Raw genomic sequence first — 230,686 nt, 5'->3', positions numbered from 1 at the left:
TCGGTGAAATCATTAATAATTTTGCTGGTGATAGCTTTAAAGTGATTTACTCACCAACCTCTATCATTGCTGCCTTTATTTGTTCAACCTTGATTGGCGTTGTCTTCGGCTTTTTACCAGCACGTAATGCAGCCAAGTTAGATCCTGTTGAAGCACTGTCTAGGGACTAAAACGTCGCGACTGACGTTTTAAATAGGCATTTACTGCCATGAAACAGCCACCAATAAGCCAAATTATATAAAAAAACGCATTTTTTCGCATTAATTGCACTTTTTTTATATTACGGGGTTGTAATTGTCCTGATAGTGTATATAATGTGCTCTCACGTTTAGGGATAGAAATTCTTTAAACGTTGAAACAAACTTAATGCCTCTTTTAATGTTGATTGACCTAATATTAAAAATTAAGTTTAAAGACATTTTTTAGATGTCTAGTTTTAATAAGTTTGCCTTAAAGGAAGCTTATCTTGTAGTAGATATAAACCTAGTAAAGGTATAGAGTTTTTAGAATTTACGAAAATGTAAATCCTCTTGCACTCACATGAAGTAATACTTCATTTTATCTTCGCTCAGGGCCGATAGCTCAGTTGGTAGAGCAGTTGACTTTTAATCAATTGGTCCCGCGTTCGAGTCGCGGTCGGCCCACCATATTTAGAAAACCCAGTCATTACATTAATAATGACTGGGCTTTTTTTTGTTTAAAATTTCACTTTATTTTTTATGGTTTCGTTTAAAAATAGTGAAGTCAGTGTCTTTTCGCCATAGTAGCTTATGCTTAATCGTGTCTTTGATCGTCCGTGGATGCTTGGGTGCTTGCGTAATCAGCATATCAAAAGTTGCTGCATCTATTGCCAGCTCGCGCCCATGTGCCATCATGACCATAGAAGGTTTTAACGCCTTTATTCTTTGTAGTGACTGAATATAGACTTTAGGATCATAAATAGGAAAAGGTGCCACAAACTTATGACGCAGTTTGATAATAAGGTCGGCCGTATAGACTTGCCGACTTGGTACATGAAATAGAGACAAGTCACGATCTGTATGTCCGGGTGTTTCCAGCACTTGCCATTCATCAAATTTTGGCACACTATCCCCATCTTTAACGGTCATATCAGGCGTGAGACGGGCGGGATAATACAGGTTTTTAAGGGAGCGACCTTGACGTCTCGCCACATAATGCGCAAGATTTATGTCCACAAAATGCATGGCATGCCCACCGATACCGCGATACCATTGACGCTTTTTTTCTGCCGAAACAATGATACAGCCCGTCTCTTTTCTAAATTGATGAGCGCCGCCTGCATGATCAGGATGCATATGGGTCACCACGACGACTTTTAGATCGCTGATTGGTCGCTGTAACGTCGTTCTAATATAATCTAATACCATCGCTACATCAGGGCGGCAACCACCGTCCAGCAGCATGATTTTATCTGGATATACCGCAAGATAAGTACTTTGGATATATCCTTCTAAACGTACAATTTCACATAAACTCATTTGCATTCCCTGCTACATGATTGCTCACTGTTATAGCATCCCTACTATAGGAGACGCTTTTAACACGCCTTAATAGGATTTAGTATAACGCCCACCATTCAACTTGTAATGACTTTGAGTGAACGCTTGTGACTATAAATTGCTTTTTTATAAAACTTGCCATCAAAAAAACCCAGCGCTAAGGCTGAGTTTTCGTTAAATCGGTAAAATTTTGAAAGTATCAGAAGTTTAAACTTAATACTACCTTATGCCAAACCACGAACCTTTGGCTCACGTTCCCACAGACGAGATTTGGCATTCTCAATAAAAGTATCCAATTCAGCCAGTGGCGTCACGAAACTGTCTTTTTCGATAGGTAACTTACTCAAGATAAATTCGTCTGTCGCCCCGCAATAAGCAATCGCTTTGCAATGTCCATAAGCATCATTGAACCAATCTAGTGCTGAGCTGTCTTTTGCTAACTTCTTAGCCTGCTCTGGCATAATAATACTAACGACCGCATCAAACATCACTGATGGACCGCCAGCGAGACGCTCATCAGCCTGTATACGAGTGTCGTCATCTAAGACAACTTCTTTATTGGGCGCAACGATTTTCACGCTAGCACCCTGCGCTTTTGCCGCCTCTTCGAACTTTTTAATTTCACTATGCTTGGAGCCTTTAGCGACCAAGATACCAATCAAACGCCCTTGTAAACTTTTCGGCGTTAGACCAATCGTTTGTACTGCTTTCGATGTTGCCATATCCTGTACAGGAGCAGCGGCATCAGCAGGCTCTGGCAGTTCCATACCTAGCGCTGTTGCCACACGATTTGCCAAGTCTTCATCGATATGCGGCAGATGGCTCAGCATACGCGTACGTACATGCGCCGTATCTACTTTACCTAGCTCAAAGGCATAAGCAGAAGCAATGTGCGCTTGCTCAGCTGGCGTCTGGCTACGATAGAACATCCGCGGTTGACTATAATGATCGGCAAAGCTCTCTGCGCGCACGCGACCTTTCACACCATCATCCAACTGCTCATGGAACGATTCAAAGCCACGTTTGGCACTTTCGCGCGGTCTAGTCGGATCTAAGCTTTGCGGTTCATAGAGCACACGAGTCTTAGGTACTTGCATCTGCATATGACCATCTTGCTGATTATTGGCAAACGGGCATTTCGGCGCATTGATTGGAATTTGGGCAAAGTTAGGCGAACCTAAACGTGATAATTGCGTGTCTAGATAACTGAACAGACGACCTTGTAATAATGGGTCATTACTAAAGTCGATACCTGGTGGCAGATGCGATGGACAGAACGCCACTTGCTCCGTTTCTGCAAAGAAATTATCCGGATAACGGTTCAGCACCATTTTACCAATGATTTTAACGGGCACCATCTCTTCTGGAATCAATTTGGTGGCATCTAGATGATCAAACGGGAATTTATCAGCCTCTTCTTCAGTAAATAGCTGGACGCCAAACTCCCATTCAGGATAGTCGCCATTATTAATGGCTTCAAACAAATCACGGCGATGATAATCAGGGTCAGCGCCTGAGATTTTTACCGCCTCATCCCACGTGGTTGACTGTACACCGAGTACAGGTTTCCAATGGAAACGGACAAAGGTGCTCTTGCCTTCTTTGTTGATTAAGCGATAGCTGTGAATACCAAAGCCTTCCATCATGCGTAAACTGCGTGGTAATGCACGATCACTCATCAACCAAATTAAATTATGCATGGTCTCAGGACTTAATGACACAAAGTCCCAAAAAGTATCATGCGCCGAAGCGGCTTGCGGAAATCCACGATCTGGCTCTGGTTTAACCGCGTGAATAAGATCTGGGAACTTCATCGCATCTTGAATAAAGAAAATCGGCATGTTGTTACCAACGATGTCCCAATTGCCTTCTTCGGTATAAATTTTTACGGCAAAACCACGCACATCACGTGGCGTATCTTTTGAGCCTTTGTTACCTGCAACCGTAGAAAAACGGGTAAATAAAGGCGTCTGTTTACCTGTTTCAGTCAAAATTTTCGCCGTGGTGTATTTTTCGAGCGACTCAGTGAGTTCAAAATAACCGTGAGCAGCACTACCACGCGCATGAACGATACGCTCAGGAATACGCTCATGGTCAAAATGATGAATTTTTTCCCGTAATACAAAATCCTCTAGCAATGTGGGGCCACGTGCGCCTGCTTTTAGAGAGTTTTGATTGTCAGAGATGACGACACCTTGTTGGGTCGTTAGCACTTTAGTGTCATCCCCTGCGCGCTGGTGAGTCTCACCGCCATTGCCACGTTCCGTATTCATATCTTTAGCGGGGTCAGTATGATCAATATTATTTTTCATTATGCATCCTAGCTAGTAATTAAAAGTAGGCTCTATTTCTTTAGAACTTTTGTATAGAGCTACCTTTAATGTTAGCCAAAAAATATGACTAATTCATGGCACTCCTTGTTGATATTTGGTTAAAGTTTGCAGCCGTGATAAAACCGTAATTTCAGCGTATTTAAAGAGAGCCTCAACGTTGACGATAGATTCTTGTCATGTGGTGATTTTTTAAGGTATGCTCTTAGGAAGCATTAAAACAGTTGATAAATAAAATGGGCATGGTTTTAGCCAACTATTTATCTTTTTTATACGATTATAAGGCGACCTACCATGTTATCAACTTCAAAGACTACGTCCAAAAAACCTTATCACTCATTGCTGATGGGTGCGTCAATCGGACTAATGGCACTCACTTTTAGCCAAACAGCTGCCGCTATTACGACCAAAAATATTACCTATACCGTGGATGATCAAGCATACGAAGGCTATTACGCCAAAGCCGACAAAGCTAATGCGCCTTTTATCCTACTCATTCATGATTGGGATGGATTGACAGACTATGAGCGCAAACGTGCTGATATGTTAGCTACTGAGGGCTACAACGTATTGGCGGCAGACATGTTCGGGCAAGGCGTTCGCCCTACTTCCATTGAAGAAAACAAACGCTTAACTGGGGAGTTATACGATGATCGTAATAAAATGCGCCGCATACTTCAAGGTGCGTTGAATGCTGGAAGACTACAAGGTAATGATGTGCGTAAAGGCACTACCATGGGATATTGTTTTGGCGGTACCGTTGCTCTGGAGCTGGCGCGCTCAGGATTTGAGCAAAAAGCATTTGTACCCTTCCATGGTGCCTTTGATATTCCAACGGGTCAAAGTTATGACAAGACAACTGGAGAAATCTTAGTATTCCATGGCTCTGCTGATGAATCTGTCTCTTTAGAGAGCTTCGCAACTTTGGGTAAGACGCTAGAAGCCGCCAAAGTACCGCATGAGATGGTGACATATAGTAGTGCACCACATGCCTTTAGCGTGTTCGGCAGTGATAGATATGATGCACGTGCAGATGAGCGCTCGTGGAAACGCTATTTGGATTTTTTAGCAAATGAATATAAATAACTTTAATTTATATCCTATAAGAACAGCGACCCTTAATTATTAACCAGCCTATCTCATTGATAAATGAGTCGATTAAAAGCCAAGGAAGCCAATTATGTTATTGAAGAACGACGTATTGCGTGCGCGTGTTAGATTGTTAGGCGCATTTTTAGGTGAGGCCATTTCTCGCCAATCTGGGGAGGATACCCTACGTACTATCGAAACATTGCGCAAAGGCTTTATTCAGGAGCGCCGCGAGCATAATGAAGCAAATAAGCAACAACTTATTGACCTCATCACTTCGTTGGACAATCAAACATTAAAAAACGTCATTCGAGCATTCTCTATTTACTTTTTCCTAGCCAATTTAACCGAAGAAAATTATCTACGTGAGCAGCGCCGTACTATGCGTGCCCAGTCCAATCAAAGCTGGGAAGGCTCCTTTCGCCGTACCTTGTTAGAGTGCCGTGAGCGGCAAATCGAACCTGCGCAAATAAAAGAGCTTATTGATCACCTTAAATTTATTCCTGTTTTTACGGCTCATCCTACCGAAGCCCGTAGACGCACCACCATGAATATCTTGCAGACCCTCTATGAGCATACCGATGCTATGAGCGACTATCCCGAAGGCAGTCTGGCCTTTATGCAAGCTAAGCAAAAGACGGCAGAAACCATTGACTTGCTGTGGTCATCAGACGAAGTTCGCAGCCGAAAACCTCTGGTTTATGATGAAATAAACAACGGCTTACACTATTTTGACGCCAGCTTATTCACTGCCATTCCCAAAGTTTATCGTAATATCAAAGATGCTATTATCGATATCTATCCTGAGTTAATCGACTACCCTTTACCCGCCTTTGTCAGTTTTGGCTCTTGGATTGGCGGCGATAGAGATGGTAATCCATTCGTCACCCATGAAACCACTGAAATGGCGATATTGATGCATGCTAATACCGTGCTACGCCATTACCAAGTATTGGTCAGAAAATTGCGTCGTGAGCTGATTCATAGCGATACTATCGTCGATATCGCTCCAGAGATTTATACCCGTATCAAAGACTACAGCACACTCGATCAAAAAGTCTTTTGCTACAATCCTGATGATTACAATAATGAGCCGTACCGAAGATTACTATCCATTATTCTGGCTAAAATAAAAGCGACCAACCAGCATATCCAAAGCCAAGGCACAGATGGTGAGGCTGCACAAGATGCTTACTCAACACCGACGGCCTTGCTAGATGATTTACGACTCATTCGCAAAAGTGTCAATACCCATGACAAGGCGCATGGCGAAGGCTTACTGCTTGATACCATTCGCCTAGTCAAAACCTGTGGATTCCATTTGGCCTCGCTGGATATTCGCCAAGATTCAGGATATCACGGCGAAGTCATTGCAGATATTTTTGCTAGCGCCTCGAATCTGCCCGACTATCGAACACTCAGCGAAACAGAGCGTCAAGAATGGCTAACCCGTTTGCTAGAAAAGCCAGGTGCACCGCTGATTTATACCGACAACTTGAGCGCGCAAACACACGAACAGCTTGCTCTGATGAATTCTGTCGCTAAACTGCGTAAACTGGTTGGCGACGACACTTTTGGTAGCTATGTGATCTCGATGACCAATAACGCCAGTCAGCTATTAGAGGTGCTGCTACTGATGCGTTTTGCAGGCTTATCGGGTATTGATGAGAACGGACATTTATTTTCTGCCCTACCGGTTGCGCCGCTGTTTGAAACCATCGAAGATTTAAAAAATATCGATAAGATTATGCCAATGGTGTTGGACAATCGGCTATATCGTGAGCTACTTGAGCATTCAGGAAACATTCAAGAGATTATGCTCGGCTACTCAGACTCCTCTAAAGATGGCGGCATTATTACCTCCGCTTGGCAGCTGTATAGCGCCCAGCAAACCATCACCGATATCGCCAATCAATATGGTATCACCACCCGCCTGTTCCATGGTCGTGGCGGTTCCGTCAGTCGTGGTGGTGGCTCAACCCATCAAGCCATTGCCGCGCAGCCTGCTGGCACCTTAAATGGACAAATCAAGTTCACTGAACAAGGCGAAGTGCTCTACGCCAAGTATGCCAATCCAGATACCGCCGTGTTTGAATTAACCATGGGAATCACTGGTGCCCTAAAAGCCAGCTCGTCACGGTTTGTTGAACAACCTAAACAGCTTGATAGCTATGAAGCCTTGTTTGCTGATTTAGCAGATGCAGGCGAACAGCAATATCGAGAGTTAACGGATAATACAGAAGGCTTCTATCAGTTTTATTCTGAAGCCACGCCAGTACAAGAGATTTCATTACTCAATATTGGCTCGCGTCCTGCTCACCGTAAAAAAGGACTGCCGAGCAAATCGACGATTCGAGCGATACCGTGGGTATTTGGCTGGTCGTTGGCACGCTTTACCCTTCCCGCTTGGTATGGCGTGGGCAGTGCATTAGATAGCGTCAAAAAAGACGAAGCATTAATGAAAGAGATGAATAAAAACTGGCCGTTTTTCAATGTTTTTATCAGCAATATCGAAATGGCCTTCACAAAATCTGAGATGAATATCGCCCGTGCATACAGTCAACTATGTAAAGACGAAAGCTTACGTGAGCAAGTAATGCAGGCAGTGATTGATGAGCATGAACTGACTCACGCAGGTCTCAACTCCTTGCTAGAACAAGCGTCTTTACTCTCAAACCAACAAGACTTGGCTCAGTCATTAGAATGGCGTAACGCCTATTTAGACCCCATCAACTATATCCAGATTGAGCTACTCAAACGTATGCGCCAATCCGATAACACTGATAATGACAATCTAGAAAATAACGATAGACTTGCTGTCGAAGATGCATTAATTCGTAGTATCAACGCCTTGGCAGCAGGGCTACGCAATACAGGTTAGTATTTATAAATAGGTTGGTCTTTACTGATTCAAACTTATATCAAAGCTGAGTGGATTCATGGTGTTATCACAGTGAATCCACTCAGCTTTTTACGTTAATAAAGTTTTATAAATACTAATATTTGATTGTTAGATGGCATCGCATGACGCTTACTTAATGTTAAATGATGTGTATTTGCCAAATCTATAACGTCTTCTAAATGACGGATGCCACTGTTAGCATCACGCTGGCGCAAGCTATGATCAAACTGACGATTACCCTCACTGGTATAGTTGCCATTTTCGTTAAATGGGCCATAAACAATCAGCTTACCATCCACAGGTAGCGCATCACTGGCCAGTACAAATAACCGTTCAATCAAAGCCCAACTGATGATATGCAGCGTATTTGCCGTAAATATCACATCATAAGGCTTGGCTATATTGCTATTTGCTGACTGACTATTGATAGGTACTGTGTCGTGAGCCAAATCAAACGCTAATGGCAGAGATAAATTGGGCGCAGGATAGGCGTGATGCCAAGCAGCTATATGACGGTGATTACTAATGACATCGCTGGTTTGCCACTGTATCTCAGGTAAACGCGGTGCAAAGTAAACACTATGCTGACCCGTTCCAGAGCCAATCTCTAGCACGTGCGTGAAGCCTTTTAGCTCGTTTTGGAGTACTTCTAGAATGGGCTGTTTATTATTCTCACACGCTTGAGAGAATGGCAACGCGTCGATATCCACTTCACTGTTTAGATGATCGTTTTGCATTGAAACTCTCCTCAGACTGCCCGTTACGTTTGTAGCATATTTCGCGAATTATTGGCAATAATATGCTATTAATAAATACCCGCCTCAACGCCAGCAGCTAAAGTCATGGCAAGCTCTTCTACTTGCTCGGTAAAGTCGTCCTGCCAATCACCTTGTAGTATCAGCGCCTCTTGAATCCATGACCAACGCAGCCCCGTCGTAATCGTCTTCATTGCAAGCTTAGTGCCCGTACCATCATGTCCTGCGCGTATATATAACGCAAATGGCATGCCTTGCTTCTCTTCTAGCACAGGATAATAACAACGATCAAAGAAGTCTTTGGTCAGCCCTGCCATATATGCTAGATTTTCAGTGGTACCGATCAGTAGCGCATCAGCAGCCAATACATCTTCAGGCTGCGTGTCCTGCGGCGACTTCAAAATAACATTGATATCTATATCAGGATGATTGGCACCAGCATACGCCGCTTGCGCCAAATTTTCAGTGTTGGGCGACGGCGCATGAGCGACAATCAATAACGTTTTTGCCATAGCGTTAAAGGCCACGAGCCGTGCGGAACGTTAAGTTCTGCGTGATATCAGCGTGGATGCTGTTGGCGACTGGACAAGTCAATGCGGTGTTATAAAAGATTGTTTGCGTTCTATCATCAAGCGCACTGTTGAACGTCACGATGATATGGATCTCACTCACGCGTCTTGGATCAGCAGCCATGACTTTGGTCACTTCAGCCGTGGTTCCTGCAAGATCAATATCCATGTCACGGGCTTTGATACCCATGATGGTCAACATACAACTGGCCAAACTGGTGGCTAGCAAGTCAGTCGGTGAAAATGCCTCGCCTTTGCCTTGATTGTCCGTTGGCGCATCGGTGATGATTTCATTGTTTGATTGCAAGTGAATGGCGGTGGTGCGCAAATCACCTTGGTAGGTCACTTTTGATGTGGTCATAGGTTTCTCTGGTAAATGGAGTTAACTATTAAAATATAGTAAGCATGGAGAAAATATCAATAGTATCGTTGTACACAACTCTTATCATAGATTGTGTGATATCACCGCTCTTATACTCAAGTGCAATGCCATGAATTGCAAAGCATTCATAAGTAGTTTGTTAGCAATTCTTTTTGATAGATACTAACTCAAAACTCTTTTCTAGTGACTCATTCTCTGAATCAAATACCGCAATATTGATACCATTAGCATTCTTCACACTGCTATAACGCAATCCTAAAATAGGCTGCGCATTTTCAGTTTGGAATCTAAATCTAAAATACTCAGACACAATTTGTGTCGGTACATATTCGACATGCTTTCTACCATCCTTTGTAACAGGTAAAGTCAACTCATTTACAAACGAATGAAGAAACGACATATTTTGCCTAGCATCATACTTTTCAGGCTCGAAAATACTTGGTATTTTTGGTATATCAACGAAATCTATAACTTGAATATCTTTTATTAGCTTAAACTTAGCAATTGACCATTCTGTCGCATCTGTGATTACTTCTTTTTCAGCTGTACTTTGATCATAAGCCACATAGAAATAAGAAATACCAGCTGGATTCATACGACCAGCACTAGCTTTTCCTTCTGGAGGTACGCCGATATCACAAAACTCCGTGAACTCCTCCTTTTCTCGGTTGACTCTGACCCGATAAAACTCAGTTCCAGCAGGAATAGTAGTAACAAGTTTTTCTTTATTACAAAGTTTTCCAAGAGCATTGAGCATACTTGAAATAGAAATATAATCAGGTCTACCAAAGGAGTATTCATCTTCGGGTTCAGACAAAAATAAATAGCGCGTTTTGTATAGAACTTGATTTTTAAAAGATGACCAACCATATGATAATGCTGAAGACGAACTTTCAATAGACCAGTCATTTTTGACATGCTCTACTAAATACAGACTTGAATCAGCGCTGCTTATCAAATCTTCGCAAAACTCTCCGCACCAACCAGGGTCAAAATCCCAAATAATTTCCGATATATTGGTTTCTGGTATCAACCATTCTTTCTCAACCCACGGCATACCTACCTTTTGCGCATCTTCGTAATACTGAAATATTGAGTCATATACTCGTTTCATCACTACATTATATGGAGCGGCAATCAAATCACCTTCTTCATTTTCTTCTCCACAATATGAACATGAATTTGAACTAAGATTATTAGCAACTAGACTAACGAGTTCATCGTCTAAAACACAATCTACACATATCGATTTATTAAGCCCACTAAGCTGAGGCGACTCATGCATAGTAATCGACAAGTCTGAGTAATATCCCAAATCTTCCTCCTCTCGCCATTACGCGTATCTTATTACTGCTGCACTTTCTAAAATGAATAACTGATTTATTAGCATAAACTCTCGAATATCATCGCCTAGATTATGACGAGGTTCTTGATGTGCCCGATTGTTACGATAAGCCATGAAGACACTGGAAAACAGCGATGCTCTACCTCTACATTCACCTGAATCTAAGTTTTTCCAACACAAAATCGAATCGTCGCCTTGGAATGCTTTTGCAAATAGCTTGACACTACTTTCATTATGTAAGCCTGTACGGTCTCTGACAATAGATTCCAGCTTTCGGTATGCACCCATAATTGCATTATCCGGATTTTCATTGAAATCTGACGCCAACTCAATAAGGCGTGTGTCCAGTAAAGCCATAGGAATAGTGAGAGGAAACTCACTAAAAACATTGTATTCACGTTCCTTATCAAGGTAAGCAGAATCATGCCACCTAGCAGGACGAACTTGATCAATATTATTGATATATTCTAAATCTTTCATTGTTAGACTTGAGCTAGATATACGTTCAAAAATTGATTTAGGAATAATATATTCGTTTATATTATCTGTATATTGCTTCAACAAATTTAAGACATATGCATATCCTTTTGGTGCTTCTCCATTGTAACCAGAAGCAAAGCCACTCTTAATTATTATTTGAATATCATATTCAATGGTTAACAACAATGCATGGACTTTTGAATAGGTTTCTTCAAAGGTAAGTATTTTTACGTCTTGTATTTTCTCATCAGCATGTATGAGCTGTATGACTGCATTTTTACATATTTGCGTAATACCACTTTCGCCTAAATATTGAATACCTGCAAATTTAGCTTTAATCAATTCCCTTTACCTCAACCTAATCTATAGTAGAAACATCCTTCATAGCCAAATTATCTTAAACAAACTATTAGCTAAACCTCGCTGAAATATATGTCCAATAACCTAAGAGCAGTATGAGCAATCCCCAAGATAATGAAAAGCACAAATAGTATGACTCACTATTAAGTACGATATAAAAGTAAATAGCCAGTCCGATACTCACTAACAAAGAAGCTGTATATACGATGAGTAAAATAAACAGAGCTTTATTTTCAAATTTGGATAACACAAGACTATTTTCTGCACAAATGTAAAAGAGAAAACCAAGTGAAAACGCCTCACCAATCGTAATATGCAAAAATGATATTAGAACCAGTGACCAAATCGACATGAATTCTCCTTTAGTGGATTAACGCTTTCTTAGAAGTTCTGGATTATAGCTTTAATAACTGCGTATTATTATATTTTGAATGGAGTCAGATCTATCTCTTCAAACTTACATACTGCTTTTATACTAGGGTTTGCACTTAATCGACTTAGATACACTGCCAAATTTTTATACGTCATAGGTGATTTTTCTAATACCAATGACCACTCCGCCAACATATAAATAAGAAATAATCACATGCTGATAGCTTTTCACCAAGCAAGAACTCCTTAGAATCAAGCTGATTGTCTATTATCGACAATGCCTCTCCAATACGATCATTTTGAGCAGATATAATATTGGGTATATTGCTCTCGTTATTAGTATGGCGATGTGGATAATAACGAACCATCAGTTCCGCTTGCAGTGTGTTGTTTAAAAATGCGAGCCACTGAAAAAACAATGGTCGTTTAGGGTCGCCAATTGCTGGTATTAACTCATACTCTGGGTATGATTCACAAATATGAACGCAGATGGCGAGGCTTTCGAAAATTGGCTGCTCATCATCATCCAGAGTTGGAATACGTCCAGCTGGATTTAGCTTCAGATAGTCAGCTGATTTGTGACGGTTACTCTCTCTTTCAACCAACACTAACTCATAATCCGCTTTCACATGATAGAGCAAAAAATGTGGTGCTAAACTCGCATTGTTTGGGTAATAGTAAAGTTTAAACAAAACAGACTCCGTTCTAAAGTTGACAGAGATTGATAGTAATTTACTATCCGACCAAAATATATCTTAGATCAAAGCTCAATCAATTAGTAGAAAATCACTAATCGCTTTAGCTATTAAATATACTTTTAATAGCAGGTTCATCATTATTGATACTTGTTAGGGTCTCAAATCCTTTCTTAGTACCAAAGTATAGCGCGTCTGTTTGCTTCTCTCTATGAAAACGAAGTTCATCGCCCTTGTTGTCAGTTAACGTAAATTCATTAAACACTTTTTCCCAGTGCGATTTCTTTTCAGCTTCGTTATGATCAGCTTTAAATGTTGGCTTTAAAATATAAGAAATATCTTTACCTGCTTCTTTGGTTATCAAAGGCAACAACTCTTTGTGCGTTGTTAAATATAGACATATTTTCTCAATATCATCTAAGGTTTCTCTTCTATCAGTCAGTTTAATAATTAACATCGGTTTATGTCCTAATTTACTTTCTAGCTTAATTTTATTAAAAAACTAACCTTTAAAAATGCTAAAAGATTAATAATCTCAGTTACTTGCTCATAAGCCTAACATTGTTTTCCTTATCTACTTTAAACCGATATCAGAGAGAATACTATACTGCATTTTTCTCGTGCACAAAGAAAACCCCCTTCTGCTTATGCAGAAGGGGGTTTTACTTTGAATAGAGAGCTGACGATGACCTACTCTCACATGGGCGAACCCACACTACCATTGGCGCAATGATGTTTCACTTCTGAGTTCGGGAAGGGATCAGGTGGTGCCATCATGCTATTGTCGTCAGCAAAGGGGGTTAGATATGAGTCTGTTATTTTTATTGTTTGACTATAAGTGTTTAGTTTATGGTCGATCAACTTGCAACCTAACTGAATCAAGGTTAAAGGTGATATCGAAATATTCTTTCTTTTATTCTATAAGCTTTCGCTTATACAAGATAGATTAATTAGAGCTTTCATACAAACTACTTGGGTGTTGTATGGTCAAGCCAAACGAGCAATTAGTACAGGTTAGCTACATGCATCGCTGCACTTCCACACCCTGCCTATCAACGTCGTAGTCTTCAACGGCTCTTTAGGAAATCTAATCTTGAGGTGGGCTTCCCGCTTAGATGCTTTCAGCGGTTATCCCATCCGAACGTAGCTACCGGGCAATGCCACTGGCGTGACAACCCGAACACCAGAGGTTCGTCCACTCTGGTCCTCTCGTACTAGGAGCAGATCCTCTCAAATTTCCAACGCCCACGGTAGATAGGGACCGAACTGTCTCACGACGTTCTAAACCCAGCTCGCGTACCTCTTTAAATGGCGAACAGCCATACCCTTAGGACCTGCTTCAGCCCTAGGATGAGATGAGCCGACATCGAGGTGCCAAACACCGCCGTCGATATGAACTCTTGGGCGGTATCAGCCTGTTATCCCCAGAGTACCTTTTATCCGTTGAGCGATGGCCCTTCCATACAGAACCACCGGATCACTAAGACCTACTTTCGTACCTGCTCGACTTGTGGGTCTCGCAGTTAAGCGCGCTTTTGCCTTTATACTCTACGACCGATTTCCGACCGGTCTGAGCGCACCTTCGTACTCCTCCGTTACTCTTTAGGAGGAGACCGCCCCAGTCAAACTACCCACCATACATTGTCCTCGGTATTGTTATACCTGAGTTAGAACCCCAACATGACCAGGGTGGTATTTCAAGATTGGCTCCACCGAGACTAGCGTCTCGGCTTCAAAGCCTCCCACCTATCCTGCACAAGTCAGGTCAAAGTTCAATGTAAAGCTGTAGTAAAGGTTCACGGGGTCTTTCCGTCTAGCCGCGGGTACACAGCATCTTCACTGCGATTTCGATTTCACTGAGTCTCTGCTGGAGACAGCGCTGCCATCATTATGTCATTCGTGCAGGTCGGAACTTACCCGACAAGGAATTTCGCTACCTTAGGACCGTTATAGTTACGGCCGCCGTTTACTGGGGCTTCGATCAAGAGCTTCGCTTACGCTAACCCCATCAATTAACCTTCCAGCACCGGGCAGACATCACACCCTATACGTCCACTTTCGTGTTTGCAGAGTGCTGTGTTTTTAATAAACAGTTGCAGCAGCCTGGTATCTGCGACTGCCAACAGCTCAAGGAGCGTGTCCTATCACCATCAGCAGCGTACCTTCTCCCGAAGTTACGGTACCATTTTGCCTAGTTCCTTCAGCAGAGTTCTCTCAAGCGCCTTGGTATTCTCTACCTGATCACCTGTGTCGGTTTAGGGTACGATTCGTTTATAACTATTGCTTAGAAGCTTTTCCTGGGAAGCATGGTATTTGCCACTTCACTGTACAAGTACAGCTTGCTATCAGATCTCAGCCATGTTGTAGCCCGGATTTACCTAAGCCACAAGCCTACATCCTTTCACCTGGACAACCAACGCCAGGCTGACATAACCTTCTCCGTCCCTCCATCGCATTATAAACAAGTATCGGAATATTAACCGATTTCCCATCGACTACGCCTTTCGGCCTCGCCTTAGGGTCGACTCACCCAGCCCCGATTAACGTTGGACTGGAACCCTTGATCTTCCGGCGTGCGAGCTTTTCACTCGCATTATCGTTACTCACGTCAGCATTCGCTCTTGTGATACCTCCAGCATGCCTTACGACACACCTTCACAGGCTTACACAACGCTCCCCTACCACTTGAAAACAAATTCAAATCCGCAGCTTCGGCTCCTAGTTTGAGCCCCGTTACATCTTCCGCGCGGGCCGACTCGACTAGTGAGCTATTACGCTTTCTTTAAAGGATGGCTGCTTCTAAGCCAACCTCCTAGCTGTCTATGCCTTCCCACCTCGTTTCCCACTTAACTAGGAATTTGGGGCCTTAGCTGGCGGTCTGGGTTGTTTCCCTCTCCACAATGGACGTTAGCACCCACTGTGTGTCTCCCGGATATCACTCATCGGTATTCGGAGTTTGCATCGGTTTGGTAAGTCGGTATGACCCCCTAGCCGAAACAGTGCTCTACCCCCAATGGTGTTCGTCCGAGGCGCTACCTAAATAGCTTTCGGGGAGAACCAGCTATCACCGAGTTTGATTAGCCTTTCACCCCTATCCACAAGTCATCCCCTGGCTTTTCAACGACAGTGGGTTCGGTCCTCCGGTGCCTGTTACGGCACTTTCAACCTGCTCATGGATAGAATCACTCGGTTTCGGGTCTATACCCTGCAACTAAACGCCCTATTAAGACTCGGTTTCCCTACGGCTCCCCTAAACGGTTAACCTTGCTACAGAATATAAGTCGCTGACCCATTATACAAAAGGTACGCGGTCACCCTAATAAATTAAGGCTCCCACTGCTTGTACGCACACGGTTTCAGGTTCTATTTCACTCCCCTCACAGGGGTTCTTTTCGCCTTTCCCTCACGGTACTGGTTCACTATCGGTCAGTCAGGAGTATTTAGCCTTGGAGGATGGTCCCCCCATCTTCAAACAGGATTTCTCGTGCCCCGCTCTACTTAATATGTTAACGCTAATGTTTCGAATACAGGACTATCACCTACTACGGTCAGCTTTCCCACGCTGTTCTTCTACATTAGCATTAATCGGCTTCTCCCCGTTCGCTCGCCGCTACTAGGGGAATCTCATTTGATGTCTATTCCTAAGGGTACTGAGATGTTTCACTTCCCCTCGTTCGCTTCTTGTACAAGTACAAGATACCTACCTTATGGTAGGTGGGTTTCCCCATTCAGAAATCTCCGGATCACAGGATATTGCCGCCTCCCCGAAGCTTATCGCAGGCTGTCACGTCTTTCATCGCCTCTGACTGCCAAGGCATCCACCATGTGCGCTTCATTACTTGACCATACAACCCCAAGTAGTCTCGACTTTAAATAAGTGTTGACTTCAAAGTGTCATAAGATCTAATTATGATAACGATATCACCTATGTTTATACGCTTGATTCAGTTCTCTTTACTTTTTTTAATCACTCACCCCTGGGATAACAACTGATGTCGTTAAGAGGTGAGTGATTAAGGTTAGGAAGTGCGCGTGAACACGCCCCTCCTAACCCAGACTCATATCTATGTTTTTAAATAGTCTCTATGCTCTCGTCGAGTCACAGATTCTGTATAAAACAGAAAGAAGTAATCGTGTCTTTATTCAAAGATAAATCACTTGTTTCTATTTATACTATTAGCACTAAAAGCTTATTCGTCTAGTGGTGGAGCCAAACGGAGTCGAACCGTTGACCTCCTGCGTGCAAGGCAGGCGCTCTACCAACTGAGCTATGGCCCCATTATAAAATGGTGGGTCTAAGTGGACTTGAACCACTGACCCCCGCGTTATCAACACGGTGCTCTAACCAGCTGAGCTACAGACCCAATTACGCTTGTTAAAACGTAAGCTTAAACTAAAGAACAACTTGTTGTGAATTCTTGCTGACCGAATGCCATCTATAAGGAGGTGATCCAGCCGCAGGTTCCCCTACGGCTACCTTGTTACGACTTCACCCCAGTCATCAACCACACCGTGGTGAACGCTCCCCGAAGGTTAAGCTATCCACTTCTGGTGCAATCAACTCCCATGGTGTGACGGGCGGTGTGTACAAGGCCCGGGAACGTATTCACCGCGGCATTCTGATCCGCGATTACTAGCGATTCCTACTTCATGGAGTCGAGTTGCAGACTCAATCTGGACTACGATAGGCTTTTTGAGATTCGCATCACATCGCTGTGTAGCTGCCCTCTGTACCTACCATTGTAGCACGTGTGTAGCCCTGGTCGTAAGGGCCATGATGACTTGACGTCGTCCCCGCCTTCCTCCAGTTTGTCACTGGCAGTATCCTTAGAGTTCCCGGCTTAACCCGCTGGTAACTAAGGACAAGGGTTGCGCTCGTTGCGGGACTTAACCCAACATCTCACGACACGAGCTGACGACAGCCATGCAGCACCTGTATTCTAATTCCCGAAGGCACTCCCGCATCTCTGCAGGATTCTAGATATGTCAAGACCAGGTAAGGTTCTTCGCGTTGCATCGAATTAAACCACATGCTCCACCGCTTGTGCGGGCCCCGTCAATTCATTTGAGTTTTAACCTTGCGGCCGTACTCCCCAGGCGGTCTACTTATTGCGTTAGCTGCGTCACTAAGTCCTCAAGGGACCCAACGACTAGTAGACATCGTTTACGGCGTGGACTACCAGGGTATCTAATCCTGTTTGCTACCCACGCTTTCGAGCCTCAGTGTCAGTATTATGCCAGAAGGCTGCCTTCGCCATCGGTATTCCTCCAGATCTCTACGCATTTCACCGCTACACCTGGAATTCTACCTTCCTCTCACATACTCTAGCTCTACAGTTTCAGATGCAGTTCCCAGGTTAAGCCCGGGGATTTCACATCTGACTTATAGAGCCACCTACGCTCCCTTTACGCCCAGTAATTCCGATTAACGCTTGCACCCTCTGTATTACCGCGGCTGCTGGCACAGAGTTAGCCGGTGCTTATTCTGCAGCTAATGTCATCGTCCATGGGTATTAACCATGGAGTCTTCTTCACTGCTTAAAGTGCTTTACAACCAAAAGGCCTTCTTCACACACGCGGCATGGCTGGATCAGGGTTTCCCCCATTGTCCAATATTCCCCACTGCTGCCTCCCGTAGGAGTCCGGGCCGTGTCTCAGTCCCGGTGTGGCTGATCATCCTCTCAGACCAGCTACAGATCGTCGCCATGGTAGGCCTTTACCCCACCATCTAGCTAATCCGACTTAGGCTCATCTAATAGCGAGAGCAGTAAACTGCCCCCTTTCTCCCGTAGGTCGTATGCGGTATTAATACGAGTTTCCCCGTGCTATCCCCCACTACTAGGTAGATTCCTAAGTATTACTCACCCGTCCGCCGCTCGTCATCTTCTAGCAAGCTAGAAATGTTACCGCTCGACTTGCATGTGTTAAGCCTGCCGCCAGCGTTCAATCTGAGCCATGATCAAACTCTTCAGTTTAATCTTGCTATGAAGCTCTTTAAAGAAGCTTCTAAACTTGGCTCATCTAATCTGGCAAAATCGCTAAAAATTATGTTCGTAATGAATTAACTTTGAGTTTTTCTGCTGTCTTAAATGATAATTTTTATAGTTAGAATGAACTCCGAAAAGGAGTTAAAACCAACTTTATTTTTAGCATTCTGAATCAGCAAAAATCCACACAAGTTGTTCTTTAGTTATGCTTTTAAATAGTGCTCAATCACTGTCGTCCAGTAACTGATATATAGGGTAATTCTATTGCTATTTAGCTTTAATCCCTTACGGGTCAAGCTATCTAGCGAGCCGACTATCTTATCATAATGATTTGAATTGTCAAGCTTTTTTATGTTTTGTTTCTTCAAGTTAATTGGGTTATTTATATGTATCTTACATATAAGCTTCCAGCTCGTCTTGATGAGGGCGTATTATAGAGGGTTTGAATCTTTAGTCAAGGGCTATTTTAGCTTAATATTGAATAATCTTGGATATTAGACTAAATTGGCAGAATGGCGACGCTACTTTTGCTTTAACTGGGTAGTAGTGTATGTTTATTTGCGCTGGGCTGAGGTAAGCTCTTAAATAAGCATGCTTATTTCATCTCAATCATGTGGGTTTCTTTAACGAGCCGTTATCAATGATCATTAGCTAAAAAATGAGTTGGTCCTTCTTTATCTTATCGTGATGAATACACTGATAGCCGGTTTGATATATAAAGCGTATAAAAAAAGGAACTTACCCTACGGTAAATTCCTTAATATGACACGAACAGTCAATTCTAAAAATTTGCTTTTGCTTTAATCGTCGTAACAATACCCGACAATGCATAGATAATACCAATGGCTAAAATACCGACAGGTATGTCATAGAGCACAATACTCATGACCAGCACACCGATTATTAAAACCACAAAAGGTACTTTCTTTTTATCAAACTCTTTAAAGCTATAGTATTTGACGTTGCTGACCATCAGTAAACCACAAATGACCACCCAAGCAGCAAATAAGAACATGACTGCCGTATCGTACTGCCCAACCCATTCATTATGGTCGACAGCGACCATAACCGCTGCCGTTACTAATATAGCAGCAAGTGGACTCGCCAAACCGACAAAGTATTTTTTATCAACAATACCGACCTGAACGTTAAAACGTGCCAAACGGAAGGCAGCACAGGCAGTAAAGACAAACGCACAGCCCAAGCCAATGCGACCTAACGGCTGCAGCGCAAAACTATAAACTAAGATCGCTGGTGCAACACCAAAAGCCAACATATCGGCAAGCGAATCATATTGCTCGCCAAAGGGGCTTTGCGCATTAAGCATACGCGCCACTCGCCCATCTGCACCGTCGAGAATAGCGGACAAAAAGATGGCTAAAGAAGCTTTGTAGAACTCGCCTTGCGTACTGGCCAAAATCGAGTAAAAACCAGATAGCAGTGACAAGGTTGTAATTAGATTTGGTGCTAGATAGACACCGCGACTGACTACTCGCTGCCCTTCAGCAACTTCTGCTTCAATCACTTCAAAGGTCAAGCCATCATAACTCTCATTATCCGCTAAGCGAATATTGAAATCATGCTCATCAACAAAGGGCGGCTGGGCGGCTGCGCTGTCTTGTAACAATTCATCATTTAGAGGCGGATGATTTGATTCGTCTTTAGGTGATTGCACGTTAGTCATCTCAATATCCTTATTTGCCGGCATAGTTATTCACTAACATGGTTATTCGCCGACTAGCCAGCGTACATTGGTTGCGCTATCAGGCGTTAAGTCTGGAGCATCAGCCACTTTTAATGCAGGCTGTAAGAAGCGTAATATCTCACGTGCATGATTATCAAATTGCCAAGGTGGATTGATGACCAGTAAACCTGTACCGTTAAGACCAACCGCCACATCATTTGGATAAATATTCAGCTCACAAACCAGCTGGCGGCGCATTTCAGTACGCTTCAGTTTTTTGTAAAACAATTCAACGGCTTCAACGTTCTTAATAGGGAACCAAAGCGCATAAGTGCCTTGTGGCCATTTATTATAAGCAGCAACGAGTAAGTTTATAAGGCGTGTAAAATCTTTGTGCTCTTGCTCATAAGGCGGATCAAGAAAAATCAGACCGCGCTTTTCTTTTGGTGGAATAACGGCGGTAATCCCTTCAAAGGCATCACGATGCTGTATACCAATGGGTAACTTGTGCAACTGATAGTTTAGCGCATCATATTCGCTAGCTTTGGCTTCAAAAGCTTCACCGCGCACACCTGCATCTGGATTTTTCTCGATATGATGGGCAACCCACCAAGGAGAACCAGGATAGACTTTATTGTCATAAGTGAAACGGGCTTGCTTAATGCCTTCCATATAATCTTTGACAGCAGCAGGTGCCTTGTCGGTATTGGCATTTAGTAACGCTTGGATACCACCTTTGGCCTCACCTGTCTTGCGCGCTTCTTCACTGCTCAGTGAATACAGTCCGCGACCACCATAAGCATCAAGCACATAAAAAGGTTTGTTTTTTTGCCCCAATTGATTAAGGAGTTGTACCAATAAAATGTGTTTAACCACATCAGCAAAGTTACCAGCGTGGTAGGCGTGTTTATAGTTCATAATCTCAAAAGTTTAAATAAGAAAAATTACATCTATGGTAGCATAGGCAGAGTAAAAGATAACGATGGTTTTGGTAAAAAGGCATTGATTGGCTATGTATTGCCAGCTAACTGACCATAGTGAGACGAAATGACAGAGATTATTAGCAATCTTGATGTGACAAAGTTGGTGATCGATCATCCAATAGGAGAAGATAATCCACCATTATTATTTCCTCATAGCGACGACCCAAGCCAAAAACCACTGACTCAGCGCCTATTACAACAGTCTGATTTCGATATCAGTTGGCAAGATAAGCTGACTGATACACAACTGGATATATTCGTTGATGATGGTTGGATCATTATTGATGAGGTTTTTGAAACGAAAGCGCTGTTAGCCTTGCAAGCAGAGAGTGGTTTTATTGACTATCGTGACGCAGAGCTGACGGCTGGGATTCGTGTCAGTGATATTCGCGGTGATCGCATCCGCTGGATTACAGAAAACTTCTTTGCTGGGTATTATTATTTGCAAAGTATCAATGCGCTTGCTGCCTTATTCAATCGCAGTTTATTTGCCGGTATTCGCCACAGTGAAGCGCATTATGCTTGCTATCCAGTGGGGTTTGGCTACCAATGGCATAGTGACAATCCAGCTGGGCGTGATGAACGCGTTATCTCTGCGGTGTTTTATCTCAATGATGAATGGGAACCAACTGACGGCGGCGCACTAGAAGTCATTGATAAACATGGCGTTCATCATAACGTCATGCCTGTCGCCAATAGATTGGTGATATTTGACAGTGACCTAAAACATCAAGTGCAAATTGCCCAGCGGCAGCGTTACTCTATCGCTACGTGGATGCGCCGTGATGGTTTGGTGCCTTTTGTTGAAGACAATATTTAAAACGCATTAGCAAGTAACGAGCAACGACTGCAAGCAACGACTGATTGTATTGTATCGTGGCTGCCAATCTTAAAAATTTATCATTTTAATTTATAATAAAAAGGTTTATTCATGTCGGACTTTAATAAACAAACCATCCATCAACAAGAAAACCATCAGCAGCAAACACTAGATTTAAGTATTGCGCTACTTGAACGTCCCTCCGTCACCCCAGATGATGACGGCTGTCAAGATATATTGTCAGAACGATTATCACAAGCTGGGTTTGACTGTGAGTTTATGTATTTTGGCGATAGAGATCAAAGCGGCGAACATGCAGAAGTCAAAAATCTATGGGCGCGCCGTGGCACCACTGATCCAGTCATTTGTTTTGCTGGTCATACCGACGTCGTGCCAACAGGTGATGAAAACAATTGGACTTATCCGCCATTTACGCCAACCATTGCAGACGGCTACCTATGGGCTCGCGGTGCGGCTGACATGAAAACGGGCATTGCGGCTTTTACCGTCGCTGCCGAGCGTTTCGTCGCGAATTATCCTGAGCACAATGGTTCGATTGCTTTTTTAATCACCTCAGATGAAGAAGGCCCGTCTATTAATGGCACAGTCAAAGTCATTGAAACCTTAGAAGCACGTCAAGAAAAAATCACTTATTGTCTTGTTGGCGAACCATCGAGCACGGATACGCTCGGCGATATCATTAAAAACGGTCGCCGCGGCTCATTGGGTGCGGAACTTACGGTCACTGGCAAACAAGGTCATGTTGCTTACCCGCATTTAGCTTGCAACCCTATTCATGCAACGATGGCAGCTTTGGCGGAACTGACTGCCGCTACTTGGGATAGTGGCAATGACTACTTCCCTGCGACTTCACTGCAAATCTCTAATATCAATAGCGGTACAGGCGCCACCAACGTTATTCCTGAGACGTTAAAAGTTATCTTCAACTTCCGCTTTTCTACGGAAACGACTGAAGATGAGCTGAAGGCAAAAACGCATGCTATCTTTGACAAACACTTTACTAATAGTAAGGCCAGTTATGATATCCATTGGAAATTATCTGGTCAGCCGTTTTTGACCCCTGAAGGTAAGTTGGTTTCTGCCTGTCAAAAAGCGATCAAAAAGGTAACCGATACTGATACGACACTATCTACATCAGGTGGTACTTCTGACGGACGCTTTATTGCGCCAACGGGTGCACAAGTCGTTGAGCTTGGTGTAAGAAATGCGACGATTCACCAAGTTGATGAAAAGGTAGAAGTCGATGACTTAGGCAAGCTTGCACAGATTTATGAAGAGATATTGGAAAATCTATTGTTAGATTAATTATCATTGATGGAGTCAAAAAAGCGCCAAGTCTGATAGCAGACTTGGCGCTTTTTTATTATTTTGACTAATTTATTCAATACTAATTTTACTCAATACCAATATAGAGATCAACTTGACCATTCTCTAGATTACCACCGATATAATGCTCAAAATCGACATCAAAAGTTCGGGTATGCTCACAGCTGCGATCATTAAAATAGGTCCAAGCCTTTTCCCAAGCATTCATCACCGTGTATGGCATTCTACCCTGCTCAGAGAATACCAAATACTTTCCTGCAGGAATATCTACTGTTACTAGGTTTGCAGCCTTAGACATATTTTCACTGTCTGATGGCTCTTGCTCGCTGGCTACTTTCCAACTGGCAACCACATCAAAAGCGCCGACCAAATCATCGCTCTCATAGTTATGATAGACACCATAGATGTCTTCACCTTTAGGCAGATCACTGGCATGGTTTTGATAAAATTTTTGCCATAAACGACCCAGTTTCGCCGTGTCTTCGCTAATCTCAGCGTTATTGGTCGTACGAACGCTAATACCTTTACAAGTTATAGCTTCAGGCAACTCTTTAATTTGTGACGTCATGATCTGTAAGTCCTATATATTTATTCAGTTTTCTATTTGAGATAGTATTAAAAATAGCGCTTCAGGGTATAAATCTAATCTGCTTCATCAATCCAATTCATCTGAATCGCTTCTAAGATGCCTTCGTTTGATTTTTGTGGATCATCATCAAAACCTTCAAGCTCAGTCACCCAGCGATGTAAATCAGTAAAACGAATGTACTGCGGATCGGTCTCTGGAAACTTCTCATACAGCTCAATAGCGATATCTAAGCTGTCTGTCCATTTTAATTTTTGCGGGGTCATGGTAGCTCCTTAACTTTTAATCATTTTTAGACACGTCATCAAATCAGTGGTCAATTTGACTGGTGATTTGATTGGCAACTTAATAACCGCTATCCTACCAAAATTCGCCCGCTGATTATAGACAAGTTCGTTATGCCGCACTTGTTGTTTTACTCGTTTCAGCAGACTTGGCAGATTTAATCGCCACTTGATGCTGATTCCAAGAATCAATGACCTCATTCAACCGCTCACCTATCATATCCAATATCTCTGGCGCACATTTGCCTTTTTTATTGGTCAATACAAACTTAGTCATACCAACGCCCATCAACTGGTTTTTTACAAAAAAGCGCGTTTCAAAATAAACGTATTTTTTATCCCAGCCAGCAAGCGTGCTATTTACCGTCATTTTATCTAAAAATTTAACTTCTTTCAGATAAACCATTTCTTGCATGGCGATAACCCAATTCAAGGGCTTAATACCTTTTTGATGACAGCATGCCATCAGCCAGCGAGTAATGTTTAGCTCAATAAAAGACAAATAACGATAATTAGGCAGATGGTTCCGAAAGCCCATATCATGCGGCAACACTCGATAATGACGAACCGTCGGTGCAATCAAGAGCTCAGTACTAAGGCGCTCGCTTATTGATTGCTGCTTAAGTTGTTGTTTTAGCAAACTGACCATAATAAAAAAACGTACCAACATATTCATAAATAACTCTCTTAACGCTTATTTTGTGTAAACTTATTGGGTATAAATTAGTGTATATAATATATAAACAGTGACGGGCTATAAATGCAGCGTACCTTAACGCAAAAAAGCCACCTAAGTGACTTTTTTATTTAAAAGCGGATATTTAAAAGCTTATATTTAGAAACTTATATTTAAAAACTAACTTTAAAGATTAATGACCTGCACCATTGATACTGCGAACCATCTCTTCCACCATTTTCTTAGCATCGCCAAAGATCATCATCGTCTTATCCATATAGAACAGACTGTTATCAAGCCCTGCATAACCCGTGTTCATCGAGCGCTTGATGACCATAACGGTTTGAGCTTTGGTCACTTCTAGAATCGGCATACCAAAGATTGGTGAGGTTGGATCATCTTTTGCAGAGGGGTTGACCACATCATTTGCACCGATTACCAAGACGACATCTGTACTCGCGAAGTCTGAGTTGATCTCATCCATCTCTAAAATATCATCATAAGGTACGTCCGCTTCAGCCAACAGTACGTTCATGTGACCTGGCATACGACCAGCGACTGGATGAATGGCAAAACGCACGTTCACGCCTTCTTCTTTTAGCAACTCATATAGCTCTTTTACCGCGTTCTGTGCACGACCTTGCGCCATGCCGTAACCCGGGACAATAACCACACTACTGGCATTGGCCATCAAGAAGCCGGCATCTTCTGCTGAACCAGCCTTGTAGTTCTTCGGTGCGCCATCATCAGCGCCTGCTGCCACAGCTCCTGTACCCATTCCGCCAAATAAGACGTTGAGTAATGAGCGGTTCATGGCTTTACACATGATATAAGATAAAATCGCGCCTGATGAACCGACGAGCGACCCTGCGATAATGAGCATTGAGTTGCCGAGGGTAAAACCAATGCCTGCCGCCGCCCAACCTGAGAAAGAGTTCAATAGCGAAACAACTACTGGCATATCACCGCCACCGATCGGCGCAATCCACATCCAACCAAATATCACGGCAATCACTGCCATCGCATAAAACGCTGGTAATGAGTCAGTGACGAAATACACGCCACCGAAAGCAATCATCGCAATGAATAGTAGCGCTTGGACAGGTTTTACCCAGCCGCCGACCAAGGTCTTCGCCCAGCTTTTCGCTGCCAATTTACCAAAGGCAAAGACCGAGGCTGAAAAGGTAATCGCACCGATGAAACAACCAATAAACAGCTCAACTCGCGCAACCGCGCCATGCTGTTGTTCCGTATGCAGTACCGTTGCCAATGCAATGGCGACCGCAGCTAAACCGACAAAGGAATGCATTAAAGCAACGGTTTCCGGCATTTGAGTCATTGCAACCGTCTTTGCCTTCCACATGCCGACGAGCGCACCCAAAATCATCGCACCGATAATTAACCAAAGGACAGGGCCTTCTGCTAAGAAGAATGTCGTGACGACCGCAATCGCCATCGCCACCATACCAAAGCGGTTACCACGGATAGCCGTCTTTGGGCTGGATAAACCACGTAAGGTTAAAACGAAAAGGATAGCGCCGACTAGGTAAAACCAGTCTGCATTTGCCGCAATCATTGTTGAGAAATCATTCATGCGTCACCTCCAACATCAGTGGTTGCTACTGGTGCTTTTTTTACTTTCGGTTTAAACATCGCAAGCATACGCTCAGTCACGGCAAAGCCACCGAAGATATTGATACTGGCTAAGAATACGGCAAAAGCGCCAAGGATACTGGTCGGTGTAAAGACAGAGCCGTCAATAGTGACGGTCTGTAGCATGGCACCGACGATGACGATACTCGATAGTGCGTTGGTGACAGCCATTAATGGTGTGTGCAATGCAGGCGTGACGCCCCAAACGACGTAATATCCGACAAAAATAGCGAGTACAAATACGGTAAAAATCGCTACAAATGGGGTGCTACTCATGGCCGCACCAGCTGGCGCTGCCGCTAAAATAGTGGCAATCATCTAATCCTCCTAAAAATTTATTCGTTACTGGCAAATGTGTAGTGAAAGGCAGTTAAAACTTAGCGTTTGGCTAGTCGTACCTGACTGTCATGTGTCACTGCCAGTGCGCCTTGAATCTCGTCTTCCATGTCTAATTTAAGTGCCAAATTAGCTGATGCGTTATCGCTAGCAGGCGCAATTAATGTGGTGATAAAGTTAACCAAATTGTTGGCATACAAATCTGAAGACTGCGCGGCGAGCATCGATGGGATATTGGCAGCACCAACGATACGTACACCGTTGTCTGTAGTGATGGTTTCGTTAGGCACGCTGCCTTCGACGTTGCCACCTGTACCAGCAGCCATATCGATCAATACGGAACCCGCCTTCATTTTAGCAAGGGTTGCGCCGTGCACCAGACGAGGAGCGTTACGACCAGGAATCTGCGCAGTAGTAATCACGATATCCGCGTTGCTCAAGGCTTTATCTACAACAGCAGCTTGATCTTTGACATATTGCTCAGATGGTGTCCACGCATAGCCACCTGTAGATTTGGCTGTTTCGGCCTCCTCTGCACTCATCGGTACATCCAGCCATTTACCACCGAGTGACTCTACTTGCTCGCGAGCGGTCGGACGTAAATCACTGGCTTCTACCACTGCGCCCAAACGCTTGGCTGTCGCAATCGCTTGCAAGCCAGCAACCCCAACGCCTAAGATGACCACTTTAGCAGGCTTAACCGTACCAGCTGAGGTCATAAACATTGGGAAAGGACGCGAGTATTCATTGGCCGCTAGCAATACTGCTTTATAACCGGCAAGGTTGGCTTGCGATGACAAGACATCCATATTCTGTGCGCGTGACAAGGTACGTGGCAATAACTCCATTGCAAAGGCAGTGACACCTTTGGTCGCATAAGTGTCAAGCTGAGTATTACGATATGGGTCAAGCATGCCAATGACAATCTGACCTGACGTTAAGCCTTCAATAGCTGCAGCAGGTAAGTCATTGACGGTAGTAATAATTCGAGACTGTGTGATTACCTCGGCGCTGCTGCTGGCAATGTCGGCACCCGCCGCTTGATACAACTCATCAGCATAATATGCTGCTTGACCTGCACCTGACTGTATGACGACTTCAAACCCAAGCTTACGCAATTTTTTGACTGCGTCTGGGGTTATCGCTACACGGCTCTCGCTCGCGATATCTGCACTGATTACACCGATTTTCATACCGTCTCCTTACTTACGTCTAATGACTATACTTACGTCTCACGACTACCTTTAACACCCTCAACGCACATTTAAAAAGCACAGGGGACAAAAAAACCTTTGGTCATGGTTGGTTCAACATCATGACCAAAGATTATCAATTTAATAAATGATAGCGTCTTTGCCATCATACCTTTTTATTATAGAGACATCATCTGCCAACTTTCATTGCCTAATGATGACCCACAAGTAAAATAAAAAGTTAGGCATTTACACCATCTGCATAACTTTTATTGTTATATTAAAAATTTTTCCTTTTCAATTAAACGCTAGACTTGACAAACTATCGGCTTATGTCAATCAAATATCTGTCCTTTTTAAGGATAACGTTAAAAAACACGAAATAACAACGGGTAGGTCAAGATACATTGCTGCTTATCGTATAATAAGAAAACTTAATACATAAATAGACTACCCATTGACTCACTATAATAAGGAATGACGATGTATTTTTTACTTTCCCCTGCCAAATCTTTAAATGAGAAAGACGCGGTGCCAGTGAACTTAGACAAATATTATAGTCAGCCAGAGCTCATCGAACATGCGCAAGCATTGATGAAAAACTTAAAATCGAAAGAACCGATTGATTTACAAGAACTGATGGGCATCTCTGATGATTTGGCACAGCTCAATGCCAAGCGCAATCAAGAGTGGCGTTGGAGCAACGATAAGCCATTTACTTTAGACAATGCCAAACCTGCAGGTTATTTATTCGATGGCGATGTTTACACTGGACTTGATATGTATCATATGGATAAAGACACCGCCATTTATGTCAATAAGCATCTGGGTATCTTGTCTGGATTATATGGCGTATTGAAACCGCTCGATTTAATCCAACCCTATCGTTTAGAGATGGGTACCAAACTGAAAAATGAACGTGGCGATAACCTTTATGAGTTTTGGGGCGAGGAAGTAACTGTCATTATTAATGCACGTATGGCAGATAGTGATGATAAGATTTTGATTAATCTGGCGTCAAATGAATATTTCAAAGTGGTCAAGAAGAAAGCGCTGAATGCGGAAGTTATCACACCACGATTTGAAGATGAAAAGAATGGTCAATACAAAGTGATTAGCTTCTATGCCAAAAAAGCACGCGGACTGATGGTGAAGTATGCTGCTGATAATAAGCTAACCAATGCTGAGCAGCTAAAGCAGTTTGATTTGGCGGGATATTATTACTGTGAAGAGGCTTCTGATGATAAAACGTGGACGTTTAGACGGGATGCAGCCAGTCAGTAGTTTTAAAAAAATATCTAATTTGTATAAATAAACCCCGATAAGCTGAGCCTATCGGGGTTTTTCGACAGAATATTATCACCAGTTGCCGTAAAGATTCTTAATGATTATACGGTAAAACGCAATTTATCTCTTGAAACATCAAGCACGACAGTTTGATCATATACGTTATAGGTATGGAGACGATCGATATCGTTTTCCCAATTGGGTTCGATATAACGCACAAAGGTTTCTTTGTAAGATGTCGGTGTCAACTCTTCTACCAGATACAAAGCCACTCTACGTCCATACCTAATAGTGCCATCTTGAGCCGTACGAAACAGCTGACCATTTTTTCGGAATAATGCACCTGCTAATCGTGATCCACGCACATCAATTTTTAAAGGCGCCGAGGGATGAATGCTCCAGTTATCTGACTCCAACTTATCAGACGTATAAATATGCAATTCTAAATCCATCGTAAGGACTGAAATTGAACCATGCGTGGTAAAAAGATACCATAAGCCATTGTGCTCAATAACGGCACTATCTGCTGCCTGAACCCCAGACACCAACTCATGAACTTTTTCCCACTTCTGCGGAAAATCCGTCGCTTTTAATAGGTTAATACAATTGGTCTTGGCGGCTTCTGGAATCATATATACAGCGTTTTCATGCTCGAATACATTAGGAAAGCTTAAATGAGAGCTAATACCTAAATCGACTGTTCCAGAATTGATAACTTGATAGTGCTCATCCAGTTCTATCCACTCTATGCGGCCGATACCTTCTTTATAATTTAAGCTCTCAAAAAATATATAACGCCTTGAATCTCGCTCAATATAAAAAGGGTCAGCCCAAAAACATCCTTTTTCAGGCAATAGCTCAGTGTATGTTTGCATCGACTGATCAATAGAACCAATCAAAATACTCCAGTTATTGTGATAAAGACTCTTATAGAAAGTCTTTATCGTATAGTTTTTAAAAAAACTCATCAAATGCCGTATGGCAGTCAGTTGTTGGGGTTCTTCATAAATTGCATCGTTAAGCATTAAATTCGTCGAATCTCCACTTTTGACGCCAATTTTATTTTTATGGAAATACCAATACAATATCGATGCTGCGACACTATTTAATTTATGCTCGGTTAAATTATAGTCCCAGTAAAATAAAGAGCCATACCCTCTCCCAACGACTTTATCACCATTAAGACGCTCATTTAACAGATGTAGCGTGACTACGCTATTCTCCCATTGTTCGGCAAACTGCCAATACAATGCTGATCCGCGTCTTTGTTTGGTTTCATCGCCGTAACGAAATAAGAGAATACCTTTTTTTGAAACACTCAGAATTCTCCCTGCTAAGGTTCGAAAACCAAATTTGACCAGATAATCTAGATTGGCGGCTTCAAGTTTCTCAATCACTGAATCCTCAATCTCATCATAAATTTTATCCTGATTTACTATTGATATTACGATGGGCATCGTACCATTAGCCACCAAGTCATGAATAGAATAACGCTTGGTATTACTCTTATTTCGAGAAAGAAAAGAAAATAACTTTTGATTAATGGAAGGAATAACTTTGGATAGACGAGACATGTGAGACGCTTGTTTTTTATCTCGTTGGACAGCAATACAAACCTCAACCTTGCCTTCATCGACGAGAGATTTTAATGGTTTGAACTTATACCATGGCAATGTTTCCTCTTCTACCAGAATCCCAAGCCTAATTTTTTTCATCATCATCACCTTGAATTGCACAAGAGTTTTTGGCTGGGCCAGCCATAACACGTGCTCAATTGTCCTTTGATAAAGTATCAGTCCATTGATTATATTTATTAATTACATTTAAATAATAACATATATAAAAAAACTTTATATATTCAATACTTTTGATAATGTCAGATCGATTTTGTTGATCTAATTGGTATTTTACTTGTTGAAGTTTTTAGAAATACATCAAAGATCATGAGTAAATAATAGATAGAGTGTCACCACTGAGTCTGGGAAATAGCAACGCTCTCACTATGTCTGTCAATTGGCAACCTTCCCAAGCATAAAACACTTATCCAGCACTATCGAATGAATGTATATAAAACCGTGATTACCTCATATACCAATGAGTAGCGCTATAAAAATTAGGCAAAAAAAAGCCCTGCTATCTTCCGATAACAGAGCTTCTAATGATTAAATAAACTTTATAACAAAATCATACTTCTAGCGAAAAGCGCTTTATGGATTGACTAAAGCAGTACGACTAGGCGACCAAGTGAAGATTGTACTAATAGTACATCGAGCGAGGTTAACAACGTCGTACAAATTTAGTCGAGGCATAAATTACATCATGCCGCCCATTCCACCCATACCGCCCATTCCACCAGCACCGCCCATGCCAGCCATACCGTCATCACCTTGTGGCAAATCAGTAATCATGACTTCGGTCGTTAGCATTAAGCCAGCTACAGATGCTGCATTTTCTAGCGCTGAACGAGCTACTTTAGCTGGATCAAGAATACCCATCTCTAGCATATCGCCGTATTCGCTAGAAGCTGCGTTGTAACCGTAGTTACCGCTGCCACTCTTCACTTCGTTGACTACCACTGATGCTTCTTCGCCAGCGTTGGTAACGATTTGACGTAATGGTGCTTCCATTGCGCGACGTAAGATATTGATACCCGCGTTTTGGTCATCGTTATCGCCACGTAGCTCAGACAATGCATTCATTGCACGAACTAAGGCAACACCGCCGCCAGGTACAACGCCTTCTTCAACCGCTGCACGAGTCGCATGTAGCGCATCGTCAACACGATCTTTCTTCTCTTTCATTTCAGTTTCAGTCGCAGCGCCAACTTTGATAACGGCAACGCCGCCAGCAAGTTTAGCCATACGCTCTTGAAGCTTTTCTTTGTCGTAGTCAGACGTTGATTCTTCAACTTGACGTTTGATAGATTCAACACGGTTTTCGATATCAGCAGAGTTACCAGCGCCATCAACGATCACGGTATTTTCTTTACCGACAGTGACTTTCTTAGCTGTACCAAGTTGCTCAAGAGTAGCAGTCTCTAAACTTAGACCAATCTCTTCAGAGATTACTGTACCGCCAGTTAGGGTAGCGATGTCTTCTAACATAGCTTTACGACGATCGCCGAAACCTGGTGCTTTTACGGCACAAGTTTTCAAGCCGCCACGCATGTTGTTGACAACCAATGTTGCCAATGCTTCGTTTTCTACGTCTTCAGCGATGATAAGCAATGGTTTGCTTTGCTGCATGACTTGCTCAAGTAATGGTACGATTTCACGAATATTGCTGATTTTTTTATCAACCAACAAGATATATGGGTTTTCAAATTCAGCAGTTAAGCTGTCTTGCTTGTTTGCAAAGTACGGGCTGATATAACCACGGTCAAACTGCATACCTTCGACAACTTCTAAGGTATCTTCGAAGCTTGAACCTTCTTCAACGGTGATAACGCCTTGCTTACCGACTTTTTCCATCGCTTGAGCAATTAGCTCACCGATTTTGGTGTCTGAGTTGGCAGAGATAGAACCCACTTGAGCAATCGCTTTTGAATCGTCAGCTGGTGTAGCCAACAAATGAATTTGCTCAACCGCTGCGCGAACCGCTTTATCGATACCGCGTTTTAGATCCATTGGGTTCATGCCAGCAGCAACTGACTTCATGCCTTCTTGCAAGATAGATTGCGCCAATACGGTCGCAGTCGTCGTACCATCACCAGCAACATCATTTGTGCGGCTAGCCACTTCACGGACTAACTGAGCGCCCATGTTTTCGAATTTGTTTTCAAGCTCGATTTCTTTGGCAACCGAAACACCATCTTTAGTGATGGTAGGCGCGCCAAATGATTTATCGATAACTACGTTACGACCTTTAGGGCCTAGGGTTACGCGTACGGCGTTTGCTAGAACGTTTACACCGTCCATCATTTGTTTACGGGCATCAATGCCGAATTTTACGTCTTTTGCCATGTTAAATTACTCCACTATTATAAGTATGAGAATGCTATTAAATGTTTCAATTATTTTTAAATAATGTTGTCAAAATGCGCTGAGTATAAAAATACTCAAAAAGGACTAGCCTTCTAACACACCCAATACATCAGATTCTTTCATAATCAATAGTTCTTCGCCGTCAACTTTCACGGTTTGACCAGCATATTGACCGAACAAGACTTTGTCGCCAGTTTTTACATCTAACGCGCGAGTTTCGCCGTTGTCACGAATCTGACCGTTACCAGTTGCTAGCACTTCACCTTGTGAAGGTTTTTCTTGAGCAGAACCAGGAAGCAAGATACCACCAGCCGTTTTTGTTTCTTCTTCTATGCGGCGGACAACGATGCGATCATGTAAAGGACGAATATTCATCAATATGTCTCCAATAATTTGGTTATTTGCAGTAAGGGTTTATTTGAATTAATGGTCTCAATACCAATATCTATAGGCGTTACTGCCTAAAACAGCATTCTAAAGATAAGCTTTGAGCTTGTATCAAAAAGTGGGGGCAAAGTGAGTTAGCTTCAAGTGTAAAGCCCAAAAATTTACAAGAATTTTGCATATCGTGGATTATTTAGTTGGTAAGGACGTTTATGAAAAGTCATTTGATTGGATTGCACCGTGTTAAAGGCCTTAGCAAGATTTTAAAAGCAGCCATATGAATGCTAAATTTCAGTACCGATAAGTTACCGCATATCATTTACAACTGACCGATTAACTTACTCCTGCTTACTCAAGTTACAGCAAGTGACGCCTGATGATATCGCGCTCGAAGTCAGCAACCTTGACTACAATAGCAACACCACAGGGACAGCTGGCACTCTTGAAAAGATAGCAGGACATGACCATTATAGTCCTTGAGAAAATAACAATAGTTATAAGCAATGCCATAAATAGCGATTAAGGAATGTCCATGAGTTTTTTATCAAACGATCAAAAGTCATTAACAACCGATACTAATAATACTAAACGTAGCAAGTCTAAGTTTTTAACCGCCCTAACCACTGGGGCCAGTATTGCTACGATTGGAACGATAAGTATGACTGCACCAACCCTTGCCAGCGCAAAGAATATCGAACCTTCAAGCGCCAACTACAGCTTTACCGTTGAGGACAAATATAAAGGCACGGCTACTCGCACGCTTAACAAATCAGGTAATACTTGGAAATATAATGTCAATGCTCGGGTGGCAGGTGTTGCAAGTGCTTCGCAAAACAGCACTTTTACCATCAACGGTAATAATGTCATTCCGACTCAAGCCAGCACCACTTATAAGCTATTAGGCGTTGGTCGTACGCACAAATTAGACTTTAATCCAAGCAGTAAAAAGGTGGTGAGTAACTATAAAGGCAAATCGACGACCATGAACATGGCACAACAAGCTTTTGATGATTTAAGTTTGGAAGTGCAAATTCGCCAAGATTTATTGAACGGTAAATTCTCTGGTAACTATTACATGGCGAAAAAAGACAAAATAGAGAAAACCCCTTTCAAAAAATCTGGTAACACCAAGATTACCGTTCCAGCTGGCACATTTGATACCGTACGTGTCGACCGTATCCACGATGACAATAGTCGTTCTACCAGTTTTTGGCTCGCACCAAGCTTAGATTACCTACCAGTAAAAGTTAGCCAAATTAATGATGGCAAAAAGATGGATTTAGAATTAACCAAAGTAAATTAAGCTTTTTATTAAATAAGCAGAAATAACATAGAAAAAGCGGCGCTCTAAATAGAGCGCCGCTTTTTTTGTCTTAAACTTCGCTAAATCAACTAACGCGGCTGCTTAACGACGTTGTTCATTGAAGGAAGACGCTTTAGTAGAATAAATAACCAAATATTGATGGCCAGTAATAAAACAAAATCAAGCAGATAAACCACTATCTCTGCCCAGCTGCTGCCGTAAACGCGGGTAAACAGCACCACACCACTCGCCCCCAAATAAACCAAGGTAAGCATACTGCCTATCAATAGCACATATGGCGAACGACCACGTAGTATCGCGGGCGTCAAAATAAATGCTGGCACTAGCCATAATGCTTGCCAGGCGATACCGCCAATGATATCAGGACTACTGGGATTAAAAACATTGATAAAAACAGGTAGCCCAAGCAGTCTATAAACCAACCAAATCAGCCAAGTCACCATCAAGCGCTGACGAATGGGCGTAATCGGCTTTTTAAGCTTAGCAGGTTTGGCAGATTTTTTGGCTGGTGCGCTTATCTCACTATCGGAGCGGTTTGTGACCATTAGATATATTTACTTCCTAATTAATAGCGTTATATAAGACCTTGCATGCTATAAAAATCCGCTTAGCGAGTCCAGTTAGCTTGCGCCAATGCAGTAGCACTAATAGCCAAGCGGCGACCTTGGGCGATAGCCAACTCGCGCTCATCAGCTGAGACAGGTTGATCATGCAACGCCCCACTCACGTGGCTGGCACCATAAGGCGAGCCACCACGATGAGTACGATTAAGCGCAGGCTCAGCATAAGGCACACCAACAAGGATCATGCCGTGATGCATCAACGGCAACATCATGGTCAGCAATGTCGTCTCTTGACCGCCGTGCATCGAGCCGGTCGCAGTAAATACAGCAGCAGGTTTGTTCTGTAAATTACCTGCCAGCCAAATAGTGACCGTATTGTCCCAAAAATATTTCATGGGTGCAGCCATATTACCGAAGTGCGTCGGGCTACCAAGCGCCAAACCCATACAGTCTTTTAGATCGTCCATAGTGCAATACAAGTCACCTTCATCAGGTATCGCAGGCTTGCTCGATGTGGTCTCGGGTGCAACCGTTGGTACAGTACGGATACGGGCTGTCATACCAGCATCCTCAATACCTTGAGCGATAGCATAAGCCAATGTCTTAGTCGTACCGTAATTTGAATAATAGAGCACCAAAACATAAGGGGCGGTCTGACTCATTAGCAATACTTCCTCATAAAACCATTAATGTTATTGTTGATTCTAATCACCTACAACAGCTTCTATATAGCCACATCTTAAGCATAAAGCTTTGCTTATTACATAGCTATACGCAACCTGTGACAGATAGCCTAAATGCAGGTATATATTATGCCCCAGTCATTCACTGACATGCAAACAGCCTTGGTACACATTGTCGCTAATAACCTGCTAGAGAGGTTGCTGCTGTGCATTTTGACACAATTAAACCGCAGATGGTAACAGCATATCTTTGTTACACTACTGTCACTCAAACACCTGCTAAATGGTCGATATGGAAAATTTATCAAAAAAAATCCCGTTTTTACATCAACGCTGGTTTCAATTTTTACGATTCTTGACTCGGCACTTTTTTGAAGACAATTGCCAGCAAAAAGCGGCATCGCTGACCTACACGACTATGTTGTCAATTGTACCCGTCCTAACCGTCTTATTGATGATCCTATCTTCTGTACCAGCACTTGCATCCGTTAGAGCACAGATATATGAAGTGATTTATAGTAACTTGCTACCACAATCAAGCATGCAGGTCAGTGAGTACATCAATAGCTTTGCTGAAAAATCCTCAAATCTAACCATCATTGGGGCGATGGTGTTATTTTTTACGACCATTATGACGTTAACAACCATCGAGCGCGCATTTAACCAAATCTGGCGGGTAGAAAATCGCTCTGGCGGTATGAAAAGTATGCTGCGCTACTGGACCATCGTCACGTTAGGACCGTTAGTACTGGGTACGGCATTTCTTGCTTCAAGCGCGGTACAAAGTTTGAGTTTTTTAAATCGACAAATTGCTGGTTATGGCATTGACTGGTCTTTTTGGGTACAAGCCGTATCCATTGGTATCACTGTCGCAGGCTTTATTGGTATGTACTGGTTCATTCCAAAAGCCCGCGTACCCGCAAAAAATGCAGCCATTGCTGGTCTCTTCGTCGCTATCGTATTCGAGCTGATGAAGCACCTGTTTGGTACAGTAATGGCAAACTTCACCAGTTATGAAGCGATTTACGGGGCTTTTGCGGCACTGCCCATCTTCTTATTATGGATATATTTGTCTTGGAATTTAATTCTATTAGGTGTTGAGATTAGCTATACCTTGACGATTTTTGAGACTGAAGAGGTCTATCCACGCCACCCTCTCCTAAGTTTGCTCGATATGCTAAACCTCGTTTATACCCACCATTTAAAAGGCGAAGCGGTAAGCGAACAAGCGCTACGTAATGTGCTAGGACGCAAAGAGCTACCGAAATGGTATACCTATATTAATTATCTGCAAGACAGCAATTTAATCACCATGACTGAAGATAATGATTATGTGCTCAAGAGAGATTTGAGCAAAATGACGTTATGGGATTTTTATCGCACCCTACCTTACCCCTTGCCTATCAAAGATGAGCTAGATGAGATGGGGCCAGAGGATCAAAAACCTTGGCTTAGCTTGCTAGTCAACCGTTTTGAGAATACGGAAGCTTATGCCAAGCAACAGTTAGATCTACCGTTAAATGCTATTTTTGCCAATAGTGAGCCACGTAAAAAAGCTGATTCTAATGGAAAAGGCATCAAAGGCGGTCAATCAAATTTATTTAGAAAAACCTCGGCGACCACTGCAGCATTAGACAAGAATGCACCGATCAAAGACACCCCACACTTTGACCCAATAGCTTATGATAAAGACAGTGATATTGAATGCGATGAGCAGGATAATGAGATTCTTATCCCTAAAGATTTGAATGACTCTCAAATTAAAACCAATGGTAATCTCTTTAATTATAAAGGCGATATCATTACTGAATCAGATAATCCAAAGACGAATTAAGAAAAGCATTAGTAATGAATGAAGTATATTGAATAATAAAAATTAGTTTTCACTAGAGGTTATAATAGAACTTATTATTATACATCGAACAAAAGTCGTACGAGATGCTAACACAGCTGTTATATTGCCTTAAACTTTATTAGGGCAATAACTTGAAAAATACAATAGCATTCCCAGTAACAGCGCTAAGCATTTGTGTCGTATCCATTATGCTTTCTGCTTGTGGTGAAGGTGATGGCAGCACATCATCACTTGTACCACCAACCATTAATCTACCAGTAGAAACGCCGCCTGTTAAACCACCAGCAACGAGTCTTCCTGCTACGCCAATTGGGCCAAGTACTCCTATTAAGCCGCCAGCAACGAGCATTCCTGCTACGCCACTTGAACCAAGTACGCCTATTAAGCCACCAATAACGAGTATTCCTGCTACGCCACTCGAACCAAGTACGCCTATTAAGCCACCAATAACGAGTATTCCTGCTACGCCACTTGAACCAAGTACGCCTATTAAGCCACCAACAACGAGTATTCCTGCTACGCCACTTGTGCCAGCTACGCCTATTAAGCCACCAGCAACGAGTATTCCTGCTACGCCTATTAAGCCGCCAGTAACGAGTATTCCTGCTACGCCGCTTGAGCCAAGTACGCCTGTTAAACCACCGGTAACGAGTATTCCTGCTACGCCGCTTGAGCCTAGCACGCCTGTTAAACCACCAGTAACGAGTATTCCTGCTACGCCACTTGAACCAAGTACGCCTATTAAATATCCAGAACCAAAAAAGGATATTGCTGATTTTTATTTATTAGGGTTTTTTGACCACGATGGTAGAGCGGGAGAAATTCGTGCTATTCGTCCAGACTTGGTTGGCGATTTTCAAGCGATGATACAGTTTGGGCAGAATCATACCGTTGATCCACAGGGTAACGAAGCAAAAAACATGCCGCGCCTGACGGCAGAAAAAGAGGCGCTATTATTGGTGACGCCTACGCTTGAAATGGGTGATATTAATAAATTAGCGGCTGAAATTTACAAAGACGGGGTTTTATTACGAACTATCAATTTAGCCGATCCGACTCAAATCCCAGACACGGATCAGACTAACACTGACCAACGTCCTCGCGTTGCTTACAGTAAGCGCGCATGGTCAACCAAACTCAACTGGGATGAGGTACAAGGTGGTCTCAAAATTCGCATTGTGGATGACCAAAATCGTAGCGGTGAATTGTCAGAAGATAACATAGATTTTGCCGCCCCTGGTGAGTTGGTATTGACCAATATCCGTCTGGGCATGTTAACGGATGCACCTCAATCTTGGGGTCATTATATGCTACGCGATCCAGAAAGAGCAGGTTCAGACTACTTCCAGACCATTCCAGCAGCACAAATGACCGTTGCTAGCTATGATGACATGAAGCTCGAACGAGTAATGGTCGCCAATGGCACTATTTATGACTCAGTCAGTGACTCAAATGATGCTGGCGTTTATGCTGGTGATATGCGCGAAAACACCGCGAAATCAACCTTTGGTGTTGGCATTAATTTAGCCAATTGGGGCGTCACCAGTGCGTCAATGCAAAGTCAAGAGCAACCGCAATTGACCCAGAACGTCAATGCGCATCACGCTCGCGGTAAATATAAGAATGGTGAATATAACCACGGCTTAAGCGGCGGTAATGGTATGTTGACCCTAATCGACTCTCAAGGTAATGAGTTCAGCCACGAAATCGGTCATCATTATGGCTTGGGTCATTATCCTGGTGAACAGAACGGCGATTTCTTTTGGGCCGAGCATCATGCCAATAGTGGCTGGGGCTATAATGGCGTCAGAAACAAAATGCGCAGCAACTTAGACTGGCCACGACAGGTCGAGGGTGATGGTCTCACTGGTAAACCTCTTTTCTTAGCCACCTATGGCTATGGTCGCGATGCGATGTCTGGTGGATCACAGAGTGGCGCTTATTCAAACTATACTCACTATACGGGTTATAGTACAAAAATTAAGATCCAGCCAGCATTTGATAAAGCAGTATTTGACGCTGACTCACCAACTGGCTATAAGAAATGGAATGCTGAGCTTAGAAAGATGGAAGTCATCCAACCTAAAGTGTGGAAAGAATCCAAAAACGTTTGGTACAACAGTACCGACGGTAATTACTTAAAACCACGTTTGCAGGGCGTGCCAGTATTTACCATTTTAGGCGGTTATGACCCTGTCGCGCAAAAGGGTATTATTTATCCAGAAGCACGTGGTAACTGGGGCAACGTCTTTGAGTTACCGACACCGAATAACTCACTTGAATCAACAAGCTGCTGGTTAAGCGTTACTTATAGTAATAACACGATTAATGATATTGCGTTGGCTCCTAATCGAATGACCAGTAACGCCAATAAGTTCCATGTTAATTTAGCGATTGCAGACAACCCGAAAAAAGTAGATTTGTACTGTAAAAAGGTCAATGAAGCACAAGTACAGCTCTCAACCATTGATATTCGTCAATATAGTGATGCGATTAAACCCGCGGTTACCTTTGGTAAAGAACAGGGCTATACGGCACTAAGAAAGGTAGAATTGCCAACCTTAGAGCAGAAACTTCTTGCTCAAACAGAAAATTCGACTATTAGTTTAGACGCCAACGGTCAGTTATTATATGATTCTTACAAAGAGTATCGTGATGAGCTTAGCCCTTTAGCACTCCAAACATTAGAGCGTTATGAGAAGCAGCAAGAAACTCTAAATCGTCTAAACCGTTGGGTCAATGTCTATCGTACGGATTTAATCAAAAAAGAGCCTGAAGCACTTACCGAATTTCAAAAGTTTGTTGTAGATTTAGAGCTACAAGATGACAAACCTTTAGATAATATGACTACTATCCGTAATGGCAACAACTGCCTTAAAGTTGAAACTCTAGAAGGTGGTAAGTTAAATAGCTTTATTAGTGGTCCAAGTGGCTGTACTGGTGACGACTCTGAACAGTGGATTTACGATCTTAAAGGTAAAATTCATAGCAAAATGGCATTAGATCAGTGTTTAACGGAACAAGGTTCTTGGGTGGTTTTAGGCGCTTGTAGCTTGGACTCGCCAGCGCAAGTTTGGGAGATGAACGGTGCCGACCAAATCAAACAAGGTGGCAAATGCTTTGATTTGCGTACTGGTAATTTAGTAGATAATCGCGGAAGCTTAATTACTTACAATTGTAGTGGTGGCTGGAATCAAAAGTGGGCGACGCTGACTAAAAACCCAAGCTTTATCTTAGCAACCGCTGGTAACAATCTACCGTTAATCGTAGATAGTCTGCAAAAACAGCCAGTATCGACGGATGATATGCAAACGCGCTCATTAAGTATGGACAGTAAAGAAGAGCCTTCAGTATTAGCAAAACTAAGCACTGCGGTAAGCACTTGGATTGACAATCTAGTCAATTAACAAAACAATCCATCATGCTAAAAATAAGCTCCTATGATAGGGGCTTATTTTTTACTAAATTTTTAATCTTTGTGGCTTATATGGTAAGGTAATTTACTCTTAAGAGGTTTTATTAGCCAAATAAAATCCTGGCTTAGTAATAAAAAATGGGTCGCTTTTTAGGTCATTTGTGGAGCATATAATATTGAATAGACACCCTGAAAGTGGCTGGTTTAACTCTGCATTGCTGACAATAACGCACAGACTAAAGCAGTTTGCCCAGTTATGGTCGCTACAGACACTGACCGATATGCCTGATCGACTAAGAAACCTATGGCAGCAGCTTATTGGCTCTTATTGGTTTATCCCAACGGCGTGCGTCATTGTAGGTATATTGCTTGCGCCTTTATTGGTCACTATCGATCAACACTTTGACCGCGAAACAGTCCGAGAGATTATCTTTGCTTTTACCGGTGACGACGATGCGGCGCGCGCTATCATGACAGCGATTGCAGGTGCAGTATTAGGCGTAGCAGGCACGACCTTTTCCATTACAATCGCCGTGCTGTCGATGGCCTCTTCGCAATTTGGCCCACGGCTATTGCGCAATTTTTTGACAGATACGCCTAACCAGTTTGTATTGGGGGCGTTCATTGGCACGTTTAGTTATAGTTTATTGGTGTTAAAATCCATCCATAAATATGACGTGGCTTTTGGTGTGCCACAGCTTGCAGTGACTTTTGCGATTATCATGGCAATTATATGTGCGCTGTTGCTGGTGTACTTTGTACAGCATATGGTACATGCCATTCAAGCTTCCCATGTGATTCAAAACGCCAGCAATGATGCGATTAATAATATTCACTATTGGTATCGTGATCATTGCGATATCCAGCATCAACGCGATATAGAACATCATGATATTGAACAGTTTCATCATTGGTCAGCGATGCCTATTTATCCACCAAGCTCAGGTTATGTCCAACAATTTTACCTTGAGTCACTGATTACACTGACACAAGACTATGGCGGCGTGGTGCAAATGCGTATTAATCTTGGTGATTATGTCACTGACAAAAACGTCATCGGCTACTTTTACCAGCGTCCAGCAGATCATCCAAACAATCAACAGAAAACAGCGACGCCATCTTTAGCTGTTGTACCGCGTGCCCCTGACGGAATTTTTTGGCAACGCTTTGCAGGCTGTATACGTATCGAACAACGATTGACTCATTCTAACGATATTGCTTATAGCTTGGGACAAATGACTGAAATCGCCGTCCGTGCCTTATCGCCTGGTATCAATGATCCAAAAACAGCGGTCAACTGCGTACAGTCACTGACCAGTTGCTTAAGTATTATGATGCGTCGTCAGCCACCCAGCCCCTATCATTTTTATACACCGGCACAAAAGGATGATTCATCGAAAGCCGAAGTTAAACAGCGACGCTTGGCGATATTAGCCATAGTTACTCATACTCCCAAAATATCTGATTTTATCAATACATCACTAGGCGAGATACGTCGGTATGCAGCAGCAGATTTGATGGTCTTAAAAGCGCTATGTCAGGCGATGGTCAATCTAAGTTATGCTCGCGTAAATAACGCACAGCAGCAAACCCTATTGCATGAGATAAAACTGATTGAGCGCGCAGGAGAAGAAAACCTAAGCTATCAAGAGCTGGTAGATGACTTGAGCGCGATGTGCCAACAAGCCCAACAATTTATACTTAGCAACGATGCTCGTCATCAGTATTTTAACTATGTTAGCGCGTTTGATGCCCATATTCGCCAAGCATTACAAACGCAATCAAAATAAAAAGACAAACGATAACTAAACTAAAATCAAACCTATTTAGTGTTTGTAAGCGCTAAGCTTATGACAATTTTAAACTCACTTGAGAATTTTTTCATGGCCCCTACCAGTAGCCTAACCATACTTGAAATCAGCGCGATATTCTTATCAATCACAGCCCTATTAACTTACGTTAACCATCGTTTTATTGGTCTACCGACCACGATTGGCGTGATGGTTATCTCCATTTTATTATCTATTGGCGCCATATTTTTGGGCTTTTTGGGCTTTGATCAGCTCATTGATTATGAAGTAAGCTTATTAGAGCAGCTTGATTTTACCGAAGTCTTATTAGATGGCATGCTCTCTATGCTGTTATTTGCAGGGGCGCTGCACGTCAATATCAGCGATTTAAAACGTTATAAACTGCCTATTGGTATCCTTGCTTGCGTCGGCACCATCGTCTCTGCGATGCTTATCGCCACGGCGCTTTATTTTATGCTGCCGCTGCTTGGTTTCGGTTTGCCGTTTCTTTGGTGTTTGCTATTCGGTGCTCTAATATCACCGACCGATCCCATTGCCGTAATGGGTATTTTGGCATCGGCTGGCGCGCCAAAAAGTATAGAAACGGTCATCGCGGGCGAGTCTTTATTTAATGATGGTATCGGCGTTGTCATCTTTGTATTGCTGCTAGGGATTTTATCCAGTGGTGATATCCCAACCGCCAATTATGTGGCGCATACTCTAGCGGTTGAAGCTGGTGGCGGCATTATTTTTGGCTTAGTACTTGGGGCGATTTTGTATTACATGCTGAAAAGTATCGATAGCTATCAAGAAGAAGTGTTATTAACGCTTGCTGGTGTGATAGGTGGTTATGCACTCGCCAGCCATTGGCATTTATCAGGACCACTCGCCATGGTGATGATGGGATTAATGGTTGGTAATCGCGGACGAGCATTGGCGATGAGCGATAAAACGCGGCATTATATTGATTTATTTTGGGAATTAATCGATGAAATTCTCAATGCTATTTTATTCGTACTCATTGGTTTAGAAGTAGTGATGATTGCTTATTCGGGTAATTTATTTATCGCCGCTGGCTTGACGATTGTCATTGCCCTAGTTGCGCGTTTTATCGTTGTAGGTATGACGACCAAAACCTTTCATCGTCAGCTCGATTTACCGACTGGTGCATGGAAAGTGCTGACATGGGGCGGATTACGTGGTGGTATTTCGGTTGCTTTAGTATTGCAGCTGCCGCTGGGAACCGAACGCGATATCTTGTTGGCACTCACTTATGCAGTGGTGATATTCTCTATCTTGGTGCAAGGTTTGAGTATTGGCAAAGTCGCCAAAAGCATTCGCACTGATAAGAGTACAGCAAAGCCATAATTTGTAACCAGTTTTAAGCCAATCGTTTTAGCAAAAAAAAGCCAGCATAAGATACTATCTTACGCTGGCTTTTTCATACACATTCAGTTTTTTTGATAGGCACTATAATAAGCCCTTTTTATATCAAGCCTTTACGCTTCATATTACGATAGACCACGACCACAATAAGAAGATTCGAGACTAATATCCCAAGCTTAAACCAATCAAATGGGCTAACGATTAGATAGTAAAGCTCAATAGGAATAAACACCCCATAACCCAGCACACCAAACCAATACGCCCATGTTTTATCTTGCCATAAGCCATAAGCCTCAAGAAAACGTAGACTGGCGTAAGCAAAGATTAATAACAAGAATAATGACCAGTTTTTACTTGCCTGCTGGGCAATCCGTACTGCACTGTCAACTTGCGGTGCCAGTAGCTGTCCAAAAGTCTGTTGCCAAGAAGCAGTCGCCGTCGTCAGCCAATGCTCAAGGTCAGTATGCCATGACCATAAAGCCCCTGCCCCTAATAGTGCACCGACCCCTTTAACCACCTCATAGATTGCCACCGCTTTGATAGATTCACTAGCAGTACTGTGCGACTTGATGGTCTTATTGCGCAAGTGATGATCGCTATCCTTCGAGGATGGTTGCAGACTATCATCCTGCCTAGGCAAATTAGCCAAAGAAAGTCTCCACAACGCAGCCTTGTAACTGCTGATTAAAGAATGGCGTGTTTTTACCATTGGACAGCATGGATTGTGCGGTCACTTGCCACTCTAACTTAGGATCCACCAGTACTGCGCCGCCGATTTTTTCATATTGCTCACTAATACCAGCGATTTTCGCCGGATTGAGACAGATTTTATCGACAAGTTGCTCTAAGGTTAACACCTCATCATTGACTAGCTGACAAGCCAGCGCCATAAAGGTATCAAAATTTGAGATGCCTGGTGTGCTCTCAGCAAATGGGGCTTTTTTAGCGGTACTGTTCAATGGTTCATGATGGCTACATATCGCATCAATGGTGCCATCTTTTAGACCACGGCGGATGGCTTGCTGATCGGTATTACTACGCAGGGGTGGTAATACATAGGCTTGGGCGTTAAAACCCTCTAAATTATCATCGGTCAAATACAACTGATGCATCGCCACATCACAAGTCACGGGCAGACCTTTATCTTTTGCCCAGCGCATCAATTCGATTGAAGATTTACAGGATAATTGACTAAAGTGAGCAGCGATGCCTGTTTCTTCAACCATCAGCAACTGCGTTGACAAGGCAACCGTTTCAGCGATCCAAGGAATCCCTTGCAAGCCGTGATATGACGCGATATAACCTTCATGCGCCACGCCATCACCAGATAGACTTGGCTCATCAGGATAAAAAAATACTTTCATATTAAAAGTCGCGGCGTATTCCAGTGTACGCAGTAATACTAAATCATTGCGAAAAGGGCGGCGCGCATTAGAAACGGCTATACAACCGCCTTTTTTAAGCCCAGCGATATTTGATGGGCGCTCACCTTCTAAACCAGCAGTCAATGCACCCAAAATATGCAAATATATGCCGCCATCACCAAGCGCGCGCTCACGTAAGCCTTTTAATAATGAACCGTTCTCTAAGATAGGATTGCTATCAGGAGGAATGACCACATGCAGAAAACCATTGCCACGAGCAGCGCGCCCTTCTGACTCCAAAGTGCCATGTTGTTGTTGACCCGGTTCACGCAAGCGGGCGCACAGATCAACCAAAGGCGGCAGTAGCCACATTTCACGCCCAGCTTCGAGTGAAGCCAACTTATCTGCTGTAGCACTTGATAGTGAGTCTTTAAATGATTGAGGAAGATGGTTAAGTATCGTTGCATCCGTATTTAACATAGTTGTCATGAGCGTTATTACCGTATCAATAAAATGGGATAAATAAATATAAAACAGCGAGGCAGAGGATTATTTACTCGCGGCTTGGTGAGCGCGCTGACCTTCCATAGCTAGCGACAGTACTGCCATACGAATAGCGATGCCGTTATTCACCTGTTTTAAAATCACTGACTGGTCGCCATCGGCAACGCTTGATGCAATCTCAACACCGCGGTTCATCGGCCCTGGATGCATGACCAACGCATCGGGCTTAGCCAACGCCATGCGCTCTGGTGTAATACCGTAGTGTTTATAATATTCACTCGATGATGCCAATAGTGGCGAGCCGATACGTTCGTTTTGAATTCTTAATCCCATAATGACATCACAGTCCGTGACACATTCATTCATATCTTCATAGACTTGTACGCCGAAACGCTCAATACCTTTCGGTAATAAGGTGCGCGGCGCACAGACGCGAATGTCTTTTACGCCCAAGGTCTGTAGTGCACTGATATCTGAGCGCGCCACTCGCGAATGCTTGATATCGCCAACGATAGCCACTGACAACTCCTCGAATGGGCGCGGCGCTTCACGATGAATAGTGAGCATATCAAGCATCCCTTGCGTGGGATGCGCATGCCAGCCATCACCGCCATTAATAATAGCAATATCGGGTGTGACCTCTGTTGCCATAAAATGAGCAGCGCCCGACGCTGAATGCCGTACCACAAAAATATCTGCCGTCATGGCTTGTAGATTCCACAGCGTATCGCGCAAGCTTTCACCTTTTTTGGTACTAGAGCGCTCGATATCGATATTGAGCACATTGGCACCGAGACGCTTTTCGGCTACTTCAAAGGTCGTACGGGTACGCGTTGACGGTTCAAAAAACAAATTCATTACCGTATAGCCTTCGAGCTCAGGACGGTTAATGAGCTGTCCATTATCATCAAAAAACGTCTCTGCTTTGGCAATAATCGCTTGCAACTGCGCTTTATTAAGACCTTCCACCCCCAAAAAATGGCGAATACTGCCATCGCTATTAAGCTGCGGACGACTTAACGACGCATCAAGTTTCTCATGAATGGTATCAGGGTCGAATTTGGCATAATCCGTTGGCGAGACTGTCTGAGTTGAGCGGCTATCGGTAGAATTTGGCATAATGGCAGGTCTTTATTGTTGGTTTATATGATTTAATAATCATTATTTATGCGTTTTTTGGCGATTTATAGTCGACGATAAGCACAGAGACAAGGACATTTTGGCACTTATTTGCTACAATTTACCCCAGTGGCAGTGAGAGACATAGCGCCGTAAAAAACAGCCATTGTTATCCTCTTGGGCAGTAGCCATAGACCTGTCAAAACCATCATCAAAAATCCGCTTAGCCAAACGATAAATAAATAATAATAGTGATAGTGTAGCTGATTTTGTGGTCAGGACAAAGATGCCGTGCGAGGTATTTAAAAATTTGCCAGATTTAGGTCTGTAACGTGCGACCCAACCGATTTTCCAACCCCTTATTTAATCCTTAGTTTCAGTAGCCTTTATTTTAACAGCATTTATTAGGAAGCCTTATGACAACCCTTACAGACTATCTCAATGATTATTCACCCAATCCTGCACTAAGTGACGTTATTACGACTGTCACTGACGTGGGTAAAACCATCTCACAATTATTGAGAAAAGGGGCGCTAGCCGACATTCTAGGCGAAGCTGGCAACCAAAACGTCCAAGGTGAAGAGCAAAAGAAACTGGACGTACTGGCCAATGACTTATTATTAGATGCTTTGGCGAAAAATACCCATTGTGCAGGCGTTGCTTCAGAAGAGCTTGACGATGCTACCCCTGCTAATGCAGATGGCAGTTTGTTGGTATTGTTCGATCCGCTTGATGGTTCATCAAACATCGATATTAATATGGCCGTTGGCACTATCTTTTCTATTTTACCGTACCAGCGCCAAGGTCAAATCAGTGAAAATAGCGACTTCTTGCAAGCTGGTAATCAACAGCTAGCAGCCGGTTATTTGCTTTATGGCACCTCTACCGTACTAGCGCTAACTATCGCCGATCATGTCGTGATGTTTAGCCTAGACCCTGACACTAACGATTATGTATTAATACAAGAAAACGTGCAAATCGATATCGATACCAGCGAATATGCCATCAATGCTTCAAACTACCGCTACTGGCGCGCACCCATGCAGCAGTATATCGATGAGTTAATTGCTGGCGAAACGGGTGTCCGTGGTCGCGATTTCAATACACGCTGGGTGGCGGCCATGGTCGGTGATGTGCATCGTATTTTATGTCGTGGTGGTCTCTTCACTTATCCGTTCGATACCAAATATGCCAATAAAGCGGGCAAATTACGCTTGATGTATGAAGCCAATCCAATGAGCTTATTGATTGAGCGTGCGGGTGGCGCTGCTACTGATGCAGTCAATCGCATTTTAGACATAGAGCCAACCGATATTCACCAACGCGTCCCAGTGGTACTAGGCAGCAAAAATGAAGTTGATTATGTTAAAAATCTGCATGTAACTTACGCTGATAAATAAGCACTTTGCCTTTACTTTGATAACAATCAGTATAAAGACAGAGCATTTATAAGCTTTATACTGATCGTTTAATTTTTTTATATTTTTCTCTAAGCGATCCACTATGGTAGCAAATCCCACCGAGCTTATTACCTCAGATAAAAATACGACCGTTAAACTTGTCAAATCCTTGTTAACGCAAGCGCGGCAGCGGAAGAAGCAAGGGCAAACGGTAATTGAGGGCGTGCATCTCATCGATGCGGCGCTGCGTAGTGACTACCCGTTTGCCCAAATCCTACTCGCAGAGTCTGCGCACAACCATCCTGAGGTTCAGCAAATTTTGACGCGCTTGCCTACTTATACGCCTATTTTAACGTTATCAAATTCGCTGTATGAGAGCATTCGTAGCTTAGGTACTGGTATCGATATCATGGCAATCATTAAAGTACCAACGCCTCGTTTATCGATGATTGATAATGACTGCTTGATTTTAAATGATGTACAAGACAGCGGCAATGTGGGCACGCTATTACGCACCGCAGCAGCGGTTGGCATCAAGAACATACTCTGTACCAGCGCTACGGCACAAGCGTGGTCCCCTAAGACATTACGAGCAGGCATGGGCGCTCAGTTTGCTCTGACTATTTATGAAGGTCTAAGTGCGCAAGATGTTTTGAAACATGTACAAACACCGCTATTTGCCACCAGCTCCCATACTGATACAGTCATTTATCAACATGACTTAAAGCAACCTATTGCTTGGATTATGGGTCATGAAGGTCAAGGCGTTTGTGATGAGCTGATGCAGTGCGCCACCCCTATCGCTCTACCACAGCCTAATGGTCAAGAAAGTCTGAATGTCGCCATTGCAGGCTCATTATGCTTGTATGAAACACTACGTCAAAGAAATTATAACTAATGTTATTTGACTGAATCAAAAACATACCTATCAAATACGAAAAACCCGCTATCAATAATAGCGGGTTTTTTATTTCAGTTTTACAAACAATTACTTAGATTTTGCTAGTCAGCTCAGGCAATGCTGTAAATAAATCCGCTTCCAAGAAGTAATCTGCAACGCTAGCGATAGGCGCTTCTGGGTCATTATTAATCGCAACGATGACTTTAGAATCTTTCATACCCGCTAAATGCTGAATCGCACCTGAAATACCCGCAGCGATATATAAATCTGGCGCAACGATTTTACCCGTTTGACCGACCTGCATATCGTTTGGTACGTAACCTGCGTCAACAGCGGCACGTGATGCGCCAACAGCAGCGCCAAGTTTATCAGCCAATGGCTCGATATATTTGGTGAAGTTTTCGCCGTTTGCTAACGCACGACCACCAGATACCACAATGCTTGCTGATGTTAGCTCAGGACGGTCAGATTTCGCCATCTCTTCATTAACAAAACTTGCTTTACCGAGTTCTTGCACATTGTCAATGGCTTCAACAGTGGCTGAACCGCCTTCGCTTGCAACAGGATCAAAAGCTGTCGTACGTACAGTCAATACGACTTTGTCTTCTGAGGTTTTAACGGTGGCTGTTGCGTTACCAGCATAGATAGGACGTTCAAACGTTTGCGCATCTACCACTGCTGATATTTCTGACAACATGCTAACGTCAAGTAAAGCAGCAACGCGTGGCATGAAGTTTTTGCCAGTGGTAGTTGCTGGTGCGAGGATATGGCTGTAATCACCAGCGATATCAGCAACCAATAAGGCCACGTTACCTGCCAATTGATGCTCATAAGCCGCATTGTCTGCTAATAGTACTTTAGCCACGCCTACTGCTTTAGCTGCTTGGTCAGCGACAGCTTGGCTGCCACTACCAGCGACCAATACATGGATGTCACCGCCAATTTGCTGAGCTGCAGCGATGGTGTTCAAAGTTGCCTTTTTTAGACTGGCATTGTCATGTTCTGCATATACCAAAATTGCCATGATTTTAATCCTTTTTTGTTCGTATCATCTATTCATGCGGTTGTTTGTGTACAAAGCTGTTTGAGCAACTCTTATTTAATATAAAATAAATCAGCCAGATCTATAGCCTTGTACAGGATATGCCGTAGCGAAGTATCCAATCATTGAAACATTAAATGACTTTTGCTTCATTTTTTAGCTTATCAACCAACTCATCTACTGAACCTACTGTAATACCAGCTTTACGTTCAGCAGGTGGCACAACTTTAGTGATCTCTTGCTTAGAAGCCATATCAACACCGAAATCAGCAGGTGTTTTTTCATCGAGCTGCTTTTTCTTCGCTTTCATGATGTTAGGCAATTTAGCATAACGTGGCTCATTCAAGCGCAAGTCAGTGGTATTAACTGCTGGCAAATCAAGTGCAACCGTTTGCAAGCCGCCATCGATTTCACGAGTCACGTTTACTTTATCGCCTTCTACTTTCACTTCTGATGCAAACGTACCCTGACCGATACCCATCAATGCCGCTAGCATCTGACCAGTCTGGTTGTTATCATCATCAATGGCTTGCTTACCCAATAAGATAATATCAGTGGCTTCACTCTCGGCGATATTTTTGAGGATCTTAGCAATTTGTAATGGATACGGCTTGTCGTCAGTCAACACTAAAACACCACGATCAGCGCCCAATGCTAAAGCTGCACGAATTTGCTCTTGTGATTCTTTTGGACCGATTGAAGCAACAATGATTTCGTCAATCACACCCGCTTCTTTTAGACGAACCGCTTCTTCTACTGCAATCTCATCAAAAGGGTTGATTGACATCTTAGTGTTTGATAAATCAACGCCAGAGTTGTCAGCTTTTACACGAACTTTTACGTTGTAATCAATGACACGCTTGACCGCTACTAATGCTTTCATACGTTCCTCGTTTATTAATGTTATGAATTAAAAATTGTCAGTTAAGAACCAAAGGTTCATTTTTTTAAACTGTCATTCAAAATACTACTTAGGGTTATTACTGCGTCAACAGATAGTAGTTAATTAAGCAAGAAGAAACAATACCGAAAATGGTATTAGTATCACACTACTCATTGATAAAATCTGCTAAAGCTAAGCCAACCATTATTATCAGACCCCTGTATCTTGCGTGACCACAGGCATAAGGTCAAGACAACGCCGTGAATAATGCGTCATAAATTTGTCACCATTCTATAATAAATAGTTTATAAGTGCACAATTTTACAGTCTTCTTTAACCTACATTCTCAATATTTCACCTGTTTTCAGCACTGTCAACACGATAGTTACTTAATGGATTGGTGTGATCTATTTCGTTGGCATCAATCGAGAACAACAATCGACAACAATACTCAAAAACTCAAAATCTACGCTTTGCTGTTTTTACTGGAACCAATCAGCAACTCACTGTCGCGTATATCATCGAATAATGACCAGTCAGGCGTAACTGCATTGTTTTTGATGACACTCATATCCCCTGTGGTTTCCATAATGACAGCAAATACTTCCGTTTTAGACTTGATCCCATTCTTGCGTAAAACCTGTTGAACATCACTGGTACTAAGATTAGCCTCTTTTAAATTTCCACTAAAATACTCGCCATGCGCCATTAATATAATGGCTCGATTGTCTATCAGAGATTTTAACGGTTTGAATTTACGCCTGATAAATGAGATAACCCCTTGAATCACAAACAATACTGCGACAGCAAACAGCCCTTGCGTTAATGACGGTGTGTCTGATAGCACCGTTGAAGCGAGTATACTGCCAATACCGACAGTCATCGCAAAATCATGGCTTGAGAGCTTGGAGAAACTTCGCAACCCCATCAATCTTGTAAACAACATTAACCCTAAATAAAAACCGATTGCAGATAGAGAAATACCCAGCACTTGCTGCCAATCGATTGAAAACCATGCCTCCCACTTCATAAAACAACCTCATTTTTTTAGATCTTTTTTGAGTCAGTGCTGATGACTGACAGCTAATATCAGTATGCTTTTGATGATGTTACGTTTTTAGCGAGAAAAATGGCATAAAAAAAGCAACCTGATAAGAGGTTGCTTTTTTTTAGAGTTGAAACAGTATTTTTATTGTTTTAACAAACAAAGGCATCAATGCATATTGATAATCTTACTGTCATCAAGCTTACCGACTAATCAGCTTACCAGATGTCAAATGAGATTAGATAGCTTCGATTTGCTCGGCTTGTGGGCCTTTTTTGCCATCACCTAAGATGAAAGACACTTTTTGGCCTTCGGCTAGAGTTTTGAAACCACCACCTTGGATAGCGCTGTAGTGAGCGAATACGTCTTGTCCGCCATTGTCTTGAGCGATAAAACCAAAACCTTTAGCTTCATTAAACCACTTTACAGTGCCTTCAACTTTATCTGACATAAATTTTCCTAACTCTTTAACTGTTGGCGAGACGTGTGTCATCACCGATTAATTGATATATACCCAAACTATTTTCTGCTAAATGCAACAGTCAATACGATCAAAATATCGTTAGATAGCTTGAAATTACGACCTAAAATCTTTTGAGTACAGCCTGATTATAGCAGCTTTTTATAATCGCAACAGGTTAAATTGATGATTTTTGTAAATAACGATAATCCGTTTTGAAAAGTCACGAAAGCCAATTAAATACTATCTAATACATTGATAAGAAAGATATTTTATATCATTTACTATCTATCATTCTAACGTAAAGGTGTCATTTAAGTTGGTGACAGCATTATCTCAAATAATAAATAGGTGATAAGTCAGCATATACTTCATTGAGATATCGGTAGCCACGGTGAACTTAATGCTAACAAACAAAGCGCAAAAAATATTAGCGAAAATGACTGACTATAGGCGATGTATTTAGCAGGTATCACCAAGTCTTTAGGAGAATCAGGAATACCTTTACGCTTTAGTAAACGCGTCCCGTATATCCATCCAAAGGTAGTATAGATGCCATAAGCCGCAGGTACCGTAATGGCTAGTGGCGTCAAGTCAATCACATATAACATAACAACGGAAATAAAGAACCACAAAGTATCCAAGAGTGAGCTGATTTGAAAAAACTTAGACTTCGGCAATTTGCCATCGGTTTTTTTGAGCATCTCCCCTTCTATCCATATTAAAACAGCTACCACAGCGCTAAGAGTAATATATACGAATTGCGGCGTTAGCCAGTCTGGATAAGATATTTGCACAACACACAACCTATAATCTATAAAAAATAAGAACGCGCAACTCAATCGTCTTGATAATTAACCAGCAATTGGTTGCACTAAGAATATTCAAAAAAATCAATGAAGGCTGGATATATGAGGCATCGATTGGTCGTTTTCAACCAACACCAAAGCGATTGTGGTTAAAATTTCACTAAAGTAGTGCAAACTAAAAAAGCCCACACTATTAAGTAATAGCATGAGCTCTTAGTTCTATATCAGCGATTAATCTCTTAATAGCTTAATACTGAATTAGTTTTTTTCTTTATCGATGATTTTGTTACCACCGATCCAAGGCATCATGCCACGTAGCTTAGCGCCAGTGATTTCGATTTGATGCTCTGCATTGTTACGACGACGAGCAGTCATTGATGGATAGTTGGTTGCGCCTTCAGAGATAAACATCTTCGCGTACTCACCAGACTGAATGCGTTTTAGGGCATTACGCATGGCTTCACGTGATTGCTCATTGATGACTTCAGGACCAGTTACGTATTCGCCATATTCAGCATTGTTACTGATTGAATAGTTCATGTCAGCGATACCGCCTTCATACATGAGGTCTACAATAAGCTTTAACTCATGTAAGCACTCAAAGTAAGCCATTTCTGGGGCATAGCCAGCTTCAGTTAGAGTTTCAAAGCCCATTTTCACTAGCTCTACTGCACCGCCGCAAAGTACCGCTTGCTCACCAAATAGGTCAGTTTCAGTTTCATCTTTAAAGGTTGTTTCGATAATACCTGAACGACCACCACCAACGCCAGCAGCATATGACAATGCCAATTGTTTGGCTTGACCTGAGGCATCTTGGTAGATAGCGATAAGATCAGGGATACCGCCGCCTTTTGCAAACTCTGAACGTACCGTATGACCGGGTGCTTTTGGTGCAACCATAATGACATCAAGATCACCACGTGGTACGACTTGGTTATAATGAATCGCAAAACCATGAGCAAAGGCTAGGGTCGCGCCCTCTTTGATGTTCGGTTCGATTACATCATTATATAACTCTTTTTGAAACTCATCAGGCGTCAAAATCATGATGACATCAGCGGCTTTTACCGCTTCTTCTACTTCAGCGACTTTCAAGCCTGCGTTTTCTGCTTTTTTCCATGAGCCAGAGTTAGCACGTAAACCAACGGTCACATCAACGTCTGAATCTTGTAGGTTAAGCGCGTGTGCATGGCCTTGTGAACCGTAACCAATGATGGCAACTTTTTTGCCTTGGATGATTGATAGATCACAATCTTTATCATAATAAACGTTCATAAACAGAGTCCTTTTCCTAAATCATGGCTTGCCATGGATAAATAAACACTTAAATTATAATCACCTTATCGAAGTGATGGGTGAGATAAGCGCTATGTTAATGTTTGAATAAATAATTTGACCTACAATAGGTACGGTGGGTACCCATTATAAACTGAGCGTTTTTTCGCCGCGTGCAATACCAATCACACCCGAACGCACCACTTCCATAATACGTTCACGACCAATCACATCAATAAAGCCGTCAAGTTTGGCTTTGTCACCGACGATTTGAATGGTATATAGATTGGCGTTCACATCAACGATTTGTGCACGAAAAATATCGGCACTGCGTTTAATCTCTTCACGTACGCCACCCGTCGCCCGTACTTTTATGAGCATCAACTCGCGTTCGACGTGTACGGTATCTGATAGATTAAGCACTTTAACCACTTCAATCAATTTATGCAATTGCTTGGTGATTTGTTCTATTTTTTCAGGTGACGTAATAGTGGTCAATGTTAAGCGAGAAATACTCGAGTCGTCTGTTGGCGCAACGTTCAAAGTTTCGATGTTGTAGCCACGTTGAGAGAACAAACCAACCACTCGCGACAACGAACCCGCTTCGTTTTCCATCAATACCGAAATCAGATGTTGTTGTTGCATTAGGTACGCTCCCCTTTTGTTAACCACATATCACGCATTGCTTGCCCAGCGATTTGCATCGGATATACATGCTCGTTACGATCGACATAAACGTCAATAAATACCAATCTATCTGTTATTGCCATGGCTTCCGCCAACTGTGCTTCCATGGTCGCAGGATCAGTAATCTTGATGCCGACGTGACCATAGCTTTCAGCGAGTTTGACAAAGTCTGGTAGTGAATTCATATAAGAATGCGCATGACGACCTTCATACAGCATATCTTGCCACTGCTTCACCATACCTAATTGGGCGTTGTTTAGATTCAAGATTTTAACTGGCAAATTATATTGTAAGCAGGTTGAAAGCTCTTGAATATTCATCTGAATAGAGCCTTCACCCGTGATACAAACCACGTCACGCTCAGGGTTAGCAAGTTTGGCTGCCATCGCGTACGGCAATCCAACACCCATCGTACCAAGACCGCCTGAGTTTAGCCATTGACGAGGCTCATTATAGGTATAATAAAGCGCAGCAAACATCTGATGCTGACCGACGTCACTGGTAATAATCGCGTTACTATTAGTCACTTTATCTAAAGCTTGCACGACCGCTTGTGGCTTAATACCATTATCAGTGCTAGTGTCATAACGCAGACCATGACGCTTACGCCACTCATTAATTTGTGACCACCAATCCAACAATGCTGGTTGGTCTAGTTCTTTATCCTCACCGATAATCTCTAGTATATCGGTCAGGACAGATTTGACATCGCCCACGATTGGGATATGCGCATTAATGGTTTTTGAAATGGACGTAGGATCAATATCAATATGAATAATCGTCGCATTCGGACAGAATTTTTTGACATTATTGGTTACGCGGTCATCAAAACGTGCACCTATTGCCAAGATTACGTCGGCGTGATGCATGGTCATATTGGCTTCATAAGTGCCATGCATGCCGAGCATACCTAAGAACTGACGATCCGATCCAGGGAACGCACCCAAGCCCATTAAGGTATTGGTTACTGGTAAATTTAAACGGTGCGCAAGATTAGTAAGCTCTTTATGCGCATTGCCTAAAACAACACCGCCACCAGAGTAAATAATCGGACGCTTTGCAGCAAGCAGTGTTTCAACCGCTTTTTTAATCTGACCACTATGGCCTTTTAATGACGGCTGATACGAACGTATAAACACTTCTTCTGGATAAGCGTAAGCAAACTTTTCACTTGGCGCGGTCATATCTTTTGGTACATCAATCACTACAGGACCTGGGCGTCCAGACTGAGCAATATAAAAGGCTTTTTTGACAATCATTGGGATTTCGCTAGCGTGGCGCACTTGAAAGCTGTGCTTCACGATAGGACGTGATACACCGACCATATCTGTTTCTTGGAAGGCATCTTCCCCAATTAGGCTGCTAGGTACCTGTCCTGCGATAACCACCATCGGCACAGAATCCATAAACGCTGTTGCGATAGCCGTTACGGTATTAGTAGCACCCGGACCTGACGTCGCTAATACTACACCTGTCTGCCCTGTGACTCGCGAATAAGCATCTGCCATGTGACCGGCTGCTTGCTCATGACGTACTAAGATATGCTCGATATTTTCTTGTTGAAACAAAGCATCATAGATATGAAGAACCGCACCACCTGGATAGCCAAAAATATATTTGACGCCCTCATCAGTCAGTGATTGCACCAACATCTCAGCACCAGATAGCATGATAGGTTGCTCACTACCTTCAGCGAGGCGTTGTTGCTTTTCTTCAAAATTTTTGGCGGCATTCCCCGTTTGGGTATGTCCCGTCATATTCGGACTTTGCGTGGTTTGCGTCACTGTCATCACCTTTTTTTTGTCAAGAATTGGCGTTCATTTATAAGAGAAAACCACGCTATTTACACAAGATGGTTCGTCTTATAGAAATGGCTGCAAATCCTTATCCATATCAAGAATGTGTGCCCACTATCTCTAAGTAACGCTGTTTTATAAGACAGCAGGCTACTCAAACACAGCAATATATGTAGGGTCAGTTTTATGGCAGGAGTCTATCGATGTACAGTGACAAGATGCGTGTGCATCTATAAAAGAAGCTTATTATTGATAAATAGCAGACAGCACTTACAACAGATTGATTTATACAGAGGCATCGATATTCACAATTTAAATCACTCTCACAACCAATACTAATTTGTAAAATGGTTAGATTTTACGACAGGCTTATTAAAAAGATTTAATTGCTGAATATTTTTCCATGTTTAATACAACCGCTAGAGTCACGCTTAGCGCATTTCAAATAATAAGTTTATCTTAGTCATTGTAGACAGATAAGTCCGGAGACAATACATAAAGTCATCGATAACAATCGTTATGATTACTATCTTTGCAATATCATTGTCACAAAGAAACGAAAACTGCGTAAGCCACTGATAAGTAACCTATCGTCCTCATTTTCAAGTGCCACGGCAATATCATAAAAGCCGCTCACTGACCAATCAACTGCTATTATATTCGATGGTTTGTGAGCTATTGTCAAGAAAAACTTCTAAAGCCCATCCCTAACTATTAGTTATTAAATAATATACATTCATAAGGATTATTTGTTAGAATCGAAAGCTGGTACATTTTTAGTACCATTCCAACACTTAGATGTTATATTGACACATATATACACATCTGTTTTTTACCCCTTGAGAGGATTGCTACTATGGCATATGCGTCTAAAATAAATACTGCTACCAAACTGCTTATGAGTACTGCGTATGTGCTAATGCTGTCGATGAATGCCAGTCATGCTATTCAAGTTTATAAATCTGTCGGTGCACATGGTGAAGTCAAATACAGCCAACATGCGCCGCAAAATGGTAAAAACATTGAGCTGATTGAATTTCGTAGTGATGGCAGACAAAGCAATGCAGGACAATTGGCTGGCAAAACAGATGCCAATCAAAGTACTAATACTCAAAGCGTAGAAGAACAAAGAGTTGCAGCGCTTGAAGCACGGATTAAAGAACAAGAAGCACAAGCCAATGCACAGCGTTGCCAGTCACTCCGCAATAATTTGACCAACTTGAATGTAGGCGGACGTATTTATGAGATGGATGCAAATGGCAAGCGTCAATATTTAGACGGTCGTGAAATTGAGCTCAAACGTGAACGCGTACAGCAGGCAATTGATCAGTATTGTGGCAATTCAACTACCTAGGCTTAATGCTAATTATAGACGTTAATCAATAACTGCATCACATGACGAATGGCTGCTGGCATATCCTGAGCTTGTAGCCCTCGCTGTCCAACTAATAACGTATTATTACTTTGATTGACCAGCGTATCCCCTGCTAATCCATGTATAACAACCGCCTGATGCAAGCTTTGCATTCCTGACGATAAATCTTGTTGTGCTAGCAAACCAGCAATGACACCGGATAACACGTCACCCATGCCAGCCGTCGCCATACCTGCATTACCGACAGCACAAACATAAACGTGGTGCTCATCTAAGCCCTGCTCTAATATCAAAGAACCTGCGCCTTTTAGCACCCATTCACCACCATAAGTTGTAGCGCACTGTTTTATCGCTTGTAGTCTATCGCTTTCCACTTCACTGATTCTCTTATTCAGTAATCTAGCAGTTTCGCCACTGTGCGGTGTCAAACAAACTTGATGATTAACGCTATATTCTCGCAGCTGACTGACCAATTCATGATGCTCTAATTGCAATGATGCCAAATGATAAAGTCCATCAGCATCAATCACTATTGCCTTTTTAGCTGTCATCGCAGTTTGTAGATACTTTATAAATAACACTTTTGCTTTTTCATCACGACCAAGCCCCATACCAATCGCAATCACAGTGGCTGACTTGATTAACTCCTGCACTCCATTCACATCATGCAAATTGATCGTCATTGCATCTGGTAGCGAAGTTAATAGGGCGCTATGAAAAGCCTCATGGCAAGCAACTGTAATTTTACCTGCTCCTGCCGCCATCGAGCTCGAAGCAGACAGTATCGCAGCGCCGCCCATACCTTGTGAGCTATCGATACGATTACCGCCAATAATAATTACATGACCATAGCTACCTTTGTAGCTATTTTGACGGCGAGGACTTAGACCATATGCAGTAGTAATCAGTGTTGCTACTGGCATGAAAATTTTATCATTTATTGAATAAGGTATCAGCGGTATATCAATTACCTTTCCGCTACAATCCATACCATCTTTGGTATGCAAACCGAATTTCCGTGCAATTAAACATAGCGTTATATCAGCTTGTATAGCCACATGCTCAAATACTTCGCCAGTCGAAGCCACCAAACCACTTGGAATATCAACCGCAATGACCAAGGTACTATTTCGTTCAGATAACTCATTAAAAGTGCTAATGGCTGTTTTATAAATACCTGTAGGCGCACGATCCAGTCCAATACCAAACAGCGCATCAATATAGACATCGGCTTGCAGGTTACCATCTATTCCTTCTTCTAGATCACAAGCACTATTTTCAAAGCGTTGATAAGGGCAATTAGCCAATAGTGACTCTTTTAGGGCTTTTTGTGCGTCGGAAAATGCTGTTGTGTTACTGGTATCAAAATCATCACTCTCAAAACCCACTGTTACCACTTGTACCTGCCAACCCATTTGCTGTAAGTAATAAGCAATGAGCCAACCGTCGCCACCATTATTACCCTTTCCAACCCAAATGCTCACTCGATGCTGACGCATATGACGACGAGGCACATAAGTAGTGGCTGATGGATATATGTTTAATTGTCTTTGTTCATATAATTGCTCTATGTGTTGCACCATTTGCCAAGCTGCTTGTTTCATCAACCCAAAACTATCATGACCCTCTACAAACCATGCTTGCTCCATCGCATAGAGTTGTTCACTGCTATATAACGGGATAGGTTTTGTACTTTTTATAGGTGATAAATTGATCTGATTTTTCATAACTAATCCTTGAGTATTTTTTGCTGATTTTTATTTTATTGAGATATGATTACTATCATTTAGCATCAGCTTAGCAAACGCTTACATCAACGTATGTATCGATATGAATGTAAAATTATTTGCTTTTATACTTGCGCTCTTAGCTCACTGGCTTATTATATCGATATTCACTCTATCGCCTACTGTCACACATGAATAATCTTCCTAAAGTAAACTTGTCTATCTCTTCAACCCAGCAGAAATCAGCTAAGCAAATCTCTGCTGAACCTAAGCCTGCGTCCGAAAAAAAGATTAAGGTAAATAATAGCCCAACATTTACCACCACAGCAGATGTCAAACAATGGATTAAAGACCAAGCACAGGCTTTAGGGTTTGCCGACTGCGGTTTTTTATCGGTGCATCACCCTTTATTTGCTAAGCAGATTGTACAATTGCAACAATGGCTCGAAAAAGGTTATGAGGGGCAACTGCAGTTTATGCATAACAACCATGAACTGCGGGCAAATCCTGACCAACTGGTAGAAGGGGCAAAAACCATCATCAGTGTCCGTATGGATTACCTGACTCAAGCACCAACCCCACGTACGATTACTGACAATGACTACCCCAATCAAGGTATCATCGCTCGTTATGCCAGAGGACGCGACTATCATAAAACGATGCGCAGTCGTTTGAAGCAATTGGCACTAAAGATAGAAGCCATGCTTCCTAAGTGGCAACACCTCAATATAGGTTCAGAGCAAGATTTTATTTTTAGGCCTTTTAGCGACTCTGCTCCTATTTTCGAGCGACCCATTGCCGATGCTGCTGGTCTTGGCTGGACAGGAAAGCACACCTTATTAATCAACAAGCAAGCAGGTTCATTTTTTGTATTGGGTGAGCTATTTATTAGCCTTGAGTTACCTGATGACAAACCCGTCAAAGAGCATTGCGGCAGTTGTAGCGCTTGTATCAATATCTGTCCCACTCAAGCGATTGTCGCGCCCTATAAGCTCAATGCTGCAGCTTGTATCTCCTACCTCACTATCGAGCACGACGGTATTATTGATACAAAATACCGCCGCGCGATTGGTAATCGCATCTTTGGCTGTGACGACTGTCAACTTATCTGTCCTTGGAATCGCTACGCCAATCTTACACCTGTAGAGGACTTCGCACCACGGCATAACCTTGATAGCAGCAGTCTGCTTGAGCTGTGGCAATGGCAAGAAGCTGAATTTATGAAAAAAACTGAAGGCAGCCCGCTTAGACGCACAGGCTATGTGAACTTTTTGCGTAATATCGCGATTGGTCTTGGAAATGCTAATGGTAATGAAGAAACCATTACTCAGTTACAATCAAAGTTGGGCGTACATAACGAAATGCTCGATGTACATATCAATTGGGCCATAACTGAACAGTATGAGAAGTTAAAAAAGCTCTAAATCTTAAGTTTATATTTCTATACGCCAAAAAAATGCCTCTTATTATAGTAAGAGGCATTCTTTATTTTATTCAAACATATCTCTGACAGTTCAAAACCATATTATGGCTTAGGAATGCGTAGTACTTGACCAGGATAAATCTTATCAGGGCTAGATAGCATCGGCTTATTGGCTTCAAAGATTTTCATATAATCATCCGCTGAACCATAAACCTCTTTTGCGATCTTAGACAAGCTATCACCAGATTTCACTGTATACATCGTTGACTCAGGCGCATCTTCTTCGATATCGATATTATCAATAACTTTTGCAACGTTTTGCACGTTACCGATAGCGATAATTGCTTTTTCACGGTCAGCTTGAGTTTTAGCATTACCGCTGATTTCTGCAGTATCTGTAGAACCATTATATTTAATTTTTAGGTTACTGATATTGAGGTTCTGCTGTTGGATACGACGCAACAGAATATTGGCAACTGATTGTGCACTCGGCTCACTGCTTTGTACTGGTGTATTAGCATCTGCTTTCGTTTCTGTCTTAGCATCATGCTTTTCGTCATCACGGTTAAAAATCTTATCACCGATATCTTTTGCAAAGCTAAACATACCCATATATCTACTCCTTGAAATATTATTATTTGTCATTCTTTTAATAAAACACGCAATCAAACAATATTTTAAATGTCTAACTGGCATCTTTTGCTGCGACTTACTATTATGAGTATAGATAAAGTGAGTCGATGTAGATAGTAATAGTATGTTGAATAATGTTGAATTGACGTAGTCAATGTTAAATTTGATTGCTGCATTTGAAAATAACAATCACGCACCCATAAAAAAACCGCCTATCTAATCAGATAAGCGGCATTATAAATCTGCTAAATAAGTAGCAAATTATAGTTGGGCTTGTACGTAATCGATTGCTTTTTGAACAGTAGTCAATTCTGCAGAATCTTCATCAGGAATAGTGATACCAAAATCACTTTCAAATGACATAACCAATTCAACTAGATCTAAAGAATCTGCACCTAGGTCTTCCATGAATGAAGCATCGTTGTTGATGTCTTCAACATTCATACCTAGTTGCTCAGCTACTGCTGCTTTTACTCTTAGCTCGATATCATTACTCATGTAGATCACTCCGTTATCATCTATTATTTTTAATAAACTGCTATATCGCCTTATTTAACGCTATAGCATGGTATATAAAATGCGTTTGCCAGACCAGCAATGCTGTCTGAGTACTCTATTACATGTTATACAGTTTGTCTGATGTCTAATAAAGCCCTGTTATCATACAGGGCTTTGACTCAAAAGTATCCGTCATTATAGCACCCTTTATTATAGTTTACACTCGTTCACACAGTTTTTTATTATAACTATGTAACGCTCGTATATTGACTACATATACATGCCACCATTGACAGGAATGACAGCACCTGTGATATAGCTGGCCTCATCGCTAGCTAAGAAATGTACCGCTGCAGCGATGTCTTCTGGCTGACCAAGACGACTAATAGGTACAGCATCTAACATAGAGTTCAATAGACGCTCATCAAGCTCATCTGTCATATCCGTTTCGATCAAGCCTGGTGCCACGCAGTTGATGGTCACTTGGCGTGAACCAATCTCACGTGCAAGCGTACGGCTAAACCCTTCTACGCCAGCCTTGGTCGCCGCATAGTTAGATTGGCCTGCATTGCCCATTTGAGCGACTACAGAGGTGATATTAATAATACGGCCACGGCGTGCTTTCATCATACCGCGTACGGCACGTTTACTCATACGGTATACCGACGTCAAATTGGTATCGATAACATTTTCCCAATCGTCATCTTTCATACGCATCAGCAGACCATCTTGGGTGATACCTGCATTATTGACCAAGACTTGTACTGCGCCATAGACGCTCTCAATCTCTTCAAACAGCTTATCAATTTGTGCGGTATCGCGCACGTCTAAAACACGTCCAATACCGCCACTATCGTGGAGATAACCATCAATCAGCTCAGCACCTTTTTCCGTAGTCGCTGTACCAATAACAAAATGTCCTTCTTTGGCGAAGCGTTTGGCAACGGCTTTACCAATACCACGGCTAGCACCTGTCACTAGAGTAATCGTACGACTCATGATAACACCTCCATTAATTTATCAAGACGAGCGGGCTTGTCAGTAGGATAGCTCGTAATTGGCTGTGCTTGGCGCTTCGCCAAGTTGCTCAACACATTACCACTGCCACATTCGATTAAAATATTAATTTGCTTGTCAGCCAGCTCTTGCATGGTTTTTGACCATAATACTGGTTGGCTTAATTGCTCTGTTAGTGCCTGCTTGATACCTACCGCACTGCTCTCAACACGCGCATGTCGATTTTGGATAACAGGAATCGTCGCTTGATCAAATTTTATTTCTGCCAGAATCTCAGCCAATGCACTACTGGCTGGCTCCATAAGCGCGCAATGTGATGGTACGCTGACCTTTAGCGGGATAGATTTTTTGCCAGTGTTTTGCACTTTATCAATAACTGCATTCACACCAGCAGCATTACCCGATATCACCACTTGTCCTGGACTATTAAAGTTGGCTGCACCTACAATGGCACCTTCGACATGTTCAGTCGCTTGCTCACACAAATTTTCTACTCGATTATCCTCAAGCCCTAACACTGCTGCCATGGCAGTATCGACACCTACAACGGCTTCTTGCATCAACTGACCGCGCTTATGTACCAATTTAACCGCATCAGCAAGCGATATGACTTCAGCCGCACAAAGCGCACTGTACTCACCTAGAGAATGACCCGCTAAATAACAAGGCGCTGTGGTTATTTTTTGTTTTAAGATACGCCAAATGGCGATACTGGCCGTCAGTAATGCTGGCTGAGTATATTGTGTTTGATTGAGTTTTTCTTCATTTTGACAGATTGCCCATAAGTCTTCACCAAGCGCGGCGCTAGCTTCAGTAAAGGTATCGAGAATCTCTGGATAGATTTCAGCAAGCTCACTAGTCATCCCGACTACTTGCGATCCTTGACCAGGAAAAATTACCGCAATACGTGTCGGCGGCTTTTTTACCATATCGGGTACAGAGGCCATAACCAATATTCCTTATTTAATTGGAAATATCCCTAAAAACAATTGGGGTTTATTATATTATTAGAGGCGATATAAAGCCGTTGCTTTAGTATTTGTCTAAAAAAACGGATTATCGATAAACTATACACTGACGCACACTATTATCATAGCGGATGCTACTGAAACACGTATAGTAAAAGATACCACTCAAATTAAAATGGTAGAGTATATCGGTTCATTTTCATATTTTCTAAAGGCACATGGTAAAAGATTGTTCAAATACCTACCATAAAAGCCAATAGCAAAAAGCCAAGTTATCTAGCCACATAATATATGATAGCGAAATAACTTGGCTTTCTTCAGCTCAAAGCATATTACCTAATAACAGCGTTGCAAAAATAATGACAGTCACCAGTACTATCATTATTTTTGCAATTAGCTATTGAATAGCCAATAATTTAAGCGTCTTGACTAACTTTAAACAACTGGCGACCACGGTAGAAACCATCTTTAGTCATGTGATGACGACGATGTTTTTCACCAGTGGTAGCATCTACGCTTATCTCAGCGATTTCCATACGATGATGTGAACGGCGCATGTCACGACGAGAACGACTTTTACGACTTTTTTGAACGGCCATGATATAGCTCCTATACTTAAAAGGGGATAAGCTTGAAATTCAGCTTTAATCGACACTGACAGAGGCTATATAATCACAACAACCTAAGTCTTACGCATCATTAGTTAAATAGATTGCCACGTATTAAAGTGTTGATTACGTCTAAAATCTATAGTTAGTCTGCAAGATCAGCATCTATCTGCCAGTAGCAGATTGCTAGAATGCAATAAACGGGACATTATACGCATGTTTAGCGGATTAATAAAGCCCTGCTTCTCACTCTTTGGTAGAAAGCTGATGAAAGGTATCATAAATTTATTAAGTAGTACATTGATATATGACTTGTCTCTTAATAAGATTACAACTTGCCTTTTAGCGAGGCTAAAGCAGCAAAAGGATTTTCGCTTTCTTCCTCTTCTGGAATCTCACCAAATTGCTCTACCGTCATTTCACAGTCGTCATGTTTTGGCGACATTGGCGTCTTCAGTAATATCTCATCTTCTACCAATTTTTTGAATGGCAATAAAAGCTCTGGTGCAGGCTCAGTAATAATTTCATCAAGTAATAAATAGTCTTGTTCATCATTGATTGAACGTGCTTGGCTCTCATCTTCTAGTAGCGCAATATTATAATCATCAGACAAATCGATAGCCACTGGCTGTAGGCAACGCTGACAGGTTAACCAAACTTCACCCGTCAGTGTGAATGCCAAATGTAAGACATTATTGCGGCGATACAGATTGGCATTAAGCGAGATGTTTGCTTGTTCATGTTCGGTGGCTAAGGTAGCAGCAAGACGTTTGAAAGCGCTTGGCTCTACCTCTCCTGTCCATTCATAACCAGTATCTGCCCATTTATCCAAAGAAATAGATTCAGGCATACTAGTAGATAAAGGCGCTTTTTTATTATCAGCATAACCTGCTGACGGTTTACTTTCTGGAGTGCTTGACATGCGCGACCTCATTCATCAAAACGGTGTATAATATTGCCTGCCATACTAACGGAAAGCATTGAGCGACGCTAGCGCTAGTATGTTAAATTTATTTGATATAAGCTCTATTTTTATCTCTTTATTTCTCCTATTTATATTCAAAGATAGTTCTTGTTTTTATCTTTTATTTGACCAGTGCTTTACCTATGAATGTGTTTAATGATAAACCTGACTTCTCGAACCTACTTTCTCCACTTGAAGCAAAGATACTATTACAACGTCTCACTACGTTAACCAGTAATGTGAATGCCTCTTCCACTGACTCGTGGAACCTTAAAAACAATCAGTGCTTAGAGGATGTAAAAAGTGAATGGCAAAGGTTAGAAAGGTTAGCTACTATCAAAGGCTTAGATGGCACTCCATCATTGGTTAATAAATACGAGCAAGCGGCTACTGATTGGCTCATCCAATTATTCAATAATTTATTCGCTCATCAAAATGTGACATTGGTTCGTGGACAAGGAGAACCAGAGTACTTTCCGGCACAAAATAACGAACCCGCAAAAATTGCATTCGCTCATGGATTTTTTGCTAGTGCGTTGCATGAAATGAGCCATTGGTGTGTGGCTGGAGAGGCTCGTAGACGTTTGGCTGACTTTGGCTACTGGTACGCACCAGATGGGCGTACTGCCGCTCAGCAGCAAGCATTTGAACGTGTAGAGATTAAGCCTCAAGCATTAGAGTGTTTATTTACTCTCGCTTGTGAACGGCAGTTTCAAGTCTCACAAGACAACCTGTTTGCTGACTTTGATACGAGCAATAGTACATTCGCAAATGACGTCTACCGACAAGTGCAACAATACATCGCTAAGCCCAATATATTGCCACCTGATGCTAAGACTTTATTACACGCCTTACTCAGTGTCTCTATAGCTGATCCAGAGTAACAGCAGTATATCAACGTAAAGGTGTGGCATTTTTGCGTTAACGATTGTCTACGCATAGTAACGGCTTGCAATCAAACTTATATTGGCTTTGCGCTATACTAGGAAGGCAGTGATGCTTTTTTAGTAAACTTAGTGAAAGAAGCATGCGCGCTACCAATATTCTACTTAGTCAAAAACCCCACATTTAAAAACCCATAATTATAAAATAAGGAATTGCTATGCAAGTATTTTATATTCATCCAGAAAATCCACAGCCACGTCTTATTGAGCAAGTGGCGGATTTGTTACGCAAAGACCAACTCATTATCTACCCTACCGATACCAGCTATGCTTTTGGTTGTCGCTTAGGGGCAAAGGATGCACTCGATAAGCTCAAACAAATTCGTGAGCTTGATGACAAGCACCAGTTTACCTTGCTATGCCGTGACTTAAGCGAAATTGCCAACTATGCCGCAGTAGACAATGTACAATTTAAACAGCTTAAAGCACTTACTCCTGCGCCCATCACCTTTATCCTCAATGCCACAAAAGACGTACCAAAAAAATTGGCACATGCGAAGAAAAAAACCATCGGTATCCGCGTACCGAGCAACCCCATTGCGCAAGCGCTTTTAGAGGCCATGGATGAACCTATCTTAACCAGTTCATTAATACTGCCTAACCGTGATGACATACTAGATGATCCCTTTGAGATTGAGGATTTATTAGGCAATCAAATCGACGGTTTGATAAATGCAGGTGTAAAGACCACTAAACTAACTACTATCGTTGATATGACTGGTAGCCAGCCTGAAATTATCAGACAAGGTGCCGCGGATGTAGATTCACTACTACGCTAATAGACTAAAGCATCAGACACAAAAAAAGCTCCAATTGAATTGGAGCTTTTTTATATACATTTTTTGCTTATTATAAAATTAGTCGCGATCAACCAATTCTACATATGCCATTGGCGCATTGTCACCATCACGGTAACCACATTTTACGATACGCAAATATCCACCTGGGCGGGTCTGGTAACGAGGACCTAACGTGCCAAATAGTTTGCCTACCATAGCTTTGCTACGCATACGGCTAAATGCCAAGCGACGGTTAGCAACGCTGTCTTTTTTAGCCATAGTGATTAATGGCTCGGCAACGCGACGTAACTCTTTTGCTTTTGGTAAAGTTGTTTTGATCAGTTCATGCTCAAATAATGAGTTAGTCATGTTCTGAAACATTGCCTTACGATGACTGCCGGTACGACCCAGCTTGACTCCACTCTTACGATGGCGCATAGTCAAAAATCCTTAAAGTTTAACGGCTACGATAAGAAAAGCGATCATCAACACGAAGGTCAGCTGGTGGCCAGTTATCTAGGCGCATACCGAGCTCTAAATCTTTAGACGCTAGTACGTCTTTGATTTCCGTTAATGATTTCTTACCAAGATTTGGGGTTTTTAGAAGTTCAGTCTCTGAACGTTGTACCAAATCACCGATATAGTAAATGTTTTCAGCTTTCAAGCAGTTGGCTGAGCGAACCGTTAGTTCAAGATCGTCCACAGGGCGTAATAGCACCGGATCAACCTCTTCTTTCTCTTTCACAGGCTCAGGCGCTTCTTCAGCTTCTAGGTCAACAAAGATAGAAATCTGTTGTTGTAAAATAGTGGCTGCTTTACGAATTGCTTCTTCTGGATCTATAGTGCCATTAGTTTCAAGCTCAATGATAAGACGATCAAGATCAGTACGCTGCTCTACACGAGCGTTCTCAACCTGATAAGCAACACGAAGCACAGGACTAAAACTTGCATCAAGCTTTAAACGTCCGATTGCTTTAGTATCACCATCTTCACGGCGCTGGTTTGCTGGCTCATATCCACGACCCATTACTACACGCAAACGCATCTTAAGATGACCACGATCACTCAATGTACCCAACACCAATTCTGGATTGACGATGTCTACATTATGCGGTAACGCGATGTCTGCAGCAGTAATAGTGCCTGGACCTTGTTTATCCAAGGTCAAAAATACTTCATTTTGGTCATGAAGCGTAATGGCCAAGCCTTTTAGGTTCAAAAGCAAGTCAAGTACATCTTCTTGTAGCCCTTCAAGCGTTGAGTATTCATGGTCAACACCATCAATCTCAGCCTCAATGACTGCAGCACCAGGTAATGAAGATAACAAGATGCGACGTAAGGCATTACCAAGGGTATGCCCAAAGCCGCGTTCTAACGGTTCGAGCGTGACTTTCGCAATCGTTTCATTAACCGTATCCACATTAATGGCATTCGGCGTTAGAAACTCAGTTGCATTTAGCATCATGATGTCACCTCGATTTATTAAACTGGTTTAATTAACGTTGATTGCTCAATGCCGTTTTCACGACATCGAGCAGTACGTCATTACTTAGAGTATAGCTCAACGATCAAGCTTTCGTTGATTTCAGCAGGTAGATCAATACGATCAGGCGCTTGTTTGAAGGTGCCTTGTAATTTGCTGTGGTCAACATCTAGCCATTCTGGAATACCACGTTGGGTAGCCAGCTCAATTGCGTTTTTAATACGTAATTGCTCGCGAGACTTCTCTTGGATAGCGATGACATCACCATCTTGCAACTGAATTGATGGAATGTTCACACGAACAAACTCATCACGGCCAGCTTTTTTTACCATCACAGTACGATGACTGACTAGCTGACGTGCTTCGGCGCGAGTTGAGCCAAAGCCCATGCGATAAACAACGTTATCTAGACGGCTCTCAAGCATGGCTAACAGGTTTTCACCAGTAGCACCGCGCTTACGAGCAGCTTCTTTATAGTAATTAGCAAACTGACGCTCTAATACACCATAGATACGCTTAACTTTCTGCTTTTCACGCAGCTGTAAAGCATATTCTGAGGTCTTATTACGGCTTACACCGTGCTGACCTGGTGGACGACCAGCTTTTTTCGTTTTTACGTCGTATGGTTTAACGCCAGACTTAAGACCTAAGTCCGTGCCTTCACGACGTGATAATTTGAGTTTTGGTCCAATATAGCGGGCCATTGTTATGTCTCCTATAAGCTTTTGGGATAAAAAGCTTCGTCTTTAATATTAGACGCGGCGCTTTTTCGGCGCACGGCAACCATTGTGTGGGATTGGGGTTACATCAGAGATGCTGTTAACTTTATAACCCAATGCACCTAGTGCTCTTACCGCAGACTCACGACCCGGTCCTGGTCCTTTGACCAAAACGTCGATATTCTTAACACCATATTCTTGAGCCGCTTTACCAGCGACTTCAGCTGCAACCTGAGCTGCAAATGGTGTAGATTTACGTGAACCACGGAAGCCTTGTCCACCTGAAGTGGCCCAAGCCAGTGCATTACCTTGACGATCGGTAATCGTAACAATGGTGTTATTAAAAGACGCATGGATATGGGCAATGCCCTCCGATACTGAACGACGAGTCACTTTCTTGCGACTACGAGTGTCTTTAGCCATCTTTTAGCTTCCTAAGTTAATTATCTTTTGAGAGGGCGTGTCGGACCCTTACGAGTACGAGCGTTGTTCTTAGTATTCTGACCTCTAACTGGTAGGTTACGACGATGACGGATGCCACGGTAACAACCAAGATCAACTAAACGCTTGATATTCATTGACACTTCACGACGAAGATCACCTTCAGTCATGTAATTTGCAACTTGTGCACGGATAGCATCTAACTGTGTATCATCTAACTGACTAACTTTAGTAGTAGGGGCAATGCCAACTGCTTCTAAGATTTTCTGAGCAGTGGTACGACCTACACCAAAGATGTAAGTTAGTGAAATAACAGCATGCTTATTATCCGGAATGTTTACGCCGGCAATACGAGCCATTGATTTCTCTCCATTAAAGAAAAATAAGCGTTATTTATCAATAAGGCTTTATTTTTCAGATTTGTTGCTGTCAATACTAAAGCTTTTATAATTATTATCGCTGCTTTGACTTGGTTACAAGCCTATTCATTGACGGTCTTATAAAAGTTTTTGCATAAACTACGGCAAGTGGCGGATGATATCCCATCCGCCGTCATTTTTCAAGTATTAATTTAAATAGTAACAAAAGTCTAAGACTTTATAATACTAAATATTAACCTTGACGTTGCTTGTGGCGAGGTTCTGCTGTACAGATGATATGTACACGGCCTTTACGGCGCACAACTTTACAGCTACCACAAATCTTTTTAACTGATGCTTGAACTTTCATAGCATGCTCCTTTGAGATATCGTACCGCTCATTTAAGGTTGAGTGGGCGATTGAATTAACGTCTGATCATGATATTGATGGGTCATCAAATGCGCTTGGATTTGCGAAATGAAGTCCATTACCACAACCACCATAATCAGTAAAGACGTACCACCGAGTTGAAACGGTACACCAAACGATGACTGGACGACCATTGGCATTAAACAAATAACCGTCATATACATCGCGCCAATAAAGGTCAGTCGGTTTAATACATGATCTAGGTAACGCTGAGTTTGTTGTCCGGGGCGAATACCTGGGATATACGCACCACTACGTTTAAGGTTTTCAGCTACTTCACGTGGGCTAAATACCAATGCCGTATAGAAGTAACAGAAGAAAATAATCATCGCGCCAAACAGAACCAAATATAGCGGCTGTCCTGGAGACAACACCAATGCCATATTCTGTAGTATCTTTTGTGTAAGGGTAGGATCAGTTGATTGACCGACCCACTGCCCTAAACTTGCTGGAAACAACAACAACGAGCTGGCAAAAATGGCTGGGATAACCCCTGCCATATTAAGCTTCAGCGGCAAATGTGACTGCTGCTGAGCATATATTTTGCGACCTTGTTGCTGCTTCTGTGCATAGTTCACTGGAACACGGCGCTGAGCACGTTCAATATAAACGATACCAGCAGTAACCGCGATGCCTAGTAGCACAAAAATAAACAGTACAATCAAGTTCATTTGTCCTTGATTGACCTGTTCAATAGACTGCGAAATCATACCTGGCGTACCAGCCACAATACTCGCAAAAATGAGCATTGAAATACCATTACCTACGCCGCGCTCTGTAATCTGCTCACCAAGCCACATCAAGAACATAGCGCCCGCTACCAATGAGGTAACGGCTGGAATATAAAAGGTCAGACCAGAAGATAAAGTAAGATTTTGACTGATTAAGCCAGCACACATTCCTAATGACTGTACTAGGGCTAAAGCAAGTGTCCCTTGACGGGTATACTTGTTCAACTTACGTCGTCCCGCTTCACCTTCTTTTTTGAGGGCTTCAAGCGATGGCAATACTGCAGACATCATCTGTACAATAATCGATGCTGAAATATATGGCATAATGCCGAGCGCCATAATGGACATACGCTCTAGTGCACCACCTGAGAACATGTTAAACATACTCAAAATGGTGTTTTCGTTGCGCGAAAACAGATCAGCCAAGTTGACCGGATTGATACCCGGTACTGGAATATGTGACCCTAAACGATAAACAACCAATGCGCCGATTAAGAATAATAAACGCGTCCATAATTCATCATACTTGCGTATGAATGCAAATGGATTGAGCGGTATACCAGTCGATGACATTGATTGTTTTGACACGTTACTACTCCTCGATGCTACCACCAGCAGCTTCGATTGCTAGCTTAGCGCCTTTAGTCACTTTGATACCTTTAAAAGTATAAGCCTTAGTGACTTCGCCTGACAACATAATACGGGCACGCTTCATGTCGTGACGGATTAGGTTAGCAGCTTTAAGTGTTTCAAGGCTAACCACATCGCCATCAATTTTATTCAGTTCAGAAAGACGTACTTCAGCCGTCTTCATTGCCATTTTACTGGTAAAACCAAATTTCGGTAGACGACGATATAAAGGCATTTGACCACCTTCAAATCCTGAGCGTATGCTAGAACCTGAACGAGATTTCTGACCTTTTACACCACGACCACCAGTCTTACCAAGACCTGAACCGATACCACGACCACGACGTTGGGCAGTTTTCTTTGCGCCAACACCTGGTGATAATTCATTTAATCTAAGACCCATTACGCTTCCTCCACTTTTACCATGTAGTTAACGCGATTGACCATACCACGTGTTGAAGGTGTATCTTCTACTTCAACAGTATGATTAATACGGCGTAAACCCAATCCTTTCAAGCTCGCTTTGTGGCTCTTTAGGCGATGGGCACCCGATTTAAATTGAGTGACTTTCATTTTTTTCATCGTAACTCACCTAGTCTAAGTTAACCCAAGATTTCGTCTACAGATTTACCACGTTTTGCTGCCATCTTCTCTGGAGTTGACATATCACGTAAACCGTTAAACGTTGCGCGAACAACGTTAGCAGTATTGGTAGAACCATAACATTTAGTCAAAACATCTTTGACACCAGCAACTTCTAATACAGCACGCATTGCGCCACCAGCGATTACGCCAGTACCTTCAGATGCAGGCTGCATATAAACTTTACTAGCACCATGACGTGCTTTGATCGGATGATACAAAGTTGCATCATTAAGCTCAACAGTAATCATATTACGTTTGGCAGCTTCTAGTGCTTTTTGGATAGCAGCTGGCACTTCACGTGCTTTACCGCGACCAAAACCAACACGACCATTGCCATCGCCCACTACAGTCAATGCAGTGAAAGAGAAAATACGACCACCTTTAACAACTTTTGCAACGCGATCAACGGTAACTAAGCGTTCTACTAGACCGTCAGTCTGTTCATTTTTATCATTTTTATCATTTCTAGCCATGATTAAAACTCCAATCCGTTTTCGCGAGCTGCTTCTGCTAAAGCTTTAACTCGACCATGATATTTAAAACCACTACGGTCAAAGGCAACTTTAGTGATACCAGCTGCTTTTGCGCGTTCTGCGATCATTTGGCCCACAGACGTTGCTGCATCAGCATTGCCAGTCGCGCCTGAGCGCAAGCTGCCGTCTAAGGTAGATGCCTGAGCAATCACTTCACCACCGGTAGGAGAGATAATCTGGGCATAAATATGTTTTGGCGTGCGAGTAACCGTTAAGCGATGAACGCCTAAGAAACGGATATGCGCGCGGGTTTTCTTAGCTCGACGCAGACGAGCTGCTTTTTTATCAAACATTTCAACTCACCTTATTTTTTCTTGGCTTCTTTGCGAATCACATGCTCGTCACTATAACGAATACCTTTACCTTTATAAGGCTCAGGTGGGCGGAAACCGCGGATATTAGCCGCCGCTTGACCAAGCTGCTGTTTATTGTTTGATTTCAAAACAATTTCAGTTTGCGTTGGGGTTTCAGCTGACACACCTTCAGGCAACGTATATTCTACTGGATGAGAGTAACCAACGTTCAAAGTTACCTTGTTACCAGCAACTTGTGCGCGATAACCAACACCAATTAACTGAAGACGCTTTTCAAAGCCTTCATTCACGCCTTTAACATAGTTGTTAACAAGAGCGCGCATGGTGCCAGTGTGCATCATAGCTTCTTTTGAATCGACTGTAGGTGAGAAAATGATCGCATCATCTTCCTGTTTCAGCTCGACCAATTCATGCAGGCGTAAAGACAAAATGCCGTTCTTGCCTTTCACTTCGACCTGCCGATCGTTCAAAGTAACACTTACGCCGTTTGGCAGTGTCACTGGGGCTTTAGCCACACGAGACATAGGAATATTCCTTAAAAAATTAACTTCTTTATATTAGCGAAAAAACTAACAGGCTAAAAAGCGTGTTAGTTTAGCATAGTTGACTGCGTTAGACACCTATCAATTTGAAATAATTCATTATTACTCAATCAATAGAAGTCTAACAACCATCAAATAGACTTTATCGTCGTGTAGCTTACGCTACAAATGCGACGATTTCACCACCGATACCAGCAGCGCGTGCAGCACGATCACTCATGATGCCTTGGCTAGTTGATACGATAGCAACACCCATACCTTGCTTAACAGTAGGGATAGCGTCTTTACCGCGGAACTGGCGTAAACCAGGACGGCTAAAACGTTGAATCGTTTCGATGACAGCGCGTCCTTCGAAGTATTTCAATTCGATAGATAGGGTTGCTTTATTGTTTGCTTCTTCAGTAACAACAGCGCTCGCCACATAACCTTCGCTAACTAGCAAATCAGCAATTGATTTACGTAATTTAGAGCTCGGCATTGCTACCGATACTTTGTTAGCCATTTGTGCGTTACGAATACGGGTTAGCATATCCCCAACGGTATCTTGCATACTCATATAGTTACCCCTTACCAGCTTGCTTTACGAACACCAGGCACATCGCCTTGCATGACACGCTCACGCAGCATATTGCGTGATAAGCCAAACTTGCGGAAGTAACCGTGAGGACGACCGGTGATAGCACAACGATTGCGCAGACGTACTGGCGATGAATTGCGTGGAAGAGCTTGTAGCTCTAGCATCGCTTCCATACGAGTTTCGTCACTTGCAGTCATATCACTGATAGTTTCTTTTAGCTTGATACGCTGATCAGCGTACTTAGCAACCATTTTTTCGCGCTTTAATTCGCGGTTAATCATGCTCTTCTTTGCCATAACGTCTTTACCTTATTTAAATGGGAAGCCGAATGCTTTAAGCAACGCGCGACCTTCTTCATCAGATTGAGCTGACGTGGTGATTGTCACATCCATACCGCGGATACGATCAATCTTGTCAAAATCTACTTCTGGGAATACGATCTGTTCTTTGATACCCAATGAGTAGTTACCACGTCCGTCAAAGGCTTTAGGTGAAAAACCGCGGAAATCACGAATACGAGGAATTGCAATGGCAATGAGACGATCTAAAAATTCGTACATTTGCTCACCGCGTAGCGTTACTTTGCAGCCAATTGGCCATTCTTCACGAATTTTAAAGCCAGCAACTGATTTACGCGCTTTGGTGACGACAGGTTTTTGACCAGCGATAGCGGTCATGTCAGCTACTGCACCTTCAAGCAATTTCTTGTCTTGAGACGCGCCGCCTACACCCATGTTAAGTGTGATTTTAGTGATTTTAGGCACTTGCATCACATTAGCCAAACCAAGCTCTTCTTTGATTTGCTGCTTTAATTCTTCGTTATATAAAGATTTTAATCTTGCCATTACCATTACACCCTTAGTGTCTTACGCAGTCGCCACTACTTCACCGTTCGAACGATAGACGCGTTGTTTCTTGCCGTCTTCGCCGAACTGATAAGTAATACGATCAGCTTTTTGGGTTTGCGCATTTAATATTGCGACATTTGAGATATGTAGAAAAGCTTCTTTCTTAAGAATGCCACCTTCAACACCAGTTGCCTGATTTGGCTTCTGATGTTTAGTGACAATATTAATGCCTTCAACTTTAATACGATCATTTTTTACAGCTTGTACAGTACCTTGCTTGCCTTTGTCTTTCCCAGCAATCACGATAACTGTATCGCCTTTACGTAATTTTGACATGGATTACCTCACAATACTTCTGGTGCTAGTGATACAATTTTCATAAACTGATCACCACGTAGTTCACGAGTTACCGGTCCAAAAATACGAGTTGCAATCGGTGCTTTATTTTGGTTCAACAATACCGCAGCATTGTCGTCAAAACGCAGAACAGAACCATCAGGACGACGAACGCCTTTTTTGGTACGTACAACTACAGCATTCATCACGTCGCCTTTTTTAACACGACCGCGAGGAATGGCTTCTTTAACCGTTACTTTAATAATGTCGCCAACTGATGCATAACGACGATGAGAGCCACCCAGTACTTTAATGCACTGAACTCGTCTTGCACCGCTATTATCTGCAACTTCCAGCATCGATTCAACCTGAATCATAGCGTTACTCCACACGTATGAGCAATAAAAACCAGTTGCTGCCGCTAGCACAGTATGAGTAGTCGGCATTTTAATAATAATAACCGCTGCTACTCTTAATGTGAGTGATATACGCTCGGCGCAATCAGCATCCTTAAAAAGGCGGCTATTTTAACAGCTTCTGGCTTTTAATGCAATTTACTTAGATTTTTTCTACTTTTTCAACCACTTCAACCAAAGTCCAAGACTTGGTTTTAGAGATTGGACGCGTTTCTTTGATGCGGACAAGGTCGCCTTGTTGGCAAACATTATTCTCATCATGGGCTTTGATTTTTGTAGAACGACGAAGCTGCTTGCCATACAAAGGATGACGAACCAGACGCTCAATCAAAACTGTGATGGACTTGTCCATCTTGTCACTGACAACTCGTCCTGTCAATACGCTAGCATTAGCTGTTTGATTGTTATCGCTCATGAGTCGCCTCGTTGTTTCTCGTTAATCAAAGTCTGAAGCTGAGCAATCGCACGACGATTAACACGTACTTCATGGGTATTACCCAACTGACCAGTTGCTTTAGCCATACGAATACGGAAAGCATCAAGTTGCTTTTCATCAAGTAACTGAGTCAGTTCTTCTAATGATTTATCACGTAATTCACTGATCTTCATTACATTATCGTCCGCTTAACAATGGTAGTTTTAAAGGGCAGTTTTGCTGCAGCAAGCGTAAACGCTTCGCGAGCAAGTTCTTCTGAAACCCCTTCGAGTTCATATAGCACTTTACCAGGTTTGATTTCGCATACCCAATATTCTACAGGACCTTTACCTTTACCCATACGTACTTCTAGTGGTTTATTGGTAATTGGTTTGTCTGGGAATACACGAATCCAAATCTTACCACCACGCTTAATTTTACGAGTGATGGTACGACGTGCTGCTTCAATTTGACGGGCAGTCATACGACCACGAGTCAACGATTTTAGACCAATTTGTCCGAATGCAACGGTGCTTCCACGATGAGCTAGCCCAGTGTTACGACCTTTGTGCATTTTACGAAACTTGGTACGTTTTGGCTGTAACATAGTTTAACCTCTGTCTGTGTTTCGACGGTTTCCGTTTCCACGACCACGGCGTTTTGGCGCACGAGTCTGCTCTTCTTTAACGGGATTGTATACACTGTTCATACCGTCAAGGATTTCGCCACGGAAGATCCAAACTTTTACACCGATGGTGCCGTAAGTAGTTTCCGCACGTACTGACGAATAGTCGATATCAGCGCGTAGTGTATGCAATGGCACACGACCTTCACGGTACCATTCAGTACGAGCAATCTCAGCACCGCCAAGACGGCCAGACAGCTCAACTTTAATACCTTTAGCACCAGAACGCATGCTGTTCTGTACGGCGCGCTTCATAGCACGGCGGAACATAACACGACGCTCAAGCTGACTTGCGATACCTTCCGCTACTAAATGAGCATCAAGATCAGGCGAGGTGATTTCTTCAATGTTGACCTGAGCAGGTACGCCCATAATTTTGGTCAATTCTTTTTGAAGTCTTTCAATGTCTTCGCCTTTCTTACCGATAACGATACCAGGACGCGCAGTGGCGATGGTAATCTTAGCAGCACCGGTAGGACGCTCAATCATGATTTTGCTAATCATAGCACTATCAAGCTTTTTGCGCAGATATTCACGAACTTGAATGTCGTTGATTAGGTATTCTGAGTATTGTTTAGGGTTAGCATACCAGTTTGCATTATGCTTCTTTACAACACCAAGACGAATTCCGATTGGATGTACTTTTTGACCCATAACTTATTCTCCTACCTTTATAGTGATGTGACAGGTACGCTTACTGATACGATCAGCGCGACCTTTAGCACGTGGTAGGATACGTTTTAGCGTAATGCCTTCATCAACGTAGATGGTTGATACTTTAAGGGTATCAATATCTAGACCGTTGTTATGTTCGGCATTGGCGATGGCTGAGTTAAGACATTTCTTAACAAATACAGCGCCTTTTTTATTACTATACGTTAGGATATCCAAAGCACGCTCGATAGATTTGCCACGAACTTCATCGGCAACGAGTCTAACTTTTTGTGCCGATATGGCGGCACCGCGTAATTTTGCAGTTACTTCCATGGTAAGCACCTTATCTCTTAGCTTTTTTGTCAATGCCATGACCACGATACGTACGAGTCGGGGCAAATTCACCTAGTTTATGACCAACCATCTGTTCACTCACGATAACCGGTACATGAGTACGGCCATTGTGAACAGACAAGGTTAAGCCAACCATTTGTGGTAGGATCATCGAGCGGCGCGACCAAGTCTTAATTGGCTTGCGTGAGTTGGTGTCTAATGCATTCTCAACTTTGGCAAACAAATGCGCGTCTATGAATGGACCTTTTTTCAATGAACGAGGCATGAAATTCTTCCTTTATTTCTTCTTGGCGCGACGGCGGATGATCATATTGTCAGTACGCTTATTACTACGCGTTTTAAGTCCTTTAGACTTCTGACCCCAAGGGCTGGTTGGATGGCGACCTTTATTACGACCTTCACCACCACCATGTGGGTGATCAACCGGGTTCATAGCAACACCACGAACAGAAGGACGAACACCACGCCAACGTGAAGCACCGGCTTTACCAAGTGATTTCAAGTTGTTTTCAGTGTTAGAAACTTCACCAATAACGGCACGGCAGTTCACGTGTACACGGCGAGTTTCGCCAGAGCGCATACGTAGAATAGCATAAATACCTTCACGACCTAACAACTGAACGCTAGCACCCGCAGAACGAGCCATCTGTGCGCCTTTACCGATTTTAAGTTCGATATTATGGATCACAGTACCCAATGGGATGTTTTTCAGCGGTAAACAGTTACCTGGACGAATTGGTGATAGCTCACCTGACATTACTGTATCGCCAACTGCTTGTTTTTTAGCAGCAATGATATAGCGACGTTCGCCATCAGCGTACTTAAGTAAAGCAATGTGTGCAGTACGGTTAGGATCGTATTCAATACGCTCTACCGTTGCTGGGATATTGTCTTTCGTACGTTTGAAATCGATAATACGATAATGCTGCTTATGACCACCGCCAATATGACGAGTCGTTATGCGACCATTATTGTTACGACCACCAGTTTTACTTTTTGATTCGAGAAGCGCTGCAAACGGACGACCTTTATAAAGGTGTGGATGCACCACTTTTTCAACAAAACGACGGCCTGGTGATGTTGGCTTTGCTTTTACGATAGGCATGAGTGTAATCCTTATTCGTTGTTCGCTGTTTCACTAGTAGAAGCAGTCGTATTCGCGACCTCTTCACCAGCATCAGCCATTTGTACATCTTGACCAGCTTTTAAGGTAACGTAGGCTTTTTTGTAGTCATTACGACGGCCGATACTTTTACCAAAACGCTTTGTCTTACCTTTAACATTCAAAGTGTTTACTTTTAAAACTTCAACACCTTCAAACATCATCTCAACCGCTTTTTTGACTTCAAGCTTAGTAGCGTTAGAGTCAATTTTAAATACCTGCACACCAAGTGAGTCGCCAAGCATTTGAGATTTCTCTGAGAATACAGGTCCTCTTAGGATCTGATAAAGTCTTGCGTTATTCATGCTAGTGCTTCCTCAAATTGTTTCGCAGCTTCGACTGTCATGATCACTTTATCAAAAGCGATCAAGCTCACTGGATCCACTTCACTTGTATCAAGTACATTGACATGTGGGATGTTGCGAGCAGCTAAGTATAAGTTTTCGTCAACTTCTTTAGTGACGATTAATGCACGTGATGCATTTAACTCACCTAACTTTGCAATCAACTCTTTAGTCTTAGGTCCAGAAACGCTTAGCTCTTCGACCAAAATCAAACGCTCTTGGCGAATCAATTCGGCTAAGATACACTGCATAGCACCGCGATACATTTTACGGTTAACTTTCTGTGACCAATCTTGTGGTTTAGCCGCGAATGCACGACCGCCCCCACGCCAGATTGGGCTACGAATAGAACCTGCACGAGCGCGACCAGTACCTTTTTGGCGCCATGGCTTAATGCCACCACCAGAAACTTCGGCACGGGTTTTTTGAGCGCGTGTACCTTGACGAGCACCAGCAAGATATGCGGTGACGACTTGATGCACTAGTGCTTCGTTGAATTCACGACCGAAAGCCGTATCAGAAAGCTCAACTGCCGCCCCTGTAACTGTTTTTAAATCCACGTTAATCCCCTTGCTTAGGCTTTGACTGACGGACGTACGATGACATCGCCACCGGTGGCACCTGGGATAGCACCCTTGATGACAAGTAACCCTTTTTCAACATCAACCGATATCACTTCTAGGCCCTGAACGGTAACGCGTTTGTTACCCATCTGACCTGGCATTTTTTTGCCTTTGAAGACTTTACCTGGTGACTGGTTTTGACCAGTTGAACCAATGGCACGGTGAGATACTGAGTTACCATGAGTGGCATCTTGCATGCTGAAGTTGTGACGCTTCACGCCGCCTTGAAAGCCTTTACCTTTACTGTTACCTGTGACATCAACCATCTGACCTTGTTCGAACAAGTCAGCTAGGATCTCACCACCAATTTCACGACCTTCAAGATCGCTATCATTGGCACGAAATTCCCAAACACCACGACCAGCGGCAACGCCAGCTTTAGCGAAGTGACCTTTTTGAGCTGCTGCTACGCGGCTGTCACGACGGGTACCTGTGGTAACTTGGATGGCTTGATAGCCATCTACATCAGTATTTTTTACTTGAGTAATGCGATTAGCACTGATCTCAACCACTGTTACAGGGATAGATGCGCCTGCTTCAGTGAAGACACGGGTCATGCCGCATTTTTTACCGACTAAACCGATCGCCATTTTAGACCTCTTTATATCTTATATTAATGGGTTGGGTGTTTATGTGCATTAACCCAAAGCAATTTGAACGTCAACACCCGCCGCCAAGTCAAGCTTCATTAGCGCATCCACAGTTTTGTCGGTAGGTTGAACGATGTCAACCATACGCTTATGAGTACGGATTTCGTACTGATCACGAGCGTCTTTGTTTACGTGTGGTGAAGTTAGAACGTTGAAGCGCTCAATGCGAGTCGGCAACGGTACAGGACCACAAACTTGCGCACCGGTGCGCTTTGCAGTATCAACAATCTCTTGTGCAGATTGATCAATCAGACGATGATCAAAAGACTTAAGACGGATACGGATTCTCTGGTTAGCCATGCCAGCAAGCTCCTAATATGTGCTTTTGTCATTTTTGCTTTGCAAAGATATGATCAAAAGCCGTTTGGTTAAATATTCACTTCAAGCGGCCTTCTGTTCTTAACCAGAATGAGTTCTTTATCCGAACTTGTAGCGTGCCAAAAGCAAAATAGTTTAAAGCCCCGCCGACCCTTCCATTATAGGATGTCAGCAAAGGCATAATGAAATAGTGCTAGAAACGATGCTCTAGCTGTCATAGCGCCCGCTGTTTGATTGGCGGCGCATATATAATTCAGTGGTGTATATTATACATAGTATTTCAGTCATTGCAAGGATAATATCTGTAGCGAATTAGGATATTACCCTTTATAAACAGTAATATGTAAACAACAGTATCTGTGCTTAATAATCACGCTTATATGAATCAATAACTATACACTGTTAATCTAAAGCTATGAAACATCAATCCAAAACAATGTCGTATTGCTCTTGAGTATAGAGATTTTCGACATCAAAGGTAATCACTCTACCAAGTAAATACTCTAAATCTGCCACCGTGTCTGACTCTGAAGTGAGAAGTAAATCAATGACTGCGGCATGGGCAACGACCGTAAATTTCTTGGGAGAGTTATAAGTACGAGCACAACGCATGATTTCACGGAATATCTCAAAGCACACTGTCTCAGCCGTTTTGACAAAGCCGCGTCCTTGACAGGTCGAGCACGGCTCACATAGCTGCTGTCCAAGCGACTCACGCGTACGTTTACGCGTCATCTCTACCAACCCAAGCTCACTGACCTGAGTAATCTTAGTTTTGGCATAGTCTTGTACTAGCTGTGATTGCAGGCTCTCTAACACATCATCTTTATGCTGCTGTTCAAGCATGTCAATAAAGTCTAGGATGATAATACCGCCTAGATTACGCAAACGCAGCTGACGGGCGATTGCATGAGTTGCCTCAAGATTGGTTTTATAAACCGTATCTTCTAACGAACGCCCGCCTACGAATGATCCCGTATTGACATCGATCGTGGTCATCGCTTCTGTTTGGTCGATAATCAGATAGCCACCTGATTTTAAATCTACGCGGCGTTTTAAAGCATCACGCAAATCATCTTCGACACGATGGACATCAAACAAAGATGGCTCAGCGCTATAATGTACAATGCGGTCATAGACAAAAGGCACAAACTCTTTGGCAAAGGATCTGACTTGTTCATAAATTTGTGCATTATCAATGATGACTTTCTCGGTATCCGCGTGTACCAAATCACGGATAGATCGCAGCGGTAATGATAGCTCTTGATAAATAAGCTCAGAACTTTGATGTTGTTTCATCTCTTGGCGACGCGCGCAGATGGTACGCCACAGCTGCAGTAAATAATAAATGTCTTCTTCAAGCTTATCGACAGGGACACGTTCAGCAGCGGTACGAGCGATGAGACCGCCTTTTAGATTGACCGTTTGCATCAGGCTACTAAGCTCAGTCTTCAGACGAGTGCGCTCTTCTTCGCCATCAATGCGCTGAGAGATACCAATGTGTTCGCTTGAGGGCAGATACACCAAATAGCGAGATGGCAAGGATATATTGGTGGTCAAGCGAGCGCCTTTACTGCCCAACTGATCTTTGGTCACTTGCACTAAAATACGTTGGCTTTCATGCAAGCGATGTTGAATCAACGTTTTAGAAACAGGGATGATTTCGGTATTTTGTATACTAATCACTGGTGGCGTGACAGCCAAGTTATCAGTACTATTTTCTACCACAGCATCTTCTATATTGCTATCCGAGTTTTTATCGCTATTGTCAGCCGCTTTACTTTTATTTTCTGCTACTGGACGCGGCTCACGCTGCATATCATTGACGTGTAAAAATGCTGTCCGCGACTGCCCGATATCAACGAATGCTGCCTGCATACCAGGTAAAACGCGTACGACTGTACCCAGATAGATATTGCCGACCAGACCCAATTTATGATGACGTTCAATATAAATTTCGCCCAAGATGCCATTGTCTAAGACTGCGACACGGGATTCCATTGGACTAATATTAATCAGCAGCTCTTCGGACATAATGTTTTTCTCTTATCTCTCAGCTTTCTTGTTAGACGTTCATCGTCTATTATCTTTATAGTGTAACAAATGCAGCTGGCTCTCGCCCATTACTCTCGCGTGTTATTATGTGCAGCAGGTTAGAGTGACAACCAATCTCTGAGAGACCAATAATCTCCATCAGGTTCTGTCTCGTATTTTACTTGACACTAATATCTGTGACGTTTTTAATTAACGCCAGCGTTTGTGGAAGCGGTAAACCCACGACATTGGTATAGCTCCCATTGATACGGCTGACCCAAATAGCACCCAAACCTTGTATACCATAACCACCCGCTTTATCAGCAGGCTCGCCACTTTCCCAATAGTTACTCATCATCTCTGCAGTGAGCGCTATAAAGGTCACTTCGGTACGCTCAGTGATTCGTTGCTGATTAATGATTTGAAATACTGGCTCATGAGTTGGGCTGTTAGCCGCTTTAGAAGATAATGATATATGAGTTGCTTGAACTGCTGTCCATACTTCATGGACACTATTAGACATCTGTTGCCACATACTATAAGCGTGCTCACGATCGACTGGCTTGACCAGCACTGTTTGACCATCTGCCAGCACGCCGATGGTATCAGACGTTAGAATGATAAATGAGTCAGAAAAACAGCTTTTATCCGTTTTCAAGCGTGATGCTAGTTGCTGTATGGCAGCCTCAGCTTTAGTGGCGACCATGCGCTCGATATAGTCTGTGGGTGACTCATCATCATGCTTTGTTTCATCGACATCTACACTCAATGTGCTAAATTCTAGTTGTGCTCTTTCTAACAGCTCACGACGGCGCGGCGAACCAGAAGCTAAAATAATATCCATCGCTACTCTCTTTATATCTGAATTTATCTGCCTACTACCGAAAACTGCTGCCTGTTAGTGCATTAACATTAGGTAGTCATGATTAATAAACGCCAGCGCTATAATTTTATTGGTTATCAGCAGAATTTTTCTTATGACGCAAATTTACGCAAAGCCAGTAGTACCAATGGCCAGCTGATGATACTCATCAACAGTGATAAGGCAGATTGTGCGACAAAGACATTCTGGATAAACATCTGCAATATCCATAAACATGATTGAAAAACAACCAATCCTAAGCTCGCTAATAACCATGCACTGATGGTATTTAGTTGCCTAATATAAATACTGGTTATTTTTATGAAGAAGGCGACTGCCACGGCGGCAAAGGCTTGCTGTCCCAAATGGGTATCCATGAGTAAGTCAGCAATGAGGCCGATGGTAAATGCTGTAAAAATACCAACATAGCGTGGCTGAAATAATAACCAAAAAATCAGCACCATGATCATGACCATAGGGCGTAAGGTAGCCATACTAGGACTTAACGGATAGACATTAAGCGATGACGCAATAACAAAACTTAGAATGATGGTAGCAATCAGTAGTACCGTTGCATTCTCAGAATCAGGATACGACATGGGTACTTACCTTAACGAATGTATTGATGGCTGCTGTTAAAGCATGAGTGAGCATTGATGGGGTAAAAACCCTGGCTAAAAATGTATCGACAAACAGACCAGTTAATAAATAGATGCCAGCCATTATCTGATTGGTGCTTACGTATTGAGCGCCTAACTTCTTAGCGCTCATTAAGGGTAATATTATTTTTATTCACCAGCTTATCTTGCAGGACTAATACATATGCATTATCGATAAAGTTCGCCGCTGGGGTCACTTCTATACTTCTAAAGTTATCGGCTTGAGTATCTTTAATATGGGCGATACGCCCGACACGATACCCTGCTGGAATACGCCCACCCAATCCTGATGACACCAGCTCATCACCCACACGCACGTCTGAGGTTTTGAACACATAATCAAGGCTTAATGAGGTTGGTATACCTTGCCCTGTCACGATAGCGCGTTGACCTGTGCGCTTGACTGTAACTGCAACCGATTGCTGTTCATCAGTAATCAATAGTAGGCGACTGGTATTGGGATAGACATTAATAATCTGCCCTAAAATACCGTCTTCATCAATCACTGTCTGTCCAACTTGAACCCCGTCTTGAACGCCTTTATTGAGCACCACGATTTGTCTGAGTAAGTTGGTGTCTGTACCGATTACCTGTGCCAAATTAAGATCAAATTGTTCAGGCTTGGTCGTTGATAAAATACCTTGCAGCCGCGCATTTTGTGCCAAAATATAATCCTGCTGCTGCAACTTGGCTTGCGCATGGATAAGCTGAGACTTCAATTGCATATTTTCGCGGCGCAGCGCTTCTTTAGATTGTAAGCTGCCACCTGCCCAATGCTTGGCATAACTCGGTAACAGTGATAGCTCATAAATAGGCTGCATCGCGGCATGACTGGTACTACGTACTGGATTAAACCATTCTGAATTTTTGCTATCGAACCACATCAGTATTAGAGCTGCTATTAATACAATGGCAGTCTTACGAAGTGCTAACGGCTGGCGCGCAAAAATACTTGGGGTCATAAGTCGTCTAACTCAGGAGTTATAAAATAAGCAGTAGCCAGTACTGGGTTCTAGTTGATTAATGCAATTAAAGGCAGCGCAACTGGCTACCTTTAATTTTATACTGTTTTAACCCACTATTTTTACGCAAGCTCTCATCAAGCACGACGAAGATGATTTATCAATACCGCAGTGCTTAACTAAAGCAATCTAAACAAAAATCATGTTCAAGCTTTTGTTATTGATAAAATCAAGTGCAATACCACCGCCGCGGCTAACGCAAGTCAATGGATCTTCAGCAACGGTCACAGGTAGACCTGTCTCTCTTGAAATCAATTTGTCCAAATCACGTAACAGCGCACCGCCGCCCGTCAAAACAATACCACGCTCTGCGATGTCTGATGACAGCTCAGGTGGCGTCTGCTCAAGTGCCGCTTTCACCGCGCTAACGATACCGCTCAGCGGATCACTCAGGGCTTTTTGTACTTCTTCTGAGTTGACAGTAAAGGTTTTTGGCACGCCTTCTGCCATGCTACGACCGCGAACTTCGACTTCTAACTGACTGTCTTCATTCAAAGCAGAGCCAACTTCATGCTTGATACGCTCAGCTGTCGTCTCACCAATCACGCAACCATGGGTACGGCGTACGTGGGTGATAATCGCGTCATCAAACATATCGCCACCGATACGAATCGACTCAGCATAAACGCAACCAGATAACGCGATAACGGCTATCTCCGTCGTGCCGCCACCAATATCAACCACCATCGAACCGCTGGCTTCATGAACTGGCAAGCCAGCACCGATGGCAGCTGCCATTGGTTCTTCTAATAGCAGCACTTTACTTGCGCCCGCTGATGAGACCGCTTCACGAATCGCTTTACGCTCAACCAGAGTAGACTTACAAGGCACACAAACCACCACGTTAGGCTGCGCCATAAAACGCTTGGCTTTTACCTTCATAATGAAATGCTTGAGCATTTTTTGCGTCACTTCAAAGTCAGCAATCACGCCGTCTTTTAATGGGCGAATCGCTGTAATGTTGGCAGGTGTACGACCAAGCATCTGCTTGGCATCAATACCAACAGCCGCAACGGTAGGGTTTTGGGTACGATTACTTCGTAACGCAACCACCGTAGGCTCGTCAAGTACGACGCCTTTATTAGGAATAAAAATGAGAGTGTTCGCAGTACCGAGGTCGATAGCGATATTATTTGATAAAAATCCAAACAGGTTCATGACTAATATTTCCAGCGTATTACAAATGAGGCGAATGAGATTGACTGAGATTGACTGAGGCGTTACTCGTCAGCGTTGAGCAGGTCGTCGTTAGACATTACTTATGGCGAAATTTGAACCTCGCAACAAGTCAAACCTAAGCAATAATGATGCAATGGAAAAACTGAGCTAAATTATACCGATTTGGCTCAAAAAAAACACAGATATTTGCATCAGTAAGTCAGGATTTCGGTCTTAAACGCTAAAAGTTGTTACAAAGTTTAAAATAGCAGTAAATACCATTCGACTTAATGAAACATCATTTAATTCAATAACTAACAAGGCTCTACAGGCAAATGATAATTTTGCTTAGCAGCACAGGTGCATACTGTAACGTATTTCAGAACGTAATGGGTAAGCAATTGAGAATCAATCGTGAATTATATGGTCAATTTTGCAAATCACGCCATCTTGGTTGATATTGTGCATCAATCAAGCGTCATGCTCTGTAAACTTAAGCCAGATGCTTTATAATAAAGCCACTATATATACATCTTAAGATAAACCCCTTGTTTTAGTTTGTGTTAATAATTATCTATATCTAATGCTTGTCTATTTTAGCCGCATTCTACTCTAACAAAAACTGTCCTTCACTGGAGAAACTATGTCACAGCAACCAGCAACGTCTGACAGCAACGTCAGCCGTGAAGAAATCCTAGAAGTTGCCAACCTTGCACGTTTGGGTGTCGATGAAAGCACAGCCGATAGCTATGCCGACGATATTAGTAAAGTATTAAAACTGATGAATACGCTATCTAACGTGGATACCACAGGCATCAAACCCTTAGCAAACATTCATGAAGCTTGCCAAGAATTGCGGGCTGATGTGGCCAAACACGATATCAACCGCGCGCGCAATCAGTCAGTCGCCCCAGCTGTTGAAGATGGCTTATATTTGGTTCCACAAGTGATTGAATAAGCAGCGCGCTGCTTTAATCGCTACTCTATTTTACTTTATGCTATTCACATTTTGACGGACGACACCTTATGTCAGAACTTCATTTATTAAGTACCCAGCAGCTTATTACGGGCTTGCAAGACAAACAATTTAGCAGCGCGGAATTAACCGAACACTATATCAAGCGCATCAATGCGTTAGATGGCAAGATTAACAGCTTTATCACTCATACTTCTGAGACAGCACGCGCGCAAGCAAAGGCAGCTGACGAGATGCGCGCACAGGGCGATCAGCGTCCATTACTTGGCGTACCAATGGCGCACAAAGACATCTTTTGTACCCAAGGTGTACTGACGACTTGTGGCTCTAAGATGCTGCATAACTTTGTCTCGCCTTATGACGCTACCATCGTTTCTAATATTGACAAAGCAGGCATGATTAGTTTAGGTAAGCTCAATATGGATGAGTTTGCGATGGGCTCAGACAACAGCAGCTCTTACTATGGCACTGTGCAGAACCCTTGGAACCTAGAGCGCGTCCCTGGTGGTTCATCAGGTGGTAGTGCTGCCGCCGTTGCCGCAGGTTTTGTCCCAGTTGCTACAGGTAGTGATACTGGTGGCTCTATTCGTCAGCCTGCCTCATTCTGCGGCTTAACGGGTATCAAGCCTACCTATGGTCGCGTCTCTCGCTTTGGTATGATTGCCTATGCCTCAAGTCTGGATCAAGCTGGTAGCATGGGACGCAACGCTAAAGATTGTGCCTATCTGCTACAGCCAATGATTGGTCACGATCCACGCGATGCAACGTCCATCAAGTATGATATGCCTGACTACGTACAAGATATCAGCGATGCAGAAGCTGCGGCTGGCGATAAGCCATTTAACGGTCTACGTATTGGTGTTGCCAAAGAATACTTTAGTGCTGGACTAGACGCTGAAGTAGAAACGGCCGTACGTGCTGCTCTGAACAAGTATGAAGAGCTAGGTGCGACGATTGTAGAGGTGAATATCACTGACCCTGAGATTACCCTTGCCACTTACTACATGCTAGCCCCTGCCGAAGCCTCATCAAACCTGTCACGCTTCGATGGCGTACGCTTTGGCTATCGCTGTGAGAATCCAACCGATCTGCTAGATCTATACACGCGTTCACGCTCTGAAGGCTTTGGTCCTGAAGTACAGCGCCGTATCTTGACCGGCACTTATGCACTTTCGGCAGGTTACTTTGATGCGTACTATGCCAAAGCCCAAAAAATTCGCCGCTTAATCGTCAAAGACTTCGATGAAGCCTTTGCTAGCTGTGATGTGATTGCTAGCCCAACAGCACCAACCGCTGCTTACAAGCTTACTGACAACCTTGATCCTGCGACCATGTACTTGGGTGACGTTTATACCATCGCTGTCAACTTAGCGGGTCTACCTGCACTCAGTCAGCCAGTTGGTCTAACCTCAGAAGGTTTGCCTATTGGCTTACAATTAATCGGTAAGCATTGGCAAGAGAGCCAATTGCTCACGACTGCTCATTTATTCCAGCAGCATACTGACCATCATCTACAACACTCTGCCATCGCAAAGGAGACGGTATAATGAGTACAGCTACTACTGATAACAATGCCGTGCGCGAGCATGCCGTGCGTAAAGAGCTTTTCGTCGATGGTTATGAAGTGGTCATCGGCATTGAGATTCACTGCCAGCTCAATACAGAAAGTAAAATATTCTCCAGCGCCCCGACTGACTTCGGCCATGAGCCAAACAGCCAAGCTAGCATCGTAGATTTGGGTCTACCGGGCGTATTACCAGTTCTCAATGCTGGCGTGGTCGATCGTGCCTTAAAATTCGGTATCGGTGTCAACGCTGAATTGGGTCTATTCAATACCTTTGACCGTAAAAACTACTTCTACCCTGACTTACCGAAAGGCTATCAAATCACTCAGATGGCAAACCCTATCGTGGGTGAAGGCTATATCGATGTGGTGGTCAATGAAGGGGATAAGAACGAATATCCAAAACGTATGGGTATCACCCGCGCGCATTTAGAAGAAGATGCGGGTAAATCAGTTCACGATGCCGTCGATGGTATGACTGGTGTGGATTTGAACCGTGCTGGTACGCCTTTGATCGAAATTGTCTCTGAACCTGATATGCGCTCTGCTCACGAAGCGCTTGCCTATATCAAAGCCATTCATCAGCTAGTCACATGGTTAGGTATCTCAGACGCGATTATGGCTGAAGGCTCATTCCGCTGTGATTGTAACGTCTCTATCCGTAAGCCTGGTGCTGAGCTTGGTACACGAACTGAGCTGAAAAACTTAAACTCATTCCGCTTTATCGAGCGCGCTATCAATCGTGAAATCGAGCGTCAAATTGATATCTTAGAAGATGGTGGCAAAGTACTGCAGGCGACGATGCTTTATGATCCAGAGCGCGACGAAACTCGTGTAATGCGTACCAAAGAAGATGCCAACGATTATCGTTACTTCCCTGATCCTGACTTGCTACCTGTGCGTATCGAACAGCATACTGTCGATAGCATTCGTGCAGCAATGCCGGAGCTACCCGTTGCTCGTCGTGCCCGTTTTGAAGAAGCGCTTGGTCTATCAGAATATGATGCTCGTATCTTGACTGGCAGCCGTCAAATTGCCGATTATTTCGAAGCTGTGGTCGCAGAGGTTGGGCAAGCAGATGCCAAAATGGCTGGCAACTGGGTGATGGGTGACCTACTCGGTGCGCTAAACAAAGATGATAAAGAAATTACTGACTCCCCTATCAGCGCCAAGCAATTGGCTGGTATGCTAAAACGTATCAAAGATGACACTCTATCTGGCAAACTGGCTAAGAAAGTCTTTAGCGCCCTGTATGAGCGTGAAGGCGGCGATGCTGATGATGCCGCTGACAAAATCATTGAAGAAAAAGGGCTTAAGCAAGAAACCGATACGGGCGCTATTAAAGCCATCGTTGAAGACGTCATTGCAAAAAACCAAGCGATGGTCGAAGAATATCGCGGCGGTAAAGAAAAAGCCTTTAACGGTCTGGTTGGGCAAGTGATGAAAGCCAGTCGTGGTAGTGCCAACCCGCAGCAAGTGAACCAAATCCTAAAAGAGCTACTCGGTTAAGGATAATTGCTGATTGGTTATGCTGACTATGATATGTAAATTAGGGTTATAGATTTTGGCTAAAATAAATAGCTCTTGCAATATGCATAATTTTGCGTAAAATAGTCAGTCATTCGGGGCGTAGCGCAGTCTGGTAGCGCACTACACTGGGGGTGTAGTGGTCGCAGGTTCAAATCCTGCCGTTCCGACCAAACATAGTAGTAATAGAGAAAAGCCAATCATTGTTTTCAATGGTTGGCTTTTTTTTGTGCTAAATTTGATTGGTAATTGTATGATACTTCATTGAGCAAACAATAATAAAAATCTTGCAAGGCATGATGAACAATCGAAAGCCATTCGTTCATATAGCTTTAGGCTGGCTTGTCTTATATCTACTTTTATTTAATGGTGTGTAGAGGTGTGAATTATGAAAGATTATGTGTCAATAGATGAAATGATTACAATAGCTGAGTCAAAAATCAGAGGATCTATATTTGAGATTTTAGGAACTGAGAAATTTTTGCAAAGAGTTTTAGATAATGCAGAAATTGAGCCAGTTTTTTATTTCTCAGGTTATGGAGTTTTGCAGGCGTTTGTTGAAAACAAGTTTTACAGCGAAAACGAAAACATTCAAAATATGTGGCGTCTTGGTGGTTACTTTCGTAACAAACATTCTAATAATTTCTACTATCATAGAATGCCTAAAGAGAAACTAAAATCACCATTTAGAAACTTGGAAAATGATAGGTTTATTCTACATTCTAATGCCGGATATATTATTAATTTAGATTATTGTGAATACATAGGTAGTCACACAGAAGAAGACCTTAATGATATTGATACTGATGGTAAAGTTACTATACTAAACAAAGGCGCTGATCTATTTAATAAAAAACCAGTTTACGAAGGCCATTTTGGTCATGAAGATGTAAAAGATACTTTAATAATTGATAGGGCTAATGTTTATATCAGTATTAACGAATTGAGCAAAGTGTTAAACCTAGAACCTTCTGCCTATCATCTAACTTCTGTTAACTCAATAGCAAATAAAGAACCGCATAGCAAAATAGTTAAACAGTTTGATAATGCGTCAATCACGCCAAACCAACATGCCGATGATGAGCCGACACACCATAAAAGTGTAGGTTCTATGCAAGCTTTAGTGACTACGCTTATTAAAATGGCTGAATATGACAAAGCAGACCTAGCCGATCCTTATGGAGAACTTAATAAGCTTATTCAAGCCAAAGCTGAGGTATTAGGACTGTCTGTTAAAAAGGACTTTATTGCAAAATGGTTAAAGAAGGCTGATGAAGTTCTATAGAACTCTGCCATTTTCTATATAGAACTATAGAACTCTGCCATTTTCTATATAGAACTATCGAACAACCTTACCTCTTAAACTAGCAACCATAAACCGTAGCAATCAAGTTACGGTAAATTATGGAGCTAGATACATGAAACAGAAAAATTATATCTCAACTAATCCAACACAAAAGCCATCTCAATATCAGCCTAAATGGCAACTTCCGATACTTAAAACGATACTCAGTATCCTATTACCTTACTTGCTATCGTCGCCTGATATCAACATTCATATCCATCACATTAATATCATGTTTTAAAGTCTAAAAACTGAGCAACGTCCTAGCGGATACTTGTCATCTATAGACTTTTGGCAAGTGAGCAGCTAGGGTAAATGCCACCACTTTATGAAGGTTCAACCCATGTCTGAGTCTATCGATCAGCCCACATCTAATTACCTCATAGATGACGCACCTTGGGAAGCATACCAGCGACCTTATGTGCGTGATTTGGCGTATGTGCTTGCCTGCCCTAACGTCTTAACGGAATGGTTGGACTTTGCGCCGCATCAGAATACACATACCGTATCGGTACATAGCGCGCACTTTTGGCAACAGCAGTTTGAGGCGTATCAGCAGCGTTTGGAAGAGCTAGATAGCACCAATGCTTATCAGGCGCTGACTCGCTATTTACTCAAGCGTCCTAGTCCTAATCGATTAGGATTTCATTTTGAAGGATTGCTATCGTTTTGGTTAGAGGATGGATTTGCACACAAGCTACATCCGTATGAAACCCTAGCCAGTAACGTCCAGTTATATAACGGTAAGCAGACAACTGGTGAGCTGGATTTAATCTTATATAATCATGGAGAAAATCTGGTCGAGCATTGGGAGCTGGCTATTAAGTTTTTTATGGGATCAGCACCTTTTGCCCCTGAGAACTGGGTTGGCATCAACTCCAATGATAATCTACAACGTAAAATGACCCATATGCAAACCAAGCAGTTTCGCACCGTATGGATAGATACTAAGAACCATGGTCAGGTTAAAATTGATAAGCGTTATGGCGTGATAAAAGGGCGATTCTTTTTGCCAATCAATACCCACAATTTTACTTATCCGTCTTGGTTAGTACCAAGCTTTCCTATACATAAATGGTGTGATAGCAATGACATGACTAGTCTTGCGACGATTGATATAAGAGCATTACGAGCCGCCCATTATATCGAATGGTTTACTAGGCGCGACTGCTATGATGGACGACAGCCACAGGTAGCTTGGTCAAACGACGCACTGCCTACGACGGGACTATATTTCGAAGGTAATAGTCCGATCGTCATTTATCCTGAACAGCGCGACAGAACGCATGATAAATTTTAGTAATATCCACTGTAATACATGGCCATGGACGCTTTAGCCATGTGGTTTATTAATGCAATGTAATGAAGCTACCAAGCATAGCGTCCATACAAGCTAATCTCACTGCGTTTGGCTTTTTCTGAATCGAGACTGTCAGTCAGCAATTTGATGCCAGCATAGCGACTGTCTACAGCGAGACCCAATGCTTGCGTTTGCGGCTCTATCAAACCCGTCACCGTAATGGGGAAAGCATCATTGGACGTTTGGTAGCCTGCGGATAATTGATATAAGTCTTGAATGTCATTCACTTGACCATGTAGACCGAGCTGCCATTGACTGTCTAGCTGATGCTGAAGGCTACCTTCCACTCTCCATGGCAATGTCTGTGTGACATCGTCAGTGCTAAGCTGCCCTTCAATCGTGTAGAGAGGTCTGCCGTTGACGTCATAATCCAATGCATAACGAGTGCTCGGCATGTCTTTCCAGCGCATGCGTCCAAGGATATCGTAGCCACTCAGAGACAACTGCGTACTATCAGACAACTGACCTGTGAGCTGCAAATCGAGCGAATAACCATATCCCGAAGGTTTCGCGGGGTTCCAGTCTAAATTTTCTTCCCCTAAGGCGGGTTCATCATAGTAATAATCGATGTAAGCGTTGGTTTTATCCAAACTGTCTCGTATGTCTGTCGCCTCATTATTTGGCAACACTCTGGTGCTAAAATCGCCAACTATCTTACCTTCTAATGCATGCAGTCCTTGCCAGAGATTGGCACGAGTCGTCAATTGCCAGTTAGGCAGGAGCTGCTGCGTCAGACCAATATTAGCACCGAATCTTTCATTGTGCTTGGCTTCCAAAAATAACGGATAAGTTTGACTGGTACTTGAGGGCTGTTTATTTTCATACTGCCAATAAACTTCGGCAGTCTCTTTGCTAAACGTCATTAAATAATCATAACGCCAACCTAACCCATAGCTAATCGCACTGCCCGCAGGACGAATCTCAAGCGATGTTCGACCTTGGGCATAAGCATGATCACCCGAGTCCAAAGGGGCACTCCAATCGTCTAGAAATGCTGAGATAGGCTGCGTTGGGCTATGAGCCGTTGCCATCACACTCCACTCTATCTGTGCGTCTGATTGTTTGGTCTGACTGTCTAGCAAGCCTGTCGCTTGGGGATGGAAGTAAAAATTCGTATCAGCAGCTGGTATATCTGCACTATCAGCAACCGCAGCGCTGGATATCATCATAGCGGCAATCGCTGGCGTAGTGATTAACTTGATACGGCTGTATAAATGTGATGCTAAGCTTTTAGGTAAAAAACCATAGAGACTTGAAACGTTATATGGCATAAATTTCTCACGTTTATTAGAGAGCATAAAAAAGAGACAGAAATCTGTCTCTTTTTTTTGTTGCTATACCTCAATCGCTACTAACAACGTTTGAGAGTCGATGTGACACATGATTTGATTATAAAATAATTAAACTATTATCAGTAAACTTGGCAGTAACTTTGCCATCATTATCCATTAAATCACCGTAGTCTTTACCGTTAACCATGATATCGCCAAGCTTGCCCATTTTATCTTTAATAAAATCACCATTGGCATCGACATTTAACTTGATCGACGCTTTATTTTGCTCAACGGTAAACTGGGTGCTAACCACATCATAGTTATTATCTAAGCTTGACTTACCGGTTACGAATAGCTTCTTACCCTCTACGCTAGCAGTCAGACCTTGTAGCTCAATAACATTACGAGCAGTACGCTTAAGATTGGCTTGGAAATCAAGCGGAATCGTCGTTGTACTCTCTTTCGTTACCTTGCCTTTAATCGCCAATACTATTTCCATACCTACGTATTTATTGGCGGCCTCTTCGATATCACCGACTTCATCGATTATGATAAATTTCTTTATATCAGCGTCATTGGCAGTCGCGTTCAGTGTAATCTCTACATCAGTCATCGGTTTTTGCTTGGTCATCTTGCCCGTTATAGCAAACTTATAAGGGATTGTTCTAACCACCAGACTGTTATCTGCCAGCTTTCTGCTGACATCCAGTGCGGCAAATTCAAAATCTTTTGCTTCAATCACGCTATCATTAGCCGTCAACTTCAGGCTGCTTAATTTGATGACTGCCTTTTCTAGCGTGATGCCTTCTCTATTTGCATCATTGATATCAAACTCATCATTGACCACAACTTTATCACTGAATTGACCACTGACTGTTGCGCCTTTAGTACTTGAGTTGAGGGTAATGGTATCATTGCCAGTGCCAATGTTAATACTCTTGAAACCCAAGCTGCCGTTAAAGTTATCTGTACTGGTGTTTGAGCTTAGCGCATCTTCAAAATCATCAAATGCTACCTTAAAACTATCTTGATTAACGACAACAGGTCCATACAAACCTGTTTGCGGGTTATACACATAATCGTATTCTTCAATATCAACCTTGGTGCTACCAGTTAACGTAAACTTACCGTCAGTACTTAGCGTTGCGACAAAACCATTTTCGGGCGTTAAAGTGATATTGCCTAATGCGACCTCAAATTTTGCATCATTGGCTAATGCTAAGATATTAGCTGCCGTGAGCTGTGATACATCATTCTCTTCCATATAGTATTTTAGATCACTTGGGATATCGAAGGTATAACCCAGACGTGTATCTTGCTTTTCTGTAAGGATATCACTTACATCTTCGTAAGCATCTGTAACCGCTTTATTGTCACTGACAAATAACTTGGCGGTACGAATCATCTCTTTCGCTTGCTCGATTTCAGACAAACTATTATCGACAGGCGGCTTAACTGGCACATCTGGCGTATTAGTACCATTACCAGAAGAGCTATTATTATTGTCATCACCACAGCCTGCTAACGCTAACGTGCTAGCTAACGCTAATGCGCTCAATTTAAAAAATTTCATAACACAGTCCTTTATAGAGTAATTTCAAAAACTAGAAGCATCAAAATTTTTATCTAATTAAGCAAATAATGCCTTAATTCACAAAAGCGCCGCTTAATTTAGAAAACTTAAGTTTGCTTTAAAATAAAATAATAATACTCTTATTTAAACAACTTATCTATAAAGTAAACGGATATAACAGCAATGTTACACAAAAAAATAAATGCCGTTGTTGCGACTAATCTTGACTGCCTGCCAAAGATACTTTATCAATAATTTTCAATCACTTGCATCAGCTCGTACCTGAGCATATCTGCGCTTGGCATGCGCTCAGCGTGAAAGCGCACAATAGCAATACCGGCACTAGCAAGGGCTTTGTCTTTTTTGTCATCCGCCTTTTGACGCGCTTTACTCGTATGTGTCCAATCATCAAGCTCGATAGCAACCAGCGTGGTCTGCGCATCAATATCCACAATCACATAATCGACGCTTTGACGACAGATACGATTGAACCAAAAGCTACGCTCGGACGCCTCACTGCTATTGCCTTCGATAATACGTGACAGTTGAACTTGAACGAAAATATGATATTCCGGCAACGCACTTTTTAGCTTATTAAAGAAAATGACTTCCGTATCCGTCATAATCGGCATCGGCGCAAACGGCCAAATAGCCAACTCATCACCGCGTACTGGCTTTGGATCAGGCTCAACAACTGAGGGTTTTTTCAACAGCTTTGGTACGGTAATCAGCCCTAAAAACCCAACGGCCAATATTAAAAATATAACACCAAATGACATGGTTTTACCTTATACATGATTAAGGCAGCCAAATATGTATGACGACTTCCATAAAGTGACATATATACTCAACTGCGACAGGGCAGCCCTTATAGGCTGACCCGTTATACAGAAAAAATCAGGGGCAATCGGCGCACATCGTAGCTAAGCTTGCGCCAATCAGCAAACACTAAAACAAAAAACACGACAATAAATGTCGTGTTTGAATAAAACTCAGATAAAACAATAAAATCTAACCAAGACTCTGCTGTTTATTTAGCAATAACAGTCATCCGATTATAGTGATTTTAATGCTATTTTAGCGCCAGTATAAAACCCAAGCACTGGTCGTATTGACCTTGGGATCGCTATTAATTTTATCTTTTAACGCTAACGCCGCCACTTTACCTCGCTCAGGACCGACGATGACGCGAACCCCGCGGCTGGTAGGACTGGTCTTAACTTGGTAGCCTGCGGATTTAAATTTCTTTGCTAGTTCGTCAGCTTTGGCTTGATCGTTTGCCAATGCTACTTGCACCCCAAAGCTGCCTTTGGCGTCGGTTTCTTTGACTTCTTTACGGGCTTCGCTGAGCTTCTGCTGTGCTTCACGTTTAGCATCCGCCGATTTTTTGGCTAAAGCCTCTTCTTTCTGACGCTTGTCTTCACGTGCCTGCTCAGCCGCTGCCGCTTCACGTGCTAATCGCTCGACCTGCTTACGTGATGGAATGGTGATGTTTTGACCCAGTTGTAGCGATGTCGATGGTGACAGATTATTCGCTTGTGCCAATACTTCTACTGGCATATTGTATTGCCGTGCCAGTTTAATCAGCCCATCTCCTCTTTTAACTTGATAATCAGAAGGCGATTTTGGTGGCTCATTCTTAGCCTCTTCTGCTGCCGCTTGTTTTTTCTCAGCCGCAGCATCCGCTTGTTTCTTAACTTCCGCTTGTCTTTTTGCTTCCGCTTCTTTTTTACTGTCTGCTAGTTTCTTTGCGGCAGCCTGCTCTTTAATCGCCGCTTGTCTTTGAGCTTCTTGTTGCGCTTGGGCAGCTTTTTGCTGGTCGCCAGTGTTTGTCTCACTTTCAGCTGACGCAGCAGCGCTAGTCTTTTTTATTGGCGTTGTAGCGTCATTTTTTTCCGCATCGGATTTGGATTTATCACTCTCTTCAGCAGCTGCCGCACTACTGGCCATGTACTGCTGACTTTCTGCACGGGCTTTTGCCAATGCTTCCGCCTCAGCGGCTTCCTGTTCAGTTAAGAACTGCTGGGCACGTTTTTCTTGTTCAGCCACACGAGCAGCGCGCTCTTTTTGTTTTTCTGCCAGAATACGTTTTTCAGTCTCGATATCCGTCGTCAGCGGTTGAGGAGACTCTTGCTCAGGGCTTGGCTTATCTACCATTGCTGACGCTGGTTGTGGTTCATTACTATCATCAATCTGTTGCACCATGGCGTATAGCATCACGCTACCGCCGATAATCATCCCAATGCCCAATAAGGCTTGTCTCGAAAAGTTCATCCGTTTACGTCTCTTAGTTGGTAATAAGGTTGATTGAGCGGCGCAACTGTCGTCTCAAAACTGTGTTTAGATAGTTTTAATAGCCTTGATAGGTGTCATTGCCACCAGTTGCGTCCATCCGTTTTTAAATGTTATGCCAAGCGTTTAATGCCATTATAGAGCAGCTTGCCAAATCACTTTGATTATAAAGCATATTTTTCATACTGTCTGCCATCATGCTACTGCTAAGATTAACATTAAATAAGCACTATTTTAATGTTAATTATCAACCGCCAGTGCTGCCAGTGCCTCGCCGATCGTATGAAAGGAGCCACATACCACGATAAGGTCTTGCGGCTGACTGCCATTGATAACCGCATCGGTCGCTTCTGCTAAACGTTTAAATTCGTGTATTTGAGCATTGTCGACATAGCTCGATAGGATACCTTGCAAGTGCTCAGTGCTCGCGGCGCGTGGATAATCAATCTCAGCGATATACCAATCGCTAATCGGTAAGCCCGCTATCGTCAAATGCTGCACGACTTTATTGATATCTTTATCACCCAACATAGAAAACAGCATTTTAATGCTGGCAGGTTTTCCTATAGCTTGACTGATATGATTACTATTTGGATTACTGCTTTGATTGAGAGCATCAGAACTATTTTGATTGGCTAAATGCTGTTGCCAAAGCGGTAATAGTTGCGCCAATAAAAACTCGACGCCTTGCTCGTTATGCGCGACATCAAACAGCCAATGGCGATTGTGGGTCTCACGATAATCAAAGCGACCAGCGAGCCTGACCGTTTGTAATGCTTGCTCGATAGCAGTGCTATCGACATTTAACGAACTTGCGAGCACTGCTGATAACGCAGTGGCAGTATTGGTCAATGATAGTGATGGGCGCGGTAATTGCATGGTGACCGCAGCATTGCTATATTGCCAAGCGCTTGCATCCACTTCACGATAATCAAAATCTTGCCCAACTTGATAACAAGTTGCTTGATGCTTATCAATCGCTTGCTGCACACTGACTGGCATTGCTGTAGCACCATAAACTACGCTGATACCATCACGTAAGATACCTGCTTTCTCACGGCCAATATCTTCAACATTGTCACCCAGCCAATCGACATGATCGATGGCGATATTGGTAATCACTGCCATATCAGGATCAATGATATTGACCACATCTAAGCGCCCACCCAGCCCTACTTCTAACACCCAAACATCGCAGTCCGCTTCGGCAAATATTAATAATGCGGCAAGTGTGGTCATCTCAAAAAATGACAAGGTCAGCTCACACGCTAATCGCGCTGCTTCTACCTTGCTAAAGGCTTCAATTAACGTCTCGTCACTCACCATCTCGCCATTGATACGCACGCGCTCATTGAATACACTTAGATGCGGTGATTGATACAGAGCCGTTTTATAACCTGCTGCTTGGCACATCTGCGCGATGACAGCCGTCGTTGAGCCTTTACCATTGGTGCCCGCCACTGTAAATACATAAGCATCGTCTTTGGCTGACTGTACCACGCCTAACGCCTCGGCAACTGGCAAAACTCGCGACAACCCCATGTCTATTGCCGATACATGAATCTGCTGCATATAATCGAGCCATTCGGTCAAGCTAGAATGCTTGTTAGGAGTGTTAGGGTTAAAAAGTAGAGAGTCGGACATGGACACAGCCTATATATAATTTTTTGAATAAAAAAATGGTCAATGAGAAAGCATTCATTAAGAAAGTAGAGACAGTATATAACTACCTGCCCAAAAAGCAAAAATAGCATTTACCGCTGTTGACGATAAATGCTATTGATTGATCTTACTTAGTCAGCAAAATTGATCATGCTACTAAGCATAAGTCATGCGGAATATTAAACTCAGTTATCCATTAGTCAAGCTGATGAGCAAGTTAAGCATCAACATTAGGCATGCGGCTTAACTTTGCCAGCAAACGATAAATAGTATCAATCATTTGATGACGATGCACCACTTCATCGACCACACCGTGCTCTAACAAGAACTCGGCACGCTGGAACGGCTCTTCTAGCGTCTCCCGAACCGTTTGCTCAATCACGCGCTTACCAGCAAAGCCGATCATGGCTTTTGGTTCTGCCAAATGAATATCACCTAACATAGCGAGCGACGCAGTCACACCGCCATAAACAGGATTGGTCAATATCACGATATACGGCACGCCAGCAATTCTCAAACGCTCAATTGCAGCAGCCGTTCGTGCCATCTGCATCAAAGACAGTAAGCCTTCTTGCATACGTGCGCCGCCAGAGGCAGCAAAGCAGACTAAGGGCACTTTGTCTGCCAGCGCTTTCTCAGCTGCTTGGACAAAACGATCGCCAACCACTGACCCCATAGAACCGCCCATAAAGCGGAAATCAAAGGCACAAGTAACGATATCAAGATTGCGCAGCTTACCATACAGCACAATCAGCGCCTCAGACTCGCCTGTCTTATCTTGTGCTTCAGTCATGCGCTGCGGATACGGCTTACTATCCACAAAGCTCAATGGATCTTTGGCAGTAAATTGTTGTCCAAGCTCACCTTCTACTTGATCGAGTAGCCAGTTTAAACGCTCACGAGCACTCATCGGTAAATGATGATCACAATGCGGACAAACATAGCAGTTAAAAATCAGTGCCGTATTGGTAATCATCGAATGACAATTACTGCACTTGGTTGACGGTTCAGTCTCTACTGCTGTCAAAGGCGCTGTCAATTGCTGTTTAATACCCGGTATCGGGCGATTAAACCACGATTGCCCAGCAGTATTACCGTTTGGCTCAGCGTTGCTTTTTTCAGTATGGTTCGGAGTCGTCATATCAGGTTTTATTATCGTATCAGTCATATTATTCGCCATTATCAAAGGCTTATCGACAAGCTGGCTCATGCGCTTGTCCCTAAGAATCGATTTATAAGGATCAGTTTAATCGTCACATATTCTCATAACTTTCGCAGTTATAAAGCGCAGTTATAAGGCACGCTTACGTGAAACTGTAACAATTTATATATGATGTTAGTTTACACACGTAAACTAACTTTAGCAAAGTCATTTAACCCTGTCTTTATAAACATTGTTATTCATATTGCCATGACGATTTAAGTGACGATAATTTAACTTTATTTCACTCAGGCACTCAAACTATCAAGTGCACCGCGTAGCTCATCCATTTTTGCCATGATTTTTTGCTGAGCGGCGGCAACAGCAGTCGCATCACTTGCATTTATATCGGCAAAGTTTTGCACCAACGCACTACCGACAATAATACCATCGGCATGCTCACCGATTGCTTTGGCTGATACGGCATCACGAATACCAAAACCCACGCATACTGGTAAATCGGTCTCGGCTTTAATCGCTTGTACTTGCGTTGCCACATCATCGGTATCGAGCGTTGCCGAACCCGTCACGCCTTTTAATGACACATAATAAATATAACCACCGCAATGGGTCAATACTTGCTCACGGCGCTCAGGTAAAGTGGTTGGTGACAATAAGAAAATCTCATTCATCGAGTTGTCAGTCAAATGCTGGGTAAAGCTGCCCGCCTCTGCTGGCGGCAAATCAACCATCAATATGCCATCGACGCCAGACTGCTCACATAGCGCCACAAAGTTATCATAACCGATGATTTCAACAGGATTGAGGTATCCCATCAGGATAATTGGCGTTTGCGTGTCTTGCTGACGAAACTCAGCAACCATTTTTAACGCATCACGCGTACTAGTACCTGCGGCTAATGCACGTTCTCCAGCCAATGCAACCACAGGACCATCTGCCATTGGATCAGAGAACGGCAAGCCGACTTCGATCATATCTGCGCCATGCTTGACCAAGTCGTGCAATAAACCGACGGTAGTCTCTGGGTTTGGATCGCCTGCCATCACGTAAGGAATCAGGGCTTTTTTATTTTGTGCTTTTAAGGTTTCAAAAGTGCTTTCAATTCTGGTCATAGTGGTCTCTTATAATTTTAAAATTAATTTATTGTCATTGAATCGTATAAGGCACATATTCCCTCTACTAATGACCTTGCCAGTCGATATCTAGCTGTTCGGTACGGTTATAGAGTATATGAGTTAATAATAAAGCTACTTGCATTCTATGAATCTGATAATGATTGTCTGAATTATCGTTTAAAACATAACTGTCAAGCGTTGACTTTAATAGTACAAATTCTGATAACCCATTTCCATCAAGTGAGTCAGGAATAATATTTTCCTCGAATCTTTCACTGGCATTAGGCTTGTAGAGTATTGAAATACCACTATCATCTTTTTCAATGTTATAAACAATTTCATCTATATTATCAAAACATATCACTCTCTCTTTACAACGACTATTTGAGAGGATTCTTAGTTCATCAGAAGTAATAGACAGGATAGGTTCTAAATGCCAATCAATATTTTTTGCCATATGTTTACTAGGTAGGTTTTGGCCTTTTTCTTTACGAAATGCTAAGTAATGAGAAAATATGTGCCATAACATGAACATACTACATATAACAAAAATGGATTTAACCTTTAATAGATCATTACTACCTAAAAACCTCTCTGCTAGATATAAAAGAAAGCCGATCACTACCGAGAGCAAAGCTAGTTGCATACTATCAACAAACTTTTCACTTTGAAAAAACTTTAGTTCTTTTTTAGGCAGTAGCGAATTAATGTTCAAGGGCAGGCTAAGTGTTAGCTTATCTGGAAAACTATTTAGCTCAAATAAATTATGACTCACCGTACCCTCAATATTAGATAACTCTCAAGTTAATAATAGATCTAAAGTAGATTCGAATGATAGGAACTCTAAAATTGTAGTAATTTAAAGCTCAATCCCTTCCGCCTTCATCACTGAATGCAAATCTTTGTCGCCACGACCCGACATGTTCACAATAATCGTTTGATCAGGCGTCATCGTTTTAGCTAGCTTCAATGCATAAGCGACGGCATGCGCAGATTCGAGCGCAGGGATAATACCTTCTTTACGCGTGACTTCATGAAAGCCTTCTAGCGACTCTTTATCCGTACAGCCCACATATTCAACGCGCTTCATGTCTTTTAAGAAGCTATGCTCAGGACCTACACCAGGATAATCAAGACCTGCCGAGATAGAATGCGTTTCTTGAATTTGACCTTCATCATCCGCCATCAGATAAGTACGATTGCCATGTAGCACGCCGATACGGCCAGCAGCCAATGGCGCGGAATGGCGACCGGTTTCTATGCCATCACCTGTCGCTTCAACGCCATACATTTTAACGTCAGTATCGTTTAAGAAATCAAAGAACAAGCCAATAGCGTTTGAGCCACCACCCACACAAGCGACTAATGCATCTGGTAATTTACCCGTCATTTGCAGATGCTGAATACGTGCTTCTTTGCCGATAATTGCTTGAAAATCGCGTACCAATAACGGATAAGGATGCGGGCCAGCGACCGTACCGATAATGTAATAGGTGCTATCTACATTAGTAACCCAATCACGCATCGCTTCATTCATTGCATCTTTCAGTGTCCGTGAACCTGAAGTTACTGGTACCACTGTCGCACCGAGCAAGCGCATACGATAAACGTTCATCTTTTGGCGCTCGACATCATCCGCACCCATATAAACGATACATTCTAGCCCTAAGCGCGCAGCGATTGTCGCCGTCGCTACGCCATGCTGACCTGCACCCGTTTCAGCAATAATGCGTTTTTTACCACACATTTTGGCAAGTAGCGCTTGTCCAATGGTGTTATTAACTTTATGTGCGCCAGTATGATTTAAGTCTTCACGTTTAAAATAAATTTGCGCACCGCCAATCTCATCACTTAAACGTTTGGCATGATATAAAGGCGTTGGGCGGCCGACATAGTTGACCAAATCATTGTGATATTCTTCCCAAAACGCAGGGTCTTTCTTGACTGTGTTATATAACGTTTCGAGCTCTTCTAGTGCTGCCATCAAGGTTTCAGAGACAAAGCGACCGCCATGCACGCCGAAATGTCCACGGGCATCAGGATATTGATTGAAATCTTGCACGTTCTCTGGATTGGTGAAGGTATTGATAGCTTTAGCAGTGGTAGATAAATCTTTGCTCGCGACATGACTCATGATAATTCCTACTCTAATAAGTGGTATTTTTTAAGATAAATAAGGGGGAAATTTTTCCAAGTAATTAGCTATTTAACGGATAAAAATTCACGGCTAAAACACTAGTTACTGATATTCGAAGGTTCGCCAAGCGTCTCATTTTGCCATCGGTCGCGTTTTACCGCTTTCATAAAGGCACGCATTTTGGCAGCGTCTTTTTTGCCTTTGTCAGACTCAATCCCACCGCTGACATCGACCGCATAAATAGGCAAATCTAAAGTGGCAGCGACATTATCGGCAGCCAGTCCGCCCGCTAAAATAATAGGTAGCGAGCTGTCTTGCGGTAGCAGACTCCAATCAAAACGTGCCCCTGTGCCGCCATATTTATGGGGATGGTAAGCATCCAATAAGATACTGTTCGCGCCAGCGGCGGCAAACTCATTAATCTCGGCGCTTACGCTAGCGGCAGTGTGTTGGTCAGCATTGATACGCAGCGCTTTTATCCAGCGTTTATTGACTGCACTGGCCAGCTGCGCACATTGCTCTGGTGTTTCATCACCATGGAATTGAATGATATCAAACGATACCTGATTCGCTAATTCTATCAGCTCTGCGCGCGGCATATTCACCACTAGAGCCACTATACTTATAAAAGCTGGCAAAGAAGCACTTAACGATTGCGCCTGCTCGATAGTGACAGCGCGCGGACTGGGCGGATAAAATACCAAGCCAACCGCATCAACACCCAACTGGGCGGCAAGTTTAATATCATTAGGCTGGGTAAATCCGCAAAACTTAACGTGCATGATGTGACCTTAGATATAACACTTAGTGCGACATTATTAGACTGTCTTCGCTACATTGACGGCAAGTAAACGTCAATTGCCAACGCTAAAGCGTAAATATGAGGATTTGTTAATTGAATGGTAAATCCATTGCATCCAAAAACTTATCCTAGCATACTTTTATTACCAGTTTTGTTTATGATTGCGATTGATTAATAGAGGGATAGTTGAATGTCTAAAACGGCGGCGGAAACGTCTCATAACACCGATAGCACCGAAACAAGCAATGTCAACAATAGCGACGATGCCACTAGCGTAAACCCAGCGCATTATTTAATGTGGTTTCGTCGTGACCTGCGAGTTCATGATAATACCGCGCTAGCTGCGCTTTGCGAGCAGGCAAATGCGGATAACGCCTCAGTAAGCGCTATTTATTTCATGACGCCTGAACAATGGCAAGCACATGACATGTCGCTGACACAGCTCGACCATATCGCTCGCACCTTGCCTATTCTCGCAAAAGACCTACAAACGCAATTAAATATCCACTTAACAGTACAGCTCTGTCCAAGCTTTTCTGACTGTGTTGAGGCGATGCTAGATATCTGTAGCGCGAACCAGATCAGCACTGTGATGGCAAATCACGAGTACGAAGGCAATGAGATTAAGCGTGATGAGCAATTAACCAAACAGCTTGCAAACAACGATATAGAATTTGTCCGCTGGCATGATCAATGTATCTTGCCACCACAAACCATCACCACGAACGATGACAGCATGTATCAGGTGTTTACCCCATTTTATAAAAAATGGCGGCATACCTTGGATATCAGCACCATACAAATGCATGAGGCATCCGCCATAAATGGCAACACTAAAGTCAAACTAGAAGTCTCGAACGCCAATGCTACTATCGAAGATATAGAAAGAGTAAGTAAAGAAGTAGTCGAAGATTATCAAAAGGCACTGCAAAATGCTGGTTTATTAGAGCACATTGATATAGACGTACAGCTTGAGCACGCTCGGGCAGCCTACCCTGCTGGCGAAGATGCAGCTTGCCAGCGTTTAGAGGACTTCATCGCTGAGGATATTGATAACTACGATATCAGTCGCGATGTACCCAGTTTAAATGCCACCAGTCAGCTATCTGCCTACCTGACTATTGGCGCAATCAGCCCCAGACTTTGCTACTTACAAGCTACCCTACAATTAAGCAAAGCACTGGGAGAATTACATGGGAATAACGGTGACAACTTAGACAGCGGGGATAGCTTTAACAACACTGATAATAACGACATTAACCGCTGGATAAGTGAGCTGGCTTGGCGAGATTTCTATCGTCATGTTTTAGACTATAAGCCCGAATTAATACGCCATCAAGCGTATAAACATGAGACTGATGTCAAAATTAACTGGTCATATAATCAAAATGACCTTGATGCGTGGTGCTCAGGCAAAACTGGCGTGCCGTTAGTCGATGCGGCAATGCGCTGCCTGAATGCGACAGGCTTTATGCACAATCGCTTGCGGATGGTCACGGCGATGTTTTTGACTAAGGATTTATTGATCGATTGGCGCTTAGGGGAGCGTTATTTTATGCAGCAGCTGATAGATGGTGACTTTGCGTCCAATAATGGGGGTTGGCAATGGAGTGCGTCGACTGGCACCGACTCTGCACCTTACTTTCGCATTATGAACCCTTTTAGCCAAGCCAAAACCCACGATACCGATGGCGAATTTATCAAGACGTGGCTGCCTGAGCTAAAAGCTATTCCTGCCACCATCTTGCATAGCGAGGATAAAATGCGTCAAGCACTGGCAAAGGGCGGTAAGTTTGCTGACATTGATTACCCATTACCGATGGTCGAACATAAAGCGGCTCGCCAATTAGCGATTGCTGAATTTAAAAAATAGCGACGCATTACATCAACACTAAAACCTCAATTTACTAAGAGTTTCAGCTATTGCAGCTTACTCACATTATCTACCCTTCCTAGGGCGTGTCCTCATTTTAAAAATGAGATAAATTACCGTCAAACAAGGAAAGTAGCGCACATAATATCGAGATACTAAGAAGCTATTTGACGATGTTTGGCAAAATTTATCTATTTTTAGCCCATTTAGAAAGTAATCGATTGAATTGAGGACACGCCCTAGTATCAGCTAGAGTTTACAAGATACGAGTTTGGATAATGTATAAGGCATAGGCTAATAAAGTGAAGCTTATAATTAACAGTACCCATGTCGCAAAAGAAAGCGATTCTTTCGCTTTAGGGCGCTTATTAAGCTGACGTTCAGGCTTAGAAGACGGTTTATTATTAAGAGTTGTCATATACGCCACCTTTTATATAGGGTTATATTACCAACGAAATTCATAAGTTGATTATGAATAATAGATAAGCTCTACTATACAATATAAATGGCGTTACTTTAAGTGTTTCCAATTAATAAGCTAACGTATGATTATCTAGTCTATGGCTCTAATAAAATTATGTATGCATTATTTTACTGGCATCTGGCACGCGCCTGCACCTTGAGTCGTTACTGTCACAACTGCACCAGTTAACGAAAATAGCTGTTGCAGTTGGGTTTGCGCATTTTCTAGTGCCATATTCATGACATCACCGCGACAAGCGCGTTCGAGTACTTCTTTTTTTGCCATACTTTGCGCTTGTTGCAATATTTTTGGATCGACTTGCATCATGCCAAAAGCACCAGTCTGCCAATCATAAATCTCTATATCGTCTAGATAAACTGAAAATATCTCTGATGGTGGGATGGTAATATTGATTTGCGGCATCATTGAAACTGGCATATTAGCACCCGCTTCTTGTACCTCATCGACGCTAATTTCAGGCTGCACCACTTGTACCATCTCAGGGGTAAGTGCACTTAAATCAATCCCCGCCTCCACTCGTCCGCGCGCGATAAACAAACCCTTTTGCTCGTCTTGCCACAGCTTCATCCAACTGCCAGGACGTTGACTGGTAATGACGGTATCGACACTGAACGCCACCGTTTCCAAACGATTCAATTTTTGGATTTGTGTGACCACGCCTTCACGAGTAATGGTTTCTATCGGCTCTTCCTTGGTTATATTCTGCACACTATAAATAGCAAAGACGATAGCTGCTAAACCGATGAGCAATATCATCCACGACATCATCGCAATGGGTTTTTTCGCTTGTGAGTTAGGCGCATCATTATTAACAGGAGATCGATTGTCAGGATTATTCATATAAACACCCTCAGAGTTTTATCATTTATTTTTATTAAACGTATAACAAATAACTGTCTAAATGATAAATGCTACTTTTGAGCAGCAACTTCAAGTAATGACTACCAATACGCTACATAATGACTAGCACTACCATTTACTATAAATACCCTAAAAACTGGTAAATAATCGAGTTGTAGTGACCTCATTTGCTCGTTTAAGTCACGTTTAAGTCACGTTCTGTCTGAAAAAACAAAAAGTCATTGCGTCTTAGGCTAACTTTACCTAACATAGTCAGATTGTATAAGCAAAATGTTGGCGTACATCTATTTTTCTGGTCTTTATGCGTAAAGTATGACGCTGCCAACATCAACGTTTTAATACAAAATGAAAAGTTCCAGCCTTTTTGTAAGGCGTTTTATGAACGCACTTTCTATTCATGTACTGTTTGTCGCAGTACTTTTTAGCTAGGCATGTCCTAGACTATTACCAAGTGATACAAAGGTAAGCTTGCGTCGGCCATCAAAGCACACGCTCAATATCCTACTATTTCTTATTTATTTTATCGTTGATAAGGTTACGCTTTATTTATGAAAGCCAGTCAATTTTTATTTGCCACTCTAAAAGAAACCCCAAGTGATGCCGATATCGCCTCAAGCCAATTGATGGTGCGTGCCGGTCTTATTCGTAAAATTGCTTCTGGGTTATATATTTGGTTGCCCATGGGGCTACGCATCTTGCAAAAAGTCGAACGCATTGTTCGTGAAGAGATGCAAGAAGTTGGTGCACAAGAAGTGCTGATGCCAATGACCCAACCCGCCGAGCTTTGGCAAACGACCGGACGCTTTAACGATTACGGTCCTGAGCTGTTGCGCTTCAAAGACCGTCATGATCGCGACTTTGTATTGGGTCCGACACATGAAGAAGTCATCACCAATCTGGCGCAAGGCGAGCTGCGTAGTTATAAACAATTACCAATCACCTTTTTCCAAATTCAGAACAAATTCCGTGATGAGATTCGTCCACGTTTTGGTGTGATGCGCGCACGCGAATTTACCATGAAAGATGCTTATTCGTTCCACGTTGATCAAGCATCGTTGGCAAAAACTTACCATGACATGTATGACGCTTATACGCGTATCTTTACCCGTTTGGGCCTAGATTTCCGTGCAGTACAAGCGGATACTGGTTCTATTGGTGGTTTTGCTTCACACGAATTTCATGTATTGGCAGACAGCGGCGAAGATGATATTGCCTTCTCTGATTCTTCTGATTATGCGGCCAACGTTGAGCTTTCCGAATCAGTGAGCACCGCTGAGCGTCAGCCACCGAAAATGGAACGCGAAGACGTCCTGACAGAAAATATGACCAGCTGTAAAATGGTTGCTGAACATTTAGGCTTACCATTAGAAACGACGGTCAAAACATTAATCGTCCATGGTCATACCGAAAATGATGAGCCACAGCTTATCGCTATCGTATTACGCGGTGATCATCAGCTAAATACGATCAAAGCTGAGAAAATCGAAGAGGCCAATGTGCCGCTGACAATGGCTTCTGATGAAGAACTGAAAGCTGCTGGTCTGCATAAAGGCTATATTGGCGTTAATTTGGATATGCCTGTCTTTGTTGATCGTTCGGCAGCAACTTTGTCAGACTTTGTGTGCGGTGCCAATGAAGTCAATAAACACACCACTGGTATGAACTGGGCACGTGATGCGAGCATTACTCGTGTCGTTGATGTACGCAATGTGCAGGAAGGCGACCCTTCTCCTGATGGTAAAGGCAGCCTAAAAATCAAACGTGGTATCGAGGTCGGTCATATCTTCCAGTTGGGTGATAAGTACTCGCAAGCGTTAAATGCTACCGTATCTGGTGAAGATGGTAAGCCTGTGACCCTAATGATGGGCTGCTACGGTATTGGTGTGAGCCGTATCATTGCCGCTGCTATCGAACAGAACAACGACGAAAACGGTATCATGTGGCCACAGACGCCAACGGTTAATGATTCAATCGCTCCTTTTGAAGTCGCTATCATACCGATGAAGTCAAAAGAAGATACCGTCATGCAGACAGCGACGGCACTCTATGAAGAGTTAAAAGCACAAGGCATCAATGTGCTTCTTGATGATCGTAACGAGCGTCCAGGTGTTAAGTTTGCTGATCTTGAATTGATTGGTATTCCTCATCGTATCGTGGTTTCTGACCGCAACCTTGCTGAAGGTAAGTACGAATACGTCAATCGCCGTGAAGCAGAAAAGCAAATGCTCAGCCGTGAAGAAGTCATGGCAAAAGTAAGCGGCAAATAGTTTTATTCATAAAACTGTGCCATAAAAAGCGCCTATCTCATTAAATGAGATAGGCGCTTTTTCGCGTGTAATATAGCTAAAAAAAACTACTTAACATTATATCTTTTAGCAATGACCTTACTGCGTTTCTGTGTTTCATTAGCGGTGCAAACATTAGCGCTAATCTGAGCGTACACCACAGAATTATTCATTGGACCTTCGTATTCAAAGTCACACTTATCATTACGATCCTTTAACCATATACGCTGTTCTTTATCCAACTGCTGTTGTTGTGTCGCATTCAAAGTACGATAAGCGCTCATATAGATTTTATTAAGGCGATTTTTTTCGACTACAATCGCATCGTTACCACAATCATAAGCCACTTCCATATAAGCGTCTTCACAGTTATATTGATTTTTCACAAATGCAGCCTGTGCCAACTGCAAGGTAGCTAGAGACAAAGTAGCAGTCCCTAGAGCGGTTAAAAAGCTGGTTTTTAACTTCATAACTGCATCTCAATATTCATAAAATAAGGTTTATTAAGTATAGAAAAGAACGCGCATCAATGAAAGCTAAAAATTAATATTTATTGCCGAATCAAGCGGCTTGGCTGTGGCATTAAGCGGATATCACTGACGCGACAAGGGTTGATATCGATACCGCCTCGGCGTGTATACCAAGCGCGAACCATCAGCTCACTTGGCTCATAATATCGACTCAGATCAGCAAATATCTGCTCCACACATTGCTCATGAAAACCATTATGCTGACGGAAGCTTAAGATATAACGCAGCATTCCAGCCTCATCGATTTTTTTATTACTGGTCATCGAAACCGCCAACGTCCCCCAATCTGGCTGATTGGTTACCGGACAATTACTGCGTAGCAAATTAGAATAAAAAGTATAGGGCTGCACGCTGTCGATTTCTGAATGAGCAGCCATTTTGTCATCATTCAATAGCGACGCGTCAGGATGCTCGCACAATGCGACTTTTTCGCTACTATTGGCAAGTGCGTCATCAATACAAACACCCTCAGGTTGAGCCACCAATAACCCTGTTGTCTTATTATTCAAGTCGTCATTTAAGCAAAACAACTCAACTTGCACGTCTGCTTGTACACAGGCTGATAAGTCTTTAGCAATCAGCGTTTGTACTTCTGACCAACTATCGAATTCGGTAAAGTTGATACTGTTTAGATAGAGCTTAAGTGACTTTGACTCAACGATAAATGGCGAGCTGGCCGGAATACCAAAGCGTGCTATCGCAACCTGCGAGATACCCTGTTGATTTAACCAAGACATCTCAAATGCCTGCCACCAATCGATACCAACCATTAACTTATCGTCTTGCCAGCCAATGACATCGCGACCCATACTGCGAGCGATAGGATACAAGGTCTCTGGACTATACTCGGTTGGATAGTCAGTGGTTTGCTCACCCAAGATACCGTGAATACTCATAAGTTACTTACCTTTCATGCTTAAATATAATGAAATAAAAACCAGTCATTTTACAGCAATGGGCTATTTTATGGGAATCATTTGCCACTCTGATGAACTAGCATTTTTGACCAAGCTAAAACGTACTCGATAGCCGACATCATCGGTTTCATTGATAAGATAATAAAAATCGATTAAAACACTATTCTTACTTCGCCATTCAATATCTACATTCTCAAAACTATGTCTCTGTTCTCGATTTTGATAAGAATCCAAATGCGCTTTTAATTCGCTGGGGTCACTCTCGTAAACAATCTGATAGTCGCCCTCCTTCTGCTTTTGCCAAATCGTAATATTTTCTTCATCTATATAACGCTCTACTGTAGTAATACGTTCTTTATTGGGTGATACACTTAAATCGATACCATCAAATTCTTGACTAAATCCAGTTTTGAGATTAACAAGTACAGTACTTTCTATTTCGGGAAAACTTCTCAACAAGTACAGCAGTTGTCTCTTTTCGTCATAATCATATAGTGAAAAATAAGAGTGAGATTGGCCGTCAGGAGCAAACAGCTCATCACGAAAAACTAACGGTAAGCTTCGACTGGTTACTTGGATATATATCGTATCTTTTTCTCTCGAAACACGGTTGCCCAATCCCCACTTTTTGCTAAGCTTGTTATCATGTTTCTCTAAGCTTGTCTCAAGGCATTTCCTATAAAAGACCAGACTATCGTATTCACACTTATCATCAAAGTAATCTGATTTTCTGGCTGGGTCTAGTACTTTCCAAACATAGTCATCCATCGTCGCTTTGGGCAGGTCTGCTTGTGCTGGCATTGACAGCATTAGCAGTATTGCACTCGTCATACAGATGCGAATTTCAGTGGCTACTGATAGAGTTATTTGCATATGAGAGCTAGACCTTTTTATTGTTTTTTAATCGTTGGTATTAACATCAGGTAAAACTCTCTGCCATTTACCCTCTTTATTATCAGCCGCATAAATATAGCGCACGCGAAATGCTACCGTGTCAGTGGGATTGACTCTGTAATAAAAATCAACGTTAACTTTATTATTGCTTGTCCAACTGATATCTCGCGCTTCGTACACCTCATGTTTTTTGTCATTATCATAATCTTGTTCATATAATTCATTACTAGCAAATATCGTTGCATAGCGTCCGTCATTGTCAGCTTTTTGACGCTCCCATATTATGATATCTCTGGTCACACCTTGCCTACCATTAAACCCTACCACTTGATTCATATCGCTAGAAAACTTAAGATTGGTCGCATACAGCTCTTGCCAGCGCCCTGTGTTTAAATCGACAATGACAGTCGCTTGAGTCTCATACATCGTACGTAGTAACTGCAACAGATGATGTGATTTATCATAATCCTGCAATTGATAATGAGCCCTATACTCTTCTTCAAACGGTTCAAGATAATCCTTAAATACCAATGGTTGCTTATGGTTGGGTGTATTAATATAAATGGTATCTTTTTCTCGAATAACGCGGTCACTCAAGCCCCACTTTCGGCTTTGTGCATTATCAGCTTGGGCTAACGATTTAAAGATACAGTTTTCATAATCTTTAAACGTTCGATATTCAGTATGATCGTATCGACAGCTGTCTTCATACCAGTCTATCGCTACAGGCGCAGGGACTTTTATCCATACCTCTTCATTTGTCGATGGCTCTAAAGCTAAAGGCGCTGCCTGTGCATCTAAGGATGCTATTGTGGTCAATATAAATAGTCCTGCGACAGTCAACGCTGCTTTTATGTGATGAGAGATAGTAATCATTTACCTACTACCTTCATACAGTTGCCACTTATTCGTTGAGGTATTTTTAATAAAGGTATATCGTACTCTAAAAGCCGCTGAATCCGCTTGATTCAACTTATAAAAAGAATCTGCATAAAACTTATCATCATTTACCCAAGTAAAGGTTTCGCTATCATAAACCTGCTGTGCTTTATCTGCTTGATAAAACTTTTTATGATTGTCGTAGTTTTTTGAATCGTCACTACTGCTATAGACTTGTTTATAGTAGCCTTCATAGTAACCGCTATCTTGTCGCTCCAAAATATTGACGTGTTCCGTCGCCCCCATTTCACTTTCAAAACCGACTATATATCTCATATCAGGAGAGATACTTAGCTTTCTGAGACTAAAATCTTGCCAAAACCCAGTAACCAAATTAACTACCGTCAAGCTCTCTCCTTCATAAAAGCTTTGATGTATTGTCAGTAATTTCCGTGATTTATCGTAGTCTTGTAGCGAATAATAAGGATTAAAATCCTCCTCATAAGGACTGGAGTAATCAACAAATACTAGTGGGTTTTTCCGATTAGCGACTTTGATATAAATGGCATTTCTCTCTCTAAAGACTTTATCGCTGATATTCCATTGCTTACTAAGCGCATTATCTGCATCTTCCCTCAAGTTATACAGACAGTTTTGTAGCGCATCATAAGTTTCATATTTGTAGTCGTTATGGCAATCATACTTATACGTTGCAGGATCTACAGGCGTCTCCATGACAACCCAATCATAATCATCCATTGCCGCAAGTGGCGCTGCGATGGCAATGCTCGTGATTGTACTCAATAAAGTGGCTGTAAAAGCCTTACTCATACTTCTGACAAAAAAAATTTTCATAAAAAAAGCCCAACAATGTTGGACTCTTATAATAAGGTGACAAGCTACATTTTACAAACTAATCTACAAGCGCACACGTGAGCCATTACTGAGTAAACGATAAGCGATGGTATAGAATACCGCACAGAAGACAAAAATAGCAGCCATCGAATACCAGACATTCACATCAGAATAACCAAGAATACCGTAACGGAATGAGTTCACCATATAAACGATAGGATTTAATAGCGAGATATTTTGCCAAAATGGTGACAAGTTTTCCATCGAGTAAAACACACCGCCAAGATATGTCAATGGCGTAAGCACAAAACTTGGAATGATAGAGATATCATCAAATGAGCGAGCAAACACGGCGTTTATAAAGCCACCAAGTGAAAATAAGATAGACGTACCCAGTACCGTAAATACCGTCACAAATAAATGCTCAATGCCAAGATCGGTAAAGAATAGTGCAACTATCGAAACGATGATACCAATGGCCAGTCCACGAAAGATACCACCACTAATATAACCCATCAAAATCGCATGTTTGGAAACTGGCGAAACCAACAGCTCCTCGATACTGGAGGTGAATTTGGCACTAAAGAAGCTCGATACCACATTAGAGTAACTGTTGGTAATAATCGACATCATAATGAGGCCAGGCACGATAAACTGCATGTACGGCACACCGCCCATTTCACCCACACGTGAGCCGATCATCTTACCGAAGATGACAAAATAGAGACTCATCGTAATCACTGGTGGCAGCAAGGTCTGTGGCCAAATACGCAGAATTCGGCGAACCTCTTTTAACAAAATGGTGCGAAAAGCAATCCACTTTTTATTCCATGACATGGTTTTATTAGGATCTATCATTTCTTGACTCACAATCCTGCCTCCTTCATGCTGTCTGCACTTTGGATATTTTTGTCTACTAAACGCATAAATAGCTCTTCTAGTCGATTGGCTTTATTACGCATACTGGCTACCGTGATACCTTGCTCAGATAACTGGTCAAAAACACCATTTAACGATTCGCCTTCAGTCAGTGTGACTTCAAGCGTCTGATCATCAGGCTGCGATGTGTCTGTCACTCCTGCCAAAACCAATTGACGCGTAAGCGGTGTCTCCAAATCAAAAACAAAGGTCTCAACCGATAGCTGCGCTAGCAAGTCCTTCATCTCAGTATTAATACGAATCTCACCATGATCCAAAATTGCAATGCGTTTGCACAGCTGCTCCGCTTCTTCAAGATAATGAGTCGTCAGAATAATCGTGGTGTTTTCTTCGATATTAATCTGCTGCATAAACTCCCACATAGAGCGGCGTAACTCGATATCTACCCCAGCGGTTGGCTCATCCAAAATCAATAATTTTGGCTTATGAATCAGCGCCCTTGCAATCATCAACCGGCGCTTCATACCACCTGATAGCTCACGTGATTTGCTATTGCGCTTGTCCCACAGACCTAGCGCCATTAATAATCGTTTTGCCCGTGGGCGTGCTTCTTTGGCAGGAATGCCAAAGTAACCAGCCTGTGTAATCAAAATATCTTCGACTTTTTCGAACATATTAAAATTAAACTCTTGTGGGACGATACCAAGATACTGTTTAGCGACAGACGGATTCTCTAGTAAGTCTGTGCCAAAGATCTTTACGCTGCCAGTTGTTGGTTTAAAAAGCGAGCTAATAATACCAATCATGGTTGATTTACCAGCACCATTTGGCCCCAGCAACGCAAAAAACCCCCCTTGCGGGACGGTTAAACTGACATCTTTGAGTGCCGAAAACCCATTGCTATAGGTTTTGGATAAATTCTGGATAGCAAGTGCTGGTACCTCAGACATAAAAACCTCTTTATTGGTTATAAATTTATGTAAAATAGTTTTTAGAATATAAACAGACAGAAGAGACTGTGTAGTGTCATAAAGTGAGGCTAGTGTCGATGAATTTCAACTGTAATGCCTTAGAAGTACTGTATTGATAATACTCATCATTAAAAAAGCGCCTATCTCATTTAATGAAATAGGCGCTCCACTGATATATATGGTAAAAGGCTTAGCCAGATATTCAATACAATTAGCTTGCTTCACCAACCATATAATCGACAGCGTTTTGAACTTCCTCATCAGGGATATCAGCACCACCTTTAGCAGGCATGGCGTTAAAACCATTGATAGCATGAGTGTATAATGTTTCTTTACCTTTGGAGATACGTGGTCCCCATGCACCAGCGTCACCTAAGATTGGTGAGCCAAGTAGACCTGCCGCATGACAAGTCTGACATACGGCATTGTATACTGCTTTGCCATCACGAGGGCCGTCACCCGCTGCCGGGCCAGCGGCACGTGCCGTCACATCACAAACTTCATCGTCTTCAAAGCACACTTTAGCAACTGGCTGAATGCGAGCAATTAAGTTAGGATACAAAGCAATCAGCTTTTGCACTTGCGGCGTATCTTGCGGAATAGGCTCTTCATCAACCGCAGGTGCGGCAGCGGCAGTTTCTGCGGCAGGTGCCTCGCCATCAGTCGTATCTGCAGCAGCTTGGGTATCATCACCCAACTGCTCAGGCGCATTTGCTACCACTTCCTGCGCTGCTGCTACATCAGAAACAGTTACAGGAGTATCTACAACACTTTCAGCTTGGCTCACCGCGATACTAGCGATTCCTAGAATGGCAGCTGCCGATAACATAACTACTTTTCTCATTCGTCACGTTCTCTTATTACATATACAAAGGCTTATACGGCTCAGACATTCTGCTTGTCCTCCTTTGACAACCAAATAGTTATCAATAGCAAACAGCCATCCCGCGTACCAGCACACTTGTAATCGGTGATTATAAATATGAATTCTCCCTGTCATTATAAGGGAAAAGGCAGGTAGATTGCCATGCCTGTTTAATGACTATCCTGTTTTTTCTTAAAAAACATCAATCACTGTCTTCATTCATTGGCTTTATGGATTTTATTTGTTAGACTAAGCGGTCTTTATTTTTCGACATCTTTACTGCTCATAACGCTCGTTTAGGCATGATGTTGATAATACCGTACGCCATTGTTGTTATGCGCTCGTAGCTCAGTTGGATAGAGTATCGGTCTCCGAAGCCGAGGGTCGTGGGTTCGATTCCCGCCGAGCGCACCAATCATCGTATTTATAATATTTGTTTCATCCTTCCCTAGTAGCACCCTAAATCTCAAATATACATCAACCCCGCGCTCAAAATATTTGCGGATTTCGCCGTGCGTGCTCGTCTATTGATAAACAGTTCTCTTATATGATAGGCATTTTGCTTATAACACTCGCCTATTCTGCTTGCTGCAAATTAGCCGCTAGCTGGGCACGGTTAGGCACACGATGATAATTAATCACGGGCACGTTACCCAACAGGCGCTGACCTGAAGCAATTTTCTTATCCATCGTAATCATTGCAATTTTTTTATCTTGTTTACTGAGCAATAAATGATTGGTCTTGCGTGTGACTCGATAATCAGGAAAATACTGTTTGATAAGCACGGATGTTTTTTGCAGGTCGTCATTAATAGGTTTTTTCACGCTTTTAGACGATTTATTATGAATTGTCTCACCCACTTTTACGCCGCGTGACTTTGCCAACAACCATAAAGCGGCAATAACAGCAAACAATATGACAAGCCACCAAATTCCATCTATCATTAGAAGAGATATCCATTATTAGCAAGGGTTGGCTCATGTTAGCAGAATTATCACCAGCGTTAATAGCAGAAGTAGAACTTGCTGCTAAATTATTGACATCCAAACAGCATATTTGTATCTTAACGGGTGCAGGGATTTCAGCAGAAAGTGGCATTCCAACTTTCCGAGATAAGCAAACAGGCTTGTGGGAAAACTATGGTGTGGAAGACTTAGCGACACCTGAGGCTTTCACTCGTGATCCAAAACTGGTGTGGTCATGGTATCAATGGCGCAGGCAATTGGTCGCAGATAAAAAACCGAATCCTGCACATTTTGCCTTAGCGCAGTGGCAATACCATACTCAGTCGTCCAATCAATCATTAACGCTTATCACTCAAAATGTTGATGATTTACATGAGCAAGCTGGCAGTACGGTAACTCATTTGCATGGTAATCTGTGGCATAACCGCTGTAGTCAATGTGAGACAGTCTGCCAAAGTCAATCGAGGGGTTCGTATCATAGCGAGGATACAATCAATTTTGATGACACACTGATGACCTGTCGCCATTGCGATGGCTATATCAGACCAGATATCGTTTGGTTTGGCGAAGCATTACCAGTACAAGCATGGCAAACGGCAGAAGATGCGGCGGCGAACTGCGAGGTATTTATCAGTATTGGCACCTCCAGTCTCGTCTATCCTGCCGCTGGACTCGCACAGTTAGCGAAGCAAAATGGTGCCAAAATTATTGAGATAAATCCCAATCCAACGCCGAATACTATTGTGGATATCACCTTAGCGGAAAAAGCTGGGGTGATTATGCCGTTATTAATCCAGAAAATCACTGCGCTCTAGTCGCTTGAACTTAAGTCGCCTGAACTTAAGTCACTTGAACCTAAAAAGCATACCGTGTAAAAAAGAAAAGGCTTAACGATTGATATCAACCGTTAAGCCTCGGGTACTAAAACCTAATCATAGTTGATTTACTTTAGTGCCAGATCAACTTTCGCCAAATATGCTGCTTTTAATTCATCACTAATAAATGAGGCATTAAAGGAGTTCTTTACCAAAGTAACAACATCATCTTCTGTTAGCGGTAAATTTTCGCATATATTTATAAAGTTCTGATTCATATAACCTTTGAAATAGGCTGGGTCGTCTGAGTTTATGGTGATATTTAGACCATAATCTAGCAGCTCCTTGATATTGTGTTCTTTGTAATTATCAAAGACTTTCAGCTCAATATTTGAGTTCGGGCAAACGGTCAGCGGCATTTGCTCATCTTTTAGTCTTTGCATCAACTCTGGGCTTGTTATCGATTGCACACCATGATCGATTCTATTGATATTTAATAAGTCCAGTGCTTCGTAAATGTACGAAAAATCTGCTTCTTCACCAGCATGGGCGACCAGCTTAAAACCTGCTTCTTTAGCTTTTTTGAAGACATCTTTGAATTTCGATGGTGGATTGCCCAGCTCTGACGAATCAAGACCGACACCGATGATGTCATCTTTGAATACCAATGCTTGCTCTAAGGTCTCAAACGCTTCTTCTTGTGATAAATGCCTTAGGAAACACATGATGATACAAGAGGTGATACCATATTTTTCTTTGGCATCTGCAAGCGCGTCTTTGATACCTGTTATCACCACTTCAAAAGGTATGCCTCGTTCAGTATGCGTCTGCGGGTCAAAAAATATCTCTGTGTGAATGACGTTATCTTCAACACACTTAAGTATATATTCCCACGTTAAATCATAAAAATCGTCTTTAGTGATCAGGACATTTGCGCCTGCATAGTAGATATCTAAAAAGGTTTGCAAGTTGGTGAAGTTGTAGGCGTTGCGCACATCTTCTATATTTTTATAAGGAATCTCTATCTGGTTCTTTTTGGCCAATCTAAACATCAGCTCAGGTTCTAGTGAGCCTTCAATATGTAAATGCAGCTCAGCTTTTGGTAATTTCTTTATTAAATCAATCATAGGATTCCAGTGACGGCCTTTTGTAGTAGAGTACTTTTGAGAAGTGCTTTTGAGAAGTGCCTTTATAAATGCAAAGCCTGTATATACGCTTGAGCAATATATCAGTCACCCTCGATTTCTAGAGGCGCTATTATATTGTAATTGATGCCGAAACCCTATAAAAGAACATGATGCTAGCAAAATAACAAGCCATCAGACTGCCTCATCAACGTTACTTCAAAAACACCACAGTATCAGACAACTCGTTACCCGCTGGATCCTGCTCCAAATGATAATACTGACGCAGCACTTGCCCAACTTCATCTAACAATTCAGCCAAGCTTTCTTCGGTTTTTTGATTGGCAATACCTGACACAGCCTTATCACACATCGCCCGCCAAACGGTGGGGCTGACATGAGCACTGATACCACGATCAGCTACGATCTCTAACTGGTGCTCGCAAATATTGACATACACCAAGACGCCCGTATTCTCTTCAGTATCCCAAACTCGATACTCACTAAACAGCTCAATCGCACGTTCGCGACAGCCAATATAGTACGCCTCTTGAATCGGCAGATGGTTTTCTACAATCAAAAACACCTCACCCCGATGCCCTCGCTCTGCACGGGTCACCTCGTCTGTTAAACGTGCTTTGGCTGCTGCTGTTAACCATTTACTATGCAATATAGGAATAAATAAGACTTGACGCCACCAGCGGGCAAAACTGGGATTTGACGCGTTGTTTTCTGACATTTTACTATTTCCTCAAATACGTCATTGCTGACGGTCGTTTAGTATCCGTTTTTACTTAAGCATCTACCAAGCGTCTACCACGAGCCACCAGCACCGCCGCCGCCAAAACCGCCGCCACCACCACCGAAGCCGCCGCCGCCAAAACCACCACCGCCAGAGCCGCCGCCACCGCCCATACCAGGTAGGAATATCATACCGCCGCCTCTACGACCGCCGCCAGATCCACCTTTACCACCACCGCCACCACGTGAAATCAAAAATAGCCATAAGAATATAGCCATAATAACGGTCATAAAAAAACCACCGCCTAAGGCTAACGATCCCGCAAAAAACCCACCAGCAGTAATAATAGAACCAAATACACGACCAAAAATACTGGTAATAAAGCTTCCAAATATCATTGCCATAATGAATAAAAATATGGGCGATGGTAGCTCGTCTGAACCTTGTTGTACACTACGCTCAGCTGCTTGCGCATCAGCACGAGCCAATACCTCAGGATCAGCAGTCAGCCGCGTTTTGAGCGCGTCAACGCCAGCTATTATCCCAGCGCCATAGTTATTTTGCTTAAATAACGGCGTGATATCTTCACGAATAATACGATTGACGGCAGCATCTGGTAAGACACCCTCTAGTCCATAACCCGTCAAAATGTACATATCACGGTCATTGACGGCGACTACCATGAGTAAGCCATCATCGATGTCTTTGTTGCCCAGCTGCCACGTCTCAGCTACTTGTAGAGCATAGTCAAAGATAGGAACACCATTGGTCGTAGGCACGATAACAACTGCTGCTTGGGCAAGCCCTTGCTGATAAATATTTCTAAGCTGCGCCTCTAGACGCTGTTTTTCTTGCGGATTTAGGATATTGGCCTGATCAACGACAGGATTATTTAATATGAGCTTATCGGCATCGACACTGGGTGCATTTGACTGTATAGGAGAAGGATTTGCGGCTGTTGACCCAACTGCTGCCTCATTATTAGCCGCATTAGGGTTGATCGCCTCATTACCTAAAATGGCATCATTGATTGCATCATTACCCAATACAGCGTCATTGATCGCTTCATTAGACTCGCCCGCTTTGGCAATCGCTACCAAGTCCTCAACACTACGACTTTGCATGTCTGAGGTGCTATCAATGGCTTCATTAGGCGCAGCATACAACACAGGCGCACTACTGATGCTGAGTGTGAACAGTAATACTGATAGGATTGCTTTTGAATTGTTCATCTAATCTATACCACCTCAAGTGACATCTGTACTGAGTGAATCTACGTGATACCATTCACAAAAATTAGCATAGCAAAGAAACCAAATTTGACACAGCTAATCGTACTTTTTGGATTTGGTATTCATTTAATAGGCATTCATATCCATCAATACCTTTAAAAATGTGGCTAAGCAAACTAGTGGCTAACTGAGCTAAACGATAAAAATGTAAACAAACAGAGCGGCAAATCCCGCTCTGTTTTCATCTCTATTTAATCATCACTACTCAGCTGTCGCTGACTTATCATCACCGAAGTCAACACTTGGTGCGGTTGAAATAGCGTCTTCATTCGCCACGCTAAAGTTTGGCTTGGCATTCATACCAAATACTTTTGCTGTAATGTTGGTTGGGAATTGGCGCACCGTCGTATTATAGCTTTGCACTTCTTGAATATAACGGTTACGAGCGACGGCAATACGGTTTTCAGTGCCTTCGAGCTGGGCTTGTAAGTCTTGGAACAAAGCATCTGACTTTAACTCAGGATAACGTTCAGAGACAGCCATCAAACGTGATAATGCACCTGTCATCTGTTCCTGTGCAGCTGCATAACGCTCCATCGCTTCTGGATCATTCAGTACTTCTGGCGTCACAGTAATGCTACCAGCACGAGAGCGTGCCTCAGCTACTTGAGTAAACACTTCTTGTTCTTGCTCAGCATACTGCTGCACGACTTTGACTAAGTTTGGTACCAAATCAGCGCGGCGTTGATATTGGTTCACCACTTCTGACCACGACGCGGTAACTTGCTCATCTTGAGCTTGCAGGTTGTTGTAGCCACAACCGCTCAGACCGACGGTAGACGTCGCTAACACGGCTGCGAGCAATATCGGTTTTACAATTGATTGACGCGTCATCATTGTTTCTCCTAATAATGGTAAATAATAAATAGCCAGTAACACTTTTTTGATAATTTTTTAAAGCTTGTGTTTTGAAGCTGATAAATGAGGTCATGCAAATGTATGTCTACTTATATTGAAGCCGTATATTTTTTATAATAAAAGCACATCACTTATATTAAAGCCACACTAAACATAAAAACAGTAGTTAATGAGTACGATAGCAATCGTATACCGCCCTATGCTCTCGTCTTATCAACGAAACAAAACTATAGGATAAGATATCTTACACAATGATGGCGCTATCTCATTATTTTTACAATTAGCCGTTACCAAAACACAACCGCAAAACCACACTGCTATCCCATGACTATTGCTCGTTTTTATTACCTATCATTGATAATATCTACCTCACAAATATCATCGAACCACTGGCATTATCTTTAGTGCATAGCTTGTCCAGTATAGAGAAGTGACAGATAAGCGGTTAATGATCGCTTTGTTTTTGTGTAGTCGATGTGCCTTTATATATTGGTCTGATATCTAAGAAAGGGCAAAACATGCGATATTTTATCGTTATTTGTAGTCATATCTGCCTGACTCAATATGAATATATATGCTTCTGTACAAAGAAAATTCTAGTAATTACTACAAAAATATGGCAAATTGCAGTTACGTAGCCGTACGGTTTGAATACATTTGGTAGTGGACTTATGGCTTGATTAGTATTAGCGAGTTGTTGATTTCTATGTAAAATATTACTCAATTATTAGAGATTCGCTTAATCGTTTCAATCAGCCACACCAACCCTGTAGTCAATCGATACCGCTCACAAAAAGTTGAATGCTATCGGCATGATAAGTATTTAATATTATAACCGCCTGTTTTATCCACCGGTCTACTGAACATTCATCTCAGATATTAATTGATAAGATAAATGTCGCAGTAATTGAGACAGCTTACGCCTTGCAACTATGCTGATACACATATCATCGGTAATAAGCATAAGCAAACCGTCAATATTACTGATAAACCAAGCGGATAACGACAGACAACTACAGTCCATTCTTAGTGGCTAAGCGCGTATGAGACTTAACGGATATACATGAGTCGATGTAGATAATTTAACTGCTTAACTTAAATAAGTAAGTTAACCAGTTAGCTTACTCCTAGCATACAGAGCCACTTTGAGACAGTACTAGGAATATACATATGGAAGGTTTAGTTAACTTAGTAAACGGAATTATCTGGAGCCCCGCACTGATCTATCTGTGCTTGGGCGCGGGCCTATTTTATTCCATTATGACGCGCTTCGTACAAGTGCGTCTGTTCGGTGAAATGATCAAGTTACTTTTTACTGGTAAATCTAGTGATCAAGGTATTTCATCATTTCAGGCACTTGCCGTATCACTCGCAGGACGCGTGGGTATGGGTAACATCGCTGGGGTAGCTGCGGCTATCGGCTTCGGTGGCCCAGGTGCCGTATTTTGGATGTGGGTCGTGGCCTTCTTAGGTGCATCTACTGCTTATGTTGAGTCTACGCTCGCACAGATTTATAAAGAAAAAGATGTCATCACTGGCGAATATCGCGGTGGCCCAGCTTACTATTTTGAGCGCGCACTTGGCCAAAAATGGTATGGCATCCTCTTTGCAATCTCATCTATCCTCGCTTGTGGTATATTTTTACCAGGTGTACAGGCAAACGGCGTTATCAATGCTTTCGCACAGGTAATGGGCGAAGGGTCTGTTATGAGCATTGGCGCCTTAGAAGTTGGCTCAATGCGTCTAGTAGCCTTAGCCATTATCCTTGTGGTATTAGGTATTATCATTTTTGGTGGTATCAAGCGTATCGCAACGTTTACCGAGTATGCCGTTCCTTTTATGGCATTGGGCTATATCGTTCTTGCACTGATCATCATGTTTACTAACTTTGATATGATTCCACAAGTATTCGGTCTAATCGTTAGCGATGCCTTTACTGCTCAAGCAGGTTTTGGTGCAGCGATTGGTTGGGGCGTAAAACGTGGTATTTACTCAAATGAAGCAGGTCAAGGTACAGGTCCTCATGCTGCTGCTGCTGCTGAAGTTGAGCATCCATCACAGCAGGGTTTGGTTCAGGCATTCTCAGTATATGTCGATACCCTATTAGTATGTTCTGCTACTGCCTTCATGATCCTAACCATGGGTACTTATAACATTCAAGGGACATTACCAGACGGTCAATTCATCGTACAGAACGTCGCTGCTACCACTGAAATCAACGCCCCTGCATTCACGCAAATGGCGATGGAATCTGTTTATGGTGGTTTTGGTAATACCTTTATCGCTATTGCTGTCTTCTTCTTTGCCTTTACCACTATCTTGGCTTACTACTACATCGCCGAAGTGAACGTTGCTTATCTAACGCGCTTTGTCGGTCGCAGTGCCAACAAGACTGGTCTATTCTTAGTCAAAATCTTAATCATGGTGATGGTTGCTTATGGCGGCCTAAACTCAGCTGGCTACATTTGGGCTATTGGTGATATTGGTGTTGGGCTTATGGCTTGGTTGAACATCGTTGGTATTTTGGTCATCTTCATTGTGGCTCGTCCAACGCTTACTATGCTAAAAGACTATGAAGCACAGCGTAAAGCAGGTGTTGAGCGCTACAGTTTTGATCCTGCAAAATTCGGCATCAAAAACGCCCCTTATTGGGAAGAGCGTCATCTAAAAGAGCAACAAAGAATGGCAGCAGATCCACTACGTAAAGAGCATAAGTAATATTCTATAACGTAGCTATTATTTAACATAATTGTTATTCAAACTTCTAAAACAAAAGCCCGAAACAATCGTTTCGGGCTTTTTTATTTCAAACCTTTGCATTCATAAGCCTTCAATAGATATCTTACATAAGTCATCATTACTCTTTAAACTTGCATTCGTGTGAACCAATGAGAGGCTCATTTATCTTACTCTCCACTACATTGAACCGTTTTCATGCGACTGAATTATATCAATGCTATGGTAAACATTAGGTATCCCCCAAACGCAAAAAAGCCCAGCTCAATAGCTAGGCTTCTTCGACGTCATTATTTAAATAATTAATTCATCATAAATAAAGAGGCTATAGAAACAACTTACTCAGGCATCAATACTGCATCGATAGTGTGAACCACACCGTTCGTTGCCATGATATCTGTACCAGTAATATTAGCCGTGTTACCAGTCGCATCAGTGATAACATTAGCATCACTAATATTGATAGTAGCACCATTTACAGTAGCAACATCAGTACCATAAGGAATGTCAGCTGCCATAACAACCATAGGCACTACGTGATACGGAAGTACTTTTTTCAGTAGATCTGTATCGGCTAATAGCTCTTCTTTAGTAACGCCTAGCTTCTCTAACACAGGAGCAAATGCATCATCAGTTGGTGCAAATACCGTATAAGTCCCAGCATCCATCATCATTGTATCTAAGCCAGCAGCTTGTAATGCAGCCGTTAGAATCGTTAGATTTTCGTTGCCAGCTGCTATTTCGGCAATGCTTTGCGTCGCAGCAGTATCGGCCATGGGATCAGCTTCAGTCATTGGCTCAACTTCGGCAACGGGCTCTACAACCACTTCTTCAGTAGTCACTTCAGGCTCAACAGGATCAGTAGCTGCTTCTTTATCATTACAAGCGGCTAATGACATGGCAGCTGTAACGACAGCAATAGAAAGTAAGTTTTTCTTCAACATAAGTATTTCCTTATAAAGGGATGGTCTGTTAAGTGACTTGTTTGACAAATAACTTAACCCAGTTAATGTATATAACAGCGAACCACTTATCTGTTGCAAATGATAGCAACTAAACAATAGTAATAATGTCGCCTCTGCTATACCAATAACTATAATTTTAACTGATTAATTTCGGATTAATGCTTACTTAGGTAGCAACACTGTATCGATCACGTGTACAACTCCATTGTTCGCTTGTATATTCGCGGTCACGATATTAGAGGTACGATCTCTCTCATCAGTAATTTGTTTTTTAGCGTCAAATGTGATGCTGCTACCTTCAAGCATCTCTTGACTGCCTGCCATAATTTCAGAGGCAAAGACGCGGTCGTCTTCAATCACATGATAGGTGAGCACTTTCGTCAACAGCGGCTTATCTTGTAATAACTGTTCTTTACTTATATCAAGTTCAGCTAATAATTTAGCAAAAGCGGCATTGTTTGGTGCAAAGACGGTAAAGTCAGCGTCTTCATCAGCGAGGGCATCGGCCAATCCTGCTGCTACCACTGCTTCTTTGAGGATACTAAGATCCTCTGTGGCAACGGCTAGATCCACTATAGACTTGTCAGTAGGTAACAGTACGTCGTCAATGAGGTGAATGACGCCATTAGTGGCCAATACATCTGTTTTGATAATTTTAGAGGTATCCCCACTTGCATCCATAATGATATTGGCATCACTAATAGAGAACGCTTGACCATTGACTGTTTCGATACTGTCGCCATAAGGAATGTCAGCAGCTTTGACTGTCATATTGGGGATAACATGATAAGTTAAGACCATGGTTAATAGCTCTTTGTTAGCCAATAACTCTTCTGACGTCACATCAAGCTCTTCCAATAATTCAGCGAATGCAGCATCAGTAGGTGCAAATACAGTAAATTCGTCCTCTGATGACATCAAAACTTTATCAAGTCCAGATGCCTTTAACGCAGCATTAAGAATGGTTAAACCTTTATTTTCAGCAGCAATTTCTGCAATATTTTGTGTTGGCGCTTCTACAACAACTGAAAAATCATTGTCGTCGTCATTACAAGCGGCTAGCGGCAAAACGGTCATGGCAAGCGCCAGAGATAATAGGGTTCTTTTTAGCATGATTATATCCTTATGTATGAGTTCAGATGAACCATCTACTTTGTCAGTAGCATCCGTCGAATGATTGAAACTGTTAAATGATCAAAGCTTTCAACAAGAAACAAAGATGACTGTCGTTTATTGTCGTAGTGTTAAACAATAATGATGACACGCTTAAAAAATATCTCAAACATTCTAAATGCCAGCAGTATCATCTAAAGGAGCTTCATCTAAAACCGTTAGCAATCAAAATAGCGTGTATTTAACAATCATGTCATCAAAGACGGTAGCTGGTACTCATACCAGCTTCATCATACAAAGTAATAGGGATATAATTCTTTAACTGAAATTTTGAAATTAATCTTATTTGGGCAGTAATACTCTATCGATAACATGTACTACGCCGTTATTAGCAGCAATATCGGTTTTTATAATATTGGTAGTACGACCATTTCCGTCCATCAATTTGCCCTGATTGGTGACCATCAGAGTATCTTTACTGAACATAGTAATATTGCCCGGTTTAACGTCTTTCGCATATACTGGCGCAGCACCGTTAATCACGTGATAGCCTAAAATCTTAGTCAATAGTGGCTTGTTGGCAAATAGTTGTGCTTTGCTCATGCCTGTTTCTTGCAGGGCTTGTACAAATGCGGCATTGGTCGGCGCAAATATTGTATAGTTTGCATTCGGGTTAGACAAAGCACCCGCCAAATCTGCCGCTACGACGGCTTCGACCAGTAGCGAGAAATCAGGATTACTTTGGGCAACTTGTACCACGTTCATTTTCGCCATAGATTGACTGTGCATAGGCGCTTTCATGGCTGCGCTTTTGCTTGGCATCATATTATTACAAGCGCTTAAACCAGCGATTGAGAGTGCTAATGTACCGATGGTAGCAATTTTAGTAAGCTTCATAACATTATCCTTAATGATTGAGTATTTATTGACTGTTCTATAACTGTCTTGCAGATTAGATCGTCTTCCCTTATAGCAAATACTAGCGCTAATAATAGTGGTAAATGTTAGATGTCACCAATACAACTATTAACATTTACTAGTAAGTACTGCTTATGAAACATCAATCCTTCTGAAATTAAATTAACATATAACCAAGCTTTATCAATTCCTCTTTACGCAACTTTTTGTAGTACAGGTGTAAACTCTGTCTGACTTTTAAGCACAATCGTTGTGCTTTCATTTATAGATACAAAGCTTTATGTAATCTTTAAACGAAATGATATTCATTTGTTCCTAATCGCTTAATGGCATAAACTTTGAACATCATGCTCACTCAATCAACAGGCAGATTTTTTGTCTAGCATATTGCCAAAGAGGAATAAGTACTGTCCCACGTGAGGTATGGTTTTCATGCTAGAATAATGCGGATTTGCCCACGCCTTTTATGAATGTTGCACGCTATTTATTATTCTTATTACTTCCCCTTTTATAACATTGACGATATAAGCAGCGCTCCTATGACTCAAACGATGACTTCTCAATCTGCTCCTACTTCTAGTCCATCATCCGCTGATGACTTTATTTTAACGCCACCTGCCGTGTTTCCTTATAAAGAGCAGCAACTGACGGCACGTGCACGTATCACCGAGCAAATGGCATCACGCATCTTGATGTTAGATGGGGCGATGGGTACACAGATTCAGACCTATAAATTAGAAGAAGCGGATTATCGTGGTGAGCGTTTTGCCGATATCAATCAAGACGTACGCGGTAACAATGATTTATTGGTACTGACACAGCCGCACATGATTAAAGACATTCATCACGATCATCTGCTAGCTGGTGCCGATATCATCGAGACCAATACCTTTAACGGTACGCGTCTGTCGATGGCTGACTACGATATGCAGTATCTAGTGCCTGAGCTGAATAAGACAGCAGCCAAGATTGCCCGTCAAGCGGCGGATGAATTTACGGCAAAAACACCTGAGAAACCGCGTTTTGTCGCTGGTGTTGTAGGGCCAACTTCACGCACGTGCTCGCTATCACCGGACGTCAATGACCCAGCTTTTCGTAACATTACCTTTGACGAATTGGTACTAAATTACCGTGAAGCGACTTTATGCCTGATAGAAGGTGGTGTTGATCTCATCCTCATCGAAACAATATTTGATACGCTCAATGCCAAAGCTGCAATCTTTGCCATTACGGGCGTGTTTGATGACATTGGTTTTGAATTACCAATTATGATTTCGGGCACCATTACCGATGCCTCAGGTCGAACGCTATCAGGTCAAACCGCCGAAGCCTTTTATAACTCAATTCGCCATGCCAAGCCATTATCGGTTGGCTTTAACTGCGCATTAGGCGCCGATGCGCTGCGTCCACACATTCAAACACTGTCGAACATTGCTAATACCTATGTGTCAGCGCATCCGAACGCAGGTCTGCCCAACGAGTTTGGTGAATATGATGAAACAGCTGAACAAACCGCTGCCCTACTCGAAGGCTTTGCCAAAGCAGGTATCTTAAACATCGTTGGTGGCTGCTGTGGTACGACGCCTGAGCATATCCGTCAAATCGCGAATATGGTAGCAAATTATCCACCGCGCGTGATTCCTGAAATCGCTCCTGCCTGCCGTTTGTCAGGTCTTGAGCCATTTACGATTACACCTGAAAGCCTGTTCGTCAACGTCGGTGAACGTACCAACGTCACAGGCTCTAAAAAGTTTTTACGCTTGATTAAAACCGAAGCCTACACCGAAGCACTCGATGTGGCGCGAGATCAGGTCGAAGGCGGTGCGCAAATCGTCGATATCAACATGGACGAAGGCATGCTCGACTCTAAGCAAGCGATGATTCATTTCGTCAACCTCGTGTCTGGTGAGCCTGATATCAGCCGTGTACCGCTGATGATTGACTCGTCTAAATGGGACATCATCGAAGAAGGTCTTAAGCGTATCCAAGGCAAGTCCGTCGTCAACTCTATCTCATTAAAAGAAGGTCATGCTGAGTTCGTTGAGCGTGCCAAGCTTTGTATGCGCTACGGTGCCGCCGTTATCGTCATGGCATTTGATGAAGACGGGCAAGCCGATACTTACGAGCGTAAGATTCAGATTTGTCAGCGCAGCTATGATGTGTTGGTCAACGAAGTTGGTTTCCCATCAGAAGACATTATTTTTGACCCGAACATTTTTGCCGTCGCCACTGGTATCACTGAGCACAATAATTATGGTGCGGACTTTATCAACGCCACCAAATGGATTACCGATAACTTGCCCAATGCGATGATATCCGGTGGTGTCTCTAACGTCTCGTTCAGTTTCCGTGGTAACCCAATTCGTGAAGCCATCAACTCCGTATTCCTTTATCATGCGATTCAAAATGGCTTAACCATGGGTATCGTCAACCCTGCCATGCTTGAGTTATATGACGATATTCCAAAAGAAGCTCGTGACGCTATCGAAGACGTCATGCTCAACCGCAACCAAGGTGAGAGCGGTCAAGATGCCACCGAACGTCTGATGACTGTGGCTGAGAACTACCAAAACGGTGGCAAGAAAAAAGACAGCACCGTTGATATGAGCTGGCGCGAAGGCACAGTAGAAGAACGCATCGCCCATGCACTGGTCAAAGGCATCACTACCTTTATCGAAGCCGATACCAAAGAAGCATGGGAGAAATACCCCAAGCCGCTAGAAGTCATCGAAGGGCCACTCATGGACGGGATGAATATCGTCGGTGACTTATTTGGTGCCGGTAAAATGTTCTTACCACAAGTGGTCAAATCAGCTCGCGTGATGAAACAATCCGTTGCATGGCTAAATCCGTATATCGAAGCGGAAAAAGTCGAGGGTGAAAAGAAAGGCAAAATCCTCATGGCAACGGTCAAAGGTGACGTCCATGATATCGGTAAAAATATCGTCGGCGTGGTGCTAGGCTGTAACGGCTATGATATCGTTGATCTGGGCGTCATGGTGCCGTGTGAAAAAATACTCGATACCGCTATCGCAGAAGAAGTCGATATCATTGGCTTATCAGGTCTGATTACCCCAAGTCTCGATGAGATGGTCTATGTCGCCAAGCAAATGCAAGAGCGCGGCATGACGTTACCCTTGATGATTGGCGGTGCAACGACCTCCAAAGCGCATACCGCGGTCAAAGTCGAGCCACAATACCAAAATGATGCCGTCATCTATGTATCTGATGCCTCACGCTCAGTCGGTGTAGTCACCAAACTGCTCTCCAAAGAACACCGTCAAGCGCTTATCGATGAAACCCGCGAAGAGTATGCCAAAGTACGTGAACGCCTTGCCAAGCGTCAGCCAAAGGCGGCGAAGGTCACGTATGCCGAATCGGTCAAGATTGGCTTTCAGTATGATTGGGAAAACTATGTACCACCAGTCCCCAATAAGCTGGGGCAAGTGATATTTGACGACTATCCAATCGCTAACCTACTACCTTATATCGACTGGACACCATTCTTTATCTCTTGGGGACTGGTCGGTAAGTATCCGAAAATATTACAAGACGATGTGGTCGGCGAGGCGGCACGCGATTTGTTCGATAATGCCAATGAGCTGATGCAAAAGATGATTGATGAAAAATTAATCGTCGCTAAAGGGGTGTTTAAACTCATGCCTGCTCGCCGTACTGGTGCCGATACCGTTACTGTCTATGACCATGCTACTAGAGGCGGCGCAGCAGAATATCAATTCGAACACTTACGTCAGCAAAGCGATAAAGCCAGTGGCAAGCCTAACTTTAGCTTGGCGGACTTTATCTCGCCATCTAACACCCACACTGACCACTTGGGCGGCTTTACCGTCTCTATCGTCGGTACAGAAGCACTGGCTGAAAAGTACAAAGCAGCAGGTGATGACTATAATGCCATCATGGTGCAGGCATTGTCTGATCGCTTAGCTGAAGCGTTTGCCGAGCATTTACATGAGCTCATCCGTAAAGAATACTGGGGCTATCAACCAACTGAATCACTCACCAATGATGAGATGATTAAAGAGAAATACGTGGGTATCCGCCCTGCGCCTGGCTACCCTGCCTGCCCTGAGCATACAGAAAAAGGCAAATTGTTTGATTGGCTCGGTACGGTAGATGCTATTGGTACAACCTTGACCGAAAGCTATGCAATGTGGCCTGCGTCATCGGTCAGCGGATTCTATTACTCGCATCCTGATAGTGAGTACTTCAACGTCGGTAAAATCAGTCGTGATCAGTTAGAGAGTTATGCTGAGCGTAAAGGCTGGGATATGAAGACTGCTGAGAAGTGGTTAAATCCGAATTTGTAGTCGATTAGCTAATGCAGTTATAGAAACTTAATAGTTATTTTTTGGCTTACTCATTTAATATGGGTAAGCCATTTTTATAAAATACTGGAAATTACCTTAATTTAACTCTGCCACTGCGTTACCGAGTGGAATATTTAGTGTATAGCATAACTTTAGCGGTGCGCTAGTAGAGAAAACCCTTCTAAGAGAGATGTTAGATAGTAGTTTTATTACTTGCGCCACTACTATTAATGTTCTATATTTTACTTGAATCATTGTAAATTTTCATAAATTTAATTATTTATGAAATATAGTTTATTTAATGCAATATTTATCCAGAATTAAATTCACAAGGCTATATTTTTATGAGTTTTATAAAGTTAGTACAAGGTAAAAAAGTCGCAGCGCCAAACTCTCAAAAATTCAGTGTAGATAACTGGAGAGAGACATTCAAAAATCTAGAAAACCCAAAACTTGAAGACACTTCATTTTATGAAGCAGGAATACTTTTCTACAAAATATTTGAGAAAATAAGAGAAAATATTTATCGTTTAGATGCAAAAATTCCAGAATGTACAAATGAAGAAATAATTACATTGCATTGTGCAGGATCTAACATAAACAGAATAATTCTAAGCAACCAAGTTCGGCAATTAAAACCTAAGACTTTAAATCTCAATATACCGTTAAATATAAAAACAAATATAGGAGATGTAGACATACCACCTCAAGATCTAGCTGACTCAGCAGTAGACTCAATAGAGCTTGCTTTAAAAAAAAGATTAAAAAATATAAAAACTAAAAATAATTCTAACAATCCATTAGAAATTATGGATTTTATAGAAAAAGATATGATGTACTCTCAAATCTATTATGCATTTGAACTATACTGGCAAGGTCTATTATGGGGAAGCTATACACTAGAAATAGATAAAGACAAATACATTATAAGACAAAACTATTCTAGTGAAAATATAAATTATAGGTTATCGCTTAATAGAAAAATGAAGTTAGAACTACCCGACATTAGCACTATAAGTTACATATTAAGTCTAGGTATAAATTTTCCAACTATCTTATTGAAAGACGGTAAACCCGTATCAGGAAACACCAAGGATTCTACTGATATAAATCAAGCACATTTTTATCAAAATATGGCTACAGTAGAAAAAATCAAAGAATTCTTTCCTAAAAGTTTAATGGAAAGAAAAATAGGTTTAAATAAGTTTAACATATTAGAGATCTTAGATATATTTACCCATCTGGTGTTTTTTTCTAGAGAAGTATACGATATTTTATATAATGACTATGAATATCTTCTAAAAAAGAACACTATTCTCCAAATTTTAAACTTAACCATATTATAAAAATATATTAGAACAAATAACAGGTTACAATAAAAATAAAATAATTGGTATTATTAATTTTTTATCTTTCACTCCCAATAAAAGTAATTTGTGGAGCTATCCTATAATAAAAAACAGCAATAACAATATAACACTGCTTTTGAGTTCTTTTATTACACCAAACTTATTCAGAACTGTGGAGTATTGGCTAAGAGACTCACTTCCAAAAAATATAGAAAACAAAGGGCATGAATACGAAAAAATTTTAGTTAATAAGATAAATAATATTTTAAAATCAAGATCCGATTTTTTTGAATTTAATCTTGCAAAATCCAAGACAATAAAGATAAATAAAAAATCTGAGCAAATTGATTGCATTTTTAGATTTGGAAAAAATATAGTTATTTGCGAAGCAAAATGTATTGTAACTGTAGACTCTGAGATATCTAGTCACAATACTAAAAAACATCTAAAAAAAGGGGCGGAGCAAGTAAAAAGAAAGCTTAATTTTATAAAAGATAATATAGAAGAGTCATTCAAAAATCTTGGTTGGTCTTATGACTGCGAAAAGGAATACAGCTTAATCCCCATAGTCATTAACAGCAATAAAGTTTTCACAGGTCATATAATTGATGATGTAATAATTTCTGATGATCTGATACTTTCTAGATATTTTGAAAGTGAAATAATACCTCTTTTAAGTAAAGACAAAGAAAACCATCTTGCTTGGTTTATAGCTTATAGAAATCAAAAAGAAGCTGAACATAATTTTAAAAAATATTTATATAATCCTCCACAACTCGCTCTGAATAAAAATCATATAGTTTATAATATATCACATATACCTACAGAAATATTTGACTTTAAAGTTGAGATTCATAATTTAGTTATCAGACAATATGATGCAGAGGAAATACTCAATGCCCAATATGCTTTTCCTTTAGAAAAAGACCAAGAAATCTATAGTTATATAAAAAATTAGACTTTTTGATATAATTACTCTTAAATTTATAATCTATAAAAATATAATCGTATGTACACCTTAGTATCAATCTCTATGGTGTATATTCTTTTTCACCTTTACTCCGCCGACACCGCTCAGAACAATAAATCACCTGCTCCCAGTCTTTCTCCCATTTCTTACGCCACATAAATGGACGCTGGCAGACAGGGCAGGTTTTTTGCGGTAGGTTTACCTTTTTATGTGCCATCTTCTGCTCCCTTTTCCCGTACACCTCTAACTGAATACTAACGCCTACTTATCTTCTTTTTGATGATCTAGCCCTTCATACTTTTTAACGCGGCGGCATTGGTCTGAGCAATAGACCATGCTCTCCCAGTTTTTATCTAGCTTCTTAGTCCAACTAAACTCGCGCTCGCAGACAGGGCAAAGCTTTTTGCGGACGTTCTTTTTTTTGTGCGCCATAATTTTCTCATTGGTTTGATATAGTCGATTCACTATCATCGGATACGGTGTCAGGCTTGCTTGATCTACTATTTATTATAGTGACTTCACTCGCCGTCATCGTACCCAAAGTAGCTATTGCCGACTATATTACCACTGTCTCTTAATCATAAGCCCTATTTATAGTGCTATTCATAAGTGATATTCATAAGTGCAAGTCATCAGCATTGCTCATAAGCCTTAATAATTAAGCATTAACGCTTAATCGTTAGCCATCAATCATAGCTGTTAACCAGTAGTGACTAATCGTCAGCTATTAATCAGTAGTTATTAATCATCAGCTATCAATCATAGTCATCAAAGATTTTATTAAGTCTGTTGAGACTATTGACGATTAACTTACCTGATTGATCGGTACTGGTATCAATCGCCAGCTTCTCATCCATCCGCATCGTCAATGGCTCTAATGCTTGCTTGAGGGCAGTTGCCATAAGTGCGGTCTGCTGAGTGATGTCAGTCGCATCGCTATCTGCAGTTTGATTCTCTCCATTCTTAGCTAGAGTCTCAGTTAAACTATTAGACAAGCTATTCGCCATTTTCTGTGCCAGCTCTTCAACGGCATTGACCAGCTGCACCATCAGTGCTTTTTGCACCTCTTGGTTTTGCTTGTGATACTCACCTTCTGCCTTCTCAGTATTGTGATCATGCTTATATATTTGCATCAGCTGATTCAGACTTTTCTCAAAGCCATTATCGATACTATCGCTGACGGCTTTGGCATTGTTGAGCACGCTATCAGCAAGGATTTTCTGTGCTTCTAATTGAGCGTTTAGCTGGGCATCGAGTTGCGCTTGTTGTCCTGCTTCTCGTAAACGAGCAATTTGTTCAGGATCATTTTTCGTTAAGTATTTTTCAAACTGGCTACTGATGGCATTGAAGCCACTGGCCAAGTCGACCAACTGGGCAACGATACGCGCGCCCGTATCCCCGTCTTCTCCGCCCATGGCTTTGTTACGTAGGAAGTCGGCTTTAATTTGCGCCCAGCGCTGCATTTCTGCTTCGGTCAAGACACCGCGCATCTCACCAAGCTTGAGCAGATTACTCTCTGCGCCTTGGGTCAATAGCTGCGACTCGCCCAGATAGTGATCGTCTATCAGCTGATTTAGCTCACTCTTATTCATGACCGCCGACAGCTTTTCGGTCATCTTATTCATATTACGATAACTGCCTTGCAGCTTAAATATCGGCTCAACGCGGTACTTGTCATCTTGCGATGCAGAAGCAATATACGCTTGGTTGACGTCTAGAATGACTTCTTGCACCCTAAACATATGACGCAAGATCGCGACAATCTCATTAATCTCTGAAGTGCTATACGGATACGTCAAATCACCGCTTTGGGCTTGGGCAAGATTGGCATTGTCCGCTTTCGCCATTTTGATGAGACGATGAACATCCGCTAGGTCACGGTTGGCTAGTGGCGCGAGAACGGTGTTAGAAGTGAGCGAGTTCTCTATATAACTGAGCGCAAACACTTCTTCCATACCGCTCATGATATCGCCTAAGTTATAGATATCGGCACGGTTGGCAAGCATGTCTGGCACTTTAAATGCCTCGCCGCTCTCGGTATACGGGTTACCAGCCATGACCACGCAGAACTTTTTGCCACGCATGTCATAAGTCTTGGTTTTGCCTTGCCAGACACCATCAATACGCCGTGTACCATCGCCGAGTGAGATAAACTTCTGCAAAAATTCCGCATGCGTATGCTGAATATCATCGAGATAAAGCATGACATTATTGCCCATCTCAAAGGCCAAGTTAATTTTATTCAGCTCTTCTCGTGCGGTAGCATTGGGCGCTTTTTCAGGATCTAATGAGGTCACGTCATGACCGAGTGACGGACAGTTAATCTTCATAAAGATTAAGCCGAGACGGTTTGCCACGTACTCCATCAAGGTGGTTTTACCATACCCTGGTGGCGATATCATCATGAGAATACCCATCAAATCGGTACGCTTATCTTCACCGACCGTACCCATCTGTTTGGCGAGGTTATCACCAATGAGAGGTAGATAGCTCTCGTTAATCAGACGGTTACGCACAAATGAGGATAGTGGACGCGGCATAAACTCGTCCAATCGCAACGTCTCTTTTGAATCATGCAAAATCTCTGAGCGCATGGCCAGATAACGTCTATAGGCAGGGATGACTTGGGTATCATGATGATGCAGACGATTTAAGAAATCATCGACGGCAAAGGTTAAGGTCTGCTGATGAATACGCGGATGCTCACCTAGTAGATGATTCACTTGTATTTCAAGCGATACTTTACCCGTGCTACGCTCAAAGCTTTGCACTTGATTGAGCGGATTATTAATACTGGTCAATGATGTCGTCGATGAAACTGGCGACGAGGTGATTGAGGAAAATGATAAAGCAGATGGCGTGGTACTTGCGCTTGTACTGTTTAAACCTTGATTGCTCAATCCTTTAGCACTTAGCCCTTTATTGAAGCTCGCGCCTGAATCAATCAATCGCTGCACCAAAGCTTCACGTTGAGCACCGTTCAATTGAGTGAGTAAAACCGCAATCGCCTCCGGCACATAATGACGGCCACTTTCTAATTGCTGCTTGCGTAACGCATCTTTTTCTTCAATTTCAGCAAGCTGTGCTTCACTGAGTTCGCCGTCTTCATTGGTGCCATCATCAGCTGCATTAGCCAATGCTATACTAGCGTAGGTTTTATCAAGTAATGCATGGAACCAGGTTGCCAATAGCTCATAAGCTGATTTAGGCTGGAATCCAAGCTTGCCAATTGAAGACTGTAGTTGATCAAAACTGGCCGTCGCTTGCATGCTACCTGAGGCACTATTTAGCGTTTGGCTTAGCTGCTCGCACAACTGCTGCGCTTGTTGACTGGTTTGCCAATTTATTGTGCTGTTTGCGCCTGCACTGGTTTCAACCGACTGCCCCATCACGCTAACCAAATATTCGCAGGCAAGCTGGACATAGCTTGGTTTGAAGATATTGGCGTTATGAACATCACTGGTATTTGAATCCAGTTCTGACCCTGATTTAGATGTGGACTGCTTGCCGGCACCGTTATCAACGCTACCATCTTTATCAGCGCTAAGACTGTCATCATTATGAGCGGCGACAAAGTCACGCATCACTTCGCTCATATCTTCGACTAGTAAAGACTTAGCCGTATCACTGCCCAAGGCACGGCGCAGTTGCTCGGCGGTCGCGGCTCTGTCCGTCCAGTTGCTCGCGCGCGTCAGCACGGATTCATTTAACCAAGCGTCATAACCGAACTGGCGTAAGCTGTCTAAGCCCAGCGCTTGTACGATATTCAGCTGCCAGTAAAATAACTGCGCCAAGGCACGTACTTGCGGGGTATAAATGAGCAAACCTGCTTCACGCAGCGTCGGTAATATTTGCATCAGTAATAGCGTGGCATCATGATCATGAATACCTTTGTCATAGCCGAGCTGATAGCGAGGGGTGGCGTAAGCTTTGACCAGTTTGGACAATGGACTGTCATTATCAATATCGCCATTCACATCGAGGGTAATGACAGTCGCATCGTATGCTTGATATAGACGCGCTTCGGTCAAACCCTCTTGGCTGTTTTTGGCACTTTCGATAATGCTATATGCTAAGTACTCGGCGCGGTAAACGGTATCGGACTCAGAGGCGATATTCATGTCCCAATACGGGCGCAAGGCGTTTAGCTCAATATTATTAAGCACTTCATAATAATCTGTACCCGTTAGATGCAAGTTCAACACACGCTTGCCATCTGACTGCTGACGGCTCAATAAGGTCAAATCAAGTGGCTGAGTATTGACCGAAAAACGGTGCTTACCCAACTTGATGATCTGACCACCATCTTCAAACAAGTCCGACTTGTCTTTTAAGCTCTTATAACTCTCGATTTGAATGGCTTTTAGGCGAGCGTCGATGTCATCGGCTTTGACGCTAAAGCCCATCGCTTGCAGCTCTTTTGCGATGTTGCGGACTTTTTGCACCAGACCATCAGCCGCAAAATACGTATTTAACGCCTCTTCCTCTGTAAAGCCTGTGACGCCAGTGCTTTGCGTGCGTTTTTTAATACTCTCAAGCATTCGTAGCGCGCCATCACCTAAGTTTTGCGCTTTACGGTTACGGGCATCGAGTAATTGCTGCTTATGATTTTCGAAGGTCTCGTAAATCTCTTCACGTTTACTGATGATATCGGCTAAAAACTGATCGCCACTATTGGTCTCTGGATCAGCGAACTGACTTTCTAATTCTTCTAGCTGCACCAATAGCTTAGCCATTTGCTCATCTGATTTCTCAGGGGTATTGGCAATGGATAAGGCATTGGCAATCGATTGACCAAATAGCTTAAATTGCGCGCCAAATTGCGCCACGGCCTCCGCTGAGCCTAGATTTTTGCGTTTATGATTGAGTTTGGCTTTGCTCTGATTTAGGCTCGCATAGATAGTCGATATATCATCGATAATTTGTGTGCGTACGGTGGCATCAGCCACATCTAACGTACCTAGTAGCTCGGTTAATAAATCTAACCCTTGCGCTGTCTCATCGATTTTTTCTAGTACGGGTTTTAGCTCGGCATTGGTTTCAGCCGTATTTAAACGCTCACTGACATCGACCAATATATCTTCGTAACTTGATAGCGCCTCTTCGCCACTTAAAAACAGCACCGTTTTTTCAGCCAGCTCGCCCTCTGCTTCTTCTAACTGCGTCTGTAATGCTTGTAGCTTATCAGCATCTAAATAACGCAAATCTTCTAAGCTGACCAAACGGCCTTTTTGACGTCTTAACGCTGACAACTGATCGACATAATCACTAGCAGACTCAAAGCTAGTGACGCGTATCTGCCGCAAAATCTCACTTTGCTGGGTATCGGCATCGGCTAACGCGGTTTGGGTTTGCTTTTGGATACTTTGTACTTTGGCGAACTCATCAATGACCAGCTCTGCTGTCGCCGTCACTTCTTTAATACTACTGGCGACTTCGCTCAGCTCAGGCTCAGACAACCAATAATAGCTGTCGAAGAGTCGGCTGGTATTATTGGTAAGCTCTTCATAGAGCTTCTGTGATACGCTTTGATTATCAATCAGGCGAGTAATGCTATACAGGTCTGAGATACCACGTACCAACTCTTTATTGCCGATCTTGCCATAAAAACTCGTGCTCTCTGGCAACTCACTGATATACTCGTGTGAGGCGTAAGGTGTGTGCCATATCTGCATCGGATGAATACGAGATGGCTCACTTTGGTCACTAAACAGCACCAAACGGCCATTCTCAGCCAAAGCCATACCGTTGCAATAGATAGGATTTGCCAATTGCTTTTTAATCAAATTATAAGGAAACAGCCCCGTGACGCCCAAGTCTCTATCGTAAAATAAGAATAGAACATCTTCCCCATTTGGCGATACAATTTTACGCTTAAACCGTAAGTCAGTAGCACCAACATTATTGGCCTCGAACAGCTTATACTCGCCTGTCTGTAGATAGTAGCCACCCGGAAACATGATGCCATGGTCTTCTGGTAGCTGAACACACGACTGTCCAATCGCGTCCAATCGCAGTACCGCTTCGGTCAAGGTGTTATAAACGAAATAACGGTAGTCCTCTTCACGATAAGGCAATATTTTAAGCAGTATTAGACTGCCGACTTTGGCATACGCAATCTCGGCATCGGTAAGCGACTGGGTACGGTCATTGACTGGTTCGCTATAAATACCTTGACCGGACTGCGTATTGTCCTCAATCTTAATGGTCAAATCGCCACCGACCGTTTCCACGAATATCGTGTCTAAGATATTCATATGCGGATATTTGCCATTCACCATTTGATCGCGGGTGGTATCAATCCAGTCAAAATCATAAGCAGGCGGCAGTTCAATATCACGCTCGCCTCGGTTGTCCACATAAGCGACTTGCGCCGACTCTGGTGTGCCTTGGCTAAAATCTAACGCAAAACGGAACACTCGAATATCGGTGATGCGCTCACCAATCTGAAATGCCAACAGCAATTTGCTGTCTTTCACCGTTATTTGAATCAGGCGCGTTTGCTTGTAATATCGATACAGCTCATTGAAGTCTTGGACAAAGGCGTCTTGAGCCAAAAACGTCCCTTTTAAATCGACCTCTTCGAGCTGATACTCTTCTTCATTACCAACTGGCTCGTTCAGACGATATAACGACAATACATCCTTAATATTGCTCGCGCGTTTGAGCCCCATAAAAACGTTGTAGCCAAATAGCAGATAATCACCAACCTGCACCATGTCTTGTGCCACACAGTTGTATTCGGTACGAATACGAGTACGGGCGATGACTTGCATTTGGGTGCTGCCAAACTCTTCGAGACGCGCATTATTGAGCGTCTGCGTTTGCGTCTCTAAACGGCCGCCTTGTTCCGTCAGACGTTTTTTGATGAGCTCATAAGCATTGCCTGAAGCAACTGCCTGATCGGTTTGGTTGGCTTGATTAGCGTTATCGTTGCTGTCTGAATTTGTTGAGTTTTGCGTGTCCGCCATCGTTGCTCGTCCGTTTCTGTTTTTACATAATATAGTCAATCCTTTATAAAAGAGCTACAGCGTTAACCTCGCTTGAAGTATCACATATACATCTGCACTCGGTTGCCTTGTATCTCTTTTAAACTGAATCCACTATAAGAGAGTTTTGGGCAATAAAGAATCATTGAAAGTAAAGAAGCACTTAGCTAATCTAAAAAAACGAGTGGTCACTGCTATTTTTTTAGATTAACCAACTCATCATGATTCGTCGTTCTGAATCACCCTGAGTTAGCCAAAAAAATCTGCCGCCTAGACGACAGATAATTTATTGATATTAATGTTGCTTACTAATGCTGGATATATAAATATCTGTCAATTCGACCTGATATAGCATTAAACCGCTTGATCATCATTTTTCTGGTTTGATTTCATGGCTTGACTGGCCATCACACCATTGATGATACCGCTCAATGTGTCTGACTTACCCGCTAGGCCATCGATGGCTTTACCGATAGACAGTGACTTGGCAAAGTTGTCAAAGAAATGCGCTTCGCCGCCAACAATATCGATTTTGGCTTTCTGTAACGCAACTGCCAATACTTCAGCATTTTCTTTCGCAATCTCTTTACCAGCGTCAATTGAGGCAAGCGCTTCTTGCAAGGCTGTCTCAAGACTCATGCGGAACTCTTCGTGCTCACGTGCCTCTTTGCTCATGCTACCCATGGCATTGAATTTCTCGACCAGACCATCTGCTTCAGCTTGGAAATGTGCACGAGTAACTTCGGCTTTTGCCAATCCAACTTCACGTTCTGCTTTGGCATTTGACTCACCGCGAGCTGCGATGACTTGAGCATCTGCCATGCCTTTTTCACGCTCAGCTCTGGCGGTAGATTCACCACGAGCGGCGATGATTTCTGCATCGACCATACCGATATCACGTTCAGCTTTTGCCTTAGATTCGCCGCGAGCCGCGATAACCTCAGCATCTGCCATGCCTTTTTCACGATCTGATTGCGCTTCAGCTTGTCCAGTCGCTCTAATAATATTGGCTTTCGCAATGCCTTCTTTTTCCAAAGACGCCGCTTTGACTTCTTGGATAGCCGCTTCAGCGAAGCCATGTGCTGACTCTTCTGCTTTGGTACCTTCGGCCATTTTAATTTTGGCTTCTGCATCTTTGGCGGATGCTTCAAGATTCGCAGCGGCAAGCGTAGTGATTTCGACGGCTTTATGCTTGGCAGACAGCTCTTCTGCTTCGGCTTTTTTCACCTGACGTACTTTGATTTCTTCCGCATCGGCTTCTGCTGCTAGCACACGTGTTTGCTTAGAACGCTGAGCTTCGCTAATTTCGCGAACTTCTTTGATACGCTCTTCTTCTTGCGCAACGGTTTTGTCCACTGCGATACGTTCACGAATGACGTTGGCGATTTCTTTTTTCTCAAGCTCAATTGCACGTTCGGCTTCGATACGTTGCAGATCAACTTCACGCTCACGAGAGACAATCTCTAAATCACGGGCACGTGTGACTTTTTCTTCTTCGATGACGACCGCACGCAAACGATTTTGACCTGCTACTTCGATTTCACGCTGCTGATTCTCACGTTGAATGGCCAAATCCTGCTCAACCGAGATAACGGCAGTTTCAGACTTTTTACGCTCTTCTTCTTCAATTTTGCGAGTTTCAGCAGTCTCGCGTGCAATCACTGACGAGATTTCACGTTGCTGTTTGGCTTCGGCATCGGCTTGCTGACGCTCTAGCTCTAGCATCGCCTCTCTGGTTTCGACATTCTTTTTCTTAACGGCCAGCTCTTCATCACGCTCGAGCTCGTTGGTAATGACGTTCTGAAAAGCCGTTAATTGAGTAATCTTTTTGATACCTTCAGCATCTAAGATATTACTTGAGTCTAATGAAGATTTTGGCGTTTGCTCTAAATAATCAATCGCCACATCTTCTAAGACATAACCATTCAGATCGTTACCAATTTCTTGAACGATGCTGTCACGAAACTCGCTGCGGTTTTCAAATAGTTTGACGAAATCAATCTGCTTACCAACCGTTTTTAAGGCTTCTGAGAACTTGGCATTAAACAGCTCGTTGACAGCGACTTTATCTGACGCACGCTCTACCCCAACCGATTTGGCGACTTTTAGCACATCCTCTTCGGTTTCATTGACGCGTAAATAAAATGCCACGGTGATATCAGCACGCATGTTGTCTGCGCAAATCAAACCTTCTTTACCGCGTCTGTCCACTTCTAACGTGATGAGCGATATGCGCATCAATTCTTTTTTGTTGATGACTGGCCAAACAAAACCACCATCAAAACGTACGGCAATTTTACTCACACCGTTAATAATGAGTGCTTTGCCCTGCTCGACCTTAAAGTAAAAGGCTTTGAGCATTAATAGTGCGACCATCATAAAGACAAACGCCAGCACTACAACCACGCCGACGATAATGAGTGTGTCCATATCCATTCCTTTAATTAAAACATTCCATAATCCCTTCAATATAAATCAGATACGCTATCAAGCCTGCTAAATCTACAATTTATAGCACTGTTTATAGTATGTGTGCTTTATAGCCCTGTCACGCACCATTCTGATATCTGAACTACATTGAACCGACTATCACCAAATTTAAAACGATTCGTGCTATTTCTAAAAACTCGCTATTTCTGACAATCAATCACTTCTAAAAACAATTAGTTGTATTCATACTTTTACAATATTTTTTTATCTTCGACGACAGCAACTCGGTAGGTATTGGCTTCGTCTAAATACTCTATCAACATCACTCTATCGCCTTGTTTTAGCAAACCATCATTGCTGTCTGAACGAATTTTGAGTATCAATCCTGCGCCGCCATCATTTAGCTCTGCTTCGCCATGCTTATCTGTGACACTAAGCGTACGCACAACAGCAATCTTACCCACATTATTAGACGAATTGCGTTTGGGAATTTTTGCGATATTTTTGCGAATCGGCGAAATAATAATACCTGTCAACCACATGGAAACTACCAATACGAAAATGAGTGCCCCTGTACCGAATAAATAATACAGAACGCCAGAATCGAAATATTGGTGTAAAAAGCTGGTATATAAATAGCTAAGCAACCAACCGATCAAGCTAATTAAGCTTAGTATGATGATTAAAGGGACACCGTAAAGACCAAATTTGAGCATGAGACCGGTGAAAAAACCAGTCGATGATAAGGTAGAGACATCAGCATCACCGCCTGACTCACCAAGGTCTACGCTATCCATATCTGCCATGCCGAGTAAAGACACAACCCAATATAAAGTGACGAACATCACAAGCCCCGTAAAAATAATCGTGGGATATAAACTGATTTTAGTGATAAAGACTAAAAAAGCTTCTTGCATTGCGCGTATTCTCCTTTTGCTCACCCAATCTATTAGCTCAATGACTTGGTTATGCAAATTGGTATTATGTGGATGATGCTCACTCGAATTAATGCTGCCAAGTTTACATTTTTTAAATCAACTTATGTTGCTTTATCAAGGATTATATATACATTCCATTACATAATACATAGGTTTTGCCTTTAGCGTCCCCATATCGGCGAGCGCACGACTCCGCCCACCTTACTGCCAATGGCATAACTTGTATTACCAGATAATGAGTGAATGACCAAACTTCCGCTATTTTGACCGCCCACTTGTGAAAGCTTTGTCGGATAGACAGCATACTGTGCAGATGGTGACAGACGTGCTGGTTCATCCAGTCCCGTCTCTGCTAGATTGGTGATTTGCCCAGTACTCAGCGTCATCACCGCAGCCTTACGACCATTGAGATAGGCCATGCGCTGACCGTCCAAGCTCAGTTGCGGACTGGCGACATAGCCACTTGTTGGTACAGGCGTGGCACTAGCAGTCTCGAAGTGGTAGCGATAGATACGTGGGCGTCCAGCGCGGACTTTATCACTGGTATAGACAAAACTTTGCCCATCACTGGCGTAGCTTGGCTGTACTTCCGTGCTCGGTAACGTAGTGAGCTGTGTGGTCTTACCATCGCTCAGACGTATCTCATAGATATCAGCATTGCCGCCGACCGTTGAGCTATAGAGGAGTTTTTGCCCATCAGGTGAGAACGACGCTGACATATTGCTGCCTTCAGCATTTACCGCAAGGTTGCGGATGTTGCTTTTGCGATCATAGATATAAATCTTAGGGTGTTGGCGCGGCGCTTGTTTACTATATGCCAGCAGTTGCCCATCAGCTGACCACGCTGGCGCATAAATATAACCATTAAGCTGATCGATTAACTGACGATCACTACCATCAGGACGAATGCTATAAAGCGTCGACATCTTTGCAGCTCCGATTCCTTGCTCCTCGACATAGGCAATGCGCCCTTGCCGATCTACCGCTGACATTTGCGCCGTTAGTGGATTGCTCGCACTCATATTATTAGCAGGTGCTTGCATCGTTTTAGACATCGTACTAGGCAAGGTCTGACAACCTGTCAACAGAATAAAAGTCGTTAGTGCGGTGATATTACTTATCGTTCTTATATTGACAGATGATTTTGATACAAGCATTTTTGACATAAAATAACGTCCAATAAAGTGTTGATTATTGCGTACTGAGAATCTTGACAATTAAGGCTAAAAGATTGAGTGCATTAAAGCATCCTAGCCTACATACTTTACTTAATAGCAAATGACAGTGTAGCGTAAACCATGCCAAATTTTGGACAAAAAAATACCCCACTAGATAGTGAGGCATTTTTAAAACTACATCTGACTTTTATAGAACATTGCTTTTATTCAACATTACTTTTACCGAATATTGCTTTTAGCAAATACTATTTAAAAACCATCTGTAATGCTTGAATTATTTAGAAACGGCTTTGAAATGGGCAACTTGATTGCTATTGGTAATGGTCAAGATAGGCGTGTTATTGGCATTTTTACTGATGCTATATTTACCTTGTACGGTCGCTAAAGTCGCAGTATCAAAACTTGCTTGTGGCTCAGGGCATGCCATCATAGTAGATAAAACGTTGCCTAATACGACATTGCCGTTCACAACCTTGTAGTCAGCGCCCATGTTATTACAGGTGTTCATAAAGGTCACACGGTCACTGCCGCTATCTTTGAAAAACTTTAGCGTCAATGGCTTCGCTGGATCAAAGAACAATTGGCTAACCTTATCACCATTGCTGCGTTTTGCGTCAACTAGCTGCCAATCATATGCTTGTAGCGTATTAGAAGTAATTGGTTGAGTCACTGGCGCTGTTACGCTAGGGGTGGTTTGGCAACCAGCAGCCAACGTACCTACCGCAAGTGTCGCTACCATCATCATTTTAGTCATGTTTTTCATATAAACTCCTATAGTGGTTTTTTTAGAATAAAAAATAGCTCTTATCCTAAACATTCGTTTTTATTATGATTAATTTACTGTTTTATTCATTACTCTCAATAATGCGGTTATTATGCACAACTGCAGCTTAACTGTCATTATAGATTGAGTGTATGATTACCCTGTTATTTGTTGCGATCTATAGTCTTTTTGCTAACCTCTATTGTTAGACAGTACATTAACTGCTAACACTTTTTATATAACTTCTCGAATATACTCTAAAAGCCGACAATTTCTCATTAAAATCATTGTTTTACTTATTTATGTTAGGCATTACTCTAGATTGGCGAGGTTCTGTTGTTGCAAAGCAGCATAGCCTACCAAACGTTTGCGTTCAGCCTCACTAAATAGCTGCTGTTCGATTTGATTGATTTGGGTTTGTGCTTGCGTTTTATCTGCACTTTGACTCAATAAGCGCTGTTTTTGAGCTTGATATTGGTCGAAACGTTGAGCAAAATTAGCATCTTCTGCATCGACTTGCGCGAGGCGTGCGGCGGCTGGAGCACCTACCAGATCACGACGCATGTTATACAATTCCTGAGCCGTTGCCCCTTTTGCTTGCATCTGTTTTGTGCGATTCATCAGCTCGTTCAGATTGGCTTGCTGGGTGATACCGGCTTTGAGCGCATTATCTGGCATACGGCTAATGTAGTTCTGCCGCGCTGCCTCTTTTTGCACATCGTTTAGCTGCTGGTTTTGGTTAATTCTGACCATCTCCATACTATAATTATCATACTCCTCTTCTGCACCAAAGAAGGCGGTAATGGTTTCTTTAGTAAAATACTGCTGACGCAACTTGGTTACATCTTGCTTTTGCTGGGCGACGACATTTAGATCCAGCTCACCGCTTTTTGCCGCTTGTAATTGCAGATTACCGTAACGTTGTTCTATTTCAGGAATGGCTTTAAGATAGGTAATATATTGGTCAAATATAGTGACCGCTTGACTAGCGGCAGGCTCTGGCGTGTGATGACGAATATAGCTTTCGACACGGGTATAAATAACCGCTTCATCTTCTTCACCCAGCGCCGACAAAAAATAATCGAATAAACGCCGTAGACCTTCAGTAACGACCAACTGCTTATTTTCATCAATGATGATTTCGCCGTCGATTTGCGTGCCTTGTAATGAGCGCGGCAAACGCTCCAATCCAGTGACAAATAGAGCCTGGTTTTGGGCGGCTGTTGTTTGCACTAATTGGCCATTATCCAGCGCAGTTGATAGAGTAGCATCAGCCTCACTAGTGAGGGCATTGGATACTGGTTGCGCTGTAGCCATACGTGTATTATCAGGTTTGAACCACATAATCACCGCCGCCGTTATGGCTATGCTAACCACGGCGATTATAACTATTGGTAGATAGGCTGGGCGGCGATTATTCGACATAAATGAGGATTCTTTTATAAGTCAGCTTAAAGGCTTATGTTTTTAAAAGCGTATGTTCTTAAAAACTTACTTTATTAAAGGTTAGCGTTTTTAAGACGATTGACCTGAGTACGATAGATAGATTTTGGCTCAGAATCGCCCCATGCCGTCAGACCCAATACTTGATCGGCTGAATCCAAATGATTCATTCTATAATTATCCCGAATCACATAACCAAGACGACTTGAGCAAGCAGATACCAACCCATCATTAGACTCGCCTGCAAACGGCACGCTCGTTGCTGCCAATAAATAATCACTAGGATCAAGTGCGCTTGTTATTTGTCCAACCCCGCTGAACGAATAGTATTTGATACCATTGACGGCAGTACTGGTCGGCTGACCACAATAATTTTTTGGCATTGCCGCGGGAAATTTGGCATTGAACTTAGCCGCACCATCGGTTGATAGAGCCACGAGCGCTTGCCAGCCATCTTGCTCTTGTATCTCTTTAAAACTGATACCTGAACCCACGTCTGTAAAGCCACCAATCAAATTGAACACGCCTGAGACTAGCTGTGTTGTGACATTGGATGGATTACCTGTAGTGTTGTTTGGCTCGAGGGTATTTTTGACAAAATCTGCCGTTTTTGACCCTTGTTCTGGGCTTGATACTGCCGTAACTGATGCGACATATTTTGGCGCGACGCCAGCGACATAGCGGATATCTATACCGCCTTGACTGTGTCCAAATAAATTGACTTTTGGTTCACCTGAAATGGCAGTGATGGTTTTGACTTGTTGCAGCAGCTGCTCTCCGCGAATCTCACTGTTATTGACGGCTGACGTTTTGGTGGTATATACCTCTGAGCCGCCTTTCATCAACTCTTGAGGAATGCCATTGAAGTAGTCGATAATCCCAAACAAGTTAGTGAAGCCGCCAAGACCATGTGCCATAACAATTGGGTATTTTGTATCAGTATGATTTGACGTCCAGTATTTGTTGCTGACCAGCTTGCATCCGGTTGAATTGGCACAATTATAGTATTGACCAGCAGCTTGAGCCGAGGTGGTTTGTAAAGCCATTAAAAGTACACCGGCACCGATAACACCAAGTGAAGGGAGAAATGCGCTGGGCGTGAAAGCCGAAGCTAGAGAAGATTTTAGCGTCATAATAACGTCCTTGTTATCATTAATTTTGATTATCTTTACCTCTCAAATACGACAGCAGAAGCGGCAAAGATTGCTGCTAATTCCTTTAGCATGCAAAATTACATTACTTATATCTTCTGTAACATTCAACTAAATTGTCAAAATATGAATATATTATCGTGACTATAGGGTCACAATTGCCCTTACTTCGCTGTAAAGCAATTATTATCAATAATAATGATAGGTTCACTATCACTTAACGTAAAACAGCGGCGTCTTCATTTATGTTATAATTCAAGCCATTAATTCCATAACTATAAGTAATATAATGATGACTAAAAAATCTCTTATCCAGTCCCCAGAAGCCATAGAAAAAATGCGCGTGGCCGGTAAACTTGCCAGTGATGTCCTTGTCATGCTCGATGAGCACGTTCGAGTTGGCATCAGTACCGAGGCACTTAACCAAATCGCCCATGACTATATCGTTAATGTGCAACAGGCTATTCCTGCACCGCTTAACTACAATGGCTTCCCAAAATCAATTTGCACCTCGATTAACCATGTGGTTTGTCATGGTATTCCAGCCGAAAACAAGCTACTCAAAGATGGCGATATCATCAATATCGATGTGACCGTGATAAAAGATGGCTACTATGGCGATACCTCAAAAATGTGGATCGTTGGTAACGGCTCTATCATGGCACAGCGTATCTGCAAAGTCGCACAAGATGCGTTATATGCCGGTATGAGTGTCGTCAAAAACGGTGCGCGTCTAGGTGATGTCGGTGCTGCTATCCAAGCAGTGGTCGAACCTGAACGTTTCAGTATCGTCCGCGAGTTCTGTGGTCACGGCATTAGCAATGAGTTTCACCATGAGCCACAAGTCATGCACTATGGCAAAAAAGGTACAGGCTTTGAGCTAAAAACAGGCATGACCTTTACCATCGAGCCGATGATTAACCAAGGTACATGGCAAACCAAGATTTTGCCTGACGAATGGACGGCGATTACTAAAGACCGTAAGCTGTCAGCACAGTGGGAGCATACGATGGTCGTGACCGATAATGGCTGTGAGGTGTTTACCACTCGCCCTGAAGAAGATTTAAGTTTTTTGACCCAGTAATATCAAAAAAGATCGCCTAGGCGGTCTTTTTTTTGGCCAATAATTAGGTCATATTGAGTATTGTGCTCACCCGCTTTTTATCTTTATACTCTGATGACTTAATAAATTATATTGGTAACTTCTATTTGTGAATTTTGTCAGCTACCAGCACACTGGTGATTCTACGCTTTTCAGCTGAAACGTTTTATTTTTAAACTCTTAACGGGATAACACTCATGTTTACTTGTGATGTCGCTTCTATCGATCTGACACCTTTACCTCTATTATCAAATGATATAGCGACAAACGCATCACTGCTAGCGGACACTCCTGTCACTGAAAAGTCGCTACTGGGTATTCCTCACTGGTTGACTCAAATTAATCAGGATATTAACCGTGCACTTGAGCGCGGTGTCAATATTCGTCAATTGGTCGCGGCACGCTCTGGTGCGATTGACGAATTGCTGATTGCCTTGTTCAACTGGTTTGAGCTGGATAAGACAGATTTGGCTTTATTTGCCACAGGCGGTTATGGTCGTGGCGAGCTGTCGCTTTATTCAGACATCGACATTTTATTGCTTTCTCCTGATGAGATTGGTGCTGATGCCAGTGGGAAAATAGATCGGTTGGTGGCGCTATTGTGGGATATCGGATTAGAGCCTGCTCTCTCGGTACGTAGTGTTAATGACGCTTTAGAAGCGTCGCTCGATCACACCATTGCCAGTGCACAGCTAGAAGCTCGGCTATTAATTGGTAATGAGGCTTTACAGGATGTGCCCGTTCAAATTGTCAATAAACAGTGGTCGCCGCGTGAGTTTTTTGAAGTAAAAATCGCAGAAGCTAAAGCGCGATATTTACAGCACAATGCCACCGAGTACAATCTTGAACCCAATATAAAAACCGCCCCTGGTGGTCTACGCGACATTCATATCATCGGCTGGGTAACCAAACGCTATTTTCGAGTGGGTAAGCTGTATGATTTAGTACAACAAAACTTTTTGACTGAAAAAGAGTTCGATGAGCTGAACTTTGCAGAAGGTTATTTATGGCAAATACGTCATTATCTGCATGTATTGACTGGTCGCAACGAAAACAAGCTGCTGTTTGATTATCAGCGTGAAATTGCCCAGTTGATGGGTTATGAGACGCAGCCAGACGATCAGCCAAATGCCGCCGTCGAGCGTTTTATGCGCGACTATTATCGCTGTGCCATGCAGATATCGACGCTGTCTGAGATGCTGACCAATCACTACTACGAGACGATTATAGAGCCGCAGTTGCCTGATGATGAGCGTCCAAAAAAGCAGCCAATCAATGCGCGCTTTAACCAAGTTGGTGACCAAATCGCCATGGCGCATCATCGGGTTTTTGCTCAGCATCCTGACTCTATCTTAGAGATGTTTTTACTGATGGGTCAGTACGGTATCAAAAACGTGCGCACTCATACCTTGCGTGCGCTAAAAATCGCCGCGCGTGGCATCGATCAAGTCTACCGTGATAACCCCGCTCACCAAGCGCTCTTCTTAGCCAATTTAAAAGAGCAGAATTATCTGTTTCATCGCCTGCGTGCCATGAATCGCTACGGCGTCTTAGGCAGCTACATTCCTGCGTTCGCCCAAGTGACCGGTCTGATGCAATATGATTTATTTCACCGTTATACGGTTGATGCGCATACCTTATTTTTGATTCGGATTTTGCATCGCTTCACCGACCCACGGTTTTATGAAGATTTCCCACTGGTCAGCTCTATCTTTCAGCGTATCGAGCGCAAGGAAATCTTGGTACTGGCCGCCATGTTCCATGATATTGCCAAAGGTCGCGGTGGCAACCATAGTGAGCTGGGTCAAACCGAGTCGACTGAATTTTGTTTGGCGCATGGTATGAGTCTGGCAGATGCCAACTTGGTTGGTTGGCTCACTCGCTATCATTTATTAATGTCGATGACTGCTCAGAAAAAAGACATCTCAGATCCAGAAGTGGTCACTATTTTTGCCAATTTAGTCGGTAATGTCACCCACCTCAATCATTTATATGTGCTCACTGTTGCGGATATGAATGCGACCAATCCACAGTTGTGGAACAGCTGGCGTGCCACATTAATGAAACAGTTATACTCACAAACTCGGCGCATTTTGCGCGCTGATATCGATGCACCTACTAATCGCCAAGATATGATCAGTGCCACACGTACCCAAGCCTTAGCGATGCTCGATAATGTCAACAATCAACATATGAATCGTGATGAAGTCTTGAGGCTATGGGATGATCTGGGTGATGAATATTTCTTGAGAGAAATTCCTGAAGACATCTTATGGCATACCGAGGCCATTTTGAACCATCCGCCGATTGGTCTTGCTTCTAATGCAGATAGCCCGCCATTGGTGGTATTACGTGAGCATCGTGAGTTGGCCCTTGATGCGGTACAGGTCTTTGTTTATACCCAAGATCAGACGAACCTGTTTGCAGTCACCATGGCTGTATTTGATCAAATGAACTTGGATGTTTTAGACGCCCGTATCATTACTGCTACCCGCGATTTTGCTTTGGACTCCTATGTACTGCTTGATCCCAGTGGCACATTATTGGTCGATGAGGACAGTCAACAAGAGCTCAAACAGCGCCTAATCAATGCCTTTAAAGACCCGACACTACTGAAACTTACCAATAAGCGCATACCGCGTCAGCTTAGACATTTTGAAGTAACCACGGTGATTAATTTTGAGTTTAATGAGGCTTCTGATCAGCATATTATGAGCTTAGAAACCCTTGATCAGCCGGGGCTACTGGCAAGAGTAGGACAGGTGTTTTTGCAGGAGAAAATTGAGGTGCATGCGGCGCGTATCACCACTTTGGGTGAACGTGCAGAAGATATGTTTTATATCAGCGATCAAAATGATGAACCGCTATCTGCTGCTAGACTTGACGCACTACGATCCGCCTTGATGGCCAGTCTCAGTATGCAAAGAGAGCAGCCTGCTGCTTACAGTAAATGTGATTGAACAAATGGGCTTACAAGATAAGTCTAAGATAAATACTCGGCGTGTATCATCCATTCATTGATGGCATGCTTTGTATTTTTTAACCCGTTAATATCAAAAGCACCTTTTATAAGGTGCTTTTATATATCATTTCGCTAGCGTGCTCATTGAGCTCATCATCCGCAAGATCTGGTGGCAGAATCTCTGCTTCAATCTGTCTTTGCGTCAGTATTAAGCGCCCAGCGTTGACCTCTTTTTGCAGCAAACAATGTAAACTTGCTAAATGAAAATCCCCCTCAAAACACTCATAGATTTGTCTTAGAGAAATAGGCGATTTGGCATGCACATCGGGATAAAGGCTGTCCTCTGCTAAGATAATCATCTCATTCAGTGCCTCTTCACGCATCAACTCATCTTTATCGATTTTACGCTGCAAGCTGTCTGCCATTCGACTTTTGGACGCGAGCATGGCCACAAAAATCACTGTCTGTAAGACAAATAAGGCAATATATTGCCATAAGGGCAGTAAAATACCGAGCTGATTGCTAAGCAACATCAGCACCATCGCAACGATCACGTAACTGACCAGTTGCCACAGTAACCACATCATCAAGCTATTTTCACCGTACCAAAACATTTTTCGTTCTTTATGGCTAATTAATTGCTGGCGAGCTTGCCACCAGCTTTGCTCCCGCTGTTTTAATAGCTCGTACAATTTGGTTCGCTGTTGCGCATCATCAAAATTTTCATCTTGAATATCTGTCGCGTTAAGATCATTAGTTTTTGAGATACTAGGCATATCAAATTATCCTCACCATAATCTATCATTAGGGCTGACAGCAGTTTTTTGTATTGTTATAAGTTATCAATTGATAAGCTTTTTTTAGGATTTTTAAATCTGTGACGGCTTCATTAGTTATTATAATTTATGGTTAAATAGCTAAGCAGCTTGAGCATGAGAAGTAAAAGACAAAAAATAAGAGAAGTGCTACACTGCTTAAATGTAATTTTTCTTTATAACTTTATTATTAATTGTCTATTATAGTTACCCTACTTATGAATCACAACTTAACGTACCTGCATCCTTACCCTTTTGCAAAAATGGCAACATTGCTTGCTAACAGTGTGCCAGCCCATGACTACAGTGAAATCAAGCTCGGTATTGGTGAACCAAAACATGAGCCGCCAGCGTTCGTGCTGGACGTACTACGTGAAAATTTGGACAAAATAAGTCGTTATCCAACGACTAATGGCATGTTTGAGCTGCGCCAAACCATCGCGCATTGGCTAGAAAAACGCTTCTTTTTGAACCATGTCGATGCCAATACGCAAGTATTACCAGTAATGGGCACACGCGAGGCTATTTTTAGTCTGGTACAAGCAGTCGTGGATCATAAAGTAAGCGATACAGAGAGTAGTCCGCTGTCTGTCTCTGACCCATTATCTGCCGTTTCTCCTATGACTGCTCCTACAATAGTCATGCCCAACCCTTTTTACCAAATATATGAGGGTGCAGCGATACTGGCGCAAGCCGAGCCTTATTTCGTGCCTTGCACACTGGACGATGACTTTAAAGGTAACTATCGCGCCGTACCAAAAGATGTTTGGGCGCGCACGCAGTTGCTGTTTGTTTGTAGTCCTAACAATCCGACGGGCTCGGTCATGACGATGGAGGATTGGGAATATCTCATTCGTCTGTCAGATCAGTACGATTTTATTATTGCCAGTGACGAGTGCTATAGCGAGCTGTATTTTGATACGGCACCGATTGGACTATTGCAAGCCTGCGCTGCCCTCGGTCGTCATGATTTCAAAAACTGTATTGTCTTTCACTCTTTATCTAAGCGTTCAAATCTGCCTGGTTTACGCTCAGGGTTTGTGGCAGGTGATGCCAATATTTTGCAAGCTTATCTGCAATATCGTACCTATCAAGGCTGTGCGATGCCGATACCACATCAGCTCGCCTCGATCGCTGCATGGCAAGATGAAAAGCATGTGGCACACAATCGCGCTCTGTATCAAGAAAAATTTGCCTTGTGGATGTCTGAGCTTGGTGAGTTACTAGAGTTACGAATGCCTGAGGCTGGATTTTACTTTTGGATAAAGGTCCCTGAGCCGTTCGATGGGGATGATGAGCAGTTTGTCAAAGCACTGTACGAGCAGGCCAATATTCACGCACTAGCAGGGCGCTATCTGTCACGTGATATTGATGGCAAAAACCCTGGGCAAGGCTATGTGCGCATTGCGCTCGTTGCGAGTGTTGATGAGAGCCGCGAAGCGATAAACCGTATTCGAAAATTACTAGGCGCATAAGCAGTCGCTTTATATATAAAAGTTTCAAAAAAAACAGCAACCTCTAATAGCCACAATATTACTGTGGTTATTAGAGGTTTTTTGCTTTAATAATGCTATAGTAAAGTGTCTTTTATCATCGATTATCTTTTACTCAATATGCCATCAAGGATGATGCCATGCCCCATCTTGATTTTACCCAGCCGCCCTTTGATGTATTGAGTCTGGCTGAACGCCAAAGTATCAGAAAAAATACTCAAATCCGCTACCTTGCCAAAAATGAGAATCTAACTGCCGAAGAGTTGCAATATCTGTATGTGGTCATTAAAGGGCAGATTGAGCAATTGCTTGATGGTGAGTTTGTTGCCTCTTACTTGGGTAGTAATCACTCCGACCATCTCAATAATAACGACTGGTTCGACAGCCGTCGTCTGCCTGAATCATTGACTGAAAATAACCTTAATACTGAAGCGCTGCAGACCTATCAGTTTCGAGCCGCTGAGGATACCTTGTTGCTCCAAGTCGCTGGTAGCGCAGTCGATAAAATCAGCGCCCAAAATCACCTAGTGCGCCAAATGCTGTCAGACAAATTGCCCGAACGGCTAAAGGCATTACAGCAGCGCCGCAATAATAAATCCATAGTCTCTGCCAGCTACAATGACCAACAAGAAGTGCAGCAAATCATGTTGCAGCCCGTCATTGATGTCAATCTATTGCCCGTCCATATCGTCAACGCCAATAACAGCTTGTACGAAGCCGCGTCTATCATGACGAAAGCGGGGCTAAAACATGTACTGGTGCAACCCTTAGACCACCTAAAAAACGAGGGAGAGGTGCAATATGGTACTGGTCATCTATTGGGTATTTTGACCGATACCGACATTTGCCGCGCCGTGAGTGACCAGCAAGATCCAGCCACTACCCCCTGCCAGCACTATGCTAATTTTAACCTGCGTACCATCAAAGCCAGTGATGAGATTGGCGATGCATTATTGACCATGACCCGCTATCGCATCCATCGGCTACCAGTGATGGATCAAAATGGGGATGTCGTCGGTATATTAGGACAAAGCGATATGCTTGCGCATATTGGTCATCATTCACAGCTCATTAGTATCCAAATCGAGCAAGCAAAAGATTTATCGAGCTTAGATACTGCCGTCGAGCTTATCGGTCGTTATATTCGCGCCCAACATCAAAACGGTGTCAAAATCGGTAATATCAGCCGCATGGTACAGACCTTAAATGCACAGGTGTTTACTAAGCTCTGGCAACTTATCGTGCCTGATGAGGTCATGACAAATACCTGCCTGATCGTGATGGGCTCCGAGGGGCGCGGTGAGCAAATCATGCGTACTGACCAAGACAATGCGCTCATCTTACGTGACGGCTATACTCACCCTGATCTGCCAGAATTTGCGGATACTTTTAATCAGCATTTAGCAGACCTCGGTTATCCACTGTGCGATGGTAATATCATGATGACCAACCCTATGTGGCGACAGCCGCTAAAACAGTTTAATGCCCAGATTGGTTTATGGTTTCGAAATACGGATCCCATGCATGGTATTTATTTGTCCGCCATACTCGATGGCGAATATGTCTGCGGAGATGAGTCATTATTGACTCAGGTGCGTCAACATTTAAAGGTTGCCCACAGGCAGTCAGACCCTATGTTTGTACGCCAGTTCGCGCGCGCCGCGCTACAGTTCGGTGATGTCAATCAGTGGTGGCAAAAGTTCGTGCCTTTGCTTGGTGGTAAATCCGGGTCAGAAGACATTGACCTAAAGAAAGCCGGTATCTTTCCACTGGTTCATGGCATTCGTACCTTGGCATTAGAAAACGATATCTTAGAGCTGCCCAGTAGTAAAAATCGTCTGAAAGCTTTGGTACAAGCGCGCGCCTTGACCCAAGAGCGAGCGGATACTTTACTAGAAGCCTTGGAGTTTTTTATGGCACAGCGCCTATCAGTCGCCCTATCAACCGACGATAAACATGCACGGCAAGTCAACCCAATGACCTTGACCGCGCTTGAGCGCGACTTATTAAAAGAATGTTTGGCCGTTGTTAAAAGCTTTAAAAACCAGCTACGTCAGCATTATCAACTAGAGCTCGCATAAGTACAACAATCGCATAAATGGATGAGCGACAACTATGAGTTGGCTAACACAGTTATCCTGCGCTTGGCAAAAAACGCAGCTACAGCGCCCAGAATTGGTATCGATGTTTACCAAACCTGTGGCTAAGCAGTGGGTAGCGATTGACTGCGAAATGACGGGACTCAATCCAAAAAACCACCATTTATTGTCTGTCGCCGCGATTCATATCAATGACAATACAATCGACACTGGCAATGGCATGCATATCGTATGCAGACCACCTGTGATGCCAGACCGTGACACCATTGTGATTCACGGTCTACGTACTGCCGACGTTGAGCATGGTATGGCTACGATGAGATGCTAGCGCTGTTGTTGCCATTTATAGGCAATCGCCCAATTGTGGGGTTTTGTACGAGTTTAGACACAGCGTTTTTAAACCCTCTGGTCAAACGCTATATGGGCACAGCACTGCCCAACGAAATCATCGATTTGCGCCATTTATATAGTCGACGCATGAGTGGTCAAACCCAAGGACTATCTAGCCAAGCGCAGCATCTGACCAATATTTTAGCGCATTATAATATACCCGATCTAGGCGCTCACGATGCTTATAACGACGCAATCATGACCGCCATGGCATTTTTACATGTGCGCTAACGTGCGTTCGCATTTTGCAAATTCAGATAAAAACAGGTTTTCATCTACGCCTGCCATCTACGCGAAAACGGCAACTCATGTTACCATAGGCTGTTTTTGCCACCTGATGAAAGATGCTCATGCGACCCACCTATAAACTCCGTCATTCCTCTGCTTTTACTGCCAAATTATTTCCTTTCTGTCGTTATCTGCGACCGTCGAAGCCGCCTGCTAAATACGTACCTATCATAGCGTTATTAGCAACGGCGACAATACTGCCCATCCATGCGCAAGCAGCACTACCAAAAGCCATCGAAGCAGCATTATCACGAGCCGATTTAACAGAAGCTGATATTAGTATTATCGTCACACCAGTCGGTGATAAAAATGCCAGTCACCTGCCCGCTCCCATTCAGGTTATTGATAGCAGCACACACCGCTCACCTAACCCCGCTCTTCAGCCAAAACCGACTGCCAATATAAATACTGATATAAAAAGTAATTCTCAAAAAGCCACGCAAAATAATAATGACAAAAACAATAATAACCATGTACGCCAACAGAGTACGCTGATTACTATTGAGCAGCGTACCATTGAAAAGCATGAGAAAAAACTGCATGCTTACACCGATGATCCTTATACTTATCAAAGCTTAGAAAGCATCCCAACGATATTGGGTGATAAGGCAAAAACAGCTGTCATTAATAACAATGCTAATAACAATAAAACTGATGACATCAGTACTGATAACGCCTCCATAAAAATTTCATTTTCGCCGTTGCTGAACCATCAAGCCGATATCGCTCGCACGCCTGCCAGCACCATGAAACTCGTTCCCAGCTTTATTGCGTTAGATACCCTAGGCGCTGATTTTGTCTGGCATACCCGTGTCTATCATACAGGCCTTGTCATCGGTGACCGTCTGCATGGCGATTTGATTATCCAAGGCAGCGGCGATCCAAAAATGACTCACGAGCGTTTAAAACAGCTCCTTTATAAAGTACAGTCATCCGGTATCCGTCATATCGACGGTGATATTATCATTGACAGTGGCGTCTTTAAAAATGTCAGTAAAGACCCTGCCGCCTTTGACAACTCGCCACTGCGTCCTTATAACGCCAGTCCCGATGGTTTTTTGGTGAATTTTAGTACCATCGGTATCAAAAGCTATCCGTTAAACGATGACCAAGCAAATCTAACTTATACACCAAAATTAGCAAATTATGCTTTGCCCAGCATAATAAATACGCGTTCGGCGGCCTGTGGACAAGCGCGTTATAGTCTCGCACCCGAGTGGCAAGCAAAACAATTGGTATTAAATACTCAGTTGCCAAACAGCTGCCAAGAGCATGCTTTTTATGTGGCTTATCCTGATGCCAAAGATTTTGCCGCACGCGTTATTGCCGCAAAATGGCAAGAGCTAGGCAATACGCTGAGTGGTCATGTCATCACTCAAGAAGCACCTTACACTACCATGAAAAACACCAAATCAACGCATGGTCTGGCAGCACTTCCTATGTCACCGCTGCCTATTGTCAGCTACCCATCGTTGAATTTGACGCAGCAGATTTACGATATCAATCACTTTTCAAACAATGTGATGACTGAGCAAGTGGCGCTATCGATTGGTGTTTATGACAAAGTTGATAATAAAACACTCGATAAAGCTATTAGTAATTCACATAGCTTGTATCAATTTGGCACGCCGACTGCGACGAGCTATCCTGTCGCATTGCAGACTATTAATCAATGGTGGCAGACCAATCTAAGCACACCGCCGCCGCATTTGACCAATGGTTCAGGACTCTGCCGCGACTGTACCATCACAGCTGCAAACCTAAGCGAACTATTAACTTATGCTTATAGCCATCCAAGTTTTGACGTTTACGTCAACTCGTTAGGTATCGCTGGCGTCAGTGGCACCATTACCGCTCATAGTGAACGCCTACCAGAATCAGCAGCCATTGGTCGTGCGTGGATAAAAACAGGTACCTTAAACAACGTCACCTCGATGGCAGGCTATGTCAAAGGATTGTCGGGACAGGATTATGTCGTGGTTGGACTCATCAATAGTGAGCAAGCACATAACGCTTATACAGCCAGACCCGTGCTAGATGCGATGCTTGATTGGACGGCGCAGCATTAAGTGTTTTTCACATCCTATTTTTCACCTTTATAAAGGTTCACTTATGTCACGCAAGACAACCAATCTCAATAAATCCAAGACTCATTCAGGTGGCGAGCCGCTGCCGAAAAACCATGAGTCAGCGCAGCCTAAATTGGCACAATATGTAGGATATTTCGCGATAGGCTATACGCTTGCCAGCGCAATATTTATGATAATTCAAACCAAGCTTGCGTTGAATTCGCAACTGGTAACGGTATTGTCTATCATTATCGGGGCTTATATCGCGGTTCATAAATTTGTCAAACATCAGCAGCGCGCATTGAATAGCGGTGAAATCAATCGCTTAATGTTTGGCGGCGTCGCGGTGGTCTGGCTACTGACTGTCATTTACTTCTTAGCCATATGGTTTTGGTTGTTTGATGCGGTAAATCGCGAAGTCCTACTAGAGATGACCGTCCAGCAACCACTGCCATTGGTTTCATCGCTGGTGATGATATTGGTGCTGACACTGGTCAGTGCCCGCATCAGTCTTTGGGCGATTAATCGCCTGCTTGACCCTAAACGCAAAACTATGTGAGCGAGGAAATCTCAGCCGAACCTCTACAAGGTGCTACAAATTTTTCTCCCTATTAATACATAAAATCCGTTAGGCTAACTTTAATGAGTAACCTCTTGAATGATTGTGGGTGATTAACGGTTTTATATTTTAATAGGAGCATTTATCATGGACATGATTTTTTTTGACAATATAGACAAGCTTGGACGCATCGTTTTGACGACTGTCATGGTTTATGTGTTGATCGTACTGGTGACCAAAATCTCAGGTAAACGCTCCACTTCGCAGCTTAATAATTTTGATTGGATCGTCACCGTGATGATCGGTTCACTTGGTGCCAGTACTATTCTGCTCAAAGACATTCCTTTTGTCGAAGGGGTTTCATCGATTTTAGTACTTTATCTATTGCAGTTTTTAGTTACGAAATACGCCTCTATCTCACCGCAATTTAGCAGTTTTATTTTGTCAGAGCCGCGTATTGTTTTCTATCAAGGGCAGTTTTTGCCAGATGCCATGCGCGCTGAGCGGCTGACTCGTCAAGAGATTGAATGTGCGATGCGCTCTGAAGGAGTGCATCGTTTCGATGATGTGGAAGCCATCGTTTTTGAATCTGATGCCAAGCTTACTATTATTCCAAAACCTAGCCCAACTGATGTAAGCGATAATTACCAAAATACAGAAGATACTGTCTCGCAAACCATACAGGCTTTGATGTAAGACCTATTGTTTATCGAAGATTAGTAAATCATAAAAAAGCTTCGTAAAATCTTGTTTGTTACGTTCACTTCAGCGTAGAATTCTTTTGTTACATTTTACTAATGACTAAAATTAAAGTGGTACTGGCTATGAAAGTAAGGATTTTAACCGTCGGTAATAAAATGCCTAAATGGGTACAGACGGGGTTCGATGAGTATTTTAAGCGTATCCAACCTATGCTCAGTACAGAAATCGTGGAAATTGCTGCCGCAAAGCGTGCAAAAAACCCTTCTGATGCCAATTTGGCACAATACCGTGAGCAAGAAGGACAGGCAATATTAGCCGCTCATAATGCTTCAGGGCGTGAGCAACTATGGGTATTGGATGTCAAAGGTAAAATGATTTCGACAGAAGGGCTGGCTGATAAATTAGCTAATGGCATGCAGCAAGGCGATGATATTGCACTGGTGATCGGCGGTGCAGACGGCGTATCGCCAGAAGTATTAGTCAAAGCTGATGTAAAATTGTCACTATCAGCGCTGACATTACCGCATCCGCTGGTACGTGTTGTGCTAATGGAACAATTGTATCGCGCGATGAGTATCAACAACAATCATCCTTATCATCGTGGCAATTAAGCAATCGTTAAACACTGCCATACTCTGTGCTAATATTTTGTGCCGATATTCTGTGCTGATAGTTTATGAGCAACAATATCAATGATAGAAAAGATTGAAAAATCGCTGTGCGCCCTAATAAACGCTACATGAAATATCCAAAACATGCGACACCTAACGTCCCTCATTCAATTCATCAGCCTGATGACTCGTACTCTCATTCGCCAACGCCTATTACGGCGACTGGTGTTTGGACAGATGTATCTGCTTCAGGGTCAAATGTAGCTAAGCTACCAGCATTGTTTATCTCGCATGGTGCACCCACGCTTGCCATTGAACAATCTGCCACGACCAGTGCACTGGCACGTATCGGGCAAAACTTACCAAAGCCACGTGCCATCCTGATTATGTCAGCGCATTGGCAATCCGCCAAACTCGAAATAAGCAGTAATCCTCAACCCAAGACTTGGCACGACTTTTCAGGTTTTCCGCCTGAGCTATATGAGCTTCAATACCCTGCATCTGGTCAGCCAGCACTTGCTGAATCCCTTGCCCAGCAGCTCACTGCACGCGGTATTACTTGTAGCGTCAATCCGGTGCGGGCTTGCGATCATGGGGTATGGGCACCGCTCAGGCACTTATATCCAGAGGCTGAGATACCTATCGTACAGGTTTCTCTACCGCAGCATTATGACAGTATCGCCTGTTATCAATTGGGTGCGCAGCTGGCGCGCCTACGTGAAGAGCAAATACTGATCATCGGTTCAGGTAACATTACCCATAATCTGCAAGCATTACGCTGGCAAGCAGATAGTGTTGACCAAACGGCTAAAGCATTTAAGCAATGGCTGCTACAACAGCTCAAAACAGACATTCCTAGTGCTTTAGATTGGCAGCAATATCCTGACTATAAAGACATTCATCCGAGTGACGAGCATCTGTTGCCATTGTTTTTTGCCTTAGGTACAGGTCAGCGTGTCTCAGTTGTCCATCAAAGCATGGCGCATCATAGCTTGGGCATGGATATTTATCGATTTGATTGAGTAATCATTACTTAATCGATAGAATGCAAACTTACTTCTCAAAGGCTGCCTCGGTAAACAACCCTGCTCGCTCCATCTCCCCTGCTACACTGAATAATGTCGCTTCATCATTCATACGCCCAATCAGCTGCATCCCAATTGGCAAACCTTTTTTACTCATTCCTACCGGTAATGACATCGCTGGCAATCCCGTGATATTACCCAGTAGTGTAAAGGCCATTTTGCCCAGCACAGGCTGACTAAGCTTTTCGATCATACCTGAGCTAAAGGCATACTTACCCATATCGATGCCCTTATTGAGCACTCCTGCGCTACGCATGAGCATTTCATCCATACGACTTGGTGTCAATACACCATGCTTAACTGCAGGTGTCGGCACGGTCGGACATAAAATCATGTCATAGGTTTCAAGTAACAAGCCAGTTTGATACTGACTGTGATGCCAACCATGCTTAGCATGCGCCAAATCAACGGCTGATAACGAGCGACCCAGCAATGCCATATTATAGGTTTGCGGCTCTAGGTTTTTGATATGTTCTACCCCAAAGTCACGCTCGATATTATCAATGGTAAAAGCGGTATGGGTGCAGACCACCACCATAAAGTCATGCCAAAACTGCTCGATATTAATATTCGGCTCGGCAGGTATGACGCGATGACCCATGGCTTCTAGCTGCTTAGCCGTTTGTTCTAATACGGCTAACACTTCTTTATCCACCACAGTATTGGCAATCAATGGCTGTTGATGTAAGGCAATGGTTAATTGTCTTGGTGCGCGCATCGCTGCTTGCAAAAATGTGCCATCAGGTGGCGCAATGACATAAGGCGCACCAATCTCTGCGCCATTTGTAGCGTCGAGCATCGCGGCACTGTCACGTACGCTGCGGGTAATCACGTGATCTGCGACTGCACCTTCCCAGCCTTCCCCGAATTTAGGGCCTATCGGATTACGACCACGGCTGGGTTTAAGTCCAAACGCGCCGCACCAAGCAGCAGGGAAGCGTATTGAGCCACCACCATCACCCGCACCCGCCATCGATACGATACCACTTGCTACTGACGCGGCACTACCGCCCGATGAACCACCAGAGCTGTAACCTTTTTTGAAAGGGTTATGAGTCGCACCATGGGCTTTTGGTTCAGTGGTAATGATCAAACCAAATTCTGGCGTATTGGTTTTGCCAAAGGTATTCACACCTGTGGCTTTCATGCGCTTGACGATTTCACTGTCGCTCTCAGAGATGATATTAACACTACGACTGCCCATCGTGATTGGCTCATCGGCAAAGCTAAATGACAAATCTTTGAGCAAATAAGGCACACCATTGAATATACCTGAGGGTAATCCCGCCTGTGCAGCATGATAAGCACGCTCATCAAAACGATGGATGATGGCGTTTAATTTGGGATTGAGTGTATTGGCTTGATAGACGGCAGCATCCAATAACTCTTTAGCGCTGACTTCACCTGCATTGACCAATGCCGCCAATGCTATGGCATCATATTGGGTATATTCTTTAAACATAACTGACCTTCCTTGGTTTATAAGTATTGAGTTAAGTTAAACTAATATAGTGTTGTTTTCTTAATAATGTCTACTCATAAAAAAAGCCAAACAGTTATGTTTGACTTTTCTGTTTTTGAAAGCTTTATTTTAGTTCAAACTGAACAAACCTATTCCATTCTTCAATCGCATTATTTATTGATTTTTGATGGTTTTTAATTCCACGGTTCTGTTCCTCAACAAAGTCGTTAATACAACTTTGATACTTATTAACATCATCCACAAATCGATTGTATTGAGCCTCAGATGTAAAGTTATAGGGTTTACTAGGCTTAGAACAGTACATATGCTTTTGAAACGTATCAGCAAGCGTAATGTTGGAAATACCTAAAGTTGCAACGATAATAGTAAATACTATCTTTTTCATAAAACTTCCCTATATATTGAGCAGATGCAATTATTACTCTTTATATTTATTCTAATATAGATAACCAACGATAACTACTTTTAAGCTCAACATTTATCTACATTAATAGCTCACGCTTACCGCTTTTGCCCATTGAGCTGACCAACCCCGCGTCCTCCATAGAATCTACGATACGTGCGGCACGGTTATAGCCGATACTAAATTTACGCTGGATACTAGAAGCAGAAACTTTCCGCGTCTCCATAATAAAGGCCACAGCATCGTTATAAAGGTCGTCATCCTCACCAGAGGCATTCGCCGTACTACCACCGCCACTAGGACTAGACAGTTCAAAGTTGCCTGCCATATTATCAATATAATCAGGCGCACCGCGTTCACGCCACGCATCACAAACACGGTTGACCTCTTCATCGCTGACATAGGCACCATGCACACGGTCCGGCTCAATTTGCCCAGGTCCTAAAAATAGCATGTCACCATTACCCAGCATGTCTTCGGCACCGCCACTGTCCAGAATCGTCCGCGAATCTACTTTTGAGTTCACTCGTAACGCTGCCCGCACGGGAATATTGGCTTTAATCAGACCAGTAATGACATCGACCGACGGACGCTGGGTAGCAAGCATTAAATGAATCCCTGCTGCGCGTGATTTTTGTGCCAAGCGGGTGATAAGCTCTTCGGCTTGTTTACCAACCTGCATAATCATATCGGCAAACTCATCCGCGACAATGACAATCATCGGCAAGGTTTTTAGCTTCGGTGCTTGGCTGATACTCACGCTGTCATTAGGTCGCCACAAAGGATCAAGCATCGGATTGCCCGATTTTTCAGCAGCAATGACCTTTTTATTAAACTCATTAAGCTTACGCACCTTTAATAAGCTCATAAGCTGATAACGGCGTTCCATTTCTGCCACGCACCATGACAAGGCACTGGCCGCTTCCGTCATATCAGTGACCACTGGCGTTAGCAGATGCGGAATATCGTTGTAGTTGGCAAGCTCAAGCTGCTTTGGATCGATCAAAATAAGGCGCAGCTCATTCGGCGTATATTTTAGCAGCATCGACAGTAGCATCGAGTTGACCAAGACCGATTTACCAGAGCCTGTGGTGCCGGCAACGAGCATATGCGGCGCGCGAGCAAGGTCAGTAATAATCGGATTACCGCCGATGTCTTTACCCATCGCCATACTGATTTGGGCTTTAGGGTCGATAAATTTTTCCGTATTTAACAGCTCAATCAAACGTACCATTTCGCGCTGCTTGTTTGGCACCTCAATACCAATATACGGCTTACCCGGAATGACCTCGACCACACGCAAGGACGCCATCGATAACGAACGCGCCAAATCGCGTGAAATACCCGTCACTTTACTGGCTTTTACCCCAGCAGCAAGCTCTACTTCAAAGCGCGTTACTACGGGACCTGGGATGGCATTAACCACAGCAGCCTTGACATTAAACTCTTGCAATTTGATTTCTAATAGCTCGGACAACTGCTCAAGCTCGGCCAATGTATAGCTCGGCTTACGGTCAGGGTCAGGCTTATCTAAAATAGAAATCTCAGGGATAGGTGTAAGGCTACTGCGATAGGCAGCCGTTTGCATCGAGCGTGATTTTTGACTGAAGGCGGCATCATCGCTAATATGCGGCATCACCGGCAGGTCAGTGTCGTCAGCTCGACTGTCATCTTCTGGCATCATGTCAGCAATATGATTGCTGCTATCGCCTTCTGGCACCGCAAAGCTTACCGTAGGTTTAGCCGCTGTTACGGGCGAAGCATTTGTTTCTGTAATACCAGTTGCTGCTGTCGGCGCGAGTTTAGGATTGGCAGGCGGCGTATTGGTCGGTGTCATATCAGTAACTGACGCAACTGGTACAACCACGTCTACTGCTTTGGCGACACTCGCTTCATTAGATATATAAGAAGGTTCGAAATCCTCTGACAGTTCAGGCTCTTCATCAAACCATTTATCAGTAAAGTCGTTCATTTCGCTATTATATGAGTCTGTCGCAGGCGCTGTGACTGCTGCTTGTTTGGGCAGCTCAGTCATATTGGCTGCTTGCACTGTTCCTGAAGGTTGCCCTGTTTCTGCAGGCTGCATAGCTGTAGATGTTGAGACATCCGCATGCTCTGCCAACCATGCATCAGCCAGTATATCAACGGCCTCCACTTTATCCTCTAACTCAAACGATTCAAGCTCATTATTTGTTTCGTCAACCGTCTCACCGTATACCAGCTCATTTATTGATGGCTGAGCTGTTGACGGCAAGTTCTCTGTTGATTGAGCTTCGGACATCTCTACGGCTGATATCGCTGTAGAGTCTGATACCACAGTCTCTAACGACTCAGTATTGCTATCAGCAGATACAGAAGTAGTAGCAGCTGAATCAGAAGTGTTCATATCATTAGCGTGATAAGCCATTTGCTCACTGGCTAATAAGTCATCGACAGTATTGGCGTCATTCCAAGCAAAGCTTGGCTCGACTTTACGGATAGCAGTCATGGCAGGACTTGACGGCGTCGATGTATTCGTATGACTTGCTAGATTTTGAACAGTACTGCTAGGTGTTTCTACTGAGACAGGGACAGGCTCACTATTCTCACGACTAGATTTAGCAGCTGAATTAGGCATCGCCGCTTGTGTTGCGGCAACTACAGAAGCTTTAACGCTCTCAGCCAACCCTGACGTTGCCAAAAACTCTGACAACACATTGCTGAACCGACCACTGTTGTCTACGGCTTGAGCATTGCCAGCAACTTGTAACTCAAGTGGCAGCTGCTCGTGATCGGCTGCGTCTTGTTTCGCATTACTGTTGGCTATACTTTCATCATTTTGCTTGGCATTGATATTTTCTGGCGTGGTTGATACGCTATCGTGCATTCTACCCTGACGCTTCACCCCTGAGCCAAGCCACGATAGCGCCTTAACCTTCTCATAAATCGCTAGCCAATGAATATTAAAGGCAAAAGTCGCGGTAATAATGACAAATGCCGTCAAGAAAATCACACTCCCCCACTGCGATAAAAGCTGTGCCAAACGCGCCTGTAATTCAAATCCAATAATGCCACCAGCCACGCTTTCCAGCCCTAGCGTTCCTGAATTGGTCAATTGCTGTACTAACGCCACCAATTGTGCAAACAAAGCGCTGGCACTTAATAATAAAAACACATAAGCAACCACTCGCATCAGCCAAAACGTTGGCTTGTTGTCCCACCAAATAATGATAGACTCATAAACCACAAACGCCAGCAGCCACCATGCACCAAAACCAAAGAAGCTATAAAGCAAGTCAGATAACCAAGCACCCGATTCGCCGCCTACATTATTAATCGTGGTCATATCGCTACTGATATGCGACCAACTAGGATCGTTACTGGTATATGTCATCAAAATGACAAATAGATAAACGGCCAGTATTAACCCAAGGAGGGTAAATATTCCCTTTTTTAAATACTCAATAAGCGGTGCTGATATCACGTAAGATCTGCCTTGTTATTAATACTAAATGGTTGCCAATGCATGACTAAGCCTAATCATGCTGACATAAAGCGCTGATAAAGGGATGGATATAAAGTGCTGATACAAACGCACTTAGCGAAGTGTACAGAAAACATTGTCTATTATAAAAGCGATATACAACAGCCTTCTTTTTGCCTTTGGCACACTTGGCATAACTTCTTATAATAACAAATACATAGGGATAGTGGCGACCGTCTTACAAAGAAAGCGTGCAATAAAATCAGTCTGTATACGGTTTAAGCAAAAACCTATGTCACTTGCAAAATATAACGAACAGAACAAGGACAGTCATATTAGGTAAGCCCTATAAAATACCAGCGGTTTCTAACCATAATATTTCAAGAAAAATATACTTTGATTGTAATCATACCTGTGTTTGTTTTAGCAAACTTGTACTTTTCGTCCAATGCCCTTATGTTATTATCACGCAGCGATTAGAAAATCCCATTAGCATCAATTTTGAAGACTGTTTTTTATCATATTGCTCACTCATATTTTTAACATTTATATTTAGCAAGGAATAACTCATGGCAACTGACAATACTGCTCCACGTCACGAAAAACTCATTATCCTAGGCTCAGGCCCTGCTGGTTATGCAGCGGCTGTGTATGCCGCACGTGCCAACCTCAAACCTGTCATGGTCACGGGCATGGAAGTAGGTGGACAGCTAACTACCACCACTGAAGTCGATAACTGGCCGGGCGATGCGCATGACTTAACGGGTCCTGCATTGATGGATCGCATGAAAGCCCATGCCGAGCGCTTCGGTACTGAACTGGTTTATGACCATATCAATGAAGTCAATTTAAACGTGCGCCCTTTTGAGCTGACGGGTAATAATGGTAGCTACACTTGTGATGCGCTTATTATCTCGACTGGCGCATCAGCACAGTATTTGGGGTTGGAGTCAGAAACCAAATTTCGTGGCCTAGGCGTATCAGCGTGTGCAACTTGTGATGGTTTCTTTTATAAAGATCAGAAAGTCGCGGTGATTGGTGGTGGTAATACGGCTGTCGAAGAAGCATTGTATTTATCAAATATCGCTGCTGAAGTGACCTTGGTGCATCGCCGTGATAGCTTACGCTCTGAAAAAATCCTCCAAGATAAATTGTTTGAAAAGGTCAAAAACGGTAATATTAAAATCGAGTGGAATCATAAAGTCAAAGAAGTCGTCGGCGATGACATGGGCGTCAATGGCGTAATCATCGAATCTATGATTGATGGCAGCACCAAACAGTTAGACGTGTTTGGTATGTTTGTCGCGATTGGTCATAAACCGAATACAGACTTATTTAAAGGTCAGCTGGATATGAAAGACGGCTATCTTATTGTCAAAAGCGGCTTAGACGGCAATGCCACACAAACCAGTATCGAAGGCGTATTTGCCGCAGGTGATGTCGCAGACCATGTCTATCGTCAAGCTATCACTTCTGCTGGTACGGGCTGTATGGCCGCGCTAGATGCTGAAAAATACTTGGATGCGATTGGCGAAGCCACAGCCGCTGACCATACTTATGCGTCAACATTGACTGCTGATAAAGAAGCCTAAATGGGTAATTTCTCTCAATACAATAATGAGCATATCACGCCTGAGACCTTAAAAAGTCTTGGGCGTTATGACTTTCCTGACCCTTTGATGGTTGATCCTGACGGCATTGGCATCGTCGCTGTCGGAGGAGATTTGGCAGCCGAAACATTAATTTCTGCTTACGCGCAAGGTCTGTTTCCTTGGTTTAATGAAGATGAACCAATTGCATGGTGGTGCCCAGAGCCGCGCTGTGTGATGGTGCCAACCAATTATAAGCCAAGCAAGTCGCTGCGTAAGCAAGCCATCCGCGAGCGTTGGCAATTAACCCTGAATCAAGCTTTTGATGACGTTATTCATGCCTGTAGTTTACCGCGCAGTGATCGCCTCAATAATGAACAGCCCGAGGGCGAACATACTTGGATTCATGAAGAAATGATTGAGGCTTATACCGAACTGCATGCACAAGGATTTGCACATAGCATTGAAGTTTGGAATGATAAAGGGCAACTCATTGGCGGGCTTTATGGTCTAAAAATAGGTAGCATTTACTTTGGCGAATCGATGTTTCATATCGCCTCTAACGCCTCAAAGTTCGCATTTTGGGGTTTAATGCGCTTATGTGAACAAAGCCATGTGGCGCTGGTCGACTGTCAGCTACCAAATGAGCATTTGATGAGCTTGGGTGCAACCACGCTACCGCGTGCTGACTTTTTGACTCAATTGGATCTGTTAACGGCTAATAGCACTGTCAAATGGCAAAATAACTCTCATAAACCACTCGCCGTATCGTTACTTGATACCATAGAACCTTGGCAGCTTATCTTAAAATAAATACGATGACTAAGTGATGGATAGCTTATGTCTGTTTGTTAATCGCTACTTTATTAACTCGTACCTTATCAACTGCTACCTACCGACGAGGTTATCATGGCACCCGACACATCGTTCTTACTGATTGGAACACTGGCAACAAAAGCTCAAACAACCAAAGATACCGTTCGTCATTATGACCAACTGGGCTTGCTAAAATCTCGTAAGCGTCAGGCAGGCTCCCGTTTATATACCGAGTTTCATCCAGAATGTATCGAACGTATTGAGCTAATCAAAAGTGCGCAAGCGATTGGCTTTACACTCACTGAAATCAGAGACAGCTTGAATGATTATTACGATGGTCAATTGGATGTTGATTTACAACTGATGCTTACTCAGCAAAAATTGGCGCAAATACAAAAACAGCAAGCCAATATCAGCCTCATGGTAGAACTATTAAGCGAACGCATCGACGTTCTTGAGCGTATGAAAGTAGATAATGACTATAAACTCAATATTGAAATCTGTAAAAAGAAAATACCCACCCAATAATGATAAAAGTGCCGACCCATCTACTATTCTGCGGGTTTATTTGGCTCCATTCGATACCATTCATTATTCTCGGACGTACAGGCGCTGCATAATCAGGGCATCAATAGCTGGTTGATGGGGAGTTTGGTAATACCCTTTACGCTTATGAATGAGAGCAAATTCTTGCTGCTCATATAAGGCTATCGCAGGCGTATTATCTGCGCGCACCTCTAATAAAAGGCTCTCCACCTGATGCTTTCTCAATTCTGTATTCAATCTGGCAAAAATTTGTGAGGCAATACCTTGACGTTGATAATCAGGATGAGTGCCAATACGTAAAATCTCCGCTTGTTCAAAAATCACTTGATATAAACAATAGCCTGTCACAGTAGTATTAATAATAATATTGTCTTTTTGCTCATAAACGATCAGCAGATGCATGCTATCTTGTTTGAGTGATTCCACCAATGTCTGATAGCCCCAAGCATCTTGCGGTTGAACGATGGCTTCAATATCCGCTACTGCTTGCAGCACTTGCTCAAAATCTGCACTATGGGTTGATAAAACCTTTATCATCAACATTATGTATCCTCTTATTATTATTTATACAAACCCAAATACCATAGTACTTACTGTATTTCAAATATTTATCATTATAATATTGATTATACCATTACCTTTTTATAGCTAAAAAAAAGCCACCCTTAAACAAGGATGGCTTTTTTATGACTAACTTACAATCTCATTACTGAGACTGATAGATTAGTTTAGTACGTTAGCAACAACACCAGCGCCTACAGTACGGCCGCCTTCACGAATAGCGAAGCGAAGACCTTTGTCCATAGCGATTGGGTGGATAAGCTCTACGCCCATCTCAACGTTATCACCAGGCATGACCATTTCAGTACCGTCTTGTAATTGGATTGCGCCAGTTACGTCAGTGGTACGGAAGTAGAACTGTGGACGATAGCCGTTTAGGAATGGAGTATGACGACCACCCTCTTCTTTTGACAATACATATACTTCAGCGTCAAACTTGGTGTGAGGAGTGATTGAACCTGGCTTAGCTAGTACTTGGCCACGTTGTACGTCTTCACGCTTAGTACCACGTAGTAGTACGCCACAGTTTTCGCCTGCACGACCTTCGTCAAGCAGTTTACGGAACATCTCTACACCAGTACAGGTGGTTTTTTGAGTGTCACGGATACCGACGATTTCGATTTCGTCGCCTACGCGTACGATACCAGATTCAACACGACCTGTTACAACAGTACCACGGCCTGAGATTGAGAATACGTCTTCGATTGGCATTAGGAATGCTTTATCAACGTCACGCTCTGGCTCTGGGATGTAGGTGTCAAGAACGTTAAGAAGTTCTACAACCGCTGGTTGGCCGTATTTTTCTTGTGAGCCTTTTAGGGCTTCAGTCGCTGAACCATGGATGATTGGGGTGTCATCACCTGGGAAGTCGTAGTCATTAAGAAGTTCACGAACTTCCATTTCTACGAGTTCTAGCAATTCTTCGTCATCAACAACATCACATTTGTTCATGAATACGATGATGTACGGTACGCCAACCTGACGTGAAAGCAGGATGTGCTCACGGGTTTGTGGCATTGGGCCGTCAGTTGCTGATACGACTAGGATTGCGCCGTCCATTTGAGCGGCACCGGTGATCATGTTTTTAACATAATCGGCGTGACCTGGGCAATCGACGTGAGCGTAGTGACGTGCTGGGGTGTCATATTCTACGTGTGAGGTGTTGATGGTGATGCCACGTGCTTTTTCTTCTGGTGCTGAGTCAATAGACGCGTAGTCTTTGGCTTCGCCACCAGAGGTGATTGCTGCTACAGTTGCGATGGCAGCTGTTAGGGTTGTTTTACCGTGGTCAACGTGTCCGATTGTACCGACGTTGACGTGTGGCTTTACGCGTTCAAACTTGGCCTTTGCCATGGGTATTTCCTCTTTTTTTGGTGAATCTTTATCAATCAAAGATCGGTGAATAGCTGTTTGACGGCTCATGATGCATACAGAACCATCAAACCGTTGACGCTATGGCTTATCTACTAAAACTGTTTGATCATTTTACGACTGTATATATGTGCTCAAATCATGCATTTCAATGCTGCACACATAAGTTTAAGCACTATACGTATTTTTTAATCTAGTGAACATTGCAAGATATTATACATTATCGCTGTTGCACTACTTTATCTTAGTGTAAATCATTAATAATATTGGAGCCTGCCGAACCTAGATACTTTTATCTTAAATAATTTTGTCTTAGATACTTTTAGATAATTACTCATGTATTGATAGCTTGATAAATTGACAGCACTAAAAGGCAACACCTCAGTGTCACCCTTAAATATTATTTGCTACACTGTAATTTATAATTTTCAATATTTTGTAATTTCGATATCGATACGAACTGTTTAAAGATGGCAAAGCAAACACAAGAGGTTTAAACAATAAATGGAGCTCATATTGAGAATTGAACTCAAGACCTCTCCCTTACCAAGGGAGTGCTCTACCGCTGAGCTATATGAGCATGTTTTTAATAACCACAAAAAACAACTTATGGATTTACTAAAAAAAATATCACGATACAGCAATACTAAAACTGACTGTCGTGATGATTTATTGATAATCTTTGCGATGTTGTATATATGGAGCGGGTGGCGGGAATCGAACCCGCGTCATTAGCTTGGAAGGCTAAGGTGTTACCATTATACCACACCCGCAATTACTCTTATTCAAGAAGACTCTAATCGAGAGTCATTAAGTATAAAGAGTATGCTTGGCGCTATGACAAACTTTAAAAAATATGGTGGTGGGAGAAGGATTCGAACCTTCGAAGCTTTCGCGACAGATTTACAGTCTGTTGGGTTTGACCGCTCCCCAATCCCACCTTAGATTGCTTTAAACAAAAATGACTTTAGTTTAAGACAGATTCATAAAAAGCTACTTTAAGAGAGATGGTGCCGACTGCCGGGATCGAACTGGCGACCTACTGATTACAAGTCAGTTGCTCTACCAACTGAGCTAAGTCGGCTTGTTCTCTTAAAGTGGTGGCTATTCTATCAAATTTTTTGAAAGACGCAAGCCCTTTTTTGCCTTTTTTATGATTATTTCAATAAAAAAATATAACTAATTGATTGTAATGATGTTTTTTTAAATAAAAAAAATAGGCTATTTTTCCACAATAACCGCATACTGTGTTTTTATGACTGGAGTCCCTAGCGAATCCGTAAACCATTACACGCCATTTTTACCGCTTTGACCAACGCCAATGCTTTTTTGTTGGTCTCTTCCCACTCTGCTTCTGGAATAGAGTCAGCGACCACCCCAGCGCCCGCTTGGATATGAATTTTACCACGGCGCATCACGGCAGTACGAATAGCAATGGCGGTATCCATGTTGCCATGCCAGCCCAGATAACCGACTGAGCCGCCAAATACCGTTCGGCGGACTGGCTCTATCTCGTCAATGATTTGCATGGCGCGTATTTTGGGTGCACCTGATAGCGTACCAGCGGGGAACGTCGCACAAAAAACATCCAACGCATCCTTATTGGGCAATATCGTCCCTTCAACATTAGAAGCAATGTGCATCACTTGCGAGTAACGCTCGACAAACATTTTTTCGGTGACTTTGACACTGCCATATTCACAAACGCGGCCAATATCATTACGACCCAAATCGATAAGCATCAAGTGCTCGGCGATCTCTTTTTTATCACTCAGCAGCTCTTTTTCAAGCGCTAAATCTTCCGCTTCATTTTGTCCGCGTCTACGAGTACCCGCCAATGGTCGTACCGTCACTTTGCCATTTTCGATACGTGATAATATCTCAGGGGATGCTCCAATAATGTCGAAACGCTTGTGATCATCGAGGGTGTAACCATGCACCAGAAACAGATAAGGCGATGGATTTAAGAATCGTAGGGCACGATAAACTGCTAATGAGTCGCCAGTATAATTGGCCGTCAAACGCTGCGCAGGAACGACTTGCATGACATCGCCTGCTAAAATGTAATCCTTTATTTTATTGACATCATGACAATATTTCTGCGCGCCTGTTTGTGAGGTAAATGTCGGCGTTGGCATTACGGGTGCGCTCAGATTTGGCATTTCTGCCAGTTTTTCTTCAATTTTTTCTAGTTCGCGGATGGCATTGCTATAGCCATCTTCAGTGTGACAATCAGCATAAACGATGATAGATAACGTATTTTCTAAACTGTCAAAAACAATCACGCTCATTGACAGCATCAGCCACATATCCGGCATTGTCATCGGATTGGGGGCGTCTGACAAACCCACGCTTGGCTCGATAACCCTCACCATGTCATAGCCAAAGTAACCTACTAAGCCGCCGCTAAAGCTCGGTAGCGTTGCAATATCCTCGACTGTTGGCATCTTATACTGCGCCATTAGCTGACGAATATAGTCAAACGGGTCAGCGACTGCATCGACATCGGTATGGTCATTTTTTTTGACGGTCATATTACCATCGGCATACTGCAAAATGAGATCACTACCTAAACCAATCATCGAATATCGTGCCCAACGCTCCCCGCCTACGACAGACTCAAATAAATATGCAGAGCCGCTTAAATCACGTACTTTAGAAAATACAGATACTGGTGTCTGTGCGTCCATTAGACGTTTTTTTATCAGTGGGGCATGACTAAAGCCACGGTCTTTAAAAGCTTGGTATTCTTCAAAAGTCATCATAGTGAAGCTCTCTTAGCAAAATATTGGCAAAAGATAGGAACAGTAAAAATGATAATAAGCATATAAATGCAATATAGCGTCAACACTCTATCGAATGTTGACGCTATAAAATGACGTATTGTAATTAGCAATGTTCTTAGTCAGCTAATATTTGACGACTGACTAGGCGGCAATGTTCAAAGGCTAATATCAAAGCTCTCTAACATTAATTCACTGTCATACAACGGACTCATTAGTCGATGGCTAGATGCGTGCCATCATCGTTTACATGCGTCAATTATACGCCGCCCATATTAAATAGCCATAGCGCCAATCCGATAATTAGAATGGCAATAAACACCCAAATAAACCAACCACCGCTTGGTTTTTTCTCTGCCTGTCTTGCATTGGCTGGATTACTGATAGTCTGATCCATCGCATTATTACCTTCTGTCCCAAGATCACGAGATTGACCTAGATTGGCAGTGCCAGAAAATTGTGCTGTTGCCGCCTGCTTGGCTCGTAGAATATCGGGATCTGCTTCTTCTTGTAGAGCAGTTTTAGTCGTTTTGTCATGCTCTGATTCAACTGCTGGCTTTTCATGTACAGCTGACTGCTCTACTAATGACGTATCATGAGCAGGTGCTGTCGGTGCCGCCTCTGTCGCTGCGACGACTTCTGGCTGACTTACAGCAGGTTGTGCATCTGCTACAGTTGCAGCAGCGACTGGTGCCGCTTCAGTTGTGTTAGACACGGTATTATCTATAGCCGTTAAGACTTCATCGATGCCCGTTTGTTTGACAATCGGCTCCTGTAAGACTGGTTCAACTGTTTCATTAACACTGGTCTCAGTTACCCCTACTGAGTCTGCTACTCTATCCGAGGCGGTATCAACAGGTACTGTCTTCACATCAGCTATCACAGGCAGAATATATTCGATGCCCGTTTGTTTCACAATCGGCTCTTTTGCCACTGATTCATGAATAACAGGTTCACTCACCGTCAAGTCTTCGACAGCCTGTGTTTCGGCAGTCGTTTCAGCAACCACGGTCTCAGTCTTAGCCACTGAATCCTGTACTGCTACGGGCGCTAATACATCAGTATCTGTGGCAGCAAGTGGCGCGTTTACCTGAAAGCTGAAACTGGCAAATCCAATGGTATCATCTACTTGTAAAAGGCTCGATGTATTACCGTCGATACGCTGCTCGTTGATAAATGTACCGTTCGACGAGTCTAAATCTTTGACATACAATCGACCATCTAAGACGCTTAACACCGCATGATTACGCGATACTTGCTTGCTACCAAGTACCACGTCATTGTCGCTGCCACGACCAACAGACAGGCTGTCATTGACCGTCAACGTTAGGTCACCAAGCGCTTCTGTTAATGCATTAAGTTGCCAAGTCTCTGTGTCGACTGTCGCCTTCATACTATCTGTATTGTTCGTCATGCGGTAACTCCTTATTCTTTTATTAAATTTCAAATGGTTTTAGATAAATCATTGCCAATTTTTTAAGAGATTTTACGATTTTTTTAATATAAACCGTAATAAGTTATGCAATGACCATCCGAACTATTTAGGTATAAAGTGCGGCTTTATGACACCGTCGAGCTTACTGTACGGAATACTAAGTACCGGCATACCGTAGGCATATGGGCCGATAGCGTAATGCTGATAACGAATATCGATGCCTTTATCCGTCAGTGTCACATTGTCACTTAAGGTAAATGGCCAGTTTTTCTCATAACTGCTGACATCGTCGTCAACCGTTTTGACCCAAGTTTTATAAGCATCATAAGCAAGCGCTTTAAAACGTGATTCCTTGCCTGATTGAAGCATATCCTCAAGCGTGACTTGTTTTTTGGTGCCAAGGTCAAATATCAAGTATTCGCTATAAGGCATGCCATGAGCGCCACCAGTAAAGACATAAGTATTGATTTCAAACAATTCAAAATCACTGACATGACCTAAATACTCAGGCGTTACCATTAGGCTATAAGCCCATGAACTGCCCTCTGGCATATCTATGAACTGTGAGCTGGCAAAGTCATCAATGGCGGCTTTCACCATTGTCTGATTGACGTTCGTTTTGATAGGCGCAGATTCAGTCGGTTTACTATTGACGACTAAATTATTAATACGCGCATTGGCGATATCATTGATCCAACCGTGATTGGTCTTCAGATATTTGATGTCAATCTCTGGACAATTATCGCGCTCAATACACTGTGCTTGCACTTTTTTAGGCAGCTCATATTCTAGATAATCCGTACTACTGATGAGATTACCTGCATTTGCAGGCATGGCGATGCTACCTAGCAGTAAACTGCCGGCAAGCAGTCTCAGCAGACGACTACGACTTGCTGTCATCGATAAATGCGGATTCATTGTTGGCTGATTGATATCAATTTGATTCGCAGCGTTCATATATCCTCTTTTATAAACATAAGATGTTACTTGATATTCTACCGTAACAATGACGATGTATTGTAGGAACACTGTTTGTGTTTTTAGGGTTTTGCTGTCTCCTGCTAACGAATAGCTACCTACCCTCTCTCGTTTAATGCCTAAATCTAAGCTAATAAAAAAGACACGGCTGGCGTGTCTTAAAAGATAAACTAACTCGTGAAATGATGGATTTTAATGCTCACGAGTATTACTAAAAGTGACTTCTGGATAGCGATCTTGCATCAGCTGTAAGTTGACCCGTGATGGGGCAAGATACGTTAAATAACCACCACCATCTAGCGACAACTGGTCATGAGCTTTACGTTTGAATTTCGCTAATGCCACTTCATCATCACAATGAATCCAGCGTACGGTGGCAATCGATACCGGCTCAAAGATACACTGTACTTTGTACTCTTCTTTGAGACGATGCGCGACCACTTCAAACTGTAGTACACCAACCGCACCTAAGATTAAATCGTTGTTAATCTGCGGCATAAAGACCTGTGTCGCGCCCTCTTCGCTTAGCTGCTGTAGCCCTTTTTGCAAGGCTTTTGATTTGAGCGGATCTTTTAGAATGACACGACGGAACAATTCGGGCGCGAAATGCGGAATACCCGTAAAGTTCAGCTCTTCGCCTTCCGTAAAACTGTCACCGATAGAGATGGTGCCGTGATTATGCAAACCGATGATATCACCCGGATACGCTTCTTCTAACGCTTCGCGGTCCCCTGCCAAAAAGGTCAGTGCATCGGCAATACGTACGTCTTTACCCAAACGTACATGCTTTAGCTTCATGCCTTTTTCATACTTGCCTGAACACACGCGTAAAAATGCAATGCGATCACGATGGCGTGGGTCCATATTGGCCTGAATTTTAAAGACAAAACCACTAAAATCCGTCTCTATTGCCGCTACTTCACGCTCATTGGTTGGATGCGACTTGGGTGGCGGTGCATATTTGATCAAGGTATCAAGTACCATGTTTACGCCAAAGTTGCCCAATGCTGTACCGAACAATACTGGCGTCATCTCGCCCGCTAAGAACGCCTCAACGCTAAATTCTTCTAACGCCATTTGTACCAGCTCAAGTGACTCTTCGAAGGCATCAAACATCAATTGACCCAAACGCTCACGGATATCTGGATAATCATAGCCCGCGCGGGTCTCAGAGACTGTCATCTTGCCGCCATTACCTTTTTCATAAAGGTAGGTCTTATTTTCGGTCAGATGATAGACACCAACGAAATCTTGTCCCATACCAATCGGCCAAGTCACTGGAATACATTTAATTTTTAACACTGCCTCAATCTCGCTAAGCAGCTCAAGCGGCTCACGAATTTGACGATCCAGTTTGTTAACAAATGAGATGATTGGCGTGTCGCGCATGCGGCAGACTTCCATCAGCTTGATGGTTCGCTCTTCGACCCCTTTAGCACCATCGACCATCATCAGCGCGCTATCCACAGCGGTCAAGGTGCGATAGGTATCTTCACTAAAATCGGCGTGACCCGGTGTATCCAATAGATTGACCACATGGTCTTGATAAGGAAACTGCATGACAGAAGTGGTGATCGAGATACCACGCTCTTGCTCCATACTCATCCAATCTGATGTCGCATGGCGATCAGTCTTGCGGCCTTTGACCTCGCCTACTACCTGAATTGCCTGACCCCATAATAGTAACTTTTCAGTCATGGTGGTCTTACCTGCATCGGGATGCGAGATAATGGCGAAAGTACGGCGTTTAGCCACTTCTTTGTTTAATTTCTTTGGATCTACGCTCATAATTTTTGGCTTCAACCTTAACTTCAAAAAGGCTGTCTTTTAGACAGTAATCTAACTAAATAGAATAAATAATGAGCGTATTGTAGCGGATTTAGCGTCAAGGTGCAGAATTAGCGCATAAAAAAACACTCCCTAGATAGTCAAATAGAGAGTGTTGGTCAATTTTTTAACATGATGCGTTTTTAAGATTAATAGTAGCGTTTGATTTGTGCAGCCAAGAAATCTCCTGCGACTTCATTGACTATCGTACAATCCACCACACCGCGAATACTGTTGGTATTCGGATTCATCACACCTTTGGCAACATAATTTGCTTCATAAATAGCATTTTTATCATCAGTGTCATCGTTATATTCGACACCATTGTACTGATAAGCAGGCTGATTCCGGTATTCAAAGAACGTCACTTGTGCCGCTTTTTGCTTATTGCCGATGCCTACACCAAACTCAGAGGTTCTGTAGCCTCTATCATCGCTAAAACGGTTTTCAGCTGCATCAATCCACTTATCGAGCGATGTATATCCCGTCTTGTTTTTGTCGTTAAAGGCTAAAAACGAGCTTTCGCTCTCGACTACTGGAATATAGCAAACAGAGCCTATCGGAAACTCTGCATTGGCTGGAATCTTAGGATAATTATTTAAGTCGGTGAGAATACCGCGACTGTTATTTATGTTTGTACCAGCGCTATAACTGTTTGCCTGCAAGCCTGATAAGTTAAGCGTCTTATAATTGGTTTCGTAGTCTAGCTTGTTATTACTGTCTTTTTCATAGATAGGACGTTTGACAGTGCGGTTATCAACTTCAATATCTTTATTATCCAGTCGCCCTTCGAAGTTGTCTGCCAATACCGTTCTGTCCAAAGTATTCAAACCTTGATTACTATAATTATTAACGATATTTTTTATCTTGATTTCACGCTCACCAGTACGGTAGGTCTCATCAATGCGTGCAATGGCGCTATCTTTCGCTTGCTTATCATAGCTATTGTCAAAGCTGGTCAGCGTAATCTTACTGCTACCCGAACCATAAATACCATCATCCTCCCCGCCGCAGCCAGCAAGGGTAAATGTTAGCAAAGAAAGTGCAATAGGTAACACCATTGATTTATTCATCGAATAAGACCTTTATTGGTTAGATTTTTTATCATCTATTTTGATAACTTTATTTTTTACAGCTATATTCCTATATTACATTAATACTTCTGTTACTTATAGCGATTAAGCTTTTCTTGCGATAGTTAAATGCAGCTAAAGATTCTACTAACAGTTCACTTACAAATCCACAGTATATACTTACGACTGACCTATATTGCTCATGCACTGGTTTGTTATGCTGAATCCCCTATCAAAATTTAATGCTTAAACATAAAAACTCACAACAAAGGATATGTTATGAAAACACTATATTCCACCAAAGCAACAGTTACTGGCGGCCGTACAGGTAATGCCAGTCTGCAAGACAGTGATTTGACGATTAATATGGTCGCACCCGGCTCTGATAAAGACGGTAATAATCCAGAGCAGTTATTTGCGATGGGCTATGCAGCTTGCTTTGATGGCGCACTTGCTGCGGTCAAAGGGGCAGAAAAAGCAAAGTTTGATTCTACTACTGAAGTATCAGTAGATTTAATGAAAGGTGAAGGCTTAGATTTTCAATTAGCTGTGAAAATTCATGTCACTGCTGAAAACACAGAGCTATCAGCGGATGAGTTCCAAAAGCTGGTCGAAAAAGCCAATAAAGTTTGCCCATATTCTAAAGCGACTCACGGTAATATCGATAGTGAAGTGACTTCAGAAGTGAGATAGATTTTTAATAATAACAATGTCGGCTTTATCTATAAGAGAACTCAGTGAATACTGGGTTCTTTTTTTATGAGCGTCTGTCAGCAGTAGAAATATCATAACTATCGAGAAGTTCGGCAAGGTCTGATTTTATCGTTATAATGGAAGCATCGTTTTATCTGATATTGACTCTATCTGATACCTAATAATAAGTGACCTTTATGACTGACCATATGACCGAATCCTCCGCAGACAATAACCACAACTCGCATCAAGCGCTTGACCCTAAAGCCTTACCAAATTTTGATACCATGCCCAACGTAGCGACTATGGACACCAGTCACGTGGACAAAAATCAGCCACCTTTTATTTTGGTTGATGGCTCTTATTATCTGTTTCGCACGTATCACGCCTTGCCAAAAACCATGCAAAACTCGCAAGGGCTGATAACGAATGCCATCCGTGGCACGCTCAATGCGCTGTTAAAATTGATGCGTCGATATCATCCTACTCACATGGCGGTCTGTTTTGATACCAAGTCACCAACTTTTCGCCATCATATGTCTGCTGATTACAAGGCGGCTCGTCCGCCCATCGACATAGAGCTGGTGGAGCAAATTCCTTATATCCATCGCTTGGTAACCGCTTTGGGCATTCCACTGTTACGCATCGAAGGTGCAGAAGCAGATGATATTATCGGCACACTGGCGCACCGTGCGGTCGAGCAAGGTCATCATGTGGTTATCTCAACCGGCGATAAAGACATGATGCAACTGGTCAATGACTGCGTCATATTGGAAGACAGCTTCACGGGCAAAGTGACAGACACCCAAGCGGTCATCGAAAAATTCGGTATTAATCCAAACCAAATGATTGATTTTTTGACCTTGATGGGTGACGCCTCTGACGGTATTAAAGGCGTGCCCGGTATCGGCAAAAAAACCGCCAAAGACCTACTCGTTGAGTACGGTGATATCGACAATATGTTAAAGCATATTGGCTTTATTAAAGGACGCGGCGCTAAAGGCTTGATTGAGCATGCAGAGGAAATTCCATTCAATGCCAAACTGGCCACTATCGTCACAGACTTAGATATCGGTCAAGACTGGAATGATTTGAAAATCGATACCAATCCTTGTGCTCATATAGATGAATTGCGCGAGCTGTATAGCGAGCTTGAGTTTAGAAATGAGCTTGCTTCTCTTGACCACCCAAACCATCCAGCCAATGCTAATGGGAACGGCGTACAAAGTGTTGCAAGTAGCCAAGCAGATGCTGAATCACAAGCACAAATCGCTAAATCGCTACAATCAAGCAGTATTGAGAATGTCCAAAACGGTAAACAGCATGATAGAGCGTGGCATACTGTGCTCGACGAACCAGCTTTTGAGAGTCTGGTTCATTTACTCGAGTCTGCACCGCATTTTGTCATCGATACCGAAACCACTAGCGTCCATTGGCGTCAAGCACAAATCGTCGGTTTGTCTTTTGCGGTACAAGCGCATGAAGCCTATTACATACCACTGACACATGCGCTAGAGGGTGACGAGCTGACGGCTAAACAGCTCGACCGCGATAGCGTTTTAACACGTCTAAAACCTATTTTAGAAAACCCAAATATCGGTAAAATCGGTCAGCATTTAAAATACGATGCGCATATTCTCAGCCATTATGATATCGATTTATTGGGTAGCATTCATGCTCGTCCCAATAATTGGGCGATGGATACCATGCTTGCCAGCTACGTGATTAATGCCGCTATCACTCGTCATGGTATGGATGATTTGGCACGTCACTATCTACAAACGCAAACTATCAGTTATGAAGATGTCGCTGGTAAAGGCGCTAAGCAAGTTACCTTTGACCAAGTCGCCATCGATATCGCTAGCGACTATGCTTGTGAAGATGCTGACATTACTTATCAGCTATTTGAGGTGTTCAGCGTTGAGCTAGCGAACGATGCCAATAATGCCAAATTGCTACACGAGCTAGAGATTCCAACGGCGGAGATACTCTGCCAGATGGAAGCAAACGGAATTTTAATCAAACGCCCATTTTTAAACGAGCTATCGAAACGCTTCGATGAAGAAATTATCGCGCTAGAAAAACGCGCTTATGAAGTGGCAGGAGAAGAGTTTAACCTCGGCTCACCGAAGCAGCTTGGTGAGATGCTATTTGAAAAACTCGGCGTTCCGGGTGGCAAAAAGACCAAATCAGGTCAATACTCTACTGGTGAAGCCGTACTGTCAAAAATCGATCATCCATTGGTCGATATTACCTTAGAATATCGCGGTCTATCTAAGCTCAAAAGCACTTATACCGATGCCCTTGATAATGTCGCAGATAGCGAAACTGATCGCGTCCATACCAGCTATCATCAAGCACTGACCAGTACTGGGCGTTTGTCTTCGACTGATCCCAATTTACAAAATATTCCGATTCGTACCGCGACTGGGCGCTTGATTCGTCAGGCCTTTATCGCCCCAGAAGGTCGTGTAATTCTCGCAGCCGATTATTCACAAATTGAACTGCGTTTGATGGCGCATTTTTCAGGCGATAAAAACCTGACAGATGCCTTTAATAAAGGTTTGGATATTCATGCTGCCACTGCTGCCGAAGTATTGGGCAAAGATGTCGCCGACGTAACCTCGACCGAGCGCCGTAATGCCAAAGCCATTAATTTTGGTCTGCTATACGGTATGAGCGCCTTTGGACTTGCCAAGCAATTGCAAATGAGCCGCAATGAGGCACAAGATTATATCGATATGTACTTTGATCGCTATCCGGGTGTCAAAAACTATATGATTAATACTCGCGCCAGTGCTCACGAGCAAGGCTATGTCGAGACGATATTGGGTCGTAAGCTCTACACGCCTGATATCACTCATAGCAACCGTATGGTCAAGCAAGGCGCTGAACGCGCTGCGATTAATGCGCCACTCCAAGGCTCAGCGGCAGATTTAATCAAGCTGGCTATGATTGCCGTCGATAAAGTACTGCCAAAAGCGCAAGCCAAAATGCTGCTACAAGTCCATGATGAATTGGTGTTTGAAGTGGATAGTGACAAGGTAGATGAGATTAGCCAACTTATTACTAATGCAATGCAAGACGTCTTGACGACCACTGCCGTTGAAAAAGGCTGGAATGTGGACTTTGCTGTGCCGTTATTGGTTGAGACGGGTGCTGGCGAGAACTGGGATGAGGCGCATTAAGTGCTGATTTAGATTAGGTTTTGACATAAGATGGGTTAGCGATAAAGCAACCCATCTTTTTTAATATCTAAACTTACATATTTGATAATACTTTCGTTAGCACTTGTCATTATTCTCTATTGAATAAGTCATCAATTGGGTCAATCGTAGAATTAAAGATACTGTCAAGATCTCGATTTTCTCTATATGATTCAGCGCCTCTTTCATTTTCTGCTTCTCTTTCCATATTGTGAGTTATTATACTTTCGATATCTAATGAACTTGAAATTTGCTCAATCTCTTTATCATCGAAATCGAAATCACAATTTAACGCACCTATCAAATTTTCAACGTAGTCATAAATATACTGATCTTCTATATCAGATTCATAATATATATCTTCAAAATCATACCCTTCGGACGCCCAGAAAGTGATTTCCTCACATAAAAAACAGATGAAGCTTTCTTTAAATGGCTCAACTAAATCAGGTTTGCAATCTAGAAGGTTAATCAATTTTGAAATTTCTTTAAAGTCATCAAAATCAGCATTCTGTAGTGCTTTGAATATTATTAATAAAAAATATATATCATCTTTGTCAAGCAAGTTGTGAGTCACAGCAAGTTGAAAAACAACTAAAGAGCGCATTCCAAACTCATCAAACAAATCAATAGGATCGGCTCTTATTATTTTTTTGATTATATCTTTAAGTTCGATCGAAGTATTGCGAGATATTTCTACCAATTTAAGTGTGTATTGATCGATATTTAGTTTAGAAGATACCTCAAAATTCAATAAACTTTCAAGTATTCCTTTATAATTAAATTTTTGATCCTTTAAGTTAGATAGCGTTTCAATATTTGATAAAGCATGAAAACTTCTCAAACAGCTTATCAACTTCGCTACATAATCAGCTCTATTAAGATATTCAGAAATCACAAAGTCAGCAATCGAAGGATTAAATAAACTATAGTTCACCTGACCATCTTTATTGATATTCCTGTTTAAAACTGACCCTACTAACCCCCGCATGGTATTGTCAATGGTAGGATACTCGGATGTTAGATCTAATCCTGACTCCTTCAGGTTTATTAATAATGCAACTATTTGCTCTTCGCTAATTGGACTGCCGTTTAAGACAATAGCTATAACTATGTGCCTATCTAGATCACTTATCTGCGTCTGTATCATGCCACGCCAAATATCCTTTGGGTTATTAAGAGATTTTTGAATATAATCCCAATAATCCTCAGGACTGGCTTCCTTCTCAAATTTGATAGCATCAGTAATAAACTCAATCAACCGCGGATTGAAATTTTTGTGTGAGATAATACTTCTATAGCGCTTATCAATATATATTTGCTGAATAAAGTCTTCCGATAAATCACTAAAATAGATGTGGTTATAAAGAATTTGCGCTCTATCAAACTCTGTCAGAGACTGAATCCTTATCTCATATTCATTCCTATCAAGGTTACCTTGTTCGAACTTTTCTGATAGTCTTTTTCCTTGATTCAATATGTTCGAGCGAGTTGTTAGAATAAATCGTTTTGAGCTGTCCTTATTGACTCTCTTCATAAAGCTCACAATATGTGAGTCCTGCTTTGCATCTATTGCAGATAGGAAGTTACTTCCTAAAAAATCATCAAAATAAAAGATTTGTTGCCATTCAGGGTTATATATTTTTTCCGCTTCTATAATGGACTCATGCACTACAACTAACTGATAACCCTGAGCAGCATACTCAAAGCACATCTGTTCCGCTAAAGTGGTTTTGCCAATACCAGGCTCGCCATTGATAATGATACTGCCAAGTTCTTCTAACTTTTCGAACGCTTTTTTATGATTCTCGGTTCGCACATACTTAGGTAGAAACTCTTGAATCTCTTCCAACTGAAAACTACTTCTTCCCAGTACATCGTTAGATAAAATTGACTGTAAAACGTTAGTACCTGCTAGCCATAGCTTGTAATGTTGGCGCTCCACATCAGGATGTTTAGCTAATAAAACGTTTATATCTTCATTACCAATGATGTCAGATTCATTTTTAATATAAGGGCTAAAAGCATCTGAAATGTCTTTTTTGTTTTGAGCGGATAGTGCTAATGAAGTGACAAAAATATATCTACTAGGATTCAATTTTATAACTTTTTTGGCTTCATGCTTTTGACATTCTGCTACTAATGCTTTGATACCTGATTTTAGCCAATGTTTGCATTGAATGATGACAACACCGTTTTCAACACTTCCCTCAAAAAAACGTCCATCGATTCCACCATCCCTACCTGATTTAAACCGTTCTATATGAGTGTTAAATTCTTTAGATAGCAAATCAACCGTTAGAACTTCAAACTCTTTATCGTTAAGAGTTTCAAAAGTGTAGTCAGTCATAGACCTAGCATCCATTACGGTTGTATAGAATATTAAATTTTGATGTTAATATATTAAATCTTTTAAAAAACTCTAAAAATCTTTAGGCGCGATAAAAGTGTGTGTTTTTGGTCAAAGCTGACGGTATAACGCTCTTCGCTCTTTTTTACGCTGTTAGGTATTAACTCATAGTCTTCATCATACTCTCCGCTTTCACTATCATGCGTCATGGTCAATGGATAAAATCCTGCGGTCATCGGCTGATAACTCTCGATATGGACACTACCTTCGATTTTAGTATATCCCGGAGCACTCATAAATTCATATGAGTAATCTGAAGGCAGCTGTGCGACTTGTTCAATCTCTCCGCTAGCTACAGGCGCGTACATTTCCCAAAAACAATTAGTTTGCCCTCCTGCCCCTGATCCACAATGACTCCCTACCCACCCGTATTTATCATCACCCACTTCTCTTAAATCAAAATCTTTGAGCTGACTTCTACCCGCTCCGCCATTTTTTATATAAGGACTGCTTGCAGAGACGACCCAAGAATTGCCTAATTTATAAAGTATGAATAAACCGCCAAGTCCTGGTGTCACTCGCGCACCATCTTCCACCGTATCACCAGAAACCAATACATATAAAGTATCTACTCCCTCGATGTTTTTAAATTCATAATGCTTAGGAGCGAGGCAATAGGTTTCTGAGCCATCATCATACAAGGTACAACCACGCAACTTATCATAGCTTGAACTGTAATAAACGCTCATAATTTTTTCAACAGCTTGCCTGGCATCAAGAGATATTTCAGCACGTGCTGAAGGCGAGACCATCAGAAACAAGCTTACAATGATTAAAACTTTCATATAACAGCGCCTCTATATGTATGTGCTTAACGACCTATGGCATAATACTTTTGTTTGTCCTTTTTAGCTACCCAAAGTAATTGAAGCTCTCCATGATTAAACCAACAAATCTCAACACCATTACCCTTTACACACTTGCCAGCTTAAGTTTATGCACGCAAGTATGGGCGGATACTACGTCCACCACAGAGCCGAAAGTCGAACTGCCAAAATCTGACACGGCTTCGTTATCTCATGATGCTAACTCTAATCGAGATGAAAACCTCAATCAATTTGGTTATCGATCTCAACCTACCGAAACAACTGCCGAAACAACTGCCGAGCAGCCTGCTCCATCAGTACAAGGAGCACAAAATTGGACGGACGAACGCCGTGAAGAGGTCCAAGAGCAACTGCATGAATGGGCACACAAAATGGACGGTTGGTTCGGCGAACCGGATCCCAAAAAACCCGCCAAAGCCAGTTTACGAGTTGTACTAGATACCCGCTGGGTCAACGATCCACAATCAGGCAGTGACGTGAGCGTTGAACCTAGGATTCGTGGTCGCTTAAGATTGCCAGTGTTAGAAAAAAGATTAAGTCTGATTATCGGTGATGAGGATTTGGATGAAGATACCTTCTTAAAACAGAATGTGACAGGCGATACTTACCAAGCAAGTACCAGTAACCAAGATGGACTCGTCAACAGAAGAAAAACGCGGGAAGACAATGGTTCTATCGCCCTACGTTGGTCACGTTTTAGTCATGAGGTTGAGCAGCAGTTAGGGGTCAAAACAGATATCGATGTCGGGGTTCGCTCGCTCGATGACTTATACGTAAAAGTAAGCGTCGATAAAGACTGGTATGACAACAAAAAATGGACTGTCACTAGTGATAGTTACTATCGTTATGGACTCGATAGTGAGCACTATGCAAAAGGCGGGCTAAATCTGCAATACGGGACAAATGCTGACCAGTTCATCAATAATAGCACCGCCATCCGTTATCGCAATCGAGACAATGAAAAAAGCACAGACTGGAGCAACGACCTCAGACAAGTGCACTATTTGGGCAATGAAAAACAGTTGGCTTATGGTGTCTCTACTGGCGGTTACTTTGACCATGATAAATCAACATTAAACAGCTATGGCCCTGATATAAGCTACCGCCAACCTGTCTGGCGAGAGTGGCTTTATGTACAAACAGAGCTAAATTATTATAATGATAAAACAGCGGATAAGGACCACTATCCGTCGGCATTATTGCGGATGGAAGCCTTATTTTAACCCTGCCATCTATTGAATTGATTGTATCGTCATAGGTATAAATAGCCGATAACAATGTGCACAAAAAAGAGCATTTGTTTGCTTATATTAACAATGACATGTGACTCATTAGTTATATTAAATAACGTTATAGCACTGACATTGGCGTTATAATAGCGGTCTATTACGTTACCTTTAATTAAATAAGTTTCGGTCTAAAGTGAGCCTTTGTGCTCACTTTTTTTATTTTAAAAAATCAGGAGGTTTTTATTTTGAGTTCAGATGGCATCATCGAAATCCCTGGCATTATTATTTTATTCGCCTGTCTGCTACGTTGCGTGCAGTATTTACTACAGAGCTCTGCCACAAATACATTTAAACAGATTCGAGCTTTTTGGTTGGCAGCGGTGCTAGTATTCTTTGCTGTGATACGCCGTGAGTTAAATTATCTACCAGACTTATTGGTTCCCACTGACTTTGTGTTGTTCAGCCATTCTTATGACTGGTGGGAAGACCTCGTCCTGACCATCGTTTATGTGCTGATCGTTGGTTTATTGGCTTATTCATGGCGTTATCTTTGGGCAATATTAAAAAAAGTACCCGTTTCTTTGTATGTTAGCGTCGCTTCCTTGGCATTATTAGAATATATGGGCGAAAACGCCATTATGATTCCCGAAGCTTTTGGCGTCATTACAGAAGAGCTATCAGAGACTGCTATTTATGGCATTGCCTTGATTTATTTGTGGCGTTTAAACTTAGACGAGTACGACTGTCAAGCAGAAGAGACGAACGAGCTGCATTGTCAAACGGCTTCACACTAACACAGAGTGTTTCTGCTAACAGTGATAACTACTCGTTATATTAATTACCATGCGCTCTACATCAATAGTTATACTCTCTAGTAAAATATATTTAGACGAATTTGTTATACTACAGTCGGTTCAATTTAAAAATAGTACAAGGCAACCGAGTGTAGATGTATATTTAATACCTCAAGCGAGGCTAATGCAGTAATATTATTATAGTGGAATGGCTATAATAATGAGTCCGAGGGATAAGCATCCTAATATACGACCTCGATTTACTCATGATTAATAACGATTAAGTCACTTATTATGAATATATTGATTACAGGCGCATCACGTGGTATCGGCTTGGCCACCGCCAAAAAGCTGGCGGAAAAAGGCCACAATATTGGGTTATTTGCGACCAATACTGCCACACTTGAAAGCGCCATTAAAGACAAAACCTTTAAAAAACCCATCAAACAACAGCGTATTATTACAGGTCAGCTGGATGTCACCCAGCCTGACTCGTGGGACAATGCGATCAAGCAAATGATTGAACATTTCGGTGGTATTGATGCACTCATTAATAATGCTGGGGTGCTGGTCAGTGGCGCATTACCAACGACCAATCTAGATGAGCAACTGGCTTTAATTGACGTCAACTGTAAAGGTGTTTTGATTGGCTGTCATAAACTGGCGCCTTATCTGGCTGATAGCAAAGACGGCAAAATTATCAATGTGTCCTCTGCTTCTGCTATCTATGGTCAACCCGAAGTTGCGACTTATGCGGCCAGTAAGTTTTTTGTGCGAGGTCTCACAGAAGGCCTTAATATTGAGTACGAAAAATTGGGTATCAAGGTGATCGATGTGATGCCGCTGTGGGTCAAATCTGACATGACTGCCGATATCGAAGTGACCAGTATGGATCGCTTGGGCATCCATCTAACGGTCAACGATGTCGCCAAAACATTGTGTAAATTGACGACCAGTCCCAATCGTAAACTCAAAAGTACGCATTACTCTGTGGGCATGCCAGCAAAAATCTTTCAAGCAGTCTCGCAAGTCACGCCAGATTCTGTAATCCGCTGGGTCAATACCAAGGTTGGTGCTTAATAGCAACATCACCTATTTGTTATACTGTTGTTTACCGATAACGCTTATTTAATATAAAACCACACTTACGGCTGCTCAATATGAGTAGCCGTTTTGCTTGCCTCACGAATTTTTATGGCTTGCTCGACAGTTTTACCAGTAAAAATATTGTTTTTAATAACGGTATTTTTTATCGCCCCTGCTACGCTATCTTCCCGAATTTCAGAACCAACGCTAATCGGTAAATTCACATCAGCAGCGAATTGATTACCAGCTATTAGCGTGCCATCGTCCTCTACGATAATGCCCTGCTCGACTTGCTGAAAACGATTATCGATAATTTGATTGCCCTTAGCACTGTCTAAATGATAGCTGGCAAATGGCGTTTGCTTCAGCAAATAAGCACCGCATTCAAAACCTTTGAGATTGCGTGACTGTCTTGACGCCACCCACACCCCGACTGGCTCGTCGTTAAAAATATTGCCACGAATTATATTGTCACGGCTCGACTCGGTACGCTTAAAATGATTGCCCCGCGTACTGTCATCAGCATGCTCAAAGCAATTGCGATACAGCAAAATACTGCCTGCCCCATTATGGATAAATTGATTGTTTTCGATACGGTTATTGCTCGACGAATCCACGGCAATAGCCTCACGATTGGGCTTAAAGGTACGGAAACCATTACCGACAAACACTGAATTTTTAATCACATTATCGCGACTACCAAATTCCAGATATAACCCAACAGTGCCTGCATTTTGAATACGTACCTTATCAAAGCTCACGCCATGCACATGATCACCGATGAACATGCCACTATTGATACTGTTTTGACTACTCACATTAATCACACGAATATCGCTTGGTGCAAGCGCACGATTGGCAGCAGGGTCTATCAAGCCGCGCGCATAACGCTGATTGGGCTGGCTATATTGGCGAATATGTAGCGCATGGCCATAGCCATCCACATGACAATTGGCAACCACGATATCTTCAATAGCGCTATCTGTTTTGGGCTTAATCATAATTGCGCTGGCCGTTGACGCATCATCAGCGCTAGTACTGAATAGTGCGCCCTGACAGTCGAGAGAGCTGTGCGAATCATTCAACTCAAAGCGTATCGACTTGGCTGTCAAATCACAGCTTGCACTGAGTACGCTGTGACCTTTTACCTTAACCATTTGCTTCGGCGTCAATTGTGCGCAGTCTATGATTGTCGTGGCTTTTGGCAGTTTGGCATCAATCACAAGCGGCGGCTTTGCTATGCCTTCATCCAGTCCTACATCATTGCTGGCAAACGTTAAACGTTCACATGCGATAAGACCTAGCGCACTGCTTATCAAGGTTGCAGTCAGTAGTGATTTATTAGGAGATAACATATAGAGTCTTCTCATTTTATAAAGTCTTATTATTTTATTAGGAGGGGTACTAATTTTACTGACCGTCTTACATTTTTGAACATCCTGTGACACCTTACTACTATTAGCAAGCGTCATAACGCGTCACAATGTTTTTAACAAAGTCACAATGCTTTTAATAAATAAATCTTAATAAATAAATCTTAATAAATAAAATCAGCCACATCCATTAATAATAACTATCAATAATAAGGAAACCATAATGGACCATTCAAAAAGCCCATTACCAGAAGCCATGGATCACATTGAAGGTGATACGGACATCAATAATAACAGCCAAGAAATTGATTTGGCTGACCCTATGTTGCATACCATTGATAATGATGATGTCATTGACAATAGCGCAGGATTCGACAACTCGCAAGCCGGAAGTGATGCAATTCAAGGGCTAACCCCTATCCATCATCAAAATATAGACGAATCGCGAATCGATGAAGTATTAGTGGACGATAATTTGGATGACAGCGATTATCCAGATATTATCGATATCGCTGATAGAGACGCGGCGGAACGTAGTAATGATGACGATTTTTAACCACGCTCTTTCATGATAAAAAAGCTTTGGCACAATAAAAAAGCACGCCCGTTATATCGAGCGTGCTTTTTTATTGTGCTTACCGTACTTCTGATACTAGGGTCTGTTAAACAACCAACTATAGCGCTGACAATGGCTGATCTGTCCAAACGTCTCGGTAACTGGTGTAGTAGGTAATCATACCTATTGGAAGCAGTGCTAATATACCTAGTCCTAGTGTAAAAACTACCATCAATATCATTATTATAGGAGCAATCAACCAAAAAACGAAAAATGGTAAGATATTTTTTAAACACCCTTTAAAACTCATTTTCATTGCCTGAACAGGCTCAATGTTGTGAAGCACAATTAAAGCAGGTGCAAACCAGATAGCCATAAGTACAGGAAATAATAGTACAAAAACCAATAAAACACTCAATACCATACCTGCAATCGCAACGTCACTTGACTCCTGAGCTAAAGACAAAGCCATACCACCGAATATAATCAGCATAGGTATCATTGCAACAATAACAGCCACTAAATACAAGACGAATAAAATAACTAATGGCTTGAGATGCGTATAAAAGGCTGAAAAAAGATGGTCAAATCTCAGCTCGTTGCCTACAGCTTGATCGGCACAACCTTTTATTATTCCACCAACAAAAACAAAGGAAAGAAAGGGGAAAATGAAATTTATCACGGGTACGCTACTACCAATCATAGCAATGATTAAATAAACAACACCAATAGCTAACCATAATAAAAATTGATCTTTAAATATTGCAAATGCTTTGGTAATCCAACTTATACCCCATCCTGCTTGGCACATTCGAGGTTCTACCAATAACTGCGGTAATAGGCCGCCATACTCGTCAGTGGGCGGTAAGTTCGGTGGTTGACCGTTAGGTTTTTGTAGAGACACAGAGGGTTGTGAATAGTTGGAGCTGGACATGTTTATCCTCAAAAATAAAGTTAAGCAAACGTAAAATTAACAATGACAATAAAAGTTTATTTGGCATAGTTTTACATATCAGTCACCAAAAATCCCAACTTTATTCCATTTTATTTAATTGCATTGAAATTCTTTAGAGAAAAAAATACCGAACATGATGTCCGGTATTTTTTTATAATTTACAAATTCAATTAATCAAGCCCAACCATCTAGCGTTCCCGCCCAGCCTTTGACCAATGGCGCACTAAGCGCTTCGAGCAAATCAATGTGCGCCTCATCCAAGTTCAATGCGGGAATATAGTGATATTCTTGTCCACCCGCGTGAAGAAAGTTTTCACGATTTTCGATGGCCAACTCTTCTAGCGTTTCCAGACAATCAGCAGAAAAAGCCGGACTAATGACTTGTACCGAGCGCACACCTGACTTGCCCCACTCTTCTAATACCACGTCGGTATAGGGCTTGACCCATTCTTGCTTGCCAAAGCGTGATTGAAAACTGATAATCCATTCGTCATCTTTTAGACCAAGCGCGTGAGCCACTTGTGCGGCAGTACATTTACAACGCTTAGGATACGGATCACCTTTATCAGCATAAGGCTGCGGGATACCGTGGAAGCTAAACATCAGCTTGTCAGGCTTGCCATGCTCTGCTTGAAATCGGCGAATCGAATCAGCCAATGCTTGAATGTACAGCGGATGCGCAAAGTAATCTTTGACAATAGTATAGTTCGGCAAATTGCGCTGCTTGAGCGTCCACTTTGTCAACGCATCATAAACCGCGCCGCCCGAAGAGGCTGAATACTGTGGAAATAATGGCAAGATAACAAAGTGATCAACGCCTTCACCGCGCAAGGTATCCATCACATCAGGCAAACCAGGATTGCCATAGCTCATCGCCGGATGGACAGAAACCCGAAATGGCGCGGCACTATTTGCAAGCCGTGGTTCCAATAGCTCCACTTGGCTCTTTAGTATCTTACGAATCGGTGAGTCGCCTTCCCAAATACTGGCATAGGCTTTTGCCACACGTTTAGGGCGGCTTGGCAATACAAACAAATTGAGAATAATCGCCCACAAGAATTTCGGAATCTCGATTACTCGTGGGTCAGACAAAAACTGTTTTAAGTAACGACGGACAGCTGGCGCTGTTGGCTCATCTGGCGTACCTAGGTTCACTAATAGGACGGCAATACGGGGAGGCAGTTCAGGTTTCATAGCAGCACTATTTTATTATTAGGTTAATTAAAGAAGAATATGCGATAAAAGATTATTAAGTCATGGTTGATTGAATGCTTTGTTAGTGTAGCATTTTATCCATTAATAACGCATGGTAAAAGCACCCTTATACAATTTGATACTTAGTTGCTATTTATGGACAGTCATCAATCATTGATTCACCCTAACCCTTCTCTGCCTACCACCCATCGCCCCTAAAAACCATGCTTAAAAGACTATGCTCAAAAGACTCGCTCGACGGTTGTACTCCTACGCGCATCACCATACAATAGGCAAGCACATTGTAAGAAAAACATTTAGAAAACAGTGTCGGCAAAGCAGTATTGGCAACACTGCCTATCGACAGTTTGCCCTTTTTATTTTATTGATGATTGTTGTCTTGCGAGGTAGCTTTGAACGCACGCCCTAATAATACCAGTGACCAGTCCCCAACAGATACGCTTCATTCGGCCAGCTTAGTTAATCCTGTGGGCACAGTCGGTTCAGTCGGCATTATCACGCCTCAGATTTTTCATTTCGCTGAGCCGTTGACGTTAGAATGTAATCGTACTTTGCCATCGTTTGATTTAATCATCGAAACTTATGGCACGCTAAATAGTGATAAATCAAACGCGGTACTCATTTGCCATGCCCTATCTGGTAGTCATCACGCGGCAGGTTTCCATAGCGATGATGATAAAAAAGCCGGCTGGTGGGACAATATGATTGGCCCTAATAAAGCCATCGACACCAATCGGTTTTATGTCGTATGTGTCAACAACATCGGCAGCTGTTTCGGCTCTACTGGTCCAACGACCATTAATCCTGACAGTATCGATTCAGACCAGAATAATGTAAACAAAAACAGTTTAGACAAAAACAATCCAGCCAGTGAGCCGCAAGTTTATGGTCCGGACTTTCCGCTCGTCACTATTAAGGACTGGGTAAAAACCCAAGCGATGCTCTCAGATCGTCTCGGTATTGACGTTTGGCATGCCATTGTTGGTGGCTCAATGGGTGGTATGCAGGCGCTGCAATGGTCAGTTGATTATCCAAATCGGTTAAAACGCTGCGTGGTCATTGCCAGTACGCCAAAGCTCTCAGCACAGAATATCGCCTTTAATGAGGTGGCACGGCAGTCCATTTTATCCGACCCTGATTTTAAAGACGGACGCTATTTACAAGCAGGCACCTACCCTCGTCGCGGACTAATATTGGCTCGGATGGTTGGGCATATCACTTACTTAACCGATGACGCGATGAAGGCGAAATTTGGTCGTGATTTAAAGTCTGGCAAATTTATGTATGGCTACGATGTTGAGTTCCAAGTGGAGAGCTATTTACGCTATCAAGGCGAGCGCTTTAGCGAAAACTTCGATGCCAATACTTATTTGCTCATGACCAAAGCTTTAGATTATTTTGATCCAACACGTGATTATCCATCAGCCATGGCAACAGATGCGACAGGATCAGCAGCGCAGCTTAAGAACTCAATCGCCACATCAGTCGAATCTAGTAAACAAAGCACGCAACCTGCGTTAGAAGATACAGTGGCAACGATAGATGAAAGTGAACAGAATCGTCAGCAAGAGCTGTCTGCGCTCAAAGCCGCCTTTGCCCATACGCAATGCCAATACCTAGTGGTCTCATTTACCACGGATTGGCGCTTTGCACCGGAGCGCTCACAAGAGATTGTCGATGCACTGATGGCCACTGGCAAACCAGTTAGCTACATCAATGTCGATGCGCCGCATGGTCATGATTCCTTCTTATTTGATATTCCCCGTTATATGGGTGCCATCCGAGGATTTTTGACTGCGCCATTTATCACCGACAGCAAATCAAAACAGCCAGCAAAAATCAAAAATAAAAACAGCCAGCAAAAATCAGGAGCGCGCTCATGAGAATGGATCATCAATTGGCTGAGCGCTGGATTGCGCCGCACTCACATGTACTGGACTTGGGCTGCGGCAATGGTGAGTTACTCGCGCATTTACAACAAAATCGCGGCGTGACGGGATATGGGCTTGAGATTGACGAAGAAAAAATCAATGATGGCATCGCCAAAGGGTTGTCCATCATCGAGCAAGACCTGAATGATGGTCTGGCACGTTTCGCTGATAACAGTTTCGACACCGTCGTCATGGCACGGGCGCTGCAAGCGGTGAAATCGCCTGATGTGCTCTTACTTGACATGCTACGTGTTGCTCGCGAAGCCGTCATCACCTTTCCCAATTTTGCTCATTGGCAAAACCGCATTCATTTAGGGCTTAAAGGGATGATGCCTGTCTCAGAGGCATTGCCTTATGAGTGGTATAACACCCCAAATATTCATTTGTGTACGTTTAAAGATTTTGAGCAGCTTTGTGCACAGCATGATATTCATATCGTCAACCGCTTTGCCGTCAGCGATTCTGAAAAAGGTCATACGCCACTTATGAAAGCATTGATACGCCAAGCACCCAACTTATTGGCAGACGTCGCTATCTATCGTGTCACCAAACAAAAACCTGAATAATAGGTTTATCTACCTGGGGCGTGTCTTTATTTTAAAAATGGTGATAAAAATGAGATAAATTGCTGTCAAATAAGGATAGTAGCGCAAATAATATTGAGATATTGCTAAGCTATTTGACGATGTTTGGCAAAATTTAACCATTTTTGCCCATTTAGAAGATAATCGATTGAATTTAGGACACGCCCTAGCATTGGTTGAAAGCGGTAGCACGGCTCATAAATACAAATTTTAACCTCAATAGCTGGTTAATTTATTCTTACGCTTAAGTAACTCTATGATTTTATTGAGGACAATGAGGTATGAATACGCATTAAATCATGTAATTAGTATTTGAGTTTCGTAAGTTTGGGTGTTAAGCTAGCAAAATAGTGTCAATCGCACCCTGATTCTGACCGTTTATCGGTTCGATTAAAGGAATTTGCCACACTACATCGATTAATTATATTGCTAATGATTAGGTAAGTTGGTATCGCAAGATTTCACCTAATTGTTATCGCCGTCTAAATTCTTTTAGCGGTGCAACTTTTTTTGCTTATTAACTGCCTAATTTTGGAGCTGCTATGAAATTATTAAAAGCTGCGTTGTTTACTGCCTTATTTTCTTGTGCAGGTCTAGCAAACGCTGAGTTAATATCAAACGTACCACTTGATACGTCACGTTTTGAGCTAATGCCAGTTAGTGAACTGTCTAACCGCGCTGCCCAAGGTAACGATCACGCTCAGTTTTATTTAGCCAAGCGCTTACAGAAGGGTGAAGGCATTGCAAAGAATACCCAGCAAGCTATCCAGTGGTATACCAAAGCGGCTCAGCAAGGCGTTGCCCCTGCCCAGCTTAACTTAGCCATCATGTACTTGCGCGGTGAAGGTGTGCAGCCTAACTTGCAACAAGCGAAAGTTTGGTTAGAAAAAGCCGCTATGCGTGGCGATAACCGTGCCAGCTATACCCTTGCATTGCTCGATGAAAAGCAAAAAAATCTCGTCGATGCTTATAAATGGTACGATTTGGCTGCCCGTGATGGTATGCTTGATGAAAAAGTACGTAACAAAGCACGCGGTAAAATCGGACAATTGGCATTGAACTTATCAAGCTCAGATATCGCTAGCGCCCGCAGCAAAGCGGATACTTGGTTCCAGAGTAAGTAAACTCTAATTTTGCTTTACGCATTGTAAATATATAAAAAAGCTCAGTATTTTACTGGGCTTTTTGTTGTCTATCTTTATTATTATAATCACCACCTATATCTTTCTTAAGAATGATAAAACCTCCAAAACTTCCTTGAAATTTGCTACACTACGCGCGCATTAGTCAATTCCACAATTGCGCTAGTGTTATGAATCTTACCAATTAGTTTTAACCGTTAATTTTAAAAAGCACCTTAAACCCAATGCACTAGGTTTGCGACCTAGCCAGCAGGAGAAAAACATGAGTACCATTCAAGACCATAATACAGCTAGCAATATCCAAAACAGCACTGTCACCGACAACAAATCAGCCCCAGCCTACGATAGCGTCACCAATAACATCGTCGTTGCCGCTCTATATAAGTTCACGCGTTTTGCTGACTTTGAGCAATACCGCGAGCCAATTTTAAATAATATGCTCGATAATGATGTCAAAGGCACGTTATTGATTGCCAGTGAAGGCATTAATGGTACGATTTCTGGCACACGCCAAGGTATCGATAACGTCCTTGAGTATCTGCGCAGTATCGAAGCGATTGGCAGCTTTACCTTTAAAGAATCTTATACCGAAGCTCAACCTTTTTATCGTACCAAAGTGAAGCTCAAAAAAGAAATCGTTACAATGGGCGTAGAGAATATTGATCCATTGCAATCAGTTGGACGCTATGTAAAACCAAGCGAATGGAATGCGTTAATCTCAGACCCTGACGTCATTCTTATCGACACCCGTAATGATTATGAAGTTAAAATCGGTACGTTCCAAAATGCCGTCAATCCAAATACCGAAACGTTCCGCGAGTTCCCAGAATACGTCGCAAAAGAGATGGATCCAGCCAAACATAAAAAAGTCGCGATGTTCTGTACTGGTGGTATACGCTGTGAGAAGTCGACTGCTTATATGCGTGAGCAAGGCTTTGAAGAGGTGTATCATTTAGAGGGCGGCATCTTGAAGTATCTAGAAGAAATCCCAGCCAGCGACTCTATGTGGCAAGGCGATTGCTTCGTTTTTGATAACCGCGTGTCGGTCAATCATAACTTAGAAAAAGGCAACTATGAGCAATGCTTCGCCTGCCGTATGCCCATTACTGTCGATGACATGCAAAGCCTTGCTTACATCAAAGGCGAGTCATGCCCACACTGCATTGATAAAGCGACCGACGAGCAAAAAGCACGCTTTCGTGAGCGCGAGCATCAAATGCAGCTGGCGAAGAAACGTGGCGAAGCGCATATTGGTAGCGATGTGATTGATGTGATTGAGAAACGCAAAGCCGCTAAAATTGAAGCACGTCGTCAAGCAGAAGAAGCTAATAAAGCTAACGCTGAATAAATTTAAGGTTGATAAAAGCAAAAAGGACGCCCCAATCAAATATTTGATTGGGGCGTCCTTTTTTGCTTTATTAGTACTAACTTATTACTTACTTAGTAAGTAATATGGCTTAGCTACCGCGGTAAGTGCTATAGCCGTATGGAGATAAAGTGATTGGCACATGGTAATGGTTGTCGCCTTCGATATTGAAATTGACTTCAACATATGGATAGAAAGACTCTAGACCTTGATTTCGGAAATAAGGAGTCGTCTCAAAAATCAACTTATAAGTACCATCATGCTCAACGCCGTCTTGATTCGGTAAGAAGTTGCCGATACGACCATTATTATCAGTCTTTTGCGCATTAAGCAATTTCCAGCTACCAGTTTTCTCTTGCATCATCAGTTTTACATTGACGTTTGGTGCTGGTTTACCCGTGCTAATATCTAAAATATGACTAGATAATTGATATTTATCTTGATCACCAGCAGCATGGCTAGCCGTTGCAGTCATAGCTAATACGCTACCAAATGCAGCTGCCTTGAGTAAGTTGTTTTTCATGAATCATCCTATTCAGTCAATTGTATGTGTTAAATGAATTATCTTCTTCAGCAAGCTATTTACTGTTTTTAAGTATGCCTGTCCGCAGAACATAACCGTGATTTACCTCAAAAACATAATCAATCATGTTGTTCATTAAAAATATATTCATCATTATAGGCTTAGTGTACTGGTGTAGTTTAGATTGTTAATAAGACCGTATAATTAAGATAATGTTAACTTATATAAAAATGAGTATAGTGAATGTAAAACTTACATTCGCTATAATTCGTGTTACTCATAAATAAAAAGCATCAATGCCATGATTGAACGTCGCAATTGCTTGATTTAAGACAAAAAAATAGCAGACTATCTGAATGATGGTCTGCTATTGCTAGGCTAAAAATTATGTTTGCGTGCAAATACTATTTAAAACAAAATACGCACGCGAATCGTCTCTTCTACGTCTTTTAACTGATCTAGCGCGGCAGTTGAATCATTGTAATCAACATCCATGACCAAATAACCGACATCACCTTCTGTCATCAGGCTTTGTGCTAGGATATTAATTCCTGCTTCTGCAAACAGACGGTTAATCTGAGACAGCACGCCTGGCACGTTTCTATGGATATGTAATAGACGATGCGAGTTTTCTTTGAATGGAATAGAAACTTCTGGGAAGTTCACGGCTGTCGCTGTGTCACCTTGGTCAGAGTATCTAACAAACTTATCAGCGACTTCAAGTCCGATATTAGCTTGTGCTTCTTGGGTTGAACCACCGATATGCGGCGTCAAGATGACGTTATCAAATTTACGCAGTGGTGATTCAAACTCTTCATCAGCTGATTTTGGCTCTTTCGGGAATACGTCGATCGCTGCGCCCAAGATTTTACCAGATTCAAGCACAGCGGCTAAATCATCAATCTCTACGCAAGTACCACGAGCGGCATTGATAAAGTAGCTGCCGTCTTTCATATGCGCGAACTGCTCAGCTTTCATCATGTAGCGGGTGCTTGGTACATCAGGCACATGCAAAGTCACGATGTCAGCCGTTGATAGTAGCTCTTCTAAGCTACCTACTTGTACCGCATTACCTAGTGGCAATTTGGTCACAGCATCATGATAAATGACTTTCATACCAAAGCTTTCTGCTAAGACAGACAGTTGCGAACCGATAGAACCATAACCGACGATACCGATAGTCTTACCACGTACTTCATGTGAGTTGGTCGCAGACTTGCCCCAACCACCGCGATGTACTGTGGCGTTCTTTTCAGGAATTCCGCGATATAGCATGATGGCTTCGGCCAATACCAGTTCAGCCACCGAACGGGTATTTGAGTATGGCGCGTTAAAGACGGGAATACCCAAATCACGAGCGGCGTCTAAGTCTACTTGGTTGGTACCGATACAAAAGCAGCCAATACCGATGAGCTTGTGCGCGTGCTCAAGTACTTCACGTGTCAATTGCGTACGCGAACGGATACCGATAAAGTGAGCGTCTTTAATTTTTTCGATCAGCTCATCTTGATCTAATGCGTGACTGATATTTTCGATATTATGATAACCAGCCCCTTCCAATACTTTTAAAGCATTGTCATGTAGACCTTCAAGCAATAAAAACCGGATTTTGTCTTTTTGTAGTGATAACGCCATATGAGAACTGTCCTATAATTGTCTTGTAAAATTATCTGAGGGATAATCTGTAGTCGAAGCCGTTTAAAGTAGGTACAAAGTAACCAAGCGCAAACCATACACTGAGTACATTAAATGAGGTTAACGTCGTAACCACTTACCAATGCTTTAACTATAGGGTGGGTGAAACGAAAACAGTCTGGATATCTTACACAAAATTGGGCGGCGATGTTAGCAGATTAGATGAATTATTGGTTATCAAGCCTGAAAACTTTTTATGCTATAGTAAATCACGCTGTTCAACGTTTATTAAACTATTTTTTGCCATTTATCGCCATATAAGCACGCAACATGACATCTTTCTATCATTGCTTTACTGGCTCACTTATAATCATATAAATACGTACTATATAAACATACCTATGTGGCTATGTTTATATCCATTTAGCGATATAATAATCCCCTTTAGGCATAGCGCTTACGTTTATACCGAGATTTGACCATGACTTCTTTATCTAGCCAAAGCACCTCTGCAACCCATACAGCTGCGGTTCAAACTATTTTGAGCACTTTGATGGATGTTCATCAGTTTGACGCCAGCCAAATCAAGACCGACCCTGAGAGCTTAGAGTATTGGGGCAAGGACTGGACCAAGCACTTTGCCCCTGCTGCTGCTGCCATCGTCTTTCCGAAGACTACTGAGCAAGTACAAGCCATCGTATTGCTTGCCAATGAGCACAATGTGGTGTTAACGCCAAGTGGCGGTCGTACTGGTCTATCTGCTGGTGCTGTCGCCGCCAATGGCGAGATTGTCGTCAGTATGGATAAGATGAACCATATCGGACAGTTTTATCCGGCCGATCGAATAGTTGAAGTCGAAGCAGGCGTCATCACGCAGCAGTTGCAGCAATTCGCTGAATCGAAAAACCTCTACTACCCTGTCGACTTTGCCTCAGCTGGCTCAAGTCAAGTCGGTGGCAATATTGGCACCAATGCAGGCGGCATCAAAGTCATACGCTACGGCATGACTCGTCAATGGATCATGGGGCTGACAGTGGTCACTGGTAAAGGCGATATCTTGCAGCTCAATCGCGGTATGGTCAAGAACGCCACGGGTTATGATTTGCGCCAATTATTTATCGGTAGCGAAGGCACACTTGGGCTTGTCACCCACGCGCAAATCAAGCTTGAGCGTCAGCCGCAAGACTTAAATGTCATGGTACTGGGCATGGACAGCTTTAATGATGTCATGAATGTGCTATCAGCCTTTCAAGCAGAGATTGATTTGACCGCTTTTGAGTTCTTTGATGATGTGGCGATTGATAAATTGATGGCACACGGTCAAGTACAAGAGCCATTTGAGTCGCGCACCAAGTTCTATACGCTATTAGAGTTCGAAGCGCCGTACGAGCCGATCATGGATAAAGCCATGGCGATATTTGAGCATTGTATGGAACAAGGTTGGGTCGTCGATGGTGTCATGAGCCAAAGCTTGGCACAGGCTGAAGAGCTGTGGAAATTGCGCGAATACATTTCTGAGACCATCTCAGTATTTACCCCTTATAAGAACGATGTATCCGTACTGATAAGCTATGTCCCTGAGTTTATCACCGAGATTGATCACATCGTCAGCAGCAATTACCCTGACTTTGAGGTTTGCTGGTTCGGTCATATTGGCGATGGCAACTTGCATCTTAATATCTTAAAGCCTGAAAACATGAGTAAAGACGATTTCTTTGCAGAGTGTCAAATCGTCAACAAACACGTGTTTGAAACCGTGCAAAAGTATGGCGGTTCGGTTTCGGCTGAACATGGCGTCGGTATGACTAAAAAGCCTTATTTACAATATAGCCGCAGTGAGACTGAGATTGAGTACTTACGAGAGGTAAAAAAAGTCTTTGATCCAAATAACATTATGAACCGTGGCAAGATTTTTGATATGTAAGCGCTTATTTAATAATTAAAGTAATAAATAAGCGAGTATGGAAAAGACGCTAAACGTGATGGTTTAGCGTCTTTTTTTGTCTTATAAAAGTGATTATTTATAAAAATAACAACACTAGCGCTACCACTAATAACACACTTAAAACACCTTGGACGATTAAAAATGCTTGGTGCGGGGCGGCGATATGACGAAACATGTTGCCCAGTGCATTATAGGTAATACCAGCCGCTTTAATATGTGGCGGCGTATCAAAAGTTTTGATGATTTGTAAAAAATTCTCGGTACGATCAGGCGACCAATTATGCGGCGCAAATGGCAAATATAGCGATAACTGTGCGGCTTGCTTTTTGCTCGCTGGTGACCATAACCAACGCTCTAAAAATAATAAGCGCATACGCCAATCCGCAAAACGGCGATGTTCTATCGTCTGTAACAGCAATATTTCAGTATTCTTATGGCGCTTATCCGCAAATATGCGTTGCTTTAAGGCAAATACGTGCGCTTTCTCACCCTCGATGCATTGCAAAAAATGACCACTACCATAACATAGAGTACCTGTAATGCCATGCTGTTGATTATAGTTACGCGCATGACATTCTACTTCATCAAATATAGAGGCACTTAAACGTGAGACAAGTGTCAAACTACTAACATACACCAATTGAACCAGCGCTGAGTCTTCTATCTCATCCCAGCTACTGACTCTATTGTTGTGACTTGAGGGCATAATAAAACAATCCTAAAAAGCCGATTAAATACAGCTAAACAAAATAAAAACAACGATGCCCAATAAAAAAAGATATCGACTCACAAAAACGTAGCAAATAGTTACCACGTTAAACTGTCATTACTTGAGTAGCTTGTTATGATAACCAGCAAAACAAATAGACCAAAACCAAATAGATCAAAACTAAGCATTCTAAGATATGATATTTAAAAATAATGTTAAGCTAACAAAATATCTGTACTGACATCCTTAGGTTAGAATCTACACCAAACACTTGGCTTGTATTAACCCCAACGACTGTTTGTGAACATTATGAAAAATTTTATAGTTACTTCATTTTATAGTCACTTTAATTCATAGCTACTCTCATTTACAGGCACTCTAATTTGTAGCTACTTTAAAATGATATGAGGTTCAAAAAACACATCAGTAACGCCAAAGCTGACAGAAGTTATAAGATAAATCATTTTCATAACTTATTGTAAATACAGTGATAATTGATTGTAACGGTAATATTTTATGATTGGAATATTTTTATCACTTTTTTTATACAAAAAATTGCCAACTGAATTGTGGCAACGCATGCTATTTGATATCACTAAAATTAATAAAGATCCAAAACAGGAACATTATGAGCAAAATAGAAAAACTAGACGACTTTCATCTAACCATCGCTGAAATCAAGAAAAAAGACTATCCACAATTAAAAGCATTAATGGATCGTGTCTATGTCAACTTGGGCGGTGCATGGTCAAAGAACACTATTAATACCTTAATCGATGCCTTCCCTGAAGGTCAGATCGCTTTATTTGATCATGATCAATTGATTGGTATCGTGTTATCTATGCGTGTTGATTATGCCACATTTTCTAACCCGCACACCTACGACGACTTGATTGGTCATAAAGAGATTATCAGAGACAACCCTGAAGGCGATGCTATTTACGGTTTAGATGCGCTGATCGACCCTGAATACCGTGGTTATCGCTTAGGACGTCGATTGTATGATGCCCGTAAAGAGCTGTGTCGTCAGTTAAATTTCCGAGCTATTTTGGCTGGTGGTCGTATCCCGAACTATCATAACCATCAAGATCTCACACCTGGCGAATATATTGAAGCCGTCGCGGCTCGTGAAATTCATGATTCTGCATTGTCTTTCCAACTCTCAAATGGCTTTATCGTCAAGCGTATCTTAACGGCTTATTTGCCTGACGATAAACAATCTAAAGGTTTTGCTACTCTACTTGAGTGGGCAAATATTTATTACGAGCCACAAGACTATAAGCCAAACACTCGTAAGTCTGAGGTGCGTATTGGTGGTATCCAATGGCAAATGCGTGAAGTCGAGTCACCTGAAGAGCTGCTGCAGCAAGTCGAATTCTTTGTCGATATTATGGCTGATTACAATTCTGACTTTGCTTGTTTACCAGAGTTCTTTAACGCACCGTTGATGGGTCTGTGTGAATCGACGGATCAAAACGTCGCTATTCGATTTTTGGCCGGTTATACCGAATGGTTTAAAAATGAAATATCGCATTTAGCGGTCAGCTACAACGTCAACGTCATTACAGGCTCTATGCCGTACTTGGACGAGGACGATACGTTATATAATGTCAGTTACTTGTGCCGCCGCGATGGTACGGTCGAAGAACAGCGCAAAATCCATATTACCCCGCATGAGCGTAGCGCTTGGGTCATCGAAGGCGGTGACGAGGTTAAGGTATTTGATACCGATGCCGGTCGTATTGGTATTTTGGTCTGTTATGACGTTGAATTCCCTGAGCTTGCCCGCCTCATGGCACTTGATGATATGGACATCTTATTCGTGCCTTTTTGGACCGATACGCAAAACGGCTATCTACGCGTGCGCCACTGCGCCCAAGCACGTGCGATTGAAAACGAATGCTATGTGATGATTTGTGGTTCGGTTGGTAACTTACCACAGGTTGAAAGTCTCGATATTCAATACGCGCAGTCTTCTATCTTCTCGCCATCAGATTTTGCTTTCCCGCATGATGCGATTATGGCAGAAACCACCGCCAACACTGAGATGGTATTCTTCTCAGATGTGAACTTAGACAAGCTTATTCATGTCCGTAACGAAGGCTCGGTACATAATCTGCTTGATCGCCGTGATGACTTGTATAGTTTGAAATGGAAGAGAAAATCTAAAGTATCAGCCAGTAAGCTAAGCGATGATGAGCGCCTTGAAAATTCTGGTAGTGTCCTGCTCGGTGACCCATTACAAAACCGTGCGCAAAAACCTTAATCAGTCACTTTAAAATACCAACACTGAACACGGTTTAATAAAATTTATGAATAATACGGCTGACATTTCAGCCGTTTATTTTTATCTATCAAAAACCACTTATTAAAGCTATTTATACAATACCTATAGCAAAAAAGCAGCCATTATGACGACTGATACTGAAAAATCCATTAAAAAGCCAAAGAAAACACCCAAGCAAAAGGGGTTGTCTATCGCTAAAAATCTACTCATATACGGCTTGGTATTTGCTGTTATTTATACCGCTATCAATTGGTGGCGACAGCCTATCATGCCAGCCAACCCGCAATTGCAACTGACCGATTATCAAGGGCAAGTCGTTGACTTAGCGGCGCTGAGCAATGAACAACCAACGTTGGTATATTTTTGGGGCACGTGGTGTCCCATTTGTAGTATCACCTCGCCGACCATAGACAAACTTGCCGCCGCAAATGATTATCCGGTCATTACGATTGCCATTAAATCAGGCACTGACCAAGAGCTGCATCGCTACCTTAATGAAAACAGCTATCGCTTTACGACGATAAATGATCAAGAAGGCAGCATCTTCGCTGATTGGCAAGGGCAAGTGACGCCTTCGTATGTCATATTAAAGAATGGCGAGATGACTCAAGGTTTGACGGGCATTCAACCCTTATGGTCGCTGAAATTGCGCTTATGGTTATCATCAGTTTTTTAACGCTTAGCCTGCTGCTTAGAGTCCAATTATTTAGAGTTCAGTCGGTAGACAATGGCACTTGCCATCCGTATGATCCAATAGGTGATGTATCACTCATATAAATGATTGGTTTTGGCTAAAATAAGGACAATACTGACCAGCTCTTTTTACCATAGCCTTTTTGTCATATAATAGCTGCCAATCTCATTGCCTCTTTTTAGTTTATTGCTATCACGGTATTTTATTATCCATAAGCATATTTTATGTTGCATTCGTCTCGATAGCATTTATTATTGACGTGAGCATATTTATGACGTTGATGCACAGCGATATCTTATAAGTGAGAAAGCGATCATCAACGGTTAAGCAGCCAGCTAAGCATTACCCTAAATGTCACATCTGACTTTACATCGATTTTTAATCCATTTTCTAAAAAGACACCTTCTATGACTGATAAAAGTACTGATACGCCAAGCCAGGATTATAAAGACACGCTAAACCTTGCCGATACGCCCTTTGCAATGCGTGCCAACCTTGCCAAGCGCGAGCCAGATTGGCTTGCTGCTTGGGAAGCGGATGATGTGTACGGCAAAATTCGTCAGGCACGTGCTGGGGCGACCAAATACATTTTGCACGATGGCCCTCCATACGCCAACGGTCAGATTCACTTGGGTCACGCGGTTAATAAAGTACTCAAAGACATTATTGTAAAGTCAAAAACGCTATCAGGTTTTGATGCCCCTTATGTACCCGGTTGGGACTGTCATGGTCTGCCTATCGAGCAAAAGGTCGAGGCAAAAGTCGGTAAAGTGGGTCAAAAAGTCTCTGCGACCGAATTCCGTGGTCTCTGCCGCGAATATGCGAGCACCCAGATTGAATTGCAAAAGGCAGATTTTAAGCGTCTAGGCGTATTTGGCGATTGGGACAACCCATATCTAACGATGAACTTTCATCAAGAAGCCAATACCGTACGTGCGCTTGCCAAAATTCATGACAATGGTCATGTGACTCGTGGCATGAAACCCGTCAACTGGTGCTTAGACTGTAGCTCTGCGCTGGCTGAGGCGGAAGTGGAATACCAAGATAAAGTGTCTGATGCTATCTATGTGAGCTTCGATGTTTTGGATACCGATAAGGTTGCGGCGTTGGCTGGCGTAGCAGGCAATATCGCCGCTGTTATTTGGACGACGACCCCTTGGACGCTACCTGCTAACCAAGCCATCTCTGTACATCCTGAGCACAACTATAGTGTGGTGGCGACTGAAAAAGGTAATTTGCTACTAGCCGCGGATTTGGTTGAAGCAGCATTAACGGAACTCAAACTTAGTAATCAGAGTGTATTGGCAACCGTATCAGGACGAGAACTTGAAGGCTTGCGTGCCCAGCATCCACTGATTGCAGACCGTCAAGTGCCATTAATCCTAGGCGATCACGTAACCACAGATAGTGGTACTGGCCTCGTCCATACAGCACCCGGTCACGGTCTTGACGATTATATCGTCGGTCTTAAATATAACTTACCTGTTGAAAACCCAGTCAGTGGTACGGGCGTTTATCTGGACAGCGCGGCGGTATTTGCGGGCGAGCACATTTATAAGGCCAATCCAAAAATCATCGCCGCACTGCATGACAATGGACATCTAATCAGTCATACCAAGATTGAGCATAGCTATCCACATTGCTGGCGTCATAAGTCGCCGATTATTTTCCGTGCGACCCCGCAGTGGTTTATCAGTATGGAAGCCAAAGGTTTGCGTGAGCGTGCGCTTGCCGATATCCCAGCAGTAAGCTGGACGCCAGCATGGGGGCAAAACCGCATTGAAGCCATGATGAACGGTCGTCCAGACTGGTGTATCTCACGCCAGCGTACATGGGGCGTACCGATCACTTTCTTTACCCATAAAGAAACAGGTGAGCTGCATCCAAACACGCTTGAGCTGATGGAAGTCGCTGCACAAAAAATCGATGCAGGCGGCGTTGAAGCGTGGTTTGATGCCAGCTGTGAAGACTTCTTAGGCGCGGAAGCTGTTGATTATGACAAAGCAACCGACACCTTAGACGTATGGTTCGACTCAGGTACAACCCATTTTACCGTACTTGAGCAGCGTGATGAATTAACCAATCCAGCAGATATCTACTTGGAAGGATCAGATCAGCATCGTGGCTGGTTCCAGACGTCATTACTGACATCTGAAGCCATGTACGGTGGCCCTCCATTTAAGCAAGTATTGACGCATGGTTTTACGATTGATGCCAACGGTCGCAAACTGTCTAAATCATTAGGCAATACAAAAGGCTTTGAGCCTCAAGATGTCTTTAACACGCTAGGCGCTGATCTTTTGCGACTTTGGGTAGCCTCTGTTGACTATCGCTACGAGATGTCTGCAAGTAAAGCCTCTTTTAAAGGCGCAACAGATCAGTATCGCCGCATCCGTAATACCTTGCGTTTCTTACTTGCCAATACCGATGACTTTGATCCTGCGGTCAACAGCATCGATATCAATGAGCTGGTCAGCCTTGATAAATTCATCATTGAGCGCGCGCAAACCGTGCAAGCACAAATCATCAGTGCTTATGATGCGATGGATTTTCACCAAGTCACCCAGCATATTACTGCGTTCTGTTCGCAAGATTTGGGTAGCTTCTATTTAGATATTATCAAAGATCGTCAGTATACGACTCAGACTGATGGACAGCCGCGTCGCTCTGCGCAAACGGCGATTTACCATATCGTTCAGGCACTCATTCGCTGGATTACGCCGATTTTGTCATTCACGGCACAAGAAGCGTGGGAAGTATTGCATGGCGCTGACAGTTATGTATTTACTGAAGAATGGTATAAATTTCCAGAATTTGAGCTAAGCGCGATCAGCAACGATGACTGGCAACGTATCATGCTGGCAAAGGATATGGTCAATAAACATATCGAGACCGCACGTGGTGAAAAAATCATCAACGCTAACTTGTCTGCCGATGTCAATCTGTATGCTGACGGTGCAATGCATGAAAGCTTGGCCAAGCTGGGTGAAGAGCTGCGCTTTGTACTAATCACTAGTAGCGCAACTTTGAAACCTATGAGCGACGCTCCTGCCGATAAAACAAGCACAGATGAGCAAATTGACGGCAGCACGGATGAATCAGTAGACTTAGTGGTCAATGTGAGCGCCGCAACTGGCACCAAGTGCGTACGCTGCTGGCATATCCGTGATGATATCGGTACCGATAGTGCACATCCAGAATTATGCGCACGCTGCGTGACTAACGTCAGCGGTGATGGTGAGGTGCGCCACTATGCCTAACCATACGCCTAACTCAACAGAATCATCAGACAACAAGCCGCCATATAGTGAAGTCGATAAATCACCTGAGCCAGCTCATGCAACTACAGGCAGCTCAACGACACCGAAAAGTCGTCTGAATAAGACGCCAAAAATGATTGCAAATGGCCGTCGTGCGTTTACGTGGTATCTCCTATCGTTGGTCGTGCTAATTATCGATCAATGGACGAAGTGGCTGGCTGAAACTAAGCTGACTTTTCATGAGCCAGTGCCTGTGATTGAGCCTTTTCTGAATTGGACATTGGCATACAACTATGGCGCGGCATTTAGCTTTTTGGCAGATGCTGGTGGTTGGCAGAAGTGGTTTTTTTCGGGATTGGCATTGATAATGTCGCTATTTTTAATTGGCTACCTGATAAAAGCCCCGCGCCAAGCCAAGCTACTATCGACAGGTCTAGCGCTAGTGCTCGGCGGTGCGGTTGGCAATCTCATTGACCGCTTACTACATGGTCACGTCATCGACTTTATCCATGTACACAACGCTGATGTCTGGCATTACCCTATCTTTAATATTGCAGATATGGGCATTAGTATCGGTGTGGCGTTGATTGTCATTGACATGCTGTTTTTAGAAAAAAAGCGTGAAATGCCACGGGCATAATTTCAAATCGTATTATCAATACAGTTCAATTTATAAGTAGAAAAGGTGGTTTACGTATTCGTAACCCACCTTTTTTATTGTTTATCCTGAACTCTACGTTTCTATTCTAAATTTCTGACTTACGGCAGAAAGACAAAACTCATTAAATTCTATTAAGTTTTCTGCAACGCTCTTAACATATTCGCTATCTACATCAATTCTATCATTTAAACTAATCTCGCTAAATTTTCTACAGTAACTGTCATTCGCTATACTTTTATTATGGATTACTAGGTTCCTTCGCAAACTTGATTCAATTATAAGCTCCCAACCATGAAAACTCTTGAAGTCTATATTAAATTTTTCGAGATAAAACTTAAAAATATCTTCCGCGCTACCGTAACCGATACTATCAACTACTTTCTTTACTATACTTTCAATTAAATCTTCCATATTATCAAAACTTAAAATTTCATCATATGAAATTTTATCTTTCGCTGTCTTAAGACAATTATTATTATTTATTAAAATCGAGTGTAGATAGTCTTTAAACATTGCTTCTTGGCATGCAATGAGATATGACAGTGTCATTTCATTCAAAAACTCACTATATCGCATTGATTTAATAAAGACTAGTATAAATTTAGACAATACTGGTGATGCAACTTCAACCCTTTCATTGGCTTTTGAATTACTATTTTCATCCAAAGCTTCAATTAAAAAATTTCTTAGTTTTTTTCCTTCTGATTCAGTATTGGCATCAGAAGTAAGGACAGTTCCTTTAATTTCATTAAGATTTTTTTCTATATAAACATCTATTTCATTGATGAAATCTAAGATCGTTCTCAGTTTAAATTGATAATTTGACTTTATTTGTTTCAAATCCTGTGAAAATTTCATGTTTTATTTATGCCTAATATTTTAGTTTTATTTACAGAAACTCTGATGATAAATCAGTTAACGTCTCTAGCCCGCCACCTGCCAACAGAAACAATAACCCCGCCATATTAATTACGACGGTCAAATAATACGCCACTCGAAATTCAGGCTTTTGCGACTTGTGGCGTAGATACGTCTGCGCAACCATCGCGCCCACCCAACCGCCCAGCGCACTTAGCAGATGCAAGGTTGATTCAGGTGTGCGCCAATCATTATTCTGAGCAGCGGCTTTGTCCTTGGCATACATCATATAAGTAATGAGACCCAAAGCCACATACCAACCCACAACCAGCCAGCTGAGCTTATTCATGGCAGCCAATAAGATTAATACGCCATAAAAGCCCACACCAAGGAACAAACGTTTCTTTTGTCCCGCTTCAAAGTCTGCTTGCATGCTACGTTTGTGATTACGCTGACGGATTTTCTGATTCTTTTGTGCCATTTTTTGCTGCACAAAGCTAAGTTCTTGCACATCCTTTGCTTGCATACGCCCTTGATTGTCTTGCCCAAACGTAAAAACAACTGGCTCACCGACCTCAGGGCGACGACGCGCTTTAAACTCATTGATATGAAAGAATATTGAATCACCATTCTGTGTTTCGATAAAACCAAAGCCTTTGTCATCTTGCCACTTTTTAATGTGACCTTGTTGTTTATTTACCATAAAAACCCCTGCCTACTCTTAGAATTGCCAAATATATTACACTATTTGCGTTACACTATTTACGCTTACATACTCTCCAAGATGGCTTATCATTTCTTATATTATTTGCCAAACCAATTCCTAATCCCGTAATAAATGGCTGTTGACTATGACCGACTCACAATTTATCAATCCCAATGAAGACACCCGTATCACTTTTGGCAGCCTTGTAAAGCTGCACTTTGAAGTATCACTAGAGAACGGTACGATGATTGATTCTACCTTTAGCCGTGATGCGCCTGTGACGCTCACCATTGGTGATGAAAGTTTGTTACCTGGCTTTGAGCAGGTATTAATGAACCTGCGTGCTGGTGATACGCGCTCTGCCCACCTTGAGCCGGAGCAGGCATTTGGCGATTGGAATCCTGACAACATCCAACATTTCAGCCGTACTCAGTTTGCGTTAATCGCTGATAATCCAGAAATCGGCATGATGGTAGAGTTCGAAGACAAAGGCAAAAACACGCTGCCGGGTACGATTAGTGCACTCGATGACGAGCAAGTCGAAGTGGATTTTAACCATCCCCTTGCCGGACAATCCCTGTTATTTAAAGTAAAAATCTTTAAGGTTACCCCGCCTGGTGTCACTGGTATAAAGCTCATGTAATCGCTTAAAAAACTGTCAGCTATAAAAATACATTTACAAAGGACATTCATATGCAATATCAAATGTTGCCACAACTCAATGAAAAAGTTTCTAAGATTTGTTTAGGCACGATGACATGGGGACAGCAAAATACCGAGACCCAAGCACATGAACAAATGGACATGGCGCTAAGCGAAGGGGTGAATTTTTGGGATACGGCGGAGATGTATCCATCGCCGCCGGATAAGGACAAGCAAGGCGATACTGAACGCTTTATGGGTACATGGTTTAATAAAACCAAACAGCGCGATAAAGTTATCCTTGCTAGCAAAATATCGCCGATGGATTTTTTGCGTGATGGGCAAACGCGTTTTAATGCCGAACATATTAGCAGCGCCATCGATGGCAATCTTCAGCGTTTGCAGACCGATTATATTGATATTTACCAGCTCCATTGGCCTGAACGCCAAGCGAATTTTTTTAGTCAGCTTGGCTATACCGAAGAGATGGCAGCGCAACCATTAGATGATTTGACACCATTTCTAGAGACCATTCAAGCGTTAAATGATGAGATTAAAAAAGGGCGTATTCGCGCTTATGGACTATCGAACGACACCGCTTGGGGACTGATGCGCTACCTATGGGAGGCCGATAAAAATGGTTTGATCGCCCCTATCACGGTGCAAAATCCTTATAGTTTGCTAAATCGCTTATATGAAGTCGCTATGGCCGAGATTACGCACCGTGAGAATGTGGGTCTACTGGCTTATTCACCGCTTGGCTTTGGTGTATTATCTGGTAAATATCTCGATGGCAAACGTCCAGCGGGTGCGCGTCTGACGATGTATGATCGCTTTGCGCGCTATACCAACGAAGAAGCGCTATCAGCCACTACTCAATACGCCAAAATAGCAGAAGATGCAGGTTTAGATATGGCACAGATGGCACTAGCTTTCGTTAACTCACGCTCATTTGTCACCAGTAATATTATTGGCGCTACTACGATCGAGCAGCTAAAATCCAACATCGATAGTATACACTTAACCTTAAGCTCAGAAGTATTGGAAGCGATTGAAGCGGTGCATACCCAGCATCCCAATCCATCACCTTAGTTTGATATAGGTAAAGCATTTATAAATTAATGTTTGAGTATTTAGTAAACAAAAAAGGCGCAAATCGCAGTTATAAACTGAGCGATTTGCGCCTTTTTTATTAGAGCGTGTTAAATATTCACAACTATTATGCTGTCACCGCTTTATATTTTAGCGACTTTCGTTAAGACTCGCGAATGTAATTCGGCCAAACCTTCTTGCATACGGGCTTGTAACAAGTCCGTCAATTCACTTTTGCTCAACCCTTTAGGATCTATTGGCTCCAGTGGCAATACATAGGCGGTCACATCTTTCGTATCGAGTACCTTTTTTAGGCTCTCTTTCATCGTAAGCTTGCCATAGTAAGGCAACTCTTCACTTAACGTGCCGTCTTTATTGACGTAAGCAATTACCAGTGGGCGTACGGGTACGTCAGCATCTATGGCAGCTTGTAGCAACGTGCCATGAATACGCTTGATTTTTTTGCCATCAGTGGTGGTCGCCTCAGGGAAGAATATGACTGAGAAACCTTTGGTCAAAAAACTGGCAATTTGGGCGGCGACCGACCCTGCATCACCGGAACCACGCTCAATAAATACCGTGCCTGCTGCATGAGCCAGCTTACCAAATACAGGCCATTCACCGATTTCGGCTTTGGATAAGAAAAAAGCAGGACTCAATGTCCCCACCACAGGGATATCCATCCATGACACATGATTGGATACCCATAATCCGTGGTGCTGCTCTACCCGCTCGACTGCCACAACCTTGACGCCAAAAGAGCCTGCCATTTTGCGGCAAAAGGCTTGAATATAGCGTGGCAATTTTTCGCGTGGTGGCTGTTTAAATGCGCCAATACGTTGGGCGGCGCGCAATCCACCAGCGATAGTAGTGGTCATGCCAGCAATTTGTTTGCCGCGCCCCAACTGTTGTCTGAGTGAGAAGCCTGACTTAGATTGGCTCATCTGTGTCCCTCGTGGTTAAAAACATATGATTATATATCGTAAACAAGCGCCATGAGTATAACAAAATTTATTCAGTCAGTGACGATTTGTTCACTGAGTTGCTGTTTATTCAACCAGTTCTGCTGCGTTCACTGATTTGCCTATGGCTTTCATTTACGCTGTAACATAAAACCCTCATTAATTGTGCTATAACGCTTTAATATTAACTGATGAGACCACATATATATGGTCATATGAACGCTATATCGACGTTTACTGAATGGATAATAGCGATATATTTACTTTATTAAATAGGTGATACTCTTTGGATTATTTTGAAAGACACGAAGGTGGCGAGCGCGCCATTATAGTACATTTAGACATCCGTCAAATTCAAGATCCTGATGATTTAGGTGAATTTGAGCTGTTAGCAGACTCAGCAGGGGCTGATCGTTTGGCTTTAGTCACAGGCTCACGCCAAAGACCCGACGCCAGATACTTCGTTGGTAGCGGCAAAGCAGAAGAAATAGCAGAATTGGTACGCGAACATGATGCGGATATCGTCTTATTTAACCATAGCTTATCGCCATCACAAGAGCGTAATATTGAAGCCTTGGTCAAATGTCGCGTACTGGATCGTACGGGTTTGATATTGGACATTTTCGCGCAGCGTGCCCGTACTTATGAAGGTAAGCTACAAGTAGAGCTGGCGCAGCTCAACCATTTATCGACGCGTTTGGTACGAGGTTGGACGCATTTGGAGCGTCAAAAAGGCGGTATTGGTCTACGTGGACCCGGCGAAACCCAGCTTGAGACCGATCGTCGCTTGCTACAAGTGCGCGTGAATCAGCTTAAAAGCAGAATCGAGAAAGTCAGACAGACACGTGCGCAAGGTCGAGCCCGTCGCCAAAAATCAGATGTGCCGACGATTTCGCTTGTCGGTTATACCAATGCGGGAAAATCTACGCTATTTAACCGCTTAGTCGACGAAAATATTTATGCAGCGGATAAATTATTTGCCACGCTAGATCCCACTTTACGCCGTTTAGACTGGCAGGGTGTTGGTCGTGTTGTTTTAGTCGATACGGTAGGTTTTGTCCGTCATCTGCCGCATGAGTTGGTCGAATCCTTTCATGCAACATTAGAAGAAACCTTGGAAGCAGATTTATTGCTACACGTTATCGATTCTTCTAGTGAAGATATGCATGAGCAAATTCAAGCGGTCAAAGACGTATTAGCAGAGATTGATAATGATGTACCAGTGCTCAATGTCTACAACAAGATTGATTTGACAGATGAGCCTGCACATATTGGTTATGCTAGCGAAGGACAACCCAATCGCGTCTACGTTTCTTCTAGAGAAAATCTAGGCATGGAAGAGTTGTCGTTAGCCGTCCAGCAGCTACTGACTGGCACACTCACCACCTTTGAGTTGACCTTACCTTATCATGCAGGTCAGTTAAAAAACGCCTTATATGAGCTGGGTGTTATTCAGGAAGAGAGCTACGATGACAGTGGTCATGAGTGCTTAACAATTCGCTTGCCAAGCGATACGCTAAGACAGCTACTGGGTCAGGCCAATTTAGAGCCTTTAGATGTATTGCCATTAGCACAAGCCACATTATTGATGCCAGTACTTGAAGAGTTCGAAAAGCCTGATGAGATTGAAGAGCCGACGATGACCGAGGCAGAAGAAAAAGCGTTTGATGAGTTTGATGCGCTCAATTCTGAAGCCGCTAAGTCAGAGGAATAAGCAGTAGAAGTGGAAACTTCTGACTTAAAGATATAAATGACTAAATCTTTAAAATAGCTTTATAAAAGACAAAAGGATGATATCCATTGATATCATCCTTTTTTTTGGCACATAGCATTAAATTTTATAGGTTACCCGATCACGAAAACGCGCTACCATAGTCGATGTCTTTTAAAGTGAGCACAAGGTAGCCTGGCGCAAATGATACACTCATTATAGTAAGCTTTATTAGTTTGCCTACTCTCTATATAATCATCGGCTATAGGTTCAACCAATATTCATATCATTGATAGATAGAACACACTTATTAGAGTGCGGTTACCTATTTTGTGGCTCCTATCCTATCTATTTCTAAATCGGCCAGTATTTCTTATGAAATCTACTCATTCCACCCATTTGCCGCTATGGCTTGCATTAATCCTCACACTCACGATGGTCATCGTGGTTCGTGAATCAGCCGTTATCATCTGTCAATTAGCAGGAATAGAAAAGGCTGCCAACATCGTTGGATTGGTCGCCATGTTCTTTATTTTGATGGCATGGCGATTACTTAAAGGGTTGCCCAGTTGGCTCACCCAAGCCAGTAATACTTTATTAGTGGATAGCGGTTTTGCTTTTTTGCCCGTGTCTGCAGGTGCAGGTTTACTGCTATTTGCTTTAGGTGATGAGCTTTGGGGCGTTATGCTGACGATGATTATTAGCACACTCATACCGCTTTGGGGACTTGCCATACTTGCCAACCGTTCGCTCAATCACGATGTTAGCATCGATAGCACCACCGTTGAAGAGCACAAAGGACAGCTATGAGCTGTATGAACAAGGAAATGCAATGACTTTTGATAACGTGTTTGTGGCAACCTTTGCGGCGATATTATTAACGCTAATCGCTCATGTGACTGCTCGTGTATTGGCACGTAAGCTCTCATGGCTGCCGATGGTGATTACGGCGTTGGCGCTTGTTCTCTTATTTTTGTTTATCCTACAATGGGATTACAACGATTATTACGATGTTGCCAAGCCTGTATTTGATCACTTATTGGGATATGTCACCGTACTGTTGGCAGTACCATTAGCAGCAATGAACTTTAAAGGTCTGCCAGTCAAAAAGCTTACTCTCATAGTTATCCTTGCAAGTGTGGTTGGTGCATTGCTACCGATGTCATTGGCTTATTTATTTTCATTAAGTCACGACACCATACTCGCTTTCGCAACGCGTTCAGTAACCACCCCAATCGGTCTGAGTGTCGCAGATCTAATTAAAGCACCACTAGCCATGGCGAACTTAATTATTATTGTCTCAGGGCTTATCGGTGGTACTTTGGCGCGCTTTTTATTTCGCGGTATCGATGATGACCGCGCCAAGGGCTTAGCACTTGGATTGGCAGCGCATGCTTTTGGTACCGTCGAAGCATGGCAAATTAGCCACACTGCTGGGCGTTATGCGGCATTTGGATTGGCAGTAAACGGGCTGGTCACCGCCGTTTGGGTGCCTATTTTTATCAGTGCACTTTCTATATAACCCTGTTCAAAGCAGTTTTCAGTGCTTTGAACAGCTTTTATTTCTCACGATTCATTCATTGCCACAGCCAGAATATTCACGTACTACATACGCCTAAAAATAATAAAGCCGATACTCAATCAACGTACTCAAAAACGGTAGTGTGTTGATTTTTTTACAAATTAAAAATGACATTTATACTTTGTACTGATAATCATATGCGTCGAAAAGTTATTATATGTTATAGTAAGCAACTATTATTTTTTGTATCCAATGCGAGTGGTTTCTAGTTAGACGTGGTTTTTGCTAGGGTGCTATATCGTTTACAGCGATAAAATCCTACCAGCACGATAACCGCTTAAATGCGCAGAACGACGCGCCTATAGGCAAAGCAATTTGCTATTACTCGATGAAAAGTGATAACCCTATGATAAATGTTACAACCTTAGTGACTCGCTGCTTGTCTCCTCTTCTATTAACTGTCATTACTAGCTCACTTGCCTTTTCTGTTACTGCTCACGCGGAGAGTATGTATATTAAAAAAAGTAACGACGGTCAGATACTACTTACCAATCGCAGTGAACCTAGTGGTAACTTTAATAAGTTTACTAAAACAGTCAAAGTTACCCATTATAAAAAATCCAAAATGTATGATGGCAGTGGCGATAGCTATGGTAGTAGCTCTGCCAGCAGTAGCGGAAGCCGCAACTCATATGATAGCTACGTTCTTGCCTCAGCTCAGCGTCATGGCGTAGATCCTGGGCTTATAAAAGCAATGATGCATAGCGAATCCGCATTTAACCCAAATGCACGCTCACCTGTTGGCGCACAAGGTTTGATGCAGCTGATGCCAGCGACTGCACGACGCTTCAAAGTCAGCAATCCTTGGAACCCTGCAGATAATATCGAAGGCTCTGCTAAATATATTGCATGGCTGATGAAGCGTTTTAATAACAACGTAGAATTTGCGGTTGCGGGCTACAATGCGGGTGAAGGTAACGTTGATAAATATAACGGCATCCCGCCTTTTAAAGAAACCCGTAACTATGTCAAAAATGTCATGAGCCGTTACCATAGCTTGTATAAAAACGATTCAGGGCTATCAGGCAGTACCATGAACGCTAGCAATAAAATCGCCAATCCTAGTCTCAGTAGCGGCTTACAAAACGTCAGCTATGGCACCAGCAGTAATAGCAATAGTGCCAGCTATGCCAACTCAGCGTATGACGCATTACGCTAGAATGAAAACTGCATGAACAGTAGAATCCAAACGTAAAAAAGCCCGTTAATATAATTAACGGGCTTTTTTTGTGCTAAGAGGCTTTATCTATTCATTCATAATCTATCTTGTCATATTTTTTGAGTTCGATACAAGATTAATAATAAAGCTGATCGGTGAGTACCAGACCAAAAAGCTTAGCACTCACCTTTCTTCTTAGCAAAATTTAAAAATTACTTGTTAGCCAGTGCTTGTGTTGCAGCAACTTCAGCAGCGAAATCTTCTTGCTTTTTCTCGATGCCTTCACCAACTTCTAGACGTTTGAAAGCAAGTACTTTTACGCCTTCAGCTTTTAGTACATCACCAACTTTCTTCTCGTTGTCCATAACATATGGCTGACGTAGTAAAGTCACTTCTTCTAGGTACTTACGTAGGCCACCTTCGATCATTTTTTCAACGATGTTATCAGGCTTGCCAGACTCACGAGCTTTTGCTTCGATGATGTCTTTTTCGCGTGCTAATAAATCAGCATCTACACTTTCGTCATCAACCGCAACTGGGTTAAACGCAGCGATATGCATGGCAAGGTTTTTGCCAGTATCTGCGTTGCCGCCTTCAAAAGATACCACAACACCGATACGTAGACCATGACGGTATGAAGCAAGGTTGCTACCTTCTAATACTTCAACGCGGCGTACTTGGATATTTTCGCCGATTTTTTGTACCAAAGATACACGAGCTTCTTCAACAGTCTGACCATTGCCATATGGCAATTCAGCGATAGCAGCTACGTCAGTCACATTGTTTTCTAATGCAATGTTCGCTACTGCTTCTGCAAATGCCGTAAAGTTTTCGTCTTTTGCAACGAAGTCAGTTTGGCAGTTTACTTCTAACAAGAATGCTTTGTTGTCGCCTTGAGCGATGATAATAGCGCCATCAGCTGCAATGTTACCCGCTTTTTTAGCTGCTTTAGCTTGACCAGATTTACGTAGGTTATCAATGGCAGTTTCTACATCGCCGTTTGACTCTTCTAACGCTTTTTTACATTCCATCATGCCAAGACCAGTACGGTCACGCAATTCTTTTACCATTTTGGCAGATACTTTTACTTCTGACATAAGAGTTACCTTTTATTATGTATGGGAGTGCTTAATTTCTATGAGATATATCTTTGCTATCTATTGGTACTATATCGCTCTTATAGTAATGGAGGCACTCATGGTTGATCGTGATAATAGACATCATTGTAATGACAGATATTATGCATCACGAGGGCATATATAAGCGATAATACTCGCTTATTAACGAGTGTTCCATCAACAATAAGGCATGACGAGTAAAACTACATCATGCCTATTGTGAGCTTATACGTGTGAGCTTATACGCTGTTAATAACTTTATATGGATGCAGATAGTGTGACTATCAAGCTATCCTTACAAAGTTAAACCTTTTGGGTCAGCCAATTATTCTGCTGGAGTCGCTGCTTCTTCTGCTTTGGCTTCAACTGGTGCTTCTTCAGTAGCAGGTGCTTCTTGCTCAGCTTTGCCGCCCGCTTGAGTCTGTGCGTATTCTTTACCAGCGATAATCGCATCAGCCATAGAAGTCACATACAAGGTCACAGCACGGATAGCATCATCGTTTGCTGGGATGATGTAATCAACGTTATCTGGGCTAGAGTTAGTATCAACGATACCGATAACTGGGATACCTAGATTTTTAGCTTCTTTGATAGCAATCGCTTCATGATCTACGTCTACAACGAAGATTGCGTCAGGTAGGCCGCCCATATCTTTAATACCGCCTAGTGAACGCTCAAGTTTTTCCATATCACGAGTACGCTCTAACGCTTCACGCTTAGTAAGCTTGGCGAAAGTACCGTCTTCTGCTTGCTTTTCTAGCTCTTTTAGACGGTTGATTGACTGGCGAAGTGTTTTCCAGTTAGTCAACATACCACCTAACCAGCGATGGTCAACGTATGGCATGCCAGCGCGTGCTGCTTGCTCAGCGATGATACCGCTTGCTGCGCGTTTAGTACCTACGAACAATACTTTGTTTTTCTTGGCAGCTAAGCCGTTAACGTAAGTCAATGCTTCGTTAAACGCTTTTACTGTGTGCTCAAGGTTAATGATGTGAATCTTGTTACGGGCACCAAAGATGTATGGTCCCATTTTTGGATTCCAAAAACGTGTTTGGTGACCAAAGTGAGCGCCGGCTTGTAGTAAGTCGCGCATTTCGATTTTGGTTGGATTCTTTGTAGACATGTGAAATTCCTATTGGTTGGGTTATGCCTCCACATCACAAAAACTGCCTATCTAGCGACACGCATCTGCTAACGGTTAATGCTTATTGTGGCAGCACTAACTTTTTTGCAAATTAATCAAGTCGCCAAACACCCAGCAATTTTTTGCCATGATGTGTGTGTCATTGGTTGATGGGTTGGTTTAAAAAATTGAGCTATCATTTGAACGTAAAAATACGATGTGATAAAAAATAGCTGGGCTATATTTTATCATATAATGCTTAGCGACTGCTAGCGCTATTATGCTGTTTAAGTGGATGATAACGCATAAAAAAACGACGCATTAACGTCGTTCTTTATACTGAATAAATGAGCAGCTGTAGATTAAGCGATACAGATACCAATGACCGCTTTATACCCACGCCACGTAAATGGTGTGACGTAACTTTGGCGATCTTTTGGCAAATAAGACACGCTTGGTGCGCTCTCAACAATATGCGGCGGCGAGATAATAAACTCTGAGCCAAACTCAGTACGAGCATTACCAGAGATAGTGTTGGCCATCTCACCGAGCAGATCTTTCATCATCGTGATCGATGAGTCAGGCTCGCCCATCACTTTTATGACCTCTCGTAACATCACGCTTGGCGCACTCACATACACACAGCCTTCAAGAGGCCCTGATATCTCGATAACGCCGCTATAATCATAACCAACAGCACTCTTGTTATGATTTAAATAAGGGGTATCAATGGACACTTCCGAGCCATCAATTTGTGCAAAAAATGCATTGATTGAGCTCAGAAACACACCCAATTTTTCTACTTTAACCATAATATATTAATATCCATCTTTATGACGCGGTGGCAGCAACGTTAATCCTGCAAACAGACCACAATCTCGCCTATCTGCGAGTTCCAAGTGATGGGAATGATAAAAGAACGCTCATCATTCGGCAACACAATACTTTGTGGAGAGCCTTTAAATACAAACGGCACAGAAATATGGAACTCTGAGCCAAACTCTTTACGCGCGTTACCAGCGATTGTATTGGCCACTTCACCAGCCAAATCGATATAATTCTCATCGCTTTTATCCGTTTCACCCATGCTATCCAGTATAGCGGACAATAACTGACGGGTTGCCGAAAAATACACCACGCCTTTTTGTCCACCCGATATACCGATCACACCCGTATAATCATGGACTTTTGGCTGTTTATTCTCTAACAGATATGGGGTGTCAGCGACAAGCTCCTCTCCCCCAAACTGATTAAAATAGTTACTAATAATACTTAAAAAAATCTGTAGCTTTTGTTCTTTCATAATGACATCTACTTAAGTCGTTGAATGGTTTAGTCTTGCATTAGCTCATACAAAGACTCTACAAGCTCTTCTTCTGAAAAAGGCTTGCACAAAAATCCGCTGGCACCCAACGACAATGCTTCAATGCCAGTGGCTTTATCAGACAGTGCTGACACCACTAAAATGCGTACTTCAGGGTCAATCGCAATGATTTTCTCAATGCATTCAAGCCCGTCCATTTGTGGCATGGTCAAGTCCATGGTGATTACATCAGGACGATGGACATTGAACTTTTCAATGGCTTGTACACCACTGGTTGCCGTCGCAACCAGCATAAACTGCCCTGAATCGTACGCGCGTTGAATACGATTTCTAATAATATTTGAATCATCAACAATCATTAACTTATGCATAACTGATCTATTACCTTTAATGAAGTGCTTGTCATCCTTGACAATATACCTGCTGTTTCTAATTAAGCTTTGGGTAAAGTAACCACAAACCGTGTCATCTGACCAAATTCGCTGTTTACATTCAGCTTGCCACCATACTCTTTTACTTTTGCTTTGATAATATCGAGACCAACGCCGCGTCCGCCATCTTCATCCGCGTCGTCTCGGGTAGAGAAACCCGATACAAATAGTTGCTTGAGCAAATCGCCCTGACTGAGCTGGCTAGCTTCTTCCGTACTAAAACGACCATCACTGCTTAACTTGGCACGAATGCTGTCATAATCAATACCTTGACCATCATCTTGCACAATCAGCGTCACATCTGCGCCACTGTCTTGCACCTCTAAATCAATCGTACCGACGACTGCTTTACCCGTCGTCTGACGAACACTTGGCGCTTCAATACCATGTACCACAGCATTACGTAGTAGCTGAATGCTAATCTCTTTAATCGGCTTTACCAGATGCTCTGGTATATTGGCTTGGGTTAATGTCAGGCTTTTGAGCGTGACCTGTTTGCCTTGCCTAGTTGCGATATCATCGGCAAAGTCTTTATAAAAAACCAAGTGATCATTATTTGCATCGTCTGCATCACTACCCAAATTGATGTCCAAACCACCATCAGTGGCCATGCCATTACTTGAGCTGGTAGCCGATCTGGCAATTGACTGACTTTCAGAAATTGCTGCTGATACGCTAGATTTTGCGGCTGCTGGTGCTGAGCGGTTGATACGCTCACCTAACGTTGCAATGGTATTTGATAAGCTTAACAAGTCATCCAAATGTACGGCCAATGGCAAGAAATCGTTACCAGATAATTGACCTTGGTTTTGCAATGCGTGCAGTTTGTCTTCCGCATCTGAGGCAATTTTAGTAAAGCTGTGCAGTTTTAGCGCAGATGCCTCACCTTTTAAGCTATGCATTTCGCGATAGATGGCTTTTAGCTTGCCTTCAAGCTCGTATTGAGAGCTACCAGGATTTTTCAAGATATTGTTCATCTTCTCAATGTGCATCTGCGTATTATCAATAAACTCATTAATAATCTTAGGATTTACATTCAAGATAGTGGTGAGCATCTCGAT

General features: G+C 42.6%; 202 protein-coding genes, 9 tRNA genes and 3 rRNA genes (2 of these 214 only partly in view). 67 read left to right on the top strand and 147 right to left on the bottom strand.

What is annotated here, in order from left to right; all coding sequences use genetic code 11:
* Both JMW85_RS04040 and JMW85_RS04035 read left to right on the top strand, forming a co-directional pair.
* Positions 1-170 carry the 3' portion of a MacB family efflux pump subunit gene (locus tag JMW85_RS04040; RefSeq protein WP_227681688.1) on the top strand. 1,780 nt of this gene lie to the left of the window's left edge, so the window shows 170 of its 1,950 coding nt (coding positions 1,781-1,950); its start codon lies off the left edge, out of view; it ends in the stop codon at positions 168-170.
* Positions 171-571: 401 nt separating this feature from the next.
* Positions 572-647: transfer RNA gene (locus tag JMW85_RS04035), tRNA-Lys, on the top strand.
* 63 nt (positions 648-710) lie between these two features.
* Here JMW85_RS04035 and JMW85_RS04030 read toward each other — a convergent pair.
* Positions 711-1,499 (bottom strand): MBL fold metallo-hydrolase, encoded by a 789-nt coding sequence (locus tag JMW85_RS04030; protein WP_201581012.1) that lies wholly within the window; start codon positions 1,497-1,499, stop codon positions 711-713.
* A 245-nt stretch (positions 1,500-1,744) separates the two neighbouring features.
* Positions 1,745-3,832, bottom strand: a complete 2,088-nt coding sequence (locus tag JMW85_RS04025; protein ID WP_201581011.1) for a catalase — start codon at positions 3,830-3,832, stop codon at positions 1,745-1,747.
* A gap of 312 nt (positions 3,833-4,144) precedes the next feature.
* Between JMW85_RS04025 and JMW85_RS04020 the strand changes: the two genes are divergently transcribed.
* Together JMW85_RS04020 and ppc are read left to right on the top strand one after the other, a co-directional pair.
* Positions 4,145-4,936: a dienelactone hydrolase family protein gene (locus JMW85_RS04020; protein ID WP_201581010.1), complete on the top strand. Its 792-nt coding sequence runs from the start codon at positions 4,145-4,147 to the stop codon at positions 4,934-4,936.
* A gap of 94 nt (positions 4,937-5,030) precedes the next feature.
* A complete protein-coding gene (gene ppc / locus JMW85_RS04015) occupies positions 5,031-7,820 on the top strand; it encodes a phosphoenolpyruvate carboxylase (protein ID WP_201581009.1) in 2,790 nt (929 codons plus the stop codon).
* 95 nt (positions 7,821-7,915) lie between these two features.
* On the opposite strand, the gene JMW85_RS04010 is transcribed toward ppc, so the two are convergent.
* From JMW85_RS04010 to JMW85_RS03945, 14 genes are all read right to left on the bottom strand, one after another.
* Entirely contained in the window at positions 7,916-8,578 is a 663-nt protein-coding gene (locus tag JMW85_RS04010) for a DUF938 domain-containing protein (protein ID WP_201581008.1), read from the bottom strand.
* 68 nt (positions 8,579-8,646) lie between these two features.
* Complete coding sequence (locus JMW85_RS04005; protein ID WP_201581007.1) at positions 8,647-9,108, bottom strand: flavodoxin family protein; 462 nt, start codon at positions 9,106-9,108, stop codon at positions 8,647-8,649.
* A gap of 4 nt (positions 9,109-9,112) precedes the next feature.
* Positions 9,113-9,526 carry an OsmC family protein gene (locus JMW85_RS04000; RefSeq protein ID WP_201581006.1) on the bottom strand — a complete coding sequence of 138 codons (414 nt, stop codon included), beginning with the start codon at positions 9,524-9,526 and terminating at the stop codon, positions 9,113-9,115.
* A gap of 160 nt (positions 9,527-9,686) precedes the next feature.
* Positions 9,687-10,862, bottom strand: a complete 1,176-nt coding sequence (locus JMW85_RS03995; RefSeq protein WP_201581005.1) for a HEPN-associated N-terminal domain-containing protein — start codon at positions 10,860-10,862, stop codon at positions 9,687-9,689.
* A gap of 18 nt (positions 10,863-10,880) precedes the next feature.
* Positions 10,881-11,714, bottom strand: coding sequence for a TIGR02391 family protein (locus JMW85_RS03990; protein ID WP_201581004.1), 834 nt, complete (start codon positions 11,712-11,714; stop codon positions 10,881-10,883).
* Between the two features lie 557 nt (positions 11,715-12,271).
* Positions 12,272-12,796: a glutathione S-transferase family protein gene (locus JMW85_RS03985; protein ID WP_201581003.1), complete on the bottom strand. Its 525-nt coding sequence runs from the start codon at positions 12,794-12,796 to the stop codon at positions 12,272-12,274.
* A 106-nt stretch (positions 12,797-12,902) separates the two neighbouring features.
* Positions 12,903-13,256 (bottom strand): hypothetical protein, encoded by a 354-nt coding sequence (locus JMW85_RS03980; protein ID WP_201581002.1) that lies wholly within the window; start codon positions 13,254-13,256, stop codon positions 12,903-12,905.
* Between the two features lie 220 nt (positions 13,257-13,476).
* Positions 13,477-13,591, bottom strand: a 5S ribosomal RNA gene (gene rrf, locus JMW85_RS03975).
* Between the two features lie 191 nt (positions 13,592-13,782).
* A 23S ribosomal RNA gene (locus tag JMW85_RS03970) occupies positions 13,783-16,644 on the bottom strand.
* 357 nt (positions 16,645-17,001) lie between these two features.
* Positions 17,002-17,077, bottom strand: a tRNA-Ala gene (locus JMW85_RS03965).
* 9 nt (positions 17,078-17,086) lie between these two features.
* Positions 17,087-17,163, bottom strand: a tRNA-Ile gene (locus tag JMW85_RS03960).
* Positions 17,164-17,238: 75 nt separating this feature from the next.
* A 16S ribosomal RNA gene (locus JMW85_RS03955) occupies positions 17,239-18,774 on the bottom strand.
* The 16S, 23S and 5S rRNA genes sit together here with 2 tRNA genes alongside, the layout of an rRNA operon.
* A 793-nt stretch (positions 18,775-19,567) precedes the next feature.
* Positions 19,568-20,470, bottom strand: a complete 903-nt coding sequence (gene pssA / locus JMW85_RS03950) for a CDP-diacylglycerol--serine O-phosphatidyltransferase (RefSeq protein WP_227681655.1) — start codon at positions 20,468-20,470, stop codon at positions 19,568-19,570.
* Between the two features lie 42 nt (positions 20,471-20,512).
* Positions 20,513-21,388: a 23S rRNA (adenine(2030)-N(6))-methyltransferase RlmJ gene (locus tag JMW85_RS03945; protein WP_045446718.1), complete on the bottom strand. Its 876-nt coding sequence runs from the start codon at positions 21,386-21,388 to the stop codon at positions 20,513-20,515.
* A 129-nt stretch (positions 21,389-21,517) separates the two neighbouring features.
* Here JMW85_RS03945 and JMW85_RS03940 point away from each other — a divergent pair, with 129 nt between their 5' ends.
* Positions 21,518-22,273, top strand: coding sequence for a 2OG-Fe(II) oxygenase (locus JMW85_RS03940; protein WP_201581001.1), 756 nt, complete (start codon positions 21,518-21,520; stop codon positions 22,271-22,273).
* Between the two features lie 111 nt (positions 22,274-22,384).
* A complete protein-coding gene (gene dapE, locus JMW85_RS03935) occupies positions 22,385-23,599 on the top strand; it encodes a succinyl-diaminopimelate desuccinylase (protein WP_201581000.1) in 1,215 nt (404 codons plus the stop codon).
* 88 nt (positions 23,600-23,687) lie between these two features.
* Here dapE and JMW85_RS03930 read toward each other — a convergent pair whose 3' ends face one another.
* From JMW85_RS03930 to JMW85_RS03905, 6 genes are all read right to left on the bottom strand, one after another.
* The gene (locus JMW85_RS03930; RefSeq protein WP_201580999.1) at positions 23,688-24,188 is read right to left on the bottom strand and encodes a GyrI-like domain-containing protein; all 501 of its coding nucleotides are present in this window, start codon (positions 24,186-24,188) and stop codon (positions 23,688-23,690) included.
* Between the two features lie 74 nt (positions 24,189-24,262).
* Positions 24,263-24,472 carry a Fe-S cluster assembly protein IscX gene (iscX, locus tag JMW85_RS03925; protein ID WP_021812734.1) on the bottom strand — a complete coding sequence of 70 codons (210 nt, stop codon included), beginning with the start codon at positions 24,470-24,472 and terminating at the stop codon, positions 24,263-24,265.
* Between the two features lie 130 nt (positions 24,473-24,602).
* Positions 24,603-25,166 (bottom strand): acyl-CoA thioesterase, encoded by a 564-nt coding sequence (locus JMW85_RS03920; RefSeq protein ID WP_201580998.1) that lies wholly within the window; start codon positions 25,164-25,166, stop codon positions 24,603-24,605.
* A 193-nt stretch (positions 25,167-25,359) separates the two neighbouring features.
* Positions 25,360-26,760: an NAD(P)(+) transhydrogenase (Re/Si-specific) subunit beta gene (locus tag JMW85_RS03915; RefSeq protein WP_055125296.1), complete on the bottom strand. Its 1,401-nt coding sequence runs from the start codon at positions 26,758-26,760 to the stop codon at positions 25,360-25,362.
* Positions 26,757-27,095, bottom strand: coding sequence for a proton-translocating transhydrogenase family protein (locus tag JMW85_RS03910; protein ID WP_201540922.1), 339 nt, complete (start codon positions 27,093-27,095; stop codon positions 26,757-26,759). Before JMW85_RS03910 ends, JMW85_RS03915 begins: the two co-directional genes overlap by 4 nt.
* A 101-nt stretch (positions 27,096-27,196) precedes the next feature.
* Complete coding sequence (locus JMW85_RS03905) at positions 27,197-28,348, bottom strand: Re/Si-specific NAD(P)(+) transhydrogenase subunit alpha (RefSeq protein WP_201580997.1); 1,152 nt, start codon at positions 28,346-28,348, stop codon at positions 27,197-27,199.
* A gap of 483 nt (positions 28,349-28,831) precedes the next feature.
* On the opposite strand from JMW85_RS03905, the gene yaaA reads away from it, so the two are divergent.
* Positions 28,832-29,632: a peroxide stress protein YaaA gene (gene yaaA / locus JMW85_RS03900; protein ID WP_201580996.1), complete on the top strand. Its 801-nt coding sequence runs from the start codon at positions 28,832-28,834 to the stop codon at positions 29,630-29,632.
* A gap of 104 nt (positions 29,633-29,736) precedes the next feature.
* On the opposite strand, the gene JMW85_RS03895 is transcribed toward yaaA, so the two are convergent.
* The 3 genes from JMW85_RS03895 to JMW85_RS03885 form a co-directional block, all read right to left on the bottom strand.
* Positions 29,737-31,401, bottom strand: a complete 1,665-nt coding sequence (locus JMW85_RS03895; protein ID WP_201580995.1) for a glucosamine inositolphosphorylceramide transferase family protein — start codon at positions 31,399-31,401, stop codon at positions 29,737-29,739.
* Between the two features lie 546 nt (positions 31,402-31,947).
* Complete coding sequence (gene groL / locus JMW85_RS03890; protein ID WP_045456067.1) at positions 31,948-33,597, bottom strand: chaperonin GroEL; 1,650 nt, start codon at positions 33,595-33,597, stop codon at positions 31,948-31,950.
* 105 nt (positions 33,598-33,702) lie between these two features.
* Positions 33,703-33,996, bottom strand: coding sequence for a co-chaperone GroES (locus JMW85_RS03885; RefSeq protein ID WP_041757514.1), 294 nt, complete (start codon positions 33,994-33,996; stop codon positions 33,703-33,705).
* Between the two features lie 538 nt (positions 33,997-34,534).
* Between JMW85_RS03885 and JMW85_RS03880 the strand changes: the two genes are divergently transcribed.
* Positions 34,535-35,305: a DUF3108 domain-containing protein gene (locus JMW85_RS03880; RefSeq protein WP_201580994.1), complete on the top strand. Its 771-nt coding sequence runs from the start codon at positions 34,535-34,537 to the stop codon at positions 35,303-35,305.
* 89 nt (positions 35,306-35,394) lie between these two features.
* On the opposite strand, the gene JMW85_RS03875 is transcribed toward JMW85_RS03880, so the two are convergent.
* Positions 35,395-35,871: a hypothetical protein gene (locus tag JMW85_RS03875; RefSeq protein ID WP_201580993.1), complete on the bottom strand. Its 477-nt coding sequence runs from the start codon at positions 35,869-35,871 to the stop codon at positions 35,395-35,397.
* Positions 35,872-35,933: 62 nt separating this feature from the next.
* The gene (gene wrbA, locus JMW85_RS03870) at positions 35,934-36,551 is read right to left on the bottom strand and encodes an NAD(P)H:quinone oxidoreductase (protein WP_060490546.1); all 618 of its coding nucleotides are present in this window, start codon (positions 36,549-36,551) and stop codon (positions 35,934-35,936) included.
* 313 nt (positions 36,552-36,864) lie between these two features.
* Here wrbA and JMW85_RS03865 point away from each other — a divergent pair, with 313 nt between their 5' ends.
* The 4 genes from JMW85_RS03865 (at position 36,865) to JMW85_RS03850 (ending at position 45,000) form a co-directional block, all read left to right on the top strand.
* Positions 36,865-38,406 carry a YihY family inner membrane protein gene (locus tag JMW85_RS03865; protein ID WP_201580992.1) on the top strand — a complete coding sequence of 514 codons (1,542 nt, stop codon included), beginning with the start codon at positions 36,865-36,867 and terminating at the stop codon, positions 38,404-38,406.
* Between the two features lie 152 nt (positions 38,407-38,558).
* Positions 38,559-41,834, top strand: coding sequence for a M66 family metalloprotease (locus JMW85_RS03860; protein ID WP_307783095.1), 3,276 nt, complete (start codon positions 38,559-38,561; stop codon positions 41,832-41,834).
* A 184-nt stretch (positions 41,835-42,018) separates the two neighbouring features.
* Positions 42,019-43,632, top strand: coding sequence for a DUF2254 domain-containing protein (locus tag JMW85_RS03855; RefSeq protein ID WP_227681654.1), 1,614 nt, complete (start codon positions 42,019-42,021; stop codon positions 43,630-43,632).
* A 93-nt stretch (positions 43,633-43,725) separates the two neighbouring features.
* A complete protein-coding gene (locus JMW85_RS03850) occupies positions 43,726-45,000 on the top strand; it encodes a cation:proton antiporter (RefSeq protein WP_087814710.1) in 1,275 nt (424 codons plus the stop codon).
* A gap of 118 nt (positions 45,001-45,118) precedes the next feature.
* Here JMW85_RS03850 and JMW85_RS03845 read toward each other — a convergent pair whose 3' ends face one another.
* The 3 genes from JMW85_RS03845 to JMW85_RS03835 form a co-directional block, all read right to left on the bottom strand.
* Positions 45,119-45,667: a DUF2127 domain-containing protein gene (locus JMW85_RS03845; RefSeq protein WP_227681653.1), complete on the bottom strand. Its 549-nt coding sequence runs from the start codon at positions 45,665-45,667 to the stop codon at positions 45,119-45,121.
* Positions 45,660-46,841, bottom strand: a complete 1,182-nt coding sequence (locus tag JMW85_RS03840) for a dihydroorotase (protein WP_201581238.1) — start codon at positions 46,839-46,841, stop codon at positions 45,660-45,662. Before JMW85_RS03840 ends, JMW85_RS03845 begins: the two co-directional genes overlap by 8 nt.
* A 90-nt stretch (positions 46,842-46,931) precedes the next feature.
* The gene (locus JMW85_RS03835) at positions 46,932-48,005 is read right to left on the bottom strand and encodes an aspartate carbamoyltransferase catalytic subunit (RefSeq protein WP_201580990.1); all 1,074 of its coding nucleotides are present in this window, start codon (positions 48,003-48,005) and stop codon (positions 46,932-46,934) included.
* Between the two features lie 416 nt (positions 48,006-48,421).
* Here JMW85_RS03835 and JMW85_RS03830 point away from each other — a divergent pair, with 416 nt between their 5' ends.
* A complete protein-coding gene (locus JMW85_RS03830) occupies positions 48,422-49,405 on the top strand; it encodes a class 1 fructose-bisphosphatase (protein ID WP_201580989.1) in 984 nt (327 codons plus the stop codon).
* Positions 49,406-49,508: 103 nt separating this feature from the next.
* Entirely contained in the window at positions 49,509-50,303 is a 795-nt protein-coding gene (locus tag JMW85_RS03825; RefSeq protein ID WP_201580988.1) for a TrmH family RNA methyltransferase, read from the top strand.
* A 94-nt stretch (positions 50,304-50,397) separates the two neighbouring features.
* Here the strand turns inward: JMW85_RS03825 and JMW85_RS03820 are convergent, their stop codons facing one another.
* From JMW85_RS03820 to JMW85_RS03785, 8 genes are all read right to left on the bottom strand, one after another.
* Positions 50,398-51,330: an electron transfer flavoprotein subunit alpha/FixB family protein gene (locus JMW85_RS03820; RefSeq protein WP_201580987.1), complete on the bottom strand. Its 933-nt coding sequence runs from the start codon at positions 51,328-51,330 to the stop codon at positions 50,398-50,400.
* A gap of 151 nt (positions 51,331-51,481) precedes the next feature.
* Positions 51,482-52,231 carry an electron transfer flavoprotein subunit beta/FixA family protein gene (locus JMW85_RS03815; RefSeq protein WP_201580986.1) on the bottom strand — a complete coding sequence of 250 codons (750 nt, stop codon included), beginning with the start codon at positions 52,229-52,231 and terminating at the stop codon, positions 51,482-51,484.
* A 466-nt stretch (positions 52,232-52,697) separates the two neighbouring features.
* Positions 52,698-53,261 (bottom strand): DUF421 domain-containing protein, encoded by a 564-nt coding sequence (locus JMW85_RS03810; RefSeq protein WP_201580985.1) that lies wholly within the window; start codon positions 53,259-53,261, stop codon positions 52,698-52,700.
* A gap of 253 nt (positions 53,262-53,514) precedes the next feature.
* A complete protein-coding gene (locus JMW85_RS03805) occupies positions 53,515-53,727 on the bottom strand; it encodes a cold-shock protein (RefSeq protein WP_010196799.1) in 213 nt (70 codons plus the stop codon).
* 380 nt (positions 53,728-54,107) lie between these two features.
* On the bottom strand, positions 54,108-54,533 hold the full coding sequence (locus tag JMW85_RS03800) for a hypothetical protein (RefSeq protein ID WP_201580984.1): 426 nt from the start codon (positions 54,531-54,533) through the stop codon (positions 54,108-54,110).
* A 270-nt stretch (positions 54,534-54,803) separates the two neighbouring features.
* The gene (gene ilvC / locus JMW85_RS03795; protein ID WP_045446660.1) at positions 54,804-55,820 is read right to left on the bottom strand and encodes a ketol-acid reductoisomerase; all 1,017 of its coding nucleotides are present in this window, start codon (positions 55,818-55,820) and stop codon (positions 54,804-54,806) included.
* Positions 55,821-55,967: 147 nt separating this feature from the next.
* Positions 55,968-56,465, bottom strand: coding sequence for an acetolactate synthase small subunit (gene ilvN, locus JMW85_RS03790; RefSeq protein WP_045454430.1), 498 nt, complete (start codon positions 56,463-56,465; stop codon positions 55,968-55,970).
* Entirely contained in the window at positions 56,465-58,177 is a 1,713-nt protein-coding gene (locus tag JMW85_RS03785; protein ID WP_201581237.1) for an acetolactate synthase 3 large subunit, read from the bottom strand. The genes ilvN and JMW85_RS03785 overlap by 1 nt, the downstream gene beginning before the upstream one ends.
* Before the next feature lie 982 nt (positions 58,178-59,159).
* Between JMW85_RS03785 and JMW85_RS03780 the strand changes: the two genes are divergently transcribed.
* Positions 59,160-59,657: a DUF4124 domain-containing protein gene (locus JMW85_RS03780; RefSeq protein ID WP_045446657.1), complete on the top strand. Its 498-nt coding sequence runs from the start codon at positions 59,160-59,162 to the stop codon at positions 59,655-59,657.
* An 8-nt stretch (positions 59,658-59,665) separates the two neighbouring features.
* On the opposite strand, the gene JMW85_RS03775 is transcribed toward JMW85_RS03780, so the two are convergent.
* Positions 59,666-61,405, bottom strand: coding sequence for an NAD(P)H-hydrate dehydratase (locus tag JMW85_RS03775; protein WP_201580983.1), 1,740 nt, complete (start codon positions 61,403-61,405; stop codon positions 59,666-59,668).
* 191 nt (positions 61,406-61,596) lie between these two features.
* Here JMW85_RS03775 and queG point away from each other — a divergent pair, with 191 nt between their 5' ends.
* The gene (queG, locus tag JMW85_RS03770; RefSeq protein ID WP_201580982.1) at positions 61,597-62,829 is read left to right on the top strand and encodes a tRNA epoxyqueuosine(34) reductase QueG; all 1,233 of its coding nucleotides are present in this window, start codon (positions 61,597-61,599) and stop codon (positions 62,827-62,829) included.
* Positions 62,830-62,930: 101 nt separating this feature from the next.
* Here queG and lysM read toward each other — a convergent pair whose 3' ends face one another.
* From lysM to JMW85_RS03740, 6 genes are all read right to left on the bottom strand, one after another.
* Positions 62,931-63,440, bottom strand: coding sequence for a peptidoglycan-binding protein LysM (gene lysM / locus JMW85_RS03765; protein ID WP_201580981.1), 510 nt, complete (start codon positions 63,438-63,440; stop codon positions 62,931-62,933).
* Positions 63,441-63,722: 282 nt separating this feature from the next.
* A complete protein-coding gene (gene acpP / locus JMW85_RS03760) occupies positions 63,723-63,959 on the bottom strand; it encodes an acyl carrier protein (RefSeq protein WP_057758815.1) in 237 nt (78 codons plus the stop codon).
* Between the two features lie 270 nt (positions 63,960-64,229).
* On the bottom strand, positions 64,230-64,958 hold the full coding sequence (gene fabG / locus JMW85_RS03755) for a 3-oxoacyl-ACP reductase FabG (protein ID WP_045454442.1): 729 nt from the start codon (positions 64,956-64,958) through the stop codon (positions 64,230-64,232).
* A complete protein-coding gene (gene fabD / locus JMW85_RS03750; RefSeq protein WP_087814664.1) occupies positions 64,955-65,923 on the bottom strand; it encodes an ACP S-malonyltransferase in 969 nt (322 codons plus the stop codon). The genes fabG and fabD overlap by 4 nt, the downstream gene beginning before the upstream one ends.
* A 437-nt stretch (positions 65,924-66,360) precedes the next feature.
* On the bottom strand, positions 66,361-66,543 hold the full coding sequence (gene rpmF / locus JMW85_RS03745; protein WP_011512869.1) for a 50S ribosomal protein L32: 183 nt from the start codon (positions 66,541-66,543) through the stop codon (positions 66,361-66,363).
* 337 nt (positions 66,544-66,880) lie between these two features.
* Positions 66,881-67,474: a YceD family protein gene (locus JMW85_RS03740; RefSeq protein WP_045446650.1), complete on the bottom strand. Its 594-nt coding sequence runs from the start codon at positions 67,472-67,474 to the stop codon at positions 66,881-66,883.
* A 185-nt stretch (positions 67,475-67,659) separates the two neighbouring features.
* Between JMW85_RS03740 and JMW85_RS03735 the strand changes: the two genes are divergently transcribed.
* Positions 67,660-68,400 (top strand): elongation factor P hydroxylase, encoded by a 741-nt coding sequence (locus JMW85_RS03735; RefSeq protein ID WP_201580980.1) that lies wholly within the window; start codon positions 67,660-67,662, stop codon positions 68,398-68,400.
* 218 nt (positions 68,401-68,618) lie between these two features.
* Positions 68,619-69,239: an L-threonylcarbamoyladenylate synthase gene (locus JMW85_RS03730; protein ID WP_201580979.1), complete on the top strand. Its 621-nt coding sequence runs from the start codon at positions 68,619-68,621 to the stop codon at positions 69,237-69,239.
* Between the two features lie 78 nt (positions 69,240-69,317).
* Here the strand turns inward: JMW85_RS03730 and rplQ are convergent, their stop codons facing one another.
* The 33 genes from rplQ to JMW85_RS03565 form a co-directional block, all read right to left on the bottom strand.
* Positions 69,318-69,677 carry a 50S ribosomal protein L17 gene (rplQ, locus tag JMW85_RS03725; RefSeq protein ID WP_201580978.1) on the bottom strand — a complete coding sequence of 120 codons (360 nt, stop codon included), beginning with the start codon at positions 69,675-69,677 and terminating at the stop codon, positions 69,318-69,320.
* Between the two features lie 19 nt (positions 69,678-69,696).
* Positions 69,697-70,704, bottom strand: a complete 1,008-nt coding sequence (locus JMW85_RS03720) for a DNA-directed RNA polymerase subunit alpha (protein WP_045446643.1) — start codon at positions 70,702-70,704, stop codon at positions 69,697-69,699.
* A gap of 80 nt (positions 70,705-70,784) precedes the next feature.
* On the bottom strand, positions 70,785-71,426 hold the full coding sequence (gene rpsD / locus JMW85_RS03715; protein ID WP_010196731.1) for a 30S ribosomal protein S4: 642 nt from the start codon (positions 71,424-71,426) through the stop codon (positions 70,785-70,787).
* A gap of 48 nt (positions 71,427-71,474) precedes the next feature.
* Positions 71,475-71,864, bottom strand: coding sequence for a 30S ribosomal protein S11 (gene rpsK, locus JMW85_RS03710; RefSeq protein WP_045454458.1), 390 nt, complete (start codon positions 71,862-71,864; stop codon positions 71,475-71,477).
* A gap of 20 nt (positions 71,865-71,884) precedes the next feature.
* Entirely contained in the window at positions 71,885-72,241 is a 357-nt protein-coding gene (gene rpsM, locus JMW85_RS03705; protein WP_021813384.1) for a 30S ribosomal protein S13, read from the bottom strand.
* 253 nt (positions 72,242-72,494) lie between these two features.
* On the bottom strand, positions 72,495-72,611 hold the full coding sequence (gene rpmJ / locus JMW85_RS03700; protein ID WP_010196721.1) for a 50S ribosomal protein L36: 117 nt from the start codon (positions 72,609-72,611) through the stop codon (positions 72,495-72,497).
* Positions 72,612-72,643: 32 nt separating this feature from the next.
* Positions 72,644-73,975 carry a preprotein translocase subunit SecY gene (secY, locus tag JMW85_RS03695; RefSeq protein ID WP_173936727.1) on the bottom strand — a complete coding sequence of 444 codons (1,332 nt, stop codon included), beginning with the start codon at positions 73,973-73,975 and terminating at the stop codon, positions 72,644-72,646.
* Between the two features lie 19 nt (positions 73,976-73,994).
* Positions 73,995-74,435, bottom strand: coding sequence for a 50S ribosomal protein L15 (gene rplO, locus JMW85_RS03690; protein WP_045446637.1), 441 nt, complete (start codon positions 74,433-74,435; stop codon positions 73,995-73,997).
* Positions 74,435-74,614 (bottom strand): 50S ribosomal protein L30, encoded by a 180-nt coding sequence (rpmD, locus tag JMW85_RS03685; RefSeq protein ID WP_010196714.1) that lies wholly within the window; start codon positions 74,612-74,614, stop codon positions 74,435-74,437. The genes rplO and rpmD overlap by 1 nt, the downstream gene beginning before the upstream one ends.
* A 20-nt stretch (positions 74,615-74,634) precedes the next feature.
* Positions 74,635-75,150, bottom strand: a complete 516-nt coding sequence (gene rpsE / locus JMW85_RS03680; RefSeq protein ID WP_010196711.1) for a 30S ribosomal protein S5 — start codon at positions 75,148-75,150, stop codon at positions 74,635-74,637.
* A 2-nt stretch (positions 75,151-75,152) separates the two neighbouring features.
* Positions 75,153-75,503, bottom strand: a complete 351-nt coding sequence (rplR, locus tag JMW85_RS03675) for a 50S ribosomal protein L18 (RefSeq protein WP_021813381.1) — start codon at positions 75,501-75,503, stop codon at positions 75,153-75,155.
* Between the two features lie 11 nt (positions 75,504-75,514).
* Complete coding sequence (gene rplF, locus JMW85_RS03670; RefSeq protein WP_045446634.1) at positions 75,515-76,048, bottom strand: 50S ribosomal protein L6; 534 nt, start codon at positions 76,046-76,048, stop codon at positions 75,515-75,517.
* Between the two features lie 175 nt (positions 76,049-76,223).
* Positions 76,224-76,622 (bottom strand): 30S ribosomal protein S8, encoded by a 399-nt coding sequence (gene rpsH, locus JMW85_RS03665; protein ID WP_045446631.1) that lies wholly within the window; start codon positions 76,620-76,622, stop codon positions 76,224-76,226.
* Positions 76,623-76,633: 11 nt separating this feature from the next.
* Complete coding sequence (gene rpsN / locus JMW85_RS03660; protein ID WP_201580977.1) at positions 76,634-76,939, bottom strand: 30S ribosomal protein S14; 306 nt, start codon at positions 76,937-76,939, stop codon at positions 76,634-76,636.
* Between the two features lie 12 nt (positions 76,940-76,951).
* Entirely contained in the window at positions 76,952-77,488 is a 537-nt protein-coding gene (gene rplE / locus JMW85_RS03655) for a 50S ribosomal protein L5 (protein WP_011512858.1), read from the bottom strand.
* Positions 77,489-77,509: 21 nt separating this feature from the next.
* Positions 77,510-77,827, bottom strand: coding sequence for a 50S ribosomal protein L24 (rplX, locus tag JMW85_RS03650; protein WP_045446626.1), 318 nt, complete (start codon positions 77,825-77,827; stop codon positions 77,510-77,512).
* A gap of 8 nt (positions 77,828-77,835) precedes the next feature.
* Positions 77,836-78,204, bottom strand: coding sequence for a 50S ribosomal protein L14 (gene rplN, locus JMW85_RS03645; protein WP_010196702.1), 369 nt, complete (start codon positions 78,202-78,204; stop codon positions 77,836-77,838).
* Positions 78,205-78,385: 181 nt separating this feature from the next.
* A complete protein-coding gene (rpsQ, locus tag JMW85_RS03640) occupies positions 78,386-78,658 on the bottom strand; it encodes a 30S ribosomal protein S17 (protein ID WP_045446623.1) in 273 nt (90 codons plus the stop codon).
* Positions 78,655-78,852 carry a 50S ribosomal protein L29 gene (rpmC, locus tag JMW85_RS03635; RefSeq protein WP_011279794.1) on the bottom strand — a complete coding sequence of 66 codons (198 nt, stop codon included), beginning with the start codon at positions 78,850-78,852 and terminating at the stop codon, positions 78,655-78,657. The genes rpsQ and rpmC overlap by 4 nt, the downstream gene beginning before the upstream one ends.
* Positions 78,852-79,265, bottom strand: a complete 414-nt coding sequence (gene rplP, locus JMW85_RS03630; protein ID WP_055125273.1) for a 50S ribosomal protein L16 — start codon at positions 79,263-79,265, stop codon at positions 78,852-78,854. Before rplP ends, rpmC begins: the two co-directional genes overlap by 1 nt.
* Before the next feature lie 3 nt (positions 79,266-79,268).
* A complete protein-coding gene (gene rpsC, locus JMW85_RS03625; RefSeq protein ID WP_045446618.1) occupies positions 79,269-79,997 on the bottom strand; it encodes a 30S ribosomal protein S3 in 729 nt (242 codons plus the stop codon).
* Positions 79,998-80,000: 3 nt separating this feature from the next.
* A complete protein-coding gene (gene rplV / locus JMW85_RS03620; protein WP_045446615.1) occupies positions 80,001-80,330 on the bottom strand; it encodes a 50S ribosomal protein L22 in 330 nt (109 codons plus the stop codon).
* Between the two features lie 10 nt (positions 80,331-80,340).
* On the bottom strand, positions 80,341-80,616 hold the full coding sequence (gene rpsS, locus JMW85_RS03615) for a 30S ribosomal protein S19 (protein WP_010196682.1): 276 nt from the start codon (positions 80,614-80,616) through the stop codon (positions 80,341-80,343).
* Between the two features lie 12 nt (positions 80,617-80,628).
* Positions 80,629-81,456, bottom strand: a complete 828-nt coding sequence (gene rplB, locus JMW85_RS03610) for a 50S ribosomal protein L2 (RefSeq protein WP_055125272.1) — start codon at positions 81,454-81,456, stop codon at positions 80,629-80,631.
* An 11-nt stretch (positions 81,457-81,467) separates the two neighbouring features.
* The gene (rplW, locus tag JMW85_RS03605; RefSeq protein WP_010196677.1) at positions 81,468-81,818 is read right to left on the bottom strand and encodes a 50S ribosomal protein L23; all 351 of its coding nucleotides are present in this window, start codon (positions 81,816-81,818) and stop codon (positions 81,468-81,470) included.
* Positions 81,815-82,417, bottom strand: a complete 603-nt coding sequence (gene rplD / locus JMW85_RS03600) for a 50S ribosomal protein L4 (protein ID WP_045446611.1) — start codon at positions 82,415-82,417, stop codon at positions 81,815-81,817. Before rplD ends, rplW begins: the two co-directional genes overlap by 4 nt.
* A gap of 14 nt (positions 82,418-82,431) precedes the next feature.
* On the bottom strand, positions 82,432-83,070 hold the full coding sequence (rplC, locus tag JMW85_RS03595) for a 50S ribosomal protein L3 (protein WP_055125271.1): 639 nt from the start codon (positions 83,068-83,070) through the stop codon (positions 82,432-82,434).
* Between the two features lie 48 nt (positions 83,071-83,118).
* Entirely contained in the window at positions 83,119-83,430 is a 312-nt protein-coding gene (rpsJ, locus tag JMW85_RS03590) for a 30S ribosomal protein S10 (RefSeq protein WP_010196670.1), read from the bottom strand.
* 441 nt (positions 83,431-83,871) lie between these two features.
* Positions 83,872-85,482, bottom strand: coding sequence for an Rne/Rng family ribonuclease (locus JMW85_RS03585; protein WP_201580976.1), 1,611 nt, complete (start codon positions 85,480-85,482; stop codon positions 83,872-83,874).
* 178 nt (positions 85,483-85,660) lie between these two features.
* A complete protein-coding gene (locus tag JMW85_RS03580; RefSeq protein WP_201580975.1) occupies positions 85,661-86,326 on the bottom strand; it encodes a Maf family protein in 666 nt (221 codons plus the stop codon).
* Positions 86,327-86,457: 131 nt separating this feature from the next.
* Complete coding sequence (gene mreD, locus JMW85_RS03575; RefSeq protein WP_201580974.1) at positions 86,458-86,943, bottom strand: rod shape-determining protein MreD; 486 nt, start codon at positions 86,941-86,943, stop codon at positions 86,458-86,460.
* A gap of 161 nt (positions 86,944-87,104) precedes the next feature.
* A complete protein-coding gene (mreC, locus tag JMW85_RS03570; protein ID WP_055125267.1) occupies positions 87,105-87,965 on the bottom strand; it encodes a rod shape-determining protein MreC in 861 nt (286 codons plus the stop codon).
* A 189-nt stretch (positions 87,966-88,154) separates the two neighbouring features.
* The gene (locus JMW85_RS03565) at positions 88,155-89,192 is read right to left on the bottom strand and encodes a rod shape-determining protein (RefSeq protein ID WP_201540449.1); all 1,038 of its coding nucleotides are present in this window, start codon (positions 89,190-89,192) and stop codon (positions 88,155-88,157) included.
* A 634-nt stretch (positions 89,193-89,826) separates the two neighbouring features.
* On the opposite strand from JMW85_RS03565, the gene gatC reads away from it, so the two are divergent.
* From gatC to JMW85_RS03535, 6 genes are all read left to right on the top strand, one after another.
* Positions 89,827-90,141, top strand: a complete 315-nt coding sequence (gene gatC / locus JMW85_RS03560; protein WP_045446594.1) for an Asp-tRNA(Asn)/Glu-tRNA(Gln) amidotransferase subunit GatC — start codon at positions 89,827-89,829, stop codon at positions 90,139-90,141.
* A 68-nt stretch (positions 90,142-90,209) separates the two neighbouring features.
* A complete protein-coding gene (gene gatA, locus JMW85_RS03555) occupies positions 90,210-91,706 on the top strand; it encodes an Asp-tRNA(Asn)/Glu-tRNA(Gln) amidotransferase subunit GatA (protein ID WP_201580973.1) in 1,497 nt (498 codons plus the stop codon).
* Positions 91,706-93,232, top strand: coding sequence for an Asp-tRNA(Asn)/Glu-tRNA(Gln) amidotransferase subunit GatB (gene gatB / locus JMW85_RS03550; protein ID WP_201580972.1), 1,527 nt, complete (start codon positions 91,706-91,708; stop codon positions 93,230-93,232). Before gatA ends, gatB begins: the two co-directional genes overlap by 1 nt.
* Positions 93,233-93,346: 114 nt before the next feature.
* Positions 93,347-93,423, top strand: a tRNA-Pro gene (locus tag JMW85_RS03545).
* A 215-nt stretch (positions 93,424-93,638) separates the two neighbouring features.
* Positions 93,639-94,535 (top strand): hypothetical protein, encoded by an 897-nt coding sequence (locus JMW85_RS03540; protein ID WP_201580971.1) that lies wholly within the window; start codon positions 93,639-93,641, stop codon positions 94,533-94,535.
* Positions 94,536-94,938: 403 nt separating this feature from the next.
* A complete protein-coding gene (locus tag JMW85_RS03535; RefSeq protein WP_201580970.1) occupies positions 94,939-95,895 on the top strand; it encodes a DUF1853 family protein in 957 nt (318 codons plus the stop codon).
* Between the two features lie 68 nt (positions 95,896-95,963).
* Here JMW85_RS03535 and JMW85_RS03530 read toward each other — a convergent pair whose 3' ends face one another.
* The 10 genes from JMW85_RS03530 to JMW85_RS03485 form a co-directional block, all read right to left on the bottom strand.
* Positions 95,964-97,226: a DUF5723 family protein gene (locus JMW85_RS03530; RefSeq protein WP_201580969.1), complete on the bottom strand. Its 1,263-nt coding sequence runs from the start codon at positions 97,224-97,226 to the stop codon at positions 95,964-95,966.
* A gap of 118 nt (positions 97,227-97,344) precedes the next feature.
* Complete coding sequence (locus JMW85_RS03525; protein WP_201580968.1) at positions 97,345-98,802, bottom strand: hypothetical protein; 1,458 nt, start codon at positions 98,800-98,802, stop codon at positions 97,345-97,347.
* A gap of 248 nt (positions 98,803-99,050) precedes the next feature.
* A complete protein-coding gene (locus JMW85_RS03520) occupies positions 99,051-99,581 on the bottom strand; it encodes a DUF2726 domain-containing protein (RefSeq protein WP_201580967.1) in 531 nt (176 codons plus the stop codon).
* A gap of 298 nt (positions 99,582-99,879) precedes the next feature.
* Positions 99,880-101,076 (bottom strand): SPOR and LysM peptidoglycan-binding domain-containing protein, encoded by a 1,197-nt coding sequence (locus JMW85_RS03515; protein ID WP_201580966.1) that lies wholly within the window; start codon positions 101,074-101,076, stop codon positions 99,880-99,882.
* A gap of 258 nt (positions 101,077-101,334) precedes the next feature.
* Entirely contained in the window at positions 101,335-102,738 is a 1,404-nt protein-coding gene (gene folC / locus JMW85_RS03510; RefSeq protein ID WP_201580965.1) for a bifunctional tetrahydrofolate synthase/dihydrofolate synthase, read from the bottom strand.
* Positions 102,739-102,973: 235 nt separating this feature from the next.
* Positions 102,974-103,936, bottom strand: coding sequence for an acetyl-CoA carboxylase, carboxyltransferase subunit beta (gene accD / locus JMW85_RS03505; RefSeq protein ID WP_201581236.1), 963 nt, complete (start codon positions 103,934-103,936; stop codon positions 102,974-102,976).
* A gap of 269 nt (positions 103,937-104,205) precedes the next feature.
* Positions 104,206-105,030, bottom strand: a complete 825-nt coding sequence (gene trpA, locus JMW85_RS03500; RefSeq protein WP_201580964.1) for a tryptophan synthase subunit alpha — start codon at positions 105,028-105,030, stop codon at positions 104,206-104,208.
* 67 nt (positions 105,031-105,097) lie between these two features.
* The gene (locus JMW85_RS03495; RefSeq protein ID WP_201580963.1) at positions 105,098-105,808 is read right to left on the bottom strand and encodes a hypothetical protein; all 711 of its coding nucleotides are present in this window, start codon (positions 105,806-105,808) and stop codon (positions 105,098-105,100) included.
* Positions 105,809-105,892: 84 nt separating this feature from the next.
* Positions 105,893-107,095, bottom strand: a complete 1,203-nt coding sequence (gene trpB, locus JMW85_RS03490; protein ID WP_227681687.1) for a tryptophan synthase subunit beta — start codon at positions 107,093-107,095, stop codon at positions 105,893-105,895.
* A 173-nt stretch (positions 107,096-107,268) separates the two neighbouring features.
* Positions 107,269-107,952, bottom strand: coding sequence for a phosphoribosylanthranilate isomerase (locus JMW85_RS03485; protein WP_201580962.1), 684 nt, complete (start codon positions 107,950-107,952; stop codon positions 107,269-107,271).
* A 210-nt stretch (positions 107,953-108,162) separates the two neighbouring features.
* Here JMW85_RS03485 and JMW85_RS03480 point away from each other — a divergent pair, with 210 nt between their 5' ends.
* The gene (locus tag JMW85_RS03480) at positions 108,163-109,845 is read left to right on the top strand and encodes a cryptochrome/photolyase family protein (RefSeq protein ID WP_201580961.1); all 1,683 of its coding nucleotides are present in this window, start codon (positions 108,163-108,165) and stop codon (positions 109,843-109,845) included.
* Positions 109,846-110,101: 256 nt separating this feature from the next.
* Here JMW85_RS03480 and JMW85_RS03475 read toward each other — a convergent pair whose 3' ends face one another.
* Both JMW85_RS03475 and JMW85_RS03470 read right to left on the bottom strand, forming a co-directional pair.
* Positions 110,102-110,263, bottom strand: a complete 162-nt coding sequence (locus tag JMW85_RS03475) for a hypothetical protein (protein ID WP_176393057.1) — start codon at positions 110,261-110,263, stop codon at positions 110,102-110,104.
* Positions 110,264-110,431: 168 nt separating this feature from the next.
* Positions 110,432-111,169, bottom strand: coding sequence for a DUF4230 domain-containing protein (locus JMW85_RS03470; RefSeq protein ID WP_201580960.1), 738 nt, complete (start codon positions 111,167-111,169; stop codon positions 110,432-110,434).
* A gap of 569 nt (positions 111,170-111,738) precedes the next feature.
* Here JMW85_RS03470 and JMW85_RS03465 point away from each other — a divergent pair.
* Entirely contained in the window at positions 111,739-113,457 is a 1,719-nt protein-coding gene (locus tag JMW85_RS03465; protein ID WP_201580959.1) for a proline--tRNA ligase, read from the top strand.
* 86 nt (positions 113,458-113,543) lie between these two features.
* Here the strand turns inward: JMW85_RS03465 and JMW85_RS03460 are convergent, their stop codons facing one another.
* From JMW85_RS03460 to JMW85_RS03425, 8 genes are all read right to left on the bottom strand, one after another.
* Entirely contained in the window at positions 113,544-113,945 is a 402-nt protein-coding gene (locus JMW85_RS03460) for a lysozyme inhibitor LprI family protein (protein ID WP_201580958.1), read from the bottom strand.
* Positions 113,946-114,025: 80 nt separating this feature from the next.
* The gene (queF, locus tag JMW85_RS03455; protein ID WP_201580957.1) at positions 114,026-114,901 is read right to left on the bottom strand and encodes an NADPH-dependent 7-cyano-7-deazaguanine reductase QueF; all 876 of its coding nucleotides are present in this window, start codon (positions 114,899-114,901) and stop codon (positions 114,026-114,028) included.
* A 63-nt stretch (positions 114,902-114,964) separates the two neighbouring features.
* The gene (locus JMW85_RS03450; RefSeq protein ID WP_201580956.1) at positions 114,965-115,795 is read right to left on the bottom strand and encodes a hypothetical protein; all 831 of its coding nucleotides are present in this window, start codon (positions 115,793-115,795) and stop codon (positions 114,965-114,967) included.
* Between the two features lie 27 nt (positions 115,796-115,822).
* Complete coding sequence (locus JMW85_RS03445) at positions 115,823-116,692, bottom strand: hypothetical protein (RefSeq protein ID WP_201580955.1); 870 nt, start codon at positions 116,690-116,692, stop codon at positions 115,823-115,825.
* Complete coding sequence (locus JMW85_RS03440; protein WP_201580954.1) at positions 116,693-117,550, bottom strand: hypothetical protein; 858 nt, start codon at positions 117,548-117,550, stop codon at positions 116,693-116,695. It lies immediately after the preceding gene.
* A gap of 63 nt (positions 117,551-117,613) precedes the next feature.
* Positions 117,614-118,387 carry an ABC transporter permease gene (locus tag JMW85_RS03435; protein WP_045446727.1) on the bottom strand — a complete coding sequence of 258 codons (774 nt, stop codon included), beginning with the start codon at positions 118,385-118,387 and terminating at the stop codon, positions 117,614-117,616.
* A 29-nt stretch (positions 118,388-118,416) separates the two neighbouring features.
* Positions 118,417-119,379, bottom strand: coding sequence for an ABC transporter ATP-binding protein (locus JMW85_RS03430; protein WP_201540399.1), 963 nt, complete (start codon positions 119,377-119,379; stop codon positions 118,417-118,419).
* Between the two features lie 232 nt (positions 119,380-119,611).
* Positions 119,612-120,244: a c-type cytochrome gene (locus JMW85_RS03425; protein WP_109591522.1), complete on the bottom strand. Its 633-nt coding sequence runs from the start codon at positions 120,242-120,244 to the stop codon at positions 119,612-119,614.
* Between the two features lie 358 nt (positions 120,245-120,602).
* On the opposite strand from JMW85_RS03425, the gene JMW85_RS03420 reads away from it, so the two are divergent.
* A tRNA-Arg gene (locus JMW85_RS03420) sits at positions 120,603-120,679 on the top strand.
* A 162-nt stretch (positions 120,680-120,841) separates the two neighbouring features.
* On the opposite strand, the gene JMW85_RS03415 is transcribed toward JMW85_RS03420, so the two are convergent.
* Complete coding sequence (locus JMW85_RS03415) at positions 120,842-121,210, bottom strand: hypothetical protein (protein WP_045454568.1); 369 nt, start codon at positions 121,208-121,210, stop codon at positions 120,842-120,844.
* Positions 121,211-121,245: 35 nt separating this feature from the next.
* Between JMW85_RS03415 and JMW85_RS03410 the strand changes: the two genes are divergently transcribed.
* Positions 121,246-122,046, top strand: coding sequence for an NAD-dependent deacylase (locus JMW85_RS03410; protein ID WP_201580953.1), 801 nt, complete (start codon positions 121,246-121,248; stop codon positions 122,044-122,046).
* Positions 122,047-122,174: 128 nt separating this feature from the next.
* Here JMW85_RS03410 and JMW85_RS03405 read toward each other — a convergent pair whose 3' ends face one another.
* The 4 genes from JMW85_RS03405 to JMW85_RS03390 form a co-directional block, all read right to left on the bottom strand.
* Positions 122,175-123,173, bottom strand: a complete 999-nt coding sequence (locus JMW85_RS03405) for an adenosine deaminase (protein ID WP_201580952.1) — start codon at positions 123,171-123,173, stop codon at positions 122,175-122,177.
* A gap of 211 nt (positions 123,174-123,384) precedes the next feature.
* Positions 123,385-123,909 (bottom strand): TPM domain-containing protein, encoded by a 525-nt coding sequence (locus JMW85_RS03400; RefSeq protein ID WP_045456157.1) that lies wholly within the window; start codon positions 123,907-123,909, stop codon positions 123,385-123,387.
* A 74-nt stretch (positions 123,910-123,983) separates the two neighbouring features.
* Positions 123,984-125,144, bottom strand: coding sequence for a TPM domain-containing protein (locus tag JMW85_RS03395; protein ID WP_201580951.1), 1,161 nt, complete (start codon positions 125,142-125,144; stop codon positions 123,984-123,986).
* 261 nt (positions 125,145-125,405) lie between these two features.
* Positions 125,406-126,038 (bottom strand): LemA family protein, encoded by a 633-nt coding sequence (locus JMW85_RS03390; RefSeq protein ID WP_045456163.1) that lies wholly within the window; start codon positions 126,036-126,038, stop codon positions 125,406-125,408.
* A gap of 1,194 nt (positions 126,039-127,232) precedes the next feature.
* Here JMW85_RS03390 and JMW85_RS03385 point away from each other — a divergent pair.
* Positions 127,233-128,780, top strand: coding sequence for an alanine/glycine:cation symporter family protein (locus tag JMW85_RS03385; RefSeq protein ID WP_055125213.1), 1,548 nt, complete (start codon positions 127,233-127,235; stop codon positions 128,778-128,780).
* A gap of 356 nt (positions 128,781-129,136) precedes the next feature.
* Here the strand turns inward: JMW85_RS03385 and JMW85_RS03380 are convergent, their stop codons facing one another.
* From JMW85_RS03380 to JMW85_RS03370, 3 genes are all read right to left on the bottom strand, one after another.
* Positions 129,137-129,742 (bottom strand): fasciclin domain-containing protein, encoded by a 606-nt coding sequence (locus JMW85_RS03380; RefSeq protein WP_055125212.1) that lies wholly within the window; start codon positions 129,740-129,742, stop codon positions 129,137-129,139.
* A gap of 183 nt (positions 129,743-129,925) precedes the next feature.
* The gene (locus JMW85_RS03375) at positions 129,926-130,876 is read right to left on the bottom strand and encodes a fasciclin domain-containing protein (protein WP_201580950.1); all 951 of its coding nucleotides are present in this window, start codon (positions 130,874-130,876) and stop codon (positions 129,926-129,928) included.
* Between the two features lie 342 nt (positions 130,877-131,218).
* Positions 131,219-131,773: a fasciclin domain-containing protein gene (locus JMW85_RS03370; RefSeq protein WP_201580949.1), complete on the bottom strand. Its 555-nt coding sequence runs from the start codon at positions 131,771-131,773 to the stop codon at positions 131,219-131,221.
* A gap of 560 nt (positions 131,774-132,333) precedes the next feature.
* On the opposite strand from JMW85_RS03370, the gene metH reads away from it, so the two are divergent.
* The 3 genes from metH to JMW85_RS03355 all read left to right on the top strand — a co-directional run bounded on the left by metH (position 132,334) and on the right by JMW85_RS03355 (position 138,429).
* A complete protein-coding gene (metH, locus tag JMW85_RS03365) occupies positions 132,334-136,122 on the top strand; it encodes a methionine synthase (RefSeq protein ID WP_201580948.1) in 3,789 nt (1,262 codons plus the stop codon).
* 344 nt (positions 136,123-136,466) lie between these two features.
* The gene (locus JMW85_RS03360) at positions 136,467-137,468 is read left to right on the top strand and encodes a hypothetical protein (protein WP_201580947.1); all 1,002 of its coding nucleotides are present in this window, start codon (positions 136,467-136,469) and stop codon (positions 137,466-137,468) included.
* 139 nt (positions 137,469-137,607) lie between these two features.
* Complete coding sequence (locus JMW85_RS03355) at positions 137,608-138,429, top strand: hypothetical protein (protein ID WP_201580946.1); 822 nt, start codon at positions 137,608-137,610, stop codon at positions 138,427-138,429.
* Positions 138,430-138,502: 73 nt separating this feature from the next.
* On the opposite strand, the gene JMW85_RS03350 is transcribed toward JMW85_RS03355, so the two are convergent.
* From JMW85_RS03350 to JMW85_RS03310, 9 genes are all read right to left on the bottom strand, one after another.
* The gene (locus JMW85_RS03350; protein ID WP_201580945.1) at positions 138,503-138,658 is read right to left on the bottom strand and encodes a DUF2256 domain-containing protein; all 156 of its coding nucleotides are present in this window, start codon (positions 138,656-138,658) and stop codon (positions 138,503-138,505) included.
* 44 nt (positions 138,659-138,702) lie between these two features.
* Positions 138,703-138,873, bottom strand: coding sequence for a DUF2256 domain-containing protein (locus JMW85_RS03345; RefSeq protein ID WP_010196547.1), 171 nt, complete (start codon positions 138,871-138,873; stop codon positions 138,703-138,705).
* Between the two features lie 323 nt (positions 138,874-139,196).
* Positions 139,197-145,412 carry a DNA repair ATPase gene (locus tag JMW85_RS03340; RefSeq protein WP_201580944.1) on the bottom strand — a complete coding sequence of 2,072 codons (6,216 nt, stop codon included), beginning with the start codon at positions 145,410-145,412 and terminating at the stop codon, positions 139,197-139,199.
* 372 nt (positions 145,413-145,784) lie between these two features.
* Positions 145,785-147,860 carry a hypothetical protein gene (locus tag JMW85_RS03335; protein WP_201580943.1) on the bottom strand — a complete coding sequence of 692 codons (2,076 nt, stop codon included), beginning with the start codon at positions 147,858-147,860 and terminating at the stop codon, positions 145,785-145,787.
* Between the two features lie 251 nt (positions 147,861-148,111).
* Positions 148,112-148,777 (bottom strand): hypothetical protein, encoded by a 666-nt coding sequence (locus JMW85_RS03330; RefSeq protein ID WP_201580942.1) that lies wholly within the window; start codon positions 148,775-148,777, stop codon positions 148,112-148,114.
* Between the two features lie 182 nt (positions 148,778-148,959).
* Positions 148,960-149,964, bottom strand: a complete 1,005-nt coding sequence (locus JMW85_RS03325; RefSeq protein ID WP_109592711.1) for a PD40 domain-containing protein — start codon at positions 149,962-149,964, stop codon at positions 148,960-148,962.
* A gap of 286 nt (positions 149,965-150,250) precedes the next feature.
* Complete coding sequence (locus JMW85_RS03320; RefSeq protein ID WP_109592713.1) at positions 150,251-150,739, bottom strand: META domain-containing protein; 489 nt, start codon at positions 150,737-150,739, stop codon at positions 150,251-150,253.
* 312 nt (positions 150,740-151,051) lie between these two features.
* A complete protein-coding gene (locus JMW85_RS03315) occupies positions 151,052-152,164 on the bottom strand; it encodes a lipase secretion chaperone (protein ID WP_201580941.1) in 1,113 nt (370 codons plus the stop codon).
* Between the two features lie 74 nt (positions 152,165-152,238).
* Positions 152,239-153,315 (bottom strand): esterase/lipase family protein, encoded by a 1,077-nt coding sequence (locus JMW85_RS03310; protein WP_109592717.1) that lies wholly within the window; start codon positions 153,313-153,315, stop codon positions 152,239-152,241.
* A 310-nt stretch (positions 153,316-153,625) separates the two neighbouring features.
* On the opposite strand from JMW85_RS03310, the gene map reads away from it, so the two are divergent.
* Positions 153,626-154,417, top strand: a complete 792-nt coding sequence (gene map / locus JMW85_RS03305) for a type I methionyl aminopeptidase (protein WP_372815769.1) — start codon at positions 153,626-153,628, stop codon at positions 154,415-154,417.
* 215 nt (positions 154,418-154,632) lie between these two features.
* Positions 154,633-157,395, top strand: a complete 2,763-nt coding sequence (glnD, locus tag JMW85_RS03300) for a [protein-PII] uridylyltransferase (protein ID WP_109592719.1) — start codon at positions 154,633-154,635, stop codon at positions 157,393-157,395.
* Positions 157,396-157,501: 106 nt separating this feature from the next.
* On the opposite strand, the gene JMW85_RS03295 is transcribed toward glnD, so the two are convergent.
* Complete coding sequence (locus tag JMW85_RS03295) at positions 157,502-158,173, bottom strand: hypothetical protein (protein ID WP_201580940.1); 672 nt, start codon at positions 158,171-158,173, stop codon at positions 157,502-157,504.
* Positions 158,174-158,430: 257 nt separating this feature from the next.
* Here JMW85_RS03295 and dapC point away from each other — a divergent pair, with 257 nt between their 5' ends.
* The 9 genes from dapC (at position 158,431) to JMW85_RS03255 (ending at position 167,445) form a co-directional block, all read left to right on the top strand.
* Positions 158,431-159,687, top strand: a complete 1,257-nt coding sequence (dapC, locus tag JMW85_RS03290; protein ID WP_201580939.1) for a succinyldiaminopimelate transaminase — start codon at positions 158,431-158,433, stop codon at positions 159,685-159,687.
* 158 nt (positions 159,688-159,845) lie between these two features.
* Entirely contained in the window at positions 159,846-161,786 is a 1,941-nt protein-coding gene (locus JMW85_RS03285) for a DUF294 nucleotidyltransferase-like domain-containing protein (protein WP_201580938.1), read from the top strand.
* Positions 161,787-161,820: 34 nt separating this feature from the next.
* Complete coding sequence (locus JMW85_RS14600) at positions 161,821-162,132, top strand: exonuclease domain-containing protein (protein WP_445322358.1); 312 nt, start codon at positions 161,821-161,823, stop codon at positions 162,130-162,132.
* Positions 162,126-162,425 carry a hypothetical protein gene (locus tag JMW85_RS14595; RefSeq protein WP_445322357.1) on the top strand — a complete coding sequence of 100 codons (300 nt, stop codon included), beginning with the start codon at positions 162,126-162,128 and terminating at the stop codon, positions 162,423-162,425. The genes JMW85_RS14600 and JMW85_RS14595 overlap by 7 nt, the downstream gene beginning before the upstream one ends.
* A 119-nt stretch (positions 162,426-162,544) precedes the next feature.
* A complete protein-coding gene (gene dacB, locus JMW85_RS03275) occupies positions 162,545-164,551 on the top strand; it encodes a D-alanyl-D-alanine carboxypeptidase/D-alanyl-D-alanine endopeptidase (protein ID WP_227681651.1) in 2,007 nt (668 codons plus the stop codon).
* 43 nt (positions 164,552-164,594) lie between these two features.
* Positions 164,595-165,110: an ABZJ_00895 family protein gene (locus JMW85_RS03270; RefSeq protein ID WP_201580937.1), complete on the top strand. Its 516-nt coding sequence runs from the start codon at positions 164,595-164,597 to the stop codon at positions 165,108-165,110.
* Positions 165,111-165,257: 147 nt separating this feature from the next.
* On the top strand, positions 165,258-165,806 hold the full coding sequence (locus tag JMW85_RS03265) for a DUF421 domain-containing protein (protein WP_201580936.1): 549 nt from the start codon (positions 165,258-165,260) through the stop codon (positions 165,804-165,806).
* A gap of 128 nt (positions 165,807-165,934) precedes the next feature.
* Positions 165,935-166,423 carry a 23S rRNA (pseudouridine(1915)-N(3))-methyltransferase RlmH gene (rlmH, locus tag JMW85_RS03260; RefSeq protein ID WP_201580935.1) on the top strand — a complete coding sequence of 163 codons (489 nt, stop codon included), beginning with the start codon at positions 165,935-165,937 and terminating at the stop codon, positions 166,421-166,423.
* Between the two features lie 128 nt (positions 166,424-166,551).
* Positions 166,552-167,445, top strand: coding sequence for a DODA-type extradiol aromatic ring-opening family dioxygenase (locus JMW85_RS03255; protein ID WP_201580934.1), 894 nt, complete (start codon positions 166,552-166,554; stop codon positions 167,443-167,445).
* Positions 167,446-167,476: 31 nt separating this feature from the next.
* Here JMW85_RS03255 and JMW85_RS03250 read toward each other — a convergent pair whose 3' ends face one another.
* The 3 genes from JMW85_RS03250 to JMW85_RS03240 form a co-directional block, all read right to left on the bottom strand.
* Positions 167,477-168,970, bottom strand: a complete 1,494-nt coding sequence (locus JMW85_RS03250) for an amidase (RefSeq protein ID WP_201580933.1) — start codon at positions 168,968-168,970, stop codon at positions 167,477-167,479.
* 124 nt (positions 168,971-169,094) lie between these two features.
* Positions 169,095-169,376, bottom strand: coding sequence for a hypothetical protein (locus JMW85_RS03245; RefSeq protein ID WP_201580932.1), 282 nt, complete (start codon positions 169,374-169,376; stop codon positions 169,095-169,097).
* A 97-nt stretch (positions 169,377-169,473) separates the two neighbouring features.
* The gene (locus JMW85_RS03240) at positions 169,474-172,857 is read right to left on the bottom strand and encodes a DNA translocase FtsK (protein WP_201580931.1); all 3,384 of its coding nucleotides are present in this window, start codon (positions 172,855-172,857) and stop codon (positions 169,474-169,476) included.
* Between the two features lie 569 nt (positions 172,858-173,426).
* On the opposite strand from JMW85_RS03240, the gene trxB reads away from it, so the two are divergent.
* The 3 genes from trxB (at position 173,427) to JMW85_RS03225 (ending at position 175,790) form a co-directional block, all read left to right on the top strand.
* Entirely contained in the window at positions 173,427-174,449 is a 1,023-nt protein-coding gene (trxB, locus tag JMW85_RS03235) for a thioredoxin-disulfide reductase (protein WP_045456114.1), read from the top strand.
* Complete coding sequence (gene aat / locus JMW85_RS03230) at positions 174,450-175,259, top strand: leucyl/phenylalanyl-tRNA--protein transferase (RefSeq protein ID WP_201580930.1); 810 nt, start codon at positions 174,450-174,452, stop codon at positions 175,257-175,259.
* 96 nt (positions 175,260-175,355) lie between these two features.
* Positions 175,356-175,790 carry a MerR family transcriptional regulator gene (locus JMW85_RS03225; RefSeq protein WP_045447676.1) on the top strand — a complete coding sequence of 145 codons (435 nt, stop codon included), beginning with the start codon at positions 175,356-175,358 and terminating at the stop codon, positions 175,788-175,790.
* Between the two features lie 63 nt (positions 175,791-175,853).
* Here JMW85_RS03225 and rimI read toward each other — a convergent pair whose 3' ends face one another.
* From rimI to JMW85_RS03170, 11 genes are all read right to left on the bottom strand, one after another.
* Positions 175,854-176,351, bottom strand: coding sequence for a ribosomal protein S18-alanine N-acetyltransferase (gene rimI / locus JMW85_RS03220; RefSeq protein ID WP_201580929.1), 498 nt, complete (start codon positions 176,349-176,351; stop codon positions 175,854-175,856).
* Between the two features lie 180 nt (positions 176,352-176,531).
* Complete coding sequence (tuf, locus tag JMW85_RS03215) at positions 176,532-177,722, bottom strand: elongation factor Tu (protein WP_055124836.1); 1,191 nt, start codon at positions 177,720-177,722, stop codon at positions 176,532-176,534.
* A 523-nt stretch (positions 177,723-178,245) separates the two neighbouring features.
* Positions 178,246-178,320, bottom strand: a tRNA-Thr gene (locus JMW85_RS03210).
* 119 nt (positions 178,321-178,439) lie between these two features.
* A tRNA-Gly gene (locus JMW85_RS03205) sits at positions 178,440-178,513 on the bottom strand.
* A gap of 84 nt (positions 178,514-178,597) precedes the next feature.
* A tRNA-Tyr gene (locus JMW85_RS03200) sits at positions 178,598-178,681 on the bottom strand.
* Positions 178,682-178,748: 67 nt separating this feature from the next.
* A tRNA-Thr gene (locus JMW85_RS03195) sits at positions 178,749-178,824 on the bottom strand.
* A gap of 184 nt (positions 178,825-179,008) precedes the next feature.
* The gene (locus JMW85_RS03190; RefSeq protein ID WP_109591058.1) at positions 179,009-180,505 is read right to left on the bottom strand and encodes an anthranilate synthase component I family protein; all 1,497 of its coding nucleotides are present in this window, start codon (positions 180,503-180,505) and stop codon (positions 179,009-179,011) included.
* A 277-nt stretch (positions 180,506-180,782) separates the two neighbouring features.
* Positions 180,783-181,937 carry an FHA domain-containing protein gene (locus JMW85_RS03185; RefSeq protein WP_109591056.1) on the bottom strand — a complete coding sequence of 385 codons (1,155 nt, stop codon included), beginning with the start codon at positions 181,935-181,937 and terminating at the stop codon, positions 180,783-180,785.
* A gap of 123 nt (positions 181,938-182,060) precedes the next feature.
* Positions 182,061-182,915, bottom strand: coding sequence for an RsiV family protein (locus tag JMW85_RS03180; protein ID WP_109591055.1), 855 nt, complete (start codon positions 182,913-182,915; stop codon positions 182,061-182,063).
* Between the two features lie 213 nt (positions 182,916-183,128).
* Positions 183,129-184,724, bottom strand: coding sequence for a peptide chain release factor 3 (locus JMW85_RS03175; RefSeq protein ID WP_109591053.1), 1,596 nt, complete (start codon positions 184,722-184,724; stop codon positions 183,129-183,131).
* A 188-nt stretch (positions 184,725-184,912) separates the two neighbouring features.
* Complete coding sequence (locus JMW85_RS03170; protein WP_109591051.1) at positions 184,913-185,836, bottom strand: hypothetical protein; 924 nt, start codon at positions 185,834-185,836, stop codon at positions 184,913-184,915.
* A gap of 279 nt (positions 185,837-186,115) precedes the next feature.
* Between JMW85_RS03170 and JMW85_RS03165 the strand changes: the two genes are divergently transcribed.
* Together JMW85_RS03165 and polA are read left to right on the top strand one after the other, a co-directional pair.
* Entirely contained in the window at positions 186,116-186,529 is a 414-nt protein-coding gene (locus JMW85_RS03165) for an organic hydroperoxide resistance protein (RefSeq protein WP_109591048.1), read from the top strand.
* A gap of 197 nt (positions 186,530-186,726) precedes the next feature.
* Entirely contained in the window at positions 186,727-189,717 is a 2,991-nt protein-coding gene (polA, locus tag JMW85_RS03160; RefSeq protein WP_374220442.1) for a DNA polymerase I, read from the top strand.
* 109 nt (positions 189,718-189,826) lie between these two features.
* On the opposite strand, the gene JMW85_RS03155 is transcribed toward polA, so the two are convergent.
* Positions 189,827-192,085, bottom strand: a complete 2,259-nt coding sequence (locus tag JMW85_RS03155) for an nSTAND3 domain-containing NTPase (protein WP_201580928.1) — start codon at positions 192,083-192,085, stop codon at positions 189,827-189,829.
* 62 nt (positions 192,086-192,147) lie between these two features.
* The gene (locus tag JMW85_RS03150; RefSeq protein WP_201580927.1) at positions 192,148-192,930 is read right to left on the bottom strand and encodes a hypothetical protein; all 783 of its coding nucleotides are present in this window, start codon (positions 192,928-192,930) and stop codon (positions 192,148-192,150) included.
* Positions 192,931-193,022: 92 nt separating this feature from the next.
* On the opposite strand from JMW85_RS03150, the gene JMW85_RS03145 reads away from it, so the two are divergent.
* The 3 genes from JMW85_RS03145 (at position 193,023) to JMW85_RS03135 (ending at position 196,075) form a co-directional block, all read left to right on the top strand.
* Positions 193,023-194,195: a hypothetical protein gene (locus tag JMW85_RS03145; RefSeq protein WP_201580926.1), complete on the top strand. Its 1,173-nt coding sequence runs from the start codon at positions 193,023-193,025 to the stop codon at positions 194,193-194,195.
* A gap of 251 nt (positions 194,196-194,446) precedes the next feature.
* On the top strand, positions 194,447-194,995 hold the full coding sequence (locus JMW85_RS03140) for a hypothetical protein (protein WP_227681650.1): 549 nt from the start codon (positions 194,447-194,449) through the stop codon (positions 194,993-194,995).
* Between the two features lie 294 nt (positions 194,996-195,289).
* The gene (locus JMW85_RS03135; RefSeq protein WP_201580924.1) at positions 195,290-196,075 is read left to right on the top strand and encodes an SDR family NAD(P)-dependent oxidoreductase; all 786 of its coding nucleotides are present in this window, start codon (positions 195,290-195,292) and stop codon (positions 196,073-196,075) included.
* A gap of 65 nt (positions 196,076-196,140) precedes the next feature.
* On the opposite strand, the gene JMW85_RS03130 is transcribed toward JMW85_RS03135, so the two are convergent.
* Positions 196,141-197,436, bottom strand: coding sequence for a right-handed parallel beta-helix repeat-containing protein (locus tag JMW85_RS03130; RefSeq protein WP_201580923.1), 1,296 nt, complete (start codon positions 197,434-197,436; stop codon positions 196,141-196,143).
* Between the two features lie 241 nt (positions 197,437-197,677).
* Here JMW85_RS03130 and JMW85_RS03125 point away from each other — a divergent pair, with 241 nt between their 5' ends.
* Complete coding sequence (locus tag JMW85_RS03125) at positions 197,678-198,010, top strand: hypothetical protein (RefSeq protein ID WP_201502013.1); 333 nt, start codon at positions 197,678-197,680, stop codon at positions 198,008-198,010.
* Between the two features lie 118 nt (positions 198,011-198,128).
* On the opposite strand, the gene JMW85_RS03120 is transcribed toward JMW85_RS03125, so the two are convergent.
* Together JMW85_RS03120 and hemH are read right to left on the bottom strand one after the other, a co-directional pair.
* Complete coding sequence (locus tag JMW85_RS03120; RefSeq protein ID WP_201580922.1) at positions 198,129-198,944, bottom strand: BPSS1780 family membrane protein; 816 nt, start codon at positions 198,942-198,944, stop codon at positions 198,129-198,131.
* 195 nt (positions 198,945-199,139) lie between these two features.
* A complete protein-coding gene (gene hemH / locus JMW85_RS03115; RefSeq protein WP_201502011.1) occupies positions 199,140-200,159 on the bottom strand; it encodes a ferrochelatase in 1,020 nt (339 codons plus the stop codon).
* 488 nt (positions 200,160-200,647) lie between these two features.
* Between hemH and metX the strand changes: the two genes are divergently transcribed.
* The 4 genes from metX (at position 200,648) to trhO (ending at position 205,185) form a co-directional block, all read left to right on the top strand.
* Entirely contained in the window at positions 200,648-202,063 is a 1,416-nt protein-coding gene (metX, locus tag JMW85_RS03110; RefSeq protein WP_201581233.1) for a homoserine O-acetyltransferase MetX, read from the top strand.
* Positions 202,060-202,677: a methionine biosynthesis protein MetW gene (metW, locus tag JMW85_RS03105; RefSeq protein WP_045443684.1), complete on the top strand. Its 618-nt coding sequence runs from the start codon at positions 202,060-202,062 to the stop codon at positions 202,675-202,677. Before metX ends, metW begins: the two co-directional genes overlap by 4 nt.
* Before the next feature lie 560 nt (positions 202,678-203,237).
* Positions 203,238-203,819: a tetratricopeptide repeat protein gene (locus JMW85_RS03100; protein ID WP_045443681.1), complete on the top strand. Its 582-nt coding sequence runs from the start codon at positions 203,238-203,240 to the stop codon at positions 203,817-203,819.
* 280 nt (positions 203,820-204,099) lie between these two features.
* The gene (gene trhO, locus JMW85_RS03095) at positions 204,100-205,185 is read left to right on the top strand and encodes an oxygen-dependent tRNA uridine(34) hydroxylase TrhO (RefSeq protein WP_227676367.1); all 1,086 of its coding nucleotides are present in this window, start codon (positions 204,100-204,102) and stop codon (positions 205,183-205,185) included.
* 109 nt (positions 205,186-205,294) lie between these two features.
* Here trhO and uraH read toward each other — a convergent pair whose 3' ends face one another.
* Positions 205,295-205,726, bottom strand: a complete 432-nt coding sequence (gene uraH, locus JMW85_RS03090; protein ID WP_201539760.1) for a hydroxyisourate hydrolase — start codon at positions 205,724-205,726, stop codon at positions 205,295-205,297.
* A 408-nt stretch (positions 205,727-206,134) separates the two neighbouring features.
* Complete coding sequence (gene serA, locus JMW85_RS03085) at positions 206,135-207,361, bottom strand: phosphoglycerate dehydrogenase (protein ID WP_045453737.1); 1,227 nt, start codon at positions 207,359-207,361, stop codon at positions 206,135-206,137.
* A 553-nt stretch (positions 207,362-207,914) separates the two neighbouring features.
* On the opposite strand from serA, the gene JMW85_RS03080 reads away from it, so the two are divergent.
* On the top strand, positions 207,915-209,285 hold the full coding sequence (locus tag JMW85_RS03080; RefSeq protein ID WP_227681686.1) for an FAD-binding oxidoreductase: 1,371 nt from the start codon (positions 207,915-207,917) through the stop codon (positions 209,283-209,285).
* A 97-nt stretch (positions 209,286-209,382) separates the two neighbouring features.
* Here the strand turns inward: JMW85_RS03080 and JMW85_RS03075 are convergent, their stop codons facing one another.
* Positions 209,383-210,012, bottom strand: a complete 630-nt coding sequence (locus JMW85_RS03075) for a BLUF domain-containing protein (RefSeq protein ID WP_198329675.1) — start codon at positions 210,010-210,012, stop codon at positions 209,383-209,385.
* A 631-nt stretch (positions 210,013-210,643) separates the two neighbouring features.
* Between JMW85_RS03075 and JMW85_RS03070 the strand changes: the two genes are divergently transcribed.
* From JMW85_RS03070 to lspA, 4 genes are all read left to right on the top strand, one after another.
* Entirely contained in the window at positions 210,644-212,281 is a 1,638-nt protein-coding gene (locus JMW85_RS03070) for a carbon-nitrogen hydrolase family protein (protein ID WP_045453728.1), read from the top strand.
* A 145-nt stretch (positions 212,282-212,426) separates the two neighbouring features.
* The gene (locus tag JMW85_RS03065; protein WP_201580920.1) at positions 212,427-212,978 is read left to right on the top strand and encodes a protein disulfide oxidoreductase; all 552 of its coding nucleotides are present in this window, start codon (positions 212,427-212,429) and stop codon (positions 212,976-212,978) included.
* A gap of 425 nt (positions 212,979-213,403) precedes the next feature.
* On the top strand, positions 213,404-216,256 hold the full coding sequence (gene ileS, locus JMW85_RS03060) for an isoleucine--tRNA ligase (RefSeq protein ID WP_201580919.1): 2,853 nt from the start codon (positions 213,404-213,406) through the stop codon (positions 216,254-216,256).
* Positions 216,249-216,896: a signal peptidase II gene (lspA, locus tag JMW85_RS03055; protein WP_201580918.1), complete on the top strand. Its 648-nt coding sequence runs from the start codon at positions 216,249-216,251 to the stop codon at positions 216,894-216,896. Before ileS ends, lspA begins: the two co-directional genes overlap by 8 nt.
* A gap of 93 nt (positions 216,897-216,989) precedes the next feature.
* On the opposite strand, the gene JMW85_RS03050 is transcribed toward lspA, so the two are convergent.
* Together JMW85_RS03050 and JMW85_RS03045 are read right to left on the bottom strand one after the other, a co-directional pair.
* Positions 216,990-217,775: a hypothetical protein gene (locus JMW85_RS03050; RefSeq protein ID WP_201580917.1), complete on the bottom strand. Its 786-nt coding sequence runs from the start codon at positions 217,773-217,775 to the stop codon at positions 216,990-216,992.
* Positions 217,776-217,806: 31 nt separating this feature from the next.
* Complete coding sequence (locus JMW85_RS03045) at positions 217,807-218,478, bottom strand: DUF1294 domain-containing protein (RefSeq protein ID WP_201580916.1); 672 nt, start codon at positions 218,476-218,478, stop codon at positions 217,807-217,809.
* Between the two features lie 148 nt (positions 218,479-218,626).
* Here JMW85_RS03045 and JMW85_RS03040 point away from each other — a divergent pair, with 148 nt between their 5' ends.
* Together JMW85_RS03040 and JMW85_RS03035 are read left to right on the top strand one after the other, a co-directional pair.
* Positions 218,627-219,124, top strand: coding sequence for an FKBP-type peptidyl-prolyl cis-trans isomerase (locus JMW85_RS03040; protein ID WP_045453721.1), 498 nt, complete (start codon positions 218,627-218,629; stop codon positions 219,122-219,124).
* 50 nt (positions 219,125-219,174) lie between these two features.
* Complete coding sequence (locus JMW85_RS03035) at positions 219,175-220,215, top strand: aldo/keto reductase (protein WP_201552895.1); 1,041 nt, start codon at positions 219,175-219,177, stop codon at positions 220,213-220,215.
* A gap of 143 nt (positions 220,216-220,358) precedes the next feature.
* Here JMW85_RS03035 and JMW85_RS03030 read toward each other — a convergent pair whose 3' ends face one another.
* On the bottom strand, positions 220,359-221,159 hold the full coding sequence (locus JMW85_RS03030) for a lysophospholipid acyltransferase family protein (protein WP_060490440.1): 801 nt from the start codon (positions 221,157-221,159) through the stop codon (positions 220,359-220,361).
* Between the two features lie 304 nt (positions 221,160-221,463).
* Between JMW85_RS03030 and hflX the strand changes: the two genes are divergently transcribed.
* From hflX to JMW85_RS03010, 4 genes are all read left to right on the top strand, one after another.
* Positions 221,464-222,891: a ribosome rescue GTPase HflX gene (gene hflX, locus JMW85_RS03025; RefSeq protein ID WP_201580915.1), complete on the top strand. Its 1,428-nt coding sequence runs from the start codon at positions 221,464-221,466 to the stop codon at positions 222,889-222,891.
* A gap of 372 nt (positions 222,892-223,263) precedes the next feature.
* Complete coding sequence (locus JMW85_RS03020) at positions 223,264-223,698, top strand: CidA/LrgA family protein (protein ID WP_201580914.1); 435 nt, start codon at positions 223,264-223,266, stop codon at positions 223,696-223,698.
* A gap of 22 nt (positions 223,699-223,720) precedes the next feature.
* Positions 223,721-224,410, top strand: a complete 690-nt coding sequence (locus tag JMW85_RS03015; RefSeq protein ID WP_055125716.1) for an LrgB family protein — start codon at positions 223,721-223,723, stop codon at positions 224,408-224,410.
* Positions 224,411-224,816: 406 nt separating this feature from the next.
* Positions 224,817-225,629: a lytic transglycosylase domain-containing protein gene (locus JMW85_RS03010; RefSeq protein ID WP_201580913.1), complete on the top strand. Its 813-nt coding sequence runs from the start codon at positions 224,817-224,819 to the stop codon at positions 225,627-225,629.
* A gap of 212 nt (positions 225,630-225,841) precedes the next feature.
* On the opposite strand, the gene tsf is transcribed toward JMW85_RS03010, so the two are convergent.
* The 6 genes from tsf to JMW85_RS02980 all read right to left on the bottom strand — a co-directional run.
* The gene (gene tsf / locus JMW85_RS03005; protein ID WP_045443645.1) at positions 225,842-226,726 is read right to left on the bottom strand and encodes a translation elongation factor Ts; all 885 of its coding nucleotides are present in this window, start codon (positions 226,724-226,726) and stop codon (positions 225,842-225,844) included.
* A 346-nt stretch (positions 226,727-227,072) separates the two neighbouring features.
* Positions 227,073-227,870, bottom strand: coding sequence for a 30S ribosomal protein S2 (gene rpsB, locus JMW85_RS03000; protein ID WP_045443642.1), 798 nt, complete (start codon positions 227,868-227,870; stop codon positions 227,073-227,075).
* A gap of 362 nt (positions 227,871-228,232) precedes the next feature.
* Entirely contained in the window at positions 228,233-228,682 is a 450-nt protein-coding gene (locus JMW85_RS02995; protein WP_045443639.1) for a chemotaxis protein CheX, read from the bottom strand.
* A 41-nt stretch (positions 228,683-228,723) separates the two neighbouring features.
* On the bottom strand, positions 228,724-229,173 hold the full coding sequence (locus JMW85_RS02990) for a chemotaxis protein CheX (RefSeq protein ID WP_045443636.1): 450 nt from the start codon (positions 229,171-229,173) through the stop codon (positions 228,724-228,726).
* A gap of 29 nt (positions 229,174-229,202) precedes the next feature.
* Positions 229,203-229,565 carry a response regulator gene (locus JMW85_RS02985; RefSeq protein ID WP_045443633.1) on the bottom strand — a complete coding sequence of 121 codons (363 nt, stop codon included), beginning with the start codon at positions 229,563-229,565 and terminating at the stop codon, positions 229,203-229,205.
* 62 nt (positions 229,566-229,627) lie between these two features.
* A protein-coding gene (locus JMW85_RS02980; protein ID WP_201580912.1) for an ATP-binding protein crosses the window boundary here: on the bottom strand, positions 229,628-230,686 show its 3' end. It continues 1,137 nt past the right edge of the window; only the last 1,059 of its 2,196 coding nucleotides appear in the window; its start codon lies off the right edge, out of view; its stop codon occupies positions 229,628-229,630.

The sequence above is a fragment of the Psychrobacter glacincola genome, from assembly GCF_904846075.1.
Lineage (GTDB): Bacteria > Pseudomonadota > Gammaproteobacteria > Pseudomonadales > Moraxellaceae > Psychrobacter > Psychrobacter glacincola_C.
This window is presented reverse-complemented; position numbering and strand designations above follow the sequence as displayed.

Coding starts and splice junctions, on each gene's coding strand:
- JMW85_RS03920 (WP_201580998.1), bottom strand. CDS start 25,166: ATGAATATGTTGGTACGTTTTTTTATTATGGTCAGTTTGCTAAAACAA.
- JMW85_RS03345 (WP_010196547.1), bottom strand. CDS start 138,873: ATGGCGCACAAAAAAAAGAACGTCCGCAAAAAGCTTTGCCCTGTCTGC.
- ilvN (WP_045454430.1), bottom strand. CDS start 56,465: ATGCAACAACAACATCTGATTTCGGTATTGATGGAAAACGAAGCGGGT.
- rlmH (WP_201580935.1), top strand. CDS start 165,935: ATGAAAGTAAGGATTTTAACCGTCGGTAATAAAATGCCTAAATGGGTA.
- rpmF (WP_011512869.1), bottom strand. CDS start 66,543: ATGGCCGTTCAAAAAAGTCGTAAAAGTCGTTCTCGTCGTGACATGCGC.
- rplB (WP_055125272.1), bottom strand. CDS start 81,456: ATGCCTATCGTAAAAGCAAAGCCAACATCACCAGGCCGTCGTTTTGTT.
- accD (WP_201581236.1), bottom strand. CDS start 103,936: ATGGCGAATAATATGACTGATACGATAATAAAACCTGATATGACGACT.
- JMW85_RS03465 (WP_201580959.1), top strand. CDS start 111,739: ATGAAAGCCAGTCAATTTTTATTTGCCACTCTAAAAGAAACCCCAAGT.
- rplO (WP_045446637.1), bottom strand. CDS start 74,435: ATGGGTCTTAGATTAAATGAATTATCACCAGGTGTTGGCGCAAAGAAA.
- rplC (WP_055125271.1), bottom strand. CDS start 83,070: ATGGCGATCGGTTTAGTCGGTAAAAAATGCGGCATGACCCGTGTCTTC.
- rpsN (WP_201580977.1), bottom strand. CDS start 76,939: ATGGCAAAGAAGAGCATGATTAACCGCGAATTAAAGCGCGAAAAAATG.
- JMW85_RS03820 (WP_201580987.1), bottom strand. CDS start 51,330: ATGGCAATTTTGGTATATGCAGAACATGACAATGCCAGTCTAAAAAAG.
- JMW85_RS04010 (WP_201581008.1), bottom strand. CDS start 8,578: ATGCAAAACGATCATCTAAACAGTGAAGTGGATATCGACGCGTTGCCA.
- JMW85_RS03830 (WP_201580989.1), top strand. CDS start 48,422: ATGACAACCCTTACAGACTATCTCAATGATTATTCACCCAATCCTGCA.
- hemH (WP_201502011.1), bottom strand. CDS start 200,159: ATGAAACCTGAACTGCCTCCCCGTATTGCCGTCCTATTAGTGAACCTA.
- JMW85_RS03080 (WP_227681686.1), top strand. CDS start 207,915: ATGGATGTTCATCAGTTTGACGCCAGCCAAATCAAGACCGACCCTGAG.
- JMW85_RS03425 (WP_109591522.1), bottom strand. CDS start 120,244: ATGAGAAAAGTAGTTATGTTATCGGCAGCTGCCATTCTAGGAATCGCT.
- acpP (WP_057758815.1), bottom strand. CDS start 63,959: ATGAGTAATGATATCGAGCTAAGAGTAAAAGCAGCAGTAGCTGAGCAA.
- JMW85_RS03435 (WP_045446727.1), bottom strand. CDS start 118,387: ATGTCATGGAATAAAAAGTGGATTGCTTTTCGCACCATTTTGTTAAAA.
- JMW85_RS03330 (WP_201580942.1), bottom strand. CDS start 148,777: ATGCAAGAAGCTTTTTTAGTCTTTATCACTAAAATCAGTTTATATCCC.
- JMW85_RS03905 (WP_201580997.1), bottom strand. CDS start 28,348: ATGAAAATCGGTGTAATCAGTGCAGATATCGCGAGCGAGAGCCGTGTA.
- JMW85_RS03020 (WP_201580914.1), top strand. CDS start 223,264: ATGAAATCTACTCATTCCACCCATTTGCCGCTATGGCTTGCATTAATC.
- JMW85_RS03535 (WP_201580970.1), top strand. CDS start 94,939: ATGTCTGAGTCTATCGATCAGCCCACATCTAATTACCTCATAGATGAC.
- JMW85_RS03945 (WP_045446718.1), bottom strand. CDS start 21,388: ATGAACTATAAACACGCCTACCACGCTGGTAACTTTGCTGATGTGGTT.
- JMW85_RS03880 (WP_201580994.1), top strand. CDS start 34,535: ATGAGTTTTTTATCAAACGATCAAAAGTCATTAACAACCGATACTAAT.
- JMW85_RS03875 (WP_201580993.1), bottom strand. CDS start 35,871: ATGGTCACAAACCGCTCCGATAGTGAGATAAGCGCACCAGCCAAAAAA.
- JMW85_RS03390 (WP_045456163.1), bottom strand. CDS start 126,038: ATGACGCGTCAATCAATTGTAAAACCGATATTGCTCGCAGCCGTGTTA.
- rplF (WP_045446634.1), bottom strand. CDS start 76,048: ATGTCTCGTGTGGCTAAAGCCCCAGTGACACTGCCAAACGGCGTAAGT.
- JMW85_RS03255 (WP_201580934.1), top strand. CDS start 166,552: ATGAAATATCCAAAACATGCGACACCTAACGTCCCTCATTCAATTCAT.
- JMW85_RS03295 (WP_201580940.1), bottom strand. CDS start 158,173: ATGCCTAGTATCTCAAAAACTAATGATCTTAACGCGACAGATATTCAA.
- rplV (WP_045446615.1), bottom strand. CDS start 80,330: ATGGAAGTAACTGCAAAATTACGCGGTGCCGCCATATCGGCACAAAAA.
- JMW85_RS03040 (WP_045453721.1), top strand. CDS start 218,627: ATGACCGACTCACAATTTATCAATCCCAATGAAGACACCCGTATCACT.
- metW (WP_045443684.1), top strand. CDS start 202,060: ATGAGAATGGATCATCAATTGGCTGAGCGCTGGATTGCGCCGCACTCA.
- rplX (WP_045446626.1), bottom strand. CDS start 77,827: ATGTCAAAATTACGTAAAGGCGATACAGTTATCGTGATTGCTGGGAAA.
- JMW85_RS03485 (WP_201580962.1), bottom strand. CDS start 107,952: ATGCACGTTAAGTTTTGCGGATTTACCCAGCCTAATGATATTAAACTT.
- rpsC (WP_045446618.1), bottom strand. CDS start 79,997: ATGGGTCAAAAAGTACATCCAATCGGAATTCGTCTTGGTGTTGTAAAG.
- dapE (WP_201581000.1), top strand. CDS start 22,385: ATGTCGGACTTTAATAAACAAACCATCCATCAACAAGAAAACCATCAG.
- JMW85_RS03125 (WP_201502013.1), top strand. CDS start 197,678: ATGGACCATTCAAAAAGCCCATTACCAGAAGCCATGGATCACATTGAA.
- JMW85_RS03045 (WP_201580916.1), bottom strand. CDS start 218,478: ATGGTAAATAAACAACAAGGTCACATTAAAAAGTGGCAAGATGACAAA.
- JMW85_RS03350 (WP_201580945.1), bottom strand. CDS start 138,658: ATGGCACATAAAAAGGTAAACCTACCGCAAAAAACCTGCCCTGTCTGC.
- lspA (WP_201580918.1), top strand. CDS start 216,249: ATGCCTAACCATACGCCTAACTCAACAGAATCATCAGACAACAAGCCG.
- JMW85_RS03135 (WP_201580924.1), top strand. CDS start 195,290: ATGAATATATTGATTACAGGCGCATCACGTGGTATCGGCTTGGCCACC.
- trpA (WP_201580964.1), bottom strand. CDS start 105,030: ATGACCAGAATTGAAAGCACTTTTGAAACCTTAAAAGCACAAAATAAA.
- JMW85_RS04000 (WP_201581006.1), bottom strand. CDS start 9,526: ATGACCACATCAAAAGTGACCTACCAAGGTGATTTGCGCACCACCGCC.
- ileS (WP_201580919.1), top strand. CDS start 213,404: ATGACTGATAAAAGTACTGATACGCCAAGCCAGGATTATAAAGACACG.
- JMW85_RS02995 (WP_045443639.1), bottom strand. CDS start 228,682: ATGGTTAAAGTAGAAAAATTGGGTGTGTTTCTGAGCTCAATCAATGCA.
- JMW85_RS14595 (WP_445322357.1), top strand. CDS start 162,126: ATGCTAGCGCTGTTGTTGCCATTTATAGGCAATCGCCCAATTGTGGGG.
- JMW85_RS03585 (WP_201580976.1), bottom strand. CDS start 85,482: ATGTCCGAAGAGCTGCTGATTAATATTAGTCCAATGGAATCCCGTGTC.
- JMW85_RS03400 (WP_045456157.1), bottom strand. CDS start 123,909: ATGTCAGAAAACAACGCGTCAAATCCCAGTTTTGCCCGCTGGTGGCGT.
- dacB (WP_227681651.1), top strand. CDS start 162,545: ATGCGACCCACCTATAAACTCCGTCATTCCTCTGCTTTTACTGCCAAA.
- JMW85_RS03735 (WP_201580980.1), top strand. CDS start 67,660: ATGAATGTGTTTAATGATAAACCTGACTTCTCGAACCTACTTTCTCCA.
- ppc (WP_201581009.1), top strand. CDS start 5,031: ATGTTATTGAAGAACGACGTATTGCGTGCGCGTGTTAGATTGTTAGGC.
- JMW85_RS03525 (WP_201580968.1), bottom strand. CDS start 98,802: ATGAAATTTTTTAAATTGAGCGCATTAGCGTTAGCTAGCACGTTAGCG.
- JMW85_RS03225 (WP_045447676.1), top strand. CDS start 175,356: ATGGCACCCGACACATCGTTCTTACTGATTGGAACACTGGCAACAAAA.
- JMW85_RS03360 (WP_201580947.1), top strand. CDS start 136,467: ATGAGTTTTATAAAGTTAGTACAAGGTAAAAAAGTCGCAGCGCCAAAC.
- JMW85_RS03930 (WP_201580999.1), bottom strand. CDS start 24,188: ATGACGTCACAAATTAAAGAGTTGCCTGAAGCTATAACTTGTAAAGGT.
- JMW85_RS03075 (WP_198329675.1), bottom strand. CDS start 210,012: ATGCCCTCAAGTCACAACAATAGAGTCAGTAGCTGGGATGAGATAGAA.
- groL (WP_045456067.1), bottom strand. CDS start 33,597: ATGGCAAAAGACGTAAAATTCGGCATTGATGCCCGTAAACAAATGATG.
- JMW85_RS03865 (WP_201580992.1), top strand. CDS start 36,865: ATGGAAAATTTATCAAAAAAAATCCCGTTTTTACATCAACGCTGGTTT.
- JMW85_RS03170 (WP_109591051.1), bottom strand. CDS start 185,836: ATGAATAAATCAATGGTGTTACCTATTGCACTTTCTTTGCTAACATTT.
- JMW85_RS03780 (WP_045446657.1), top strand. CDS start 59,160: ATGGCATATGCGTCTAAAATAAATACTGCTACCAAACTGCTTATGAGT.
- tsf (WP_045443645.1), bottom strand. CDS start 226,726: ATGTCAGAAGTAAAAGTATCTGCCAAAATGGTAAAAGAATTGCGTGAC.
- rpmJ (WP_010196721.1), bottom strand. CDS start 72,611: ATGAAAGTTCAAGCATCAGTTAAAAAGATTTGTGGTAGCTGTAAAGTT.
- JMW85_RS03430 (WP_201540399.1), bottom strand. CDS start 119,379: ATGTCTGAGGTACCAGCACTTGCTATCCAGAATTTATCCAAAACCTAT.
- mreD (WP_201580974.1), bottom strand. CDS start 86,943: ATGTCGTATCCTGATTCTGAGAATGCAACGGTACTACTGATTGCTACC.
- JMW85_RS03405 (WP_201580952.1), bottom strand. CDS start 123,173: ATGATTGATTTAATAAAGAAATTACCAAAAGCTGAGCTGCATTTACAT.
- JMW85_RS03775 (WP_201580983.1), bottom strand. CDS start 61,405: ATGAAAAATCAGATCAATTTATCACCTATAAAAAGTACAAAACCTATC.
- iscX (WP_021812734.1), bottom strand. CDS start 24,472: ATGACCCCGCAAAAATTAAAATGGACAGACAGCTTAGATATCGCTATT.
- JMW85_RS04025 (WP_201581011.1), bottom strand. CDS start 3,832: ATGAAAAATAATATTGATCATACTGACCCCGCTAAAGATATGAATACG.
- ilvC (WP_045446660.1), bottom strand. CDS start 55,820: ATGAACGTTTATTATGATAAAGATTGTGATCTATCAATCATCCAAGGC.
- JMW85_RS03530 (WP_201580969.1), bottom strand. CDS start 97,226: ATGCCATATAACGTTTCAAGTCTCTATGGTTTTTTACCTAAAAGCTTA.
- rpsE (WP_010196711.1), bottom strand. CDS start 75,150: ATGGCTAGAAATGATAAAAATGATAAAAATGAACAGACTGACGGTCTA.
- JMW85_RS02985 (WP_045443633.1), bottom strand. CDS start 229,565: ATGCATAAGTTAATGATTGTTGATGATTCAAATATTATTAGAAATCGT.
- JMW85_RS03910 (WP_201540922.1), bottom strand. CDS start 27,095: ATGAGTAGCACCCCATTTGTAGCGATTTTTACCGTATTTGTACTCGCT.
- JMW85_RS03730 (WP_201580979.1), top strand. CDS start 68,619: ATGCAAGTATTTTATATTCATCCAGAAAATCCACAGCCACGTCTTATT.
- tuf (WP_055124836.1), bottom strand. CDS start 177,722: ATGGCAAAGGCCAAGTTTGAACGCGTAAAGCCACACGTCAACGTCGGT.
- JMW85_RS03415 (WP_045454568.1), bottom strand. CDS start 121,210: ATGATAGATGGAATTTGGTGGCTTGTCATATTGTTTGCTGTTATTGCC.
- JMW85_RS03190 (WP_109591058.1), bottom strand. CDS start 180,505: ATGATGACTTTTGAAGAATACCAAGCTTTTAAAGACCGTGGCTTTAGT.
- glnD (WP_109592719.1), top strand. CDS start 154,633: ATGTTTACTTGTGATGTCGCTTCTATCGATCTGACACCTTTACCTCTA.
- JMW85_RS03245 (WP_201580932.1), bottom strand. CDS start 169,376: ATGAAAAAGATAGTATTTACTATTATCGTTGCAACTTTAGGTATTTCC.
- JMW85_RS14600 (WP_445322358.1), top strand. CDS start 161,821: ATGAGTTGGCTAACACAGTTATCCTGCGCTTGGCAAAAAACGCAGCTA.
- rplN (WP_010196702.1), bottom strand. CDS start 78,204: ATGATTCAGGTTGAATCGATGCTGGAAGTTGCAGATAATAGCGGTGCA.
- rpmD (WP_010196714.1), bottom strand. CDS start 74,614: ATGAAAAAAATGAAAGTCACTCAATTTAAATCGGGTGCCCATCGCCTA.
- JMW85_RS03450 (WP_201580956.1), bottom strand. CDS start 115,795: ATGCAAATAACTCTATCAGTAGCCACTGAAATTCGCATCTGTATGACG.
- JMW85_RS03850 (WP_087814710.1), top strand. CDS start 43,726: ATGGCCCCTACCAGTAGCCTAACCATACTTGAAATCAGCGCGATATTC.
- JMW85_RS04005 (WP_201581007.1), bottom strand. CDS start 9,108: ATGGCAAAAACGTTATTGATTGTCGCTCATGCGCCGTCGCCCAACACT.
- JMW85_RS03315 (WP_201580941.1), bottom strand. CDS start 152,164: ATGTCGAATAATCGCCGCCCAGCCTATCTACCAATAGTTATAATCGCC.
- rplW (WP_010196677.1), bottom strand. CDS start 81,818: ATGAATAACGCAAGACTTTATCAGATCCTAAGAGGACCTGTATTCTCA.
- rplP (WP_055125273.1), bottom strand. CDS start 79,265: ATGTTACAGCCAAAACGTACCAAGTTTCGTAAAATGCACAAAGGTCGT.
- JMW85_RS04030 (WP_201581012.1), bottom strand. CDS start 1,499: ATGAGTTTATGTGAAATTGTACGTTTAGAAGGATATATCCAAAGTACT.
- JMW85_RS03150 (WP_201580927.1), bottom strand. CDS start 192,930: ATGAAAGTTTTAATCATTGTAAGCTTGTTTCTGATGGTCTCGCCTTCA.
- rpsB (WP_045443642.1), bottom strand. CDS start 227,870: ATGTCTACAAAGAATCCAACCAAAATCGAAATGCGCGACTTACTACAA.
- queF (WP_201580957.1), bottom strand. CDS start 114,901: ATGAGTATTCACGGTATCTTGGGTGAGCAAACCACTGACTATCCAACC.
- mreC (WP_055125267.1), bottom strand. CDS start 87,965: ATGACCCCAAGTATTTTTGCGCGCCAGCCGTTAGCACTTCGTAAGACT.
- JMW85_RS03520 (WP_201580967.1), bottom strand. CDS start 99,581: ATGTCATTTGGTGTTATATTTTTAATATTGGCCGTTGGGTTTTTAGGG.
- JMW85_RS03825 (WP_201580988.1), top strand. CDS start 49,509: ATGGTAGCAAATCCCACCGAGCTTATTACCTCAGATAAAAATACGACC.
- JMW85_RS03380 (WP_055125212.1), bottom strand. CDS start 129,742: ATGTTGAAGAAAAACTTACTTTCTATTGCTGTCGTTACAGCTGCCATG.
- JMW85_RS03120 (WP_201580922.1), bottom strand. CDS start 198,944: ATGTCCAGCTCCAACTATTCACAACCCTCTGTGTCTCTACAAAAACCT.
- JMW85_RS03440 (WP_201580954.1), bottom strand. CDS start 117,550: ATGAAAATTTTTTTTGTCAGAAGTATGAGTAAGGCTTTTACAGCCACT.
- lysM (WP_201580981.1), bottom strand. CDS start 63,440: ATGGGTATGTTTAGCTTTGCAAAAGATATCGGTGATAAGATTTTTAAC.
- rpsK (WP_045454458.1), bottom strand. CDS start 71,864: ATGGCTAAAGACACTCGTAGTCGCAAGAAAGTGACTCGTCGTTCAGTA.
- JMW85_RS03740 (WP_045446650.1), bottom strand. CDS start 67,474: ATGTCAAGCACTCCAGAAAGTAAACCGTCAGCAGGTTATGCTGATAAT.
- JMW85_RS03805 (WP_010196799.1), bottom strand. CDS start 53,727: ATGTCAGATAAAGTTGAAGGCACTGTAAAGTGGTTTAATGAAGCTAAA.
- rpsJ (WP_010196670.1), bottom strand. CDS start 83,430: ATGGCTAACCAGAGAATCCGTATCCGTCTTAAGTCTTTTGATCATCGT.
- JMW85_RS03070 (WP_045453728.1), top strand. CDS start 210,644: ATGAGCAAAATAGAAAAACTAGACGACTTTCATCTAACCATCGCTGAA.
- JMW85_RS03580 (WP_201580975.1), bottom strand. CDS start 86,326: ATGGATATTATTTTAGCTTCTGGTTCGCCGCGCCGTCGTGAGCTGTTA.
- JMW85_RS03030 (WP_060490440.1), bottom strand. CDS start 221,159: ATGAGCCAATCTAAGTCAGGCTTCTCACTCAGACAACAGTTGGGGCGC.
- JMW85_RS03940 (WP_201581001.1), top strand. CDS start 21,518: ATGACAGAGATTATTAGCAATCTTGATGTGACAAAGTTGGTGATCGAT.
- JMW85_RS03515 (WP_201580966.1), bottom strand. CDS start 101,076: ATGAACTTTTCGAGACAAGCCTTATTGGGCATTGGGATGATTATCGGC.
- JMW85_RS03410 (WP_201580953.1), top strand. CDS start 121,246: ATGTTAGCAGAATTATCACCAGCGTTAATAGCAGAAGTAGAACTTGCT.
- JMW85_RS03445 (WP_201580955.1), bottom strand. CDS start 116,692: ATGATTACTATCTCTCATCACATAAAAGCAGCGTTGACTGTCGCAGGA.
- rpsS (WP_010196682.1), bottom strand. CDS start 80,616: ATGCCTCGTTCATTGAAAAAAGGTCCATTCATAGACGCGCATTTGTTT.
- rimI (WP_201580929.1), bottom strand. CDS start 176,351: ATGTTGATGATAAAGGTTTTATCAACCCATAGTGCAGATTTTGAGCAA.
- JMW85_RS03130 (WP_201580923.1), bottom strand. CDS start 197,436: ATGTTATCTCCTAATAAATCACTACTGACTGCAACCTTGATAAGCAGT.
- JMW85_RS03325 (WP_109592711.1), bottom strand. CDS start 149,964: ATGTCAAAAATGCTTGTATCAAAATCATCTGTCAATATAAGAACGATA.
- rpsD (WP_010196731.1), bottom strand. CDS start 71,426: ATGGCCCGCTATATTGGACCAAAACTCAAATTATCACGTCGTGAAGGC.
- wrbA (WP_060490546.1), bottom strand. CDS start 36,551: ATGAGTCAGACCGCCCCTTATGTTTTGGTGCTCTATTATTCAAATTAC.
- aat (WP_201580930.1), top strand. CDS start 174,450: ATGGGTAATTTCTCTCAATACAATAATGAGCATATCACGCCTGAGACC.
- JMW85_RS03050 (WP_201580917.1), bottom strand. CDS start 217,775: ATGAAATTTTCACAGGATTTGAAACAAATAAAGTCAAATTATCAATTT.
- JMW85_RS03180 (WP_109591055.1), bottom strand. CDS start 182,915: ATGAACGCTGCGAATCAAATTGATATCAATCAGCCAACAATGAATCCG.
- JMW85_RS03175 (WP_109591053.1), bottom strand. CDS start 184,724: ATGAGCGTAGATCCAAAGAAATTAAACAAAGAAGTGGCTAAACGCCGT.
- metH (WP_201580948.1), top strand. CDS start 132,334: ATGACTCAAACGATGACTTCTCAATCTGCTCCTACTTCTAGTCCATCA.
- JMW85_RS03270 (WP_201580937.1), top strand. CDS start 164,595: ATGTCACGCAAGACAACCAATCTCAATAAATCCAAGACTCATTCAGGT.
- JMW85_RS03475 (WP_176393057.1), bottom strand. CDS start 110,263: ATGACAACTCTTAATAATAAACCGTCTTCTAAGCCTGAACGTCAGCTT.
- JMW85_RS03265 (WP_201580936.1), top strand. CDS start 165,258: ATGGACATGATTTTTTTTGACAATATAGACAAGCTTGGACGCATCGTT.
- JMW85_RS03250 (WP_201580933.1), bottom strand. CDS start 168,970: ATGTTTAAAGAATATACCCAATATGATGCCATAGCATTGGCGGCATTG.
- rplE (WP_011512858.1), bottom strand. CDS start 77,488: ATGGCAAGATTAAAATCTTTATATAACGAAGAATTAAAGCAGCAAATC.
- pssA (WP_227681655.1), bottom strand. CDS start 20,470: ATGACTAACGTGCAATCACCTAAAGACGAATCAAATCATCCGCCTCTA.
- JMW85_RS03010 (WP_201580913.1), top strand. CDS start 224,817: ATGATAAATGTTACAACCTTAGTGACTCGCTGCTTGTCTCCTCTTCTA.
- JMW85_RS03155 (WP_201580928.1), bottom strand. CDS start 192,085: ATGACTGACTACACTTTTGAAACTCTTAACGATAAAGAGTTTGAAGTT.
- folC (WP_201580965.1), bottom strand. CDS start 102,738: ATGTCCGACTCTCTACTTTTTAACCCTAACACTCCTAACAAGCATTCT.
- queG (WP_201580982.1), top strand. CDS start 61,597: ATGAATAATCTTCCTAAAGTAAACTTGTCTATCTCTTCAACCCAGCAG.
- JMW85_RS03015 (WP_055125716.1), top strand. CDS start 223,721: ATGACTTTTGATAACGTGTTTGTGGCAACCTTTGCGGCGATATTATTA.
- JMW85_RS03285 (WP_201580938.1), top strand. CDS start 159,846: ATGCCCCATCTTGATTTTACCCAGCCGCCCTTTGATGTATTGAGTCTG.
- map (WP_372815769.1), top strand. CDS start 153,626: ATGACTAAAAAATCTCTTATCCAGTCCCCAGAAGCCATAGAAAAAATG.
- rpsQ (WP_045446623.1), bottom strand. CDS start 78,658: ATGAGCGATAACAATCAAACAGCTAATGCTAGCGTATTGACAGGACGA.
- rplR (WP_021813381.1), bottom strand. CDS start 75,503: ATGTTTGATAAAAAAGCAGCTCGTCTGCGTCGAGCTAAGAAAACCCGC.
- rpmC (WP_011279794.1), bottom strand. CDS start 78,852: ATGAAGATCAGTGAATTACGTGATAAATCATTAGAAGAACTGACTCAG.
- JMW85_RS03480 (WP_201580961.1), top strand. CDS start 108,163: ATGTCTAAAACGGCGGCGGAAACGTCTCATAACACCGATAGCACCGAA.
- JMW85_RS03460 (WP_201580958.1), bottom strand. CDS start 113,945: ATGAAGTTAAAAACCAGCTTTTTAACCGCTCTAGGGACTGCTACTTTG.
- JMW85_RS03815 (WP_201580986.1), bottom strand. CDS start 52,231: ATGAAAGCATTAGTAGCGGTCAAGCGTGTCATTGATTACAACGTAAAA.
- rpsM (WP_021813384.1), bottom strand. CDS start 72,241: ATGGCTCGTATTGCCGGCGTAAACATTCCGGATAATAAGCATGCTGTT.
- JMW85_RS03540 (WP_201580971.1), top strand. CDS start 93,639: ATGAAAGATTATGTGTCAATAGATGAAATGATTACAATAGCTGAGTCA.
- JMW85_RS03035 (WP_201552895.1), top strand. CDS start 219,175: ATGCAATATCAAATGTTGCCACAACTCAATGAAAAAGTTTCTAAGATT.
- JMW85_RS03065 (WP_201580920.1), top strand. CDS start 212,427: ATGACGACTGATACTGAAAAATCCATTAAAAAGCCAAAGAAAACACCC.
- fabG (WP_045454442.1), bottom strand. CDS start 64,958: ATGAGTCGTACGATTACTCTAGTGACAGGTGCTAGCCGTGGTATTGGT.
- JMW85_RS03785 (WP_201581237.1), bottom strand. CDS start 58,177: ATGCTATCTGGTGCTGAGATGTTGGTGCAATCACTGACTGATGAGGGC.
- JMW85_RS03385 (WP_055125213.1), top strand. CDS start 127,233: ATGGAAGGTTTAGTTAACTTAGTAAACGGAATTATCTGGAGCCCCGCA.
- dapC (WP_201580939.1), top strand. CDS start 158,431: ATGAATCACAACTTAACGTACCTGCATCCTTACCCTTTTGCAAAAATG.
- secY (WP_173936727.1), bottom strand. CDS start 73,975: ATGTCATCGACTGGTATACCGCTCAATCCATTTGCATTCATACGCAAG.
- gatB (WP_201580972.1), top strand. CDS start 91,706: ATGAGTACAGCTACTACTGATAACAATGCCGTGCGCGAGCATGCCGTG.
- JMW85_RS03370 (WP_201580949.1), bottom strand. CDS start 131,773: ATGAAGCTTACTAAAATTGCTACCATCGGTACATTAGCACTCTCAATC.
- JMW85_RS02990 (WP_045443636.1), bottom strand. CDS start 229,173: ATGAAAGAACAAAAGCTACAGATTTTTTTAAGTATTATTAGTAACTAT.
- JMW85_RS03340 (WP_201580944.1), bottom strand. CDS start 145,412: ATGGCGGACACGCAAAACTCAACAAATTCAGACAGCAACGATAACGCT.
- serA (WP_045453737.1), bottom strand. CDS start 207,361: ATGGCGTTATCACTACAAAAAGACAAAATCCGGTTTTTATTGCTTGAA.
- JMW85_RS03320 (WP_109592713.1), bottom strand. CDS start 150,739: ATGAAAAACATGACTAAAATGATGATGGTAGCGACACTTGCGGTAGGT.
- JMW85_RS03810 (WP_201580985.1), bottom strand. CDS start 53,261: ATGAAGTGGGAGGCATGGTTTTCAATCGATTGGCAGCAAGTGCTGGGT.
- JMW85_RS03165 (WP_109591048.1), top strand. CDS start 186,116: ATGAAAACACTATATTCCACCAAAGCAACAGTTACTGGCGGCCGTACA.
- JMW85_RS04020 (WP_201581010.1), top strand. CDS start 4,145: ATGTTATCAACTTCAAAGACTACGTCCAAAAAACCTTATCACTCATTG.
- yaaA (WP_201580996.1), top strand. CDS start 28,832: ATGTATTTTTTACTTTCCCCTGCCAAATCTTTAAATGAGAAAGACGCG.
- polA (WP_374220442.1), top strand. CDS start 186,727: ATGACTGACCATATGACCGAATCCTCCGCAGACAATAACCACAACTCG.
- rpsH (WP_045446631.1), bottom strand. CDS start 76,622: ATGAGTATGCAAGATACCGTTGGGGATATGCTAACCCGTATTCGTAAC.
- rplQ (WP_201580978.1), bottom strand. CDS start 69,677: ATGCGCCATCGTAAGAGTGGAGTCAAGCTGGGTCGTACCGGCAGTCAT.
- fabD (WP_087814664.1), bottom strand. CDS start 65,923: ATGGCCTCTGTACCCGATATGGTAAAAAAGCCGCCGACACGTATTGCG.
- JMW85_RS03470 (WP_201580960.1), bottom strand. CDS start 111,169: ATGAATAATCCTGACAATCGATCTCCTGTTAATAATGATGCGCCTAAC.
- gatA (WP_201580973.1), top strand. CDS start 90,210: ATGTCAGAACTTCATTTATTAAGTACCCAGCAGCTTATTACGGGCTTG.
- JMW85_RS03185 (WP_109591056.1), bottom strand. CDS start 181,937: ATGACGAACAATACAGATAGTATGAAGGCGACAGTCGACACAGAGACT.
- JMW85_RS03915 (WP_055125296.1), bottom strand. CDS start 26,760: ATGAATGATTTCTCAACAATGATTGCGGCAAATGCAGACTGGTTTTAC.
- JMW85_RS03310 (WP_109592717.1), bottom strand. CDS start 153,315: ATGACGCTAAAATCTTCTCTAGCTTCGGCTTTCACGCCCAGCGCATTT.
- gatC (WP_045446594.1), top strand. CDS start 89,827: ATGTCACAGCAACCAGCAACGTCTGACAGCAACGTCAGCCGTGAAGAA.
- JMW85_RS03145 (WP_201580926.1), top strand. CDS start 193,023: ATGATTAAACCAACAAATCTCAACACCATTACCCTTTACACACTTGCC.
- trhO (WP_227676367.1), top strand. CDS start 204,100: ATGAGTACCATTCAAGACCATAATACAGCTAGCAATATCCAAAACAGC.
- JMW85_RS03980 (WP_201581002.1), bottom strand. CDS start 13,256: ATGTTAATTATTAAACTGACTGATAGAAGAGAAACCTTAGATGATATT.
- JMW85_RS03375 (WP_201580950.1), bottom strand. CDS start 130,876: ATGCTAAAAAGAACCCTATTATCTCTGGCGCTTGCCATGACCGTTTTG.
- JMW85_RS03720 (WP_045446643.1), bottom strand. CDS start 70,704: ATGATGCTAAATGCAACTGAGTTTCTAACGCCGAATGCCATTAATGTG.
- JMW85_RS03335 (WP_201580943.1), bottom strand. CDS start 147,860: ATGGACACACTCATTATCGTCGGCGTGGTTGTAGTGCTGGCGTTTGTC.
- trxB (WP_045456114.1), top strand. CDS start 173,427: ATGGCAACTGACAATACTGCTCCACGTCACGAAAAACTCATTATCCTA.
- JMW85_RS03835 (WP_201580990.1), bottom strand. CDS start 48,005: ATGCCAAATTCTACCGATAGCCGCTCAACTCAGACAGTCTCGCCAACG.
- uraH (WP_201539760.1), bottom strand. CDS start 205,726: ATGAAAAACAACTTACTCAAGGCAGCTGCATTTGGTAGCGTATTAGCT.
- JMW85_RS03395 (WP_201580951.1), bottom strand. CDS start 125,144: ATGAACAATTCAAAAGCAATCCTATCAGTATTACTGTTCACACTCAGC.
- JMW85_RS03100 (WP_045443681.1), top strand. CDS start 203,238: ATGAAATTATTAAAAGCTGCGTTGTTTACTGCCTTATTTTCTTGTGCA.